143 protein-coding genes and 1 riboswitch are annotated in these 192,160 nt (G+C 73.0%); of the genes, 76 read left to right on the forward strand and 67 right to left on the reverse strand.

Going from position 1 to position 192,160, the window contains the following annotated elements; translation table 11 throughout:
• Positions 1–268 precede the first annotated feature (268 nt).
• From FKN01_RS12935 to FKN01_RS12940, 3 genes are read right to left on the reverse strand one after another with little or no spacing between them, the layout of a single operon-like run.
• The gene (locus FKN01_RS12935; RefSeq protein WP_143619788.1) at positions 269–775 is read right to left on the reverse strand and encodes a flavin reductase family protein; all 507 of its coding nucleotides are present in this window, start codon (positions 773–775) and stop codon (positions 269–271) included.
• Between the two features lie 43 nt (positions 776–818).
• Complete coding sequence (locus FKN01_RS33710) at positions 819–962, reverse strand: putative leader peptide (RefSeq protein WP_398932221.1); 144 nt, start codon at positions 960–962, stop codon at positions 819–821.
• Between the two features lie 9 nt (positions 963–971).
• Complete coding sequence (locus FKN01_RS12940; RefSeq protein WP_143619790.1) at positions 972–1,298, reverse strand: thioredoxin family protein; 327 nt, start codon at positions 1,296–1,298, stop codon at positions 972–974.
• A gap of 219 nt (positions 1,299–1,517) precedes the next feature.
• Between FKN01_RS12940 and FKN01_RS12945 the strand changes: the two genes are divergently transcribed.
• Positions 1,518–2,240, forward strand: a complete 723-nt coding sequence (locus FKN01_RS12945; RefSeq protein ID WP_143619792.1) for a 1-acyl-sn-glycerol-3-phosphate acyltransferase — start codon at positions 1,518–1,520, stop codon at positions 2,238–2,240.
• A gap of 49 nt (positions 2,241–2,289) precedes the next feature.
• On the opposite strand, the gene FKN01_RS12950 is transcribed toward FKN01_RS12945, so the two are convergent.
• From FKN01_RS12950 to FKN01_RS12960, 3 genes are read right to left on the reverse strand one after another with little or no spacing between them, the layout of a single operon-like run.
• Positions 2,290–3,372 (reverse strand): low specificity L-threonine aldolase, encoded by a 1,083-nt coding sequence (locus tag FKN01_RS12950; RefSeq protein ID WP_143619794.1) that lies wholly within the window; start codon positions 3,370–3,372, stop codon positions 2,290–2,292.
• Positions 3,351–4,118, reverse strand: coding sequence for an SDR family NAD(P)-dependent oxidoreductase (locus tag FKN01_RS12955; protein ID WP_143619796.1), 768 nt, complete (start codon positions 4,116–4,118; stop codon positions 3,351–3,353). The genes FKN01_RS12950 and FKN01_RS12955 overlap by 22 nt, the downstream gene beginning before the upstream one ends.
• 26 nt (positions 4,119–4,144) lie before the next feature.
• On the reverse strand, positions 4,145–5,542 hold the full coding sequence (locus FKN01_RS12960) for a DUF6421 family protein (RefSeq protein ID WP_143619798.1): 1,398 nt from the start codon (positions 5,540–5,542) through the stop codon (positions 4,145–4,147).
• Positions 5,543–5,795: 253 nt separating this feature from the next.
• Between FKN01_RS12960 and FKN01_RS12965 the strand changes: the two genes are divergently transcribed.
• Entirely contained in the window at positions 5,796–6,479 is a 684-nt protein-coding gene (locus tag FKN01_RS12965; protein ID WP_143619800.1) for a glycerophosphodiester phosphodiesterase family protein, read from the forward strand.
• On the opposite strand, the gene FKN01_RS12970 is transcribed toward FKN01_RS12965, so the two are convergent.
• Entirely contained in the window at positions 6,476–7,036 is a 561-nt protein-coding gene (locus FKN01_RS12970; RefSeq protein ID WP_143619802.1) for a GNAT family N-acetyltransferase, read from the reverse strand. The two genes, FKN01_RS12965 and FKN01_RS12970, sit on opposite strands and share 4 nt — an antisense overlap.
• A 232-nt stretch (positions 7,037–7,268) precedes the next feature.
• Here FKN01_RS12970 and FKN01_RS12975 point away from each other — a divergent pair, with 232 nt between their 5' ends.
• The 5 genes from FKN01_RS12975 to FKN01_RS12995 all read left to right on the forward strand — a co-directional run bounded on the left by FKN01_RS12975 (position 7,269) and on the right by FKN01_RS12995 (position 10,670).
• Entirely contained in the window at positions 7,269–7,862 is a 594-nt protein-coding gene (locus FKN01_RS12975) for a DUF5134 domain-containing protein (protein WP_185992832.1), read from the forward strand.
• A gap of 85 nt (positions 7,863–7,947) precedes the next feature.
• Positions 7,948–8,883 (forward strand): M56 family metallopeptidase, encoded by a 936-nt coding sequence (locus FKN01_RS12980; protein WP_143619806.1) that lies wholly within the window; start codon positions 7,948–7,950, stop codon positions 8,881–8,883.
• Positions 8,884–8,953: 70 nt separating this feature from the next.
• The gene (locus FKN01_RS12985; protein ID WP_143619808.1) at positions 8,954–9,646 is read left to right on the forward strand and encodes a phosphatase PAP2 family protein; all 693 of its coding nucleotides are present in this window, start codon (positions 8,954–8,956) and stop codon (positions 9,644–9,646) included.
• A gap of 72 nt (positions 9,647–9,718) precedes the next feature.
• Positions 9,719–10,420 (forward strand): HAD family hydrolase, encoded by a 702-nt coding sequence (locus tag FKN01_RS12990; RefSeq protein WP_143619810.1) that lies wholly within the window; start codon positions 9,719–9,721, stop codon positions 10,418–10,420.
• 70 nt (positions 10,421–10,490) lie between these two features.
• Positions 10,491–10,670: a hypothetical protein gene (locus FKN01_RS12995; protein WP_143619811.1), complete on the forward strand. Its 180-nt coding sequence runs from the start codon at positions 10,491–10,493 to the stop codon at positions 10,668–10,670.
• 140 nt (positions 10,671–10,810) lie between these two features.
• On the opposite strand, the gene FKN01_RS13000 is transcribed toward FKN01_RS12995, so the two are convergent.
• The 7 genes from FKN01_RS13000 to FKN01_RS13030 all read right to left on the reverse strand — a co-directional run bounded on the left by FKN01_RS13000 (position 10,811) and on the right by FKN01_RS13030 (position 18,479).
• A complete protein-coding gene (locus FKN01_RS13000) occupies positions 10,811–11,179 on the reverse strand; it encodes a helix-turn-helix transcriptional regulator (RefSeq protein WP_260696866.1) in 369 nt (122 codons plus the stop codon).
• A gap of 96 nt (positions 11,180–11,275) precedes the next feature.
• Positions 11,276–12,355: an aldose epimerase family protein gene (locus FKN01_RS13005; protein ID WP_185992833.1), complete on the reverse strand. Its 1,080-nt coding sequence runs from the start codon at positions 12,353–12,355 to the stop codon at positions 11,276–11,278.
• Positions 12,356–12,451: 96 nt separating this feature from the next.
• Positions 12,452–13,480: a LacI family DNA-binding transcriptional regulator gene (locus FKN01_RS13010; RefSeq protein WP_143619815.1), complete on the reverse strand. Its 1,029-nt coding sequence runs from the start codon at positions 13,478–13,480 to the stop codon at positions 12,452–12,454.
• A 108-nt stretch (positions 13,481–13,588) separates the two neighbouring features.
• Positions 13,589–14,650 (reverse strand): ABC transporter permease, encoded by a 1,062-nt coding sequence (locus FKN01_RS13015; protein WP_143619817.1) that lies wholly within the window; start codon positions 14,648–14,650, stop codon positions 13,589–13,591.
• A complete protein-coding gene (locus FKN01_RS13020; protein ID WP_143619819.1) occupies positions 14,647–15,621 on the reverse strand; it encodes an ABC transporter permease in 975 nt (324 codons plus the stop codon). Before FKN01_RS13020 ends, FKN01_RS13015 begins: the two co-directional genes overlap by 4 nt.
• Positions 15,618–17,273 (reverse strand): sugar ABC transporter ATP-binding protein, encoded by a 1,656-nt coding sequence (locus FKN01_RS13025; RefSeq protein ID WP_143619821.1) that lies wholly within the window; start codon positions 17,271–17,273, stop codon positions 15,618–15,620. Before FKN01_RS13025 ends, FKN01_RS13020 begins: the two co-directional genes overlap by 4 nt.
• 117 nt (positions 17,274–17,390) lie before the next feature.
• A complete protein-coding gene (locus FKN01_RS13030; protein WP_143619823.1) occupies positions 17,391–18,479 on the reverse strand; it encodes an ABC transporter substrate-binding protein in 1,089 nt (362 codons plus the stop codon).
• A gap of 510 nt (positions 18,480–18,989) precedes the next feature.
• Here FKN01_RS13030 and FKN01_RS13035 point away from each other — a divergent pair.
• Complete coding sequence (locus FKN01_RS13035) at positions 18,990–21,434, forward strand: RICIN domain-containing protein (RefSeq protein ID WP_143619825.1); 2,445 nt, start codon at positions 18,990–18,992, stop codon at positions 21,432–21,434.
• A gap of 150 nt (positions 21,435–21,584) precedes the next feature.
• Complete coding sequence (locus FKN01_RS13040; RefSeq protein ID WP_143620031.1) at positions 21,585–23,855, forward strand: AbfB domain-containing protein; 2,271 nt, start codon at positions 21,585–21,587, stop codon at positions 23,853–23,855.
• Positions 23,856–23,903: 48 nt separating this feature from the next.
• Here the strand turns inward: FKN01_RS13040 and FKN01_RS13045 are convergent, their stop codons facing one another.
• Positions 23,904–24,743: a phytanoyl-CoA dioxygenase family protein gene (locus tag FKN01_RS13045; RefSeq protein WP_143619827.1), complete on the reverse strand. Its 840-nt coding sequence runs from the start codon at positions 24,741–24,743 to the stop codon at positions 23,904–23,906.
• A 155-nt stretch (positions 24,744–24,898) separates the two neighbouring features.
• Between FKN01_RS13045 and FKN01_RS13050 the strand changes: the two genes are divergently transcribed.
• A complete protein-coding gene (locus FKN01_RS13050; protein WP_143619829.1) occupies positions 24,899–25,903 on the forward strand; it encodes a LacI family DNA-binding transcriptional regulator in 1,005 nt (334 codons plus the stop codon).
• An 80-nt stretch (positions 25,904–25,983) separates the two neighbouring features.
• On the opposite strand, the gene FKN01_RS13055 is transcribed toward FKN01_RS13050, so the two are convergent.
• The 10 genes from FKN01_RS13055 to FKN01_RS13100 all read right to left on the reverse strand — a co-directional run bounded on the left by FKN01_RS13055 (position 25,984) and on the right by FKN01_RS13100 (position 41,515).
• Positions 25,984–29,259, reverse strand: coding sequence for a LamG-like jellyroll fold domain-containing protein (locus FKN01_RS13055; protein WP_143619831.1), 3,276 nt, complete (start codon positions 29,257–29,259; stop codon positions 25,984–25,986).
• 231 nt (positions 29,260–29,490) lie between these two features.
• Complete coding sequence (locus FKN01_RS13060; protein WP_143619833.1) at positions 29,491–30,588, reverse strand: NADH:flavin oxidoreductase/NADH oxidase; 1,098 nt, start codon at positions 30,586–30,588, stop codon at positions 29,491–29,493.
• A 118-nt stretch (positions 30,589–30,706) separates the two neighbouring features.
• Positions 30,707–30,985, reverse strand: a complete 279-nt coding sequence (locus tag FKN01_RS13065; RefSeq protein ID WP_143619835.1) for a DUF1876 domain-containing protein — start codon at positions 30,983–30,985, stop codon at positions 30,707–30,709.
• Positions 30,986–31,062: 77 nt separating this feature from the next.
• Positions 31,063–31,443: a hypothetical protein gene (locus FKN01_RS13070; RefSeq protein ID WP_143619836.1), complete on the reverse strand. Its 381-nt coding sequence runs from the start codon at positions 31,441–31,443 to the stop codon at positions 31,063–31,065.
• 39 nt (positions 31,444–31,482) lie between these two features.
• Positions 31,483–34,704, reverse strand: coding sequence for a glycosyl hydrolase 115 family protein (locus FKN01_RS13075; RefSeq protein WP_143619838.1), 3,222 nt, complete (start codon positions 34,702–34,704; stop codon positions 31,483–31,485).
• 20 nt (positions 34,705–34,724) lie between these two features.
• Positions 34,725–35,810 (reverse strand): endo-1,4-beta-xylanase, encoded by a 1,086-nt coding sequence (locus tag FKN01_RS13080; protein ID WP_143619840.1) that lies wholly within the window; start codon positions 35,808–35,810, stop codon positions 34,725–34,727.
• Between the two features lie 157 nt (positions 35,811–35,967).
• A complete protein-coding gene (locus tag FKN01_RS13085; RefSeq protein ID WP_143619842.1) occupies positions 35,968–38,382 on the reverse strand; it encodes a glycoside hydrolase family 3 N-terminal domain-containing protein in 2,415 nt (804 codons plus the stop codon).
• 52 nt (positions 38,383–38,434) lie between these two features.
• On the reverse strand, positions 38,435–39,328 hold the full coding sequence (locus tag FKN01_RS13090) for a carbohydrate ABC transporter permease (RefSeq protein ID WP_143619844.1): 894 nt from the start codon (positions 39,326–39,328) through the stop codon (positions 38,435–38,437).
• Positions 39,329–39,332: 4 nt separating this feature from the next.
• On the reverse strand, positions 39,333–40,262 hold the full coding sequence (locus tag FKN01_RS13095) for a carbohydrate ABC transporter permease (RefSeq protein WP_143619846.1): 930 nt from the start codon (positions 40,260–40,262) through the stop codon (positions 39,333–39,335).
• A 2-nt stretch (positions 40,263–40,264) separates the two neighbouring features.
• Positions 40,265–41,515, reverse strand: a complete 1,251-nt coding sequence (locus FKN01_RS13100) for an extracellular solute-binding protein (RefSeq protein ID WP_143620033.1) — start codon at positions 41,513–41,515, stop codon at positions 40,265–40,267.
• A 337-nt stretch (positions 41,516–41,852) separates the two neighbouring features.
• On the opposite strand from FKN01_RS13100, the gene FKN01_RS13105 reads away from it, so the two are divergent.
• Positions 41,853–42,788, forward strand: a complete 936-nt coding sequence (locus FKN01_RS13105; RefSeq protein WP_398932154.1) for a substrate-binding domain-containing protein — start codon at positions 41,853–41,855, stop codon at positions 42,786–42,788.
• A 109-nt stretch (positions 42,789–42,897) separates the two neighbouring features.
• Positions 42,898–43,986 carry an exo-alpha-sialidase gene (locus FKN01_RS13110; RefSeq protein ID WP_143619848.1) on the forward strand — a complete coding sequence of 363 codons (1,089 nt, stop codon included), beginning with the start codon at positions 42,898–42,900 and terminating at the stop codon, positions 43,984–43,986.
• 16 nt (positions 43,987–44,002) lie between these two features.
• Here FKN01_RS13110 and FKN01_RS13115 read toward each other — a convergent pair whose 3' ends face one another.
• Positions 44,003–44,680 carry a uracil-DNA glycosylase gene (locus tag FKN01_RS13115; protein ID WP_073968826.1) on the reverse strand — a complete coding sequence of 226 codons (678 nt, stop codon included), beginning with the start codon at positions 44,678–44,680 and terminating at the stop codon, positions 44,003–44,005.
• Between the two features lie 85 nt (positions 44,681–44,765).
• On the opposite strand from FKN01_RS13115, the gene FKN01_RS13120 reads away from it, so the two are divergent.
• Positions 44,766–45,776, forward strand: a complete 1,011-nt coding sequence (locus FKN01_RS13120) for an N-acetylglucosamine kinase (protein WP_143619849.1) — start codon at positions 44,766–44,768, stop codon at positions 45,774–45,776.
• 138 nt (positions 45,777–45,914) lie between these two features.
• A complete protein-coding gene (locus FKN01_RS13125; protein ID WP_143619851.1) occupies positions 45,915–46,838 on the forward strand; it encodes a sirohydrochlorin chelatase in 924 nt (307 codons plus the stop codon).
• A 73-nt stretch (positions 46,839–46,911) separates the two neighbouring features.
• Here FKN01_RS13125 and FKN01_RS13130 read toward each other — a convergent pair whose 3' ends face one another.
• Positions 46,912–47,958 (reverse strand): lactonase family protein, encoded by a 1,047-nt coding sequence (locus FKN01_RS13130; RefSeq protein ID WP_143619853.1) that lies wholly within the window; start codon positions 47,956–47,958, stop codon positions 46,912–46,914.
• A 124-nt stretch (positions 47,959–48,082) separates the two neighbouring features.
• Entirely contained in the window at positions 48,083–49,576 is a 1,494-nt protein-coding gene (locus tag FKN01_RS13135) for an FUSC family protein (RefSeq protein WP_143619855.1), read from the reverse strand.
• Between the two features lie 345 nt (positions 49,577–49,921).
• Between FKN01_RS13135 and FKN01_RS13140 the strand changes: the two genes are divergently transcribed.
• The 3 genes from FKN01_RS13140 to FKN01_RS13150 all read left to right on the forward strand — a co-directional run bounded on the left by FKN01_RS13140 (position 49,922) and on the right by FKN01_RS13150 (position 52,417).
• Positions 49,922–50,512 carry a lytic polysaccharide monooxygenase gene (locus FKN01_RS13140; protein ID WP_143619857.1) on the forward strand — a complete coding sequence of 197 codons (591 nt, stop codon included), beginning with the start codon at positions 49,922–49,924 and terminating at the stop codon, positions 50,510–50,512.
• A gap of 138 nt (positions 50,513–50,650) precedes the next feature.
• Positions 50,651–51,124, forward strand: coding sequence for an Lrp/AsnC family transcriptional regulator (locus tag FKN01_RS13145; protein ID WP_143619859.1), 474 nt, complete (start codon positions 50,651–50,653; stop codon positions 51,122–51,124).
• 204 nt (positions 51,125–51,328) lie between these two features.
• Positions 51,329–52,417 (forward strand): serine/threonine-protein kinase, encoded by a 1,089-nt coding sequence (locus FKN01_RS13150; protein ID WP_143620037.1) that lies wholly within the window; start codon positions 51,329–51,331, stop codon positions 52,415–52,417.
• Here the strand turns inward: FKN01_RS13150 and FKN01_RS13155 are convergent, their stop codons facing one another.
• Positions 52,418–53,410: an aldo/keto reductase gene (locus tag FKN01_RS13155; RefSeq protein ID WP_185992834.1), complete on the reverse strand. Its 993-nt coding sequence runs from the start codon at positions 53,408–53,410 to the stop codon at positions 52,418–52,420. It abuts the gene before it with no gap.
• Positions 53,407–54,327, reverse strand: a complete 921-nt coding sequence (locus FKN01_RS13160) for an aldo/keto reductase (protein ID WP_143619863.1) — start codon at positions 54,325–54,327, stop codon at positions 53,407–53,409. The genes FKN01_RS13155 and FKN01_RS13160 overlap by 4 nt, the downstream gene beginning before the upstream one ends.
• A gap of 335 nt (positions 54,328–54,662) precedes the next feature.
• Here FKN01_RS13160 and FKN01_RS13165 point away from each other — a divergent pair, with 335 nt between their 5' ends.
• On the forward strand, positions 54,663–58,142 hold the full coding sequence (locus FKN01_RS13165) for a M28 family peptidase (protein WP_143620039.1): 3,480 nt from the start codon (positions 54,663–54,665) through the stop codon (positions 58,140–58,142).
• Between the two features lie 57 nt (positions 58,143–58,199).
• On the opposite strand, the gene FKN01_RS13170 is transcribed toward FKN01_RS13165, so the two are convergent.
• Positions 58,200–59,633, reverse strand: a complete 1,434-nt coding sequence (locus FKN01_RS13170) for a helix-turn-helix transcriptional regulator (RefSeq protein WP_260696869.1) — start codon at positions 59,631–59,633, stop codon at positions 58,200–58,202.
• A gap of 472 nt (positions 59,634–60,105) precedes the next feature.
• Here FKN01_RS13170 and FKN01_RS13175 point away from each other — a divergent pair, with 472 nt between their 5' ends.
• The gene (locus tag FKN01_RS13175; RefSeq protein WP_143619867.1) at positions 60,106–62,289 is read left to right on the forward strand and encodes a discoidin domain-containing protein; all 2,184 of its coding nucleotides are present in this window, start codon (positions 60,106–60,108) and stop codon (positions 62,287–62,289) included.
• A 78-nt stretch (positions 62,290–62,367) separates the two neighbouring features.
• Here FKN01_RS13175 and FKN01_RS13180 read toward each other — a convergent pair whose 3' ends face one another.
• Positions 62,368–64,968 (reverse strand): SpoIIE family protein phosphatase, encoded by a 2,601-nt coding sequence (locus FKN01_RS13180; RefSeq protein ID WP_143619869.1) that lies wholly within the window; start codon positions 64,966–64,968, stop codon positions 62,368–62,370.
• Between the two features lie 343 nt (positions 64,969–65,311).
• Between FKN01_RS13180 and FKN01_RS13185 the strand changes: the two genes are divergently transcribed.
• From FKN01_RS13185 to FKN01_RS13195, 3 genes are all read left to right on the forward strand, one after another.
• Positions 65,312–65,797 (forward strand): potassium channel family protein, encoded by a 486-nt coding sequence (locus FKN01_RS13185; protein WP_143619871.1) that lies wholly within the window; start codon positions 65,312–65,314, stop codon positions 65,795–65,797.
• Between the two features lie 162 nt (positions 65,798–65,959).
• Positions 65,960–67,330, forward strand: a complete 1,371-nt coding sequence (locus FKN01_RS13190) for a geranylgeranyl reductase family protein (RefSeq protein WP_143619872.1) — start codon at positions 65,960–65,962, stop codon at positions 67,328–67,330.
• Between the two features lie 16 nt (positions 67,331–67,346).
• Positions 67,347–68,150, forward strand: a complete 804-nt coding sequence (locus tag FKN01_RS13195) for a thioesterase II family protein (RefSeq protein WP_143619874.1) — start codon at positions 67,347–67,349, stop codon at positions 68,148–68,150.
• A 170-nt stretch (positions 68,151–68,320) separates the two neighbouring features.
• Here the strand turns inward: FKN01_RS13195 and FKN01_RS13200 are convergent, their stop codons facing one another.
• On the reverse strand, positions 68,321–68,506 hold the full coding sequence (locus FKN01_RS13200; RefSeq protein WP_143619876.1) for an antitoxin: 186 nt from the start codon (positions 68,504–68,506) through the stop codon (positions 68,321–68,323).
• Between the two features lie 195 nt (positions 68,507–68,701).
• Positions 68,702–69,568, reverse strand: coding sequence for a transglycosylase SLT domain-containing protein (locus FKN01_RS13205; protein ID WP_143619878.1), 867 nt, complete (start codon positions 69,566–69,568; stop codon positions 68,702–68,704).
• Between the two features lie 3 nt (positions 69,569–69,571).
• A riboswitch (cyclic di-AMP (ydaO/yuaA leader) is annotated at positions 69,572–69,756 on the reverse strand.
• A 421-nt stretch (positions 69,757–70,177) separates the two neighbouring features.
• Here FKN01_RS13205 and FKN01_RS13210 point away from each other — a divergent pair.
• The 5 genes from FKN01_RS13210 to FKN01_RS13230 all read left to right on the forward strand — a co-directional run bounded on the left by FKN01_RS13210 (position 70,178) and on the right by FKN01_RS13230 (position 79,319).
• Positions 70,178–71,014, forward strand: coding sequence for a 2,3-dihydro-2,3-dihydroxybenzoate dehydrogenase (locus FKN01_RS13210; RefSeq protein ID WP_143619880.1), 837 nt, complete (start codon positions 70,178–70,180; stop codon positions 71,012–71,014).
• Between the two features lie 50 nt (positions 71,015–71,064).
• Positions 71,065–72,723: a (2,3-dihydroxybenzoyl)adenylate synthase gene (locus FKN01_RS13215; protein WP_143619882.1), complete on the forward strand. Its 1,659-nt coding sequence runs from the start codon at positions 71,065–71,067 to the stop codon at positions 72,721–72,723.
• 33 nt (positions 72,724–72,756) lie between these two features.
• A complete protein-coding gene (locus tag FKN01_RS13220) occupies positions 72,757–73,389 on the forward strand; it encodes an isochorismatase family protein (protein ID WP_143619884.1) in 633 nt (210 codons plus the stop codon).
• Positions 73,390–73,554: 165 nt separating this feature from the next.
• Positions 73,555–75,765, forward strand: a complete 2,211-nt coding sequence (locus FKN01_RS13225) for an AAA family ATPase (protein WP_143620041.1) — start codon at positions 73,555–73,557, stop codon at positions 75,763–75,765.
• Between the two features lie 248 nt (positions 75,766–76,013).
• Positions 76,014–79,319: a GH92 family glycosyl hydrolase gene (locus FKN01_RS13230; protein ID WP_143620043.1), complete on the forward strand. Its 3,306-nt coding sequence runs from the start codon at positions 76,014–76,016 to the stop codon at positions 79,317–79,319.
• A gap of 63 nt (positions 79,320–79,382) precedes the next feature.
• On the opposite strand, the gene katG is transcribed toward FKN01_RS13230, so the two are convergent.
• Positions 79,383–81,614 (reverse strand): catalase/peroxidase HPI, encoded by a 2,232-nt coding sequence (gene katG, locus FKN01_RS13235; protein WP_143619886.1) that lies wholly within the window; start codon positions 81,612–81,614, stop codon positions 79,383–79,385.
• Positions 81,615–81,828: 214 nt separating this feature from the next.
• Here katG and FKN01_RS13240 point away from each other — a divergent pair, with 214 nt between their 5' ends.
• Complete coding sequence (locus tag FKN01_RS13240; RefSeq protein WP_313906148.1) at positions 81,829–82,626, forward strand: hypothetical protein; 798 nt, start codon at positions 81,829–81,831, stop codon at positions 82,624–82,626.
• Position 82,627: 1 nt separating this feature from the next.
• On the opposite strand, the gene FKN01_RS13245 is transcribed toward FKN01_RS13240, so the two are convergent.
• Positions 82,628–83,242 carry a bifunctional 2-polyprenyl-6-hydroxyphenol methylase/3-demethylubiquinol 3-O-methyltransferase UbiG gene (locus FKN01_RS13245; protein WP_143619888.1) on the reverse strand — a complete coding sequence of 205 codons (615 nt, stop codon included), beginning with the start codon at positions 83,240–83,242 and terminating at the stop codon, positions 82,628–82,630.
• A gap of 26 nt (positions 83,243–83,268) precedes the next feature.
• Positions 83,269–85,491, reverse strand: a complete 2,223-nt coding sequence (locus FKN01_RS13250; protein WP_143619890.1) for a serine/threonine-protein kinase — start codon at positions 85,489–85,491, stop codon at positions 83,269–83,271.
• A 307-nt stretch (positions 85,492–85,798) separates the two neighbouring features.
• Between FKN01_RS13250 and FKN01_RS13255 the strand changes: the two genes are divergently transcribed.
• From FKN01_RS13255 to FKN01_RS13270, 4 genes are read left to right on the forward strand one after another with little or no spacing between them, the layout of a single operon-like run.
• Positions 85,799–86,671, forward strand: coding sequence for a hypothetical protein (locus FKN01_RS13255; protein WP_143619892.1), 873 nt, complete (start codon positions 85,799–85,801; stop codon positions 86,669–86,671).
• Entirely contained in the window at positions 86,668–87,900 is a 1,233-nt protein-coding gene (gene fahA, locus FKN01_RS13260) for a fumarylacetoacetase (protein WP_143619894.1), read from the forward strand. Before FKN01_RS13255 ends, fahA begins: the two co-directional genes overlap by 4 nt.
• A complete protein-coding gene (locus FKN01_RS13265; RefSeq protein ID WP_143619896.1) occupies positions 87,897–88,595 on the forward strand; it encodes an IclR family transcriptional regulator in 699 nt (232 codons plus the stop codon). Before fahA ends, FKN01_RS13265 begins: the two co-directional genes overlap by 4 nt.
• Positions 88,596–88,637: 42 nt before the next feature.
• Complete coding sequence (locus FKN01_RS13270) at positions 88,638–89,336, forward strand: GntR family transcriptional regulator (RefSeq protein WP_143619898.1); 699 nt, start codon at positions 88,638–88,640, stop codon at positions 89,334–89,336.
• 31 nt (positions 89,337–89,367) lie between these two features.
• Here FKN01_RS13270 and FKN01_RS13275 read toward each other — a convergent pair whose 3' ends face one another.
• The 6 genes from FKN01_RS13275 to FKN01_RS13300 all read right to left on the reverse strand — a co-directional run bounded on the left by FKN01_RS13275 (position 89,368) and on the right by FKN01_RS13300 (position 96,033).
• A complete protein-coding gene (locus FKN01_RS13275) occupies positions 89,368–90,138 on the reverse strand; it encodes an SDR family NAD(P)-dependent oxidoreductase (protein ID WP_143619900.1) in 771 nt (256 codons plus the stop codon).
• Between the two features lie 44 nt (positions 90,139–90,182).
• Complete coding sequence (locus FKN01_RS13280; protein ID WP_143619902.1) at positions 90,183–91,025, reverse strand: fumarylacetoacetate hydrolase family protein; 843 nt, start codon at positions 91,023–91,025, stop codon at positions 90,183–90,185.
• A gap of 66 nt (positions 91,026–91,091) precedes the next feature.
• The gene (locus tag FKN01_RS13285) at positions 91,092–92,450 is read right to left on the reverse strand and encodes an MFS transporter (protein WP_143619904.1); all 1,359 of its coding nucleotides are present in this window, start codon (positions 92,448–92,450) and stop codon (positions 91,092–91,094) included.
• A gap of 75 nt (positions 92,451–92,525) precedes the next feature.
• Positions 92,526–93,614 carry a mandelate racemase/muconate lactonizing enzyme family protein gene (locus FKN01_RS13290; protein ID WP_143619906.1) on the reverse strand — a complete coding sequence of 363 codons (1,089 nt, stop codon included), beginning with the start codon at positions 93,612–93,614 and terminating at the stop codon, positions 92,526–92,528.
• A gap of 107 nt (positions 93,615–93,721) precedes the next feature.
• Positions 93,722–94,639, reverse strand: coding sequence for a 2-dehydropantoate 2-reductase (locus FKN01_RS13295; RefSeq protein ID WP_185992835.1), 918 nt, complete (start codon positions 94,637–94,639; stop codon positions 93,722–93,724).
• A gap of 206 nt (positions 94,640–94,845) precedes the next feature.
• Positions 94,846–96,033: a cellulose-binding domain-containing protein gene (locus tag FKN01_RS13300; RefSeq protein WP_143619909.1), complete on the reverse strand. Its 1,188-nt coding sequence runs from the start codon at positions 96,031–96,033 to the stop codon at positions 94,846–94,848.
• 358 nt (positions 96,034–96,391) lie between these two features.
• On the opposite strand from FKN01_RS13300, the gene FKN01_RS13305 reads away from it, so the two are divergent.
• The 8 genes from FKN01_RS13305 (at position 96,392) to FKN01_RS13340 (ending at position 109,664) form a co-directional block, all read left to right on the forward strand.
• A complete protein-coding gene (locus FKN01_RS13305; RefSeq protein WP_143619911.1) occupies positions 96,392–97,381 on the forward strand; it encodes a polysaccharide deacetylase family protein in 990 nt (329 codons plus the stop codon).
• A 141-nt stretch (positions 97,382–97,522) separates the two neighbouring features.
• Positions 97,523–98,269, forward strand: a complete 747-nt coding sequence (locus FKN01_RS13310; RefSeq protein ID WP_143619913.1) for a GntR family transcriptional regulator — start codon at positions 97,523–97,525, stop codon at positions 98,267–98,269.
• 76 nt (positions 98,270–98,345) lie between these two features.
• Positions 98,346–99,998, forward strand: a complete 1,653-nt coding sequence (locus FKN01_RS13315) for a cytosine permease (RefSeq protein ID WP_143619915.1) — start codon at positions 98,346–98,348, stop codon at positions 99,996–99,998.
• 30 nt (positions 99,999–100,028) lie between these two features.
• On the forward strand, positions 100,029–103,610 hold the full coding sequence (gene uca / locus FKN01_RS13320) for an urea carboxylase (protein ID WP_143619917.1): 3,582 nt from the start codon (positions 100,029–100,031) through the stop codon (positions 103,608–103,610).
• Positions 103,607–105,331: an allophanate hydrolase gene (atzF, locus tag FKN01_RS13325; RefSeq protein ID WP_143619919.1), complete on the forward strand. Its 1,725-nt coding sequence runs from the start codon at positions 103,607–103,609 to the stop codon at positions 105,329–105,331. The genes uca and atzF overlap by 4 nt, the downstream gene beginning before the upstream one ends.
• A 138-nt stretch (positions 105,332–105,469) precedes the next feature.
• Positions 105,470–106,252 carry a triphosphoribosyl-dephospho-CoA synthase gene (locus FKN01_RS13330; protein WP_143619922.1) on the forward strand — a complete coding sequence of 261 codons (783 nt, stop codon included), beginning with the start codon at positions 105,470–105,472 and terminating at the stop codon, positions 106,250–106,252.
• Between the two features lie 116 nt (positions 106,253–106,368).
• Positions 106,369–108,081: a PP2C family protein-serine/threonine phosphatase gene (locus FKN01_RS13335; protein ID WP_143619924.1), complete on the forward strand. Its 1,713-nt coding sequence runs from the start codon at positions 106,369–106,371 to the stop codon at positions 108,079–108,081.
• Between the two features lie 74 nt (positions 108,082–108,155).
• Positions 108,156–109,664, forward strand: coding sequence for a DUF4246 domain-containing protein (locus FKN01_RS13340; RefSeq protein ID WP_143619926.1), 1,509 nt, complete (start codon positions 108,156–108,158; stop codon positions 109,662–109,664).
• Positions 109,665–109,716: 52 nt separating this feature from the next.
• On the opposite strand, the gene FKN01_RS13345 is transcribed toward FKN01_RS13340, so the two are convergent.
• Positions 109,717–110,550: a PIG-L family deacetylase gene (locus tag FKN01_RS13345; protein ID WP_143619929.1), complete on the reverse strand. Its 834-nt coding sequence runs from the start codon at positions 110,548–110,550 to the stop codon at positions 109,717–109,719.
• A gap of 193 nt (positions 110,551–110,743) precedes the next feature.
• Here FKN01_RS13345 and FKN01_RS13350 point away from each other — a divergent pair, with 193 nt between their 5' ends.
• Both FKN01_RS13350 and FKN01_RS13355 read left to right on the forward strand, forming a co-directional pair.
• Positions 110,744–111,592: an alpha/beta fold hydrolase gene (locus FKN01_RS13350; RefSeq protein ID WP_143619931.1), complete on the forward strand. Its 849-nt coding sequence runs from the start codon at positions 110,744–110,746 to the stop codon at positions 111,590–111,592.
• A gap of 29 nt (positions 111,593–111,621) precedes the next feature.
• Positions 111,622–112,866: a DUF6357 family protein gene (locus FKN01_RS13355; protein ID WP_143619933.1), complete on the forward strand. Its 1,245-nt coding sequence runs from the start codon at positions 111,622–111,624 to the stop codon at positions 112,864–112,866.
• Positions 112,867–112,868: 2 nt separating this feature from the next.
• Here FKN01_RS13355 and FKN01_RS13360 read toward each other — a convergent pair whose 3' ends face one another.
• Positions 112,869–113,267: an FKBP-type peptidyl-prolyl cis-trans isomerase gene (locus FKN01_RS13360; protein ID WP_143619935.1), complete on the reverse strand. Its 399-nt coding sequence runs from the start codon at positions 113,265–113,267 to the stop codon at positions 112,869–112,871.
• Between the two features lie 23 nt (positions 113,268–113,290).
• Positions 113,291–114,451: a pyridoxal-phosphate dependent enzyme gene (locus FKN01_RS13365; RefSeq protein WP_143619937.1), complete on the reverse strand. Its 1,161-nt coding sequence runs from the start codon at positions 114,449–114,451 to the stop codon at positions 113,291–113,293.
• 188 nt (positions 114,452–114,639) lie between these two features.
• Between FKN01_RS13365 and FKN01_RS33550 the strand changes: the two genes are divergently transcribed.
• Positions 114,640–115,668: an NAD-dependent epimerase/dehydratase family protein gene (locus FKN01_RS33550; protein WP_143619939.1), complete on the forward strand. Its 1,029-nt coding sequence runs from the start codon at positions 114,640–114,642 to the stop codon at positions 115,666–115,668.
• 28 nt (positions 115,669–115,696) lie between these two features.
• Here FKN01_RS33550 and FKN01_RS13375 read toward each other — a convergent pair whose 3' ends face one another.
• The 6 genes from FKN01_RS13375 to FKN01_RS13400 all read right to left on the reverse strand — a co-directional run bounded on the left by FKN01_RS13375 (position 115,697) and on the right by FKN01_RS13400 (position 121,441).
• A complete protein-coding gene (locus tag FKN01_RS13375; RefSeq protein ID WP_143619941.1) occupies positions 115,697–116,536 on the reverse strand; it encodes a bifunctional 5,10-methylenetetrahydrofolate dehydrogenase/5,10-methenyltetrahydrofolate cyclohydrolase in 840 nt (279 codons plus the stop codon).
• On the reverse strand, positions 116,533–117,153 hold the full coding sequence (locus tag FKN01_RS13380) for a cyclodeaminase/cyclohydrolase family protein (RefSeq protein WP_143619943.1): 621 nt from the start codon (positions 117,151–117,153) through the stop codon (positions 116,533–116,535). Before FKN01_RS13380 ends, FKN01_RS13375 begins: the two co-directional genes overlap by 4 nt.
• A 74-nt stretch (positions 117,154–117,227) precedes the next feature.
• Positions 117,228–118,601, reverse strand: a complete 1,374-nt coding sequence (locus tag FKN01_RS13385) for a condensation domain-containing protein (protein ID WP_143619945.1) — start codon at positions 118,599–118,601, stop codon at positions 117,228–117,230.
• Complete coding sequence (locus FKN01_RS13390; RefSeq protein ID WP_143619947.1) at positions 118,598–119,749, reverse strand: cytochrome P450; 1,152 nt, start codon at positions 119,747–119,749, stop codon at positions 118,598–118,600. Before FKN01_RS13390 ends, FKN01_RS13385 begins: the two co-directional genes overlap by 4 nt.
• 65 nt (positions 119,750–119,814) lie before the next feature.
• Positions 119,815–120,201, reverse strand: a complete 387-nt coding sequence (locus tag FKN01_RS13395; protein ID WP_143619949.1) for a hypothetical protein — start codon at positions 120,199–120,201, stop codon at positions 119,815–119,817.
• 10 nt (positions 120,202–120,211) lie between these two features.
• Positions 120,212–121,441, reverse strand: coding sequence for a cytochrome P450 (locus tag FKN01_RS13400; RefSeq protein WP_143619950.1), 1,230 nt, complete (start codon positions 121,439–121,441; stop codon positions 120,212–120,214).
• A 618-nt stretch (positions 121,442–122,059) separates the two neighbouring features.
• On the opposite strand from FKN01_RS13400, the gene FKN01_RS13405 reads away from it, so the two are divergent.
• From FKN01_RS13405 to FKN01_RS13430, 6 genes are all read left to right on the forward strand, one after another.
• Positions 122,060–123,862, forward strand: a complete 1,803-nt coding sequence (locus FKN01_RS13405) for a carbamoyltransferase C-terminal domain-containing protein (protein ID WP_143619952.1) — start codon at positions 122,060–122,062, stop codon at positions 123,860–123,862.
• Positions 123,849–129,608, forward strand: coding sequence for a non-ribosomal peptide synthetase (locus FKN01_RS13410; RefSeq protein WP_143619954.1), 5,760 nt, complete (start codon positions 123,849–123,851; stop codon positions 129,606–129,608). Before FKN01_RS13405 ends, FKN01_RS13410 begins: the two co-directional genes overlap by 14 nt.
• Positions 129,601–136,017 carry a type I polyketide synthase gene (locus tag FKN01_RS13415; RefSeq protein ID WP_143619956.1) on the forward strand — a complete coding sequence of 2,139 codons (6,417 nt, stop codon included), beginning with the start codon at positions 129,601–129,603 and terminating at the stop codon, positions 136,015–136,017. Before FKN01_RS13410 ends, FKN01_RS13415 begins: the two co-directional genes overlap by 8 nt.
• Positions 136,014–139,160, forward strand: coding sequence for a condensation domain-containing protein (locus FKN01_RS13420; protein ID WP_143619958.1), 3,147 nt, complete (start codon positions 136,014–136,016; stop codon positions 139,158–139,160). The genes FKN01_RS13415 and FKN01_RS13420 overlap by 4 nt, the downstream gene beginning before the upstream one ends.
• 8 nt (positions 139,161–139,168) lie before the next feature.
• Positions 139,169–139,903 carry a thioesterase II family protein gene (locus FKN01_RS13425; RefSeq protein WP_185992836.1) on the forward strand — a complete coding sequence of 245 codons (735 nt, stop codon included), beginning with the start codon at positions 139,169–139,171 and terminating at the stop codon, positions 139,901–139,903.
• A 97-nt stretch (positions 139,904–140,000) separates the two neighbouring features.
• A complete protein-coding gene (locus FKN01_RS13430) occupies positions 140,001–140,999 on the forward strand; it encodes a polyprenyl synthetase family protein (protein WP_143619962.1) in 999 nt (332 codons plus the stop codon).
• On the opposite strand, the gene FKN01_RS13435 is transcribed toward FKN01_RS13430, so the two are convergent.
• Positions 140,959–142,308 carry an RNA-directed DNA polymerase gene (locus FKN01_RS13435; RefSeq protein ID WP_143619964.1) on the reverse strand — a complete coding sequence of 450 codons (1,350 nt, stop codon included), beginning with the start codon at positions 142,306–142,308 and terminating at the stop codon, positions 140,959–140,961. The genes FKN01_RS13430 and FKN01_RS13435 overlap by 41 nt on opposite strands.
• The gene (locus tag FKN01_RS13440; protein WP_143619966.1) at positions 142,298–143,902 is read right to left on the reverse strand and encodes a class I adenylate-forming enzyme family protein; all 1,605 of its coding nucleotides are present in this window, start codon (positions 143,900–143,902) and stop codon (positions 142,298–142,300) included. The genes FKN01_RS13435 and FKN01_RS13440 overlap by 11 nt, the downstream gene beginning before the upstream one ends.
• A gap of 196 nt (positions 143,903–144,098) precedes the next feature.
• Between FKN01_RS13440 and FKN01_RS13445 the strand changes: the two genes are divergently transcribed.
• Positions 144,099–144,569 (forward strand): NUDIX domain-containing protein, encoded by a 471-nt coding sequence (locus FKN01_RS13445; RefSeq protein WP_143619967.1) that lies wholly within the window; start codon positions 144,099–144,101, stop codon positions 144,567–144,569.
• Positions 144,570–145,088: 519 nt separating this feature from the next.
• Here the strand turns inward: FKN01_RS13445 and FKN01_RS13450 are convergent.
• A complete protein-coding gene (locus FKN01_RS13450; RefSeq protein ID WP_143619969.1) occupies positions 145,089–145,775 on the reverse strand; it encodes a TetR/AcrR family transcriptional regulator in 687 nt (228 codons plus the stop codon).
• Between the two features lie 108 nt (positions 145,776–145,883).
• Here FKN01_RS13450 and FKN01_RS13455 point away from each other — a divergent pair, with 108 nt between their 5' ends.
• Entirely contained in the window at positions 145,884–146,441 is a 558-nt protein-coding gene (locus tag FKN01_RS13455; protein ID WP_143619971.1) for an NAD(P)H-dependent oxidoreductase, read from the forward strand.
• Between the two features lie 698 nt (positions 146,442–147,139).
• Here the strand turns inward: FKN01_RS13455 and FKN01_RS13460 are convergent.
• Positions 147,140–147,562, reverse strand: a complete 423-nt coding sequence (locus FKN01_RS13460) for a YjbQ family protein (RefSeq protein WP_073968893.1) — start codon at positions 147,560–147,562, stop codon at positions 147,140–147,142.
• 103 nt (positions 147,563–147,665) lie between these two features.
• On the opposite strand from FKN01_RS13460, the gene FKN01_RS13465 reads away from it, so the two are divergent.
• Positions 147,666–148,757: an NAD(P)-binding domain-containing protein gene (locus tag FKN01_RS13465; protein WP_143620047.1), complete on the forward strand. Its 1,092-nt coding sequence runs from the start codon at positions 147,666–147,668 to the stop codon at positions 148,755–148,757.
• A 24-nt stretch (positions 148,758–148,781) separates the two neighbouring features.
• On the opposite strand, the gene mltG is transcribed toward FKN01_RS13465, so the two are convergent.
• Together mltG and FKN01_RS13475 are read right to left on the reverse strand one after the other, a co-directional pair.
• On the reverse strand, positions 148,782–149,642 hold the full coding sequence (gene mltG, locus FKN01_RS13470; RefSeq protein WP_143619973.1) for an endolytic transglycosylase MltG: 861 nt from the start codon (positions 149,640–149,642) through the stop codon (positions 148,782–148,784).
• A gap of 65 nt (positions 149,643–149,707) precedes the next feature.
• The gene (locus tag FKN01_RS13475) at positions 149,708–151,513 is read right to left on the reverse strand and encodes an ABC transporter ATP-binding protein (protein ID WP_143619975.1); all 1,806 of its coding nucleotides are present in this window, start codon (positions 151,511–151,513) and stop codon (positions 149,708–149,710) included.
• Between the two features lie 143 nt (positions 151,514–151,656).
• Here FKN01_RS13475 and FKN01_RS13480 point away from each other — a divergent pair, with 143 nt between their 5' ends.
• Positions 151,657–152,100, forward strand: coding sequence for a MarR family winged helix-turn-helix transcriptional regulator (locus tag FKN01_RS13480; RefSeq protein ID WP_143619977.1), 444 nt, complete (start codon positions 151,657–151,659; stop codon positions 152,098–152,100).
• 59 nt (positions 152,101–152,159) lie between these two features.
• Positions 152,160–155,093, forward strand: a complete 2,934-nt coding sequence (locus FKN01_RS13485; protein ID WP_143619979.1) for an FAD-binding and (Fe-S)-binding domain-containing protein — start codon at positions 152,160–152,162, stop codon at positions 155,091–155,093.
• Positions 155,094–155,103: 10 nt separating this feature from the next.
• Here FKN01_RS13485 and FKN01_RS13490 read toward each other — a convergent pair whose 3' ends face one another.
• Positions 155,104–155,823 carry a L,D-transpeptidase family protein gene (locus tag FKN01_RS13490; RefSeq protein WP_143620049.1) on the reverse strand — a complete coding sequence of 240 codons (720 nt, stop codon included), beginning with the start codon at positions 155,821–155,823 and terminating at the stop codon, positions 155,104–155,106.
• A gap of 325 nt (positions 155,824–156,148) precedes the next feature.
• Between FKN01_RS13490 and FKN01_RS13495 the strand changes: the two genes are divergently transcribed.
• Both FKN01_RS13495 and FKN01_RS13500 read left to right on the forward strand, forming a co-directional pair.
• Entirely contained in the window at positions 156,149–157,963 is a 1,815-nt protein-coding gene (locus FKN01_RS13495) for an ABC transporter ATP-binding protein (protein ID WP_143619981.1), read from the forward strand.
• A gap of 11 nt (positions 157,964–157,974) precedes the next feature.
• Positions 157,975–159,771, forward strand: coding sequence for an ABC transporter ATP-binding protein (locus FKN01_RS13500; RefSeq protein WP_143620051.1), 1,797 nt, complete (start codon positions 157,975–157,977; stop codon positions 159,769–159,771).
• 40 nt (positions 159,772–159,811) lie between these two features.
• On the opposite strand, the gene FKN01_RS13505 is transcribed toward FKN01_RS13500, so the two are convergent.
• Positions 159,812–160,603, reverse strand: a complete 792-nt coding sequence (locus FKN01_RS13505) for a metal-dependent hydrolase (protein WP_143619983.1) — start codon at positions 160,601–160,603, stop codon at positions 159,812–159,814.
• Positions 160,604–160,772: 169 nt separating this feature from the next.
• Here FKN01_RS13505 and FKN01_RS13510 point away from each other — a divergent pair, with 169 nt between their 5' ends.
• The 4 genes from FKN01_RS13510 to FKN01_RS13525 all read left to right on the forward strand — a co-directional run bounded on the left by FKN01_RS13510 (position 160,773) and on the right by FKN01_RS13525 (position 166,900).
• Entirely contained in the window at positions 160,773–163,286 is a 2,514-nt protein-coding gene (locus tag FKN01_RS13510) for an RNA helicase (RefSeq protein ID WP_143619985.1), read from the forward strand.
• Positions 163,287–163,303: 17 nt separating this feature from the next.
• A complete protein-coding gene (locus FKN01_RS13515; RefSeq protein WP_143619987.1) occupies positions 163,304–164,188 on the forward strand; it encodes an acyl-CoA thioesterase II in 885 nt (294 codons plus the stop codon).
• A gap of 124 nt (positions 164,189–164,312) precedes the next feature.
• Positions 164,313–164,948, forward strand: coding sequence for a hypothetical protein (locus FKN01_RS13520; protein ID WP_260696868.1), 636 nt, complete (start codon positions 164,313–164,315; stop codon positions 164,946–164,948).
• A 200-nt stretch (positions 164,949–165,148) separates the two neighbouring features.
• The gene (locus FKN01_RS13525; protein WP_143619989.1) at positions 165,149–166,900 is read left to right on the forward strand and encodes a sodium:proton antiporter; all 1,752 of its coding nucleotides are present in this window, start codon (positions 165,149–165,151) and stop codon (positions 166,898–166,900) included.
• A gap of 7 nt (positions 166,901–166,907) precedes the next feature.
• Here FKN01_RS13525 and FKN01_RS13530 read toward each other — a convergent pair whose 3' ends face one another.
• Positions 166,908–167,342, reverse strand: a complete 435-nt coding sequence (locus FKN01_RS13530) for a hypothetical protein (RefSeq protein WP_143619991.1) — start codon at positions 167,340–167,342, stop codon at positions 166,908–166,910.
• 218 nt (positions 167,343–167,560) lie between these two features.
• Between FKN01_RS13530 and FKN01_RS13535 the strand changes: the two genes are divergently transcribed.
• Both FKN01_RS13535 and FKN01_RS13540 read left to right on the forward strand, forming a co-directional pair.
• Positions 167,561–168,103 (forward strand): GNAT family N-acetyltransferase, encoded by a 543-nt coding sequence (locus FKN01_RS13535; protein ID WP_143619993.1) that lies wholly within the window; start codon positions 167,561–167,563, stop codon positions 168,101–168,103.
• 35 nt (positions 168,104–168,138) lie between these two features.
• A complete protein-coding gene (locus FKN01_RS13540) occupies positions 168,139–168,627 on the forward strand; it encodes a glutathione peroxidase (protein ID WP_143619995.1) in 489 nt (162 codons plus the stop codon).
• A gap of 7 nt (positions 168,628–168,634) precedes the next feature.
• Here the strand turns inward: FKN01_RS13540 and FKN01_RS13545 are convergent, their stop codons facing one another.
• Together FKN01_RS13545 and FKN01_RS13550 are read right to left on the reverse strand one after the other, a co-directional pair.
• The gene (locus tag FKN01_RS13545; RefSeq protein ID WP_143619997.1) at positions 168,635–169,033 is read right to left on the reverse strand and encodes a hypothetical protein; all 399 of its coding nucleotides are present in this window, start codon (positions 169,031–169,033) and stop codon (positions 168,635–168,637) included.
• Between the two features lie 155 nt (positions 169,034–169,188).
• Entirely contained in the window at positions 169,189–170,415 is a 1,227-nt protein-coding gene (locus FKN01_RS13550; RefSeq protein WP_143619999.1) for an acyl-CoA dehydrogenase family protein, read from the reverse strand.
• Positions 170,416–170,585: 170 nt separating this feature from the next.
• On the opposite strand from FKN01_RS13550, the gene FKN01_RS13555 reads away from it, so the two are divergent.
• A complete protein-coding gene (locus FKN01_RS13555) occupies positions 170,586–171,236 on the forward strand; it encodes a TetR family transcriptional regulator (protein ID WP_143620001.1) in 651 nt (216 codons plus the stop codon).
• Positions 171,237–171,308: 72 nt separating this feature from the next.
• Here FKN01_RS13555 and def read toward each other — a convergent pair whose 3' ends face one another.
• Entirely contained in the window at positions 171,309–171,863 is a 555-nt protein-coding gene (def, locus tag FKN01_RS13560; protein WP_143620003.1) for a peptide deformylase, read from the reverse strand.
• A gap of 213 nt (positions 171,864–172,076) precedes the next feature.
• On the opposite strand from def, the gene FKN01_RS13565 reads away from it, so the two are divergent.
• Positions 172,077–173,270 (forward strand): right-handed parallel beta-helix repeat-containing protein, encoded by a 1,194-nt coding sequence (locus FKN01_RS13565; RefSeq protein WP_185992838.1) that lies wholly within the window; start codon positions 172,077–172,079, stop codon positions 173,268–173,270.
• 50 nt (positions 173,271–173,320) lie between these two features.
• Here the strand turns inward: FKN01_RS13565 and FKN01_RS13570 are convergent, their stop codons facing one another.
• Complete coding sequence (locus FKN01_RS13570; RefSeq protein WP_143620005.1) at positions 173,321–174,487, reverse strand: alanine--tRNA ligase-related protein; 1,167 nt, start codon at positions 174,485–174,487, stop codon at positions 173,321–173,323.
• Between the two features lie 387 nt (positions 174,488–174,874).
• On the opposite strand from FKN01_RS13570, the gene FKN01_RS13580 reads away from it, so the two are divergent.
• The 5 genes from FKN01_RS13580 to FKN01_RS32520 all read left to right on the forward strand — a co-directional run bounded on the left by FKN01_RS13580 (position 174,875) and on the right by FKN01_RS32520 (position 179,362).
• Positions 174,875–176,113, forward strand: a complete 1,239-nt coding sequence (locus FKN01_RS13580; RefSeq protein WP_143620009.1) for a MurT ligase domain-containing protein — start codon at positions 174,875–174,877, stop codon at positions 176,111–176,113.
• 34 nt (positions 176,114–176,147) lie between these two features.
• Positions 176,148–176,876, forward strand: a complete 729-nt coding sequence (locus tag FKN01_RS13585) for a type 1 glutamine amidotransferase (RefSeq protein ID WP_073968917.1) — start codon at positions 176,148–176,150, stop codon at positions 176,874–176,876.
• A 167-nt stretch (positions 176,877–177,043) separates the two neighbouring features.
• Positions 177,044–178,069 (forward strand): 6-phosphofructokinase, encoded by a 1,026-nt coding sequence (locus FKN01_RS13590; protein ID WP_143620011.1) that lies wholly within the window; start codon positions 177,044–177,046, stop codon positions 178,067–178,069.
• Positions 178,070–178,186: 117 nt separating this feature from the next.
• Complete coding sequence (locus FKN01_RS13595; protein WP_143620013.1) at positions 178,187–179,137, forward strand: cytochrome c oxidase assembly protein; 951 nt, start codon at positions 178,187–178,189, stop codon at positions 179,135–179,137.
• 66 nt (positions 179,138–179,203) lie between these two features.
• Positions 179,204–179,362: a hypothetical protein gene (locus tag FKN01_RS32520; protein WP_185992839.1), complete on the forward strand. Its 159-nt coding sequence runs from the start codon at positions 179,204–179,206 to the stop codon at positions 179,360–179,362.
• Here the strand turns inward: FKN01_RS32520 and FKN01_RS13600 are convergent.
• Positions 179,328–179,825: an HIT family protein gene (locus FKN01_RS13600; protein WP_143620015.1), complete on the reverse strand. Its 498-nt coding sequence runs from the start codon at positions 179,823–179,825 to the stop codon at positions 179,328–179,330. The genes FKN01_RS32520 and FKN01_RS13600 overlap by 35 nt on opposite strands.
• Before the next feature lie 826 nt (positions 179,826–180,651).
• On the opposite strand from FKN01_RS13600, the gene FKN01_RS13605 reads away from it, so the two are divergent.
• From FKN01_RS13605 to FKN01_RS13630, 6 genes are all read left to right on the forward strand, one after another.
• A complete protein-coding gene (locus FKN01_RS13605; RefSeq protein WP_143620016.1) occupies positions 180,652–182,208 on the forward strand; it encodes an endo-1,4-beta-xylanase in 1,557 nt (518 codons plus the stop codon).
• 169 nt (positions 182,209–182,377) lie between these two features.
• The gene (locus tag FKN01_RS13610) at positions 182,378–185,137 is read left to right on the forward strand and encodes a glycoside hydrolase family 48 protein (protein WP_143620057.1); all 2,760 of its coding nucleotides are present in this window, start codon (positions 182,378–182,380) and stop codon (positions 185,135–185,137) included.
• A complete protein-coding gene (locus FKN01_RS13615; protein ID WP_143620018.1) occupies positions 185,134–185,334 on the forward strand; it encodes a hypothetical protein in 201 nt (66 codons plus the stop codon). The genes FKN01_RS13610 and FKN01_RS13615 overlap by 4 nt, the downstream gene beginning before the upstream one ends.
• 139 nt (positions 185,335–185,473) lie before the next feature.
• Positions 185,474–187,612 (forward strand): glycoside hydrolase family 6 protein, encoded by a 2,139-nt coding sequence (locus tag FKN01_RS13620; RefSeq protein ID WP_143620020.1) that lies wholly within the window; start codon positions 185,474–185,476, stop codon positions 187,610–187,612.
• Positions 187,613–187,780: 168 nt separating this feature from the next.
• Positions 187,781–189,379 carry a sigma-70 family RNA polymerase sigma factor gene (locus tag FKN01_RS13625; protein ID WP_143620022.1) on the forward strand — a complete coding sequence of 533 codons (1,599 nt, stop codon included), beginning with the start codon at positions 187,781–187,783 and terminating at the stop codon, positions 189,377–189,379.
• A 78-nt stretch (positions 189,380–189,457) separates the two neighbouring features.
• Positions 189,458–190,192, forward strand: coding sequence for a 1-acyl-sn-glycerol-3-phosphate acyltransferase (locus tag FKN01_RS13630; protein WP_143620023.1), 735 nt, complete (start codon positions 189,458–189,460; stop codon positions 190,190–190,192).
• Between the two features lie 48 nt (positions 190,193–190,240).
• Here FKN01_RS13630 and FKN01_RS13635 read toward each other — a convergent pair whose 3' ends face one another.
• On the reverse strand, positions 190,241–190,870 hold the full coding sequence (locus FKN01_RS13635; RefSeq protein WP_143620025.1) for a TetR/AcrR family transcriptional regulator: 630 nt from the start codon (positions 190,868–190,870) through the stop codon (positions 190,241–190,243).
• Between the two features lie 106 nt (positions 190,871–190,976).
• On the opposite strand from FKN01_RS13635, the gene FKN01_RS13640 reads away from it, so the two are divergent.
• Positions 190,977–191,966 carry an ABC transporter permease gene (locus FKN01_RS13640; protein WP_143620027.1) on the forward strand — a complete coding sequence of 330 codons (990 nt, stop codon included), beginning with the start codon at positions 190,977–190,979 and terminating at the stop codon, positions 191,964–191,966.
• Positions 191,967–192,160: the final 194 nt, after the last annotated feature.

Genomic DNA, 192,160 nt, shown 5'->3' on the forward strand with positions numbered 1-192,160 from the left:
GGCGAAATGCCGGTCACCGGTCGCGTCGGGCACGTACTTCACACAGACAACGATCCTCAAGCTCACGCCGGCTCTCCTACTGCATCGTCATTTCCGGGCTGCCTTGTTGCACGCAGCATAGGCGCCTGATGGGGCGTTTTCCGGTCGGGGCGACCGACGCTCCGACCGTCATATTACTCGCCAGTACACCCAGCGTGTGCCCAATGAGCAAGCGCTTTGCACTGTGATCTGCCCAACGCGATCCGCCGGGTGACCCCCGGGGTTCGCGTCAGTCCCGCAGGGCGGTGAACCGTCCCTGGTGATAGACGAGCGGGCGGCCTCCGCCACCCGGGTCGCCGTCGAGCACCTGCGCGATCACGATGTGGTGGTCGCCCGCCGGGATCCGGGCCACGACGCGGCAGACCAGCCACGCGAGTACGTCGTCGAGCAGCGGAACGCCCTCCGGACCGCTGCGCCAAAAGGTGGACGGGCCGAACCGGTCGGCACCGCTCCGGGCGAAGGTGGCGGCCAGCTCCCGCTGGTGTTCGCCGAGTATGTGCACGCCCACGTGCTCCGCCTGGGCCAGCACCGGCCAGCTGGACGACGAGGTGCCGACGCCGAAGGAGACGAGGGGCGGCTCGGCGGCCACCGAGCTCAGCGAGGTGGCGGTGAAGCCGGCCGGGCGCTCGCCGGCGGCGGTGATCACGGCGACCCCCGCGGCATGCCGGCGGAACACGGAACGGAGGAGGTCCGGGGATGCCGTGCGGGTCTTGCCGAGCCCGGGTGCTGCCGTCATGGAGATGTCCTTCTGCGCGTCGGGAATGCGGGGCCGTGGATGCTCAGGCACCCGGACAGCACGCGCCGGCGGTGCGGGCGAGGTCGATGTACGCCCGGCCATGGAGAAGGGGATCTGACGGCATAACGTCAGACTGACGATGCGTGGTCCGTGCAGTCAAGGGGGACCCCTCAGGTGGGAGAAGCATCACGGTCCGTCATATCGCCCTGCCGAGGGCGGCGACGACGTCGACCGTGCGGGGCTGCCCCTCGGCCCGGCGGACGATCCGGCCCCCGGCGTCGAGGACCAGGACCGTCGGGGTCCGGGTGATACCGAGGGCGCGTACGAGTGCGAGACGCGCCTCCGCGTCGATCTCCACATGCGCGACCCCCTCGACCATCCCGGCCACTTCCGCGAGGGTGCGGCGGGTCGCCCGGCACGGCTGGCAGAAGGCCGTGGAGAACTGGACGAGCGTGGCCCTCTCCCCCAGTTCCGCGCCGAGTCGCGCCGCGTCCAGTCTCCCGGCGCCCGCCTGTCCGTCCACCTTCGGCCTCCCGTCAGAGTTCTACGCAATGCGTCAGCGTCCGCGACGGTGCGGGCATTCCCGGGTGCCGTACGTGACGAGAATCTCGCGGCCCGGCGCCACGGGGACTGGCCACCACGTCACCGTATGGGGCACGATCGGCGCAATGCCGAAAACCTACGGCTGCGTAACTTCCGCCGGGAGAACCTCCGCGGGCGCTGAAGAAAGGGTCTTCCCCGAATGGCAGAACTCGTCTATCGGCCGGTCATCGGCGCCGCTCGCTCGTTTTTCAAGGCGCTGGACCTGAAGATCGACACTCAGGGTTCGGAGCACATCCCGAAGACCGGTGGCGCTGTTCTGGTCAGCAACCACATCAGTTATCTGGACTTCATCTTCAGTGGACTCGCCGCACTCCCGCAGAAGCGGCTGGTGCGTTTCATGGCCAAGGAATCGGTATTCCGGCACAAGATCTCCGGGCCGCTGATGCGCGGCATGAAGCACATTCCCGTCGACCGCAAGCAGGGCGAGGACGCGTACGCGCACGCGCTGGCCTCGCTGCGGTCCGGCGAGATCGTCGGGGTCTTCCCCGAGGCGACGATCTCGGAGTCGTTCACGCTCAAGAGCTTCAAGACCGGTGCCGCGCGCCTGGCGCAGGAAGCCGGGGTTCCGCTGGTTCCGATGGCCCTGTGGGGCACGCAGCGGCTGTGGACCAAGGGCCGGCCGCGCAACTTCAAGCGCAACCACACCCCGATCACCATTCGCGTCGGAGAGCCCGTGGAGGCCCCCACCGACCAGTACGCGGGAGCCATCACGCGGCGGCTGCGCGAGCGGGTGCAGGAGTTGCTCGAAGCGGCGCAGCGGGCCTATCCGGTCCGGCCGAGGGACGCGAGTGACACGTGGTGGGTGCCCGCCCATCTGGGCGGTACGGCTCCGACCGCGGCCGAGGTCCGCGAGCGCGGCTGACACGTCTGCCGGGGTGCGGAGGTCCGCACCCCGGCAGACGGGCACGGCCCTACGCGGCGGCCATTTCCTCCTTGAGCGCGAGGAGGAACGCGTCGACGTCCTCCTCCGTGGTGTCGAAGGCGCACATCCAGCGCACGTCGCCGGCCCGCTCGTCCCAGAAGTAGAAGCGGAAGCGCTTCTGGAGCCGCTCGGTGACCGCGTGCGGCAGCCGCGCGAAGACGGCGTTGGCCTGCACGGGGTAAAGGATCTCGACCCCGTCGATCCCGCGCACGCCCTCGGCGAGCCGCTGGGCCATGGCGTTGGCGTGCCGGGCGTTGCGCAGCCACAGGTCGCCCGCGAGCAGCGCCTCCAGCTGCACGGAGACGAAGCGCATCTTGGACGCGAGCTGCATCGACAGCTTGCGCAGGTGCTTCATGGCCCGGACCGCGTCGGGGTTCAGGACGACGACGGCCTCGCCGAAGATGGCCCCGTTCTTCGTGCCGCCGAAGGAGAGCACGTCGACGCCGACGGTGTTGGTGAACGTGCGCATGGGCACGTCCAGGGACGCCGACGCGTTGGCTATGCGGGCGCCGTCGAGGTGCACCGTCATGCCGTGCCCGTGGGCGTGCTCGCAGATGGCGCGGATCTCGCCGGGTGTGTAGACGGTGCCCAGCTCGGTGTTCTGGGTGATCGAGACGACCTGCGGCATGGCGCGGTGCTCGTCGTCCCAGCCGTACGCCTGCCGGTCGATGAGCTCCGGAGTGAGCTTGCCGTCCTCGGTGGGGACGGTGAGCAGCTTGAGACCGCCGACCCGCTCGGGCGCCCCGCCCTCGTCCACGTTGATGTGCGCGGACTCGGCGCAGATGACCGCGCCCCAGCGGTCGGTCATGGCCTGGAGCGACACCACGTTGGCGCCGGTGCCGTTGAAGACCGGGAACGCCTCGGCGGTGGGGCCGAAGTGGCTGTGCATGACGCGCTGGAGATGGCCCGTGTAGTCGTCCCCGCCGTAGGCGACCTGGTGGCCGCCGTTGGCGAGGGCGAGAGCGGCGAGGATCTCGGGGTGCGTCCCCGCGTAGTTGTCACTGGCGAAACCGCGGACCAGCGGGTCGTGATGGCGACGCGCGTCGGTCCTTACGGTTGCGGGGTCAGCCACAGGCGCTTTCCGTTCACTTCCGGGGCGGGCCGGTCCCAGACGCCGGCGATGGCATCGGCCAGATCCTTGACGTCGGTGAAGCCCGCGAACTTCGCATTCGGGCGCTCGGCGCGCATCGCGTCGTGCACCAGTGCCTTCACGACCAGGATGGCAGCCGCGCTGCGGGGGCCGTCCTCGCCCCCCGCCTTGCGGAAGGAGTCGGCGAGGGCGAGGGTCCACGCCTCGGCGGCCGCCTTGGCCGCGGCGTAGGCGGCGTTGCCCGCGGTGGGCTTGCTCGCGCCGGCCGCGCTGGTCAGCAGGAAGCGCCCCCGGTCGCTGCGCAGCAGGCAGTCGTGGAAGGCCAGCGAGGTGTTCTGCACCGTGCGGATCAGCAGCTTCTCGAGCAGCGTCCAGTCGGCGGGGTCGGTCTGGGTGAAGGTCGCGCTGCCGCGCCAGCCGCCCACGAGGTGGACGACGCCGTCGACGCGGCCGAACTCCTTCTCCGTCTTGGCCGCCCATTCCCGGGTGGCGGCGAGGTCGAGCAGGTCGACGGTGTCGCCGGTGACGGTGGCGCCGCCGTGGGCGTAGCGCGCGGCGTCGACGGCTTCGGCGAGCCGGGTCGGGTGGGAGTCCGACGCGACGACGACCGCGCCCGCCTCGGCGAGGCGCAGAAGGGCGGCCCGGCCGGCCGGTCCGGCGGCTCCCGCGACGGCGACCACGGCTCCTTCGAGCGCGCCGTTCGCGTCGCCCGTGCTTGTTCCGTTCATGGCCTCCGCCTCCTTGGGACCTGTGCTCACGCGGCAGCCTTCCCCGCGTCCGAGCCGGTGATGCCCTTGGCCGAGGCGATCACGCCCTTCAGCTTCTTGGAGAGGGCCTCATAGAACATGCTCAGGGGAAACTCGTCCGGAAGCACGTCGTCCACGAGTTTCCGCGGCGGCTGGGACAGGTCCAGGGCATCGGGCCCCTTGGCCCAGCGGGAGCCGGGGTGCGGGGCGAGGTAGGCGGAGACGAGCTCGTACGCGGCGAACCAGTGGACGAGCTTGGGGCGGTCGATGCCGTCGCGGTAGAGCTTCTCGATCTCGGCGCAGAGCTGGTTGGTGACCCGCGGGGCGCGTTCCCAGTCGATCCGGAGCGTGTTGTCGGTCCATCGGACCACGTCGTGCTTGTGGAGGTACGCGAAGAGGAGCTGGCCGCCGAGTCCGTCGTAGTTGCGGACGCGCTCGCCGGTGACCGGGAAGCGGAACATCCGGTCGAAGAGCACGGCGTACTGCACGTCGCGGCCGTGCGGGTTGCCCTCGGCCTCCAGCCTGACGGCCTCCTTGAAGGCGGTGAGGTCGCAGCGCAGCTCCTCCAGGCCGTACATCCAGAACGGCTGGCGCTGCTTGATCATGAAGGGGTCGAACGGCAGGTCGCCGTGGCTGTGGGTGCGGTCGTGGACCATGTCCCAGAGCACGAACGCCTGCTCGCAGCGCTGCTGGTCGCCGATCATCGCGCGGATGTCGTCGGGCAGTTCGACGCCGAGGAGGTCGACGGCCGCCTCGGTGACGCGGCGGAAGCGGGCGGCCTCGCGGTCGCAGAAGATGCCGCCCCAGCTGAAGCGCTCGGGGGCCTCGCGGACGGCGATGGTCTCCGGGAAGAGCACCGCGGAGTTGGTGTCGTAGCCGGAGGTGAAGTCCTCGAAGGTGATGCCGCAGAACAGCGGGTTGTCGTAGCGGGTCGCCTCCAGCTCGGCGAGCCAGTCGGGCCAGACCATCCGCAGCACGACCGCTTCGAGATTGCGGTCGGGGTTGCCGTTCTGGGTGTACATGGCGAAGACGACCAGGTGCTGGAGGCCGTCGGCGCGCCCCTTGGCCGGCTGGAAGGCCAGCAGGGAGTCCAGGAAGTCCGGGACGTCGAACCCGCTGCCCACCCAGCCGCGCAGGTCCTTCACGAGGGCGCGGTGGTAGGCGGCGTCGTGCGGCAGCAGCGGGGACAGCTCCTCGACGGCGCCGATCACCCGCTCCACGGCGGCCTCGGCGATCGCCGGGGCGGGCGCTCCCTCGGCGTCGAAGTCGATGGAGCCGTCCTTCGACTGCCAGGGGCGGATCTCCTCCACGGCGTTCTTGAGCGCGGGCCAGGCCGGGTGCTCGATCACCCGGGGGGCGGCAGCTATGTCGCCGGACGCGGCATCGTGCACAAGAATTTCCGTCATCACACTTCCTCCACGGGAGAACCTCGCGTCCGACCACCGTATCCGCGTGCGAGTCTCCGCGACAAGTGGGATTCTGGAAATTATCCTGCCGACCCCCCATGGTCACCGTCATTTTTCCTGCGGCAGGCCCTTGCGGCGGCTTCTTCGGGGGTTTCGCGGGGCGCTGCGCGGGCGGCCATGCCCCTCCTCCTCACCGCGTCCGGGGGCCACTAGGCTGCCTCGGGAACAGAGCGTCGAGGGAAGCGAGCGGGCCTTGTCCATTCTCACGATCGGTCATCGCGGAGCGGCGGCTTTCGAGCCCGAGAACACGCTGCGCTCCTTCGTCCGCGCCGAGAAGGAGGGCGTGGACCTCATCGAGCTGGACCTGCACCTGAGCAAGGACGGCGCGCTGGCCGTCATGCACGACGCGGAGGTGGACCGCACGACCGACGGCGAGGGGCCGATCGCGGAGAAGACGCTCGCCGAGCTGCGCGCGCTCGACGCGGGCCTGGGCGAGCGGGTGCCCGTCTTCGAGGAGGTCCTGGACGCCGTGCGCTCCCCGCTGCAGGCGGAGATCAAGGACGTGGCCGCGGCCCGCACGCTGGCCCGGGTGATGCACGAGCGCGACCTCGTCGAGCGCGTCGAGGTGATCTCGTTCCACGACGAGGCGATCGCCGAGATCGCCCAGCTGGTCCCGGGCGTGCGGACGGCGCTGGTGGCCAGCCGGTGGGGCGGGGACCTGCTGGACCGCGCGAAGGCGGTGGGCGCGACCCGGCTGATCCTCAACATCCGGCGCATCACGCTGGAGCTGGTCCAGCAGGCCCATTCCGAGGGGCTGACGGTCTTCGGCTGGACGGTCAACACCCGGCGGCAGCTGCGGCTGGCCGAGGGGCTGGGGCTCGACGGTGTGACCACCGACCACCCCGACATCCAGCGCGGGGGCGGGGCCCCCGCTTAGCCCTCAGTGGCCAGTTCCTTCACCAGCAGCTCGAAGGCCAGGTCGTCGCGCTGGGGGATGCCGAAGCGCTCGTCGCCGTACGGGAACGGGGAGAGCCGGCCCGTGCGGCGGTAGCCCCGGCGCTCGTACCAGGCGATGAGCTCGTCGCGGACGGAGATCACGGTCATGTGCATCTCCCGCACGCCCCAGCTCTGCCGGACGGTGCGCTCGGCCTCGGCGATGATCGCCTTGCCGAGGCCGGCGCCCTGGAGCGCGGGACGGACCGCGAACATGCCGAAGTACGCGGCCTCGCCGCGGTGCTCCAGCTGGCAGCAGGCGACGGGCGCACCGTCCCGCTCGACCACGAGCAGCCGGCTGCCCGGGCTCTCGATCACCTCGCGCACCCCCTGCGGATCGGTGCGCTGCCCCTGGAGGATGTCCGCCTCGGTGGTCCAGCCGGCGCGGCTGCTGTCGCCGCGGTACGCCGACTCGACCAGCTCGACGAGCGCGGGGACGTCCGCCCCGGTGGCGTCGCGGAACGTCAGCTCTCCCGTGTCCCGGGGCGGGGCGGTGTCCATGGCGGGGTGTCTCCGGATTCTGTGCGGGGGTGATGCCGGAGCAGCGTAACTCCGAGGGCGGCGCCGGGGTCGCGGGCGGCCCTCGCAAGGCGCGCGGGGGCGCGCGCCAGGCGCATCGCGGAGACACTCCCCTCGCGCGCTCCCCTTGTACCTCCGTGCGCCGCGTACGGGTGTCCGGCCCCGGGCATCTACTGGTCGACGGCGATGTCGTTCGCCCGGGGGGAGGGCCGCTGTGCACGGACCGGCGATGTCCGGATGGCTGCTGATGGCGTTGTGCGCGATGACGGGCTCGTACTGCTTGCTGCGGACCCGTACGGGGAGCGCGGAGGAGCGCGGGACCGCGCGGGCCGAGGCGCTGATGGGCTTCGGCATGGCCGCGATGGCGATACCGGCCGCCGCCGTCGCCCCGCCCGCGTGGGGGTGGGCGGTCTACGCGGTGTTGTTCGGGGTCGCCGCGCTGCGGGCGCTGTGGTTCTCCCGGCGCGGCGGACACCATCTGCACCACCTGGTCGGCTCCGCCGCGATGGTCTACATGGCGGTGGTGATGGCCCGGGCCGGCGCGGGCGGGCACGGCGGCGGCCACGGCGCGCACGCGACGAGTTCCCACAGCATGGCCGGCGCGGGCGGCATACCCCTGCTCACGGGGCTGCTCCTCGTCTACTTCGCGGTGTACGTGCTGCGCTCGGGCGCCCGGCTGGTGCCGGTGGCCGCGGCGGCCACCGGCGGCGGGCCCCCGCCCGGCGGCTGGGGGGCGCGCCCCGAGCTGGCTCTGGCCTGCCGGCTGACCATGGGCATAGCCATGTTCGCGATGCTGCTCACCCTGTGAGACGGGAAGGGCCGCCTGCCGTGGTGTGCGTCACTTGGCGCGCGGAGCCATACCCGTGTGCGCGCGGCCCTCATAGGCTGACGCCATGTGGGTCTCCCTAGCGCTGCTGCTGCTCGGTGCACTGGCCGCCGTCGTGACCCCGCGCCTGATGGCGCGGGCCGAGTGGCCCGAGCGCGAGCCGGTCGTGGCGCTGTGGGTCTGGCAGTGCGTGGTGGCCGCGGTACTGCTGTCGTTCGCCCTCTCCATGACCTTCAGCGCGGCCGCGGCGTGGCAGGCGGTACGCGGCCATGTCTTCGCGCCCGCCCCGCACGCCGTCGTGGACGCGTACGCGCTCGCGGGCCACGGGGCGTGGTCGGCGGTGATGGCGGTGCTGCTGGCCCTGGGCGGGGTGTGGACGGCCGCCATGCTGGCCCGGGAGATCCATCGGGCGCATCTGCGGCGCAAGCGGCGGCGGGCCGAACTCCTGGTGCGCGCCCCGCTGATGCCCGGCGAGGAGCCGGGGGCCGGGCGGCTGGTCGTGCTGGAGGGCGAGCGTCCCGACGCCTGGTGGCTGCCGGGGTCCGCGCCCCAACTCGTCATCACCACGGCCGCGCTGGGGCGCCTGAAGGGACGCCAGCTCGACGCGGTCCTGGCCCACGAGCAGGGCCACGCGCAGGCCCGGCACGACTGGCTGCTCAACTGCTCGGAGGCGCTGGCCTCCGGCTTCCCGCAGGTCCCGGTCTTCGCGGCCTTCCGCAACGAGATGCACCGGCTGGTCGAGCTGGCGGCCGACGATGTGGCCTCCCGGCGCTTCGGCCGGCTGACGACCGCCCTTGCCCTGGTCGAACTCAACGAGGACCGGGGTGTGTTCGGCCCGTCCTCGGCCGCGGGCGCGGAGCTGCCGCTGCGGGTGAACCGGCTGCTGGCCCCGGCGGGCAGGCTCACGGCCGGCCGGCGGCTGCGGCTGACCGCGGCGGCGGCGCTGGTGCCCGTGGTCCCGCTGCTGGTGGCGTTCGTGCCGGGGCTCAGCGCGCTGAAGTAGCCCAGGGGCGACTCCGTTCTCCGGCGCGCTGAAATGGCCGGAAGGGGCGTCGGTCGGCGACGATCGTGCCATGCACATTCCGCTGCTCTCCCCCGTCGGCCAGGTCCGCGCCACTTCGCGCCTCACGCGGGCGGGCGCGGTCTGCGCGGTGCTCGGCGGCGCGGTGACCGCACTCGTCGTCGCCCGGTGGCGGCCGCTCATGGATCTGGACTCGTCGATCGCCGAGGCGCTGCACCGGCGGGCGGTGACCGAGCCCGGCTTCGTCCATGTCAACCGGTTGCTGACGGACTGGCTGTGGGACCCGTGGACGTTCCGCGTTCTGATCGCCGTGGCGGTGGTGGCCCTGTGGTGGCGCGGGGCCCGGCCGCTCGCGGTGTGTGTGGCGGTGACGACGCTGCTCTCGGCGCTCGTCCAGCAGGGCGTGAAGGCGGCCGTCGGGCGGGACCGGCCGCAGTGGGCGGACCCGGTGGACTCCGCCCACTACGCGGCCTACCCCTCGGGGCACGCGATGACGGCGACGGTGAGCTGCGGGCTGCTGCTGTGGCTGCTGCACCGGTCCGGTGCGCGGCGCGGGATGTGGCGGGCGGCGGTGGGCGCGGCGGCCGTCTCGGTGCTCGGGGTCGGGCTCACCCGGCTGTATCTGGGGGTGCACTGGCCGTCGGACGTGCTGGGCGGGTGGCTCCTGGGGGCGGCGCTCACCGCCCTCGCGGTCCGGAGCTTCGACCGGTGGTGCGCCGCCGCGCCCGCGCGCCGGGGGCTCTGACCAGGCAGGGCGCCGTGGTGGCCGGACCGGCGCCCTTGCCCGGGGGCCCGCGGTTCAGCGAGGATCGGTGCCATGCCGATCAAGGGTGCCCTCTTCGACTTCTCCGGGACGCTATTCCGGATCGAGCCGGTCCGTGCCTGGCTCGCCGCGACTCTCGCCGAGCGGGGGGTGCGCGTGGACGAGGCCGCCTTCGAGCGGTACGCGGCGGAGCTGGAGGCGTTCGGCGCGCTGCCGGGCGGGCCCGCCCCGAGGAGGATGCCCGGGGAGCTGGCGGACGGCTGGGCGCACCGTGACGAGAGCGCCGAGCTGCACCGCGCGGTGTACACGGGTCTGGCCCGCCAGGTCGCCCTGCCGGACCCCGGTCTCTACGACGCGCTGTACGACCGCCATCTGAGCCCGGACGCCTGGCGCCCCTACCCGGACGCGGCGGAGGTGCTGGCCGGGCTGCGCGCCGCCGGGGTGCGGATCGGGGTGGTCAGCAACATCGGCTGGGACCTGCGGCCCGTCTTCCGCGCGCACGGCCTGGACCGCTTCGTGGACGCGTACGTCCTCTCCTTCGAGCACGGCGTCCAGAAGCCGGACGCACGGCTCTTCCGCACCGCGTGCACACTTCTGGGACGGGATCCGGCGGATGTGGTGATGGTCGGCGACGACCGGCGGGCCGACGGCGGGGCCGCCGCGCTGGGCTGCGAGGTGCGTTTCGTACGCCACCTGCCGGTGGATGAGCGGCCCGACGGTCTGCGGGAGCTCGGACTGACCGAGAAGGTTGCCTGAGACACATGTGAGAGATGTCCCTGACGCGCAATGGGTCGGATTGTCACATCGTGGCCTTAGCCTGGAGAACATGTCCCCGACTCCGTGCCCGTCCGGCTCCGTGCGCCCCGCAGCAGTGGTGAATGAAGACATTCGCGACCTGTGGCGGCGCTCGGGCGGCCGCCTGTCCCCGGAGGACGAGGAGGAGTACCAGCGCCTGCTGGTCGAGTGGGCCGCCGCGACCGGGGGCGGCGAGCGGCCGGCGTTCTGAGACGTCCCGGCTCCGGCGATCCCCTGCGTCGCCGGAACCGGTCCGTGGCGGGGCTACAGCATGTCCCGTCACGGCTGATCGGTCAATGAAGTATCACGGTCCGCGACAGCGGTGGACCGTACGGTGACGGCTCGCCGCCCTCAGCTCTCGCCGAGGCGCGCCGCCTGCAGGGCCGCGGCCCGCAGGACGTGGTCGAGCAGCCCGGGGAACAGCGCGTCGAGGTCGTCCCGGCGCAGCCCGTTCATCTTGGCGGTGCCCCGGTAGGTCTGCCGGACGATGCCGCTCTCACGCAGCACCCGGAAGTGGTGCGTGGAGGTGGACTTGGTGACCGGCAGGTCGAAGCGGGAGCAGGTCAGCTCGTCCTCGGCGGCGGCCAGTTCGCGTACGACACACAGCCGCACCGGGTCCGAGAGGGCGTGCAGGACCGCTTCGAGCCGGATCTCCTCGCGGGCGGGGGGGGGCAGGGCGCGCGCACCCGCTGCCGGGGCGGTGGTGCTGGCAGGGGTCACGGTCGCTCTCCGCATCGTCGCTCCGTCCGGGGCTCCCATACTACGAGGCTCATCGAAATTCGCCGCACAGAACGGGAGCCCGGCACCGGCACCGGCTCACGCCGTCCGGTCCGCCAGGTGCGGGAAGCGGTATTCGGTGCGGCTGCGGAAGTGTTCGCCCGGGCGCAGGACGGTGGCCGGCTGGTCGGGGCGGTTGGGCGAATCGGGGAGGTGCTGGGTCTCCAGGCAGACGGCGCTGTGGCGCTCGTGGTGGCCGCCGTCGAAGGCGGCCAGGGTGCCGTCCAGTTGGTTGGCGGTGTAGACCTGGATGCCCGGTTCGGTGGTCCACACCTCCATGACCCGGCCGCCGTCGGGTGCGGTGAGGCGGGCGGCGCGGCGGGGGGCGGCCGGTGCGTGCGCGCCGTCGAGGACCCAGCAGTGGTCGAACCCGCCCGCCCGGCGCAGCTGTTCGTGCGGCAGGGCGATCCGGTCCGCGAGGGTCCGCGGCTCGGTCAGGTCGAACGGGGTGGCGGCGACGGGCGCGGCGGGGCCCTCGGGGATGCCCTCCTCGTCCACGGGAAGGTAGTGCCCGGCGTCCACCTGGAGGGTGTGGCCGAGGATGTCGCCCCGGTCGGTGAGGTCGAAATACGCGTGGTTGGTGAGGTTGACGACGGTGGCGCGGTCGGTGGTGGCCGCGTAGTCGAGGGCGAGGGTGCCGGCCGCGTCGAGGGTGTACGTCACGGTGACGTCCAGCGCGCCGGGGAAGCCCATGTCGCCGTCGGGGCTGTGCAGCGTGAGCCGCAGGACGGCCGCCTCGTCGGTGGCGGTGCCCTCGGCCTGCCAGACCCGGGTGTGGAAGCCGCCGGGCCCGCCGTGCAGGGCGTGGCCCCGGTCGGTGGCGGGAATCCGGTGCTCCACGCCGTCGAGGGTGAACCTGCCGTGCGCGATGCGGTTGGCGTAGCGGCCGACGAGGGCGCCGAAGAAGGGGTTCTTGCCCGTGTAGTCGTCGAGGGCGGGCAGCGAGCGGACGACGGAGGCCGGGGAGCCTGCGGTGTCCGGCACGGTGAGCCGGTGCAGGATGCCGCCGTAGGTGAGGATCTCGGCCCGGACTCCGGTGCCGGAGTCGAGCGTCCAGATGTCGACGTCCGTGGGCCCGTGGGCGCCGAACGGTTTGCTGTGCACGGTGGGGCGGGGCATCGGTGGTCCTTGGGGCGGTGGGAAGGCCGGAGCGGCCGGACGGGCGGGGCGCGGGCGCCGGACCTCCCCGGGGTGGCGGGGAGTCCGGCCCGCGGCTCAGGACCGGTCGGCAGTGGGCCGGGGAAGGGTGGATTCGCGGACGACGAGCCGGTAGCCGGGCCGGGGCCGCCGGGGCTCCGCCACCGGCTCACCGGACAGGCGCTCGACCAGGCTGTCGACGGCGAGCCGGGCGATGGCCTCCTTGTCGGGGGCCACGGTGGTGAGCGTGGTGGCGCCGTAGAGGCTTTCCTCGATGTCGTCGAACCCGACGACGGCGACGTCCTCCGGGATGCGCAGACCGCGCGCGGTGAGCGTGCGCATGGCGCCGATGGCGATGAGGTCGTTGTACGCGAAGACGGCGTCGGGCCGCTCGCCGCGGTCCAGCAGCGCGGCCATGGCGGAGGCCCCGTCCTCGCGGCCGTAGCCGTCGGTGACGACGACCAGCGCCTCGTCGGGCTCGATGGCGGCGGCGGCCAGCTCCTCGCGCCAGCCGCGCAGCCGGAGGTGGGCGGGCTGGCGTTCGCGGCCGGTACGGGAACCGAGGAAGGCGATGCGGCGGTGGCCGAGCTCGATGAGGTGGCGTACGGCCTCGCGCGCCGCGGCGACGTTGTCGATCGCGATGTGGTCGTACGGGGCCTCGTACTCGCGCTCGCCGAGCAGGACCAGGGGCGCGGTCTCGGTGCGCGCCATCAGGTCCTCGGTCTCCAGGTGGATCGGGCTGAGGATGAGCCCGTCGATGACGTGGGACCGGAACCCCTGGCTGACGAGGAGTTCCTTCTCGCGCAGTCCGCCGGTGTGGTCGACCAGCACGGTGTAGTCGTGCCGGGCGGCGGCGTCGACCACCGCGCCGGCCAGCTCCGCGAAGTACGGGTTGCCGAACTCGGGGACGGCGAGGGCGATGATCCCGGTGCGTCCCTTGCGCAGGTGACGGGCGGTGAGGTTCGGCCGGTAACCGAGCTCGTCGATGGCCTGCTGTACCTTGGCGCGCATCTTCGGTGTGACGTGCTGATAGTTGTTCACCACGTTCGACACGGTCTTGATGGACACGCCCGCCCGTTGCGCAACGTCCTTGAGGCTGACGCCCACGGCACTCCCTGAATCGACTTGTCGCGCGGTAGGCGCGGTGGCCCGGCTCCCGCCGGTTCGGCTCGGTCGGCTCGAACGGTGCCGGGGCCGTGGGGCCCCGGCACAGGTTCAGGTGGTTCTGCGGCTGCGCGCCAGATAGCGCTGGGCCACGACGACAACGATAAGGAAGCCGCCGCTCACGACCGACTGGTACGAGGAGTTCAGCGAGCCGATCTGGTTGATCAGGTTCTGGATGACCTGGAGGAGCAGGACGCCCCAGAGCGTTCCGCTGATGGAGCCGGCGCCGCCGATGAGGAGGGTGCCGCCGATGACGACGGCGGAGATCGCGTCGAGCTCCATGCCCACGCCGACGATGGTGACTCCGGAGGAGAGCCGGGCGGCGTTGAGCGCGCCGGCCAGCCCGGCCAGCAGCCCGCTGAGCGTGTAGACGAGCATCTTCGTACGGGCGACGGGCAGGCCCATCAGCGTGGCGGCGTCGCTGCTGCCGCCGACGGCGAAGATCGACTGCCCGAACGAGGTGCGCTGGAGGAGGAGTCCGCCGAGACCGAACAGCGCGAGGGCGATGAAGATCGGGTAGCCGAAGCCCCAGACGGCCCCTTGGCCGACTTCGGCGAAGGCGGAGTCCTTGGGCACCAGGTAGGTGGTGGCGCCCTCGTCCGTGATCGCCAGGAGCAGCCCGCGCGCCCCGAGGAGGGTGGCCAGTGTGACGATGAACGGGGCCATTCCGGCGCGGGCCACCAGGAAGCCGTTGAGCAGACCGATCGCCCCGCACACCACGAGCGGCACCAGCAGGGCGGGCAGGATGCCCCATTGGGAGGCCCAGGCGGCGAGCACCCCGCCCAGGGCGAAGACGGACCCGACGGAGAGGTCGATGCCGCCGGTGATGATGACCATGGTCATCCCGAGCGCGACGACGGCCAGGAACGATGCCTGGACGGTCACCCCGCGGGCGTTGTCCAGGGTGGAGAACGTCGTCGGGTAGATGCAGGACGCGACGATCACGACCGTCAGGAAGACGACCAGGACGCCCTGGCGTTGCAGGAGTCCGGCGATCCGCCGGCCGGCCGGGCGCCGCGCCGCGGCACCGGACGCCGGCGGGGTGGCGCCGGAGGCGGGGGTCTTGCTCGGGGCCGGGGCGGAGGCCGCCGGGGCGGGTGAGGTTTCGTTCATCGGGACCGACGCTCCCGGGCGACGTAGACGGCGGCGATGATGATGGCCGCCTGGGCGATCTGTGCGGTGGAGTCGGGCAGGTCGTGCTTGATGAGGGTGGCCCGCAGCAGCTGCATCAGCAGGGCGCCGGCGACCGTGCCGAGGACCCGGATGGAGCCGCCGTTGAGCGGGGTGCCGCCCACCACGACCGCCGTGATGGCGGAGAGTTCCATGAGGGTGCCGAGCGAGGACGGGTCGCTCGCGGTGAGCCTGGCGGTGGCCAGGATTCCGGCGAGGGCGGCGAGCACCCCGCAGAGCATGTACACACCGATGAGCACCCGCCGTACGGGCAGTCCGGCCAGGGCGGCGGCGGAGCGGTTGCCGCCGATGGCGACGACCTGGCGGCCGAAGGTGGTCCGGGTGACGAGGAAGGCCACGGCGACGGCGAGGACGCCGGCGATGAGGACGACCAGCGGGATGCCGAGGAAGGAGCCGGTGCCCAGGGAGAGCAGGTCGGGGTTGACGATCTGCTTGAGCTGGCTGTCCGCCATGACCAGGGCGAGGCCCCGGCCGCCGACGAACAGGGCGAGTGTGGCGACGATCGGCTGGAGGCCGACGAGCGAGACCAGGGTGCCGTTGACCGCTCCGACGAGGGCGCCGGCGAGCAGCGCCATGACGAGTGCGGGGACCAGTCCGTAACCGAGGTAGAGCGGGAGCAGCGCGGCGGCCAGGGCCATGGTCGAGCCGACGGAGAGGTCGACGCCCTCGGTGCCGATGACGAGCGCCATGCCGAGGGCGACGATGACGATGGGGGCGACCTGGACGAGCTGGGTGCGCAGGTTGTCGACCGTCATGAAGTGCTCGGTGAACAGGGCGTTGAAGACGAGGACGACCGCGACGGCGAGGTAGACGCCGTACTCCTGGTACCAGGCGGGGTCGCGCAGCCGGGCGAGCGGCCGGGCTGCGGGGGTGGTGACTGCGGCCTGGGTCATCGGGGGTCCTCCTTCGCGGCCGGCGCCTTGTCCGCGGCATCCGGTGAGTGGTCGGCGAGCACTTCGAGCAGATGGCTCTCCGCCACCTCGTCGCCCGCCAGTTCGCCCGCGACCGCGCCGCCGCGCAGGACGACGATCCGGTCGGCGCCCTCGATCAGTTCCTCGATGTCGGAGGAGATGAGGAGGACGGCCAGGCCCTCGCGGGCGAGGTCGTCGATGAGGCTCTGCACCTCGGCCTTGGCGCCGACGTCGATGCCGCGGGTGGGTTCGTCGAGGAGCAGGACCTTGGGTTCCAGGCAGAGCCAGCGGGCGAGCAGCACCTTCTGCTGGTTGCCGCCGGAGAGCTCGCCGACCTTCTGCTCGGGGCTCGCCGCCTTGATCCTCAGTCGCTTCATGAAGATGTCGACGATGCGGTCCTGCTTGGCGCGGGAGACGATGCCGGCGCGGGAGAGCCGGGGCATCGCGGCCAGCACGATGTTCTCGCGGACCGAGAGGCCGGGCACGATTCCCTCGGCCTTGCGGTCCTCGGGCAGCAGGCTGATGCCGGCCCGGATGGCTCCGGCGGAGGTGAGGCGGCGCAGGGTGCTCCCGGCGACGCTCACCTCGCCGCCGTCCAGGGAGAGCGCTCCGGCGATGGCCTTCGCGGTCTCGCTGCGGCCGGAGCCGAGGAGTCCGCCGAGGCCCAGGACCTCACCCGCGTACAGGTCGAGGGAGATGTCGTGCAGCTGGTGGTCGCGGGAGAGGCCGGTGGCGGTGAGCACGGGGGTGCGCGCGGCCTCGTGGCCCTCGGAGCCGAAGCTGGTGAGCCCTTCGCGGCGCACCTCGGACATGTCGCGGCCGAGCATCATCGAGACGAGCTGCATCCGGTCGAGGTCGGCGAGGTCGCCGGTGTGGATGTGGTGGCCGTCGCGCAGGACGGTGACCCGGTCGCAGATCCGGTACAGCTCGTCCATGCGGTGGCTGACGTAGAGGACGGCGATGCCGCGTCCGCGCAGGTCCTCGATGACCCGGAAGAGGGTCTCGACCTCGCGGGGCTCCAGCGAGGAGGTGGGTTCGTCCATGATGACGACCTGGGCGTTCACCGAGACGGCGCGGGCCATCGCGACCATCTGCTGGGTGCCGATGCCCAGGGTGTGCAGGGGGCGCTTCGGGTCGACGCGGACGCCGAAGCCGTCGAGCAGTTCGCTCGCCTCGCGGTGCATCCGCGGGAAGTCGATCAGGCCGAAGCGGTTCTTGGGCTCGCGGCCGAGGAAGATGTTGCGCGCCACGCTCATCAGCGGGACGAGGTTCACCTCCTGGTAGATCGTGGAGATCCCGGCCTCCTGCGCCTCGAACGGCCGGTTGAACGAGACGTGGTCGCCGGCCAGCCGCAGTTCGCCCTCGTCGGGGCGGTAGACGCCGGTCAGCACCTTGATGAGGGTGGACTTGCCGGCTCCGTTCTCCCCCACCAGGGCGTGGGTCTCGCCGGCGCGCAGGGAGAAGGAGACGCCGTCGAGGGCGACGACGCCGGGGAACCGCTTGCTGACCGAGCGGGCCTCCAGGACGGCCGGTGCCGCGCCGGGGCCGTCCGCGAGTGCCGTCGCCGCCGCGCTCCTCTCCTTCACGTCGGCGGCCGGCTCCGGCGGCTGCGGTACTGCTTCGGGTGGTGCCATGGCTGGTCTTGGCCTTCCGCTCTTCCAAGGATGGGGCCCGGTGGCCGCCGTGGCGGGGGTGCGCCACGGCGGCGGTGAACCGACGGAGCCGGTACGGGCAGTTGGGGCCGGCTGGGATCAGAACGCGTTGCCGACCGTGGACTTGGCGTTGGACTCGTCGTAGGCGCGGTCGCTGATGATGACGTTCTCGGGGATCTCCTCGCCGCCGTAGAACTTCTGGGCGGTCGCGAAGGCCAGCGGACCGAAGCGCGGGTTGGACTCGATGACGGCGTTGTACTCGCCGTTGACGATGGCCTGGACGGCGTTGCGGGTGCCGTCGACGGAGACGATCTTGATGTCCTTGCCGGGCTTCTTGCCGGCGGCCTTCACCGCTGTGACGGCGCCGAGGCCCATCTCGTCGTTCTCCGCGTAGATGGCGGTGATGCCGGGCTTGGACTGGATCAGCTGCTCGGTGACCTGCTGACCCTTGTCGCGGGCGAACTCACCGGTCTGCTGGGCGACGATCTCCATGTCGGGGGCCTCGGCCTTGAGCTGGTCCACGAAGCCCTTGGTGCGGTCGGTGGTGACGTTGTTGCCCGACGAGCCGAGGAGGATGGCGACCTTGCCCTTGCCGCCGGTCGCCTTGATCATCGCGTCGGCGGCACGCTTGCCCTGCTCGACGAAGTCGGAGCCCAGGAAGGCCACGTAGTCCTTGCAGGCGGTGGCGTTGAGCTTGCGGTCGACGGTGAGGACCGGGACCTTCTTGGCGGCGGCGGCCTTGAGGGCCGGCTCCAGGCCGTCCGAGTTCAGCGGGGCGACGATGAGGAACTGGGCGCCCTGGGCGAGCATGTCCTGGATGTCGCTGATCTGCTTGGACAGCTGCGACTGGGCGTTGGTGGTGAGCAGCTTCTTGACGCCGATCTTCTTCGCCTCGTCCTTGATGGACTGGGTCTCGGCGATGCGGAAGGGGTTGGCCTCCTTCTCCGACTGGGAGAAGCCGACCACCGCGTTCTTCAGGTCGAGCTTCGGCGCCCCGTAGCTCTGCAGCGAGCAGCCGGAACCGGACGACGACTCGGGCGTCTCGGCCGCCTGTGCGGCCTGACTGCTGTCGCTGCTCGCGTTGTTGTCCGAGCTCTCCGACTTGGAGCAGCCGGAAACGGCCAGCGTGGCGGTGGCGGCGAGGACGCAGGCCACGGCGAGGGTACGGGGTCGGCGCTGGATCATCATGCGCGGGGCTCCTTGGCGGGATGACGGCACGCCGGATCGGCGTGCGTCGGTCATGGCTGGACGATGCATCGGCCGCTGCGCGGCGGCTGATGGCACTGCACTCACGGCCCCGCTAGGAGACGGCCCCTAGCTGCACAAACTGCGGTCGTGAGAGCCTGCGCGGCCTCTCGGCGGCTCGGTTTACAACGTTATATAGGCGGTGCGGCACGGGCGGCAAGAGCGTTGTCGATGCGTTTCCAAAATGTGTCGGGGCGGGCCTCACCGGGTGACGGCACCCGGCGAGGGAGATGCCGCCGCACCCCTGGACAGCCGCCCGACGGCGTGCTGTCATACCGCCGGAACCCTGTTTTCCAACGTTGCATAAGAGGCACCGCACCCTCCGCCCGGACCGCGGCGGCGCTCTTCACCATGCGCGCCTCCGGTCCGGAGCGACGCCCCGTGACAGCCCTCCTCTTGTCATGCGCATTACTTGAGTCGGACTCCGTGTCCGGCAGAGCAGGAGCCCTCCCCATGCCCCTGAACCGCAGACAGCTCATGACCGGCGCCCTCGCCACCGTCGCCGCCACCACGGCGGCCGGCCGCTGGTCGGCCACCGCGACCGCCGCCGAGCACCGCGTGCGGCCCGCGCACGGCGGCCACTACTCCCCCAACGCCGCGCCCCTGCACCCCACCGCCTTCCTGAGACTCCCGCCCGGCAAGGTCACCGCGCGCGGCTGGCTCGCCGGACAGCTGAGGCTGCAATTGGACGGGCTGTGCGGCCGGTACGAGGAGTTCTCGCACTTCCTCGACTTCGCGGCGACCGGCTGGGTCCGGCCCGAACTCGGCGGCTGGGAGGAGGTCCCGTACTGGCTGCGGGGCTACACCGACCTGGCGATCGTCACGGGCGACGCGAAGGCGCTGACGGCGGTGCGCCGCTGGTTCGACGCGATCCTGGCCACCCAGCAGTCCGACGGGTTCTTCGGCCCGAAGGCGCTGCGCACCTCGCTGAACGGCGGCCCGGACTTCTGGCCGTTCCTGCCGCTGGTGCAGGCCCTGCGCTCCTGGCAGGAGTACACCGGGGACACCCGGATCATCCCCTTCCTGAGCCGCTTCTTCCGCTACATGAACGCCCAGGGCCCGGGCGCCTTCAACACCAGCTGGATCGCCCTGCGCTGGGGCGACGGCCTGGACAGCGTCTTCTGGCTCTACAACCGCACCGGGGACGCCTTCCTGCTGGACCTCGCCGACAAGATCCACACGTACGGTGCCGACTGGGGCGACAACCTGGTCAACCCGCACAACGTCAACATCGCCCAGGGCTTCCGCGAGCCGGCCCAGTACGCGCTGCGCAGCGGCTCGGCACAGGACACCCGGGACACGTACGGGACGTACGGCAAGGCCATGGACCGGTACGGCCAGTTCCCCGGCGGCGGTTTCGCCGGGGACGAGAACGCGCGGCCCGGGCACGGCGACCCCCGGCAGGGGTTCGAGACCTGCGGGATCGTGGAGTTCATGGCCAGCCACCAGCTGCTGACCAGGATCACCGGCGACCCGCTGTGGGCCGACCGCTGCGAGGAGCTGGCGTTGAACTCGCTGCCCGCCTCGCTCGACCCGTCGGGGAAGGCGATCCACTACATCACCAGCGCCAACAGCGTCGACCTGGACAACGTGCCCAAGTCGCGGCGCCAGTTCCAGAACGGTTTCGCCATGCAGGCGTTCCTGCCGGGCGTCGACCAGTACCGCTGCTGCCCGCACAACTACGGCATGGGCTGGCCGTACTTCACCGAGGAGCTGTGGCTCGCCACCCCCGACGGGGGCCTGGCCGCCGCGATGTACGCCGCCTGCGAGGTGACGGCCGAGGTCGCCGGCGGCACCGAGGTCACGTTCACCGAGAAGACGGACTACCCGTTCGAGGAGACCGTCACCCTCACCCTGAAGGCCCCGAGGCGGCTGGCCTTCCCGCTGGTGCTGCGCGTCCCCGCCTGGTGCGACTCCCCCGAGATCGCGGTGAACGGGCGGCGCGTGAACGCCCCGGCCGGGCCCGCCTTCACCCGGATCGACCGCACCTGGGCCGACGGGGACCGGGTCACCCTGCGCTTCCCGCAGCGCACCACCGTACGCACCTGGGCGCGCAACCACGGCTCCGTCAGCGTGGACCGGGGCCCGCTCACGTACTCGCTGCGCATCGGCGAGACGTACGAGCGCATCGGCGGCAGCGACACGTTCCCCGAGTACGCGGTCCACGCGGCCGGCCCCTGGAACTACGGGCTCGTCCTGGACGCGAAGCGGCCCGCCGCGTCCCTGCGCCACCACACCGCCCGGCGGATCGGGGACGCCAACCCCTTCACGCTCGACGGGACCCCGCTGTCCATCACCGCGAAGGCGCGCCGCATCCCGGAGTGGACGGCCGACGACGAGCACGTGGTGACCCCGCTCCAGGACTCGCCGGCCCGCAGCGCCGAGCCGGTGGAGGAGGTCACCCTCGTCCCGATGGGGGCGGCCAGGCTGCGCATCACCTCGTTCCCGACCGCCGGCCCGGACGCGGAGCCGTGGCTCGCGGACCGCTGGTACCGCATCCGCAACCGCCACTCCGGCAAGGTCCTCGGCGTCGACGACATGTCCCCGGACAACAGCGCCCACGTCGTGCAGTACGACGACAACGGCACCGACGACCACGACTGGCGGCTGGTCGCGGAGGGCGACGGCTGGTACCGCGTCCGCAACCGCCACTCGGGCAAGGTCCTCGGCGTCGACAACATGTCCCTGGACAACAGCGCCCACGTCGTCCAGTTCGACGACAACGGCACCGACGACCACCTCTGGCAGCTCGTCCCGGACGGCGCCGGGTGGTACCGCGTCCGCAACCGCCACTCCGGCAAGGTCCTCGGCGTCGACGACATGTCCCCGGACAACAGCGCCCACGTCGTCCAGTTCGACGACAACGGCACCGACGACCACCTCTGGCAGCTCGTCTGATTCCGGGTGCTCCGCGCACTCCCCCCATACCGCTCCCGTATCCCGGGGGCCGAACCGAATCAAGGAGACGAACCTGTGAGCCGTTTACGAGTACCCGGCCGAAGGCCGTGGTGGAGACGGGCGATCGCGACGACCGGCCTGCTGGCGCTGGTGTCCTCCGCGCTCGTCGGGGTCGGCGCCTCGCCGGCCGGGGCCGCGTCCTGGTCGCCCAGGACGCCGCCGATGACGACGCCCTGGACCAGTCAGGTCCCGGTCGACAAGCCGCTGCCGGAGTACCCGCGCCCCCAGCTGACCCGGTCCGACTGGGCCAACCTCAACGGCATCTGGGACTTCGCGGTGACCGGACGGGACGCCGGGCAGCCGTCGTCGTGGCCGGAGCAGATCCGGGTGCCGTTCGTGGCCGAGTCCGCGCTCTCCGGCATCCAGCGCAGGATCACCGAGAACGACAAGCTCTGGTACAAGCGCACCTTCACCGTGCCGTCCAACTGGAACGGCCGCCGGACCGTGCTCAACTTCGGCGCCTCCGACTGGCAGACCACGGTCTGGGTCAACGGCACCCAGGTGGGCGTGCACAAGGGCGGCTACGACTCGTTCTCGTACGACATCACACCCCAGCTCAACGGCGGTACGAACACGGTCGTCGTGTCCGTCTACGACCCGACGCAGACCGGCGGCCAGGCGGTCGGCAAACAGCGCATCAATGATGTGCGTCCGCACAGCGGGGGCGGGATCTTCTACACCGCCGCCTCCGGGATCTGGCAGACCGTGTGGCTGGAACCGGTCGCCGCCGCGCACATCACCCGGCTGGACATGACGCCGAACCTGGGCGACAGCACCCTGCGGGTGAAGGTGCAGGCCGCCTCGGCCTCCGGGCGTACGGCCAGGGTCACCGTATCCAGCGGCGGCACCGTGGTCGGCACGGCCACCGGCACGGTCGGCTCCACGGTCTCCGTACCGGTGCCGAACCCGCGTCTGTGGACTCCGGACGACCCGTTCCTCTACGACGTCAGGGCGGACCTGCTCGACGGTGCGGCGGTGACGGACTCGGTCGGCAGCTACACCGGGATGCGCTCGATCGCGATCGCGAAGGTCGACAACGTTCTGCGGCCCGTGCTGAACGGGAAGTTCGTCTTCCAGACGGGCACCCTGGACCAGGGCTACTGGCCGGACGGCATCTACACCGCGCCGACCGACGCCGCCCTGAAGTCGGACCTCCAGGCCCACAAGGACCTCGGGTTCAACATGGTCCGCAAGCACATCAAGGTCGAACCGCAGCGCTGGTTCTACTGGGCGGACAAGCTGGGGCTCCTGGTCTGGCAGGACATGCCGGCCATGGACACCGGCAAGTCCCCGGATTCGGCGGCCCGCACCCAGTGGGAGGCGGAGTTCCACGCGATCATCGACCAGCACCGCAGCTCGCCGTCGCTGGTCATGTGGGTGGACCAGAACGAGGGCTGGGGGCAGTACGACCAGGCCCGGATCGCGAACGAGGTCAAGGCGTACGACCCGACCCGGCTGGTCGACAACATGAGCGGGGTCAACTGCTGCGGCTCGGTGGACGGCGGCAACGGTGACGTGGTCGACAACCACATCTACGTCGGCCCCGGCAACACCGCCCCCACCTCGACCAGGGCGGCCGTCCTCGGCGAGTTCGGCGGCCTCGGCTACAAGGTCCCCGGGCACGAGTGGTTCCCCGGAGGCGGCTTCAGTTACGAGGACCAGCCCAGCCTCTCCGCGCTGAACGACCGGTTCGTGGGACTCATCGACGGCATCCGGACCGGCCAGCTCCCGGCGGGCCTGTCCGCCTCGGTCTACACCGAGATCACCGATGTGGAGAACGAGGCCAACGGGCTCCTCACCTACGACCGCCAGATCGTCAAGGTGGACGCGGCGCGGGTGCGGGCCGCGAACCAGGCCCTCATCAACGCCTCGAAGAACCCGGCCCCGCCGGTGACGCTGCCCACCGGGCAGTACAAGTCCCTCAGGGTCACCACACCCGGCTACACCGATCGGTATCTGCGCCACCAGGACTCGCTGGCCTTCACCGAGGTGGTCGACGCCAACAGCGGCGCGCTGCTGAGGAACGACGCCACCTGGAAGATCGTGCCGGGCCTGGCGAACGGCAACTGCTACTCGTTCGAGTCGCGCAACTACCCGGGCGAGTATCTGCGCCACCGGGACTTCCGGGTCCGCCGCGAGGCGAACGACGGGTCCGCGCTCTACCGGGCCGACGCCACCTGGTGCGCGGTCGCCGGCTCCGGCGGTGTGCGGCTGACCAGCGCGAACCTGCCCGGCAGCTATCTGCGGCACATCAAGTCGGAGGTGTGGCTGGCCACCCCGGGCGGCGGGCACGACTGGGACAACCCGGCCACCTTCACCGAGGACACCACCTGGGCGGTGGAGGCGCCCTGGGCACCCTGAGACGAGCACCGGGGCCCGGCGGCGGTCCGCCGCCGGGCCCCGGTCGCGTCACGCGTCGCCCATGACCAGGCCCTCGATGGTGTGCTTCTGCACGATGGGCGCGAGGCGGTCGACCACCGGGCAGCCCAGGTGCGCCCGGACCCGCTCGGGCAGCGACTCCCAGTAGTCCCGGGTCACCGCCATGTCATGGTGGCCGTCGTTCCCCGCCCCCGGGGCGTCCACCCCGAGCACCAGGACCGGGCGGGGGTCCTGCGACTGGTTGGCCGTGCCCCGGTGGATGGTCAGGGCCGACCGGGCCGAGATGTCGCCGCGCTGCGGGTACTTCCGCTCGGCCAGCGCCTCGTAGCGCGGGTAGTCCTCGCGGCGCGGGAACATCGCGTGCCCGAAGCGGGCGTCGTCGTCCCACTGGGTGCCGGGCGCGATCTCGAACGGGCCCATGTCCTCACGGGTGTCGACGGCCGTGAGGTTGAACGCCAGCGAGGTCAGCCTGCGGTCGCGGCGGGTCTCCTCCGGCATCGGGAAGTCGCGGTGCCAGGGCTGGTTCACCGCCCCGGCCAGCGGCACGTCGAAGCCCAGCTCCACGATCCGGTAGTCGGGGCCGAGGACCGCCTCGCTGACCGCGCGCACCCAGGGGTGGTCGACCAGCTCCACGAAGCCCCGCAGCTGCTCCGGGTGGATCTCCACGTAGTAGCGGTGCGGGCCGCGGCCGACCGCGCCGCCCTCCCGGCCGCGCGCCTCGGCGAACGCCGCGTCGATGTCCTCGCGCATCCGGTCCGCCCACTCCGGGGTGAAAGCCCCGCGGCACGCGGTGATCCCCGGGCCGTACAGGTCGCGCACCGCGTCCTCGGCGGGCGGGAAGGGGGCGGTGGTGATGGCGGCATCAGTCATGGTGTGGTCCTTCCTTCGTTCGGAGCACCCCCATGTTGCAACGTTGCAACCAACGTGGCAAGAGTCTGCGCGGGCCGATCTCGCGCCACCTGTTACGGTCACTGCGCACGGGGCGCGGAACCCGCGCCCGCCGGCCGAGAGCAGGAGCACCGAACGTGGCAGCGAGACTCAAGGACGTGGCCGCGCTCGCGGGTGTGTCCGTCAGGACCGTCTCCAACGTGGTGAGCAACGCGGCACCCGTGGCGCCCGGCACCCGGGCCCGGGTGCTCGCCGCGGTGGAGGAGCTGGGCTACCGGCCCAACCTCGCCGCCCGCAACCTCCGCCAGGGCCGCACGGGGCTCATCGGTGTGGCCGTCCCGGAGATCCACTCCCCCTACTTCGGCGCGCTGACGGGTCTGCTCATCGACGCCGCCCAGGAGCGCGGCTGGACGGTGCTCGTGGAGCGCACGGGGGGCCGGGCGGACCTGGAGCGCAGGCTGCTGGACGGCTCCGAGGGGCACCAGGTGGACGGCATGGTCATCAGCCCGTGGTCGACGCCCCCCGCCGAACTGGCGTCGCTCGCGGGCGGCCTGCCGCTCGTCGTCCTCGGCGAACTCGATCCGCACGGGTCCATCGACCATGTGGCCCTGGACAACGTGGCGGCGGCCCGGGACGCCGCCCGGCACCTGGTGGCGGCGGGCCGCCGGCGGGTCGCCGCGATCGGGCTCCAGTCCGCGCTGGGGCACGGCACCGCGGAGCTGCGGGCCGAGGGTTTCCGGCGGGGGCTCGCGGAGGCGGGGCTGAGCCCGGTCGCCGAGGTGGAGGTGGCGGACCTGCACCGGGAGGAGGGGGCGCGGGCGCTGCGCGCGTTGCTGGATCTGCCGGAGCGCCCGGACGCGGTGTTCTGCTTCAGCGACGAACTGGCCCTGGGGGCGCTGCGGGCGGCCGGTGAGCTGGGGGTGCGGGTGCCCGGGGAGCTGGCGCTGGTGGGCTTCGACGACATCGAGGACGGGCGGTTCTCCACGCCCTCGCTGACCACGGTGTCGCCCGACCTGGCGCAGATCGCGGAGCGGGCGGTGCAGTGCCTGAGCGAGCGTGTCCTCGGGCGGCTGTCGGGGCTGGCGGCGCGCCGGATCGTGGTGCCGCACCGGCTGCTGGTGCGGGAGAGCAGCGGGGCGTAGCGGGGCGGGCAGCCGGAGGCTCCCGGCGGTGCGGGCCTGTGCCGCGCACCGCCGGGAGCGGTCCCGTTGGCGGGGAGGGCTTACGCCTTCCCGCCGTCGTACAGCGCGGTCACCTCCTGGTCGGTGAGCGCCTTGTCGTACACCTGGACCTGGTCCACGGAGCCGTTCCAGAAGTCGGTGTTGCCGCCCGACCACTTGGCGCGGCCCACGGACAGGGCGCCGCTGCTGACGTCGGCCGGTCCGGCCGCGGCGGTGGAGGCGAGCTTGCCGTCCACGTACAGCTTGATCCGGTCACCGCTGCGGACGCCGACCAGGTGGTACCAGTGGCCGAGCTCGGGGGTCATCTCCGCCCGGGCGCGGTGGGCGCCGGGGGTGGAGAAGGCGAAGGCGCCCTGACCGTACTGGAGATAGAACGGGTTCTCCTGGCGCCGGCCGTCCTGGCTGACGACGGTGGCGTAGTTGCCCGGGAGGGCGTCCAGGGAGGCCCAGGCCGAGACGGTGTAGTCGCCGGTGGTGTCGACGACCGGGCCGTCGGTCTCCGCGTACTGCCCCTCACCGTTGAACTTCAGCCCCGAGCCGTGCACACCGGTGGTCCAGGACGCGCCCTCGGTGAGGGTGAGGTCCTTGTGGTTCGGGCCGCTGTCGGCGGCCTTGGTGCCCTTGTTCTCGTCCAGCGACCAGGAGGCGCCGCCCTTGACCGGGGTGCGGGAGCCCGCTGCGGCGCCGGCGGCGATGACCTCGCGGTTGATCTCGCGGACCTGGGCGGCGTCGACCTTGATCTCGCGGCGGTCGTACGTCCAGAGGCCGTTGAGCTCGTTCTCGAGGTCGGTCACCTGGGTGTAGATGGAGCCGGAGAGTTCGGCGCCGGCCGCTTCCAGGTAGTACTTGCGGGTGTTCTCGACGTACTTGGCGGTCAGCGCGGCCTTGTCGGCGACACCGCTGTAGATCACGGTCGGGGCGCCGGGCCACATGTGGCCGGGCATCCGCAGGGTGAAGCCGCCGTGCTCGCCGTCCATCGCGGCGCGGTTCGCGTCCGGGAAGGCCGGGTCGGTGTTGTTGTAGTCGTGGTGGTCGATGATGTCGCCCTTGCCCGAGTCACCCTTGGAGTTGCAGCAGTTGACACCGCTGTGGGCGTTGACGATGCGGGAGGGGTCGGCGGCCTGGACCTGCTCGGTGATCTTGCCGGTCTCGGTGCGGTCCCACTCGCCCCAGCCTTCGTTGAAGACGATCCAGGAGCCGATCGAGGGGTAGTTGTGGAGCTGCTTCATCATCTCGGCGCCCTGGTCGAGGAAGGCCTGGTGGCCCTTCTCATTGGTGAGGTTGCCGGAGACGAAGTCCTGCCACACGAACAGACCGAGCTGGTCGGCGTGGTAGTACCAGCGGGCGGGCTCGACCTTGATGTGCTTGCGCACGGAGTTGAAGCCGAGGTCCTTCTGCGCCTTCAGGTCGAAGACCAGCGCGTCGTCGCTGGGCGCGGTGTTCAGGCCGTCCGGGTAGAAGCCCTGGTCGAGCTGGGCGAGCGAGAAGAACGGCTTCCCGTTGAGGACGATCTTCCGGTAGCCGCCGACGTCGGCGATGCCGACCGAGCGCATGCCGAAGTAGCTGCCGACGGTGTCCTTGTACCGGCCGTCCTTGAGGGTGACCTCCAGGTCGTAGAGGTACGGGTCGTCCGGGGTCCACAGGTGCTGCTTGGCGACCGGGAGGCTCAGCTCGCGGTTGGCCGGGCCGCTGGTCCTGCCGACGACCTTGCCCTTCTTGTCACGGGCGACGGCGGTGACCGTGGCGGACTTCGACGCGTCCTCGGAGTTGACCGTCAGGGCGAGGCGGCCCTTGTCGATGTCCGGCGTGGTCGTCAGGGAGTCGACGGCTGCCGGGGCGACGGGCTCCATCCAGACGGTCTGCCAGATGCCGGAGGAGGCGGTGTAGAAGATGCCGCCGGGGTTGGCCGACTGCTTGCCCGTGGGCTGGTCGGGGCCGGTGGTGTCGGTGACCGCGACGACGATCTCCTGCGGGCCGCTGCCCTTGATCGCGTCGGTGATGTCGGCGCTGAAGGCGGTGTAGCCGCCGGTGTGCTCGGCGACCTGCTTGCCGTTGACCCAGACGGTGGCCTGGTAGTCGACGGCACCGAAGTTGAGCTTCAGCCGGTTGCTCTTGCCGTGCTTGTCGCCCTTGACGGCCCAGTTCTTCGGGACGGTGACGAGCTTGCGGTAGAACATGTGGTCCTCGTGGCGCTCCAGGCCGGAGAGCTGCGACTCGACCGGGTACGGCACGGTGATGCGCTCGTCGAGCTTCTTGCCGAAGACGGGCTTCTCACCCGCTTCGGCCCCGGCGAACTCCCACTGCCCGTTGAGGTTCTGCCACTTGTCACGCACCTGCTGCGGGCGGGGGTACTCGGGCAGCGGGTGGTCGCGGTCGACCTTGTCGCCCCACTGGGTGGTGAGACGGTGCGTGGAGTTGTTGGTGGCCGTGCGGTTGATCTCGGGGACGGTCTCGCCGCCCGACTTCAGGCCGCCCTCGCCGTCGTACGCGATCTTGACGCGCTGGTCCTTGAGGACGGCGGCGTCCAGCTTGACGACGAGTTCCCTGCCGCCGCGGGTCCGGGTGACGGACTTGACCGGCATCGGGGTGGTGTCGGCCTCGATGGTGAGGTGGTTCTTCAGGTCCGCGTAGTCGCTGACCTGGTCCTCGAAGACCGCGTGCAGTTCGGTGCCGTTGTCCGCGATGCTCAGCCCGACCGGGTAGACCTCGAAGTCGGCGGGCGGGGTGAAGGCGGACTCCGGGACGAACTGCCTGGCCAGGTTCGCGCTGGACCAGCGCAGGAACATGTTGGCGCCGCCGGTGTCCTGGAACATCTCCAGCTTGAACTCGTGCGCCTCGCCGGCCTTGAGCGATATCGGCTCGCTGGTCTGCTCGTTGTCCCAGTCGGGCTCCCAGTGGTCGATGACGGCCTTGCCGTCGATGAACAGCCGGAAGCCGTTGTCACCGCTGGCGGCGAAGGTGTAGTCGCCGTCCTCGGGGGCGGTGAGGAAGCCGGTCCAGCGGGCGGTGGTGTTCTCGGTCCGCCCGGTGGTCGACTCGAACGTGCCGGTGAGGCCGGGGAAGTTGATGTTCGGGTCGAGCGAGACCCCGCCCAGCTTGTCGAAGTCGCGCGCACCCGGCGCGGACATGCTGAAGTACTCGCCCTTCAGCCCGTGGACGGTGGTGGCCGGGTCGCCGGCCTTGAAGGTGGTCGAGGCGGCACTCGCGGGGGTGGCCGCGGCGGCCGGGACGAGCGTGGCACCGAGGGGGATGAGCAGCGCGGCGGCGCAGGCCGCTGTCCTGAACAGAGCGCGGGGGTGGGGCGTTTGTGGTCTCAAGGCGTCGTCCTGTCGAGAGAGCTGAAGTGCCTCGAACCTGTGAGGCACAGCACACAATCGAACATTGAGCCACAACATCAAACGCAGAACAACAGTCGTGCGCGAGGATTTTTCAACGATAGAAAGCCCGGCCGGCGCCGGCCCGTGACGGGTGCGCGCAGACCGCCCCCTTCGCACACCTTGGGTGCGAAGAGGGCGGCCGGGGTCGAAAGGGAAGTACCTGACTACGGATCAGATGGCGTAGCCGTACTGATCGGGGGCGTGCACCGCGCCGTTCAGCGCGCGGGCGGCGTCCCGGGCCCAGGAGGGGCTGCGCAGCAGTTCGCGCCCGAGGAGGACGGCGTCCGCGCGCCCCTCGGTGAGGATCTTCTCGGCGTGCTGCGGGTCCGTGATGAGACCCACGGCCGCGACGGGCAGCGCGGTCTCGCGCTTCACGCGCTCGGCGAAGGGCACCTGGTAGCCGGGGCCGGTGGCGATACGGGCGCGGGGCGCGTTGCCGCCGGTGGAGACGTCGAGCAGGTCCACCCCGTGGTCCCGCAGGAGCGCCGCGAGCCGCACCGTCTCGTCGGCCGTCCAGCCCTCGCGCTCGTCCTCGGGGTTCTCGGTGAGCCAGTCCGTCGCGGAGACGCGGAAGAAGACCGGCAGCTCCTTCGGCCACACCTCGCGCACGGCGTCGACCACCTGGAGCGCGAAGCGCACGCGGTTGTCGAAGCCGCCGCCGTACTCGTCGGTGCGGTGGTTGCTGTGCGGGGAGAGGAACTGGCCGATGAGGTAGCCGTGCGCGCCGTGCACCTCGGCGACCTGGAAGCCCGCGTCCAGGGCGCGGCGGGCGGCCCGGCGGAAGTCGTCCACGACGCCCGCGATCTCGTCGGCGGTCAGCTCGTGCGGGACCGGATAGCCGTCGTCGAAGGGCAGCGGGCTGGGGCCGACCGGGGTCCAGCCGTGCGCCTCGGGCCCGACGGGGCCGCCGCCGGTCCAGGGCGCGGCGGTGGAAGCCTTGCGTCCGGCGTGGGCGAGCTGGATGCCCACGACCGACCCCTGCGCCTTGACGAACTCGGTGATCCGGCGGAACGCCGCCACCTGGGTGTCGTTCCAGATGCCGAGGTCGGCCGGGCTGATGCGGCCCTCGGGGCTGACGGCCGTGGCCTCGGTGAGGATCAGGCCGGTGCCGCCGGTGGCGCGGGCGGCGAGGTGGGCGAAGTGCCAGTCGTTCGGGACACCGGCCTCCGGCCCCTCCACCGCGGCGCTGTACTGGCACATGGGTGCCATCCACACCCGGTTGGGCACGACAAGCGACCTGAGGGTGAAGGGCTCGAAGAGGGCACTCACGACGGACTCCGTTTCGCCGGGTACGGAAGGATCGCTAGTACGATACATCCCGTAGTACGACGCCCGTCAAATTACGACCACTCTCGTACAAGCGTCCCGCGGTCCCGCGGGGGCCGCGTCAGCGGGGATTCAGCGGGTACGAGCTGCGGCCGGCCGCCTCGTCGATCTCGTCGTGGGCCTTGGTCAGGAGCTTCATCGCCAGTTCGTTGAGCGCGCGGGCCCCGGCGATCTCCTCCCCCACCCGGGGCTGCTCGGCGTCGGAGGGGTGGCGGCTGGCATAGCCGTGGGCGCGCACCTCCTGTCCGTCCGAGAGCCGCACCAGGGCGGCCGCGCGGGTGCGGTGGGCGTCCTCCTCGAATTCGAGCTCGATGTGCCATCCGACAGCGGTCCGGGTCATGGCGTTCACCTCCACGGAAGGTCTCCCTTCCAGGGTGCTCCTGCCGCCGGGCCGCGCGCGAACGGGGCCTTCCCGGCTCACGCCCCCGGCAGCCGGCCCCGGCGCCGGAGCGGGATGGCGGCCCCGGCGTCGTACATCTGGTTCCAGCTGCGGCCGGCCCCGGACGCCCAGGTGACATGGGCGGTACCGCCTTCGACGCGGACGGCCGCCACGGTCATGGCGCGGTCGCCGTCGCGCACATCACCGCGGCGCAGTTCGTCCGCCCTGACGGCGACCGGGTCGGCCGGCCCGCTCTCGGCCTCGTCCGCCGCGAGGCCGAGAGCGGCGGCCAGTTCCCGGGCGCGGGCCGGGCTGCACCGGAAGGTGCGCTCGCCGGACGGGGTGGTGAGGGTGATCCCGACCTCCGCCCCGGCGGGGGCGACCCGCAGGATTCCGTCGTCCCCGTGCTCGTCCGTCATCGCCGCTCACCTTCCCGTGTACGTTCCGCGCCCGCCGGCTCAGTCCAGCCGGAGGCTTTCCGGCGGGCCCAGATAGCTGGGTTCGAGGCCGCCGGTGTCGATCACCAGGTTCTGGAGGACCACCGTCGGGTCGACCATCCAGAATTTCAGCACATGCACCCCGGGGGCGGTGACGCGGTGGACCGTGCCGGTGATGTTGACGTTGTCGGAGGTGTGGCGGGCCCACTGCGGGTTCATGGTCCCGTCGTCGGCTCCCGTGACCTCGGTGACGTTCACCCGCTGCGGGGCGTCGTCGTCGAAGGAGACCGCGTACGTCAGCCCGTCGGTCGGCAGCGCGTTGTTACGGGGCGAGAGATACGCGTACACGGTGACCGGGCCGGTGGTGAAGAGGCTGACCCGGTACTCCAGGCGCGGGCTCCGGCCGCCGGGCGTCCGACGGGCGGCGGTGACCGGGAAGGGCTCCATGCCGGCCCCGGTGCGTCCGATGTCCGGGATGCGCTGCCAGGTGACGCCCCCGCCGCCGACTGCCCGGTGGTAGTGGTCGGCCTCGATGGACACATGGCCGCCGGCCTCCACGAAGCCGCCGAGCCGGGACCGGGAGAGGGCCGGCCGGTCGGCCACCGCCGTGACGGTCACCTCGGCCCCGTCGGGACCGGTGACGGTGACCGGGACCCGGGTGACGCCCTTGGGCGCCCGGTCCCAGTCGACGCGCAGGGTGATCCGGTCCTGCGTGGTGACCCGTCCGCGCACCCGGTCGGCGGTCAGCCAGGACGCTCCGGTCCGCACCCGGTAGTCGAACGGATCGCGGCCCCGGTTGAACACCTCGATGTACTGCGCGGGCCGGGTCTGGTAGGGGCTGAACACCGGCAGCACGGCGGGCGCGGTCTCGTGCGGCCACCACGCGGTGGAACCGTCGACGGCGACGCCCATCCGGGCCCCGGCGGGCAGGTCGATGCGCTCGACGGCCGGGAAGAGCACGTCCTTGATGGCCACGTTGTCGATCTCGGGCTGCTGCCAGGGCGCGTTGGGCCCGTAGCGCTCGACGTCGCCGTAGTCGATGTGCGGCTGGGTCTGGAAGCCCCGCCACTTGCCGCCCGCGATCTTCGTGTTGAAGCGGTCGGCCAGGGCGAAGTCGTCGGCGAGCCGCGCCTCCGCGGTGGCCGCCAGCTCGTTGGTGAGGGCCCTGCCCTGGGCCGCGTAGTGGATGTTGGTGAACTCCGCCTCGCGCAGCGCGTACAGGTTGGCGGTGGCCGCGACCTCGTAGCCGACCAGTTCGTACCAGGCGTCCTGGGCACGGGCCGGCAGCCGGCGCCCGATCCGCCCGGCCCGCTCGCCGAGCCGGCGCCACTCCTCGGTGACGCGCTCCAGCTCGCGGTAGTGCACGAGACTGAAGGGGGTCGCCCGGTCGTCGTAGACCACGGCCGAGCTGTCGGTCGCGGGGTCCTTGGCCGGGTCGAGGGTGATCCGGCGGTTGAGCAGCTCGGGCTTGCGGCGGGCCTGGAGCCGGGCGTACTCCCGCAGGACGGAGGCGATCTCGGCGGCCTGCTTCTCGCCGAAGTTCTGCCGGGCGTACGTCTCCTCCCACTCCGGCAGCCGGTCCAGGGTCCAGCGCTCCGGGTTCCAGGCGTACTCCAGGAAGAACTGCGTGGGCAGTTCGTTGCCCTTGAGGTCGCCGACGTTGGTGACCCACAGTCCGTGGTTGCCGTACGCGTGGCACTGGTGGAGCTGGTCCCACATGTTGGGGAGGGACGCGGTGTCGACCCACTTGTAGTTGCGGCCGACACCCACGTAGTCGAAGTGGTAGTACAGCCCGTAGCCGCCCCGCCTCGGCCCCTCGGCGGGGTCGGGGAGCTTGCGGACGTTGGCCCAGTTGTCGTCGGTGAGGACCACGGTGACGTCGTCGGGGACGCGCAGGCCCCGGTCCCAGTAGCGCTGGACCTCCTTGTAGAGCGTCCACACCTGCGGGATCGTGGTGACGTCCTTGCCGGAGACCTCGGCGAGGATCTGCCGCTGGGTGGCGATGATCTCGGTCATCAGCTCGATGCCGTCGCCGTCCGGGAGGCTGACGTCGCCGTTGCCGCGCATGCCGAGGGTGACGACGCCCTCGAATCCCTCGTCCTTCATCCGGCGGATGCCGTCCGCCCAGTACGCCTTGAGCGCCTCGGCGTTGCGGCGGAAGGACCACTCGCCGGTGCCGCCGTATGGATCGTGGCCGGGGGTGGTGATGTTGCCCTCGCTGTCGCGTACGGCGGCGACGGCGTGCCGGTTCCACTCCTCGATGCCGCGCATCATGGGCGCCTCGTGCGAGGTGCCCATGACGACGCCGTACGCCTTGGCGGTGGCGTGGTTGAGCGGGTCGTCCTCGGCGAAGGCGCGGCCCCAGACGGCCGGCCACAGGTAGTTGGCCTTGAGCCGGAGCATGACCTCGAAGACGCGGGCGTAGAAGTCCGCGTTGAAGCCGCCCTCGAAGCCGGGCGCCTTGCCGGGCCCGAAGTACGCGGGGGCCCAGGTGCCGAGCGCCGGGTTCTCGTCGTTGATGAAGAAGCCGCGGTACTTCACGGCCGGGGTGCCCTGGGTGTGCCGTCCGGGCAGTACGTGGATCTCGTCGCGGTGTACGGGGGCGACGTCGTCCCACCAGTACCAGGGCGAGACGCCGATGCCGCGCGAGACGTCGTACGCGCCGTAGATGGTCCCGCGCTGGTCGCTGCCCGCGACGACGAACGCGCGCTCGACGCCGGGCAGCGGGTGGTCGACGACGGTCTGGAGGCTGGTCTCCCACTTGCCCCGGATCGAGGAGACGTCGAGCCGGCCGTCGGCGACCAGCCGGTCGATGAGGGGGCTGCGGCCCACGGTGCCGACGATGATGATCTCGCGGGCCTCGGGCACCGCCCCGTGCGAGAGGGCGGGGCGCACTCCGGTGACGCGTTCGATGTCGTCGCGGAGGTCGCCGGCGACCCTGACGACGCCCGGCCAGTCGTGGTCGCTGACCAGGAGCGGTGCCGCCCGTCCGCGCCCGGCCAGCGGGAAGCTGCCCCGCCTGGCGGTGAACGAGATGTAGGCGCCCGGGTCGGTGGGCCGCGGCGCGGGACCGTGTCCGGTGGCGGACGCCTCACCGGTCAGGCCGACGAGGGAGCCGAGAGGGGTGGCGGTGAGCGCGGTGAGTCCGAGGCCGCGGCCGCGGACCGCTCTGCGGCTGGTCCGCCGCGGGTTGTCGCTGCCGGAGGGGTCAGAGGTGCGGGGGCCGGAGGTCTCGCTGTCCATGCTGCTCTCCTTCTCCGTGCTCAGTCGCGGCCGGCGGCGAGCAGCAGGTCGTCGCGCAGGGCGCTGTAGGCGGGCTTGGGCCGGTAGTCCTCGTCGAAGAGGTTGGCGGCGCCCTCGCCCTCGAAGGTGTCGGGCACCCAGGAGTACTTGTCGGTGAAGCCCCACACCGTGAAGTCGGTGCACTTGCGGGTGAGCAGGCAGCCGCGCAGCAGCACGTCGTAGCCCTCGGCCTGCGCCTCCTGCTTGGTGCTGTCGGAGGGCATCGGGACGCGGACGTCGGCCTCGGTGATCGCGGTCTCCAGGCCGAGGGCGTCGAACCGCTTCATGTTCTCGGCGATGTCGTGGGGGGCGTTGTACTGGACGGACAGGTGGCCCTGGATGCCGACGCCGTCGATCGGGACGTGCTGCTCGCGCAGCTTGACGACCAGGTCGTAGAGGGCGGTGCTCTTCGCGTTGACGCCCTCGATGTTGTAGTCGTTGATGTACAGCTTGGCCTTGGGATCGGCCGCGTGGGCCCAGCGGAAGGCGTCCGCGATGTAGCCGGGGCCCAGCTTCCGGAGCCAGATGCTGTCGCGCAGCGTGCCGTCGTCGTTGAACGCCTCGTTGACGACGTCCCACTGCCAGATGCGGCCCTTGAAGTGGCGGGCCTCGTCGGTGATGTGCTTGCGCAGGATGGCGCGCAGCTCGTCGGCGGTGAAGTCTCCGGTCGTGAGCCAGGCGGGCAGCTGGTTGTGCCAGAGCAGGGTGTGGCCCCGCACGAGCTGGCCGTTGGCGCGGGCGAAGTCGACCAGCTTGTCGGCCTCCTTCCAGTCGTACTGGCCGCGGTTCGGCTCGACGACCTCCCACTTCATGACGTTCTCGGGGGTGACCGAGCTGAACTCGCTCGCGGCCTTCGCGCGGTAGGGCGCGTCGTCCGCCAGGGCCGCCATGTCGACGGCGGTGCCGATGCGCACGCCCGATCGCAGGCCGAGGGCGCCGAGGGTGGTGGCCCGCGTGTCCTGGTGCCCGCGTCCGCGGTCGTCGTGGGCGAAGGCGTTGATGGTGCACGGGGCGAGCAGGGCCGCGGCGGCGGCGCCGACCAGGACGGCCTTGATTGGCTTGCGCATGACAGAAACCCTTCGAGAGAGCGCGCACGCCGGAGCCCCGTGACCTGAGGGAGGCGTGCGCGGGTGTGGGTGTTTCGAAAGTTTCGTGAATCTGTGGACCGAGCAGGAGGCGCCACGGTAGGGGCCGCGGCGCCCCCCGCCCGGGGTACGGGTGCGGTCAGCCCTGTACGGGGGCTGCCGCGGGCACGGCTTCGACCGCCGCGTCGCACACCAGCCGGCGCCGGTGATCCACCGTGCGCTCGGGTCCGGTGAGGCGCAGGTGCACCGTGTGCCGGATGTCCTCGGCCCCGCTGGACGTGGCGAGCCGCAGCTCCAGCGCGCCCGGCTCCACGACGCGCCGCCCGCCGATCCCGGTGAAGGACACCAGGTCGGCGTGGAACCGGAAGCGCACCCGCGCCTCCTGGCCCGCGTCGAGCGGGACCCGGGCGTAGCCGATGAGCCGGGTGTCGGGCCGGGTCGTCTGGGCGACCGGGTCGTGCACGTAGAGCTGGACGACCTCCGCGCCCGCCCGGTCCCCGGTGTTGCGGACGGTCAGCTCGATGTCGGCGGAGCCGTCGGTGGGGATCTCCTCCGGGGCGGGGGCGCCGGGCTCCCAGGCGAAGGAGGTGTACGTCAGGCCGTGGCCGAAGGGGTACAGCGGTGTCGGGTCCAGGTTGCTGACCCCGTTGGCGAGCCCGAGCGGCGGCTGGAGGTAGGTCCACGGCTGGCCGCCCGGGTGGCGCGGGACCGAGACCGGCAGCCGGCCGGAGGGGCTGACCCGGCCGGAGAGCACGGAGGCCAGGGCCGGGCCGCCCTCCTCCCCGGGGAAGAACGCCTGGACCACGGCGGCCGTCCGGTCCGCCCAGCGGCCGAGGGCGTACGGGCGGCCGGTCAGCAGGACCAGGACGACCGGGGTGCCGCTGTCCAGCAGCGCGTCGAGCAGTTCGCCCTGCACGCCCGGGAGCGCGAGGTCGTCGGCGTCGCAGCCCTCGCCCGAGGTGCCGCGCCCGAAGAGCCCGGCCCGGTCGCCGAGCACGGCGACGCACACGTCCGCGTCCCGGGCCAGGTCCACCGCCTCCGCGATGCCGGAGGTGTCGGTGCCGTCCACCGCGCAGCCGGGGGCGCCGGTCACCGTGGCCGCGGGGAACTCGCCGCGCACCGCGTCGAGCACGGTGGGGATGTCGATGCCCATGGCGGTCTCGGGGTGCAGGACGCCGACGTGGCTCGGGAAGGAGTAGCAGCCGAGCATGGCGAGCGCGTCGTCGGCGCGGGGGCCGATCACCGCGATCCGCCCGGTCCCGGCGAGCGGCAGCGTGCCCCGGGGGTTGGCGAGCAGGACCACGGCCTGTTCGGCGAGTTCGCGGGCGAGGGCGCGGTTGCGCGGCGGGTCCAGGTCGATGGTCTCGCGGGCCTGCTCCGGGTCGGTGTCGCGCAGGAGCTCGGGGAGCGGGGACCAGTCGGGGTCGAGCAGCCCGAGTTCGCACTTCTGGAGGAGGACCCGGCGCAGCGCGCGGTCGACCAGGGCCTCGGGGACCGCACCGGCCAGGACGGCGGCGGCGAGTTCGTCCCCGTAGCTGCGGACGGTCGGCAGCTCCACGTCGACCCCGGCGCCCAGGGCGAGGCGGGCGGCGTCTGCGCGGCCCTCGGCGACCTTGTGCAGGGTCTCCAGGAAGCCGATGGCGAAGTAGTCGGCGACCACGGTGCCTTCGAAGCCCCAGGTGTCGCGGAGCAGCCCGGTGAGCAGGGTGGGGTCGGCCGCCGACGGCACGCCGTCGATCTCCGCGTACGACTGCATGACGGAGCGGGCGCCGCCCTCGGTGAGGGCCATCTCGAAGGGCGGCAGGATGACGTCGGCCAGTTCCCTGGCCCCGGCCCGGACCGGCGAGAGGTTGCGGGCGCCGGCCGACGCCGCGTACCCGGCGAAGTGCTTGAGGGTGGCGACGATGCCGGCGGACTCCAGGCCCTTCACGTAGGCGGTGCCGATGGTGGCGACGAGGTAGGGGTCCTCGCCGATGGTCTCCTCGACCCGGCCCCAGCGCAGGTCGCGCACGACGTCCAGGACCGGGGCGAGGCCCTGGTGGATGCCCACGGAGCGCATGTCGCTGCCGATCCGGTGGGCCATCTCGGTGATCAGGTCCGGGTTCCAGGCCGCGCCCCAGGAGAGCGGGACCGGGTAGGCGGTGGCGCCCCAGGCGGTGAAGCCGGCCAGGCACTCCTCGTGGGCCAGGGCCGGGATGCCGAAGCGGCCGGCGCCCGTGATGGCCCGCTGGGCCCGGGCGAGCGAGATCGCGCCGACGGCGGGGTCGACGGGGGCGGTGCCGAAGGGCCGGGTCAGCTGGCCGAGACCGCGCGGGATGAGCGCTTCCCAGTCGATGGCGTCGACCATCTCGTTCTGGTGCGGGGCGACCCCGTCCCCGTCGGCGTCGGCGCCCACCCAGATTCCGTACAGCTGGGCGGTCTTCTCCTGGAGGGTCATCCGGGAGACGAGATCGGCCACACGCTCCTCGGGGGCGAGCGCGGGGTCCTGCCAGGGGCCGTCGACGGCGGTGGCCGCTTCGGTCCTGGGGGCATGCGGAACAGGGGGGTTTGCCATGGCGGCGGAGATTCCTCTCAAGAGTGCGGTGGTACGCGGCGGCATGGGTGCGTTACTTGCCGCCCACCCCCATCAGTCCGTTGACCAGTGCCTTACGCGCCACGAGGTACACGGCGAAGATCGGTACGACGGAGAGCACGATCGCGGCGAGCACGGCCGGGATGTTCACCCCGAACTGGGACATGAAGTTGAAGAGGCCGAGGGTCAGCACCCGGTTCTCCTCCGACTGGGTCAGGATCAGCGGGAACAGGAAGCCGTTCCACGCCTGGAGCGCCGTGTAGATCGCGACCGTGCTGATGCCCGCCTTGGACATCGGGATCGCCAGCTGCCACAGCATCCGCAGCGACGAGGCGCCGTCGAGCGCCATGGCCTCGTACATCTCCTCGGAGACGTCTCGCATGGTGCCGCTGAGGATCAGCACCGCCACGGGCATCGCGAACGCCGCGGTCGGCAGGATGATGGCCGGCAGGCTGTCGTACAGGCCCATCTTGCTGATGAGCAGGTAGAGCGGCACGATCACGGCCTGGGCGGGGATGGCGACGCCGAGCAGGAAGGTGCGGAAGGCGAGTCCGGAGAGTTTGCTGCGGGTGCGTACCGCGACGTAGGCGACGGGGATCGAGAGGACCAGCACGATCGCCGTGGTCGCCACGGCGACGATCGCCGTGTTGGAGAGCATCGTGGCGAAGCCGCTGTCCAGCACCGTGCGGTAGTTGTCGAGCGTCGGGTCGGTCGGGATGGCCAGCGGGTCGCCGTTCAGCGCCTCGTCCTGGTGCATCAGCGAGGACGAGACCAGGGTGTAGAGCGGGACGATCACGAGCACGAGCCAGACCAGCGAGCCGAGGCCGGCCAGCGGGTTGCCCCACCTGCGGCGGCGCGCGGCGGTGGCCGGGCGGGTGCGGGTCAGGGGCCGTGCGGGGCGCGTCGCGGGGCGGGTGTCGATCGACATCGCGTCACATACCTTCCCGGGTGGAGCGCATGTTCCCGAAGCCGCTGAAGCGGACGAGGATCAGCGAGATCGCGGTGGCCACGACGACGAGTGCGGTCGCGATCGCGGCGGCGTACCCGAGGTCGTAGGTCTGGAAACCGGTGCGGTACATCAGGTACGGCAGGATGGTGGTGTCCGTACCGGGACCGCCCTTGGTCATGATGAGCACGGTGTCGAAGTAGGTCAGCGAGCCGACGATCATCAGCACCGACGAGGTCGTGATGGTGTTGCGGAGCTGCGGCAGGGTGATGTGGAAGAACTGCCGGAACATGCCCGCGCCGTCGATCTCCGCGGCCTGGTAGAGGACCTGCGGGATCTGCCGGGTGCCGCCCTGGTAGATCAGGGTGTGGAAGGGCATGAACTGCCAGCCGCCGACGAACGCCACGGTCAGCAGGGCGCCGGTGGACGAGCCCATGATGTTCGGGTCGATGCCGAACCAGGGCCCGATCTCCTTGATGACTCCGAAGTTGGGGTCGAGCAGCGCGTGGAACAGCATCGCGATGGCGGTGGTGGAGAGCAGCAGCGGGATGAAGAAGATCGCGGAGAGCACGGCGCGGCTGCGCTGCCGGCCGGCCGCCCAGACGCCGAGGAGCAGGGCCACCGGGGTCTGGAAGGCCCAGCTGATGGTGGTGAGGAGCAGGCTGAGCCAGGCGGCCTGGCGGAACTCGGGGTCCTTGAAGAGCCGGGTCCAGTTGGCCGTGCCGGCGGAGGTCGGGTCGTTCAGCCCGTCCCAGTGGCAGAAGGAGAGGTACACGGCGATCGCCAGCGGGACGATCGCGAAGAGGGCGAAGAAGAGGATGCCGGGCAGCGCCCAGGCGACCGGGGGGCGGCCGACGTTTCCGACGGCCGCCTTCCGTCCTCCGCGCACCTTGGGTGACGAGGAGACGTGCGACATCTTTACTTGACGGCCTTCATTGCGGCGACGAACTGCTCGGGCGTGGACTTGCCGGCGAACAGCTTGCTGATCTCGGTGAGCAGCGGGGTGGCGATCTTGGACTCCAGCGCCTGGTCCCAGGACAGGGTGAAGTCGGGCGCCTTCTGGACCATCTCGTACTGGTCGGTGGCGAACTGCGGGTTCGGCGATCCGCTCAGCATGGAGGCGGCGTTGGAGGTGGTGGGCACGTCGCCGTTGTCCACGAGGGCCTGCGCGTAGGACTTGGAGGCCATGGTCTTGAGGAAGGCTATGGCCGCGTCCTTGTGCTTGGTGCGGGCGTTCACCGACCAGTAGTTGGTGGGGTTGCCGACCACGTCGGCCGGGTCGCCGACGCCGCCGGCGACGGTCGGGAAGTTCGTCCAGCCGAGGTCCTTCTTGGCGAAGTCGGGCGCCTTGCCGAGCTGGGTGGAGTATTCCCACGAGCCCATCAGGTGCATGGCCGCCTTGCCCTTGTTGAGCAGGGTGGGCGCGCCGCCGTTGCCGTAGTCGACGGAGTTGAAGTTCTCGCCGAACGCGCCGTCGTCCACGAGCTGCTTGACGGTCTGGGCGGTCTTCAGGACGGCCGGGTCGCCCCAGGCGGAGCTGTCACCGTTCTGGATCTTGCGGAAGACGTCGGGGCCGCCGATCCGGTCGAGCAGGTACTCCATCCACATCAGTTCGGGCCACTTGTCGGAGCCGCCGAGGGCGAACGGCGTGATGCCCTTGCCCTTGAAGGTCTTGATGGCCTTCTGCAGGTCCTCCCACGTCTTGGGGACCGTGACGTCGTTCTCGGCGAAGAGGGTCTTGTTGTAGAAGAGCATGACGGGCTGCATACCGCGCATCGGGACGCCGTAGACCTTCCCGTCGAGGCTGCCGGCCGTGACGATCGAGGGCAGGAAGCCCTCCTTCAGGGTGGCGTCGTTCTTGAACGTCGAGGTCAGGTCGACCAGCTGGTTCGCGTCGACGTACGGCTTGATGGAACCGCCGCCCCAGTTGAAGAAGATGTCGGGGGCACTGGGGGAACCCATGGCGCTGCGGAGCTTGTTGACGTACTCCGTACCGGGCACCGGGACGAGCTTGACCTTGACGTCGGAGGTCTTGTTGAACTCCTTGACCGCGGCCTCCTGCACCTTCACCGCGTCGTCGCCGTAGACGTACGCGGTCAGCGTGCCGCCGCCGCCACCGCCACTGCCGCCGTCCGATCCGCAGCCCGCCAGGACTCCCGCCATGACCATGGCCGCACCGGCTGCGGTCCATCTCGCCGCGCGCTTGCCCTGAGTGAAAATTCCCGACCGCATGACCGCACCTCTGTCGAATCTTTCGGAGTTGCTTGCGAATGTTGCCGGAACCGTACGGTTGGGTTTCGGGCCAGTCAAGAGGTCGCGGAGCGCGAATTTTTCGCCGGGGGCCCCGCCTCCGTTCGGGCGTCCGGCGGTTACGATTCGCTGTATGAGCCCCGGAAACGTCCAGTCACATCAGGAGAATGCGCCTGCCGCAGCGCCGTCGGACGGCACTGCCACGCTGGCGGAAATCGCCCGAGCGGCCGGAGTCTCGGCTCCGACAGTTTCGAAGGTGCTGAACGGGCGTGCCGATGTCGCGCCCGGTACGCGCACCAAGGTCGAGGAGCTGCTGCTCCAGCACGGCTACCGCCGCAGACGCGGCTCGACCACGCAGTCGCAACTCATCGACCTGGTCTTCCACGAGCTGGACAGCGCCTGGGCCATGGAGGTCGTACGCGGGGTGGAGAACGTCGCCCGCGAGGAGGGCCTGAGCCTGGTCCTCTCGGAGAGCGCGGGACGCCTCAGCCCCGGGCAGACCTGGGTCGACGGGGTCCTGGCCCGCCGGCCGGTCGGGGTCATCCTGGTCCTGTCCGACCTCACGGCCGCCCAGCGCGCGCAGCTCACCAGCCGCAGCATCCCGTACGCGGTGGTCGACCCGGCCGGAGACCCCGGCGACGACATCCCCTCGGTCGGCACGACGAACTGGCAGGGCGGTCTGGCCGCGACCCGCCACCTCACCGGCCTGGGCCACCGCCGGATCGGCGTGGTCAGCGGACCGTCCCGGATGATGTGCAGCCTGGCCCGGGTGGACGGCTACCGGGCCGCCCTGGAGACGGCGGGGCTGCCGAGCGATCCGTCGCTGGTCCGCGAGGGCGAGTTCTCGCACGAGGCGGGGTACGCGGCCGGCATGGAGCTGCTGCGCTCGGCGGACCGGCCGACCGCCGTCTTCGCCGGCAACGACCTCCAGGCGCTCGGCGTGTACGAGGCGGCGCGCGAGCTCGGTCTGCGCATCCCCGAGGACCTGAGCGTCGTGGGCTTCGACGACCTGCCGCTCACCCGGTGGATCGGGCCCCCGCTGACCACGGTGCGCCAGCCCCTGATCGAGATGGCCGAGACGGCGGCCCGGCTGGTGCTCGACCTCGGCCGGGGCCGGCAGCCCGCGACGACCCGGGTGGACCTGGCGACGAATCTGGTGGTCCGCAGCAGCACGGCCCCGCCCTGCCGCTGAGCCGGGGCCGCCCGGACCGGGACACCCCGGGCCGTGGTCCGGGCCGCTGTCAGTGCCGGGGTGCAGACTGACCGATGTCCGGCACAACGGCGTTTCGGGAGGTTCGGTCATGACCGGGGTACTGCTCACCGTGGGCACCCGCAAGGGGCTCTTCATCGGCCGCAGGCGCGGCGGTACGTGGGAGTTCGACGGGCCGCATTTCAACGCCCAGGCGATCTACTCGGTCGCCATCGACACCCGGGGCGAGCGGCCCCGGCTGCTGGTCGGCGGGGACAGCGCGCACTGGGGCCCGTCCGTCTTCCACTCCGACGACCTGGGCGCGAGCTGGGTCGAGCCGAGGACCCCGGCCGTGAAGTTCCCGGAGTTCACCGGGACTTCGCTGGAGCGGGTGTGGCAGCTGCACCCGGCGGGGCCCGAGGCGCCGGGCGTCGTCTACGCGGGCACGGAGCCGGCCGCGCTCTTCCGGTCGGCGGACGGCGGCGAGTCCTTCGAGCTGGTGCGCCCGCTGTGGGAGCACCCGACGCGCGAGCGATGGGTGCCCGGCGGAGGCGGCGAGGGGCTGCACACGATCCTGACCGACGAGCGGGACGCGCGCGCCGTGACGGTCGCGGTCTCCACCGCCGGGGTGTTCCGGACCGCCGACGGCGGCGCGAGCTGGTCCCCGGCCAACAAGGGGGTCTCGGCGGTCTTCCTGCCCGACCCGGACCCGGAGTTCGGCCAGTGCGTGCACAAGGTCAGCCGGGACGCGGCCGACCCGGACCGCCTCTACCTGCAGAACCACTGGGGCGTCTTCCGCAGCGACGACGCCGGGGGCAACTGGACGGACATCGGCGCGGGCCTGCCCTCGGACTTCGGCTTCGCCGTGGCCGCCCACCCGCACCGGGCGGACACCGCGTACGTCTTCCCCATCAACGCCGACGCCGACCGGGTGCCCGCCGAGCACCGCTGCCGGGTCTTCCGGACCACCGACGCGGGCGCCCACTGGGAGCCCCTGTCGGCGGGCCTGCCCGAGGGCGCGCACTACGGCACGGTGCTGCGCGACGCGCTCTGCACGGACGACGCGGACCCGGCCGGGGTCTACTTCGGCAACCGCAACGGCGAGTTGTACGCGAGCGCGGACGACGGGGACAGCTGGGAGCAGCTCGCCTCGCACCTCCCGGACGTGCTGTGCGTGCGGGCGGCGGTGGTCGAGGTGTGAGCTCCGGGCGAGCCGCTCACGGCAGCCGCCAGTCGACCGGCTGGGCGCCCTGGGCGACGAGCAGTTCGTTGACCCGGCTGAACGGCCTGGACCCGAAGAAGCCGCGGTCGGCGGACATCGGGGAGGGGTGGGCGGACTCGATGGCCGGCAGGTCGCCGAGCAACGGCCGCAGATTGCGGGCGTCGCGGCCCCAGAGCACGGACACCAGCGGCTTGCCCCGGGCGGCCAGGGCGCGGATGGCCTGTTCGGTGACCTCCTCCCAGCCCTTGCCGCGGTGGGCGCCGGGCGAGCGGGGCGCGGTGGTCAGCGCCCTGTTCAGCAGCAGCACGCCCTGCCGGGTCCACGGGGTCAGGTCGCCGTTGGACGGCCGGGGCAGCCCGAGGTCGGCGTTGAGCTCGCGGTAGATGTTCTCCAGGCTGCCCGGCAGCCTGCGGACGTCCGGCGAGACCGCGAAGCTCAGCCCGATCGCCATCCCCGGCGTGGGGTAGGGGTCCTGACCGACGATCAGGACCCGTACGTCCTCGAAGGGCTGCTGGAACGCGCGCAGCACGTTCGCCCCGGAGGGGAGGTAGGTGCGGCCGGCCGCGACCTCCGCACGCAGGAAATCGCCCATGGCGGCGATGCGCCCCGCCACCGGGGCCAGGGCGTCGGCCCAGCCGGGCTCGACTACTTCGTTCAACGGTCGCGCTGTCACGGAAGATCACCCTACCGGCGCAACGCGGTGCCCCGGGGATAGGGTGCTGCCCGTCCCTCACCTCTTCGTCCCCGGGAGCCGGTCCATGACCTCACACGGACAACCGGGCACGTTCGTACTCGGCGTGGACTCGGGCGGCTCGGGCCTCCGGGTGGCGCTGGGCACGGCCGAGGCGGACGCCCCCCTGGCGACCGTCGCGTGCGGCGGTCCGGTGCGCACCGGGCCGCGCGGCATCGACGCCGCCCACCTCCTGGATCAGGTGCTGCCCGCCGTACGCGGCCTGCTCGACGAGCACGGCCCCGGCGGGCGGATCACCGCCGCGGCCGTCGGCGCCGCGGGGATGGCCACGCTGGGCGACGAGTTGCGCGCCGAACTGCCGGACGCCCTGGCGGACGCGCTGGGGGTGCGCCGGATCGCGCTCGCGGCGGACGCGGTGACCGCGTACGCCGGGGCGGTCGGGCAGCGGCCCGGCGCGGTGGTGGCCGCCGGCACCGGGCTGATCGCGCTGGGCACGGACCTGACGGGGTGGCGGCGGGCGGACGGCTGGGGGCACCTGCTGGGCGACAGCGGGGGCGGCGCCTGGATCGGGCGGGCCGGGCTCGACGCCGCGATGCGCGCGTACGACGGGCGGCGCGGTGGCTCGCCCGCGCTGCTGGCGCGGCTGGAAGCGGTGTTCGGACCGCCCGGGGAGCTGCCCGGTCTCCTCTATCCGCGCGCCGACCGGCCCGCGCTGCTGGCTTCGTTCGCGCCGGAGGTGGCCGCGTGCGCGGACCGCGACCCGGTCGCCGAGGGCATCCTGCGGGGAGCCGCCGCGCACATCGCGGAGGCCGCCGCGGCGGTGTGCCCGGAGGCGGAGGCGGACGGGGAGGCGTGCGAAGTCGCGCTGACGGGCGGGCTGTTCCGGATGGGCGAACCGTTGCTCGCCCCGCTGCGCGAGGAGTTGGCGCGGCTGCTGCCCCGGGCACGGGCCGTCCCCGGTTCGGGTGATCCCCTGATCGGCGCGCTGCGCATCGCCCAGGCCCTGGACGCCGGGGGGCTGCGGCTGCCGCACCATCCGACGCTGCTCTGCGTTCCGGCGCCCGGCCCACGGGAGTAGAGTGCGGGGCGGACGGACGGCGGCAGCGGGTCAGGGTAGTCGGCCGGTAAGCCGCCGATCGGATAAAAGCGGACAGAGGCCGCTCGACCGGACCCTCCCCGCGCAGGACGTCGTCCGAAACCAGTAGCATGCGGCGCCATGAGCACCCCCACTGGGCCCGCTTCCGGCCTGCCTGTACGAATGCCGCGACCTCGCCAGTCCGGACGGCACCGCCGCCCGGAGCCCGTGGTCGCACCCGAGGGCGCTGCCGCGCTCGTTCTCGCCGTTCCCGGCACCCCCTCCTCGACGAGCCGCGGTCTGGCCGAAGAGGTCATCAGCATCGCCCGTTCCGAGCTGCCCGGTCTGAACGCCCTGATCGGTTACGTGGACGGGGACGACGCCGAGTACCCGGCGCTGGCCTCCGTCATCGCGCACTCCGCCGCCGAGCGCACCGCGCGCTACGAGCAGGCGCTGGCCGCGGGCCGCGAGGTCGCCGAGCCCGAGGGCCCGGCAGCCGTGGTGGTCCCGCTGCTCGCGGGTCCGGAGGGCACGCTGGTGCGGCGGATACGTCAGGCGATCACCGACAGCGAGGCCCCGGCGGAGCTGACCGACGTGCTCGGCCCGCACCCGCTGCTGGCCGAGGCGCTGCACGTCCGGCTGTCGGAGGCCGGGCTGGCCCGCGCCGACCGGGCCAGGCTCTTCACGGTGGCGACGGCCGCCGACGGCATCGTGCTCGCCACGGTGGGCGGCGAGGAGGCCGTGCAGGCGGCGGGGATCACGGGCATGCTGCTCGCGGCCCGGCTCGCGGTGCCGGTGATGGCCGCCGCGCTCGACGTGGAGGGTTCGGTCGCCGCGATCGCCGATCAGCTGAAGGGCTCCGGCTCGCTCCAGCTGGCCGTGGCGCCGTACCTGGTGGGCCCCGAGGTGGAAGAGGGTCTGCTGGACGCCGCGGCCAAGGAGGCCGGCTGCGCGAGCGCCGAGCCGCTGGGCGCGTATCCGGCGATCGGCAAGCTGGTCCTCTCGTTGTACACCTCGGCCCTCGGGATCGCTCCCGCGGTGGCTCAGGGGGCGCAGGCCCGCTGACCCTTGTGACATGCGTGAGGCCCCGGCCCGGACGGCAGTCCGGCACCGGGGCCTCGGTCGTGTCCGGGAGGGCTCAGCCGAAGATCACGCAGGAGGCCGCAGGGGCGTCCAGGGAGCCGTCGTGGCGCGGGACGCCGGTCTCCCGGTCCACGGTGAACCAGGCGACGTTCCCGCTGCGCTCATTGGCCGCGTACAGCCGCCGCCCGGTCGGGTCCAGCGCCAGGTCGCGGGGCCAGTGCCCGCCGCAGCCCACGGTCGCGACCAGGGCCGGCTTCTCACCGGTCGGGTCGAGTGCGAGGACGGAGATGCTGTCGTGGCCCCGGTTGGCCGCCCACAGGAACCGGCCGTCCTGGGCGACGACGACCTCGGAGGCGTAGCTCTCGACGGTCACGTCCTCCGGGAGCACCGGGATCTCGCCGACCGGTTCCAGGACGCCCGCCGCGGCGTCCCAGCGGCACACGGTGAGGGTGGGCTCCAGTTCGTTGAGCACGTAGGCGTGGCGGCCCGAGGGGTGGAAGGCCAGGTGGCGGGGGCCGGTGCCGGGGCGCAGGGCGGTCTCGCCGTGCGGACTCAGCTCGCCGGTGGCCGGGTCGACCGCGCAGACCCGGATCGAGTCGGTGCCGAGGTCGACGCTGAGCAGCCAGGCCCCGGAGGGGTCGGGCAGGACCTGGTGGGCGTGCGGGCCCTCCTGGCGGTCGGCGACCGGTCCGCCGCCCTCGTGCGCGAGGACCGCGGCGACGGGGCCGAGGGTGCCGTCCTCGGCGACGGGCAGCACGCTGACGCTGCCCGAGCCGTAGTTCGCGGTGACCAGGTGGCCGGCGGCGAGGGTGAGGTGGGTGGGGCCGTCGCCGTCCACCGCCCGGACCCGGCCGAGCGGACGGGGTTCGTCCGTGGTGACGTCCAGGGCTGCCGCACCACCCGGCTCGGTCTCGCTGACCGCGTACAGGACCGTGCCGCCGGCGCCGAGCGCCAGGTAGGAGGGGTCGGGCACGGCGTCCGTGGTGCCCAGGACCGTGAGCGCGCCGGTCTCCGCGTCCACGGCGGCGACGGTGACGCCCCGCCCGCCCGCCGAGGTGAACGACCCGATGAATGCCCGTGCCGCTCCGTTGCTGCTGTCCACCGCTGCTCCTCCCCGCCGGCTGTACGCGGCGGACGTGGCCGTCGTGATCTTCCGCCGCGACGGTAGCAGTGCCGCGCTGCGGTCTGGACCAAGGGTGCGCCGGCCGGGCCGTGCCCGAAGGCGGTCAGGCGGTGACGAGGGGTGCGCCCGGCGGGGTGTGCAGCGGCGCGGCGAGTTCGGCGAGCGCGCGTTCCAGGCTGTGCAGATGGGCGAGCGCGGGTTCGGTGGCGGCGGGATGCGCCGGGACGGCGGATGCCACGGCCGTACGGCCGGTCAGGGCCTCCACCGCGTTCTCGACGCGCCAGCAGGCGGCGGCGAGCCGGGCGTCGTGGGACGCCTCCGGATCGGCGGCCACCGAGGCGAGGCCGCGCACCTCGCGGGCGCACGCGTCGAGCAGGGCCAGTACGTGTCCGGCCCGGGCCCGGCGGGCGCGGAGCGGGCTCAGCGGGTGGACCAGCGGGGCGAGCGAGAGGCGGACGCGGCCGAGGAGCGCCTCCAGCTCGGCGATGCGCGGGGCCGGGTCGGCGGTGGCGGAGCCGGAGAGCCGGGCGGCGGCCTCCTCGGTGCAGGCGTGCACGCAGCGCAGGGCGCGCTGGATCCAGGCGTCCGTCGTGGCGTGCGTGGTGACGGGCAGGACGCACAGCACCGCGAGCATCGCGCCGAGCGCGCCGACGGCGGTCTCGCCGAGCCGCAGGGCGAGCAGGCCGGGGTCGAGGACGCCCAGCGAACCGTAGAGGGCGCCGGCCATGACCGTCACGGAGAGCATCATCCAGGTGTACGACACCGCGGCCGTGTAGAAGATCCCGAACACCCCGGCGGCGACGACGAGGGCCGTGGGCACGGGCGCGCCGTGCAGCGGGACGACGACGGCGAGGCCGACCGGGATGCCGATGAGGGTGCCCAGCACCCGGCGGAAGCCGCGTACCAGGGTCTCGCCGCGCGAGGCGGTGTTCACGAAGACCCACCAGGTGGCGCCGACGGCCCAGTACCAGCGCTGGTCGGACATCAGCTGCCCGGCCATGAGCGCGACGGCTCCGCCGGTGACCGCCTGCACGGCCTGACGGGTGGTGACCCTGGCCAGGCCGGTGCCGGCGGGCGGGGCCGGCGCGGCGGGGGCGGCCAGCCGGCGTTCGTAGCACCAGAGGCCGAAACGGACGGCCGACGCGGAGAGCAGGGAGAGGGCGACGGCGGCGTAGAGCTCGGGGAGCTGCCCGGGCAGGGTGTGGAGGAACTGCGTGGTGAAGAAGGCCATGAAGGCGAAGACGCCGAGGGAGTGGCCGCGCGGCCCCCACCGCCTCGCGTGGACCCCCGCCCCCATGACCGCGAGGAACGCGGTGTCGCGGGCGAGCGGGTGGTCGTGGAGTACGGCGGCGAGCGCGAGCACCGGGAAGCCGACGGCGGGCAGCAGCGCGGTGGTGACCGCCTGGCCCCGGACCGTGGGGTCGGTCACGGTGAAAAGTGCGAGCAGCGCGGCCAGGCCGCCGGTGATGGCCGCCACGAGCGAGTGGCCGGCGAGCCCGCACACCACGACGGCGAGCCCGATGCCGAGCACCGCGCGGCAGGCGAAGCGCAGCCGCGTCCGGCCGGGGTCCGGGGCCACGAACGCTTTCCTCAGCACTGCTGCTCCCCCACTCCGGTCCACCGGCTCTCCCTTCCAGGCACGAGTTCAGGCACGACTTCAGGCACGAAAAAGGCGCCGCGGAGGTCCGCAGCGCCATCGACGGATACATCAGACCATCCGAAGGGCGGTTGGCTCAAATTGGACTCGATTCATTGGGCCATTGGCTCACCAGACGCCGCATCCGAGCGGCCAGGCGGTGGCCAACGGACCAGCCCCGCCGGAAGGCCGCCGCACCAGGCGGCCACCTTTGGTCTAGACATGTCAATTTGCCATCGCTATGCTCACCCTTGGTCTAGACCGCAGAACTCTCCGGACATCACCCCACATCTCCAGGAGCGACGTATGCGCAGGAAGATCACCTCGTTACTGGCCGGGCTGGCGGTCGCGGGCGCGGCCCTGCTGGCCACCTCGGCCCCCGCCCAGAGCCACGGCTACACCGACTCGCCGATCAGCCGGCAGCAGCTCTGCGGGATCGGCACCGTCAAGCGCTGCGGGCAGATCCAGTGGGAGCCCCCGAGCGTCGAGGGCCCGAAGGGCTTCCCGTCCCGTGGCCCGGCCGACGGCCACATCTGCTCGGGCGGCATCGGCCGCTTCTCCGAGCTGGACGACCCGCGCGGCGGCGCCTGGCCCGCCACCAAGGTCACCGCCGGCCAGAACTACACCTTCAACTGGCGGATCGAGGCCCGGCACGCCACCACCGACTTCCGCTACTACGTCACCAAGGACGGCTACGACCCCGCCAAGCCGCTCACCCGGGCCGACCTGGAGACGCAGCCGTTCCTCACGGTGCCCTTCGGCGGACGGCTGCCCGGCTCGACGGTCAGCCATTCCGGCGTACTGCCGCAGAAGTCCGGCAAGCACCTGATTCTCGGCGTGTGGACGATCGCCGACACCGGCAACGCGTTCTACGCCTGCTCCGACGTGCAGTTCTGACCGTACGGCGGTGCCCCGCGCCACCCGCCCGTGCGCGGGGCACCTCCGGCCGAGGCGGTGACGCGCGGCCCGCCGCCGACAGGGGCCGTTGATACAGTCGCTGGCCCCGAAGAACGCACCGAAAGAGGCCGGCGAAGCATGGCGGTGGACGCGCTCGACACCCGTATCCTGCGGCTGCTCATCGAGCAGCCGCAGACGAGCGTGCGCGAGTACGCACGCATCCTGTCCATCGCCCGGGGCACCCTCCAGGCCCGCATCGACCGGCTGGAGCGGGACGGTGTGATCACCGGGAGCGGCCCCTTCATCTCCCCCGCCGCGCTCGGCCACCCCGTCCTCGCCTTCGTGCACCTGGAGGTCACCCAGGGCCATCTCGACGAGGTGGGCGACGCGCTCGCCGCCGTGCCGGAGATCATCGAGGCGTTCTCGACCACGGGCGGCGGCGACCTGCTGACCCGGGTGGTCGCCCGGGACAACGGACACCTGGAGGACGTCATCCAGCGGCTCATCCGGCTGCCCGGCGTGGTCAGGACCCGGACCGAGGTCGCACTGCGCGAACGCGTCCCGCACCGACTGCTCCCCCTGGTCGAATCGCTGGGCGGCGCCCCCCGTTGAGGAGGGCCGGTCGTCCGGGCTCCGCTCGCCGGATATCCTGATCTTGCCGCGCTCCCCCCACCCCGCTCTCGCCCCGGCGAGGCCGTCGCCGCGGCAGTCGAAGCGGCCCTCGGACACGGTCTAGGCCCGAGCTATCGAGATTGGTGTGCACAGGTGCTGGTTGCTGGACGGTACCGGCTGATATCCGCCATCGGCCGGGGCGGGATGGGTGAGGTCTGGCGGGCCACCGACGAAGTCCTCGGCCGTGCCGTCGCCGTGAAGCTGCTCCTCGGGGAGCACGCCGACGAGTCGGCCACCGCCCGGTTCCGCCTGGAGGCCCAGACCGCCGCCCGCCTGAGCCACCCCCATCTGGTGGCCGTCTTCGACTTCGGGGCCTGGGAGAACCGCCTCTTCCTCGTGATGGAGCTGGTCGAGGGGCGCAGCCTGGCGGACCTGCTGCTGGCCCAGGAACGGCTGGGCCCCGAGCAGGCCGCCCGCATCGCGGGACAGGCCGCCGCCGGGCTGGCCGCCGCGCACCGCCAGGGCGTCGTCCACCGCGACATCAAGCCCGGCAACCTCATGCTGGACGGCGAAGGCACCGTCAAGATCGGGGACTTCGGCATCGCGCAGTTCGTGGACGACCCGTCCGCCGCGCTGACGACGACGGGCCACATCGTCGGTACGAGCCTCTACCTCGCCCCGGAGCGGGCGCTCGGCCGCACGGCCGACGCCGCCTCCGACATGTACTCGCTGGGCTGCGTCGTCTACCAACTGCTGCTCGGCGAGCCGCCGTTCCGTTCGGACACCGCGACGGCCACGCTGTACCAGCACGTGGACACGCCTCCGGTGCCGCTGCGCCGGCGCGGCGTGGACGTCCCCGCCGCCTTCGACGCGTATCTGCTCGGCCTGCTCGCCAAGCAGCCGGAGGACCGGCCGACCGCCCAGCAGGTCGCCGACTGGTTCCACAGCGACGCCTGGCGGGGCCGCCCGGAGCCGCTGCCGCCGCACCACCCCGCGCCCGCGCGGACGCCCGCCCCCGCGCCCTTCCCCGCCGCGCCCTTCCCCACCGCACCCGCGCCGTCGCCCGGAGCGGACTCCGGTGCGCCGACGACGTACCGGCTGCCGCAGGGGCCGGCCGGACGGGGGCCCGGGCAGGGCCATGGACGGCGTGCGACGGCCAGGGCCGGGAAGGGCCGGCGGCGGACGGCCGGCGAGGCGATCCGCCGCAGGCCCCGGGTGGCCAGCGCCATCGCGGGTGCGATCGCCTTTCTGGCCGCCGTGTTCCTGGGGATGAGCCTGTTCTCCGGGCGGTGACTACCAGCGGTCGTGGACCGCCGCCCTGAACCGCCGGTCGTAGAGGTCGCGCACCGCGTCCAGCGTGCTCTGCGGGAGCGGGGCGAGCGCGGCGGCGGCGGCGTTGGCACGTGCCTGCTCCGTCGAGCGCGCGCCGGGGATGACGCTGGTGACGCCCGGCTGCTGGATGATCCAGCGCAGCGCCGTCTGCGCCGGAGTGGCACCCTCCGGGGCGAGCGCGGCGAACTCGGCGGCGGCCGCCACACCGGTGGCGTAGTCGACACCGGAGAAGGTCTCGCCCTGGTCGAAGGCCTCACCGTGCCGGTTGAACGTGCGGTGGTCCTCGGGGGCGAAGACGGTGTCCGCGGTGTACTTGCCCGAGAGCAGACCGGAGGCCAGCGGCACCCGGGCGATGATGCCCACCCCGGCCGCCCGCGCCGCGGGCAGGACCTCGTCCAGCGGCTTGAGGCGGAACGGGTTGAGGATGATCTGGACGCTCGCGACCCCCGGCCGGGCGATGGCCGTCAGCGCCTCGGCGCACGTCTCGACGCTGACCGCGTAGGCCGCGATCCGCTGCTCGGCGACGAGCGTGTCCAGCGCGTCGTACACCTCGTCGGAGGAGTAGACGGCGGTGGGCGGGCAGTGCAGCTGTACGAGATCGAGGGTGTCGACGCCCAGGTTGGCCCGGGAACGGTCGTTCCAGGCACGGAAGTTGTCCAGGGTGTAGTTCTCCGGCAGCTGGTCGACGCGGCGGCCCATCTTCGTCGCCACGAAGATCCCGGCGTCGGGCCGCTCCTTCAGATAGCGGCCGATGAGCTGTTCGCTGCGGCCGTCCCCGTAGACGTCGGCCGTGTCGAAGAAGGTGACCCCCGATTCGACGGCCGCGTCGAGCACGCCGAGGGCGTCCGCCTCGCGGACCTCGCCCCAGTCCCCGCCGAGTTGCCAGGTGCCTTGTCCGATGACCGACACATGACGTCCGGCCCTGCCCAGTTCGCGCTGTTCCATGGGGATCATGCTACGTCCGCCCCGGCGGCCTGCCCGAGCGCGGTGAGGCGTGCCATCTCCTCGTCGGTGAGCCGCAGGGCGCCCGCCGCCACATTGGCCTCCAGGTGGGCCGGGTTGCCGGTGCCCGGGATGGCCAGGACGTTCGGGCCCTGCTGGAGGGTCCAGGCCAGCCGGACCTGGGCGGGCGAGGCGTCGTGGGCGCGGGCCACGTCGAGGAGTTCCCCGTGCTCGGCGCCGGCGCCGGTCTCGCCGCCGGCCCCCGCGATGGCGTAGAAGGGGACGAAGGCGATGCCCAGTTCACCGCACATGCGCAGGACCTCCTGGGAGTCGGCGCGCCGCTCGCCGATTCCGTAGCGGTTCTGCACGCAGACGACGGGTGCGATGGTCAGGGCCTCGGTGATCTGCTCCGGCCAGACGTTGGACAGGCCCAGGTGGCGGACGAGCCCTTCCTCGCGCAGTTCGGCCAGGGCGCCGAAGAGGTCGGCGACGGGGCGGTTGCCGTTCATCCGGAGGTTGACGACGTCGAGGTGGTCGCGCCCGAGCTGGCGGATGTTCTCCTGGACCTGGCCGCGCAGCTGCTCGGGGCGGGCCCAGTCGAGCCAGTCGCCGCTGGGGCCGCGGCCCGGGCCCACCTTGGTGGTGATGACCAGGTCGTCCGGGTAGGGGCCGAGCGCCCGGTTGATCAGCTCGTTGGCCGAGCGCAGGGGCGAGAAGTAGAAGGCCGCCGTGTCGATGTGGTTCACGCCCAGCTCGACGGCGCGGCGCAGCACCGCGACGGCCCGGTCCCGGTCGTGCGGGGTGCGCTCGTCGCTGAACGCCCGGCCGTTCTGGGTCAGGCGCATGGCTCCGAAGCCCATCCGGTTGACGGTCAGGTCACCGAGCCGCCAGGTGCCGGCTGCCGCCGCTGTGAGGGAGTGCGAGGTCAAGGCTGTTGCCTTCCTTGTGAGTTCGGGCGAGAAGAGGAGTGACGCATGAGGGAGGGCCAGAAGTACTTGCGCCCTTGCCAATTCAGTGATATGGTGGCCCTGACAGGTTCGTGTTGATCACCGTTCTGGTGAGAGTGCAGGATAACCTCCGCCTCCCCGCCTGTCCATCCCCTTCTGTTCCGCATGCGCTTCCGGCGGCGCGCTCGCCCGACTTGACGAGACTTGCCAACTCCCTTGCGGGCGCCCGCAGTTCGTTGACGGGGTCATGACCACATGTGAGTGTTCGGTCGCTCGATCACGGACACCATGAGGAGCCCTCGATGAAACGCAGACCGATGACGGCCGGGACGACCCTGGCCGTCCTCGCCGGGATGCTGGTCGCCGTCAGCGGCCCGTCCGCCTCGGCGGACCCCGCACCGCCGCCTGCCCCCAAGGCACTCACCGCCGCCGTCTCGGCCGCCGACAAGGCCGCCGCCAGCGGACTCGACGCCCTGGCCAAGGGACCCCAGGAGCGCTACGAGCGCCGGATGGTCACCCCGTGGATCAACGGCCTGTACTCCGTGGCGTACGAGCGCACCTACCGCGGCCTGCCCGTGGTCGGCGGGGACGCCGTCGTGGTGGCCGACTCCAAGGGGCGGGTGCGCGGTTCGCAGTCGGCGGTCTCACGGCGCATCAACGTGCCCACCACCGCGACCGTCTCGGCGAAGACCGCCGAGGCCGCCTCCCGCAAGCAGCTGCGTACGGTGGACAAGGTCGAGAGCCACCGGCTCGTCGTCCGGGCCACCGGCGAGCGCTCCCGGCTGGCCTGGGAGACCGTGCTCACCGGCCGGACCGCGAAGGCCCCCAGCCGGCTGCACGTGTTCGTGGACGCGGGCACCGGCGCGGTCATCGACAGCTACGACGACGTCCGGGCCGGCACCGGCAACAGCCAGTGGAACGGGCCGGGGCCGCTCACCATCGACACCACCTCCTCCGGGGGCAGTTACTCGCTCCGCGACCCGAGCCGTACCGGCCTCAGCTGCGCCGACTACAGCACCGGGGGCGTCTTCACCAAGTCCACCGACTCCTGGGGCAACGGCAGCGCGTCCAGCAAGGAGACCGGCTGCGTCGACGTGATGTGGGCGGCCCAGCACGAGTGGGACATGCTGCGCGACTGGCTCGGGCGCAACGGCCACGACGGCAACGGCCGCAGCTGGCCGGTCAAGGTCGGCCTCAACGACGTCAACGCCTACTGGGACGGCTCCACGGTCTCCATCGGCCACAACCAGGCCAACCAGTGGATCGGCGCCATGGACGTCGTGGCCCACGAGTTCGGCCACGGCATCGACCAGTACACCCCGGGCGGCGCCAACCACGAGTCGGGCCTCGGCGAGGCCACCGGCGACATCATGGGCGCGCTCACCGAGGCGTACACCAACGAGCCCGCTCCGTACGACGACCCGGACTACACCGTCGGCGAGAAGATCAACCTCGTCGGCAACGGGCCGATCCGGGTCATGTACAACCCCGGCCAGACCGGCGACCCGAACTGCTACAGCTCCGCCATACCCAACACCGAGGAACACGCGGCGGCCGGCCCGCTCAACCACTGGTTCTATCTGCTCGCCGAGGGCTCGAACCCCGGCGGCGGCAAGCCCTCCAGCCCCACCTGCAACAACTCCACGGTGACCGGTGTGGGCATCCAGAGCGCCGGCAAGGTCTTCTACGGCGGCATGCTCCTGAAGACCAGCGGCATGACGTACAAGCGCTACCGCACGGCCACCCTCACCGCGGCCAGGAACCTCGACACCTCCTGCACGCTGTACAACCGCACGAAGGCGGCGTGGGACGCGGTCAGCGTGCCCGCCCAGAGCGGTGACCCGACCTGCTCGCCGAGCGGCGACAACGACTTCTCGCTCTCCCTGGACCCGGCGTCCGGCTCGGTGAAGCCCGGCAGCTCCGTGACGGCCACCGTGCGCACGACGGTCACCTCCGGCAGCGCCCAGACGGTGAACCTGTCCGCGAGCGGGCTGCCCGCCGGGGTGAACGTCTCGTTCAGCCCGTCCTCGGTGCAGTCCGGCGGGACCTCCGCCATGACGGTGTCGACGACGTCCGCCGCGGTCCCCGGCTCGTACACCTTCACGGTGAAGGGCGCCGGCACCCAGGACCACACCGCGCAGTACACCCTGACCGTCGGTGGCGGCGGCACGCCCGGCGGCACCCCGCCCGACATCGACATCGCCGAGGTGCAGGCGCATCTGACGCAGTTCGACACCATCGCCTCCCAGAACGGCGGCAACCGGCGGGCCGGGAGCAACGGGTACAACGCCTCGCTCGCCTATGTGAAGGGCAAGCTCCAGGCGGCCGGCTACACCGTCACCGAGCAGACCTGCGCCACCTGCACCTACACCGGCAAGAACCTCATCGCGGACTGGCCGGGCGGGCCCGCCGACAGCACGGTGATGTTCGGCGCGCACCTGGACGGTGTGTCCGCCGGACCCGGCATCAACGACAACGGCTCCGGCTCGGCGACCCTGCTGGAGAACGCCCTCGCGCTCGCCCGGCAGAACCCCACCATGACCAAACACGTCCGGTTCGCCTGGTGGAACGGTGAGGAACAGGGTCTCCAGGGCTCGAAGTACTACGTGAGCCAGCTGAGTTCGGCGCAGCGCAGCGCCATCACCGCCTACTACAACTTCGACATGGTGGCCTCGGTCAACGGCGGCTACTTCATCAACAACCTCAACTCGGCCGCGTCGGCCCCGATGAAGGCGTACTGGGACTCCCTGGGGCTCGCCCCGGAGGAGAACGTGGAGGGCCAGGGGCGCTCCGACGACTACTCCTTCCAGCAGGCGGGCATCGCGACCTCGGGGTACGCCACCGGGGCCAGTGACACCAAGACGTCCGCCCAGGCGTCCAAGTGGGGCGGCACGGCGGGCCGTTCGTACGACCCGTGCTACCACTCCTCGTGCGACACCACCGCCAACGTCAACGCCACCGCGCTGAACCGCAGCGCCGACGGGGTCGCGTACACGCTGTGGAAGTCCGCCGTGGGCTCCACCGCGCCCGGCGACGACTTCTCCGTCTCGGTGAACCCGGTCTCGGGCAGCGTCCAGCCGGGCTCCTCGGTCACCGCGACCGTGTCCACGGCCACCACCGGCGGCTCCGCGCAGAGCGTGCGGCTGACGGCGTCCGGTGCGCCGAGCGGCGTCACCGTCTCCTTCTCGCCCACGTCCGTGCAGTCGGGCTCGTCGGCCACGATGACGGTCTCGGCGAGTGCCCAGGCCGCGGCGGGTACGTACACGCTCACCGTGACCGGGACCGGCACCGCCGCCCACAGCACCACCTACTCGCTGGTGGTCGGCGGCGGCGGCACCTGCTCGCCCCGGCAGGTCGTGACCAACGGCGGGTTCGAGAACGGGACCGCGCCGTGGACGCAGACCGACGGTGTGATCAACAACCGGACCTCCGAGAAGCCCGCGCACAGCGGCTCGTACCAGGCGTGGTTCGGCGGCTGGGGCAGCACCCACAGTGACACCGCCACCCAGTCGCTGACCGTTCCGGCCGGCTGCTCCGCCTACCGGCTGTCGTTCTATCTGCGCACCGACACCGCCGAGACGCCCGACGGGAACGCGTATGACACGTTCACCGTGAAACTGGGGTCGCGGACCCTGGCCACGTACTCGAACCTCGACGCGGGCGGCGGCTACGCGCTGAAGACCTTCGACGTCGCGTCGGCGGCCGGGCAGACCGTGACGCTGGCCTTCACCAGCAGGGAGGACGCCTACCTGCAGACCAGCTTCGTGGTGGACGACGTGGCCCTCGACGTGAGCTGATCCCACCCGGCGCGTGTACGGGGCGGGGCGTGGTCCACACGCCCCGCCCCCGCCTCTTCAGCGGACGACGACGGCCAGCCTGCGGACGAAGTCCTCGGTCTCCCCTCGCCCCTCGCAGCGGCCGGCCAGCCGCCCGTACAGTCCCCGCAGCTCCTGGCCGAGCAGGGTCGCGGGGTGCACCTCGGTACTGTCCAGGACCGGTCCGGCCACCGCCGACGCGGCGGCCGGTTCGCCCGCGCAGACGTACGCGTCCGCCGTGCGGGCCAAGAACAGCTTGCGGGCCGAGTGCAGGCCCGGCGGCAGCAGCCGGATCGCGCTGCCGGCCGCGTCCAGCGCACGCAGCGCGTACCGGCGCTCCCCCGTCGCGGCGGCGAGGTCGCGCAGGGCGCCCGCCGCGCCGGACTCCACCCGCAGCCGCACGGAGGCGACGGAGAGCCAGGGCGCCTCCGCCTCGTCCCGCTCATCGGCCAGGTCCATCTGCGACCAGGCCCGGGCGATGTGGTGCAGGGTGCGGTCGGCGTCACCGCGCACCGCGTGGCCGCGCGCCTGGTACAGGTCGCTCATCGCCCCCGCCCAGTGGCGGCCCGCCGCTGCCGGGCGGATGGCTTCGCCGTACGCGAGGGCGGAGGGGCCGTCGCCCTCCAGCCGGGCCAGGGTGCTCATGTCGCTGAGCGCCGCGACCCGCACGCCGACGTGGCCGGCCACGGCCGCCCACGCCAGGGAGCGGTCGAGCCAGGCCATCGCCGTGCCGTTGCGCCCCCACAGCAGCCTGAGGCAGCCGGCCGACTGCGCGTACTCGGCGGCCAGCGGGGCGAGCTGGCGCTGGTAGGGGGCTGCCGGGAGGGCCATCCAGCGGAGCATCGCGTGCAGGGTGCGCTCGACCACGGCGGACGCTCCGGGCCAGCCGCGCTCCTCGTCGGCGCGCAGGCAGACGGCGAGCAGCGCGGTCAGGGCGTGCACCGTGTCGTCGTCCAGGGCGGGGTGGCCGGCCGCCGCGGGCCCCCGGGCGCAGAACCGCGCGTGCAGGGCGACGACGTCGGCGAGTGCCGGGACGGCGCAGCCCTCGCGCCCGTGCAGCGGGCACACCAGGCCGTAGGCCGGCAGCCGCCCGGGCAGGACGGCCCCCGGCGGGAGCATCGCCGGGAGTTCCCCGCCGGCCGGCTCGCCGGGCAGCGGTCCCTGCCGGACCGGGTCGGGCAGGGGCCCGGGCGCGGCCGGTACCGCCTCCGTCCGCTCGCTCGCCTCGGCCTCCTCGCAGGCGGCGACGAGGTCCCCGTCCGCCCTCAGCAGCTGGTCGAGGCGGCGGGCCAGCGGCAGCGGGGTGCGGCGGCTGCCGTGTTCGAGTTTGCTGATGGCGGTGTGGTCGTAGCCGACCCGGGCGCCCACCTGGGCCTGGGTGAGGCCGGCCCGCCTGCGCCTCAGACGCAGCCGGGCGCCGAACGCCCGCCATGCCTGGACACCGCGGGCGTCCGCGGGCGCGGGGCCCGTCATCTCGGTCACCCCGGGCCTCGTCGTGCCTGGTCAGCGGTGCTTCTCGCGCCACGCTCACGGCTCATGCCCCGGAGGATAGCGAGGGGCCGGGCCCCCTGTCCCCGGGGCGGCGACAACATGTCCGGTAACAAGCGCGGGAGTTGGCGGGGACGAGTCCGCGCGTCCACCGCGCCCGCCTGGACGGTTGCGGTGGCAACGATCCGCCCGGCCGCACTCACCTCTCGTACCCACCCCGTCATCACCTGAAGCGACGGGGTGCCGGTGGCCCGGCACCGGCGCCCGCGAGATGACCGCAAGGCGGGCACTCGTGATCTTTCCGTCGTCAACTGTTGTTCTCAAGGTCACGCGAACAAGCCGTCGTGACACACCTATTGACGCGTAGGGAGCGAGGGTGAAGTATCCCATCGGCCGGGGAGAGCGCTCTCCGGCTTCGTGTCGTGCACCCGTTCCGCGACTCAGGAGACAAGCCCCCATGTATGGACCCCCCTCGCTCCGCAGACCCGCACCCCCGTCCGGAAGAAGGCGCACGGGCGTACTGGCCGCCGTCGCCGGTCTCGTCGTCTCGCTCCTCGCCTTCGTGCCCTCCACCCCGGCCGGTGCGGCCCCTTCCCTGCTCTCGCAGGGCAAGACGGTGACCACGTCCAGCCAGGAGAGCGCCGGCACCCCCGCCACCGCCGCCGTCGACGGCGACAACGGCACCCGCTGGTCGAGCGCGTTCTCCGACCCGCAGTGGATCAAGGTCGACCTGGGCACCTCCGCCTCGGTCAGCGGGATCACGCTGAAGTGGGAGGCCGCCTACGCCAAGAGCTACAGGATCGAGTTCTCCACGGACGACAGCACGTGGAGCACCGCCTACTCGACCACCACGGGCCCCGGCGGCGACGAGACGCTGAACGTCTCGGGCACCGCCCGCTACGTGCGGCTGACCGGCACCGCCCGCGCCACCGGGTACGGCTACTCGCTGTGGGAGTTCCAGGTGTTCGGCACCACCGGCGGCGACGGCGGCCCGCAGCTCCCGGGCGGCGGTGACCTCGGCCCGAACGTCCTGGTCTTCGACCCGTCGACGCCCGGCATCCAGGCCAGGGTCGACGAGGTGTTCAGGAGGCAGGAGTCGGCGCAGTTCGGCGACGGCCGCTACGCACTGCTCTTCAAGCCGGGCACGTACAACAACATCAACGCGCAGATCGGCTTCTACACCTCGATCGCCGGTCTCGGTCTGAAGCCCGACGACACGACGTTCAACGGTGACGTCACGGTCGACGCCGGCTGGTTCAACGGCAACGCCACCCAGAACTTCTGGCGTTCGGCGGAGAACCTCGCGCTGAACCCGGTCAGCGGCACCGACCGCTGGGCCGTGTCCCAGGCCGCGCCGTTCCGCCGGATGCACGTCAAGGGCGGGCTCAACCTCGCCCCGAACGGCTACGGCTGGGCGAGCGGCGGGTACATCGCCGACAGCAAGATCGACGGGCAGGTCGGCCCGTACTCGCAGCAGCAGTGGTACACCCGCGACAGCTCCATCGGCAGCTGGGGCAACGGCGTCTGGAACATGACGTTCTCCGGCGTCGAGGGCGCGCCCGCCCAGAGCTTCCCCAACCCCCCGTACACCACCCTCCAGAACACCCCGGTCTCCCGCGAGAAGCCGTTCCTCTACCTCGACGGCAACGACTACAAGGTGTTCGTCCCCGCCAAGCGCACCAACGCGCGCGGCGTCTCCTGGAGCGGCACCCCGCAGGGTGAGTCGATCCCGCTGAGCCAGTTCTACGTGGTCAAGCCGGGCGCCACCGCCGCCACCATCAACGCGGCCGTCCGGCAGGGCCTGCACCTGCTGTTCACGCCGGGCGTCTACCACGTCGACCAGACGATCGGCATCAACCGCGCCAACACCGTCGTGCTGGGCCTCGGCCTCGCCACGATCGTCCCCGACAACGGGGTCACCGCCCTCAAGGTCGGTGACGTGGACGGCGTGAAGCTGGCCGGACTCCTGGTCGACGCCGGACCGCAGAACTCCCAGGTCCTCGTGCAGGTCGGTCCGGAAGGCGCCTCCGCGAGCCACGCGGCCAACCCGACCAGCGTCCAGGACGTGTTCGTCCGGGTCGGCGGCGCGGGCGCCGGCAAGGCGACCACGGGCATGGTGATCAACAGCAACGACACGATCATCGACCACACCTGGCTGTGGCGCGCCGACCACGGCGAGGGCGTCGGCTGGGAGACCAACCGCTCCGACTACGGCCTCCAGGTCAACGGCGACAACGTCCTGGCCACCGGGCTCTTCGTCGAGCACTTCAACAAGTACGACGTCCGCTGGTCCGGCGAGAACGGCAGGACGATCTTCTTCCAGAACGAGAAGGCGTACGACGCCCCCAACCAGGCGGCCGTCCAGAACGGCAGCGTCAAGGGCTACGCCGCCTACAAGGTGGACGACTCGGTCAACACCCACGAGGGCTGGGGGCTCGGCAGCTACTGCTACTTCAACGTCGACCCCACCATCCGCCAGGACCACGGCTTCGAGGCCCCGGTGAAGGCAGGTGTGAAGTTCCACGACCTGCTGGTCGTCTCGCTCGGCGGCCAGGGCCAGTACAACCACGTCATCAACGACACGGGGGCACCGACCTCCGGGACGTCGACGGTGCCGTCGAACGTCGTGTCCTACCCCTGACGGGGGCACACGGGACAACCGGCACCTGAGGTGAGACGGCGCGGGGCCCGGCAAACTGCCGGGCCCCGCGTCCGTCGTCTACACCAGGCCGGCCGGCGGCGGGCCGCCGAGTGCCTGCTCGGACCAGATGACCTTGCCCCGGTCGGTGTACCTGGCCCCCCAGCGGTCCGCGAACTGGGCGACGAGGAAGAGGCCCCGGCCGCCCTCGTCCGTCGTGGTGGCGTAGCGCAGGTGCGGGGAGGTGCTGCTGCAGTCGGACACCTCGCAGGTCAGGGCCCTGTCGTGCAGGAGCCGGACGGTGATGGGCTCGGTGCCGTAGCGGATGGCGTTGGTGACGAGTTCGCTCAGGATGAGTTCCGTGACGAAGCCCTCCTCGTCCAGGCCCCGGTCGGAGAGCCAGCGCATGGCCTGCCTGCGGATTCCGGCGACGGCCGCGGGGTCCGGGGGCACGTCCCACTGGACGCGCCGGGACGGGTCCAGGGTGCGGGTCCGGGCGACCAGCAGGGCCACGTCGTCACCCGGGCGGCTGGGCAGCATGGCCTCCAGCACGTCGTCGCAGGTCTCCTCCGGGGTGCGGTCGCGGCCGGCGAGCGAGCGGCGCAGCAGTGCGAGACCGTCGTCGATGTCCCGGTCGCGGCGCTCCACCAGTCCGTCCGTGTACAGGACGAGGCGGCTGCCCTCGGGGACGTCCAGCTCGGTCATCTCGAAGGGCATGCCGCCGATCCCGAGGGGCAGTCCGGCCGGGATCTCCGGGAAGCCGACCGTGCCGTCGGGCATGACGAGCGCGGGCCCGGGGTGGCCGGCCCTGGCGACCGCGCAGCGGCCGGACACGGCGTCGTAGATCGCGTACAGGCAGGTGGCACCGGTGATCACGCCGCCGCCCGATTCCTCGTCCTGGTCCATCCTGACCACGAGTTCGTCCAGGTGGCCGAGGAGTTCGTCGGGCGCCAGGTCGAGCGTGGAGAAGTTGAGGACCGTCGTGCGCAGCCGGCCCATGGTGGCCGCCGCGTGCAGCCCGTGCCCGACGACGTCGCCGACGACGAGGGCGACCCGGGCGCCGGAGAGCGGGATCACGTCGAACCAGTCGCCGCCCACGCCCGCCTGCGCCGGCAGGTAGCGGTAGGCGACGTCCAGGGCGTTCTGCTCGGGCAGGCCGCGCGGGAGGAGGCTGCGCTGAAGGGTGACGGCCATCTCGTGCTCGCGGGTGTAGCGGCGGGCGTTGTCGACGCTGACCGCGGCGCGGGCCACCAGTTCCTCGGCGAAGGAGAGGTCGTCCAGGTCGAAGGGGTCCTCGTTGTGCGCGCGCCAGAAGTTCGCGATGCCCAGGATCACCCCGCGGGCCCGCAGCGGGACCGAGAGCAGCGAGTGGTAGCCGTGGTCCAGGAGGCGGTCGGCCTGTTCCGGTTCGGTCGCGCGCCACTGCCGGGAGGCCGCCAGGTCGGAGACGATCCGGGTGTGCCCGGCGCCGGTGCCCAGGCCGTCGGCGGTGGTCGGCCGGTAGCCGATGACGTGTCCGACGGGCTGGAGCGGGTGTTCCCCGGCGGCGCTGCGGACGGCGGTGCGGCGGAGCTCCAGGGCGTCGCCGGTGGGCCGTATCGGCTCCCCGCCGCGCAGGACGGCGTCGGCCAGGTCGACGGTCACGCAGTCGGCGAATCCGGGCACGGCGACGTCCGCGAGCTCCTGGGCGGTGGTGGTGACGTCGAGGGTGGTCCCGATCAGGGCGCCCGCCCGGTAGAGGAGCGTCAGCCGTTCCCGTACGGTCTCGGCCCGTCCGGTGAGGGCCCGCAGCTCGGTGGTGTCGCGCAGGGTGGCGACGATGCCGGGCTGGCCGCCGCGCTCCTCGGTGGGACGGAGGTTGACGGCGAGCAGCCGGTCCCCGGCAGGCCGCAGCTCGTCCGTGGCGACCTGCCCGGACGCCAGCAGCTCAGCGGTGCCGGACGCGAGCCCGAGGTCGGTCACCGCGCGGCCCTCGGCGTCCGGCGGGAGGTCGAGCAGCCGTCGGGCCTCGTCGTTGGCGAGCAGCAGCCGGTGGTCGGCGCCGATGATGAGGACGCCCTCGCGCACGGCGTGCAGCACGGCGTCGTGGTGTTCGTACATCCGGGTCATCTCGGCCGGGCCGAGGCCGCGCGTCTGGCGGCTGAGCCGGCGGCTGACCAGGGCGGCGCCGGCCGTGGTGAGGGCGAGGGCGGCGACCCCGGCGCCGACGGTGAGCGGGAGGCTCGGGTAGGCCAGCCTGTTCACCGCCTCGACCTTGATGCCCACGGCGACCAGTCCGGCGACCGTGCCGTCCCGGCGCGGGACGGGCACCGCCGAGCTGACGGCCTTGCCCCGGCTGGCGTCGACGGTCCGGGTGACCGGCCCGTTCTCCAGGGCCTCCTTGTAGGGGCCGGGGATCTGCTTGCCGATGAGCGCGATGTCGGGGTGGGTGTAGCGGATGCCGTCGGTGCCGGCCACGATGACGTATTCGACGCCGGTGCTCCGCCGGATGTCCTCGGCGCGCGGCTGGAGGGCGGCCGTGGGGTCCTCGCTGTCCAGCGCCGCCGCCACGCCCGGGGCGTGCGCGACGGTCTCCGCGATGCTCAGCGACTGGGCCCGCGCCGCGCTCATGCTGTCGCGCCTGCCCTGCACGACGAGGGCGGCGACGGCGGCGGCGTCGAGCAGGACGACGATGCCGAGCATGAGGACGAAGAACTGTCCGGCGACGGTGCGGACGCTGAGGAGTGAGCGCGGACCGCGCCCCGAGGGGGTCCGCCCGTGCGGCGGCCCGATGGGCGCGGGTGCGTCACCGCCCGGGCGGCCGCCCTCGTGTCGCTGCGGATGCCGGGCGGAACGGTGAAACCTCGCCCGGAATCGACCTGTGCCACCCACATGTCCAGGTTTAACACGGATCGTCGCGGGGCGATCGGCGTGCGGGAGCGGTGCGCGTTCCCCGGCGGGCCGGTCCGGGCGCGATCGGGTGACAAGCGGCCGGCGGGCGCGCGCCCCGGCGCCCGGACCGCCGCCGTCGCCCGATGATCCGGAGATGGTGCCCGTGTTCCTGACCAAGGCGGTCGAGCTGCTGCTCGGCCGGGAGAGCCGCTCGCTGCATCTGAAGGCGGCGGGCTGGGCGACGGTGCTGCTCGCCGTGACCGTGCTGGCCGGCTCCTGGCTGGTGGTCCTGGCCGAGCGCCACGCGCGGGCCGCCACGATCACCTCGTATCCGCGGGGGCTGTGGTGGTCGGTGGAGACCGCGACGACCGTCGGTTACGGGGATCTCTTCCCGGTGACGCTGTGGGGGCGGATCGTCGCCGCCGTAGTGATGGGTGTCGGCATCACGACGTACGGAATGGTCACGGCCGCGCTCGCGACCTGGTTCGTCGGGCACGAGCAGCGGCGCCGCCACCGGCTGGCCGCCGAGGCCGAGCACGCCGCGCGCCGGATGCGGGACGAGTCGGAGCGGCTGCTGCACGAACGCTTCGACCGCATCGAGCGGCTGCTCGCCGACGCGGGGCGCAGGCCGCCGGAGTGAACGGGGGGGCGTCGCGGCAAGGTCACCCGGCCGGGTGTGCAGGGGCGCATACCGGGCACCGGCATTTTTGATCACCCTCCCCGGGGCCCGGGAAACCGGCAGGATGGCGGTGTACAGGGCCGTCGTCCCCGGGCGGCGGCGCCGGACCGAGGAGGGAGCCCCATGCGGGAGACGCGTGCAGAGCAGTCGTCGCCGGACGAGGAGAGCGCTCACGACGCGGCCGAGGAGGCGCAGGTCATCGTGGTCGGTGCGGGCCCGGCCGGTTCGTCCGCCGCCTACCACCTGGCGAGGGCCGGGGTCGATGTGCTGCTCCTGGAGAAGTCCCGCTTCCCCCGCGAGAAGGTGTGCGGGGACGGCCTGACCCCGCGCGCGGTGCACCAGCTGATCCGCATGGGCGTCGACATCCGGTCCCCCGGCTGGACCCGGTCGCGCGGGATGCGGTGGGTGGCCGGTCCCCGGCAGGTGGAGATCGACTGGCCGGCGCTGGGCGGCTTCCCGGACTTCGGGCTCACCCGCAGCAGGCACGACTTCGACGACATCCTGGCCCGGCACGCCGTCGCGGCCGGTGCCCGGCTGCGTACCGGGGTGAAGGTGAAGGAGCCGGTGACCGACCGGGCGGGCCGGATCACCGGGGTGGCGGCGGTGTCCGGCGCGGGCACGGTGGTGCACCGGGCCCCCGTGGTGATCGCGGCCGACGGCGCCTCGGCCCGGATCGCTCTGGCGATGGGCCTCCAGCGGGACGCCAGGCGGCAGATCGCCACGGCCGCCCGGCGCTACTACCGCAGCCCCGAGCGCTCCCGGGAGGACTTCCTGGAGCTGTGGGCCGACCTCCGCTTCCCGGGGAGCGACGCCTATCTGCCCGGGTACGGCTGGATCTTCCCGATGGGGGACGGGCGGGTGAACGTCGGCCTGGGTGCGCTCCCCCACCGCCGGCACGGCAGTGCGGACCTGCGGGCCGCGCTGGACCGGTGGCTCGCCCGTACGCCCGAGGAGTGGGGGCTGCGGGAGGAGAACGCCGAGGGGCCCGTGCGCAGCGCGGCTCTGCCGCTGGGCTTCAACCGCCATCCGCTGTACACCCGGGGGCTCCTGCTCGTCGGTGACTCCGGGGGCATGGTCAGCCCGTGGAACGGCGAGGGGATCGGGCAGGCGCTGGAGGCGGGCGAGGTGGCCGCCGAGACGACGGCGCTCGCGCTGGCGCTGCCGCCGGGGCCGAGGCGGGAGCGGGCGCTGCGCCACTACCCGGCCGAGATGAACCGGCGCTGGGGCCGCTACTACCGGCTCGGCAACACGGCGGCCGATCTGGTCTTCAGCCGGTCGGGCTTCCAGCCGGTGCTGAACCGGTACGTGATGGGCTCGCCGGCGCTGCTCAACACCCTGGCCCGGCTGCTCACCAACCTCACGGAGCACCCCTCGCGCGACGCCATCGACCATGTCCTGAACACGGCGGTCCGCCTGGTGCCCGCGCCGGGCGCCCGGCGCCGCGGCTCCGTAGCCCGCCCGCCGCGCGCCGGCGGGCGTCCCGTACACCTGTGAGAACCGAAGGCGATCCATGTTCAAGCAAGAGACCGAAGAAGCCGGCCGGGGAGCGGGCGGGCGCCCGGAAGCCTGGCTGCGCCGCTACCACCCCACGGACGCCCGCGCCGAGCTGGTGTGCTTCCCGCACGCGGGCGGCGCGGCCGTCTTCTGGCGTCCGCTGTCCGGCGCCGTGCGGCACGCGCTGGACGTGCGCGCGGTGCAGTACCCGGGCCGGCAGGACCGCTACCGGGAGGCGCCCCTGGAGGATCTGCACCGGCTCGCCGATCTGATCGCCGAGGCCCTGGTGGCGGGCCCCGCCCCGGCCGGGCCGCGCGTCCTCCTCGGGCACAGCATGGGCGCCTCGCTCGCGCACGAGGTGGCGCTGCGGCTGTCCGGCGTACCGGGCCACGGAGCGGCGGCGCTGATCGTGTCCGGCCGCCGGGCGCCCTCGCGGCTGGGGTCCGGGTGGCCGGGGTCGGACGAGGAGCTGCTCGCGCGGGTCCGCGAGCTCGGCGGCACGGACCCGGCCGTCCTGGCCGAGCCGGAACTGCTCGAGGTGATCCTCCCGGCGCTGCGCGCCGACTACGCGGCCGTCGCGGGGTACGTGCCGGGCGGCGGCCTTCTGGCGTGCCCGGTCGTCGCCCTCACCGGGGACAGTGACCCGGAGGTGGCGGTGGAGGACGTGGGGCCGTGGCGCGAGACGACCACGGGCCCGTTCGCGATGCGGGTCCTGAAGGGCGGGCACTTCTTCCTGAACGACCATCTGCCCGCCGTCGCCGAACTCGCCGTGTCCCTGGCCGCCGCTCCGGCGCGGGGGCGGGAGGCGGGCGCCGGCTGAGGGGGCGGCGCTGAGGGGCGGCGGGCGGCGGGCGGCGCCCCGCCGATCCCCCGGCCGGCGGACGGGGCCGCGCGGCGGACGGGGGGCGCGACGCGGACGGGGGTGCGACGCGCAGGAGCGGTGGACACCACGGCTGTGGCGTCCACCGCTCCCTCACGGCGCGTGCAGGCTCACCGGCGCTCGTCCGGCGGCCGGTCGCCGAACTGGTCGTTGAGCTTCTGCTGGGCGGAGTCGACCTGACCGCCGTACTTGCCGCCGGTCCTCTTGTCGACGTAGTCGCCGCCCTTCTCGACTCCCTGGCGGGCCTGGTCCGGATGCCCCTTGATCATTTCCTTGATCTTGTCGAGCATGCTCATGACTGACCTCCTAGAGACGCTGACCGTTCCAGCATCCACGCCGCGCCGTGCCCTCGCATTCCGGGACGGGCGGTCACGGCGGTCCGGCCGCGGTAGCGGCAGCGGCGGCACGGCACGCGAAAGGGGCGGAAGGAAGCGAGGCCGCTTCCTTCCGCCCCTGTTCACGCTCCTGCCCCGGCGCGGGGCGGATGTGGATCAGTACGCGCCGAAGACGTTGTCCATCGAGCCGTACGTGGCGGCGGCGTAGTTGCACGCGGCCGTGATGTTGGCGACCGGGTCGTAGATGTCCATCGACGTACCGGGCACGTGGTAGGCGTCGAAGGTGGGCTGGATCACCTGGAGCAGGCCCTTGGACGGGGTGCCGTTGACGGCGTTGATGTCCCAGTTGTTGATCGCCATCGGGTTGCCCGAGGACTCGCGCATGATGTTGCGGTAGATGCCGTCGTAGCTGCCGGGGATGCCCTGCTGCGCCATGATGGCCAGGGATTCCTTGATCCAGCCGTCGAGGTCGTCGGTGTACGCGACGGCCGTCTGGGTCTCGGCGGGCTTCTCGGCGGCGACCGGGACGACGGTGCGCTCGGAGCGGTCGGCGCGGTCGGCGCTCTCGGCCCGGGGGGCGGTGTCGCCGTTCTTCTCCGCGGTCTCCGCCTTGAACGCGCTCTTCTCCGCGGCCTTCGGGGCGGCGGCCTCGGACTTGGCGCCGATGATGAGCTTCAGACCCGGGTGAATGAGGTCGGGGTTGCTTCCGACAGCACCGCGGTTGTCCTTGTACAGCCGCTCCCAGCCGCCGCTGAGGGAATGCCCCTGGGCGATCTTGTAAAGCGAATCGCCGGACACCACGGAATAGGTGGTGGGCGCGGCCTCGCGCACGGCAATTTCCTTGCCGGCGACGGAAGTCGGGGCCGCGGACTTTTCGGCGACGACGGTCTTGGCGGGGGCGGCGGAGGCCGATCCGGCCGTGATCAGGGGGAGCGCGAGAACGGCTCCGCCCGCGCTGACGGCGATGAAACCGCGGGTCAGGGACGCGGACTTGGCACGACGGTGCTTACCCGTGAGGGGCATGGCGTATTTCCTCTCCGTCGCCTGCGAGGTGAGCTGTCGGGTTCGGACTGGAGATGTCCGGTCGCGCATGGCGACTTCACCCCTAGCCGCTCCGGATACCGGACCGGCGGCAAACCTGGGTCCCCCGCTCCTGCCGTACGTGAGTGGTCGGGTTCCCGGACGGCGGCAGGATTCGGCGTTCCATCCGGATTGATGACGGGACCGTAAGCGAGAAACGACGGCCGGAACAAGCCCGGAATTGCTGATCACAATTGTTTTGCAAGATCAATCAAAGGAAATGCCCATGATCACCCGCGCCGGGGGAAGTCAAATTTCTTGGCAGGACTGGGAACCGGGAGATCGGATTGCACGTCAGAAACGGCTGACGTGACGCTGCCCACTGGGATCGAAATGAAGGCATTCGTCCGTTTTGGGCGCATCTGACAGCATCAAACCCGCCCCGATTGCCTGTAATTGACCTTTCGCCTAGATCCGGGCAAAAGGGGCATCGAGCCATCCATGAGCGGCCGGGGTCGCCGATTCCACCCCCCTCGCCCACGTGATCACCCTATGGTTAGGCTTACCTAAGTGCTGCTGCCCTTTTCGTCGTCACAGGGAGACCCCAGGACCATGGCGTCGCATTCCGCCCTTTCTTCCCCGCGCCCCGTCACCCCCGCGGACCAGGAGCTCACCGGCCGGCTGGCCCTCGTGACGGGAGCCGGACGCGGCATAGGCGAGGCGGTCGTGCGGGCCCTCGTCGCGCGCGGCTGCCGGGTCCTGGCGACCGACGCGGCCCCGGGGGGCGTCGACGCCCTCGCCCAGGAGTACGAAGGGAGCGTCGTCGCCCGGGCGCTGGACGTCACGGACGCGGCGGCCGTCGAAGCCCTGGTCGCGGAGGCGGAGGACACGCTCGGCACCCTCGACATCGCGGTCAACGTGGCCGGGATACTGCGCTGCTCCCCCGTCACCGAGCTGACCGACGAGGACTGGCGGGCCACGTTCGCCGTCAACACCGACGGGGTCTTCCACGTGTCGAGGTCCGTCGCGCGCCGGATGGCGGACCGGGGCGCGGGCAGCATCGTCACCGTCGCGTCCAACGCCGCCGGCATCCCCCGTACGACCATGGCGGCGTACGCCGCGTCGAAGGCCGCCGCCGTCATGTTCACCAAGTGCCTCGGCCTGGAACTGGCCCCCCGGGGCGTCCGCTGCAACACCGTCTCGCCCGGCTCCACGCTCACCGACATGCAGCGCGGGATGTGGCCGGCCGGCGAGGCGGACGACGACGGGCCGGCCGCGCGGCGCGTCATCGCCGGGGACCTGGCGAGCTACCGCACGGGCATCCCGCTCGGCCGCATCGCCGAACCGGCCGACATCGCCGAGGCGGTCGCCTTCCTCGTGTCCGACCGGGCCCGGCACATCACCCTGCACGACCTGTACGTCGACGGCGGCGCCACCCTGCGCGCCTGACCCGTCCGCCCGGCGCCCCGAAACAGCCCTCCCCCTGGAGACCTGGAACGATGACTGCCTCACCGTACGAAGACGCCCCGACCTGGCCCGCGGAGTTCGCCGCCCGCTACCGCGCGGCCGGGCACTGGCGCGGCGAGACCTTCACGAGCATGCTGCGCGAACGGGCCGAGGCCCACGGCGACCGCGTCGCGCTGATCGACCCCGCGCCCGAGCGCCGCGCCTGGACCTACCGCGAGCTGGACGAGCGCGCCGCCCGGCTGGCGGCGGGCTTCCGGGCGCGCGGGGTGGCCAAGGGCGACCGGGTCGTCGTCCAGCTGCCCAACATCGCGGAGTTCGCGGAGGTCGTCTTCGCCCTCTTCCGGATCGGCGCGCTCCCCGTGTACGCGCTGCCCGCCCACCGGGAGACGGAGATCGGCTACTTCTGCTCCTTCGCCGAGGCCGTCGCCTACGTCATCCCGGACCAGCACGCCGGATTCGACTACCGCGCGCTGGCCACCGGCATACGGGAGCAGGCGCCCACCCTCAGGCATGTGTTCGTCGTCGGCGACCCGGGCGAGCACACCGCCCTGTCCGACGTGCCGTGCGACGCCGCCGGAGAGCCCGGGGACGGGCCCGAGCCGCACGACCTGGCGTTCCTCCAGCTGTCCGGCGGCACCACGGGCGTGCCCAAGCTCATCCCCCGTACGCACGACGACTACATCTACTCGCTGCGCGGCTCCAACGAGATCTGCGGCGTCGACGCGGACACCCGCTTCCTGGTGGTCCTGCCCGCCGCGCACAACTTCCCGATGAGCTCGCCCGGCTGGCTCGGCACGCTGTACGCCGGCGGCACCGTCGTCCTGTGCCCGCGCCCCGACCCGGCCACGGCCTTCCCGCTGGTGGAACGGGAGCGCGTCACCATGACCGGCATGGTGCCGCCGCTCGCCCTGCTGTGGACGGACGCGGCCGCTTCGGCGGAGCAGGACCTGTCGAGCCTGGAGCTGGTCCTCGTCGGCGGCGCCAAGTACAGCGAGACGGCCGCCCGGCGCCTCGAACCGGCGCTCGGCTGCAGACTGATGCAGGTCTTCGGCATGGCCGAGGGACTGGTCAACTACACCCGGCTGGACGACGACTACGAGACCGTCGTCTCCACCCAGGGCCGGCCGATCTCCGAGGACGACGAGATCCGCATCGTGGACGACGCCGGACAGGACGTCCCCGACGGGCGGTTCGGGCATCTGCTGACCCGGGGCCCCTACACGATCCGCGGCTACTGGCGCGCCCCCGAGCACAACAGGACCGCGTTCACCGAGGACGGGTTCTACCGCACGGGCGACATCGTGCGCCGCACGCCGAGCGGTCATCTCGTCGTGGAGGGGCGCGCGAAGGACCAGATCAACCGGGGCGGCGAGAAGGTCGCGCCGGAGGAGATCGAGAACATCATCCTCGCCCACCCGTCGGTGCACGACGTGTCGGTGGTCGGTGTGGCCGACCCGTATCTCGGTGAACGCACCCTGGCGTACGTGATTCTGCGCGAGGGCGCCGAACCGCCCGGGGCGCTCGCCGTGAAGCGGCATGTGCGCGAGCACGGAATCGCCGCGTACAAGGTGCCCGACCTCGTCGAATTCGTGGACGTCTTCCCGCAGACGGGAATCGGCAAGATCAGCAAGAACGGCCTGCGGAGCGACGCGGCCCCCGCCTCCGCGTCAACTCCCCCCGCAACGAACTGAGTCCGCCCCGCGCGGCACCGAAAGGCTGCACTCATGGCACTTCCCGCCATCGCCCCCTATCCCCTGCCCGGCGCCGGCGAGCTCCCGGCGAACCGGGTCGGCTGGACCGTCGACCCGGCGCGCGCCGTGCTGCTCGTCCACGACCTCCAGAACCACTTCCTGCGCGCCTACCGCCCCGGCGAGGAGCCGCTGACCGGCATGCTCGCGAACACCGCCCGCGTGATCGCAGCCGCCCGCCGCGCCGGAATCCCGGTGGTGCACTCGGCGCAGCGCGGTGGCCAGAGCGCCGAGGAGCGCGGCCTCCAACTCGACTTCTGGGGCCCGGGGATGGCGGACGACCCGGAGGCGCTGGCCTCACCGGCCGAGGTGGCGCCCGCGCCGGGCGACACGGTGCTCACCAAATGGAAGTACAGCGCGTTCGTGCGCACCGAGCTGGAATCGCTCATCCGCGACGACGGCCGCGACCAGCTGGTGATCACCGGGGTGTACGCGCACATCGGCGTGCTGATGAGCGCCGCCGACGCGTGGATGCGCGACATCCAGGCGTTCGTGGTGGCCGACGCGGTCGCGGACTTCTCGCGCGAGGAGCACGACATGGCGTTGCGCTGGGCGGCCGGGCGCTGCGCGGTGGTGACGACGACGAACGCACTGCTGAAGGAGATCTGAGCGGGCGAGCCTGCGAGAATCCCCGGTCCGCAATTGCGGACCGGGGATTTTCTCACGTATATTGAGTGGTTCTGTGCGCCCATAGAAAAAGGCCCCTCACCGGGGGCCGACAAGAATCACCATATCCGTCAGGGAGCTGTTTTGTCAACTCGGGAAAGCGCCGAATTGCAGAAGGAGCAGGAATACATCGACCGGCTCCACCACCGTGTCGACGTACTGCGCGGTGACGCCGCCGAGCAGGTCCGAAACGCCCTGACGCCGGTCGGCACCGGCCAGCAGGCCCGGGTCGAACGCGATGTCCTGGTCGCCGAGCGTTCCGGTCTGCTCGCCGCGTTGAACGCGGTGGACGGCTCGCTCTGTTTCGGCCGTATCGATCTCACGGACGGCGTCGCGCACCACATCGGCCGTATCGGAATCCGCGAGGACGACAGCGAACACACGCCTTTGCTGATCGACTGGCGCGCCCCGGTCGCCCGGCCCTTCTATCTCGCCACCCATCACACCCCGATGGGACTGCGCAGGCGCCGCCACCTCACCACCGAGGGCCGCACGGTCACCGAGCTGCACGACGAGGTCCTGGACGTCGGGGACCGGGAGCGCACCGGTTTCGAGGACCCGAGCGGCGACACGGTCCTGCTCGCCGCGGTGAACTCGGCGCGGACCGGACGCATGGCGGACATCGTGCGGACCATCCAGGCCGAGCAGGACCGCATCATCCGGGCGCCCCACCGCGGCGTCCTGGTGGTCGAGGGCGGGCCCGGCACCGGCAAGACGGCCGTCGCCCTGCACCGGGCGGCTTTCCTGCTGTACGAGCAGCGGGAGCTGCTGGCCAAGCGGGCGGTCCTCATCGTGGGCCCGAACCCGGCCTTCCTCGGCTACATCGGCGAGGTGCTGCCCTCGCTCGGTGAGACCGGCGTCCTGCTCGCCACCCAGGCCGAGCTGTTCCCCGGCGTCCGCGCCGAGGGCACCGACACGCCCCGGGCGGCGGCCGTGAAGGGCGCCTCGGCCATGGCCGAGGCGCTGGCGCTGGCCGTGCGGGACCGGCAGCTGCTGCCCGAGCCGGACGCCCCGCTGATCGTCCCGCACGACGACGGCGACCTGGTCCTGGACCGGGAGATCGCCCGCGCGGCCCGCCAGGCCGCCCGCGACACCCGGCTGCCGCACAACCTCGCCCGGCCGCACTTCGCGTTCCGGGTCATCGACGCGCTGACCGCCCAGCTCACCGAGCGCATCGGCGCCGACCCGTACGGCGGGCCGAACTTCCTGGGCCCGGACGACATCGCCCAGCTCGGCAAGGCGGTCGCCGTCAGCCGGGAGGTGCACGCCGCGATCGAGGAGCTGTGGCCGGCCCTCACCCCCGAGGGCTTCCTCGCCGGCTATCTGGCCGAGCCCGTCCACCTGCCGGAGGCGGACGCCGAGGCCATCCGCCGGGCGCCCGGTGAGGAGGCGTGGACCCCGGCCGACGTGCCGCTGCTCGACGAGGCCGCCGAACTGCTCGGGGTGGACGACAGCGCCGAGCGGGCGGCGGCCGAGGCGGAGCGCCAGGAGCGGATCGCCTACGCCCAGGGCGTCCTGGAGCTGTCCAGGGGCTCGGAGTCCTTCGAGTTCGAGGACGAGGAGTCGGAGCTGCTCGCCGCCCACGACATCATCGACGCGGAGCGCATGGCGGATCGCCAGGAGGAGGCCGACCACCGCAGCGCGGCCGAGCGGGCCGCCGCCGACCGGACGTGGGCGTTCGGGCACATCATCGTGGACGAGGCGCAGGAGCTGTCGCCGATGGCGTGGCGGCTGCTGATGCGGCGGTCCCCGACCCGGTCGATGACGCTGGTGGGCGACCCGGCGCAGACCTCGGAGGAGGCCGGGGTCGGTTCCTGGCGGGAGATCCTGGAGCCGTACGTGGGCGACCGGTACGAGCATGTGCGGCTCGGCATCAACTACCGTACGCCCGCCGAGGTGATGGAGGTCGCGGCGAAGGTGCTGCGGGCCGTGGACCCGTCGTTCGAGCCGCCGGGGTCGGTGCGCTCCACGGGCGAGGCGCCGTGGATCCGGGAGACCGGGGCGGACCTGGCGGGCGCGGTGGCGCGGGCGGTGGCGGAGCTGACGCCCGGCGAGGGGCGCCTCGCGGTGATCGCGCCGCGCGAGCTGCACGAGGAGATCGCGGCGCCGCTGGACGGGGTCGTGCCCGGCGACGAGCCGGATCTGACCCGCACGGTGGTGCTGCTCGGGCCCCGGCAGGCCAAGGGCCTCGAATTCGACCACGTCCTGGTGGTGGAGCCCGGCCGGTTCGGCACGAGCGACCTGTACGTGGCGCTGACCCGCGCCACGCAGCGGCTGGGCGTCCTGCACCGGGAGGCGCTTCCGGCGTCCCTGCGCTGACGGACCGCAACCGGGCGCGCGGGCCGGGCTGTTGCGGCAGCCCGGCCGGGCGGGCGGATTCCGGGAAGCCTTGACACCCCGGACCGGCAGGAGGAGCATCCTCACGTCGTTGACAACGTTGTCGGGGCGACGTCGTTCCTCCGCGGTCACGGCGCCGGCCTCGCGCCGCGTTGACCGTCCGTCACATCAGAAGGGCAGGAACGGTGCCACAGACGCACAAACGTCGTACCCTCACCGCGTTCCGGGCCGTGGGCTCCGTCACGGCCGCCGCCATGGCCGTCGCGGGGCTCGCGACCGCCGCCGCCCCCGCTTCGGCCGCGCCGGGCAGGGACATCGTGAAGAACCCGGTGTCGTACGTCGATCCCCTCATCGGCACGTCCAACGCGGGCAACACCTACCCGGGCGCCGTGCAGCCGTTCGGCATGCTGGCGTGGAGCCCGCAGAACTCGAGGGGCAAGCAGGTCTCGACGCCCGCTCCCGGCGGCTACCAGTACGACGCGAAGAAGATCCGCGGCTTCAGCCTCACCCATCTCAACGGGGTGGGCTGCTCGGGCGCGAACGGCGACATCCCGATCATGCCGTACGTGGGCGACGTGGACTCCTCGCCCACCTCGGACACCACCGACGCGAAGTACGCGAGCGACTTCTCGCACGACGACGAGACGGCCACCGCCGGTTATTACGAGGTGGGCCTGGCCAGCGGTGCTTCGGCGGCGCTGACCACGACCGCCAGGACCGGGTCGGGGAAGTTCGGCTTCCCGGCGGACAAGCCGGCCAGCATGCTCTTCCGCACCTCCAACTCGGAGACCGGCAGCACCGACGCCACCGTCCGGATCGACAAGGCCGCGCGGACGGTGACGGGTTCGGTCACGGCGGGCAACTTCTGCGGGCCGCAGAGCGCGAACAACCGCAAGGACCTCTACACGCTGTACTTCACCGCCCACTTCGACAAGCCCTTCGCGAAGGTCGGCACCTGGAAGGACGGCACCCTCACCCCCGGTTCCACCTCCGCCTCCGGCGGTACGGGCTACAGCTCTTCCGGCAACGCCGTGGAGGGCAAGGGCTCCGGCGGGTACATCACCTTCGCGGACGGCACCACCGAGGCGCGCGCCAAGGTCGCCGTCTCGTACGTCAGCGCCGCGAACGCCGAGGCCAACCTCCGTAAGGAGAACGGGCCCGGCAAGAGCTTCGACGCGGTGAAGCGGCAGGCCGCCGCGAACTGGAACAAGGCGCTGAAGGCGATCGAGATCGGCGGCGGCACCGGCTCCCAGCGCACCGCGTTCTACACCGCGCTCTACCACTCCATGCTGGAGCCGACCCTCACCAGCGACGTGGACGGCCGCTACCTCGGCGCCGACCGGGAGCCGCACCGGCTGTCCAAGGGGCAGCGGGCGCAGTACGGCACCTTCTCCGGCTGGGACCAGTACCGGGCGCAGGTGCAGCTGATGGCCCTGCTCAACCCGAGGGCGGGCAGCGACTACGCGCAGTCCCTCTTCAACTACGCGAACCAGCGCGACGGCGAGTGGGACCGCTGGCTGCTGGAGAACGGCAAGACGAGCGTGATGTCGGGCGACCCGTCCGACGCGGCGCTCGCCGGGATCTACGCCTTCGGCGGCCGTGACTTCGACGTCAGGGGCGCGCTGAGGTCTCTGGTGAGGGCGGCGACCGTGCCGACCGCCAACGACTCGGACAGCTCCGGCTGCAACGTCGAGTGCGTGGGCCAGCGCCCCGCGCTCGACAGGTACCTGGAGCTGGGCTACGTACCGGCGGACAACTGCCACTGCTGGGGCGGGGCGGCCGAGACGCTGGAGGACGCGGCGGCCGACTACGGTCTGTCGGAGCTGTCCCGGCGGCTGGGCAACAAGGCGGACGCCGAGAAGTTCCTGGACCGGTCGGGCAACTGGACCAACGTCTTCGACGCCAACGCCACCGAGCACGGCGGGTACATCCGCGACCGCAGGTCCGACGGCAGCTGGGCGGGCACCTTCACGCCCGGCACCGGCACCGGGTTCGTGGAGGGCACCAGCGCCCGGTACACCTGGATGGTCTACTCGGACGTGGCCGGTCTCGCCGGTGCGATGGGCGGCAACGAGCGCGCCACGGAGCGGCTCGACGCGTTCTTCCGTACGCCGGACGGGAAGTTCGACTTCTCGGCGAAGGACGCCACGCGGTACGACCCGACGAACGAGCCGGACATCAATGCGCCCTATCTGTACAACTACTTCGGCGCCCCCTACAAGACGCAGGAGACGGTCCGCGCGGAGCTGGACCAGCTGTGGACCGACGGTCCCGGCGGGATTCCGGGCAACGACGACGCGGGGACCATGTCGTCCTGGTACGTCTTCTCGGCGCTCGGCATCTACCCGCAGAACCCGAGCCGCGCCGATCTGACGCTGACCGCGCCGCTGTTCCCGCACGCGGTGGTGCGCACCGGGCACGGCAAGAAGATCACCATCGAGGCCCCGGCCGCGTCGGCGGACCACACGTACGTCCACGGCCTGAAGGTGAACGGCCGTGCCTCCACGAAGCCGTGGGTCGGTGACTCGCTCGTGGAGCGCGGCGGGCGGCTGGACTTCACGCTCGGCACGACGCCGGACACCTCCTGGGGCAGCGCACCGGCCGACGCGCCGCCGTCCTTCCCCGGTGGCGGGCTGAAGTACTTCACGGGCGCCTCCCCGGACCGGCTGAAGGTCGAGCCGGGTGCCGAGGGCGCGCAGACCGTGGTCAAGGTGCAGAGCCTGGAGACGAAGGCCACCACCGTGCACTGGGAGGCCGAGGCGCCGGACGGGGTCACCGTGACCCCGTCGGAGGGCGACTTCACGGTCCCGGCGAGCGGTGCGGCACAGGCGAAGCTCACCGTGTCGGCGGGCAAGGACACCGCCGAGGGGTACTACACGGTCCCGGTGACGCTGACGTCCTCGACGGGCACGGAGCTGCCGAGGACGTCGGCGGCGGTGACGGTCGCCGAGAAGAACGGCCTGCTGTGGAACCGCAACAGCACCGGGATCTCGGCGGACGACGAGAACCCGCAGGCCGACTTCGACGGCGAGGGCTGGAGCTACTCGGCCCAGGCGCTGGCGGCGGCCGGTGCGGAGCCGGGCTCCACGGTCTCCTCGGGCGGCTTCGACTTCACCTGGCCGAAGGTGAAGGCCGGTGACCCCGACAACATCGAGGTGGCCGGTACGAGCCCCCAGGTGCTGGACGTCCCCTCCGAGGAGGGCGACACGAAGCTGGCGTTCCTCGGCAGCGCCGCCGAGGGCAAGGCGTCGGGCACGGTGACGCTCACGTACACCGACGGCACCACGCAGCAGGCCGAGATCGGCTTCAGCGACTGGACACTGGGCGGCGGCTCGCAGCAGCCGTCGTACGGGAACACGGTGGCGGTGCACACGGAGTACCGCGATGTGCAGGGCGGCGGAAAGGACCCGGTGGGCACCGAGGTCTTCACGACCGCGCCGATCGCGCTCCGGGCCGGGAAGCGGCTCGCGTCCGTGACGCTGCCGGCCACCACGGACGGCGGGATCATCCACGTCTTCGCGGTGGCCACCGCCTGACGGGGTCCGCGCAGCGGTAAGGGCCGGCCCCGCGTCGGGGCCGGCCCTTACGGCGTCATCGGATCAGACGAGGTCGAACCGGTCGAGGTTCATGACCTTGTCCCAGGCGGCGACGAAGTCGCGCACGAACTTCTCCTTGGCGTCGTCGCTCGCGTAGACCTCGGCGACGGCGCGCAGTTCGGAGTTCGAGCCGAAGACCAGGTCGGCGCGGGTGCCGGTCCAGCGGACCTCACCGGTGACGGCGTCGCGGCCCTCGAAGGCGCTCTGGTCGTCGGCCGTCGACTTCCACGTCGTGCCCATGTCGAGCAGGTTGACGAAGAAGTCGTTGGTCAGCGTGCCCGGCGCGTCGGTGAGGACACCGTGCGAGGTCTGCTGGTGGTTGGCGCCCAGGACCCGCAGGCCGCCGACGAGGACCGTCATCTCGGGCGCGCTCAGGTCGAGCAGGTTCGCCCGGTCCAGCAGCAGGTACTCGGCGGGGAGCCGGTTGCCCTTGCCCAGGTAGTTGCGGAAGCCGTCGGCGACCGGCTCCAGCTCGACGAAGGACTCCACGTCGGTCTGGTCCTGCGAGGCGTCGACCCGGCCCGGGGTGAACGGGACCTCGATCTCCGTACCGGCGTCCTTGGCCGCCTTCTCGATCGCGGCGGCGCCCGCGAGGACGATCAGGTCGGCCAGCGAGACCTGCTTGCCGCCCTGCTGCCCGGCGTTGAAGGACTCCTGGACGGACTCGAGGGTGCGCAGGACGCCCGCGAGGCGGTCCGGGTCGTTGACCTCCCAGCCGCTCTGCGGTTCGAGGCGGATGCGTGCGCCGTTGGCGCCGCCGCGCTTGTCGCTGCCCCGGAAGGACGAGGCGGAGGCCCAGGCGGTGGAGACCAGCTCGGAGACGGACAGGCCGGAGGCGAGGACCTTCTCCTTGAGCGCCGCGATGTCGGCGGCGTCGATCAGCTCGTGGGTGCGCTCGGGCAGCGGGTCCTGCCAGATCAGCGTCTCCTGCGGGACCTCGGGGCCGAGGTAGCGGACGACCGGGCCCATGTCGCGGTGGGTCAGCTTGAACCAGGCGCGGGCGAACGCGTCGGCGAACTCCTGCGGGTTCTCGTGGAAGCGCCGCGAGATCTGCTCGTACGCCGGGTCGAAGCGCAGCGACAGGTCGGTGGTGAGCATGGTCGGGGCGTGGCTCTTCGACGGGTCGTGCGCGTCGGGCACGGTGCCCGCGCCGGCCCCGTCCTTCGGGCGCCACTGGTGGGCGCCCGCGGGGCTCTTGAAGAGCTCCCACTCGTAGCCGAACAGGATGTTGAAGAAGCTGTTGTCCCAGGTGGTGGGGGTGTCCGTCCAGATGCCTTCGAGGCCGCTGGTGATGGTGTCGCCGCCCTTGCCGGTGCCGTACGAGCTCTCCCAGCCGAGCCCCTGGCGCTCCATCGGGGCCGCCTCGGGGTCGGGGCCGACGTGGTCCGCGGGGCCGGCTCCGTGCGTCTTGCCGAAGGTGTGGCCGCCGGCGATCAGAGCGACGGTCTCCTCGTCGTTCATCGCCATCCGGCGGAACGTCTCGCGGATGTCGCGGGCCGCGGCGATCGGGTCCGGGTTGCCGTTGGGGCCTTCCGGATTGACGTAGATGAGGCCCATCTGCACGGCGCCGAGCGGGTTCTCCAGCTCACGGTCGCCGGTGTAGCGCTCGTCGCCGAGCCAGGTGGTCTCGGGGCCCCAGTACACGTCCTCGTCGGGCTCCCAGGCGTCCACGCGTCCGCCGCCGAAGCCGAAGGTCTTCAGGCCCATGGTCTCCAGGGCGACGTTGCCGGTGAGGACGAGCAGGTCGGCCCAGGAGAGGTTCTTGCCGTACTTCTTCTTGACCGGCCACAGCAGGCGCCGCGCCTTGTCGAGGCTCGCGTTGTCGGGCCAGCTGTTGAGGGGGGCGAAGCGCTGCTGGCCGGAGCCGGCGCCGCCGCGGCCGTCGCTGATGCGGTACGTGCCGGCGCTGTGCCAGGCCATCCGGACCATGAAGGGGCCGTAGTTGCCGAAGTCGGCGGGCCACCAGTCCTGCGAGGTGGTCAGCACCTCGGCGATGTCCCGCTTGACGGCGGGCAGGTCGAGCGCGTTGAACGCCGCGGCGTAGTCGAAGTCCTCGCCGAGCGGGTTGGCCACGGCGGGGTTCTTGGCGAGAATCCGCACGTTGAGCCGCTCCGGCCACCACTGGCGGTTGCCGCCGCCCTGGGTGGGGTGCGGCGCGCGACCGTGCGCGACGGGGCAGCCGCCGGCCTCCTCCGACTTGGGGTCGGTGACGATCGCGTCGTGGTTCTCAGTCATGGAATTCCTTCCGGACGGGGCGGATCTCGGTGCTCTGAGAAGGTGTGGGGGGCCGGCCTGACCGGTCTCGCCCGGAGGGCGTCCTGCCCTGGATTCGGCCGGAACCGATCCTACGATGGACCTAGTCCAAGTCAATACGAACATGCGATGGAATGGATCAACGGCCGCCGTATACCGCTTCCCGGCCAACACGGTTCGGACCAGGGGGGATCGAGTGCTCGTGCGGTCAGGTGGCACACGGCGTCGGCCGCCCGCCGCCGCCCTGCCCTGCGCCCTCGCGGGGCTGCCGCTCGCCGCGTGCGGAGCCGGTCGGGCCGGGTCGGCGCCGGCCGCGCCGGTCCCGTGGACGACGACGGCTCCCTCCTACGTCACCGGGGTCCGGCTCAGCGGGGACCGGACGCTCCTGTTCCAGGCCCGGGTGCCGAGCGGCGGCGCCGTATGCGTGCGGGACCTCGAGGCGGTGCTGGCCGACGCGACGACGGACCTGGCGCGGGTGCGGGTCACGTACGTCTCGCCGGCCGCCGACCGGGCGTCCGGGTGCACCGAGGAGAGGAGCGCCACGGCGAAGCCGGAACTGCCCGCGCCGCTCAGGGGCCGGGACGTGGTCGTCAACAACTTCACGACCTTCACCCCGGACGGTGCTACCCCGCCCGCGCTGCGGCTCTGCGGCCAGCTGGGCTGCGATCCGGCGCCCACGGGCTGCACCTCCGCGTCGTACGAGCAGGCGGTGCCGGCGACCGACGTGCCGCCGCACACGACGAGCCGGAACGCGCAGAGGTGCGACGGGGAGTGGCTGGTCCTGGACCTGTCCACGCGCATGGGGCCGGCGTGCGCCGGGGAGACGGACCCGGCCTGCTCGGCGCGGCAGGACGCCCGCTGGTTCTACCGGGCGCGGAAGACGGGCTGGCGGCCGGTCGCCCGCACGAGGTCCGGCGGCTGCACGGACGTCCACCGCGTCGAGCCCGCCTTCCCCAAGGCCCTGTGCGCGACGCTGGAACCGCTGTCGGGCTAGCCTAGGGGGCCTCTCGCCGGTGCACGCTCACCGCGTAGCCGCCGCCGTCGTACGGAGCGGCGTCCCAGGTGGCGAAGCGGTCGACGGGGCCGAGCCCGGCGGCGGCGCAGTGCGCGTCGTACCCGGAGAGCGTGAGGCCGGGCGGTACGGGGAGGTGGGCCTCGTCCAGGCCGAATCCGGCGACCAGCAGACCGCCCGGACGCAGCGCTCCGGCGAGGCGGGCGACGACGGTGGCCTCGGTGCCGGGGGCGAGCAGGGCCATCACGTTGCCCGCGGCGACGACGAGGTCGAACCCCGGTTCGATGGAGAGCGCCTCCGGGTCGAAGCCGGCCAGGTCGGCCCGGTGCCAGGGCAGCCCGGGCGCCTGCTTGCGCGCGACGGCCAGCATCGAGGCGTCGACGTCCACCCCGGTGCAGTCGTACCCGAGTTCGGCGAGCCGGATCGCGACCCGGCCGGTGCCGCAGCCGGCGTCCAGCACCCGTGCCCCGGCGGGCACCAGGGCGGCGCAGAACCGTGCCTCGCCGTGCATGTCCTTGCCACTGCGGGCCAGGGCCGCGAAGCGGGCGGCGTAGTCCTCGCCCGAGGTGTCTCCGGTCAGTTCGGTCCAGCGGTTCATGCGGGCCACTGTAGACGGGGCCCCGGTCAGCCGGATTCCGGCGGGTGGTGGGCGTCGAAGGCGAAGACGGTGTTCCGGGCCGCCGCCACGACCACCGCGCGTCCGGCGACGGTCACGCGCGGGCTCGCGCCCTCCTCGCCGGTCAGGCCGTCGGCCCTCGGGTCCGTCGCCCACAGCACCCTGCCGTCCGACGGGGAGAGGGCGACCACGCGGCCGGTGGCGGAGCTGAAGAACAGGGCACCGTCCCCGGCCGCGGGGCCCGACGCGCCCTCCACGCTGGTCTGCCGGGACCACTTCTTCCGGCCGGTCGCGGCGTCGAACGCGGTGACGCGGCCGGTCCGCCCGCTCACGTACACGGTGCCGTCCGCCATGCCGGGCGTGCCGTCGTACGTGGCGGGCAGCCGGGCCTCCGTGACCTGTCCGGAGGCCGGGTCGACCCGGACCACCGCGTCGTACCCGGTGCGCGCCGGCCCGTCCCGGTGCTCCCGGAGCAGGACGAGCCGGCCGCCGGCGACGCCCACCGGCACGACGGGGCCGTCGACCTCGATGGCCTCGCCCCAGGCGCCGGAGACCGGGTCGAGGGGGTACAGGGCCGGGTGGAGCACCGCCGAGGCGTCGAGCTCGGCGTCGGTCGCGCACATGGCGAGCAGCCGGGTGCCCACGGGGACGGGGGCGCACCGGGAACCGGCGGGGAACGGCGCGGTCCGGGCGAGGTCGCCGGTGTGCGCGTCCCGGGTTTCGAAGGCGGTGTCGGAGGCGTCGACCGTGATCACGTCGGTGCCGAGGACCACGGCGTCCCGGGTCCGGCCCGTGACGGCCGTCGACTGGGCGCCGGAGCGGGTGGACCACAGCTCCCTGCCGCTGCCGGCGTCGAGGGCGACCACCTCGTCGTAGGTGCCGCGCGGGTCGTCCTGGGCGGCGATGCGGTAGCCGAGCACGGTGTCGTCGGTGGCGCCGACGAGGTGCAGGCCCTGGACGGGGATGCCCGGGCTCTTCGCCGTCCAGGCGCGTGAGCCGTCCCGGACGTCGATCCGCGCGGCGACGACCCCGCCGCCCCCGCAGAACACGGCGTCGGCGCGGGCGACGCACCGCAGTTCGTCCGGGATGTCCTCGCGGCCGCCCGGCACGGTCACGCGCCAGGGCGCGAAGCCGGCCGGCAGGGAGCCGGCGGGCGCGGCGACCGTGCGGGCCTTGCCCTCGTCCCGGTCCTCGCCGACGCCGCCCGCCCGGAGGGCCGCGACTCCCCCGCCGATCGCCGCCACGGCGACCGCCGCCGCGAGCACGGGCCGCCAGCGCCCGCGCAGCCCGCGTCCGCCCGCGGGGCCGGTCTCCCGCGGGTCGGGGGCGTCCGGCGCCGGGGTGTCGCGGGTGGCCAGGTGGTGCTGGGTGGCCACGTCCCGGGTGCGGCCGGCGGTGCGCCCGCCCGCCACCGCGCCTCCGAGGTCGGCGGGCAGGTCCCGTAGCAGCTCCAGGAGCTCGTCGGCCGAGGGGCGGCCCCCGGGCTCCTTGACGAGGCACGGTTCGACGACCGTGCGCAGCGCCGCCGGCACGGCGTCCAGCGAGGGTTCCTCGTGCACCACCTGGTAGGCCGTGAGGTAGGGGCTGTCCGCGTCGAAGGGGCCGTGGCCGGTGGCCGCGTACACCAGGAGGGTCGCCAGCGAGAAGACGTCGGAGCGCGGTCCGACGCCGCGCGGTGCCTGGAGCTGTTCCGGCGACATGAAGGGCGGGGTGCCGATGACGCGTCCGGTCATCGTCAGGGTCTGCTGGTCGGCGGCGCGCGAGATGCCGAAGTCGATGACGCGGGGCCCTTCCGGGGACAGCACGACGTTCGACGGCTTCAAGTCGCGGTGGACGACCCCGACGCGGTGGATGTCGCGCAGCGCCTCGGCGAGCCCGATGGCCAGGCCGCGCAGTGCGGCGCCGTGCAGCGGGCCCTCGGCGGCGATGCGCTCGGCGAGGGTGGGTCCCGGGATGTAGGTGGTCGCCATCCAGGGCTGCTCGGCCTCGGGCGCGGCGTCCACCACGGCGGCGGTGAAGGCGCCGCTGACCCGGCGCGCCGCCGCGACCTCCTGGCGGAAGCGGATGCGGAATTCGCTGTCGTCGGCGAACTGCTGGTGGATCAGCTTGATCGCGACGGGCCTGCCGGAGCTCGTACGGGCCAGGAAGACCGTGCCCATGCCACCTGAACCGAGCCTGGCCTCCAGCGGATAACCGCCGATCTCGGCTGGATCGCCTGCGCGCAGCGACACTCTTCCCGACCTCTCGTACCCGTGCGTCTCCACCGTCCCGGACCGCCCGTCCGTGCTGGACACAAACTAGCCGCAGGGTGGCCGGGCGGAGCAAAGCGGGTGAGACGTGCGGGCGGGTACGTGGTAGGGGCCGCCCCGGCCGGGACCGGGACGGCCCGTCGGGTCAGCGGGGGCCGGGGTGCTGCCGGACACCGTCCCGTTCACCGGTGGCGCCGGGCGTCTCGTTCCAGGTCCACCTGGCGAGCGGCGACCGATATCAGAACAGATACCGTTCGCATTGCGGGACCCGTCGGCTAGGGTGTCGCGCGTGTCCTTCCCTCTCGCCTTCCGTCATCTCGTGGACGACGCCTCGGTGTTCCCGCCCGGCCTGGCTCCGCTGCCGCGCGCCGTGGCCGAGCACGCCGGGCATCTCGCGTCCGGCCACGCCGAGTTCGTCGGCCCGTTCGTGATCGGTGCCGACCGGCTCGGCGAACTGACCGCACTGGCCGGGCCCCGGCTGTTCCCCGGTGGGCTGCGGGTGAGCGTGGTGGCCGGGCCGGCCGCGCTCCCGGCGGTCCGGGCCGCCTTCGCGGGGACCGGCCGGCTCGTGCCGGCGGCCGTCGAGTTCAAGCCGGATGCCGCCCGGCCGCTCGGGCCGCAGCTCGACGACCTGGCCGCGCCCGGCTTCCCCGGCACGGTGTACGTGGAGGTCCCGCGCCCTGGTACGCCGGAGTGGGAGCAGGCGCTCGCGCTGGTGGTACGGCACGGCTTCCGGCTGAAGTTGCGCACCGGCGGCACCGAGGCGGCGGCGTTCCCGGCCGAGGACGAGGTGGCGGCGTGGATCGCCGGGGCCGTCGCCGCGGGCGTGCCCTTCAAGTGCACGGCGGGGCTGCACCACGCGGTCCGGCACACCGCCCCGGCCACCGGCTTCGAGCACCACGGCTTCCTCAACGTGCTCCTGGCGACGGCGCGGGCCCGCGCCGGAGCGTCCCCGTCCGACGTCCGCGCGGCCCTCGCCGAGCGCGCCCCGGAGGCGCTGGCCCGTGCCGTGACCGCGCTCCCGGCCGCCGAAGCCGCCGCCGCGCGGGAGGCGTTCGTCTCGTACGGGTCGTGCAGCGTGCTCGAACCGCTGGAGGACCTGACCGCCCTGGGCCTGCTCGGCCCCTCGACCGCTACCGATTCCGAAGGACTTCACGCATGAGCACCTATCCCGAGACCTGGGTCGAGGCCGTGGCCGGCAGCGCGTACGACGTCGACAACCTCCCCTACGCCGTCTTCTCCACCGCGGACACCGCCCCGCGCATCGGCGTCCGCATCGGTGACCACGTCCTGGACCTGGGCGCCGCCGCCACCGGACTGCGCCCCGACTGGGCGCCGCTGCTCGACGCGCCCGCGCTCAACCCGCTGATGGCCGCGGGCGCGCCGGTGTGGGCGCAGGTCCGGGCCTGGACCGTCGAGCTGCTCACCGACACCGCGTACCGCGACCGCGTCCGCCTGGTGCCGCTGGCCGATGTCACGCTGCGCCTGCCGTTCGAGGTCGGCGACTACGTCGACTACTACGCCTCCGTGGACCACGCCACCAACGTCGGGCGGATCTTCCGGCCGGACGGGGACGCGCTGATGCCCAACTGGCGCCACCTGCCGGTCGCGTACCACGGACGCGCGGGCTCCATCGTCGTCTCCGGCACCCCCGTGCACCGCCCGGCCGGACAGCGCAAGGCGCCCACCGACCCGGCGCCCGTCTTCGGCCCGTCGCTGCGCCTGGACATCGAGGCCGAACTCGGCTTCGTCGTCGGGCGTACGGTCCCGCTCGGGCAGCGCGTCGCGACCTCCGAGTTCGCCGAGACCGTCTTCGGCGTCACCGGCGTCAACGACTGGTCCTCGCGCGACATCCAGGCCTGGGAGTACGTCCCGCTGGGCCCCAACCTGGGCAAGTCCTTCGCCACCAGCATCAGCGCCTGGGTGACCCCGCTCGCCGCACTGGAGCACGCCCGCACCGACCTGCCCGGCCAGAGCCCCGCCGTACTGCCGTACCTGCGCGAGGAAGGCCCGTCCGGCTACGACATCGATGTGGAGGTCGAGGTCAACGGCACGGTGGTGGCGCGTCCGCCGTACGCGTCGATGTACTGGTCGCCCGCGCAGATGCTGGCCCACCTCACGGTCAACGGCGCCTCGCTGCGGGTCGGCGACTTCTACGCCTCGGGCACCATCTCCGGCCCCGAGAAGCACCAGCGGGGCTCGTTCCTCGAACTGTCCTGGGGCGGCAAGGAGACCTGGACGGCGGGCGGCGAGGAGCGCACGTTCCTCCAGGACGGCGACGAGGTCGTCCTGCGCTACTCGGCGCCCGGGGCGCGGGGGCGCATCGGCCTGGGCGAGGTCCGTGGCAGGATTCTCCCGACCGTCCGGCCGCTCCCCGAAGAGGTGGAATGACCCCGCCGAGCGACTCCGAGGGCGGCGGCTCACAGACCCTGGAGCGCGGACTCGCCCTCCTCGTCGAACTGAGCCGCCACCCGGAGGGGCTGAACACCAGTCAGGTCGCCGCCGCGGCAGGCCTCCACCGCTCCATCGCGCACCGCCTCCTGGTCTCGCTCCACCGGACCGGGTTCGCCGCCCGCGACGACGTGGGCCGTTACGTCGTGGGCCCGGCCGTGACCGGGCTCCTCGGCGGCACGGGCCCCAGTCTGCGGACCGTCGCGGAGCCCGTCCTGCACCGCCTCGCCCGCCGCCTGGACGCCACCGCGAGCCTGGTCGAGGCCGTCGGCACCGCCGCCGTCACCACGGTGGTGGCCGAACCGCCGACGGACGGCCCCCTGTTCTGGTACCGCAAGGGCAGCCGCGACCCCCTGGACCACGGCTCCGGCGGCCTGGCCGCCCTGGCCTCCGGTCCGCCGCGCGCCGCCGAACCGCCCCGCGTACAGGCGATCCGCGAGTCCGGTTACGTCATCACCCACGGCGAGGTCAACATCGGCGCCCACGGCATCGCGGCCCCCCTGCCGGGCTGGCCGGTCCGGGCCGCGATCAACGTGGTCACCTCCGACCCGGAACTCGCCGACCGGGCCGTCCCGCACGTCGTGGATGCCGCGGCGGCGATCGGCACGCTGAGCGACCACCTCGGCGCGGGCTGAGCAGGGCGACCCACGACCTGCACATTCTCTATGATTGGGGTCATGGGGAACGGGATTCGACAGGATGTGCTGGCCGAGCGGGTCTACGAGGACATCAAGGCCATGGTCATGGACCACGGCATCGCCCCGGGCGCCCGGGTGGGCATCGACGCGCTGGCCCGCCGGCTCGACGTGTCGGCCACCCCGGTGCGCGAGGCTCTGGCACGGCTGGAATCGGACGGCCTCGTGGTCAAGCGGCCGAACGCCGGCTACCGGGCGACCGACCTGCTCGACCCGGACGGCCTGCGCGACCTGTTCGAGATGCGGCTGCTCCTGGAGCCGAAGGCCGCCTCGCTCGCCGCGGAGAACGCCGACGGACCGGCTCTCCAGCGGCTGCGGGACATCGTGGAGCGGATGCGCGGCCATCCCGAGACCGGTGAGAGCTACGCGGTCTACCACCGGTTCGCCCTGCTGGACCAGGAGTTCCACGACGTGCTGGCCCTGGCGGCGGGCCGCCCGCTGCTCGCCGACGCGGTGAACCGCCTCCACTCCCATCTGCACCTGTTCCGCCTGACCAGCGCGCCGGGCGCGGCCGGCACGACGATCGAGGAGCACGAGCGCATCCTGGACGCGGTGGCCCGGCGCAACCCGGAGCAGGCCGCCGAGGCGATGACGACGCACCTGCGCTCCAGCCGCGTACGCCACCGCACCGCCGCGCCGCCGCACGACAACGGGAAGCGGACGCGGGCGCGCACCTCGTGAGGTGCGAGGGCCCGCCCGCGTCCGCCCGTGATCACTGCGGGCGCAGCCGCAGCCCCTGCATTCCGCCGTCCACGGCGAGGTCGGTGCCGGTGGTGGCGCCCGACCGGGGGCTCGCCAGGTAGGCCACGGCATGGGCGACTTCGGCGGCGCTGACGAGGCGACCGCTCGGCTGGCGGGCGGCCAGTGCGGCACGCTCCGCCTCCGGGTCGTCCGCGGCGTCCAGCAGGCGGCCGACCCAGGGGGTGTCCGCCGTGCCGGGGTTCACGCAGGTGACGCGGATGCCCTCGCGGAGGTGATCGGCGGCCATGGCCCGGGTCAGGGCCAGGACGGCGCCCTTGCTGGCCGAGTAGAGGGCCCGCTGCGGCAGTCCGGCCGTGGCCGCGATCGAGCACATGTTGACGACCGCCGCATGGCCCGCCCCGCCCGCGGCCGCCGCCCGGAGTGCGGGGAGGGCCGCCGCCGTGACCCGGGCGATGCCGACGACGTTGACGTCGAGCACCCGGTGCCACTGCGCCGGGGTGTTGTCCTCGACGGTGCCCTGTGCTCCCATCCCCGCGTTGTTGACCAGGACGTTCATCCCGCCGAGGCGGGCCGTCACCTCCTCGACGGCGGCGCGCACGGCGTCGTCGTCCGTCACGTCGCAGCGCACGTGGAGGAAGGGCCCCTCGGAGGCGTCCCGGTCGAGCACGGCCACCCGTGCGCCGCGCGCGTGCAGTTCGCGGGCGGTGGCCAGGCCGATTCCGGAGGCGCCGCCGGTCACGACCGCGGCGAGGCCGGCGAACTCGGGTGCGGGTGCTGTCATGGGGGTCTGCTCCTGTGTCATCGGGGGGCCTGGGCGGTCATGGGTCATCGGGGGGCCTGGGCGGTCATGGTCTGGCGCTGCCTGCCGAGCCCTTCGCCTTCCAGCTCCACGACGTCGCCCGCGGCCAGGTAGGGGAAGCGGCCGGAGAGGGCGACCCCCTCGGGCGTGCCGGTCAGGACGAGGTCGCCGGGCTCCAGGGTCATGAACCGGCTGAGCCGGTAAAGGATTTCGGGGACCGGAAAGATCATGTCGGCGGTGCTCGAGTCCTGCCGCGCCGCCCCGTTGACCCGGCTGCGCAGCCGCACCGCCGCGGGGTCGAGCGCGTCGCCGGTGACCAGCCACGGCCCCACGGGCGTGAACGTGGGCGCGCACTTGCCCTTGGACCACTGGCCGCCCGAGGTGTGCAGTTGCAGCTCGCGCTCGGAGACGTCGTTGACGAGGACGTAGCCGGCGATGTGGGACGCGGCGTCGGCGGGCGATCCGAGGTAGCTCGTACGCCGCCCGACGACCACGCCGAGCTCGGCCTCCCAGTCCGTCATGGTGCTGCCGCGCGGGATGGTGACCGGGTCGTCCGGGCCGACCACGGTGTTGGGGTGCTTGAGGAACACCACCGGCTCGGTGGGCGGTTCGGCGCCGGACTCGGCCGCGTGTTTCGCGTAGTTCATGCCCACGCAGACGACCGCGGCGGGCCGGGTGAGGGGCGGGCCGTGGCGCAGCCCCCGGGCGCCCGGGAGTTCGGGCAGTGCGGTCACGTCGAGCGCGGGCAGGCCGTGCTCCAGGAACTCCGGGGTGATGTCCGGGGTCACTCCCCGCAGATCGAGGACGCGGTCGCCGTCGAGGACGACGGGGATCTCCTGGCCCGGGGGGCCGAGGCGGGCGATGCGCATGGTGCCTTCCTGAGGTGGTGCGGATGCTCGGGCGGCCGGCCTGCGGGCGGCCGGCCGGCTGCTGCTTCAGCGGTAGGTGCCGGTCGAGGCGTGCAGTTCGGTGACGGTGGTGGCGGCGAGGTCCCGCCCCCGGGTCTCGGGGCCGAGGGCCACCGCGACGCCGCCGATCAGGCATGCGGCGATGACGAAGAGGGCGACGCCCCAGGAGCGGTCCCCCGCCGCGGCGACCAGGGCGACGGCGATGAGCGGGGTGAGCCCGCCGGTGACCGCGCCGGCGACCTCCCGGTACAGGGCGAGCCCGGTGAACCGGGAGCGGGCGGTGAACAGCTCGCTGTAGTAGGCGGCCTGCGGGGCGAACATGCAGCCCACCCCGATGCCCATGCTCGCCACGACGGCCAGCGTGACGGCGAGCGAGCTGTGCGTGTGGTCGATGATCCAGAAGTACGGGAAGACGAAGGCGGCCGAGAAGACGATGCCCGCCAGCGCCACCGGCTTGCGGCCGACGCGGTCGGTGAGGTGCCCGAAGAGGACGAGGGTCACGGCGGTCACGGCGGTGCCGACGGTGACCGCGAGGGGCCCGGTCGAACTGGACATCTCCAGCGTGTCGGTGAGATAGGCGGCCAGGAACGTCAGATTCAGATAGGCCACGACGTTCTGGGCGGTCTGCAGCCCGAAGACGACCAGGCCGGCCTTCCACTCGTGGCGCACGACGTCCCGCACCGGCGAGACCTGGTCCGTCTCGGTGCGCTCCTGGGCCGCCTCGAAGGCGGGGCTCTCGGTCAGCCGCAGCCGGATGACGAGCGCCACGCCGATCACGAGCACACTGGCCGCGAAGGGAATCCGCCAGCCCCAGGCCAGGAACTGGTCCTCGGGCAGCTGGGTGACCAGCGCGAAGGCGCCGGAGGCCATGAGGATGCCGATGTAGACGCCGATGCTGGGTGCCGCGCCGAACAGTCCGCGCCTGCGCGGCTCGGAGAACTCGGTGGTCAGCACGGCCGCCCCGCCGTACTCCGCGCCCGCGCCGAGCCCCTGGACCGCCCGCAGCACGACCAGCAGGACGGGCGCGAACACACCCGCCTGGTCGTACGTGGGCACGAGGGCCATGCCGACGGTGGAGGCGCCCATCACCAGCAGGGTGAGGACCAGGACGCGTTTGCGGCCGAAGAGGTCGCCGAGGCGTCCGAAGACGACGCCGCCGAGCGGCCGAACGAAGTAGCCGATGGCGAGCGTGCCGAACGAGGCGAGCAGCGAGGCCGTGGCGTCGAACGACGGGAAGATGATCTTGTTGAAGACGAGGGCCGCGGCGGTGCCGTAGAGATAGAAGTCGTACCACTCCAGGGCCGAGCCGACCAGTGAGGCCAGCAGGACTCGGCGGCGGTGCGCGGCGGCTGCCGGGGCGGGCCTGGCCGGGGTGAGGGTGGACATCGTCGTCCTCCGGGTGTGCTGGGACAGCGGGACGGGGGCGGTGACGTGCGGGTCGGGGCGGCTCGGGACCGGCGGTCAGGCGACACGCCGGTCGTCGATGGCGTCGGCGTCCCAGGCGATGCCGAGGCCGGGCTCGGACGGTGCGTGGGCGAGGCCGCCGTCGATCCGGATTCCGCGCTGCGTGACGGCGCGCAGCTGCGGGATGTACTCGACATAGCGGGCGTTGGGCACGGCGGCGGCCAGGCTGACGTGGATCTCCATCAGGAAGTGCGGGCAGACCTCGGCGTTGAACGCCTCAGCGAGGTGGGCCACCTTGAGCCAGGGCGTGATGCCGCCGATCCGGGCCACGTCGGGCTGCACGATGCCCGCCGCGCCGCGCTGCAGGTACTCACGGAAGTGGCCCAGCGAGTACATCGACTCCCCGACGGCCACCGGTACGGACGTCGAGGCGGCGAGCCGTTCGTGTCCCGCCACGTCCTCGGCGGGCAGCGGCTCCTCCAGCCAGCCGATGTCGTACGGCTCCAGCAGGGCGGCGCGGCGCACGGCCTCGGCACCGGTGAACGCCTGGTTGGCGTCGACCATGATGTCCAGTCCGGGGCCGACCGCCTCGCGCACGGCCCGGATGCGGGCGGCGTCCTCGCCCGGACTCGGCTTGCCCACCTTGATCTTGACGCCGGAGAACCCCTGCCGCTCGGCCTCGCGGGCACCGGCGACCAGCTCGTCCTCGCCGAGCTGGAGCCAGCCGCGCTCGGTGTCGTACACCGGTACCGCCGGCCGGGCGCCGCCCGCCACGCGCCACAGCGGCTCGCCCGCCCGCAGGCAGCGCAGATCCCACAGGGCGAGGTCCACGGCGGCGAGGCCCAGGGCGGTGAGCGCCCCCACCATCGTGGCCCGCGTGCTGTCGTACATCGTCCGCCAGGCGCCCTCGATCTCCCGGGAGTCATGGCCGGCGAGCGCGGGCAGCAGGTGGTCGCGCAGCATCGCCAGCACGGCCCGGCCGCCGGTGCCGATGGTGTACGCGTATCCGGTGCCGGTCAGGCCTTCGTCCGTCGTCACCTCCACGAAGAGCGTCTCCTGCTTGAGGAACGCCTGGGTGGCGTCGGTGCGCACCGTCTCCACCTCGATGTCGACGAGGTACGCCTCCGTCTTGATCACTTTTGCCACTGCTGCTCTCCGAGCCTTGTACGTGTAAGAGGTTGAAGTCGTGCAGGAGTTGAAGTCGTGCAGGGGTTGAGGTCGCGCAGGGGTTGAGGCCGCGCGCGGGACGCCCGTCAGGGGCGCGCCGCGTCGAGTGCGGCGACGAGCGCCAGGACGGTCCGGCACATGGGCACCGCGATCCCCCGGGCGTCCGCCCTGCGGACGACGGCGCCGAGGAGCCCGTCGTGTTCCATGGGCCGGCCGGCGAGGCGGTCGGCGAGCATCGAGGAGCCGGCCCCGGGCGGGCGGGCGTCGATCCAGGCGAGAGCCTCACCGGTGGCGTTCCCGGGCAGCCGGGCGCCCTCGGCCCGGCCCACCTCGGCCACCTCGGTGAGCATGGTGGCCGCCACGGCCCGTACGGCCGGGTCCGCGAAGACCTCGACGCGGCGGGAGGTGAGCGCGGTGACGGGGTTGGCGACGGCGTTGACCATGAGCTTGCGCCAGGCGGCAGTGGTGAAGTCGGCGACCGGGTCCACCCCGAGCCCGGTGCCGGCGAGCAACGGGAGGGCCCTGCGGGCCGGTTCGTCGTCGCCGATGACGAGCCCCGCCCCTTCGCCGCGCACCGAGACCCGGTTCCCGACGAGGCGTTCCGCGTTGAAGTGGACGAGCGCCGGGACCACTTGGCCGGGCGGGGCCCAGGGGGCCGCCTGCTCGCGGTGCTCGACGCCGTTCTGCGCGACGACCACCACGGTCCCGCCGCCGACGAGCCGCTTCAGCCAGGCGCGGGCCGCGTCCCCCTGGTGCAGCTTGGTCGTCACGAGGACCCAGGCGGCCGGGCGCGCCCTCGCCGGGTCGTCCTGCCAGTGCACCCGCGCCGTGCGGGTGCCCCCGTCACCGGTCTGCTCGATGCAGCGGACGGGCGCCGAGCCCGGCCGTCCGCAGAGCGTGACCGGATGCCCCCGCAGGGCGAGCCGGCCCGCCAGGGCGAGGCCGACGGCTCCCGGGCCCACGACGGAGACCGGACCGGCTGCGGACACCCCATGCCCAGGCACACTCACACCTCCACGGTTCATATAGGAAACTGTGTGGAGTTGCAGAATGCTATAGGTTTCTCGGGAAAACAACCCCCCCGCATTCGCCCGCGCCCCCTCGCGCATGGGCGCCCGGACACGCCGAAGGGCCGGTGCCGGCCTCTTCCGAAGCCCGCACCGGCCCTGCGCGGGCCGCCCGTCTCCCGCTCGCCGGGCGCCCCGCGCCCTCAGCAGCCGATCGGCGCCGAGCCCACGGCCACATCGTCGAACCACAGGGTGTCGTCGCCGACCCCGTAGCTCTCCCAGCCGAGCCGCAGGGCGGTGGGCCGGGGCGGAGTGGTCCGCGAGAGCCACTGGTCGTCCACGTCACGGGTGGGTTCGCCGTCAGCGTGCAGACCGGGCACCTGCTCGTCGTTCAGCCAGGTGTCGAGCCCGGGCGCCGAGGTGTCGACCGCGAACCGCAGGCACTGCCAGCTGCCCGTCGGCAGGGGCCTGCTCAGCCCCACCCCGGTCGGGCTCTGGGCCGGGAGCGTCGCGTCGTCGGTCTCCCGGTTCCACTGGAGCGCCCCGTTCTGCCCGCCGATCCGCAGGGCCTTGCCGCCCTGGGAGCTGTCGGGCATCGACACGAAGGCGACGTGCGCCGCCGGGAGCGCCGTGGTGTGCCGCACCCACATGCGCACGTACAGCACGGGGCCCACTGACGACAGGTCCGCGGTGGAGGCCACGAAGGCGTGGTTGCAGTAGCCGGCCTTCCCGTCCAGCCGCAGCGAGCGCGTGCCGCTGTGCGCGATCGCGGTGTCCACGGCGGCGGTCCCGGTGCCCTGGCAGTCGGGCGCGGTGAACCGCCAGTTCCCGGCGGGGGCCGGCCCCGCTTGGTTTTCGAAGTCGTCGCAGACCACCGCGTCACCGCACTCGGCGGGGGGCGGCGTGGTGGGCGGCGGTGTCGTGGGAGGCGGCGTGGTCGGGGGTGTGGTGCCGTCGCCGCCGCAGGAGACGCCGTTGAGGGCGAAGTCGGTGGGCGCGGGGCCGCCCGACTGCGAGGTCCCCTGCACCCCGAAGGAGACGGTGCCGCCTTCGGCCACCGCCCCGTTCCAGGCCGTGCTGACGGCGGTCACGGCGTGGCCGGTCTGCGTGACCGTGGCGTTCCAGCCGGAGGTGATGTGCTGGTCACCGGCGTACGTCCAGGTCAGCCGCCAGCTGCTGAGCGCCGGGCCCTCGTTGGTGACACGCACCTCCGCGGTGTAGCCGCCGGTCCACTCGTTGGCGGTGTAGTCGACGTCGCAGCCGGGCGCGGACTCCGCCGCCGCGGCCGGCCCCCCGGCGGGCATGGCGACGAAGAGCGACAGGGCCAGCGCCGCGGCGGCACCGGCCGCGGTCCAGGGTCTGCGCGGTAAGCGGCGGGGGTGGATGGTCATGTGCGCCTCCTCGGGGGCGTGGGGAAGTGGTGGGAGCGCTCCCATGTATGACAGCGAGTTGACGGAGCACTGTCAATACGATGACGCGGCGGGATTTCCGAGCGACCCGAAAGTTTCGCCGCACGAGCCTCTTCCGCGAAGCCCCGGCAGCCTCGCGCGCCGGCACGATCTTCCGGCGCACGGCCCCCCACGCCGCTGACGTGCGAAGTTGCGGCCCAAGCCCGTACAACAGGAGACCGACGCTTTCGAAATAATTGCCGAAACCATTGACAGCCACCGGGGCGGCCCAAAAACTCCGTGCTCAGGCCCGGCCGCGCCGCCCGTGCGGCCGGAACTCCCTTTCCTGGAGGACCCCTTCATGCGTCTCCGATTCCACCGCCGCCCGGCCGCCCTGGCGGCGGGGCTCGTGCTCGCCGCGGCGAGTTCCCTGGGCCTGACCGCCACGGCCGCCGCCCCGGCCCAGGCCGCCGCCTGCAACGGCTACGTGGGCCTGACGTTCGACGACGGCCCGTCCAACGACCACACCCCCGCCCTGCTCAACGCCCTCAAGCAGAACGGTCTGCGGGCCACCATGTTCAACGAGGGCCAGTTCGCCGCCTCGTACCCGGCGCAGGTGAAGGCCCAGGTCGACGCGGGCATGTGGGTCGGCAACCACAGCTACACCCACCCCCACCTCACCCAGCAGAGCCAGGCTCAGATGGACTCGGAGATCTCCCGGACCCAGCAGGCCGTCGCGGCCGCCGGCGGCGGCACACCGAAGCTGTTCCGGCCGCCGTACGGGGAGACCAACTCCACCCTCAAGGCCGTCGAGGCCAAGTACGGCCTCACGGAGGTGATCTGGGACGTCGACTCGCAGGACTGGAACGGGGCGAGCACCGACGCGATAGTCCAGGCCGTGTCGCGCCTCTCCAGCGGCCAGGTCATCCTGATGCACGAGTGGCCCGCCAACACCCTGGCCGCCATTCCGCGCATCGCCCAGTCGCTGGCCTCCCGGGGCCTGTGCTCCGGCATGATCTCGCCGCAGACCGGGCGGGCCGTCGCACCCGACGGCAGCAGCGGCGGAGGCGACGGCGGGAACACCGGCGGCTGCACCGCGACCCTGTCCGCCGGCCAGAGCTGGGGCGACCGCTACAACCTCAACGTCTCCGTGACGGGCTCGTCCAACTGGACGGTGACCCTGCGCCTCCCCTCCCCGGAGCGGGTGCTCACCACCTGGAACATCAGCGCCTCCTACCCCAGCGCCCAGGTGCTCGTCGCGAAGCCCAACGGCAGCGGCAACAACTGGGGCCTGACGATCCAGACCAACGGCAACTGGACCTGGCCCACGGTCTCCTGCGCCACGGGCTGAACTCCCCCGCCCCCATGGTGAAGCGCCCCGCACCCGCGTGCGGGGCGCTTCGCCGTCCCGGGCCGGGGTGAGCTACCGGAAACCGGTCGTTCACCCCGCCGTGGACTCCGGTGAAACAACCGCTTCCTAGCGTCTTCGCCCATGGACGCGACGCTGGATACGACGCTGTATACGCCCCCGGACACAGCGCGGGGCGCCGACGCGGCGCCCTCCCCCTCACTCCGCGAGAGGGTGTACGGGCAGTTGCGCGCGGCCGTGCTCGACGGCGGGTTCGGGCCGCGCGAGCGGCTGGCCGAGACACGGCTCGCCGCACGCTTCCGCGTTTCCCGGACCCCGGTGCGCGAGGCCCTGGCGCGCCTGCTCGCGGACGGCCTGATCGAGCGCGGGGACGGCGGCTTCTTCGTCACGATCCCCGACCTGGCACAGCTGCGCGACCTTTACGAACTCCGGGTCACCCTGGAACTGCGCGGCATCGCCCGGGCCATCGACGACCCGTCCGTACGGCATGATCCGGCCGTCCTCGGGGCCGAGCTGGACCGCTGGTACGCCATGCGCGAGCGGCCACCGGACCCCGATCCCCGCTTCGTCGTCCAGGACGAGCGCTTCCACGCCGAGCTCTCCCGCGCCTCCGGAAACCCCGCGCTGACCGACGCCCTGGTGACCGTGGGCGAGCGCATCCGCCGCGTCAGGATGTACGACTTCCTCACCCCGGACCGGGTCGGCACGACCATCACGGAGCACATCGCCATCATGGAGGCCGTCCGCGACGGGCGCCTCGCCGACGGACACCGCGCTCTGCACGCCCATGTCGGCGACTCCATGGCCGTCGTGCTCGAACGGGCCCGCCGCGCCATGACGCAGATGGCCCTGCACGCCGCCCACGTCTGAAACCCCGGCGGCCGACGGCGTCCGCCCCGTCCTCAGCACGGCCCTCCCCCGCTCACCGCTCCCCGAGAGGCTGCCCATGAGTACGACCGAACGCGCGACGTCCACCCCGCCACCCGCCGCCGGGAGCCGCGCCACGAGCGAGACCCTGGAGGACTACACCCTCCGCTTCGCGCCCCGGAGTTACCGCCGCTGGACCCCCGCCGTCGTGGCCACCACCGCCCTGGGCGGCATCGCCTACATGGCCGACTTCTCGATCGGCGCGGGCATCGGCCTGGCCCACGGCACCGGGAACGCGCTGCTGGCCATCGCGGTCGCCGCCGTCGTCATCTTCGCCACCGGCTTCCCGCTGGCCTATTACGGCGCCCGGTACAACCTCGACCTGGACCTGATCACCCGCGGCTCCGGCTTCGGCTACTACGGCTCGGTCCTCACGAGTGTCATCTTCGCCAGCTTCACCTTCATCTTCTTCGCCCTCGAAGGCTCGATCATGGCGCAGGGCCTGGAACTGGGCCTCGGGCTGCCGCTCTGGCTCGGCTACCTCCTCTCCACTCTGCTGGTCATCCCGCTCGTCGTCTACGGAATGTCGGCGCTCACCAAGCTCCAGGTGTGGACGACGCCCCTGTGGCTGCTGCTCATGGCCGGCCCGCTGGTCCATCTGGTCGCCACCGACCCCGGCACCGTCGACCGGTTCCTCTCGTACGCCGGAACGGACGGCGAGGGCGGCATCGACACCGCGTCCGTGCTCCTCGGTGCCGGCGTGTGCCTCTCACTCATCGCGCAGATCGGCGAGCAGATCGACTACCTGCGCTTCATGCCGCCGAAGACCGGGGCGAACAGGCGCACCTGGTGGGCCGCCGTGGTCATGGCCGGACCCGGATGGGTGGTGCTCGGCGCGCTCAAGCAGGCCATCGGGGTGTTCCTCGCGGTGTACGTCATCGCGGAGGTCGGAGCCGACGCCGCGCCCGAGCCGATCCAGCAGTTCCGGGGCGCCTTCGACGCGATGCTGCCGTCCTGGCTGGTCGTCCCGCTGGCCGTGGTCCTGGTCGTCATCAGCCAGATCAAGATCAACGTCACGAACGCCTACTCCGGCTCGCTCGCCTGGACCAACTCCTTCACCCGGGTCACCCGCCACTACCCGGGCCGGCTGGTGTTCGTCCTGGTCAACCTCGGCTTCGCACTGGCGCTGATGGAGGCCGACATGTTCAGCGTCCTCAACGACATCCTCGGCTTCTACTCCAACTGCGCCATCGCCTGGATCGTCACCGTCGCCACCGACATCGGCGTCAACAAGTACCTGCTGCGGATCTCACCGCTCCGCCCCGAATTCCGCCGGGGCATGCTCTACGCGGTCAACCCCGTCGGGGTGGTCGCCTTCACCGCCGCCTCCGGCCTGTCGATCGCGATGTACTTCCACGCCCTCGGCGGCACCCTCCAGCCGTACTCCCCCGTCGCCGCCGCCGTCATCGCCTTCGTGCTGACACCCCTGGTCGCGTACGTCACCAAGGGCCGCTACTACCTGCGCCGCACCGACGACGGGCTGGACGAGCCGATGCTGGACGCGGACGGGAACCCGAGCGCGGTGACCTACGACTGCCATGCCTGCCACCAGTCGTACGAACGCCCCGACGTCGCCGCCTGCGCCACCCATGACGCGGTCGTCTGCTCGCTCTGCCTGAGCACCGACGGCGTGGGCGGCCATGTGCTGCCCGCACAGCCGCCCCTCGCCTGAACCCCGGTCCCGCACCCAGGAGTTGCCGTCATGTTCGACACCCTGCTCATCGCCAACCGCGGAGAGATCGCCTGCCGGGTCATCCGCAGCGCCCGAGCCCTCGGCCTGCGTACGGTCGCCGTGTACTCCGACGCCGACCGCACCGCCCCGCACGTCCGCCTCGCCGACGAGGCCGTGCGCCTCGGCCCCGCCCCGGCCGCCGAGAGCTATCTGCGGGCGGACGCGGTCCTGGAGGCCGCCCTGGCCACCGGGGCCGGGGCGGTGCACCCCGGCTACGGCTTCCTGTCCGAGAACGCGGCGTTCGCCGCCTCCGTGGAGGAGGCGGGCCTCGCGTTCGCCGGCCCCACGCCCGCCCAGCTGGAGGTGTTCGGCGCCAAGCACACCGCACGGGCCGCGGCGCTCGCGGCGGGGGTGCCGCTGCTGCCCGGCAGTGGGCTCCTCGCCGACGAGGAGGAGGCCCTGCGCGCGGCGGAGCCGACCGGCTATCCGGTGATGCTGAAGGCGACCGGCGGCGGGGGCGGCATCGGCATGCAGGCGTGTGCCGGTCCCGCCGAACTGCGGGACGCCTTCGCCCGCGTCTCGCGGCTGGCCCGGGGCAGCTTCGCCGACGGCGGGGTCTTCCTGGAGCGTTACGTGGAGCGCGCCCGCCACGTCGAGGTGCAGGTCTTCGGGGACGGCGCCGGGTCGGTGGTGGTGCTCGGCGACCGCGACTGCTCCCTTCAGCGCCGCAACCAGAAGGTGCTGGAGGAGGCCCCGGCACCGGACCTGCCGCCGCGCCTGCGCTCCGAGCTCCACACCGCTGCCCGCCGGTTGTGCGCCTCGGTCGGCTACCGGTCGGCCGGGACCGTGGAGTTCGTGTACGACCCGGTGCGCGGGGAGGCGTATTTCCTGGAGGTCAACACCCGCCTCCAGGTGGAGCATCCGGTGACCGAGGAGATCCACGGCGTCGACCTGGTCGCCTGGATGCTGCGACTGGCGCGAGGGGAGAGCGGCTTCCTCACGGAACCGCCCGCCCGGGGCCACGCGGTCGAGGCGCGGATATACGCCGAGGACCCGGCGCGCGACCACCGGCCGAGCTCCGGCCTGCTGACCCGGGTCGGATTCCCCGCCGGCGTACGGGTGGACGGCTGGGCGGAGACGGGGCAGCACGTCTCCACGGCGTACGACCCGATGCTCGCCAAGGTCGTCGCGACCGGTGACACCCGTGCGGAAGCGTTCGCCCGGCTGGCCGAGGCCCTGGAGGCAACCGTGGTGGACGGGGTGGAGACCAACCTCGGGCTGCTGCGCGCCGCCTGCCGTGAGCCCGTCGTGCTCGCCGCCCGGCACACCACGGCGACCCTGGCCGGGCTGCGCGACCCGCGCCCCCGGATCGACGTGGAGCGCGGCGGCGCGCAGACCACGGTGCAGGACTGGCCGGGGCGTACCGGCTACTGGGAGGTCGGCATCCCGCCCGGCGGCCCGATGGACGACCTCTCGTTCCGCCTCGGCAACACGGCCGTCGGCAACCCGGAGGGCGCCCCCGGCCTGGAATGCACGCTGGAGGGGCCCGCGCTGCGCTTCTCCGCGCCGGCCACCGTCTGCGTCACCGGCGCCCCCTGCGCGGTCACCGTCGACGGCCGCCCCGCAGCCATGTGGGAGCCGGTCGAGCTCGCCGCCGGGCAGCTGCTCGACGTCGGCACCGCCCAGGGCCCCGGGATGCGCACCTACGTCCTGGTGCGCGGCGGTCTCGGCGTACCCGCCTACCTGGGCAGCGCCGCCACCTTCACCCTCGGTGCCTTCGGCGGCCACGCGGGCCGCGCCCTGCGCACCGGTGACGTGCTGCGGCCCGCCCCGCCCGGCACCGGCGCCCCGGCGCCCGCTCCGGTCCCGGCCGCCGCGCGCCCGCACTTCGCCCCGCACTGGCGCATCGCGGTCAGCGAGGGGCCCCACGCCGCACCGGACTTCCTCACCCGGGACGGCATCGCGACGGTCTACGCAACGCACTGGAAGGTCTCCGCGCAGTCCGCGCGCACCGGGGTGCGCCTCGTCGGCCCCCGCCCCGAGTGGGCCCGTCCCGACGGCGGCGAGGCGGGGCTGCATCCGTCCAACGTGCACGACACCCCGTACTCCGTGGGCGCGGTCAACCTCACCGGCGACACCCCGGCCATCCTGGGCCCCGACGGGCCGAGCCTGGGGGGCTTCGCCTGCCCGGTCACCGTCGTGCGCGGCGAGCGCTGGAAGACCGGGCAGCTCCGGCCCGGCGACACCGTCCAGTTCGTGCCCGTCACCGAGGAGACCGCCGACGCGCTGCGCCGGACCCCCGCGCTCCTCACGCTGCCGGCCCCCGCCGGCCCGGACGGCGACGACGGTGTGCTCGGCCGCCGCCCCGCCACGGACACCACCCCCGAAGTCACCTACCGGCGGGGCGCCGACGACAACATCCTGGTCGAGTACGGGCCCATGACTCTCGATCTCGGCCTGCGCATGCGGGTGCACGCACTCGCCGAGCACCTGCGGGCGCTCGCGCCGCGAGGGCTGGTCGACGCCACGCCGGGCGTACGCTCGCTGCATCTGCACACCGATCCGGAGGTGCTGCCCCTGCGCACCCTGCTCGGTCTTCTGCGCGAGTCCGAGGAGGAGTTGCCGGCCACCGCCGAACTGCGTGTGCCCAGCCGCGAGGTACACCTGCCGCTGTCCTGGGACGACCCGACCGTGGACGAGGCCATCGACCGCTACGCGGCCTCGGTGCGCGGGGACGCCCCCTGGAATCCGTCCAACATCGAGTTCATCCGCCGCGTCAACGGGCTGGAGAGCGTCGAGGACGTCCGCCGCACGGTTTTCGACGCCCGCTATCTCGTCCTCGGGCTCGGTGACGTCTATCTGGGCGCCCCGGCCGCCACTCCGCTCGACCCGCGCCACCGCCTGGTGACCACCAAGTACAACCCGGCCCGGACGTGGACGGCGGAGGCCGGGGTGGGCATCGGCGGTTCGTACCTGTGCGTCTACGGGATGGAGAGCCCCGGCGGCTATCAGCTCATCGGCAGGACGGTCCCCGTGTGGGGCGGTCTCCGCCCGCCCCGCTCGTTCGCCGACGGCAGGCCCTGGCTGCTGCGGTTCTTCGACCGGATCGTCTGGCACCCGGTCGATCCGGCCGAACTCCTGGAGATCCGGGGCGACCTCGCCTCCGGACGTACCGCACTCGACATCCGCCCGGGGGTCTTCTCGCTCGTGGAGCACGAGGCGTTCCTGCGGGCGAACGCCGCGGACATCGCTGCCTTCCGGGCCCGCCAGTCCGCCGCCTTCGAGACCGAGCGGCGCGCCTGGGAAGCGGCGGGCGAGTTCGCCCCGCGCGCCGAACCGGAGCCGTCCGCCGCGGGCGCCGCTCCCTCGGCCCTCCCCCCGGGCTCGCGCCTGGTCGAGGCCCCGCTGAGCTCCACCGTATGGAAGGTCGCGGCAGGGCCCGGCACCCGGGTCGAGCCGGGGCAGGCCCTGCTGGTGCTGGAAGCCATGAAGATGGAGGTCGTGGTGCGCGCCCCCGGGCACGGAGTCGTCACCGAGGTACTCGTCACCCCCGGACAGCAGATCGACGCCGGCACCCCGCTGGCCGTCGTCGCACGAGAGGAAGCAGCGTGACCGAGAGCTGCGCCGCACGCGTCACCGCCGCCTACCGCCGCATCGCCGAGGCAGACCGCCCGGAGGTGTGGATCACCCTGCGTCCGGAGGAGGACGTACGGGCGGAGGCGGAGGCCCTGGACAGCCGGCTGGCCGCCGGTGACCCCCTGCCCCTCGCGGGCGTCCTGGTCGCGGTGAAGGACAACATCGACGTCGCCGGGCTGCCCACCACGGCGGCCTGCCCGGCCTTCGCGTACATCCCGGAGACGGACGCGCCCGCCGTACGGCGGCTGCTGGACGCGGGTGCCGTCGTGCTCGGCAAGACGAACCTGGACCAGTTCGCCACCGGTCTGGTCGGGACCCGGAGCCCGTACGGCGCCGTGCGCAACGCCCTGCGCCCCGAGAGGATCGCCGGCGGTTCCAGCTCCGGATCGGCGGTCGCCGTGGCCCTCGGCATCGCCGACATCGCGCTCGGCACCGACACGGCCGGTTCCGGACGCGTCCCGGCCGCCCTCAACGGCATCGTCGGTCTCAAGCCCACGCTGGGCCTCGTCCCCACCACCGGGGTGGTCCCCGCCGCCCGCCCCTACGACGCGGTCACCGTGTTCGCACGCACCCTCACGGAGGCCCAGCGGGCCCTGGGCGTCATGACGGGACCGGACGAGCGCGACCCGCGCAGCCGGGTCTGGCCCGACGACGTCCGTCTGGCCGCCCCGCCCCGGCCCCGGGTGGCGGTCCCCCGGGACGAGGACCTGACCCCGCTGTCGCCCGGAAGGCGCGCCGCGTTCGCCGCGGCGGTCGAGCGGCTGGAGGCCGCGGGCGTGACGACCGCCGTGGTGGACGTGTCGCCGCTGCTGCTGGCCGCCCGGCTGCTCTACGACGGCGCCCTGGTCGCCGAACGCTACGCGGCCGTCGGCGAGTTCATCGCCCGCGACCCGTCCGCCGCGGACCCGACGGTCGCCGGGATCATCCTCGCCGCCGCCGCTCTGCCGGCCCACGCCCTGGCCGCCGACCAGGCACGCCTGGACCGGTACCGGGCGCCGGCGCACGGGATTCTCTCGGGCTGCGACGCGCTGCTGCTGCCCACCGCTCCCTGCCACCCGGACATCGCCGAGGTGCTGGCCGACCCGGTGACCGTCAACTCGCGGATGGGCACCTACACCAACTTCGTGAACCTCCTCGACATGGCGGCCGTCGCGGTCCCGGCCGGGGAGGCCGACGGCGGTCCGTTCGGCGTCAGCGTCGTCACCCGCGCCTTCGAGGACCAGCCGGCCATCGACATCGCCGCCCTGCTCACCGGGGAGCGGCTGCCGGCCCCCCTGCCGGGCGGGGGCGTGGACCTCGTCGTGTTCGGTGCCCACCTGACCGGGCAGCCGCTCAACCACCAGCTCACCGGCTCCGGGGCCCGGTACGCCGGTGAGGTGACCACCGCCGCGTCCTACCGGCTCACGGCGCTCGGGACGGCCCCGCCCAAGCCCGGTCTCGTGCGCGTCGGACCGGAGCACGGTGCCGCGGTCGCGGGCGAGCGCTGGACCCTCTCCCCCGCCGCCCTCGGCCGCTTCCTCGCCGCGCTGCCGGCACCCATGTCGCTGGGCCGCGTCGAACTCGCCGACGGCGGCTGGGTCCTCGGCTTCCAGTGCGACCCGCACTCCGCGGCCGGGGGCACCGACATCACCGGGCACGGCGGCTGGCGGGCCTATCTGGCGGCGGCCGGGGAGGGGGCCGGGGCTGCGACCGGATGACAGGGCGGGGCCGGAGGGCCCGCGCCCAAGGGTCATTGGTCCCGGTTTCCCCGCCGGAGCGCGGGCATCACCCTGTGAGCCGAGCCCGGCCCCGCGCCGGGCGCCTCGGACCCGCACCGCCCAGTGGAAGCGAAACGCATGCCCTCTCAGCACCTGCCCCGGATCGACGCGGACGGCCTCGCGGACCTCGCCGTCGCGGCCTTCACCCGCGAAGTGTTCCTCACGCCCAAGCCGGGACTGCCGGACTGCCGCACCGCTCAGACCCCCGCCAACTCGGTGTTCGCCTCGCTCGTGGACGTCGGGGTGCGGCTCCACGGACCGCTGCGCGCCGCCGCCGGCGCCGGGGCGGACACCGGCCGGCTCGCCGCCGCCTGCCACGCGGCCCAGGAGCTGGTGCCCCACACCGCCGCCCTGCACGGGTTCGACGTGGCGGCCCGCGCGCTCTGCCTGCTCACGGCCGCCTGGGCCGAGGGCGCCGCCGGCCCCCGGGACGCCTGCACCCGGGCCCTCGCCCTCGACGAGCGGGTGGAACCGTCCGGCGGCCTCCGGGAAGGCCGCCGGGCGAACGCGCGCGACCTCACGAGGACCGATGCGGCGCTCTCCGCCGTGCGCGAGGGCCGGGCGCGGGGTCTCGCCGAGGAGACCGCGCAGCTCGACGCGCTGCTGACCCTGATGGCGGCCATGGACGACGAGCGCGTCGTACGCGACAAGGGACCGCTGGCGCTGCGGATCGTCCAGGAGGACGCCGCCGCGGTCCTGGCCGCCGGGGGCGCCGGAATGCCCGAGGGGCGCCGGCGCCTGGCCGAGCTGGACGAGCAGCTGACCCGTTACGGGATCTGCCCGGCGACCAGCGGCGCGCTGCACACCGTGGTGCTCTTCCTGGACTCGGTGGACAGCCGGCCGCTCATCGCCGCCGCCTGAGCCGGGGCGGGGCGGGGGCCCGGGAGAGCCACCCGGCGTACACCGAGTGGCGCCCCGGGTCCGCCGCCCCGATGCTGTTCCGGCGCCGCCCGTACACCCGCACCGAGAGGCCCGACATGCCCGTGGACGTCCCCCCTCCCGCGGGCAGCGCACGCGCACGTCTGGAACTGCAGGCGATCCGGGCGCTCCTGGACGCGCAGCGCCGGCGTGTCACCCGGTACGCCGAGCGTTACACGGCCGGCGCGCCCGGCGACGTGCCCCCGGCTCCCGCCACCGCCACTCCCCCGCCCTCCGGCCAGGACGTGCTCGACGCCCTCCCTGTGCCGGCGCTGCTGCTCGCTCCCGTGTTCGGCGACAACGGCGAGATCCGGGACGTCCTGCTCCTCGCCCGCAATGCCGCGGCCCGGCTCTTCGCCGACTCCCGGTTCCCCGGGGCGGCCCTGCCCCCGTGGACCGGGCCGGTTTCGCTGTTCGCACGCGTCCCGTCCCTGGCCGCCACGGCCATTCCGCGCATGCTGGCCGACGCGCACCGCCAGGGCGTGCCGCAGCAGAGCGACACGGTCGAATGGCTGCTGAACACCCGCACGGGGCCGGTCCGGATCAACGCGGAGGTCCGGATCGCTCCCTGTGGCGACCGCTTCCTGCTCACCTGGGAGCCGGGCGGCCGGCTCAGCATGGCCACCGCGGCCCAGCAGCTCGTGCGCACCTGCTGGGCGGAGTGGAATCTCGCCGACGACTGGGTCGAGCCGTCCCGGGGATTCCGCCAGGTGCTGGGGCTGGCGGAGGACACCCCGCTGCCCAGCCTGGCGGACCTGGCCGCGGCCACCGTCCCGGAGTGCCTGCCCACGCTGTACCAGACGCTGTACGACGTGGTGCTGCGCAAGCGCGTCACCACGTGCGAGCTGCGCTTCCGGGGCAGCGAGCGCGTCTTCCGCATGGTCGCCGAACCCGTGCGCATCGTCCCCGGCGGCCTGGTGTGGGCGCTGCGGACCGTCCTCACCGACGTCACCACGGACCGGCGCAGGCGGGAGGCGGCCCGGCGGGCCGAGCGCGACGCGCGCCGCGAGCACGAGCGCGCCGAGGCCGTCGCGGAGGTGGCCGGGGTCCTGCGCGACGCGGTGCTGCCCCACTTCCAGGACGAGCTGGACGGCTACGGTCTGGAGGCGGCGGCCGTCTACCGGCCCGACGCGCTCGGGGCCGGGGTCGGCGGCGACTGGTACAAGGCCCGCGGGCTGCCGGACGGACGTCTGCTGCTCGCGCTGGGCGATGCCCGCGGCCACGGCCTGGAAGCGGTCACCCTGATGGCCAAACTCCGTTACGCGCTCGCGGGACTCGCGTACACCGCGGAGCCCGTGGAGCGGCTGACGCAGTGGCTCAACGAAGTGGCCTGCGCGGACGACCAGGAGTCCACCGCCACCGCGATCATCGCCCGTTACCACCCCGAGCGCACCCTGTTCCGCTGGACCTGCGCGGGGCATCCGCGCCCGGTGCTGCTGCGGGACGGCCGCGCCGGTCAGCTGCCGGCGCCCGCCGGCGGGCCCGGGCTCACCCTGGGGGTGCTGCCGGGGACGTCGTACAACGCCACCGAGACGACTCTGGAGACCGGTGACATCGTCCTGATGTACTCGGACGGGCTGACCGAACGCCGTCCGGCCGACCCCGAGAAGGACACGCTCCGCTTCCTCGACGCGGCCGAGCGCTGCTTCCGGGCGTCCCCGCCGGGCCCGGGCCACGCCGGGCTCCAGGGCTACGTCGAACAGTTGGTGGCCCGCCTCGACGGCCCCCACCGCGCCGACGACGCGACGCTGCTGGCCCTGCGCCGTCCCTGACCCGTGCCCGGGCGGTGTCAGTGGGCTCCCGTAGTCTTCCGGCCACCACTCACCGCCTGGAAGGACCAAGAGAGTTGACTGGCCTGTCCACCTTTCCGCTGCCGTTCCACAGCCCCAGCTCCCGTTCGTCCGCGCCGCCGCGGACCCTGGGCGAGCTGGCGATGACCGCGTGCAGCGCGCACCTTCGGGCGAAGCCGGGATGGTTCGAGAAGATGCACGACACCGCCATAGCCGCCAATTGGGCGCGGGAGGCCGTCGACCAGGGCCTCACCGAGGCGCAGGCGCGCTATGTGCTGGCCGAACTCGCGCACTACGCACAGCTGCGGGACGCCCGTACCGGCATCGAGGTGTCCGCCGTGGACGGGGTCTGGCAGTCGGACACGCTCGTCGACGAGGAGCTGCGGTCCCGGCTGCGCGAGGCGGTCCGGGTGCTGGAGGAGGTCCCGGAGGCGGAGAAGGACTGGCACCCGGGGTCGGACGGCCAGGTGCTGGACCTGGTGCATCCCTCGCTGTTCTGCCTGGTACGGGACGTGAGCGGCGGCCCCGAGCGGGCGTGGGAGAACCCGACGGACCGCTATTCGGCGTACGAGTTCTCGGAGCGGTTCCAGTGGCTGCCCACGGACGCCGACGTCAGCGCGGACGGCGAGGCCGTCTTCCGTTCGTACGTGAACAACGTCCACCCCGAGGACCACCGGGAGCTGGCCGCCGTCCTGCCGGAGCTGTTCGCCCGGATGCTCCCGCTGTGGGAGAACGTGCTCACCGATCTGCGCCGCCCGCGCCCCGTGCGGATCGAGGCCGACCCGTTCGGCTGGTACGACGACGAGCCGGAGTATCCGGACGAGGACGACTTCAGCGACGAGAAGGCGTACGAGGAGGCGGTCCAGGCGCACGAGGAGGCCGCGGACGACTGGTACGAGAACCGGAAGCCGGTCATCCCGGACGCCCCGGACTACACCCCGCCCGAGCTGCCGGAGGGGTTCGTCCCGGTCAGCCTGCGCGGGCGCCGGCTCCAGGTCATCGTCAAGCTGGCCACCATTCACCTGACGCCCGGGAAGCCGGAGTACGCCGAGGGCTCCTGGCACGTCGAGGGGATGCTGAACGAGCGGATCGTGTCGACCGCCCTCTACTACTGGGACAGCGAGAACATCACGGAGAGCCGGCTGAGCTTCCGTACCGCGGTCGAGGAGCCGGAGTACGAGCAGAGCGACGACGACGGGGTGCGCGGTGTGTACGGCCTGGAGAACGAGGGCCCGCTCAACCAGGTGCTGGGCTCGGCGTCGACCCCGGCCGGCCGCTGTCTGGCCTTCCCCAACGTCCTCCAGCACCGCGTCGGTCCGTTCCGCCTCGCGGACCCGGGCCGCCCCGGGCACCGTAAGATCCTGGCGTTCTTCCTGGTGGACCCGTCGGCGACGATCGTCTCGACGTCCGACGTGCCTCCGCAGCAGCCCTGGGCCGAGACCTCGACCATGACCCTGGAAGAGGCGAAGGGATACCGCGAAGAGCTCATGCGGGAACGCAAGTTCTTCGTGGCCGAGAACAACGAGCAGCTCTTCGAGCGGGAGTTCTCGCTCTGCGAGCACTGAACGCGTCCTCCGGCTCGCGCCCCGCGCGGGGTGCGAGCCGGAGGGGCAGGGGTCAGCGCAGTCCGGCGAAGAGGTCGTTCTCGGGGACGGGGGCGTCGGTGGTGTCCTTGACGCGCACGAAGGTCTCCACGCCCATCAGCTCACCGAACCGCTCCTTGCCCATCTTGAGGAAGAAGATGTTCTCGCCCTGGCTGGCGTGGGCGGCCAGGGCGTCGAACTTCTGGCCGCTGAACGCGGTGGTGTCGACCCAGGTGGTGATCTCGTCGTCGGGCAGGCCGATCTCCGCCATGGCGGCGGCCTCCTCGGGGTCGGGCTCCGGCAGCTCCTCGCCGAACTCGCGCATCGTCTCCCCGAAGCGCTGCATCGCCGAGCGCGGCATCGTGGTCCAGTAGACCTTCGGCGTCAGCCCGGTCATCTCCAGGGCCGCCATCGTGATGCGGTTGGCCTGGATGTGGTCGGGGTGGCCGTAGAAGCCGTTCTCGTCATAGGTGACGACCACATCGGGCCGGTAGTGGAGCATCAGCTCGGCGAGCCGCGCCGCGCCCTCCGCCACGGGCGTGCCCCAGAAGGAGCCGGGCGCGTCGTTGGCCGGCCAGCCCATCATCCCGGAGTCCGCGTAGTCGAGCGTCTCCAGATCGCTGATCTTCAGGACCTCGCGACTCGCCTCCAGCTCCCGGCGCCGCATCACGGCGACGGCCGCCGGGTCGTGCCCGGGGTCGCCCGGCTTCACGCCGCCCGGTCCGTCACCGCATCCGCCGTCGGTACAGGTGACCAGCACCGTGCGGATGCCTTCCGCCGCGTACCGGGCGAGCACGCCGCCGGTCCCGGTGGCCTCGTCGTCGGGGTGGGCGTGCACTGCCATGAGGGTCAGCGGCCGGTCAGTCATCACAGTCCTCCAGCGGAAACGAGCATGCGGGCGCCGCGGACCCGCCGCACCCTCGGTCGGTGCAACCTCCCGGACCGGGCCCGGTGTTCCCGGCAGGGCCGGTCGGACTGGCCGAAGCCCGTCGCCCGACCTCCTCGGCGGTGACATATTCATCAAGGAGGGTGGTGGACGCATGAGGGGGAGGCACCGAGAAATGACTGAGGTGGACCTTTCGGCCGGCACGGTCGAGTACCTGGACACCGGCGGTGAAGGGCCGGTCGCGGTCCTGCTGCACGGCGTGGCGATGGACGGCTCCCTGTGGCGGAACGTGGTGGGGTCGCTGCGTTCGGACTTCCGCTGTGTGGTGCCGACGCTGCCGCTGGGGGGCCATCGCCGGCCGATGCGCCCCGACGCAGACCTGTCGGTCATGGGCGTGGCCCGGCTGGTCGGCGAGTTCCTGGACCGGCTCGATCTGCGCGACGTCACGCTGGTGATGAGCGACTGGGGCGGTGCGCAGGCCCTGGTCTCCGAGGGCGGGGACGAGCGGATCGGGCGGCTCGTCATCACGTCGTGCGAAGCGTTCGACAACTTCCCGCCGGGCCTGCCGGGCAGCAATCTGTTCACCTCGGCGAAGCTGCCGGGCGGCATCAACCTCGCTTTCAAGCTGCTGAAGCTGAAGCCGATGCGCCGGCTGCCGGTGACCTGGGGCTGGATGAGCAAGCGGCCGGTCCCGCACGAGGTGATGAACGCCTGGTTCACCCCGTTGTGGACTTCCCGGGAGATCCGCCGGGACCTGCGCAAGTACGTGCTGGGCGTCCCGCCGAAGAGCGAACTGCTCGGCTGGGCGGAGAAGCTGCGCGACTTCGACCGGCCCGCCCTCGTCGTATGGGCGGCGGAGGACAAGGTGATGCCCCCGGAGCACGGACGCAGACTCGCCGCGCTCCTGCCCAAGGGCCGGCTGGTGGAGATCGAGGACAGCTACACCCTGATCCCCGAGGACCAGCCGGCGGAGCTCAGCGCCCATATCCGGTCCTTTCTGCTGGATGGCGGAGCCACCTCCTAGGCGCCCGGCCCATGGGGAAGACTGGGGCCATGAGCGAGGTCGTTTTCACGCGCGGGAGTGGCTGGATTCCGAGCGTGGTCCGCGAGGACGGTGTGCTGAAGCTGAGGCTCGGGGCGGGGGCGGATGCCAATCATGAGCCCCGCACGTTCACGGTTCCGGTCGGGGAACAGCACCTCGCGGTGATCCGGGAGGACCTGGGCCGGCATCTGCTGCTGTGGAGCGCGCTTCTTCCGCTGTGCGATGCCGCCGGAACGCGTGGCCGGCTCGACGAGGAGGCCGCGGTCGCGCTCCTGGACCCGGTCCTCCTCGCCGCGCCCGCCGATGTCGATGCGTACTTCCGGGGCATCCCCTGGGACAGGGGCCCGCTCATCGCGCACGGGGCCGGTATCGCGCCGCTCGAACGGGGCGAGGTCTGTGCGGCGATGCGCACCGCCACGGAGGCGTCCGACGCGGAACGGGCCCAGGAGTACAGCGCTCGACGCCGTCGCGCCGAGCGCGGCACCGTCCTCGGGCCGCTCGACGCGGCGGTTCTCAGGTACACGGGCCAGTACGCGCACGGCGCGACGATTCCGAAGCGGCTGCCCGACGCCGTCGACGCCGCGCTGCGGCCCGAGGTGCTGCGGGTGGTCGCCACCGCGGAGCACGCGTGCGCCGGCCTGCGGATCGGCCGCGACCCGCGCCGGGGCAGGCGCGGCACGGACAAGCGGGACTGGGAGCGGATGGCGACGACGGTCGAGTCGGCCGTACGCCGGGCCCACCCGGGGCTCGCCGACGAGGCGGTGCGCTCCGTGGGCTTCCTGATGTGCTCGGAGGCCGCCGACCGCGCCCGGAGCACATCCCTGGAAGCGTACGAGGAGGCCGCCGACGGCCGTACGGTGCTGTCGTTCGCCGACGACAAGGGCGCCGAGCAGAAGTGGCACCCGGGCAGCGCCCGGACGGCCGCCGTGGCGTTCTGGGAGTTCGTCGAGGACCGTGTCGGGGCGGACAACGAGGTCTTCCAGATCGAGGACGAGGAGAGGGGCGAGGCGATCCAGCTGTACTTCTACGCGGATTCCGCCGCCCGGATCACTGCCGTGCGCGAGGGCCGGGGCGGATCGGAGCCGGAGTACCGGGTCGAGTACGGCCTGGTCGACGGGATGAGCGGGTACCGGAGCCTGGTGAGCGCCTTCGTCCGTGGCGGCTGCGCGGCGCTCGACGGGCTGGGTCCGTGGATGCCGGACCACGCGGAGTTCGAGCGCGCGCGCCGGCGGCGGGCGGCCGGTGGCGCGCGCTGAGCTCAGGCCGGTCCGCCCGGCCCCACCACCGTGAGCAGGTCCACGACGAAGATCAGGGTCGAGTGCGGCGGGATGGCGGCGGAGGGCGACTGCCTGCCGTAGCCGAGCCGCGGCGGAACGATGATCTCGCGCCGGCCGCCGGGCCTCATGCCCCGCACGCCCCGGTCCAGGCCCTTGACGGCCTTGCCGCCGCCCACGGCGAACTTGAACGGCCGGTCCTGCTCCCAGGAGGAGTCGAACTCCCTTCCGGACGCGAACGCGACGCCGACGTAGTGGACCCGCACCACCCGGCCCGGCAGCGCCTCCGGCCCCTCCCCCACCACCAGGTCCCGGGTCACCAACTCGGTGGGCGCGGTGCCCTCCGGCACCCGGACCTCGGGCTTGGCCGGCTTGCTCATCATGGACCCCTTGCTCATCGGCGCGGTCACGCAGCGCGGTCGTGGCCGGCGAACACCGCGGCCATCTTCTCGGCGGACTTGAGCCCCGCTCCGGTGAGGACGACGACGGTCGTGCCGCCCGGGGCGATCTCACCGGACGCGAGGAAGTGATCGAGGGTCGCGGCGGCGACGGCGCTCGTCGGCTCCGCGTACAGGCCGCGCGCGCTCAGGGCGCGTACCGCGGCGTGGATCTCCGCCTCCGGAACGGCGTACGCGGCTCCGCCGGAGCGGCGGATGGCCTCCACCGCCTCGGGCAGCCGGACCGGGCGGGCGATGGACGCGCCCTCGGCGATCGTCGACAGCCGCTCGCCGCGCGAGCCCGGGGCGATGCCGTTGAACGTGTCGGCGATGGCGGCCCAGTGCTCGGGCTGCCCGACGAAGAGGCGCGGGCGTCTGGCGATCTGTCCGGCGTCGAGCAGTTCGCCGAACGCGAGGTCGCAGCCGATGACGTTGCTGCCGGCCCCGGCCACGAGGACCACGTTGTCGGGCGCGGTGAAGCCCAGGGACTCCCACATCTCGTAGGCGACGGTCTTGGTGCCCTGGAGGAACATGGGGTGCCAGTTGTGGCTGGCGTAGGCAATCCGCCGCGACTGCCGGACCGCCTCCTGCGCCACCTCGTCGCGGGTGCCTTCGACGAGCTCGATCTCCGCCCCGTACGCCCGGGCCTGGAGGATCTTGGCCGCAGAGGTGGCGGCGGGGACGATGATCTTGGCGCGGATGCCGGCGGCGGCGGCGTACGCGGCCACCGCGGAACCGCCGTTTCCCGAGCTGTCCTCGAGTACGGCCTCGACGCCCTGCGCCACGAGGTGCGAGATCATCACCGACACGCCCCGGTCCTTGAAGCTGGACGTCGGATTGAACCATTCCAGCTTGAAGTGGACCCGCCGGCCGGCCCAGTCGACCGGGATCATCGGCGTACAGCCCTCTCCCAGGCTCACCCGCCGGCCGGCCGGGACGGGGAGGACGGCGCGGTAGCGCCAGAGGGACCGCTCGGCGGTGTCGATCTGCTCCGGCCGCAGTCCCGTCGGCATGCTGACGGCGAGGGGGCCGCCGTCGTCACCCCGCCAGCGCGGCTCGTCCAGGGGGTAGCGCCCACCGGACCGGTCGAGCAGGACGGGGGCGGCGCCCGGAGGCTGTCGGTCGGTCATGGGCGGTCTTCGGCTCCCGTCACTCGGCGTGGACCCGAGGTTAGACGCATGGCCCGGACATGAACAGCACGTCCAGCCCCCCGGTCGGCCCGGAAGACGGCCGGGGCGGGCGGCCAGTGCCTCTTGCCGGGTGCCGGGACGGCGGAGTAGCGTCCGCGCCTACGCTGTCTACGGGGGGACGATCCACGGTGCGGCTGCTGGTCCTGGGCGGTTCGGTCTTCGTCGGGCGGGCGGTGGTGGAGGCCGCGCTCGGACAGGGCTGGGAGGTCACCACCTTCAACTGGGACCGCTCGGGCCGCGGCCCGGGCGGGGTGGAGCGGCTGACCGGGGACCGCACCGATCCCGCCGGCCTCGCCGCCCTGCGCGGGCGTTCCTGGGACGCGGTCGTCGACACCTGGGCCGGGCGGGCCGAGGCGGTGCGGGAGTCCGTGCGCCTGCTGGCCGGCAGCGTCGGCCACTACAGTTACGTCTCCAGCCTGATGGCCTACCAGTGGCCCGTGCCGAGGCCGCTCACCGAGGCGGCTCCGCTGCGCCCGCCGTCCTCCGGTTCGCGCACCGAGGACTACCCCGCCCGCAAGGCCGCCGCGGAGCGGGCGGTGGTGGAGGTCATGGGCGACCGGGCGCTGCTGTCGCGTCCCGGCCTGGTCCTCGGCCCGTGGGAGCACCCGGGGCGGCTGCCGAGGTGGCTGCTGCGGCTGGCCGCGGCCGCGGAGGGCGAGCCGGTCCTGGCACCGGGCAGCCCGGAGCGGGGCATCCAGTACGTCGACGTCCGGGACCTGGCGCAGTGGCTCCTGCACGCCGCCGGGCGGGGGCTCGGCGGGGCGTACAACCTGAGCTGCCCGCCCGGCCACGCGACGATGGGCGGTCTGCTGGACGCCTGCGCCGAGGTGACGGGAAGCGCGGGCCGGCTGGTGCGGGTCGACGAGCGGTGGCTGGCCGAAAGAGGTGTGGTCCCGTGGACCGAGCTGCCCGTCTGGGTGCCTGCCGAGGGCGAGGGCGCCGGGATCTACGACGTGGACCCGGCCGCGGGCATCGAGGCCGGTGCGCGCTACCGCCCGCTGGCGGAGACGGTGGCGGACACCTGGGCGTGGCTGCGGCGGATTCCGGCGGAGAAGCTGGGCCGGGCGGTGCGCACCGCCGAGTGGCTGCCGGCCGAGCGGGAGGAGCGGGTGCTGCGTGCCTGGCGGGAGGAGGAGGCGGTCCGCCGGGCGCGCTGAAAGGCGCCCGGCGGACCGCCGGCGGGGCTCAGCGCTCGGCGGCCTGCACGGTGTGCCGGAGCAGCAGCGCGGTGGTCACCGGGCCGACACCGCCGGGGACCGGGGTGAGGCCGCCGGCCCGTTCGGCCGCGGCCGGGTCGACGTCTCCGACGAGGCCCCCGTCCGGGGTGGGGTTGGTGCCGACGTCGATGACCACGGCGCCGTCACGGACGTGGTCGGCGGTCAGCAGTCCGGCGCGCCCGACCGCGGCGACCAGGACGTCGGCCGTACGGGTGACGGCCGCGAGGTCCGCGGTGCGGGAGTGGCAGACGGTCACGGTCGCGTCCCGGTCGAGCAGGAGATGCGCGGCGGGCTTGCCCACGACGGTGGACCGGCCGACGACGACGGCGTGCCGGCCCGCCAGCTCGACCTCGTGGTGCTCCAGCAGCCGGACGACGGCCTCGGCCGTGGCCGGGGCGAACGCCGGGAGCCCGGCGGCGAGCCGGCCGAGCGACAGCGGGTTGGCCCCGTCGACGTCCTTCTCGGGCGCGATCGCGGACGCCAGGTCCTCCAGCGCCGCACCGGCCGGCAGCGGCGTCTGCAGGATGACTCCGTGCACCTGCGGGTCGTCGCTGAGGCGGCGCAGGGTGTCGGCGACCTCGGTGGTGGTGGCCTGCGGGCCGAGGTCGACGACGTCGCACACCAGGCCGCACTTGACCGCCGCGTTGGCGATCGAGCGGACGTACCAGGCGCTGGCCCCGTCGTCGGTGGCGCTGACCACGGCCAGCCGGACGGGCCGGCCCCCGGCGGCCTGCTTCGCGGCGAGCTCGGTGGTCTCGGCGCGGATCGCGGCGGCGAGTTCCCGGCCGGAGAGGACGGCTGCGGTCACCGGTTGATCTCCTTGCGTACGGCGGTGGTGGTGGCGGCGGCCCGGGCCGCGACCTGGTCGGCAGCGGCGGCCCGGGCGGCGAACGCGGTGCGCGCGGCCTCGTCCTTGATGCCGCCGAGATTCACTTCGACGTTCACCTGGCCGGTGGTGGCGGCGGCCCGGATGGCCTCGGCCGCGGCGGCCACGTCGCTGAGCACGTTGCGGTTGCCGACCGGGAGCAGCAGTTCGGCGAGCCCGGCCAGCCGGTCGGCCAGCTCGACGGTGCGGGCGGGCGGTTCGGCGGCGCCGATCAGGGCGCCGGCGATGGCGGCCGAGCGGGCCGCCTTCTCCTCGTCGGTGGCCTTCGGCAGGCCGTAGGCCGCGGCGACCGCGCCGAACGCCGCCGCGTCGTCCTCGGCGAGCCGCAGGGCCTGCGCGCGCGCGTCGTCCGTCTCCGTGCGGACGCGGCTGATCACGGCCTCGTGCTCGGCGTACTTCGGCCCCTCGCTGTAGCGGGCCACCATGCCGAGCAGGGCGGCCGCCTGGGCGGCGTGCAGTGCGGCGCTCGCTCCACCGCCCGGCGCCGGGACGCGGTCCGCCAACTGCTGGAGGAAATCACCGATGGCCTGATCGCGCATGCGTGCTCCGTAGCAAACTGGATTGTGGTGTTGTCGCTGCGTCACCGATGGTACCGGCGGCAGCGGACGCCGTTTCAGCCGAGGTCGCCCAACTGCCGGGCCGCCGCGGCCCCGTCGGCCGCCGAGGTGAGCAGGGTCAGGTGGCGGGAGAGCTCGTGGACCGTGGTGTCGGGGACGACCGTGCGGTCGTAGTCCGCGTAGAAGACCGGCTCCGGGTCGGTGGTGGCGATCACCCAGAGCTGGCCGGCGTAGCGGGCGACGGGTTCGGGGCCCGGCTCGGCGGCGGCGTAGGGCTCGACGGTGAGTCCGGGCGCCGGTGTCCGGCCGGCCGGGGAGCCCCGCATCCGGCCGGGGACGATGTTGACGGTGACCGGGGACAGGCCCGGGTGCCACGCCGCGGCGGGCGCGTCCGCCGGCCGCTCGTCCTCCAGGAGGCGGCGCAGGCCCGGCAGTGTGAAGGGGGCGGCCGAGCGGGCCGCCCCCTCGGTCAGCCCGCGCTGGACCCGGCGGGCGAACTCGCCCAGTGCGGTTTCCTCGTCGAGGGCGGCGCGGACGGGGAAGCGGCGGCAGAACATGCCGACCAGGTCCCACTCCTCCTCACGGTCGCGCCCGTGGTACTGGTAGTTGGCCAGCAGCGAGGGCAGCCGCAGCGCCCTGCCGACGGCGAGCAGGCACAGAGCGGTCGTGGCGCTGGCCGCGGTGACGCGGGCGGCGCGGGCGAACGCGCCGAGGCGGCGCGGGAAGCCGGGGCCCGGGCGGGCGGCGACGATCCGGGCACCGCCCGAGCCGTCCTCGCTCTGGGCCAGCGGGGGCGCTGAGCCGGGGGCCGGCCACGGGGCGGACGGCTCGCCGACGACCCGCCGCCAGTGCGCCAGCTGCGCGGCGGTCGGCACCGTGCCGCGCACGGCCTGGGCGTCGGCGAGCCGCGGGTAGCCGGTGCGCAGCGGGGGGAGGTCCGGGGCGTCGGCCGCGTACACCGTCCACAGGTCGCGCCACAGGACGCCGGCCGACCAGGCGTCCCACGCCATGTGGTGGATCGTCAGGACGAGTACGTGGTCGTCCGGCGCGACCGCCAGCAGGTCGGCGCGCAGCGGTCCGGTGCCGAACAGGTCGAGCCGGTGGCCGGCCGCCTCGGCGACGGCGGCGGCCAGCCCGTCCGGCGTCGCCGTGGACCGGCCGAACCAGGGGTGCGCGGCCGTGGCGGGCGGGAAGCACTGCCGGATGCCGTCCGGTGTGCGCACCAGCCGCATCCGCAGCGGGTCGTGCCGCTCGACGACGAGGGCCAGCGCGGCCCGCAGGCGGCCGGCGTCCAGCGGGCCGCGGATCCGCCAGCTGTGGGTGAGGCGCCAGCGGCGGATCTTGTCCCGGCTGAGTCCCATCCGCTGCTCCAGGGTGAGCGGATGCGCCGCGGCGGGCCCGGCCGCGGTCCCGGCCCGGGTCGTGCTCACCACAGGACCGGGAGCTCGTGGATGCCGTAGATGCGCATTTCGTGCCGGAAGGGGATCTCGTCCGCCGGGACGGCGGGACGCAGTCCGGGGAAGCGGCGCAGCAGGGTGCTCAGCACGACGCGCATCTCCATCCGGGCCAGCAGCATGCCGATGCACAGGTGCGCGCCGTGGCCGAAGGCGAGGTGGCGGCGGGCGTCGCGGTGGATGTCGAAGCGGTCCGGGTCGGGGAATTCGCGGGGGTCGCGGTTGGCCACCGAGTGCAGGACCAGGACGCCCTGCCCGGCGCGGATGAGCCGGCCGGCGACCTCGACGTCCTCGGTGGCGACCCGGGCGACGCCCCCGGTGATCGACAGGTAGCGCAGCAGCTCGTCCACCGCGCCGCCGACGAGCGCCGGGTCGCGGCGCAGTTCGTCGAGCTGGCCGGGGTGCTGGAGCAGCGTCAGGACACCGAGGCCGATCATGTTCACGGTGGTGACGTGCCCGGCGACCAGCAGGAGCCGCGCGATGTCGACGGCGTCCTCGTAGCGGCACTGCCCGGACTGGACCTGGCCGACGACGAACCTGCTGAGCAGGTCGTCGGTGGGGGTGTCCATCTTGGTGCGGACGACCTTCTCCAGGTAGTCGCCGAGGTCGTCGATGGCCTGGTCGATCTGGCGGGAGGTGGACTCCTTGCTGAGCGCGGCCGCGGTGCGCTGCTGGAGGTATTCGTGCTCGTCGTAGGGCACGCCCAGCAAGCGGCAGATGACCAGCGACGGCAGCGGCATGGCAAGCGCCTTGACGAGGTCCACCGGCTGCTCGCGGGCGGCGATGCCGTCCAGGAGCTCGTCGGTGAGCCGCTGGACGTCGTCCTGCAGCTCGGTGACGCGGCGGCCGAGGAACTCCGAGGTGAGCATCTGCCGGAAGTGGGTGTGCTCCGGCGGGTCGTCCCGGATCATCCGGCTGAACGCGCGGACCAGCGGGTAGCCGGGGTCGCGCGAGTCGGAGCTGAAGCGGGCGGTGTCGGCGAGGATCGCCCGTGCCTCTTCGTAGCGGGTGACCAGCCACACGTCCTGTCGCTTGCCGACCGTCATCCGGGCGAGCGTCAGCGGTTCCCGCTCCTGCAGGGCGGTGTAGCCGGGCGGTGGGTCGAAGGGGTTGCTCCTCGGCATGGGGAAAGTCACGGACGGTCGTGTGTCCACGACGGGCTCTCCATCCTGTTGTCGGTGCGGTGCCGTCATGACGGGTCGAGAAGGCCGTCGAGGGCGCGCTGGACGTCGATGGCGGCCGAGGTGCGCAGTACCGGCACCAAGGGCAGCAGGCTGTTCATGTCACCGTCGATCAGGATGCGTCCGCTCAGCACGCCGCCGACCGGGTCGAGTTCGCCGCGCAGCATGGCGAGTTCGACCGGCCAGCGGTAATTGATCACGGCATGCGGAGTGGGGTGGCGGCCGAGCGCGCTGTCGGCGAGCCGGCCGTCCCGTATGTCGTCGTAGTACTCGACCGTTCCGTCCGGCCCCTCCTCGACCACGTGCTGGACGAGGGCGGTGGCCCCGGGCGCCTCGGGCAGGGCGGAGCCGAGGCGCAGCCGTTCGGCGATCCATTCCGCCGAGAGCAGTCTCATGGCGCCGCGCCTAGGAGAGGGACGCGAGGTCGAAGGACGAGGTACCGCCGATCCGCTCGCCCGGGGTGAACTCGATGTGCAGGCCGCGGGAGACCCGGGCCTCCCAGTTGTTCGGCTGGTCGACGTCGACGGACAGGCTCTTGGAGCTGATGCGGTAGTCGGGGAGGCGCTTGAGTACCTGCTCGACCATGGTGGTCGCCTCCGCCTTGCCGAGGCCGCCGCCGATGCAGAAGTGGATGCCCTGGCCGAGAGCGACGTGCCGGTTCGGCAGGCGGTCCAGCACGATCTCCGCCGGCTCGTCGAAGACCTCGGGGTCGCGGTTGGCGGGGGCGTACCCGATGGCGACGCGGTCGCCGGCCTTGATGTCCTTGCCGTAGAAGCAGACGTCCTTGGTCGCGGTGCGGGACAGGAAGGGCACCGGGCTGTAGTAGCGCAGGAACTCCTCCATCGCGGCGGGGAGCCGGGAGGGGTCCTCGATGATGGCCGCGCGCCGGTCGGGGTGGGCGCCGAGGTAGGACAGCGCGCCCAGGGCGAGCCGGGCGGTGGTGGCCATCCCGCCGATGACGAAGGTGAAGCAGATCTCCACCAGTTCCATGTCGGTGAACTTCCGGCCCGCGACCTCGGCGGCCAGCAGGTGCGAGACCAGGTCGTCCTTGGGGTCCGCACGGCGCGCGACGATGGTCTCGGTGGTCCTGCTGAGCAGCCGCGACCAGGCGTCGTTGAGGGTGAAGCGGTCCTCGCCGCGGACGTGCACGGCGTCGGCGAATATCTCGGCGTCCTCGACGGGCAGGCCGAGCAGGTCGAGGGTGGTCATCGCGGGGACCAGCTTGGCGAGGCCGTGGAAGAGGTCGGCGCGGCCGGTCTCGATCCACCTGTCGATGCACCAGGTGGTGAACTCCAGGAAGCGGGGCCCCATCTTGCGCACGGCCGTGGGCGAGAAGCGGGAGTTGAGCAGCTTGCGGTACTCCTGGTGCAGCGGGGGGTCGATCTCGATCGGCACCGCGCGCACGGGGGTGGCCGGCACCATCACTCCCGAGTACGGGCTCGCCCCGTTGGGCATCTCGTGGCGTGAGGCGAAGGTCTCGGGGTCCTTGGCCGCCGCGCAGACGGCCTCGTAACCGGTCACGAGCCACCGACCGCCGTGGTAGTCCCACCAGGTGACGGGTTCACCACGCTTGTGGAACCTGTCGTACCGCTCGTCCTTGACGAATTCACCGGCAGACATTTCGGTATCGGTCATTGCAGCTGGCCCTCACTCGGTCGATCTGGTCGCATACAAACGACAGGAAGGTAGGGAAAAGCCGTGCATTGCGGTGACAAAATTACGGTAAAGCCCGGACTCCAACGCGCATGGCTTCCGCGTTCCGCAGCTTTCGCAATAACGGGTATTTAAATGATGCGGCAGCGCCACCAGGGCACCGCAACCGTGTCAGATCTTCATTAGATTCACGCGCCGTCGCGGCACTGTCAATACGTGACCCGGCGTCAACTGCTGTGCAAAGACAGGTAATTTCACCCACCTGACCTGCACGGACGAGCGCCGGAGCCCGCCCCTGGCCACGCACCCCAAAGGAATGGCAAAACCTCCCAACCAGCACCCTTAACCCTTCCGTAACCTAATCGGAGGCGCCCAAAACGGACACCCGGGATTCGTTGACGACCGCATTGTTTGATCGTTGACAGTTTCTGGAGGGCCGACCTACAGTTGGCCGCGCCTCCCGCCGGACGACGATTCCGATTCACAGCGGGCAGTTTCTTCGCATCAATGGTCATTGGCTGTTCGTTCACTGTTTGGATTACATCCATTGACCCTGGGGAGGGGTTGGCGATGAGCAGCGCAGGGCGAAGTCTGCCGGGGATGCGTGTTCTCGGTTTCAGCGGACTCGACGGGGCCCGCAGGTTCAAACGCGACCGGCTCTCCGGGCTCACGGAGAGCGAGTACGCGATCTTCCAGGGGGCCGACGCGGCGGCCGGCCTGGTCGTCGGCGGCCGGGTGGCCGCGGCGGCGGCCGAAGAGCGGTTCGACGGGCTGAAGCACTCCGAGGCCTTCCCCGCGGCAGCCGCCCACTACTGCCTGTCGGAGGCCGGCATCGGCCCCGACGACCTCGACCTGGTCGCCCACTGCTTCTCCTACGAGCCCGAGCGCGACTTCTACCTCGGGCAGCAGGGCTACTACGGCGACCTCTACCGCGAGGTACTCGCCCCCGAGGCCAACCGGGCCGTCGCGGAGAAGGCGCTCGGCACGGATCTCGGCGGCCGGTTCCTGCCGGTGCCGCACCACCTGGCCCATGCCGCCGGCGCGTACCTCCCCAGCGGATTCGACCGCGCCCTGGTGCTGGTCTCCGACGGGCTGGGCGAGCGCCACTCGGCCACCGTGCTGGCCGCGGGCCCCGACGGCTTCGAGACCGTACGCGAGATCGGCGCGCACGACTCGCTCGGACTGCTCTACGGCCTCTTCACCCTCTACCTGGGATTCCGCTTCGGCGACGGCGAGTACAAGGTGATGGGCCTCGCGCCGCACGGCGACGCGAGCCGGTACCGCCGCGTCCTGGAACGCCTGGTGGAGCTCGCCGCGGACGGGACCTACCGCGTCCCGGTCCTGCTGGAGAACGTCACCGACCTCGACAAGGAGACCTACCGGCCGGCGCTCGCCGAGCTGGAGCGGCTGCTCGGCGGGCGCAGGGCTCCCGGGGCTCCGGTGGAGCAGCGGCACATGGACATCGCCGCCGCCCTCCAGGCGGTCCTGGAACGCGCGCAGCTCCACCTGCTGCGGGCGGTCCGCGCCGACACCGGGCTCGACCGGCTGTGCGTCTCCGGCGGTGTCGGCCTCAACTGCGTGGCCAACGGGGTGGTCCTGCGCTCCGGCCTGTTCGACCAGGTGCACGTACAGCCCGCGGCCGGGGACGACGGGGCGGCGCTCGGCGCCGCGCTGTACGCGGCCTGGCGGGCCGGCGAACGCCCGGAGCCGGGGCCCGGCACCTTGCTCGGCCCGCGCTACGGCGCCGAGGAGTGCGAGCGGGCCGCCCGCGCCGAGGCCGGGGTCCGGGTGACCGAGGCGGCCGGTGACGCCGAGCTGGCCTCGGCCGTGGCCGGGCTGCTGGACGAAGGACTGGTCGTCGGCTGGTTCCAGGGCCGGATGGAGTTCGGGCCGCGCGCCCTGGGCAACCGCAGCATCCTCGCCGACCCCCGCCGGGCCGACATGCGCGACCGCATCAACGCCCTGGTCAAGAAGCGGGAGTCGTTCCGCCCGTTCGCGCCCGCCGTGACGGCCGAGGCCGCCGCCGAGCTGTTCGAGCTGGAGCCCGAGGACGTACACACCTTCGCCGCGATGCTCTTCGTCGCGCATGTGCGGGACGAGCACGCCGCCCGGATGCCGGCCACCACCCATGTGGACGGCTCGGCGCGGGTGCAGACCGTCTCCCGGGCCGACAACCCCCGCTTCTGGGACCTGCTGCGCGCGTTCGAGGCCAGAACCGGGCTGCCGGTGCTGCTCAACACCTCGTTCAACGTGGCGGGGCAGCCGATCGTCCGCACCCCCCGGGAGGCGGTGGACACCTTCCTGGACGCCGGCCTGGACGCGCTGGTGATGGACCGTCTGATCATCCGCCGGGCCGGCGCCGCCGGTCCGTCGCACGCCGAGGAGAAACGTGCAGCCTGCTGAGGACGGGGCCCGGGGGGAAGGCGCTTCGTCGTTCCCGCTCGCCGCTCCACGACCGCTCGCGCCCGCGTACCGCAGGGCCCGGGTCCGGCTGGACGGCGTGCCGCCGGACACCGACCTGGCCGCCGCCGTCGCGGTGCTGCTGGCCCGTCACCAGGACTCCCCGCGCGCGGTCCTCGGCCGGATCGAGGCCGACGGTGGTGCGCGGGTGCACCGCGTCGGCGTGGACGTGGGACCGTCCGCCGGATTCGGCGACGTACGCGCCGCCGTCGAAAGCGCTCCGGCCGAAACGGCGGACGACGCCGACGACGGGCCCCGGGTGCTCGTCGGCCCGGTGGACGCGCGGGGCACCCGGTCCCTGCGCCGCCGGCTGTCCGGCTGCGACATCGCCTTCCTGGCCGACCGCGAGGGCGGGGCGCTGGTCTGCGACTACGACACCGACCTGTTCTGCGAGGCGACCGCCCGCCGGCTGGCGGAGCAGGTGCTGCGGGTGGCCGGACAGGGCGCCGAGGCGCCCGGGCGTCCCGTCGCCGGCCTGGACCTGCCCGGCGCGGAGGAGCGGCAGGCGCTGCTCGCGCTGGCCTCCACCGCGCCGTCCGACGGCCGCGCCACGCTGCACCGCCTGATCGCCCGCCGGGCCGCCGCCCACCCCGAGCACATCGCGGTGACCGCCGGCGGCCGTGACACGACCTACCGCGTGCTCGACTCGGCGGCCGACGCGCTGGCCGCCCGGCTGGTCCGGCTCGGGGCCGGACCCGGCTCCCGGGTCGGTATCCGGCTGCCCCGGTCGGCCGAACTGGTGGTCGCCGTGCTCGCGGTGCTCAAGACCGGCGCCGCTTACGTGCCGGTCGACCCGGACCAGCCGGCCGGACGCCAGCAGCGCATCGCCGACCTGGCCGGGGTGTCCGTCCTGCTGGTCCGCCGGGGCGACACCGCGCCGCCGCTGGAGGGCGTGGCGTGCGAACCGGTGGACACCGAGGCCCCGGAGCCAGGGACCGTGACGGCCGTCGCCGGGCCCGACGACCCGGACGCCCCCGCCTATGTGCTGTTCACCTCGGGCTCCACCGGTCAGCCCAAGGGCGTCGAGGTCCGGCACGCCAACGTCGTGCGGCTCTTCGACACCACACGGGAGCTGTTCGGCTTCACCGACCGCGACGTGTGGGTCAACGCGCACAGCTTCGCCTTCGACGCCTCGGTGTGGGAGCTGTACGGCGCCCTTCTGCACGGCGGCCGGGTGGTGGTCGCGGAACCGGCCGTCACCCGCGACCCGGAGGAGCTGGCCGCACTGGTCGAAGCCGAGCGGGCGACGATGCTGGCCCTGTCCCCCACTGCCTTCGAGGGCTTCCGTGAGGCGTCCTTGCGGGCCGGGCACGCGTTCGCGAGCCTGCGCCACCTGGTGCTGTGCGCGGAAGCGCTGAGCTTCGCCTCGCTCTCCCGCTGGTTCGACCGGTACGGCGACGAGCGGCCCCGGCTGTCGAACATGTACGGCATCACCGAGACCACCGTGCACAGCTCGTTCTACCCGCTCACCGCCGCCGACGCCGCCGACTCCCGGCGGCTGATCGGCCGTCCGCTGCCGGACACCGCCCTGTACGTCCTGGACGAGCGGGACCGGCCGGCGCCGTTCGGCGTGCCGGGCGAGATCTGCGTCGGCGGGCCCGGTGTCTCGGCCGGCTACCTCGTGGTGCCCGAGGGCACCCGCGACCCCTTCGGCCCCGATCCCTTCTCCTCCGTTCCCGGCGCGCGGATGTACCGCTCGGGCGACAGGGGGCGGCTGCTGCCGGACGGGCGGCTGGAGTACCTGGGCCGTATCGACCAGCAGGTCAAGATCAGGGGCCACCGGATCGAGCTCGGCGAGGTCGACGCCGCCTTCCTGGCGCTGCCGCACGTCCGCACCGCCCGGGCCTGGGTGGTGCGGCGGCCCGGCCGCCCGCCGGTGCTGGCCGCCGCGCTGGTGATGGACGGCCCCGGCCCGTACGACCCGCGGGAGCTGCGGACCCTGGCGGCCCGGCGGCTCCCCGGCTACATGGTGCCCGCCGCGGTCGTCCTGCTCGACGAGCTGCCCCGTACGGTGAACGGCAAGCTGGACACCGCGCGGCTGCCCGACCCCCTCGCCGAGCCGTCCGGCGGTGCGGCGGACGGCGCCGCCGACGAGACGGAGGACCGTCGCGTCACCCGGGTGCGGGAGGCCGTCGCCGCGGTGCTCGGCCGGCCCGTCTGTGGGCCGGACGACGGATTCTTCGAACTCGGCGGCGACTCCATCACCGCGGTCCGGCTGGTGGCCAGGCTGCGCGGCGAAGGCCTGGGCGCGGAACTGGCCCACGTCTACGCGTTGCGTACACCGCGCCGGATCGCCGAGGCTCTCACCGTCCTGGACGCCGGGCCGCGGGCGTCGGCCGCGCCGTTCGCGCTGCTCGCCGACGAGGACGTGCGCTGGGTGCCGGAGGGGGCCGAGGACGCCTTCCCGGCGACCAGGCTCCAGCAGGGCATGCTGCTGCACAGCGTCCTGGACGGCGAGCGGGTCTACCACGACGTGCTCAGCTACACCCTGGACGGCGCCCTCGACGAGGCCGCGCTCCGGGCGGCGTTCGCCTCCATGGTGCGCCGCCACCCGGTGCTGCGTACCGCGTTCGTGGCGGACGGGCCCCTCACCCCGCTCCAGGTCGTCCATCCGTCCGCCGCGCCGGACCTCGTCCTCGACGACCTCACCGGCCTCCCCGAGGACGAGCGCGAGCGGTGGCTCGAGGACTGGGCCGCGGCCGAGCGCGAGCGGCCCTTCGACTGGACGGAGCCCGGTCTGCTGAGGCTGTTCGTCCACCGGGTGGGCGAGCAGCGCTGGACGCTGTCGCTGTCGGTGCACCACTGCGTGCTGGACGGCTGGAGCGCCGCCTCCCTCATGACGGAACTGCTGGCCGCGCACGCCGCGGCGCTGTCCGGCGGGACGGCCGCGGGCCCGGCCGAGGGGCTCATGGGCCGCTACCTCGCACTGGAGCGGGCCGCCGAGAACGACCCGGCGCAGCGCGACTTCTGGCAGCGGTACCTGAGCGGCGCGGAGCCCTCCCGGCTGCCCGGCGGGCAGGCCGCGACCGGCGCCGCCGAGGCGCCCGTCGCGACGGTGACGGTGCCGGTCCCCGCGGCGTACGGCGAGCGGATACGGGCGCTCGCCCGCGCGTCGAACGTACCGGTCAAGACCGCCTACCTGGCCGCACACACCGCGCTGCTGGCCCTGGTCACCGGCCGGCCCGAGGTGGTGACCGGTGTCGTCACGAGCGGGCGGATCGAGGACGAGGGCGGTGACCGGGGCCTCGGCCTGTTCCTCAACACGCTGCCGCTGCGCGTGCGCGGCGGCGACCAGACGTGGCGGGAGCTGCTCGCCGAATCCTTCCTCAACGAGTCCAGGACCTCCCCCTACCGCCGCTACCCGTTCGAACGGATCCAGACCGAGGCCGGGCTCGGGCGGCTGTGCCCGACCGCCTTCAACTACACCGACTTCCACGTGTACGACGGCCTGGCCGCGCTCGGCATCCGGCTGCGGGACATCCGCTATCGCGAGGAGACCGACTTCGAGCTGCTGGTCACCGTCAACGAGGACCCGTTCGGCGACGGCGCGGCCGTCACGCTCGGCTACCGGACGTCGGTGCTCTCCGCCGGGCAGGCGCGGCGCTACGGCGAGCTGTTCGTCGAGCTCGTCCGGATGGCCGGCGCGCACCCGGACGAGCCGGCCGTGCGGAGCCTGGCCGGCCGGCTGGCCCGGCAGCGGCGGGGCGCCGCCCCGGCCGCCGGGGCGGCGCGGACCCGGCCGCTGCTGTCGCTGGTGGCCCAGCAGGTCCGCCGGGCGCCGTCGGAGGTGGTGCAGAGCCACGACGGCACCGACATGACGTACGGGCGGCTGGCCGCCCGGGTGTCCCGGCTGCGCGAGCAGTTGGTGGAACACGCGGTCAGGCCCGGCACCAGGGTGGCCTGCTTCCTGCGGCGCGGCCACGACCCGCTGGTCGCCCTGCTGGGGCTGTGGGCGGCGGGCTGCGTGTACGTCCCCGTCGACCCGACGCTGCCGCGGCGGCGGCAGGAGGCGATGGTGCGCGGCATCGGCTGCGGCTTCGCGCTCCGCTCGGCCGGCGTTCCCGCGGCGGACACCGCCTGGCAGGGCGGCGAGGTACTGCTGTCCGACCGGCCCGCCTCCGCGGCGACCTTCCGCAGCGGCGCGGCGGTGCTGTCGGACGGTCCCGAGGCGACGGCGGATCCGGCCTCGTGGCACGGCGCGGATCCGGAGGACGAGGCGTACGTGCTGTTCACCTCCGGTTCGACCGGCGAGCCGAAGGCCGTCGCGATGCCGCACCGGGCCGTCGCCGCTCTGATCGGCTGGCAGACCGCCCAGCCGGAGTTCGCCCGGCGGCGCCGGATCAGTCAGTTCGCCGCGCTGTCCTTCGACGTCTCCGTGCAGGAGATGCTGACCGCGGCCGTGGGCGGCGGAACGCTCGTGGTGGTGCCGGAGGAGACCCGGCGCGACCCGCAGGAGCTGCTGGCGATGTTCAACCGCGACGGCATCCAGACGGCGTTCCTCCCGCCGGTCGTGCTCCACCAGCTGGCGACCGTCCACGAGGCGCTCGGCGGCACGCCGAGGCAGCTGGAGACGGTGATCACCGCGGGCGAGGCGCTGGTGGTGAGCGAGGAGGTGCGGCGGCTGTGCGCGGCGGCGGGAGCCGTCGTGGTGAACCAGTACGGCCCCACCGAGACCCATGTCGTCACCGCCTTCCGGCTGGCCGGCGACCCGGCCGCCTGGCCGGAACGGCCGCCGATCGGGCGGCCCGTCGGCGGGGCGGAGGTGTTGCTGCTCGACCCGCTGGGCCGGCCGGTTCCGGACGGCACACCGGGTGAGCTGTACATCGGCGGTGCCGCCGTCGCCCTCGGCTACCTCGGCCCCGCCGGGCAGGACCCGGTGGCCGCGGGCCGCTTCGGTGAGCCCGCCGAGGGGCTGGGGCGGCACTACCGCACCGGCGACCTGGTCCGCGTGGCCGACGGCGAACTGGAGTTCCTGGGCCGCACGGACGGGCAGATGAAGATCCGCGGCCACCGCGTGGAGCCCGAGGAGCTCGCCTCGGTGCTGCGGCGCCACCCGCTGGTCGCCGGCTGCGCGGTCACCGCGGCACCGGTGCCGGCGGGGGAACCCGCGCTGGCCGCGTACGTGGTGCCCGCCGACGCCGGCGACGGCGGGCCGCTCACGGTGGAGGCGCTGCTGGAGCACGCCCGTGCGGAGCTGCCCGGTTATTCCGTGCCGTCGTACGTCGAGTTCCTGGACCGGCTGCCCCTCACCCGCAGCGGCAAGCTGGACCGGGCGGCGCTGCCCGCTCCGAGCCCCGCACCGGCCGGGGCCGGGGCCGCGGCGGCGACCGCCGCCGAGCGGCAGCTGCTGGACGTCTGGGCGGAGGTGCTCGGCCGCCCGGTCGGCTCCCCCACCGTGTCGTTCTTCGACGCGGGCGGCACGTCCCTGCTGGTCCTGCCCCTCTACCTGCGGCTGCTGCGCGTCCTTGACCGCGAGTTCGCGCTGCACGATCTGTTCCGGTTCCCGACTGCCCGGCGCTTCGCCGAATTCCTCGAAGCTTCCGGGCGGCGCGAGCGGACCGGTCCCGCCGTCGCTCCACGCACCACCACCCACCACCGGAGGTTCGCCCAGCGCACTCCGGACCAGATTCTCGCCGCTGCGCGGCGCAGCCGATCGGCTCGGGGACGGGAGAGCAACAGCCATGACTGACCACCAGACGGAGGTCGCGCCCACAGATGTCGCCATCATCGGAATGGCCTGCGACTTCGCGGGCGCATCCGGCCCCGAGGCGTTCTGGGAGCGCATCTGCGAAGGCCGCGAGCTGCTGACCCACTTCAGCGAGGACGATCTGCGGGCCGCCGGGATACCCGAGCGGCTGCTGGCCAACCCGGACTACATCCGGGTGAGCAGCCTGGTCGACGGCGCGGGCGACTTCGACGCCGACTTCTTCGGCATCACCCCCAGCGAGTCCCGGCTGATGGACCCGCAGCACCGGCTGATGCTCGAACTCGGCTGGCACGCGTTGGAGGACGCGGGCTACGACCCGTCCCGCTACCCGGGTGACGTCGGCGTGTTCGTCGGCGGCGGCCGGCACGCGTACCTGCGTTACATCGAGCCCGAGTTCGACCCCGAGGACCACCTCGACGGCTCGATCCGCGGCCTGCAGGCGGACATCGGCAACTACGGTGACTTCCTGGCGACCCGGATCTCGTACCGGCTGGGCCTGACCGGGCCGAGCCTGAACGTGCAGACCGCGTGCTCCACCGCGCTGGTGGCCGTCCACCTGGCGTGCCAGAGCCTGTTCCTCGGCGAGTCGGACATCGCCCTCGCGGGCGGTGTGAACCTGCACACCCCGCAGGTCAACGGGTACCTCTACGAGGAGGGTTCGATCTGCTCGCCGGACGGCCGGCTGCGCCCGTTCGACGCGGACGCCAACGGCTCGGTGTTCGGCAACGGCGGCGGCCTGGTCGTGCTGAAGCGGCTGTCGGACGCGATCGCCGAGGGCGACCGGGTGATCGCGGTCATCAAGGGCTCGGCGATCAACAACGACGGCTCGGAGAAGATGACCTTCACCGGGCCGAGCGTCGACGGCCAGGCCGAGGTGATCAGCCGGGCCCTGCGGGTCGCCGACGTCGACCCGGCGACCGTCGGCTTCGTGGAGACCCATGGCACCGGCACCGCGCTGGGCGACCCGATCGAAGTGGCCGCGCTGGTCTCGGCGTTCGGCCCGGCGGCCGACGACGCGGCGGGCTGCGCGCTGGGCGCGGTCAAGGCGCAGATCGGCCACCTGGGCACCTCGGCGGGCATCGCCGGCATCATCAAGGCGGCACTCGTCCTGGAGCGGGCGCAGATCCCGCCGATGGTCAACTTCACCAGCCTCAACCCGGCTATCGAGCTGGCCGGTTCGCCGTTCTACATCCCCACCGAGTCCCGGCCGTTCGAGGGGCTGCGCCGCGCCGGCGTGAGCGCCTTCGGCGTGGGCGGCACCAACGCGCACGCGGTGCTGGAGCAGGCCCCGGCCCCCGCCCCCGTACCGCGCGACGCCGAAGACGGGCAGGAGGCCCGGACCCTGCCGTTCGTCCTGTCGGCCCGCTCGGCCGACGCGCTGGCCGCGCTGCGCACCGCCCACGGCATGGCGCTGCGCACACGGCCCGGGCTGCGGGCGGCGGATGCCGCCCACGTGCTGGCGCGGGGCCGCAAGCGCTTCCGGCACCGCACCTTCGTCACCGCCGCCACCGTCGAGGAGGCCGCGGCCCAGCTGGCCTCGGGCTCGGCGGCGATCAGCGGGGTGGCTCCGGAGGCCGAACTGCCGGTGGTGTTCGCCTTCGCGGGCGAAGGGGGGCAGTACGCCGGCCTGGGCCACGCGCTGTACGAGGGCGACGCCACCTACCGGCGCACCGTCGACGAGCTGTCCGAACTCGCCCTGGACATTGCGGGTTTCGACGTCCGCACCCTGCTCTACCCCGAGCCGGGTGGCGAGGAGGCCGCAGCCGGCCGGCTGAGCCGCGCACGGTGGGCACAGCCCGCGATGTTCGTCTCCCAGTACGCGCTGGCCACCTCGCTGATCGCCGCGGGCGTCGTGCCGCACACGATGGTCGGCCACAGCCTCGGCGAGTACGCCGCCGCCTGCGTGGCGGGGGTGCTGAGCCCGTCCGACGCGCTGCGGCTGGTGTCCACCCGCGGGCGCCTGATGCAGGAGGAGACGCCGGACGGCGCGATGCTGGCCGTCGGTCTGGACGAGGACGAGCTGCGCGCGATTCTCCCCGGCGACCTGGACGTCGCGGGGGTCAACGCCGTGGGGCAGTGCGTGGTGTCCGGGGCGACCGGGGCGATCGACGCCTTCCAGGCGCACCTGGAGGAGACCGACCTGCGGCACACCCGGCTCGGCACCTCCAACGCCGCGCACTCGCGGCTGATGGAGGGCATCGTGGCGGAGTACCGGGCGCTGCTGGCGCGGGTGCGGTTCGGCAAGCCGTCGATGCGGATCGTCTCGACCGTCACGGGCCGGGAGGTGGGGCCGGACGAGATGGCCGACCCGGAGTACTGGGTGCGCCACATGCTCCAGCCGGTGCGGTTCCGCGACGCGGCCCGCACGGTGCTGGAGGGCGGCCCCGTCACCGTGGTCGAGGCGGGGCCGGGCCGGGCGCTCACCCGCATGTTCGAGAACTCCGGCGGCGCGGCGGAGAGCCGCCCGGTCACTCCGTGGATGCGCGACGAGTGGGCGCCGAAGACCACGGCGGAGCTGCTGGGCGCCGTCTGGGTGCAGGGCGGGCGGATCGACTGGGACCGGCAGTTCGCCGGTCTGGAGCCCCGCCGGGTGTCGCTGCCCGGCTACCCGTTCGAGCGTTCCGAGCACTGGATCGACGTCACGCGGGACCACGCCCCCGTCGCGCTGCCGGACCTGCGGCGCTCGTCCCGGCTCACGGGCTGGCTCCAGGTACCGCGCTGGCGGGTCGCGCCGCCGCCCGACGCCGCCCCGGCGCCGGCCGCCCCCCGGCGCGTGCTGCTGCCGCGGCCCGCGGTCTCCGCCTCCGCCGACGCGCTGGCGGCGGCGCTGGAGGCGGCCGGGCACAGCGTCGTGCCGCTGCTGCCCGGAGGCCGCCTCGAACTGGACCCGGCCGGCTCCCGGCTGGTGGTCCGCCCGGGCGACCACGACGACCTGCGGCTGCTGCACGGGCTCCTCGCCGGGGGCGCGTACGACGTCGACACGGTGGTCTTCGCCGGGCTTCCCGACCGGTGTGCGGGGGAGGGCCGGCTCGCCGGGCGCGTCACCGACGCGATGGAGCAGGGTTTCTGGCCGCTCGTCACGGCGGTGCGCGGCGTTGCCGCCCACCGCGGCGAGCGCGGTCTGGACGTCCTGGTGGTGACCGCCGACCGCCACCAGGTGGCGGCGGGCGACCCGGTCGACCCGGCGGCGGCGCTGCTGACCGGCCCCTGCCGGGTGCTGCCGCAGGAGTACCCGACGGTGCGCCTGGCCGAGCTGGACCTGTCGGCGGGTGTGGAGCCGAAGGCCGCCGCCGCGCTGGTGCTGGCCGAGCTGGGCAGGCCCCTGACGGCCCGCACCGTCGCACACCGCGACGGGATACGCCGGCTGCTGGCCCACGAGCCGCTGCCCGCGCTGACCGCGGGGCGGCCGTGGCGGGACGGCGGCAGCTATCTCATCACCGGCGGACTGGGCGCGATCGGCCTCGCCCTGGCCGAGGACGCGGCGGAGTCGGCCGGCGTCACACTGGTGCTGACGCACCGGTCGGCGTGGCCGGCCGAGGACGAGTGGGAGCGCGTGGCCGAGGACCCGGCCGCCTCGCCGGAGTGGCGGGAGCGGGCCGGGGCGCTGCTCCGGCTGCGCCGCGCGGGCGCGGCGGTGCGCTGTGTGCGGGCCGACGCCGCCGACCGCGAGGCGATGCGCGAGGTGCGCGAGCGCTACGGGCCCTTCCACGGCGTGGTGCACGCCGCCGGTGTGCCCAGCGGACGGCTGGCGGCGGTGCTGGACGACGAGCACGTCCGCCGGGTGATGGCGCCGAAGGTGGACGGCGCCCTGGTCCTGGACGAGGTGGTCGCCGACGCCACGACCGAGTGGACGGCCTACTGCTCCTCGATGTCCGCGGTGGTCGGCGGCCTCGGCCACACCGACTACTGCAGCGCCAACGCCTTCCTCGACGCCTTCGCGCAGTGGCGCACCGCGGCCGGGCGCCGCACCGTGTCGCTGGGCTTCGACGCCTGGACCGAGGGCGGCATGGCGGTCAAGGAGGCCACCCGCTCGCGCACCACGGCCGCCGCCGAGGCGGACGAAGAGGTCTGGCGCCCGTTCGCTCACCCGGTGTTCTCCGCACGCGCCGAAGGGCGGGATCACGGCGTCTTCCGGGGTGAGCTGCGGCAGGGCCGCGACTGGATACTGGACGAGCACCGGGTGGCCGGCCGGTCCCTGGTGCCCGGCACCGCCGTCGTCGAGTTCATCCGGGCCGCCGCCGAGGCGCACCTGGGCACCGCCGGCTTCGACATCACCGAGCTGGACCTGCTGCGGCCGCTCAGCTCCCCCGGCCCCACGCTCACCTTCACCGTGCGGGTGAACGGTTCCGCCGGGGACGACGAGGTGACGGTCACCGTCTCCGGCCTCGGTCCCGACGGGCAGTGGTACCGCCAGGCCGTCGGCCGGATCGAGCCCGGCACGCCGGGTGGCGCGCCGCCGGAGAGGCTGGTGATCCCGGCGGGCAGCGGTGAGCCGGGCAGCCTGCCGGGCTCGGACCTGATCGCCTTCGGCCCGCGCTGGGACAACATCGAGCGGATCTGGCGCAGTGGCGCGGACGAGCTGCTGCTCGACTGCCGGCTCCCGTCGCGGTTCGCCGACGACCTGGGCCGCTACGGAATCCACCCCGCCCTGCTGGACACGGCCGCCGGCGCGCTGGTGTCCGGGGTCAGCGACCGCGTGCACCTGCCGATGTCCTACGAGCGGATCACCGTGCACGCCCCGATGCCGGCCCGGATCGTCAGCCGTATCACGCACCGGGAGTCCGGCGAGAACGGCTCGCTGCTCTTCGACGTGCGCGTCCAGGACGAGTCCGGGCAGCCGGTCCTCGACATCACCGGCTACGCGCTGCGCGAGGTGGACCCCGGCCGGGTCGCGGCGGACCTCGGCGCCGGGGCGGACCCGGAACCCGCTGCGGCGGGCAACCGCAGCCTGGTCTCCACCGAGGCGGGCGACCTGAGCGCCCTGCGCATGGTGCCCGCCGAGCGGCCCGAGCCCGCCGCCGGCGAGATCGAGGTCGAGGTGCGGGCGACGGGCCTGAACTTCAAGGAGGTGCTGATCGCGGCGGGCGCCCTGGACGCACCCGGCCCGGACCACCGCTTCGGCCTCGAGTGCGCCGGCGTCGTGACCGCCGTCGGCGAGGGGGTGACCCGCTTCCGGGTCGGCGATCCGGTGATGGCGATCGGCGCGTCCTGCTTCTCCGACTACGTCGTGGTCCGCGACGCGCTCGCCTGCCGGATCCCGGCCGGGATGACGTTCAGTCAGGCGGCGTCCGTCCCGGTCGCGTTCACCACCGCCTACGACTGCCTGGTCAACGTCGGGGCGCTGGCGCGCGGCGAACGGGTCCTGGTGCACGCGGCGGCCGGCGGGGTGGGCCTGGCGGCCATGCAGATCGCCGCCCACCGCGGCGCCGAGGTGTTCGCCACGGCCGGGAACGAGACCAAGCGGAAGGTGGTCGAAGACCTGGGCGCCACCCTGGTGATGGACTCCCGCTCGCTGGACTTCGAGGCGCGGACGCTGGCGGCGGGCGGCGTCGACGTGGTGCTCAACTCGCTGGCCGGGGAGTTCATCCCGGCAGGCATGCGCACACTGCGCCCCCGGGGCCGGTTCGTCGAGATCGGCCGTCGCGACATCCTCGCCGGCACCCCGCTGGACCTCGGGCTGTTCGCCTCGGGGCGCACCTTCAGCGCGTACAACCCGGAGATCGACGGGGACGCGTGGGAGCGGGCCTGGCGCTCGGTGGTCGAACTCCTCCAGCAGGGGGCGGTCACCCCCCTGCCGGTGCGGACGTTCGAGGTGGACGAAGCCGACGACGCCTTCTCGTTCATGTCCCGGGCCCACCACATCGGCAAGGTCGTCGTGGTCCGGCCGGGTGGCAACGAGCCGGTGTCCGGCCACGGTTCCGAGGCCGGCGAGGCGGCCGGGACCGGGGGCATCACCGCGCGGCGCGGCGTGCCGGCGTTCCGCGACGCGCTGGGGGCCGGCCCCGCGCACGTCCTGGTCAGCCGGCGGGTGCTGGCCGCCACCGGTGACCAGTTCGTCGTGGCCGGCCACGTCCTGCAAGGCGGCGCGAGCAGCTCCGGCGTCCACTCGCGGCCCGAACTGCCCTACCCGCTCACCGCGCTGGAGGGCGACACCGAGGAGCGCCTGGGGGCGCTGTGGGGCGGTCTGCTGAGCATCGAGCAGATCGGGCGCGACGACCGCTTCCTCGACCTGGGCGGCGACTCGCTCTACGCGACGCAGCTGGTCGCCCGGATCAGGAACGCCTTCGGCGTGCGGGTGGCCCCCGCCGACATCCTCGGCGGGCTGAGCGTGCGCGAACTGGCGGAGCTGATCGACCGCAGGCTGACGACCGCCACCGAGGCGGGCGAATGACCGTGATCACCGGTCCCGCGGCCCCGGCGCAGCAGCGGCTGTGGCTGCTGGACCGGCTCTACCCGGACAACTGGTCCTATCACATCGAGAGTTCGCTGGACCTGACCGGCAGCCTCGAGATACCGGTCCTGCGGCGGGCGGTCGGCGACCTGGCCGCCCGGCACGAAGCGCTGCGGACCACCTTCGGCGAGGAGGGGGACGAGCTGGTGCTGCGGGTCGCCGACCGGGTCGTCCCCCGCTTCGAGTACGCCGACCTGAGCGGCGAGCCGGACCCCCGGCGGGCCGTCCTGGAGCGGTGCGCCGCGGCGCGGCGGGAGCCGATGGACCTGTCGGCGGGGCCGCTCTTCCGGGTCCTGCTGTGCCGTACCGGGCCCGCCGAGCACACGCTGACCCTGTTCATCCACCACATCCTGGCGGACGGCTGGTCGCTGGGCGTCCTGTGGGAGGACCTCGGACGGCTCTACAGCCGGCGGCTCGGCCCCGGACCGGCGCCGGAACCGGCCGGACTGCCCTACCACGAGCACGCCGCGCTCCAGACCGCTCGGCAGCGCACGCCGGAGGCGCGCGCCGAGCTGGGGCGGTGGCTTAAGCGGCTGCGCGGGGCCGAGCCGGACAACTCGCTGCGGACCGACACCGCCCGTCCGCCGGTGCCCTCCTTCCGGGGGCGGACGCTGGAGCTGGAGCTTCCGGCCGAGCTGGCCGCCGCCCTGCGGGAGGCCGCCAGGGCCTCGGGCAACAGCCTGTTCATGCTGCTGGCGGCCGGATTCGCGGCGGACCTCGCGCACTACGACCGGCGGACGGAGGTGGTCATCGCCACGCAGACCTCCGGCCGGGCGGACCCGCGCGTGGCGCGCACGGTCGGCTTCTTCGTCAACACCTTGCCGCTGCGCTTCGAGCTGGAGGGCGACCCGACGCTCGCCCAGGTGGTCGAACAGGCCAAGGAGGGGACGCTCGCGGCGTACGCGGCGGAGTACGTCACCTACGACCAGCTGGCGCAGGAGCTGAGCCCGTCGGGTGACCGCTCCAGGAACCCGCTGGCGCAGGTCGCCTTCCAGCTGATGAACGTGCCGATCCCCCCGGTCGTGTTCGGCGACCTGGCGGTGCGGCGCACGTGGGACACCACCTCGGCGGCGAAGTTCGACCTCAACGTGATGCTGGTGCCGGACCGGGAGGGCCTGCTGGGCCTGGTCACCTACGCGGTGGACCTGTTCGAGGAGGAGACCGTCCGGGAGATCTGGCGGACGTATCTGCACGTGCTGGGGCTGCTGGTCCGCGACCCGCAGGCCCGGCTGTGGCAGCTGCCGCTGCTGGACGGCGAACGGCAGGCCGAGGTCGCGGCCCGGTCGGTGGGCCCGGCCCTGCCGGCCGCCGGCCCGCCCGATCTGCTGGCGGCGCTGGAGTGCTGGTCGCGGCGGGACGGCGGGCGGACCGCCGTCACCGCGGCCGGGCGCCGGATCGGCTACGCCGAGCTGTGGTCCGGCTCGGGAGCGGTCGCGGCGGCACTGCGCGAGGCGGGCGCGGAGGCCGGCGAGGTGGTGGCCGTGGCCTGCGCGGCGCGGGCGGACACGGTGCTCGCCGTCGTCGGCGCGTGGCGGGCGGGGGCCGGCGTCCTCGTCCTGGAGCCGGGACCGCTCTCCGCACGCGCCGTGGACCTGCTCGCCGAGCTGAAGGTGACCACCGGTGTACTCGGCCCCGGCGAGCAGCCGCGCGTTCCCGGTCTGCGCTGGGTCGCGACCGGCGGCGCCGCCGAGGTGCCGCCGGGGTGGGCGGCCGGCCCGGACGCCACGGCCTACGTCGTCAGCACCTCCGGCTCCACGGGCCGGCCGCGCGCCGTCGCGGCATCGATGGGCGCGTTCGCCGGCCATGTGCTGCGCGGCGCGGCCGAGCTGGACCGCGACCGGGTGGTGGTGCAGGTGCCGCCGCCGAGCTTCGACCCGGGGATGCGGGACGTCTTCACCACGCTCGCGGCCGGCGCCGAGCTGGTGATCCCCGACGGCGTGGAGGACAACCCGGTGGACGCGGTGGCGTCGGTGCTGGCCGACGGCCGCGCCGACACCCTGCTCGCGGCGGTGCCCGGCGTCCTGGAGGCCGTCGCGCTGCAGCTGGACCGGCAGGGCGTCCGGTCGGCGCTGCGCACCGTCCGCTGCTGCGGCGAGGCGCTGCCCCGCTCGGTCGCCGAGCTGGTGGTGCGCGTCCTGGACTGCGTCCCGCACAACGACTACGGGCCCAGCGAGGCCACCATGGTGAGCGTTTCCGGGCGCACCGACCCGGCCCTGGTGCGCGCCACCACGATGCCGGGCGGGCGGCCGTTGCCGGGCGTCGGCGCCTGGGTGCTCGGCCCGGCGGGGCAGCTGCTGCCGCCGTGCTTCACGGGCGAGATCCACCTGTCGGGACCGCATCTGACGGCCGGGTACCTCGGCGACCCCGAGGCCACCGCCGAGCGGTTCGTCCACCGCCCGGGCGTCGCCGACGGCGAACGGCTGCACCGCACCGGCGACCTCGGCCGGTACACGCCGGACGGCCGCCTGCACTGGGTGGCCCGCGCCGACCGGCAGGCCAAGGTCCGCGGTGTACGCATCGACCTGGTCGAGGTCGAGACGGTGCTGAGGGGGCACCCCGCCGTGCTCGACGCGGTCGCCGCGCCGCACGGCGAGGGCACCCGGGCCAGGCTCGTCGCATACGCGGTCGCGCCCGGCGCCACCGGCACCGGGCTGCGCGACCACCTGCGGGCACGGCTGCCCCGGGGCTCGGTGCCCTCGGTGGTGGAGCTGATCGAGGCGATCCCGCGCAGCGCCCGCGGCAAGGTGCGGTGGTCGCTGCTGCCGGAGCCGCGCCCGGTGCGGGCGGGGTCCGCGCCGCTCACCGAGGCGTTCGAGGCGGAGGTCGCCGGGATCTGGCGGGAGGTCCTGGGCCGCGCCGAGGTGACCGCCGAGGACGACTTCTTCGACCTGCTCTCCGCGGAGGACGACTTCTTCGAGCTCGGCGGCCATTCGCTGGCCGCGATGCGGCTGGCTGCCCGGCTCACCGTGCTGGCCGGGCGGCCGGTGGCCGTCCAGGACGTCTTCGAGCACCCGACCCTGCGCGAACTCGCCGCCTTCGCACGCCCTCTGACGACACGCCCGACGGACCGGATGACGAGATGACGAACCCTGTGCCCACATCCCCTTCCTCGGACCGGGACGCCACCTTGCTCTTCTGCCTGCCGTACGCCGGCGGCAGCAGCATGGCGTTCCGCTCCTGGACCGGTGCGCTGCCCGGCTGCGAAGTCGTCACCACCGACTACCCGGGGCACCTGCTGCGCCCCGGCGAGCGGCTCGTACGGAGCATGGACCGGATGGTCGACCTGCTCTGCGGCGAACTGGCCGACCGCTGGGACCATCCGTTCGTACTGCTCGGCTCCAGCATGGGAGCGCTGGTCGCCTTCGAACTGGCGCGGCGGGCCGAGGCGGTGGGCCGGCCGCCGGCCGCCGTGGTGCTGCTGTCGTGCGCGGCGCCCAGTCTGCTGCCGCTGCTGCCGCCGATCGCCGGGCTCGGCGACGAGGCGTTCCTCGCCGCCTTCACCGCCCGCTACGGCGGTCCGGTGCACCACCTGCTGGACGACCCGGCCTCGCGCGATCTGCTGCTGCCGATCGTGCGGGCCGACATGGAGCTGTTCGAGGACTACGCCCGGTCGTGTCCCGCACCGGTGAGCTGCGACCTGATCGCGATCGCCGGCGCGGACGACCCGGTGGTGACCCCCGACTCCGCCCGCGCCTGGGGGGACTTCTCCAAGGGCCGGGTGGACAGCCTGACCGTTCCCGGCGGCCACTTCGTCGTCGAGTCGAACACCGCCGAGGTGACGGCCGTCCTGCGTCCCCTGCTCGACCGGCGGCTCCCCGCCGCCTGAGTCCACCCGGTCGCTCGGCCCCCAGGGGCGCGCCCGGTCCGTGTTTCCCACCCATCCCGGGCTCCCCGAGGCGCCCGCCAGCACCAGGAGACCCCAGATGCTGAATCTCGGACCATTCAACGCCGGGATGCTGGACAAGCAGCTCGTCGCCGGCCTGACCACGGGCATGGCAGCGGTGGACAAGGCCCTCTTGGCGGCCACCGAGACCGTCTACCGGCCGGTCACGGAGACCTCGCGCTACCTGCTGGACGCCGGCGGCAAGCGTTTCCGCCCGGCGCTCTCGCTGCTCGCCGCGCAGTACGGCGATCCCGGCGCCCCCGGCGTCGTACCGACTGCCGCCGCCTGCGAGCTGACCCACCTGGCCACCCTGCACCACGACGACGTGATGGACGAGGCGCGTCTTCGACGAGGCGTGCCGAGCGCCAACTCCCGCTGGGGCAACACGGTCTCGATCCTCACCGGTGACTTCCTGTTCTCCAAGGCCTCGCAGATACTCGCGGGCTTCGGGCCCGAGGCGGTGATGATCCAGACGGTGACCTTCGAACGACTGGTCACCGGGCAGATCAGGGAGACCCTCGGCCCGGGCGAGGACGACGACCCGCTCAAGCACTACTTCGACGTCATCGTCGACAAGACGGGCTCGCTGATCGCCACGTCCGCGCGGTTCGGCGCGCTGATGTCCGGAGCGGACCGCGGGATCGTCTCCGACCTCACCGAGTTCGGTGAGAACATCGGTGTGGCCTTCCAGCTCGCCGACGACATCCTCGACATCACCAGCGAGAGCGACCAGTCGGGCAAGACGCCCGGGACCGACCTGCGGGAGGGGGTGGCGACCCTGCCCGTGCTGTATCTGCGGGCCGACGCGGGCCCGCGGGACGCCCGGCTGCTCGAACTTCTGGACGGCGGCGTGACGAACGACGACCGGCACGCCGAGGCGCTGGCGCTGATGCGCGGTCACCGGGCGCTGGACCGGGCACGGCAGGACTGCACCGATTACGCGGACCGGGCCCGGATGCTGCTGAAGAGACTGCCGGCGGGGCCCGCGACCGACGCCCTCAACATCCTGTGCGACCTGGCGGTGCACCGGGCGCGCTGACCGCGCGGCCCCGCGCCGCGGCGTCCGGCCGGGCCGCGGCCGGCGCCGCCCCGGCGGCGCGGCGCAGATAGCCCGGGTACGCGTCACCGTCGGCGAACCGTTGCAGCAGCGGCGCAGTCCGCCGGTCGCCCCCGGGCATCGCGGTGAGCACGCGCAGCAGGTGGAAGGCCGTGTACGGGTGCACGTCCACGGCCTCTCCGGTCCCGCCCGCGTCCCCGGCGAGCAGCGCGTACAGCCGGTCGAGGGCCGCGGGCCACGGCCCGGCGGTCGGCGGCCCCGGGGGCAGCACGGCGAGCAGATAGCCCGCGAAGTGGGAGGCGAACTCGGGCATCGCGCCCAGCCGTTGTGCCACCCACGGCACCGCGTGGGCATCGCCGGCCCGCCCCAGCAGGGCGAGGGAGAAGCGCAGTTCGCGCCGGCGCACCGGGCCGTCCGCCACCGCGCGGTCGAACAGCACCCGCGGGTCGTCGCCGAGCGGGGTGAGGCCGGCCAGGACGGCGTCGCCCTCGCGCAGTTCGGTCTTGTGCGGCGCCAGGGTCATCCCGCGCGCGCCGAGGACGTCCTCGACCGCCTGCCGGGCCGAGTGCAGCCTGCCGGCCTCCGGCGCGAACACCTTGATGTCGTCCAGGTAGCGGACGAAGCCCAGCCCCTGGCCGCGCAGCAGCCGGTCCACGGGGGCGAGATAGAGGTTGCCGAGGATCGCGCTGGCGTCCTGGTCGTGCGGCAGGCCCCGCAGGGCCGAGCCGGCGGTGAGCCGTGTGAGGAAGTCCAGCAGCCCCTCGATCCGGTCGCCCGGCGCGTTCACGGCGGCGAGGTCGGCGGCCAGGACGGCGGTGTCGAAGTTCTCGAAGAAGCCGGACACATCGGTGTCGAGCAGCGCCCGGCCGCCGTGGTCGCGGTGCAGGGCGCGGGCGGCGCCCTCGAACCTGATCCATTCGCGCCCGCCGGAGTGCCGCCTGCGGCCCTGCGCGTCCAGCCGGTTGCTGAACACGTGGTCGTCGAGGGCCGCGTCGATGCGGGCGGCCATCCCGCCGACGAGGGCCGCGTAGACGACCCGGTCGGCGAGGCCGAGCAGCGGCACCGGGCGGTGGGCGCCGCCGCCCTTGGGCACCTGCGCGATCTCGAACGGCCGGGGCCGGTACCGGCCGTGGGCCAGGTCGGCGAGCAGGCGGGCGCGTACCCGCGGCCACCGCCCGGCGAACCGCGCCGCCGCGGCCGGGTCGGGCAGCGGGTCGGCGGCGAGCTCCGAGCGGACCTGGGCCCACGCCCGGTCGAGCGCCTCCGCGGACATCGCGGTGTCAGCGGACATCTCCGGGCACCTCCCCGAGGGCCGGCACCGGCGTGCCCCGGCCGGTCCGCCCGCGCAGCACCGAGCGCGGCACCTTGCCGAGCGCGTTGCGCGGCAACTCCCCCACCACCTCCACGAACACCGCCCCGCCGGTGCCCCGCACGCCGTCGGCCGGGAGGGAACCGGCCAGTTCCCGGGCCAGCTCCTCACCGGTCAGGCCCGGTGCCTCGCAGAACGCCGTCCACGCCGTCCCCCTCCCCTCCGGTGCGGGCCCGGCGACGACCACGCAGTCGTCGACCAGGGGATGGCGCAGCACGGCCTCCTCGATGCCGCCCGGGTGCAGGACGGCCCCGTCCGCCCACACGCAGTCGGCCGTGCGGCCCAGCACGTGCAGGGTGCCGTCCGCGCAGAGCCGGCCGACATCACCGATCGGGGTGTAGCCGTCCGGGGACGCCTCCGTGGGGACGGACAGCGGTGTGCGTACCAGCAGCTCCCCCACTTCGCCCTCCGGGACGTCACGGCCTGCGGCGTCCACGACGCGCACCTCGACGTTGCGGTGCGGACGGCCGCGGAAGCCGCCCCGTACGGCGCCCTCCCCCGGCCCCGTCCACGCGACCGGGCCGACCTCGGTCGCGCCGTAGCTCTCGTACAGCCCCACGTGCGGCAGTGTCCGCGCCAGCCACTCGCGCAGCACGAGGGGCACCGGGTCGGCGCCGACGCTCAGCACCTGCAGGGAGGTCAGGTCGTGGCGGGCCAGCACCGCCGGGGGCACCGCGCGCAACTGCCTCAACTGGGCGGAGACGGTGGCCCAGTGGGTGATGCGGCGCTCCTGGATCAGCGCCGGGACCTGGGCCGCGTCGAACGGCTCGTGCAGGTGGACGGTGGCGGCGGTGGCCGACGCGCGGCGCAGCTGGGCCTGGCCGGCACCGTGGTGCAGGGGCAGCGTGAGCAGCACCTGGTCGTTGTCGCCCATGGGCCGGCTGGCGGCGATGTCCCGCCGGTACTCCCGCTTCCTGCGCATCGAGTCGCGGTCCGCGGCGTTGGGGCGGGTGATGCCGCGGGCTGCCGCGGTGGTGCCGGAGGTGTAGAGCACCAGCGGCGCGTCGGTGAAGCTGACGCGCCGGGTGCCGGCGGGGCGGGCGAGCAGCCCGGCGAGGGTGTTCCGGCCGGAGCGCGACCACCCGGGGCCGGGGTCGACGGCGACCGGGACGAGGTCCAGCCCCTCCCACAGCGCGCCGTGCTGCCGGGCCTCGGCCGCCGGGTCGTCGAAGAGCAGCGCCCGGCTGCCGGTCCCGGCGAGCTCCTGCCGGGTCCGTGCGGCGTCCGCCGCGGGGTCGAGGACGACCATGCGGCGGTCGAGCTTTGCCAGCGCCAGGCCGGCCACGGGCCACTCGGCGCGCATCCGCATCCGGACCGCTACCGGGCCGGGGCCGGGCAGCAGGGCTGCCAGGGCGTCCGCCAGCCGGTCGGCCGCCGCGTCCCACTGGGCGTACGTGAGCGAGTCGCCGGGGCCGCGCCCGGCGATCGCCACACGGTCGGGGAGGACAGCCGCCCAGTGCTCCGGCCGGTTGTACGGCGCGTCAGCGGGGGGAAGGCCGGAGGTGAGCACAGGCATACTGCTCCCTTGTCGTGGGAACGGCGATGGACTGCGGACTTCACGAACTGACGCAGCCTATGCGACAACACGGCGGGACGATACTGTTACTGGCGCACTGCGGGCGATGCCACGTCAGACCGCCCTGCCAGACCGATCCCTCCGCGTCATTCCGGTTTCGATCACTTCTTTCGATCATTTCTAGGGGCGGCTCCTGATGCTGGAATCAGTTGACCGGTTCACCACGGTTGTCCATGTGCACACCATCGTCCGGCAGGACGGGCGGCTGCTGCTCAGCAGGCGTGCCCTCCAGCTCCCCGGCGGCGGCTGGTGGCAGCTGCCCGGCGGCCACCTGAACGCGGACGAGTCCGTCGCGGCCGGTGCGGTCCGGGAGCTGGCCGAGGAGACGGGCATCGTCGCCGAGACGCGGGACCTGGCCTTCCGGCACCTGATGCACCACCGCAACCGCGCCGGCGCCTCCCGCGTCAGCGTCTTCTTCGAGGCGCTGCGCTGGTCCGGCGAGCCGCGCAACATGGAGCCGGACCGCTGCTGCCGGATCGGCTTCTTCTCCGACGACGAGCTGCCCTCCCCGCTGCTGCCGCAGGTGGCCGGCGCCCTCACCGCGCTCCGCGAGGAGAGCGCGTTCTCCGTCGCGGGCTGGACCGACGAGCCGGCCCCGGTCGGCTGACGGCAGGAGGCCCTCCCGCCACCGATCGGCCGCCCGTCCCCCGCCCTGACGGGCAACAGGTGCACCACCCCGACGGCACCGGCCTCATCGAGTCCCCGCCGGGGCCCGAGGCTCCGGCGCAGTCCGAGGCTCCGGTCCCGGGAGGCCACCCGGGCGGGCCTCGACGCCCCCTTCCACGCGCCGGCCGGCGTCTTGGGCGGCTGACTCGGGGCGCCGCGTGGCCCACCGGGCGCTGAGGTGGCTCTCGATGTCGTTCCCGTCCGTCAGCAGCCGGGTGCGTTCCCCGGCGGACAGCAGGTCGGGCGAGGAGACGGGCCGTTCCGGGGCTGCCGCCGCCGCTCGTACGAGCCGTGCCAGCCGTTCCGCGATCAGCCCGGCCGAGCTCGCGTCGAAGAAACCGGCGGCGCGTCGAAGGAGGGCGCACCCGCCGGCGCCGCCCGGAACCGGCGGCCCATCAGCCCGGCGAAGCGGCCCACCCCTCGCGGCCGGAACCGGGAAACCGAACGGCGGGCGCCCGGCTCAGCCGGCCGCCGCTCCGTCGGTGCCGACGAGGCGGACGACCATCTCGTCCCACCCCGCCCGCAGCCGCTCGAGCGGCATACCCCGCTCGTTCAGCAGGTGGTGCACCACGGCGGGGTCGAGATAGCCGACAAGAGCCTGCGCGCGCAATTCGCAGTCCGCGTCCGGCGCCGCCTCGCGCAGCAGGAAGGCCACGTGGGCGACCAGGACGCGGTGCGTCGGGTGGGCGAGGCGGCGAGCGGGTTCCGGCTGGGCGGCGAGGAGCAGGTCGAGCTGCTCGCTGTGCCAGCGCAGCATCGCCGCGCCGAAGGCCCGCAGGCGGTCGGCGGGCGGTGCGCCAGGCCCCAGGGGTGGCGGGCCACTGAGGAAGTCGGCCTGCAGTCGCTTGGCGGAGTGGTCCAGGAGAGCCATGAGGAGGCCGGTCCGGTCGCCGAAGCGGCGGAAGACCGTACCTTTGCCGACCGAGGCGGCGGCGGCCACCGCCTCCATCGTCACCGCGGCAGCTCCGCGCTCCGCGACCAGCCGGGCCGCGGCGTCGAGAAGGCGGGCCCGGTTCCGCGCGGCGTCCGCGCGCAGGCACGGCCCGTCCGGGGCCGGCCCGATACCGAGCAGCCCGGACTCGTCCGAGGGCTCTTGAGGCATGGCAACGGTCGGCAGACTGCGGGACATGACAGCAGCGTAAAGCATCCGGACAGAATTGGACCGCGGTCCGGTTAGCCTGATAGACAGATAACCGGACCTCAGTCCGGTTCGCCGGAGTCCCCGGATACGACTTCTCAGCCCCTTGGAGCACCCATGTCCGTTCGCATCCTCGCGCTCGTCGGCAGCCTTCGCGCCGGTTCGCACAACCGCCAGCTCGCCGAGGCCGCCGTAAAGCTCGCCCCCGAGGGCGCCCAGATCGAGCTCTTCGAAGGGCTGGCCGAGATCCCGTTCTACAACGAGGACATCGATGTCGAGGGCGGCGTTCCGGCCGCCGCCGCCAAGCTGCGCGAGGCCGCGCAGAACGCGGACGGCTTCCTTCTCTTCTCGCCGGAGTACAACGGCACCATCCCTGCCGTCCTGAAGAACGCCATCGACTGGCTCTCCCGCCCGTTCGGCGCCGGCGCCTTCGGCGGCAAGCCGGTCGTCGTGGCCGGTACCGCCTTCGGCCAGTACGGCGGCGTATGGGCGCAGGACGAGACCCGCAAGTCCGTCGCCATCGCCGGCGGCAAGGTGCTCGAGGACGTCAAGCTCTCCATCCCCGCCTCGCTGACCCGGTTCGCCGAGACCCACCCCGCCGACGACGCCGAGGTCGCCGCGCAGCTGACCGAGGTCATCGCCCGCCTGCACGACCACGCGGGCCAGGCCGCCTGAGGCATCGCTTCGGCGCCATGGGCTGAGCGTCGGCCGACTCCGTACCGGAGCCGGCCGACGTTTTCGTTCCGTGCGGTGACCGGGCGCCGCGACGCACACCGCGCTCGCGCAGCGCCCGGTGGCCGGGTGCTGGTGGACGGCGGACGGCGGACGGCGGGCGGTTCCGGCGAACGGGTCGCCGACGGCGGCACGGAAGATACCGCCCGCGCAGAGGCGACCGGTCAGCGCCGCGCGCTCGCCGGCAAGAACCGGGCGCCGGCCGGGGCGGGAGCCGAGCACGGGGGTGCCCATGCGTCCCTGGCGGCCCCCGAGGGCCACGTAGAACCGAGCCGCGCTCGCGTACCCCGACGCCTCGGCCTCCACGGCGAAGGCGCGCACGTCCGCGTACTCGGCCAGGCCGCCCTGACGGGCCATCACGTCACGCAGTCGCTCCTCGCGGCAGGGCTTGAGGCCGGTGCGCGCGATGCGTTCGGCGGCGGCGGCCTGCTCGATGGTCCGCCGCAGTCCCCGTGCATCGGCCACCTCCCCGGGCGCGGGGGCCACGACCGCACCGCGCTTGGGGTGCCGGGTGAGCGGCCCTGGCCGGCGCCGTGGCGACTGCGGAGGCGCCGGCACGGCTGTGCACGGGCCTCGGCGGCAGCGCCGACGACCTGTTGCCGGAGATGTACGCAGGGCGGGGCAGAGCCCACCGCCCCAGGTCATCCCAGAAAGCTCAACCGCACCTGGCGCTCCGCGTTGTCGACGTTCGTGTCGACCAGGCACACCGACTGCCAGGTGCCCAGTTCCAGGCGGCCCGCGATCACCGGCAGGGTCGCGTGCGGGGGGATCAGGGCCGGGACCACGTGGTCGCGGCCGTGGCCGGGGTGGCCGTGGCGGTGCTGCCAGCGGTCGTCGGCCGGGAGCAGGGTGTGGAGGGCGGAGAGGAGGTCGTCGTCGCTGCCCGCGCCGGTCTCCAGGACCGCGATTCCGGCGGTGGCGTGCGGGACGAAGAGGTTGAGCAGGCCGTCGCGGCCCGAGGCCGCGCGGGCGAGGAACTGTTCGCAGTCCGATGTCAGGTCCGTGACGGTCTCCGTCGAGCCCGTCGTGAGGTGCAGGACCGTGGTGGTGAAGGCAGAAGGCATGGGGCCCATCCTGCCGTGGCCCACGGCCGGAACCGCTGAACGACGGGCGCGCGGGAAGTTCCGCGGACCCGCCGTAGTTGGTAGAAGCGTGAACGATATGGCGATGCGGTCGGTGGACGTCGTGGTGGCCGGCGCCGGGCAGGCGGGGCTGTCCGCCGCGTACCACCTGCGGCGCAGCGGTCTGGAGCCGGACCGCGACTTCGTGGTCCTCGACCACGCGCCGGCCCCGGGCGGCGCCTGGCAGTTCCGGTGGCCTTCGCTGACGTACGGCAAGGTGCACGGCATGCACTCGTTGCCGGGCATGGAGCTGACCGGTGCGGACGGGGAGCGGCCCTCGTCCGAGGTCATCGGTGCCTACTTCGACCGGTACGAGCGGGCCTACGGGCTGCGTGTGCACCGGCCGGTCGACGTCGGTGCCGTGCGCGAGGGCGAGGGTGGCCGGCTGCTGGTCGAGACGTCCGAGGGGGTGTACGCGACTCGCGCCCTGATCAACGCCACCGGGACGTGGGACCGGCCCTTCTGGCCGCGCTACCCGGGGCAGGAGACGTTCCGGGGCCGGCAGCTGCACACGGCCGGCTATCCGGGCCCGGCCGAGTTCGCCGGCCGGCGGGTGGTCGTCGTCGGCGGCGGAGCCTCCGGTACGCAGCATCTGATGGAGATCGCCGAGGTGGCGGCGGAGACGCACTGGGTCACGCGCCGCCCGCCGGTCTTCAGGGAAGGGCCCTTCGGGGCGGACCAGGGGCGGGCCGCCGTCGCCATGGTGGAGGAGCGGGTCCGGCGCGGGCTGCCGCCGCAGAGCGTGGTGAGCGTGACCGGGCTGCCCGTCAACGACGCCATCCGGCGGGCCCGCGAATCGGGGGTGCTCGACCGGCTCCCCATGTTCGACCGGATCACGCCCTCCGGTGTCGCCTGGGACGACGGCCGCCGCGTCGACGCCGACGTCATCCTCTGGGCCACCGGCTTCCGCGCGGCCATCGACCATCTCGCCCCGCTGCGGCTGCGGGAGCGCGGCGGCGGCATCCGGGTCGAGGGCACCCGAGCCGTACGCGACCCGCGCGTCCATCTCGTCGGCTACGGCCCCTCCGCCAGCACGATCGGTGCCAACCGGGCCGGACGCGCCGCCGTGCGGGAGATCGTCGCGCTGCTGCGGGAGGGGGCGGCTGCGGGGTCCGTGGGGGCGCCCGCCTTCGTCTGAACGCCGGGCAGGCGCTCACGCCCCTCATCCGCCTGCGCGGTTCCGGTTGAACTCCGCGACGTTCCGCTGCTGTTCCGCGTAGTCGTCCGTGAAGCGGGTGTCGCCCGGGGCCACCGTCACGAAGTACAGCCAGGGCCCCGGGGTGGGGGTGATCGCCGCGGTCATCGCCTGTTCGCCAGGGTTGCCGATCGGAGTGGGCGGGAGGCCCTTGTGGGCGTAGCTGTTGTAGGGGCTGTCGAGCTTCGTGTCGCCCGTGGTGGTCTCCAGTGAGCTGCGGTTCAACGCGTAGTTGAGGGTGGAGTCCATCTGGAGCGGCATCCCCCGGCCGAGGCGGTTGTGGATGACGCGGGCGACCTTGCCCATGTCCGCCTCGGTGTCCGCCTCGGCCTGGACGATGCTGGCGATGGTCACCGTCTGGTACACGGTCACGTCGTTGCGGCGCGCGCCCGCCGTGATGCGGCCGGCGCCGAAGTGCCGGCCCGCCGTCTCGGTCATGTAGCGCAGCAGGCTCTTCGGGGTGGTCGCGGAGGTCACCGGGTACGTCGCCGGGTAGAGGTAGCCCTCGGGGTTCCCCTTCGCCGCGGCGGGGAGCGGCAGGCCGGAGGCCGGCGCGGCCCCGGCGGTCGTGCCGGCGGGTACGCCGAGGGCCTGGTCGACGGCCGCGTAGACCTGGGTCGCCCGGCGGCCCTCGGGGATCACCAGCGTGCGCGCCGCCTCCTCGGTCTTCCGTTCTCGCGTGAGCAGGGGGACGAGCACCGCTGCTGCGACGACGAGGACGAGCAGGGAGCCGGTGAACAGCGTCAGGCGCCCGCGCCGGGTCAGGCGCGTGCGGCGGCGGCGGGCCGGGGTGACCGGGGGCGGGGTGTCCGGGGTCTCGTGCGCCATGCGGGCACGCTAACCCGCGCCGGCCGCGGCCCCCGGGATGCCGTGCCCGGCGGCACGCCTCCCGGTCAGCCCGCCGCCGGGGCCATCTCCGTGTCGCGGCGGACCAGCGCCGCGTACCGTCCGTCGAGCCGCAGCAGTTCCTCGTGGGTGCCGCGCTCCGCCGTGCGGCCGCCGTCGAGGACGACGATCTGGTCGGCGTCCCGGACGGTGGAGAGCCGGTGGGCGATGGTGATCGTGGTGCGTCCGGCGGAAAGGGCGTCGATGGCCTCCTGCACGGCGAATTCGGTACGGGTGTCGAGGGCGCTCGTCGCCTCGTCAAGGATCAGCACCGGCGGGTCGCGCAGGATCGTCCGCGCGATGGCGAGGCGCTGCTTCTCGCCGCCGGAGAAGCGGTAGCCGCGCTCCCCCACCAGGGTGTCGTAGCCGTCGGGGAGCGAGACGATGTGGTCGTGGATCTGCGCGGCGCGGGCCGCCGCCTCGATCTCCTCGTCGGTGGCGTCCGGCTTCGCGAAGCGCAGGTTCTCGGCGACCGAGGCGTGGAAGAGGTAGGTCTCCTGCGAGACGACGCCGACCGCCCGGGCGAGGGTGTCGAAGTCGAGGTCGCGCACGTCGACCCCGTCGAGGGTCACCCGTCCGCCGGTCACGTCGTACAGCCGGGGCACCAGGTAGCTGAGGGTGGACTTGCCGGAGCCCGTGGGGCCGACGACGGCGAGCCCGGCCCCGGCGGGGACGGTCACGTCGACGCCGCTGAGGGCCGGGCCGCTCTTGTCGTCGTAGCTGAAGTCCACGTTCTCGAAGCGGACCTCGCCCCGGACCTTCTCCAGGCGCACCGGATTCTCCCGCTCCGTGATGTCGACGGTGAGGTCGAGGTATTCGAAGATGCGCTGGAAGAGCGCGAGGGACGTCTGCATCTGCACCCCGGTGGAGAGCAGACTCACGGCGGGGCGGAAGAGGCCCTGCTGGAGGGAGACGAAGGCGACCAGGGTGCCGATCGAGACGGCGGGGCCGCCGGACTGCAGGGCCATGCCGGCGGCCCAGTAGATGACGGCCGGCATGGCGGCCATGACGATGCCGATCGTGGACATCCGCCAGCGTCCGGCCATGCTGGCACGCACTTCGAGGTCGACCAGCCGCTCGGACTCCTCGGCGAAGCCCTGGGTGAGCGAGTCGGAGCGGCCCATCGTGCGCCCGAGCAGGATGCCGCTGACGGACAGCGACTCGGTGACGGTGGCGGCCATGGCGGCCATCTGCTTCTGCCGCTGGGTGGTGATCTTCTTGCGCTCGCGGCCGACCCGGCGGCTGATCCAGATGAAGACGGGCAGCAGGAGCAGCGAGACGACGGTGAGCCGCCAGTCGAGCGCGAGCATGGCGACGACGGTGGCGATGACCGCGGTGAGGTTGGAGACGAGCGAGGTCGCCGTCGAGGTGACGGTGGCCTGCATGCCCCCGATGTCGTTGGCGATCCGGGACTGGACCTCACCCGTGCGGGTCCGGGTGAAGAAGGCGAGCGGCATCCGCTGCAGCTGGGCGTAGACGGCGGTGCGGAGGTCGTGCATGACGCGCTGGCCGACGGTGGTGGAGATGAGGGTCTGGAGCACGCCGAAGACGCTGTTCATCACGGCGGTGAGGATCATGCCGAGGGCGAGCAGCGTGAGCAGGCCGGTCCGGCCCTGCGGGAGGGCGGTGTCCAGGATCTCGCGCAGCAGGAACGGCGAGGCGACCGACACCAGCGACGAGGCGCCGACGAGCAGCCCGACCACCGCGAGGCGGCCGCGATACGGGCGGAAGAGTCGGAGGATGCGGCGCAGCTCGGCGGGCGGCTGGGCGGCGTCCTTGGGCGGGGGTGTCCACGCGGGTTCGTCGGGCTTCATGGGCTCCTTCGTCGGACGTGCGGCAACGGGACGGGCGGGGCCGCCAGGACGCGGGATCGCGACCGTGACAGTCGAGCCGAATGAGAGCATAGCTCATTGTTACCCCCACTCACAATGAACGAAGTCCTGATACTGTTCCTTCCATGGAATCCTCCGACCCCGACGGCATGCTCGCCGAACAGCTGCTGCGGCTGACGCGCAGGCTGCAGCGCATCCAGGGCCGCCAGCTGGAGCCGACCGGCATCACGCCCGCGCAGTTCCGGCTGCTGCGCACCGTCGCCCATTACGACGGACCGCCCCGGATGGCGGATCTCGCGCAGCGCCTCGACGTGGTCCCGCGCGCCGTGACCACGCTGGTCGACGCCTTGGAGGCGGCCGGCAGGGTGCGCCGTGTCCCCGATCCGGACAGCCGTAGGGTGGTAAGGATCGAGATCACGGACGAGGGCATCGCCACGCTCCGCTCGCTGCGCGACGCGCGCCGGGCGGCCGCGGAGGAGATCCTGGCTCCACTGACCGCCGACCAGCGCGAGGTGCTCGGCGGCCTGCTGACCGCCTTGGTCAACGGGATGCCGGAGCGCCGTTGCTGACCGGTCACGGGAGGCGGCGCCGAGCCGTCGGACCGACAAGCCCGCCGAGGAGAACCACCATGCCGCTGCTGGAGCCTGACCCCGACGCCCTGCGCCCCGCGGGGGTGCGCCCGCCCTCCCACGACCGCGTCCCCGACGTGCGGGCGCAGGGCACGCCGGAGGCGCTGCGCGCCGAGCTCACCGCTCTGCTCGGCGCGGAAAAGGTGCTGTGGAAGGTCTCCGACCTGGTGAAGTACGCCTCGGACGCCAGCCCGTACCGCTTCGTGCCCCAGGTGGTCGTCGTCCCCGAGGACCTGGACGACATCTCGGCGATCCTGTCGTACGCGCACGGCAAGGGCCGCAACGTCGTCTTCCGGGCCGCCGGCACCAGCCTCAACGGCCAGGCCCAGGGCGAGGACATCCTGGTCGACGTCCGGCGGAACTGGGCGGGCATCGAGGTCCTGGACGACGGCGCCCGCGCCCGCATCCGCCCCGGGACGACGGTCGTACGGGCCAACGCGGCCCTCGCCCGATACGGCAGGCTGCTGGGCCCCGACCCGGCCAGCGCCATCGCGTGCACGATCGGCGGGGTCGTCGCCAACAACGCGTCGGGGATGACCGCGGGCACCACCCGTAATTCGTACCGCACCGTCTCCTCGCTCACCTTCGTGCTGCCGAGCGGCACCGTCGTGGACACCGCCGATCCGTCGGCCGACGAGGACCTGGCCCGGGCCGAGCCGCGCCTGTGCGAGGGGCTGCTGGCGCTGAAGGCGGAGATCGAGGCGGACGCGGCGCTCACGGCCCGCATCCGCGCCAAGTACGAGATCAAGAACACCAACGGCTACCGGCTGGACGCGTTCCTCGACGGCTCGACCCCGGTGGAGATCCTGCGCGGCCTCATGGTCGGCTCCGAGGGGACGTTCGGCTTCATCTCCGAGGTCGTCTTCGACACCCTGCCGCTGGACCGCCGCATCTCCACGGCGCTGCTGTTCTTCCCCTCGCTGACCGCCGCGGCCGCCGCCGTGCCCCTGTTCAACGACGCCGGCGCCATCGCCGTCGAGCTGATGGACGGCAACACCCTGCGCGCCTCGGTGAGCGTGCGGGGTGTCCCGTCGGACTGGGCGGGGCTGCCGAAGGAGACCGCCGCGCTGCTGGTGGAGTTCCGGGCCCCGGACGAGGCCGGACAGGAGGCGTACGAGCGGGCGGCGGCCGATGTGGTGCGGCGGCTGGAGCTGGTCCGGCCCGTCACCTCGGTGACCAACGAGTTCACCCGGGACGCCCGCACCATCTCCGGCTACTGGAAGGCCCGCAAGGCATTCGTCACCGCGGTCGGCGGCTCCCGCCCCTCGGGTACGACGCTGATCACCGAAGACTTCGCGGTCCCGCCGTCCCGGCTGGCGGACGCCTGCGAGGCGCTGCTCGCCCTCCAGGCCGAACACGGCTTCGACGCCGCCGTCGCCGGTCACGCCGCGCACGGCAACCTGCACTTCCTGCTGGCCTTCGACGCGGCACGGCCGTCCGACGTCGACCGCTACGCCTCTTTCATGGCGGACTTCTGCCGGCTCACGGTGGAACGGTTCGACGGGTCGCTCAAGGCGGAGCACGCGACGGGCCGCAACATCGCGCCCTTCCTGGAACTGGAGTGGGGCCCGCAGGCCACCGAACTCATGTGGCGTACGAAGCAGGTCATCGACCCCGACGGTGTCCTGGCGCCGCGGATCGTCCTCGACCGCGACCCCAAGGCCCATCTGCGCGGGCTGAAGACCATTCCCAAGGTCGAGGCGATCGCCGACCCCTGCATCGAGTGCGGCTTCTGCGAACCGACGTGCCCCAGCCACGACCTGACGACCTCACCGCGCCAGCGGATCGTGCTGCGCCGCGAGATGATGCGCCAGCCCGGCGGTTCGCCCGTCGAGACGAATCTGGTCGACGCCTACGGCTACGACGCCGTGGACACGTGTGCCGGTGACTCCACCTGCAAGCTGGCCTGCCCCGTCGGCATCGACACGGGCGCCATGATGAAGGGCTTCCGCCACCAGCGGCACTCCCCGCGCGAGGAGCGGGTCGCCGCGCTCGCCGCCAGACACTTCCGTACGGCGGAGACGGCGGCGCGGCTCGCGGTCGCCGCGGCGAGCCGGATCGACGACCGGCTGCTGCAGGGGGTCACCCGGCTCGCCCGCCGGGCGGTGCACCCCGATCTGGTCCCCGAATGGCTTCCGGAGATCCCCGGCGCCGCGCCCCGCAAGCTGCCGCGCACCTCCCGGGCGGGGGCGAGCGCGGTCTACTACCCGGCCTGCGTCAACCGCATCTTCGGCGGCCCGGACGGCCATCGGGGCCCGTCCCTGCCGCAGGCCGTGGTGGCCGTGTCGGCCCGGGCGGGAAAGCCCGTTTGGATCCCGGACGACGTCAACGGCACCTGCTGCGCCACCATCTGGCACTCCAAGGGCTACGACTCCGGCAACGCCGTGATGGCCAACCGGATCGTGGAAGCGGCCTGGGGCTGGACGGCCGGCGGCAAGCTTCCGCTGGTGGTCGACGCCTCCTCGTGCACGCTGGGCATCGCCCATGAGGTGGTCCCGTATCTCACCGAGGACAACAGGGCGCTGCACCGCGAGCTGACCGTGGTCGACTCCCTGGTCTGGGCGGCGGACGAGCTGCTTCCGGAGCTGACGGTGCTCCGCAAGTCCCGTTCGGCCGTGCTGCACCCGACGTGTTCCATGGAGCACCTGGACGATGTGGACCGGCTGCGCGCCGTCGCCGATGCCTGCGCGGAGGAGGCCGTGATCCCGGACGACGCCGCGTGCTGCGGTTTCGCCGGCGACCGCGGAATGCTGCACAAGGAGCTGACGGCGTCCGCGACCGCCAAGGAGGCGGCCGAGGTGCGGTCCCGGGAGTACGACGTGCACCTCTCGGCCAACCGGATGTGCGAGATCGGCATGGACCGGGCGACGGGCCGCTCGTACCACTCGGCTCTGCTGGAGCTGGAGTGGGCGACCCGCCCGGGTCCCGCCTGAGCGGTGCGGGTCAGGCGCGGAGGCTGGCCCGGTCGCCCATGACGACGACCGGGTGCTGCTTCGGGTCGAGGGTGCGCAGCAGCTTCTCCATGGCCTGCTTGGACACGCTCACGCAGGCCGAGGTGCCGCTGCCGTGGTCCATGTGCAGCCAGATGCTGCCGCCCTTGGACTGGCCCTGTGGGCGCGTCGGGTCGTTGGGCGGGGTGCCCTTCACCCGGTTGTAGTCGATGGCGATGACGTAGTCGAAGTCGTGCCAGTGCGACTTGGCCCAGTAGCGCGGGGCCTGGATCGAGGCGGTCTGCGTGTACGGGAGCCGGGCGCCCGGGTCGGGCAGGACCCCGGCCGCGTCGCTGAGGGTGAAGACGCCGACGGGGCTGCGCTTGTCGTTCTCGTGGTGGTCGGGCGTCCAGCCCTTCTTGCCGTTGTGGCCCTTCCAGGAGGCGGCCTTGTCCCAGGTGGAGCCGGACTTGGTGTAGAGCACGACGGTGGAGTCCGCGGAGTTCCGGCCCTCGCCGTAGACGGCGACGACCTGGCGGGAGTCGGCCGGGATCTGCGACTGGAGCCGGTCGCCCACGTCGGGGATGCGCTTCAGGTCCTTGACGGGGGCCTTCGTACTGCCCTTCCCGGCGGCCGGCCGCTCGGCGGCGGCGCCCTTCTTCGTGTCCTGTCCGTCGCCGCAGGACGTCAGGGTCGTGAGCAGGACACCACAGGCGGCCGCCGAGGCCACCATCCGAACCGCACCGGCTATACGCATCCGTCCATGCTCGCACCCGGCGATGTACGCGGTCGTCCCGCCCGGGCGGCCCCGGCGAATGCGTGCCGAATCTTTACCCGTCCGGGGCGCGCGCGGAGCGCCCGCCCGCATCCCACCCGCACCTGAGGGCCCTCCCGCACCCGCTGTCACGTAAAACCGTTTGCCGCGGCCCCGGCGACAGGCAAGGCTTGCGCGGTCCTGTTCCCCCGCCCGCGTATCGGGTGGGCGGCGACCCAGTGCTGCCCGGACGCGCTTCCGCGGCGCCTCCCGGGCCCGGCCTCCTCCGATCCTTTGGGATGTCATGCACATTCGCGATCTTCCGTACTCGGACCCCGGCGATCCCGACGTCCGTTCAGGCCCGCGCTTCCTGCTGTGGCTGGGCCGCAATCAGATCCGCGGGCAGCTCAAGTCCCTGTTCTGGGGGCTGCTGCACCAGTGCTCGATCGCGGGCTACCCGCTGACGGTGGGGCTCGCCGTCCAGGCCGTCGTGGACCGGTCCGGTGGCCGGCTGGCGCTGGCCGGTGCGCTGACCGCGCTGCTGGGCGTGCTGACCGCGGTGAGTGACGCGATGGTCCACCGCGCCGCCGTCACCAACTGGATCACCGCCGCGGCCCGCATCCAGCAGCTGCTGTCCCGCAAGGCCGCCGAGCTGGGCTCGCTGCTGACGCGCAGGGTCGCGGCGGGCGAGGTGGTGGCGGTGTCCACGGGCGATGTGGAGAAGATCGGCTGGTTCGTCGAGGCGCTCTCGCGCTTCCTGGCCGCCGCCACGGTCCTCGTCGTCATCAGCGTGGGGCTGCTCGTCTACCTTCCCTCGCTGGGCGTTCTCGTGGCGGTCGCCATGCCGTTCCTCGCCCTGTCCGTCCTGCCCCTGCTGCCCCGCGCGACGCGGCGGGCGGACGTGCAGCGCGAGAAGGGCGGCCGGGCCACCGAGCTCGCCTCGGACACCGTGGCCGGGCTGCGCGTCCTGCGCGGCATCGGCGGCGAGGAGCTGTTCCTGGACCGTTACCGGCGCGCTTCGCAGGAGGTCCGTGCGGCAGCGGTGCACAGCGCCCGGATGTGGTCGCTGATCTCGGCGGTCCAGGTCCTGCTGCCCGGCGTCCTGCTGCTCGCACTGGTCGTCCACGGGGCCTCGCTGGCCCGGGACGGCAGGATCGAGGTGGGCCAGCTGGTGACGGTGTACAGCGCGGCGACCCTGACCTTGTTCCCCTTGCGCCACTTCGAGGAGATCGCGATGGCGTACTCCTTCTCGCGGCCCTCCGCGCAGCGCGCCGTACGCGTGCTGTCGCTGAGCCGGACCAGCCGCCCGGCCACCGTCGGCACCGTGCCGTCCGGCGACCTGTACGACCCGGTCACCGGGCTGCTGGCCCCGCGGGGCCGGTTCACCGCCGTCGTCTGCGGCGACCCCGACGAGGCCGGCCGGCTGGCGGAACGGCTCGGCGGACACGCCCAGCCCGAGGCACCGGGCTCCGGCGTTCCCGAGCCGCCCTCCGTCCTGCTGGGCGGCGTGCCGCTGGACGAACTGGAAGCGGGCGCGGCACGGACCGCCGTACTCGTCCAGGACAAGGACCCCGTGCTGCTCTCGGGCACCCTGCGCGAACTGCTGGACGTGCCGTCGTCCGGGCGGGTGGAGGCGGCGGCCGCCCTGGCCGCCGCGCGGTGCGAGGACGTGCTGGCCGCGCTGGCGCAGGCGTCCCCCGAGCCGGGGCGGGAGCCGCTGGACACCCGGATCACCGAACGCGGCCGGTCCCTGTCCGGCGGTCAGCGCCAGCGGCTCGCCCTGGCCCGGTCGCTGCTCACCGACCCGGACACGCTCGTCCTGGACGAGCCCACCTCGGCGGTCGACTCGCACACCGAGGCCCGGGTGGCGGCGGGCGTCAAGGCGCTGCGCGAGGACCGTACGACCGTCGTGTTCGCCTCCTCGCCCCTGCTCCTGGATCTGGCCGACCGGGTGGCGCTGGTGCGCGGCGGCACGGTGGTGGCGGTCGGCACCCATCGCGAACTGATGCGCACCGACGAGCGCTACCGCGCCGTCGTCACCCGCGAGACCGACGACGAGGCCGCCGGCCTCCGGGAAGGCCACCAGCAGGCACACCAGGAAGTCGAGGAGCGGGCATGACAGGACAGACGATGACCGGCGACGTCCCACCGGCCCGCGTACCGCCCGCCTACGACCCGGCGGCCCCCGAGACGGCCGCGACCCTGCCGGTCGGCCGGCCCGTGACCGTACGGGCCTACGTCCTGGAGCTGATGCGGCGCCACCGCAAGCCGTTCGTGGTGGTGACCCTGCTCAACACGTGCGCGGTGGTCGCGTCCATCGTGGGCCCGTATCTGCTGGGCGGGCTCGTGGAGGACCTGTCCGACGAGGTGCGCGACCTGCGTCTGGAGCGCACGGCGGCGGTGTTCGCGTGCGCGCTGGTGGTGCAGACGGTGGCCACCCGGATGATGCGGCTGCGCAGCGCCATGCTGGGCGAGGAGATGCTCGCCGATCTGCGCGAGGACTTCCTCGTCCGGTCGGTGCGGCTGCCGCCGGGGGTGCTGGAGCGGGCCGGCACGGGTGATCTGCTGTCCCGGATCACCACGGACATCGACCGGCTCGCCAACGCCATGCGCGAGGCCGTCCCGCAGCTGACGATCGGTGTGGTGTGGGTGGTCCTGCTGGTCGCCGCCCTCACCGTCACCGCTCCCCCGCTGGCCCTGGCGGTGGTCGTGGCGCTGCCGGTGCTGCTCATCGGCTGCCGCTGGTACTTCCGCCGGGGCCCGGCGGCGTACCGCTCGGAGGCGGCGGGTTACGCGGCGGTCGCCGCGGCGCTGGCGGAGACCGTGGACGCGGGGCGGACCGTGGAGGCCCACCGGCTGGGGGCGCGCCGGGTCGCGCTGTCGGACCTGCGCGTCAAGCAGTGGACGGCGTGGGAGCGGTACACGCTGTTCCTGCGGACGGTGCTGTTCCCGGTCGTCAACGTCACGTACGCGACGATCCTCGGCGCGGTCCTGCTGCTGGGCGGCTGGTTCGTCATCGAGGGGTGGATGACCGTCGGCCAGCTCACCACGGGCGCGCTGCTCGCGCAGATGATGGTGGACCCGATCGGTCTGATCCTGCGCTGGTACGACGAGTTGCAGGTGGCCCAGGTGTCGCTGGCGCGGCTGGTGGGCGTCCGGGAGATCGAGCCGGACGCGGGTGACGCGTCGGTGTCCCCGGACGGCCGGGACGTGCGGGCCGACGAGGTGCGCTTCGGGTACGTGGACGGGGTGGACGTGCTGCACCGGGTGTCGCTGGACATCGCGCCGGGTACGCGGCTGGCGCTGGTCGGCCCGTCGGGTGCGGGCAAGTCGACGCTGGGCCGGCTGCTGGCGGGGATCTACGCGCCGCGGGACGGCGAGATCACGCTCGGCGGTGCGCGGCTTTCGCGGATGGTGACGGAGCGGGTGCGGTCGCACGTGGCGCTGGTCAACCAGGAGCACCATGTGTTCGTCGGGTCGCTGCGGGACAACCTGCGGCTGGCCCGTACGGACGCCGGGGACGCGGAGCTGTGGGCGTCGCTCGCCGCGGTCGACGCGGACGGCTGGGCCCGGGCGCTGGAGCGGGGGCTCGACACGGAGGTCGGCTCGGGGGGCCTGGTGATCACCCCGGCGCAGGCCCAGCAGATCGCGCTGGCCCGGCTGGTGCTGGCCGATCCGCACACGCTGGTCCTGGACGAGGCGACGTCGCTCCTCGATCCCCGGGCGGCCCGCGACCTGGAGCGGTCCCTCGCCCGGGTGCTGGAGGGCCGTACGGTGGTGGCGATCGCGCACCGGCTGCACACCGCGCACGACGCGGACGTGATCGCCGTGGTCGAGCAGGGCCGGATCACGGAGCTGGGCAGCCACGACGAACTGGTGGCGGCGGACGGGGCGTATGCGGCGCTCTGGCGCTCCTGGCACGGCTGACAGGGCGCCCGGGGGCCGGCCGGCCGGCCCCCGGGGCGGCTCAGATGACGTTCATCGCCGCCGCCGCGCCCACACCGCCCAGGATCATGAAGGCCGGCATCAGCACCTTGATCTCCACCCAGCTGCCGGCCTTGAAGCGCATGGCCTTGGGCGGGCCGATGGGGTACCAGCGCTTGCGGCCCAGCGGGATCGGCCACAGGATCGGGCAGCCGGAGACGGTCAGCGCGTCGCCGATGTCGTGGACGAGGGCGCCCAGCACGATCGGCAGCCCGAGCCAGAGGTATTCCTGGCCGGGGTCGGTGAACAGCCAGTCGGCGCCGTTGCCCGGCTCGTCGAGGACGCCCGCGAGAATCCAGGCGCTGGTGGCCCCGAGCAGCCACACCAGGACGTCGCTGGAGACGCGGGCGGCCCGCCACAGCAGCCCCTCGACGGCGAGGACCAGGTGGACGAAGAGGATCGCGAGGACCCCCCAGCGCCCGCCGGTGTAGGCGACGGCGGAGGCGCCCGCTCCGATCAGGACGGCCCAGACCCAGGTGTGGGTGAGGGTGCGGTGGCCGCCGTTGCGGTGGGAGTCGCCCCGCAGCTTGGTGGCCTTGTAGACGGCGTGCGAGAGCTTGTCGACTATCTCGCACACGCCGCGCGAGAGGGGCCCGAAGGCGCGGGAGATGGTCGCCGACTTGTGGTCGAGGTCGGGCGCGAGCGCGGCACCCGCGCTGATCAGCGCCCCGACGACGAGGACGGGCCACGGCATGGTGTGTCCGGTGGCCGCCGCCGCGGCGCCCACCCCCAGCCAGGCCGCCGCCCCTGACAGAGAGTGTGCCGGTCCCATCATGACTGCCGAGCCCCCGTAGGTGTCGCCGAGAGTGCCCGGCGGTGCCCGGGCGGGAGATCCGGCCACCGCCGTTGCGGCGTGGCCGAGTTGAGAGGGAAGCGTATCGTCCGTGATCTTCGGGCGGTCGTCCGGTTCCCTCATCGGGGCGGAAGGCAGGCAAGATGGGGGCGTGACCCTTATCGATCAGCTCCCCCCGACCGACGATCCCGACGCTCTCTTCGAGGCTTTCTCGTCCTGGACCGAGACGCAGGGGATCACCCTCTACCCCGCTCAGGAGGAGGCGCTGATCGAGGTGGTGTCCGGGGCCAACGTGATCCTCTCCACGCCGACGGGGTCCGGGAAGAGCCTGGTCGCGGCGGGGGCGCACTTCACGGCGCTGGCCCAGGACAAGGTCACCTTCTACACCGCGCCGATCAAGGCGCTGGTCTCGGAGAAGTTCTTCGACCTGTGCAAGCTGTTCGGTACGGAGAACGTCGGGATGCTCACCGGTGACGCCTCGGTCAACGCCGACGCCCCGGTGATCTGCTGCACCGCCGAGGTGCTGGCCTCGATCGCGCTGCGTGACGGGAAGTACGCGGACATCGGCCAGGTCGTGATGGACGAGTTCCACTTCTACGCGGAGCCGGACCGGGGCTGGGCGTGGCAGATCCCGCTGCTCGAACTCCCGCAGGCGCAGTTCGTCCTGATGTCGGCGACGCTCGGCGACGTCCGGATGTTCGAGGAGGACCTGACGCGGCGCACCGGCCGGCCGACCTCCGTGATCCGCTCGGCGACCCGTCCCGTGCCGCTGAGCTACGAGTACCGGCTGACGCCGATCACCGAGACGCTCACGGAGCTGCTGGAGACCCGGCAGTCGCCGGTGTACATCGTGCACTTCACGCAGGCGGCGGCGGTGGAGCGGGCGCAGTCGCTGATGAGCATCAACATGTGCAGCAAGGAGGAGAAGGAGAAGATCGCCGATCTCATCGGCGACTTCCGCTTCACCACCAAGTTCGGCCAGAACCTCTCGCGGTACGTGCGCCACGGCATCGGTGTGCACCACGCGGGCATGCTCCCCAAGTACCGCAGGCTGGTGGAGAAGCTGGCGCAGGCGGGTCTGCTGAAGGTGATCTGCGGTACGGACACGCTGGGCGTCGGCGTCAACGTACCGATCCGCACGGTGCTGTTCACCGCGCTCACCAAGTACGACGGCACCCGGGTGCGGACGCTGCGGGCGCGGGAGTTCCACCAGATCGCCGGCCGGGCCGGGCGGGCGGGCTTCGACACGGCGGGCTTCGTCGTCGCCCAGGCGCCCGAGCACGTCATCGAGAACGAGAAGGCGGTCAAGAAGGCGGGTGACGACCCCAAGAAGAAGCGGAAGGTCGTCCGCAAGAAGGCCCCCGAGGGCTTCGTGGCCTGGTCGGAGACCACGTTCGACAAGCTGATCCAGTCCGATCCGGAGCCGCTGACCTCGCGTTTCCGGGTCACGCACACGATGCTGCTGTCCGTGATCGCCCGCCCGGGCAACGCCTTCGAGGCGATGCGGCATCTGCTGGAGGACAACCACGAGCCGCGCCGGGCGCAGTTGCGGCACATCCGCCGTGCCATCGCGATCTACCGGTCGCTGCTGGACGGCGGTGTGGTGGAGCAGCTGGACGAGCCGGACGCGGAGGGGCGCGTCGTGCGGCTCACCGTCGACCTCCAGCAGGACTTCGCGCTGAACCAGCCGCTGTCCACGTTCGCGCTGGCCGCGTTCGAGCTGCTGGACCCGGACTCTCCGTCGTACGCGCTGGACATGGTCTCCGTGGTGGAGTCGACGCTGGACGATCCGCGCCAGATCCTGGCGGCGCAGCAGAACAAGGCGCGCGGTGAGGCGGTCGGGCAGATGAAGGCCGACGGCGTCGAGTACGAGGAGCGGATGGAGCTGCTCCAGGAGGTGACGTACCCGAAGCCGCTGAGCGAGCTGCTGTGGCACGCGTACGACGTCTACCGGCGCAGCCACCCGTGGGTGGGGGACCATCCGGTGTCGCCGAAGTCGGTGATCCGCGACATGTACGAACGGGCCATGACGTTCACGGAGTTCACGTCGAACTACGAGCTGGCGCGGACCGAGGGCATCGTGCTGCGGTATCTGGCGAGCGCGTACAAGGCGCTGGAGCACACCATTCCGGACGATCTCAAGTCCGAGGACCTGGAGGATCTGATCGCCTGGCTGGGCGAGATGGTCCGTCAGGTGGACTCCAGTCTGCTGGACGAGTGGGAGCAGCTGGCCAATCCCGAAGTGGAGACCGCCGAGCAGGCGCAGGAGCGGGCCGACGAGGTCAAGCCGGTCACCGCGAACGCCCGCGCGTTCCGGGTGCTGGTGCGCAACGCGATGTTCCGCCGGGTGGAGCTGGCCGCGCTGGACCGGGTCCGCGATCTGGGCGAGCTGGACGCGGACGCGGGCTGGGACGAGGACGCGTGGGGCGAGGCGATGGACGCGTACTGGGACGAGTACGAGGAGCTGGGCACCGGTCCCGACGCGCGCGGCCCGAAGCTGCTGAAGATCGACGAGGACGCCGCGCACGGGGTGTGGCGGGTCCGCCAGACGTTCGCCGACCCGAACGGCGACCACGACTGGGGCATCAGCGCGGAGGTGGACCTCGCCGCGTCGGACGAGGAGGGCCGGGCGGTCGTGCGGGTCACGTCCGTGGGCCAGTTGTGAGAGTGGAGAAGAGCGGCATGACGAACCCCGCCGAGCGCCTGGTCGACCTGCTCGACCTGGAGCGGATCGAGGTCAACATCTTCCGGGGCCGGAGCCCCGACGAGTCCCTGCAACGGGTCTTCGGCGGCCAGGTGGCCGGGCAGGCGCTGGTGGCGGCCGGCCGCACCACCGACGGGGACCGGCCGGTGCACTCGCTGCACGCCTACTTCCTGCGGCCGGGGCGTCCCGGGGTGCCGATCGTGTACGACGTGGAGCGCGTCCGGGACGGCAGGTCGTTCACCACCCGGCGGGTGACGGCCGTCCAGCAGGGCCGGACGATCTTCAACCTGACGGCGTCGTTCCACCGCCCGGAGGAGGCCGGCTTCGAGCACCAGCTGCCGCCGGCCCGGGTGGTGCCGGACCCGGAGGAGCTGCCGACGGTCGCCGAGGAGGTGCGCGAGCACCTGGGCGGTCTGCCGGACGTCCTGGAGCGGATGGCGCGGCGCCAGCCGTTCGACATCCGCTACGTGGACCGGCTGCGCTGGACACGGGAGGAGGTGAGGGACGCGGACCCGCGCAGCGCGGTGTGGATGCGCGCCGTGGGGCCGCTGGGCGACGACCCGCTGGTGCACACCTGCGCGTTGACGTACGCGAGCGACATGACGCTGCTGGACGCGGTCCGTATCCCGGTGGAGCCGCTGTGGGGGCCGCGCGGTTTCGACATGGCGTCGCTGGACCACGCGATGTGGTTCCACCGGCCGTTCAGGGCGGACGAGTGGTTCCTGTACGACCAGGAGTCGCCGATCGCGACGGGCGGGCGCGGTCTGGCGCGCGGCCGGATCTACGACCGGGCGGGCAATCTGCTGGTGTCGGTGGTGCAGGAGGGCCTGTTCCGGCGGCTGGGTGACCCCTCGTCCGCGTAAGCCCCTCAGCCGGTAGGGCTACTGTTCGACTTCCCGATCATCACAACGGAGGAGCGCGCACGTGGCCACCGTCCTGAAAGTGAGTCCCGTCTCGACGGGGAGGAAGCCACGCAGGGGCGCGCCGGTGCCCGCTCCCCTTTCGCCCTTCAGCCATGTCGTCAGGGTCACGGACGTGCCGGGCGCCCAAGCGCGGGTGCTGGCGCATCTGGAGCGGGAACTGCCGCCGGGCGGCATACCGGCGTACCTCGCCGCCCGGAAGGCCGGCGCCCGTTCCTTCGTGCTGTGGGCCGATCCGGAGCGCCGTGCCCGGCTGGCGACGGTCGTCACGACGTCGGCCGGTGACGGGGTTTCGGCGTACCAGGTGCTGGGCGGTCACGGAGAGGTGCTGGCCACGGTCGTCCGGGAGAAGGCGTGCTCGGGCAAGGGCCTGCGCACACGCTGGACGGTCACCCAGGCCGGCTGCCCCGAGGCCGCCGGCTACAAGGGCCGGATCTTCTGGTGGTACGTGTGGTGGCTGCTGTACCCGCTGTGGCTGGCGATCGGCGTGGGCAGCCTGGTGAACGGCGGCGGGGACGTCCCGCGCGGGCCCCGGCGCATCCGCTTTCGGGCGGCCGGTGAGACCCCGTTCGAGTTCCATGCCGACGGCGAGCTCGTCGTCCACGCGCAGTGGGCCGACCAGCGGCTGGCGGCGGCGCTGACGGCGCTGATCACCTCCTTCGACAGCTGGCTGGGCATGCCCTGGGACGACAGGCGGGAGTAGCCGCCCCGCTCCGGCCGTGAGCCCGGCCCCCCGCGTGCCGCCCGGCCTCGGCGGATAGCCCGTCCGGGCGATCCGGGCCCCCGGGTGCGCCCCTTGAGGCGAGCCCTCGCGCCCCGGCCGGGCGGCGGCACGGAAGGTGGTCGCGCGCGCTGCTGTGCGGGTCGCGTCCGGCGCCCGGGTGCGCCGGAGGAGGCGGGTCGATGACGGCGGACCAGGTGTACGTGGGGCTCGGGCTGATCGTGGTCCTCGCGGTCGGTTCGCAGCTGCTGGCGAGACGGCTGCGGGTGCCGGCGCTGCTCGTGCTGCTGCCGGCCGGGTTCACCGCGGGAGCGCTCACCGACGACATCGATCCCGAACGGCTGCTCGGCCCCGCCTTCTCGCCGCTGGTGTCGCTGGCGGTGGCCGTGATCCTGTACGACGCCGGGCTGGGCCTGGACCTGAAGCGGCTCAGGGGGCACAACCGGCGGGTGGTGATCCGGCTGCTGTGGCTGGGGTCGCTGCTGACGCTGGTGTCCGCCGCGCTCTTCGCCGTACCGGTGCTGGACATGTCGGCGCGGGCGGCGGTCATGCTCGCGGCGATCCTCGTCGTGTCCGGCCCGACGGTCGTGGGGCCGCTGCTCGCCTTCGTGCGGCCCACGGAGCGGCTGCGGCGCATCCTCGTCTGGGAGGGTGCGCTGATCGACCCGGTCGGCGGCATTCTGGGGGCACTCGTCTTCCACGGAATCCTGGCGGGCGGCCGGCCGGGGTTCGGCAGCGGGCTCGGGCACTTCCTGGCCAGCGCGGGGGTGGGCGTGGGGGCGGGCGCGGCCGGTGCCGCGGTGCTGTGGCTGGTGCTGCGGCGGGTGCGGCTCAGCGAGGAGCTGGAGTCCTCCCTCCAGCTGGCCGCCGTGGTCGGGGTGGCGGCGGCCTGCGACGCGCTGCGTGACGACACGGGGCTGATCTCGGCCGTCGTGATGGGGATGGCCATGGCCAATCTGCCCGGTCTCGATCTGCCGGCCCGCCGCCCGTTCTTCGAGACGCTGGCCTCCCTGATCATCGGCCTGCTCTTCGTCTCCATCTCGGCGACGGTCACCCCGGCCTCGCTGCGGCACGTGGTGCTGCCCGCGCTGGCGCTGGCCGCCTTCCTCGTCCTGGTGACCCGGCCGCTCATCGCCCACCTCGCGGCGGCCGGCACCGACGTGCCCGCGCGGGAGCGGTGGTTCATCGGCTGGATGGCGCCCCGGGGCATCGTCGCCGCGGCCACCGCCTCGACGTTCTCCTCCGAGCTGGCCGGTCACCACGTCGCCGGCGCGGAGCGCATCCTGCCCGCGACCTTCGTGGTGATCGTGGCGACGGTGACGCTCTACGGTCTGACCGCGTTCCCGGTGGCGCGGCGGCTCGGGGTGCTGCGGCCGGCCCGGTCCCGGCCGCTGCTGGTGGGCGGGGCGCCGTGGGCGGTGGACCTGGCGTGCGCGCTGAGTGCGGCGGGGCTCGACGTGCTGATGTGGGCGGGCGCGGACGAGGAGCGGGCGCGGATCACGGCCGCGGGGCTGAAGCTGGCGCCCGGTGAGCTGCTCGCCGCGGCCACGGGGGCCGGCGCGGACCTGGAAGGGATCACCTCGGTGCTCCTGCTCACCGGCGAGGACGACTTCAACGCGCTGGCGTCGCTCACGCTCCGGGAGAGCGTCGAGGGGGACATCGGCCGGCTCGCCCCGCCCTCCGCGAGCCACGGTGTGGTGGCCCCGTACACCGACGGCGAGGCCCTGTTCGGGCCTGGCCTCACCCGGCCCGAGATCGCCCGGAAGTACGAGGCCGGGGCGCGGGTGGTGGCCCGGCCGGCGGACGGCCCGCCGGCGCCCGGGGAGCACCTGCTGTTCGTGGTGCGGCCGGACGGCCGGCTTCTGCCCGCCACACAGAGCGGTCGCCCGGAGCCGGCTCCGGGCGACACGCTCGTGGTGCTGAGGGAGGCGTGAGGCCCCGTCAGGCCTTCGCGCGGTGGTCCGGCCCCGCGCAGAGCGCCCAGATGACGAAGACGTCGATGGCGATGAGCACGATGGCCCACAGCGGGTAGTACGGCAGCCACAGGAAGTTGGCCAGTGCGCCGAGTCCGGCGAGGACCACGCCGACCGCCCGCGCCCAGAAGGCGCCGGTGAACAGCGCGCAGCCGGCCAGGACGATGACGATGCCGAGGATGAGGTGGATCCATCCCCAGCCGGTCAGGTTGAACTGGAAGACATAGTTGCGCGTGGCGACGAACACGTCGTCCTTGGCGATGGCCGCGATGCCCTGGAAGATCGCCATGGCACCGCCGAAGATCATCAGGACCGCGGCGAACGCGGTCCAGCCCGTGCGGGCGGGATGGTGTGATCCGCCGGTGCCGTGTGACGCCGCCGGTGCGCTGCCCGTGTTGGCCATGTCGGGCCTCCTTTGCTGACACGGTCGCCCGGCACGGACCGGAACCAAACCGGACGTTCCGCTTCCAGAGTGTCACGAGGACGCGTGTCCGGCAGTACGGCGGGCGGAGGCCCGACCGACGGCCCGCCCGCCTCCCGCCGGACACCCCGCCTTAGGATCACCTTTCAGCCGGCCCGCGCGGGAATGCGGCCCGGCGCCCCATGGAAGGACCCGCCCCCATGACCGAGATCGTCCCGGTGTCCGGCCCCGAGCTGGTCACCTACGCCGATGAGCTGGCCGCCCTGCTGGTGGAGACCGTCGAGGAAGGCTCGTCCGTGGGGTTCCTGGCGCCCCTGGACCGGGACACCGCCGCCGAGTGGTGGCGCGCCCGGGCCTCGGCGGTCGAGGCGGGGCTGCTGCGGGCGTGGATCGCCCGGGACGGGGAACGCGTCGCGGGCACGATCGGTCTGGTCCGGGCGCCGCTGCCCAACGCCCGCCACCGCGCGGAGGTCACCAAGCTGATGGTCCGCCCCTCGGCGCGCGGGCGCGGGATCGGCCGCGAGCTGCTGGCCGCGGCCGAGCGCACGGCGGCCGGGGACGGCGTCACGCTCCTGGTCCTGGACACCGAGAGCGGCAGCCCCGCGGAGCGCCTGTACCGCGCGGCGGGGTGGACGGAGTGCGGTTCGGTCCCGGACTACGCGGCCGGGCCGGACGGCGTCCTCAAGCCGACGACCTTCTACTACAAGGCGGTCGGCCGCGTAGCGGACGCGTCCCTGGGGTGAGAATGGGCCGGGAAGACACCGATGAGGAGACATCCATGACGCTGTACGACATCCCGCTGCGCACCCTCGACGACCGGCCGACGTCGCTGGGCGACTACCGCGGCCGGGCCGTGCTGCTGGTGAACGTGGCGTCGAAGTGCGGGCTGACCCCGCAGTACGCCGGTCTGGAGCGGCTGCAGAAGGAGTACGGGGACCGCGGATTCACCGTGCTCGGCGTGCCGTGCAACCAGTTCGGCGGCCAGGAGCCCGGGACCGCCGAGGAGATCGAGACGTTCTGCTCGACCACGTACGGGGTGAGCTTCCCGCTGCTGGAGAAGACCGAGGTGAACGGCGCGAACCGGCACCCGCTGTACGCGGAGCTGACCCGGCTCGCGGACGCCGAGGGCGAGGCCGGGGACGTCCAGTGGAACTTCGAGAAGTTCCTGATCTCACCGGCGGGCGAGCCGGTCGCCCGTATCCGCCCCCGCACGGAGCCGGACGCGCCCGAGCTGGTGGCGGCGATCGAGGCGCAGCTGCCGGCGTAGCACGGGATCAGGCGCGGCTGAGCAGCACGGAGCCCTTGGGGTAGGTGGCATCGCCGCCCACGTTCGCGACCTGGACGAGGACGGGGGTGCCCTCCTTGATGTTGCCGGTCTTCCACGGGGTGCAGTACGGCGAGGTGTGGCCGCGGGTGGTGGCCGTGCGGTCCCAGGTGCCGTCCCGGCCGATGTCCAGCTTCACCTCGATGCTCCAGCCGTCGGCGACGGTGTCGCAGGCGCGGATCGAGTCGCCGGGGGCGGCGCCGTACGGGTCCGCGTTCCACATCCCGTGGCCGCCGAAGACGGCCTCGACCGTCCGGGGCTCGGCGGACGCCGTCGCCTGCACGGTGACCACGAGCCCGAAGGCCGCCGCCGCGGTCACCGCGATCCGTCCCGCACCGGCTCCCGCCATGCCCTGCTCCCTCCACCACCCGGTCACGATCTCCCGAAAATCTACAGGTACATGGCAGGTGCACACCATCGCGTGTGCTCCACGTCCACGGCCCCCGTCCCCCGGAACGTGCCGGTGGGACGGGGGCCGTGGACGCAGGACGGCTCGCGACGCCGTCAGCGGATGGGCATGCCCGAGAGGGTGCGGGCGATGACCAGGCGCTGGATCTCGCTGGTGCCCTCGAAGATCGTGTAGATCGCGGCGTCCCGGTGCATGCGCTCCACCGGGTACTCGCGCGTGAAGCCGTTGCCGCCCAGGATCTGGACCGCCTGGGCGGTGACCTTCTTGGCCGTCTCGCTCGCGAACAGCTTGGACATGGAGCCCTCGGCCGACTCGAACGGCTTGCCGGTGGTGGCCATCCAGGAGGCGCGCCAGACCAGCAGCCGGGCCGCGTCGATCCGGGTCCGCATGTCGGCGAGCTGGAAGGCGACGCCCTGGTTGTCGATGATCGGGCGGCCGAACTGCGTCCGCGTCTTCGCGTAGTCGAGCGCCACTTCGTACGCGGCGCGGGCGGTGCCTACCGCCATGGCGCCGACGGCCGGGCGGGACGCCTCGAAGGTGGCCATCGCGGCGTTCTTCACGCGCTCGCCACCGGTGGCGGCGCGCTCGCGGGCGCGGGCGAGGCGCTGGTCCAGCTTCTCCTTGCCGCCGAGCAGGCAGTGCCCCGGCACGCGCACGTCCTCCAGGACGACCTCGGCGGTGTGCGAGGCGCGGATGCCGTGCTTCTTGAACTTCTGGCCCTGGGAGAGGCCGGGGGTGCCCGGCGGCACGATGAAGGAGGCGTGGCCCTTGGATCCGAGCTCCGGATCGACGACCGCGACGACCACGTGGACGTTGGCGATGCCGCCGTTGGTCGCCCAGGTCTTGGTGCCGTTGAGCACCCACTCGTCCTTGGCCTGGTCGTAGACCGCGCGGGTGCGCATCGAGGCGACGTCGGAACCGGCGTCCGGCTCGGAGGAGCAGAAGGCCGCGACCTTGACGTCGTCGGCGTCCCCGTACATCTGCGGGATCCAGGTGCCGATCTGCTCCTCGGTACCGTTGGCGAGGACGCCGACGGCCGCCAGGCCGGTGCCGACGATCGACAGGGCGATGCCGGCGTCGCCCCAGAACAGCTCCTCCATGGCCATCGGAATGCCGAGCCCCGTAGGATCGAAGAACTGCTGGGCGTAGAAGTCGAGGGAGTAGATCCCGACCTTCGCCGCCTCCTGGATCACGGGCCAGGGCGTCTCCTCACGCTCGTCCCACTCCGAAGCGGCCGGACGGATCACGTCCGCGGCGAAGCCGTGGAGCCAGTCGCGGACCTGCTTCTGGTCATCGTTGAGCTCAAGCGTGAACTCGGCCATGTTCCCCTCCACGTACTGCCGTCGAAACGCTCGTTACTTGCGGTAACAACAGTCTGTTACCGGCAAGTAGCCTCTGTCAACCGCATGAGACGCCATCCGCGCCCCGCCGGACAGGGTGTTACGTTGCGCAGGCACGACGGACAGGCACGGTCAGGGGTGGGAGAGACGACATGGAGACCACACGACAGGCCGAGCGCCGGCGGCCCACGGCCGAGCGCCGCCGCCGCGAGCTGCTCGAAGCCGCCGACCGCGTGGTGCTCAGGGACGGCCCCGGGGCCTCGATGAACGCCATCGCGGCGGAGGCGGGCATCACGAAGCCGATCCTCTACCGGCATTTCGGCGACAAGGGCGGGCTCTACCGGGCCCTCGCCAAGCGGCACACCGACGCGCTGCTGAGCGCCCTGCGCGCCGCGCTCGACGCCCCCGCGGAGCGGCGCGCCCGGGTCGAGTCGACGCTCGACACCTACCTCGCGGCGATCGAGGCCCGCCCGCAGGTCTACCGCTTCCTGATGCACCCGTCCGACGACTCGGCCCCCTCCCCCGAGCAGGGCTTCGACGTGGGCCGGCACTCCGCACCGCTGCTGCGCCGCCTGGGCGAGGAGCTGGCCACGGTGATCGCGGAGCGGGTGGACCTCGGCCCGGACGGCGAGGCGATGGCCCGGATCTGGGGCCACGGCATCGTCGGCATGATGCACGCGGCCGGTGACTGGTGGCTGGGCGAACGCCCCTGCTCGCGCGAGCAGCTGGTCCGGAGCCTCGCCGACCTGCTCTGGGGCAGGCTGGCCGAGGCGGGCGACCGGGAGGACGGGCCGGGCTTCTGACGGGCCGCCGGCCGGCTCAGCCGGTACGCGCCCACGGGGACGGGCCGGGCTTCTGACGGGCCGCCGGCCGGCTCAGCCGGTACGCGCCCACGGCGCCCGGCGGGCCGCGCGCAGCACCCGGGCCCGGCGCAGCCCGGTCAGCCGGTCGGTGTAGACCCGGCCCTCCAGGTGGTCGCACTCGTGCTGGAGGCAGCGGGCGAAGAAACCGGTGCCGTCGATCCGGACCGGCTCGCCCGTCATGGTGACGCCCTCGACCACCGCGTGGTCGAAGCGCGGGGTGCCGGCCTCCAGGCCGGGGAGCGAGAGGCAGCCCTCCGAGCCGCGCACCGTGACCCCGTCCGCCTCCACGAGAACCGGGTTCACCACGTGCCCGAGGTGGCGCACGTCCTCGTCGTCGGGGCAGTCGAAGACGAACACCCGTGACGGCACACCGATCTGGTTGGCGGCGAGCCCGACGCCGCGGGCCTCGTACATCGTGGCGAACATGTCCTCGACGAGCCGGGCGAGCGGGGGGCCGAACTCCGTGACCGGTTCGCAGGCCGCGTGCAGGACCGGGTCGCCGAGCAGGCTCATGGTGCGGACGATTCCGGAGCTGCCGGGGATCGGGCGGTTGCGCATGGCGGTCATCGTACGTTCCGCGCGGCGCGCCCCACGGCGCGCGCCCACCCTCGTCAACCCCGGCGCTCAGGTCACCCGTTCCAGCACGCGTTCACATACGCGATCACTGAACCCATGCATGACCATTGACGCGTCCATGGCATCACTCTACGGTCGACGGAAAGCGCTTGCACACCGTCGGGCGGCAGCGCCGCCCGGCCCACTCCCCCCACTGGAGTAGAAATGCAGCTCAAGCCTGTTCTCGCATGTGCCGGCCTGCTCGCCGGCTCGCTCGCCGTCCTGGGCACCACCGCACAAGCCTCCCCCACTGAGGAAAACGCTTCCCCGGCGGCCGCCGCGCTCTACGTGGCGCCGGACGGGAGCGCCGCCGCCGCCGGCACCGAGTCGGACCCCACCACGCTCGCCTCGGCGATCAGCCGGGTGAACGCCGGCGGCACGATCTATCTGCGCGGCGGCACGTACCACTACGGGCAGACGGTCACCATCCCGCCGGGCAACGACGGCACACCGGGCGCCCGCACCACCATGGCCGCCTACCCGGGCGAGCGGCCGGTGCTGAACTTCTCGGAGATGAGCGAGGACCCGGCCAACCGCGGACTCGCGGTGAACGGCGACTACTGGCACATCGACGGCCTCACCGTCGAGCACGCCGGCGACAACGGCATCTTCGTCGGCGGCAGCGACAACGTCATCGAGCACGCCGTGACCCGCTTCAACCACGACTCGGGGCTCCAGATCTCCCGGATCTCCTCCGACACCCCCGACGACGAGTGGCCGGCGCGCAACCTCGTCCTCAGCTCCGAGTCCCACGACAACGCGGACTCCGACGGCGAGGACGCGGACGGGTTCGCCGCCAAGCTCACCGCGGGCCCCGGCAACGTCTTCCGCTACACCGTCTCGCACAACAACATCGACGACGGCTGGGACCTCTACACCAAGACGGAGACCGGCCCCATCGGCCCGGTGACCATCGAGGACTCCCTCAGCTACGACAACGGCACCCTGTCCGACGGCACCGTGAACGAGGACGGCGACCGCAACGGCTTCAAGCTCGGCGGCGACGGGATCGAGGTCGACCACGTCGTGCGGCGCAACATCGCCTACAACAACGGCCACCACGGCTTCACGTACAACAGCAACCCCGGCTCGATGACCGTGTCCGACAACGTCGGCATCGACAACGAGGAGCGCAACTTCTCCTTCGACAAGGGCACTTCGGTGTTCCGGGACAACACCTCCTGCCGCGGCGGTGACGGCTCCAACGACAAGACCGTCGGCGACGCGGACGGCTCCAACCAGTTCTGGACCGGCTCGAACGGCTCCCGGTGCTCCGCGTACGACGGGGCCATGGACTGGTCGTTCGCCTCCGACGGCCGCCTGGTCGTGTCCTTCGGCGGGACCGTGGTCACCCCCTGAGACGCGACGACGGCGGTGCCGGGGCGGGCGGCCCCGGCACCGCCGTCGTCTCACTCCTCGCGCAGGGCCGTGACCAGGTCGCGGGGCAGCCCGTGGGTGTCGTGGAGGTAGTGCAGGTCCTCCTCCGTCAGGGGCCCGCGGAACCGGGGCCGGGCCAGCACCCGCCTTCCGCGTTCCAGGAGCCGGCCGAACCGGCGCTCCTCGTCGGCCAGCACGCGCAGCACCTCGCCGGGGTCCACGTCCTGCCGGAAGTGCTCCAGGGTGTGCCGGACCGGCTCGGGCGGCAGATCGGCGAGCGTGCGCGAGGGGTCGCGCTGCCGGAGCACGGTCAGGGCCCGCCGCAGCAGGCGGCGCAGCACGTAACCGCGCCCGGTGGCGGCCGGGCGGACCCCGTCGCCGACGACGACGACGGCGGAGCGCAGGTGGTCGCAGACCAGCCGCAGCGAGGGCTCGTCCAGCGGCCACAGGGCCGGTACGAGCCGGCGCCAGGGTTCGAAGACATCGCACTCGAACACCGAGCGCCGCCCCTGGAGCAACGAGGCGAGGCGTTCCAGACCGAGCCCGGTGTCGACATTGCGCCGCGGCAGCGGCACCAGTGAGCCGTCGTCGAGCCTGCGGTGGCTCATCGTGACGTGGTTCCACACCTCCACCCAGCGGTCGTCCCCCGTGGGCGTGGACACGGGCGGCCCCTCGCCGCTCCACAGGAAGATCTCCGAGTCGGGGCCGCACGGCCCGGTCGGCCCGTTGGACCACCAGTTGTCCTCGACCGTCGGCTCCACGGGGACGCCCAGTCGCTGCCACACCCGCAGCGAGGCGGTGTCGCACCCGGTGCGCTCGTCCCCGGCGTACACCGTGGCGTGCAGCCGGCCGGGGTCGATCCCCAGACCCTCGGTGAGCAGCCCGTATCCCCATTCCAGGCTCCGCGGGCCCTCGTAGTCCCCCAGCGACCAGCTGCCGAGCATCTCGAAGACGGTGAGGTGGGTGGCGTCGCCGACCTCGTCCAGGTCGGTGGTGCGCAGGCACCGCTGCCGGTTGACGAGCCTGCTGCCCAGCGGGTGCGGGCGGCCCTCCAGGTACGGGGTGAGGGGATGCATCCCGGATGTGGTGAAGAGCACGGGGTCGCCGGGCGGCGGCAGCAGGGTGGAGCCGGTGACGCGGCGGTGGCCGCGCTCCTCGAAGTACTCCAGGAAGATACGGGCGAGCTGGTCGGTGTCCACGGGGACGGCTCCTTCGCGGTGGCGGGGAGGCGCCGGAGAACGGGACCGTCCGGTCACCCGGCCGGGGAGGAATCACCGCGGCACCACCGGCGGACCGTTTCCGGTCGCCGGGGGAGGGGAAAGTCAGACGGCGGCAACCGGCGAGCTGGTCGCTCGCGCGGTCGCGGTGGTGGTGATGCCGTTGACGTCCATACGCCGACGGTAACGCGCCCCCGGCCGCCCGTGCACCCGGATTCCGTCGCCGGCGGACCCTCGGAGAACGCGACGACCCGCTCACGCGTCCTCCATTCCCAGGGAAGTCCACGTGCCGGACGGTGCCGCCGTGCGGTCATAGTGCCGGACATCGATAGGCTGGGCGGCGGACCGATGCAAGGAGGATCTAGGACGATGGCAGGCAACACGGAGCCGTTGTCGCCGCGGGCCAAGCTGGCCGTGACGGCGGGCAAGGCCGCTGCGGCGGTGTCGCGGGCGGCCGGGCGGGGCAGCGGATCGGTGATCGGCGGCCGGGTGGCGCTCAAGCTCGACCCCGACCTGCTCGGGCGGCTGGCGCAGCACCTGGACGTGGTCCTCGTCTCGGCGACGAACGGCAAGACGACCACCACCCGGCTGATCGCCGAGGCGCTGCGCGCCGCGGGCCCCGTCGTGTCGAACGCGCTCGGCGCCAACATGCCCGCGGGCATCACGTCGGCGCTGGCCGGCGGGTCCGACGCGCAGTACGGCGTGATCGAGGTCGACGAGAAGTACCTCGCCGGGGTGGCCCGCGACACGACGCCCAAGGTGATCGCGCTCCTCAACCTCTCGCGCGACCAGCTGGACCGGGCCGCGGAGACGCGGATGCTGGCCGAGAAGTGGCGTGAAGGGCTGTCCGGCTCGAAGTCCGTGATCGTCGCCAACGCCGACGACCCGCTGATCGTCTGGGCGGCCTCCTCCTCCCCCAACGTGGTGTGGGTCGCGGCCGGCCAGGCCTGGAAGGACGACGCCTGGTCCTGCCCGTCCTGCGGCGGGGTCATGCAGCGCCCCGGCGACGACTGGTTCTGCGGCGAGTGCGGTTTCCGGCGTCCGCCGCCCAGCTGGGTGCTGCACGGCGACTACGTGCTCGACCCGCACGGTTCGGCGTGGCCGATCCACCTCCAGCTCCCCGGCCGCGCCAACAAGGCCAACGCCACCAGCTCGGCGGCCGTCGCCGCGGTCTTCGGTGTGCCGCCGCAGGTGGCGCTGGAGCGCATGTACCAGGTGCAGGCCGTCGCCGGCCGGTACGACGTGGTGAGCTTCCTCGGCCGTGAGCTCCGGCTCCTGCTGGCGAAGAACCCGGCGGGCTGGCTGGAGACGTTCTCGCTGATCGACCCGCCGCCGACCCCGGTGATCCTCTCGGTGAACGCGCGCGGCGCGGACGGCACGGACACCTCGTGGCTGTGGGACGTCGACTACACCCAGCTCGCGGGCCACCCGATCTTCGTGCTCGGCGACCGCAAGCTGGACCTCGCCGTCCGCCTCGAAGTGGCCGGACTCGACTTCCGGGTCTGCGAGAACCTGGACGAGGCCGTGCGGCAGGCTCCGCCCGGACGCATCGAGGTCATCGCCAACTACACCGCCTTCCAGGACCTGCGCCGCCGTGTCGGCAACTGACCCCGGCCCCGGGCCCCTCCGGAGAGGACGAAGCATGAGCAACAACAGCCTGCGGCTGGTGTGGGTGTACCCGGACCTGCTGAGCACCTACGGCGACCAGGGCAACGCCCTGGTGGTGGAGCGCCGGGCCCGTCAGCGCGGCCTGGACGTGGCGCGCGTGGACGTGCGCAGCGACCAGCCCGTGCCCACGTCGGGCGACATCTATCTGATCGGCGGCGGCGAGGACCGGCCGCAGCGGCTCGCGGCGGAGCGGCTGCGCCGCGACGGCGGGCTCGCCCGGGCCGCGTCCAACGGCGCGATCATCTTCTCGGTCTGCGCCGGCTACCAGATCCTCGGCCACGAGTTCATCAACGACCTCGGTGAGCGCGAGCAGGGTCTCGGTCTGCTGGACGTGGTCTCGACGCGCGGCGAGGGCGCTCGGTGCGTCGGCGACGTGCTGGCGGACATCGACCCGCAGCTGGGCCTTCCGCCGCTGACCGGGTTCGAGAACCACCAGGGCGTCACGCACCTCGGACCGACGGCGCGGCCGTTCGCCCGGGTGCGGTTCGGCCGGGGCAACGGCACGGGGGACGGCACCGAGGGCGCGTACAACGACACCGTGTTCGGTACGTACATGCACGGTCCGGTGATGGCCCGGAACCCCATGATCGCGGACCTGCTGCTGAAGCTGGCCCTCGATGTGAACGCGCTCCCGCCGACCGACGACCGGTGGTACGAGGCGCTCCGCGCGGAGCGTGTCGCGGCTGCCACGCAGCCCGCCTGACCAGGCATTTCACTGGTTGTCCAATGAGTGGCGCAGGGCTCGGATGAGCGGCGTCCAGCAGGCGGACGCCCGGTTCGGTCCCGCCACCCTGCGCCGGTAGGGTGGCGGGGATCCAGCCGGACGACGTGGTCCGGTCGTCGGCCCACGTTGCAAAGGTTTCCCGGGCAATGCGAATTGGTGTGCTCACCTCCGGCGGCGACTGCCCCGGCCTCAATGCCGTCATCCGGTCCGTCGTCCACCGCGCTGTGGTCGACCACGGCGACGAGGTCATCGGCTTCCACGACGGGTGGCGGGGCCTGCTGGAGTGCGACTACCGCAAGCTCGACCTGGACGCCGTGGGCGGCATCCTCGCCCGTGGCGGCACGATCCTCGGCTCCTCCCGGGTCCAGCCGGCGCATCTGCGCGGGGGCGTCGAGACGGCCCGCGGCCATGTCCGGGACCTGGGGCTCGACGCGATCATCCCGATCGGCGGCGAGGGCACCCTCAAGGCGGCGAACCTGCTCTCCGAGGCGGGCCTCCCGATCGTCGGTGTGCCGAAGACCATCGACAACGACATAGCCTCCACCGACGTCACCTTCGGTTTCGACACCGCCGTCGGCGTCGCCACCGAGGCGCTGGACCGGCTGAAGACCACCGCCGAGTCGCACCAGCGCGTCATGATCGTCGAGGTCATGGGCCGCCACACCGGCTGGATCGCCCTGCACTCCGGCATGGCGGCCGGCGCGCACGCCATCGTCGTCCCGGAGCGCCCCTTCGACATCGACGAGCTGACCGAGGTCGTGGGCCGGCGCTTCTCGGCCGGCAAGAAGTTCGCGATCGTCGTCGTCGCGGAGGGCGCGAAGCCGCGCGAGGGCTCCATGGAGTTCCAGTCGGGCGCCAAGGACATCTACGGCCACGAGCGCTTCACGGGCGTGGCCACCCAGCTCTCGGTCGAGCTGGAGCAGCGTCTCGGCAAGGAGGCCCGCCCGGTCATCCTGGGCCACGTCCAGCGCGGCGGCACCCCGACCGCGTACGACCGCGTCCTCGCCACCCGCTTCGGCTGGCACGCGGTGGAGGCGGCGCACCGCGGCGATTTCGGCATGATGACGGCGCTGCGCGGCACGGACATCACCCTGGTGCCGCTCGCGCACGCGGTGGAGACCCTGAAGACGGTCCCGGCCGCCCGGTACGCCGAGGCGGAGTGCGTGCTCTGAGCGACACCCGGCACGAGACCGCCCCCGGCCGCAAGATCGGCCGGGGGCGGTTCTACTCTGGTCGGGACAACCGGCACGAAACGGGGACGTCCCGGCGTTCCCATCGGGAGTGAACAGATGGATCACAGCGGGCACGGCATGGACATGGACCTGCCGCCGTTCACGCTGGGACGCGGACTCCACTTCTCCGCGGACCCGTTCTTCCTGATCGGCTGCGTCCTGGCGGTGCTGCTGTACGGATACGGGGTGCTGCGGCTGCGGCGGCGCGGGGACGCGTGGCCGGTGGGGCGCACGGTCCTGTTCGTGATCGGGGTGCTGACGATCGCGCTGGTGATGTGCACCCGGCTCAACGACTACGGCATGGTCATGTTCAGCGTGCACATGGTGCAGCACATGGTGATCAGCATGCTGTCGCCGATCCTGCTGCTGCTGGGCGCGCCGGTGACGCTCGCGCTGCGCGCGCTGCCGGTCGCGCCGCGCGGCACGAAGGGGCCGCGCGAGCTGCTGCTGATGCTGCTGCACAGCCGGTACATGAAGATCGTCACGCATCCCGCGTTCACGATCCCGCTGTTCATCGCCAGTCTGTACGGCCTGTACTTCACGCCGCTCTTCGACTACCTGATGGGCTCGACGACGGGGCACCTCGTGATGATGGTGCACTTCCTCGCGGTCGGCCTGTTCTTCTTCTGGCCCATCATGGGGGTCGACCCGGGTCCGCACCGCCCCGGCTATGTGATGCGGATGCTGGAGCTGTTCGCCGGGATGCCGTTCCACGCCTTCTTCGGGATCGCCCTCATGATGGCCTCCACGCCGATGGTGGAGGTGTACCAGGACCCTCCGGCCTCGCTCGGCATCGACGCGCTGTCCGACCAGAGCGCGGCGGGCGGCATCGCCTGGGCGTTCAGCGAGATTCCCTCGGTGGTGGTCCTGGTGGCGCTGGTGTTCCAGTGGTACCGCTCGGAACAGCGGACGGCGAAGCGTTCCGACCGGGCGGCGGACCGCGACGGGGACCGGGAGCTCCAGGCGTACAACGCGTACCTCGCCTCCTTGCAGGCGCGCGGACAGTAGCGGCGGACCCTCCTTTCGGGTGACGATGGCCTTTGCGGCCGCGCGGCCGATGAGGAGGGTGCGCGCATGTCCGGATCCACGAAGACGATGGGAATGCTCACCGCGGGTGCGCTGGTGGCGGTGACCGCCTACACGGTGGCCCTGGGGAGCAACGGCTGGCTCTGGTTCGGCTGGGTGATCCTGGGGCTGATCACGATCGGGATGGCGGCCACGCGGGAGACGTGAGGCGGTCCAGCTCCCCGCCGATCGCCTCCCGCAGGGCGGTGTGCCGGGGGCCGAGCGCGTGGCCCTCGTCGCTCCAGCGCTCGCGGGGGTAGAGCCACACCGGCCTGCCCACCAGCTCCGGCGGCTCCCAGTCGTAGCGGGGCCATACGTGTGCGTGCAGGTACGGATCGGTGTTCCCGAGGATCTCCAGGTTGACCCGCCGGAAGGCGGGGTCCAGCCGCTCGCAGGCCCGTTCGACGGCCTCGCCGAGGGCGTCCATGCCGGCCAGGAACGCCAGTCGCCGTGGGCGCGGAAGGTCGGACAGCCGCCGCACGGCGGGGTCGTCCACCAGCAGCACCGAGTATCCCGGCAGGAACTGGACGTCCCCGAGCACGGCGAACCCCGCCTCCAGCCGCCGGAGCACCGTGGGATTCCCGCCCCGGAGGGCGGTGCCGATGCGGTCCTGTCGCCAGTCGTCCGTCATGGGCGACGACTGTACTGGCGGCCGAGGCCGCTCCCGGCTCCGGGCGCAGCCGGGCGGCGGCGGATGTGGAGCGCTCCCAGGTGCCGTTCCGGGCCCGGCGGACGCGGATTGCGGCGGCGTTACGCCGAGGTGAACCGACGCATACGGTGACCGGCCGCAACCGGTTCCGTCCGGGCCGCGCGACCGGTCCGGCGCCGCGCGGGGGCGCCCGGCCGTTGCCTCGTACACCTTTCGGAGCCGGCGACCGCGATGCGCGGATCGCAAACGTCCGGGCCGCTGCTGCGCTCGCGCCCCTCCCGTCACTCCGGGTCCGTTTCGGCGCGGGGGCGGCGGTGGCCGCCGGGCCGGGCACGCCGGTGAGAGGCGCCTCGCACTTCTGCCGGGCGCGCCTCTGCCTGGCGCTTCGCGGTACCGAGGGCATCGGGAGCCCGTCACCGCACCGGACCGGCCCCTCACCCTCGGTGACCGCTCAGGCGCTCGTCACGCGGTGCTCCACGGACCCCGCGCATGCGATTGCGAACGTCCGCCACACCCGCCGCCAGGCGTGCCGCCGGGCCCGGTAACCGGCAGTTACCCCGGCGTCAACCCCGCCGCACCCGGCCTCCGTTCGACGTATGGCCGTGTTCACACGCCCGTAAGCCAGTTGCGCTTTAACTCTTGACAGGTGCCTGTCGCCACGCCACCTTGGGAGCGCTCCCACAATCAAGACTTGCACACTCCACCCCCACCCCTTCTCCCCCAACGCCATTGAGCCGCAAGGGCGTTACGGGGCGCAGCCGCGCTCCCCGTGACGCTCCGCGCTGCCCGGCAGAGGAAGGCGTTTGTCATGAGCTTGGTGAAGCGTTGTAGGCCCCGCCGCACCTTGGGGCTCCCTGCCCTCGCGGCCGGCGCCCTCGTCCTGGCCACCGGCCTGGCGGGCGGGCCGGCGTCGGCCGCACCGCAGGACACCCTGCACGACCTCGCCGCGGCCCAGGGCAGGTACTTCGGCTCCGCCACCGACAACCCCGAGCTCCCCGACGCGGCCTACGCGGCGAAACTCGGCTCCGAGTTCGGGCAGATCACCCCCGGCAACTCCATGAAGTGGGACACCACCGAGCCCGCCCGCGGCCAGTTCAACTTCGCCAAGGGCGATGTGATCACCGACTTCGCACAGCAGCACGGCCAGACCGTGCGCGGGCACACCCTGGTCTGGCACAGCCAGCTGCCCGGCTGGGTGAGCGCGCTGCCCTCCGCCGAGGTGGAGACGGCCATGACCGACCACATCACCGCGGAAGCCACCCACTACCGCGGCGAGGTGGCCGCGTGGGACGTGGTGAACGAGCCGTTCAACGAGGACGGGACCTTCCGCACCAGCCCGTTCTACAACGCCATGGGCAAGGACTACATCGCCAAGGCCCTGCGCGCGGCGCGCGCCGCCGACCCGGACGCCAAGCTGTACATCAACGACTACAACGTCGAGGGCAAGGGCGCGAAGAGCGACGCGATGTACGACCTGGTGAGCGATCTGCTCGCCGACGGCGTGCCGCTCGACGGGGTCGGGATGCAGGCGCACCTGGCGACCCAGTACGGCTTCCCGTACCAGATGCAGGCGAACATGCAGCGCTTCGCCGACCTGGGCCTGGACGTCGCCGTCACCGAGCTTGACGTGCGCATGCAGCTCCCGTCGGACGCCGCCAAGCTCGCCACCCAGTCCTCCTACTACGCCCAGGTGGTCGACGCCTGCCTCGCCGTCGAGCGCTGCGTCGGCATCACCGTCTGGGACTACACGGACAAGTACTCCTGGGTGCCGAGCACCTTCCCGGGCGAGGGCGCCGCCAACCTGTACGACGACAACCTGGCCCCGAAGCCCGCCTACGCGGCCGTGCGCACCGCCCTGGGCGACGAGGACGGCGGGGACGACGGGGGCGACGACGGCGGGGAGGGCGGCACTCCGGGCACGCTGAAGGCCCAGTACCGCACCAACGACACCTCGGCCGGTGACAACCAGATCAAGCCCGGCCTCCAACTCGTGAACACCGGCAGCGCCCCGGTCGCCCTCCCCGCCGTGACCGTCCGCTACTGGTTCTCCGGCGACAACGGGGCCTCCACGTACGGCAGTTGGTGTGACTGGTCACCGATCGACTGCTCCACCATCACGCACCGGGTGGTGGCCGCGGGCACCCCGAAGGCCGGCGCCGACCACTACCTCGAAGTCGGCTTCGCGAGCGGCACCCTCGCCCCCGGCGCGTCGACCGGCGAGATGCAGCTGCGCCTGAGCAAGACGGACTGGTCGAACTTCGACGAGTCCGACGACTACAGCCACGGCACCGGCACCTCGTACGCGGACGCCTCGAAGGTCACCGTCTACGTCGGCGGCGAACTGGTCTGGGGCATCGAGCCCTGATCCCCGGGGGCCCCGCTCAGGCCCCCGCTCCCCCGCGTACACCCCGCACGAAACCCGCCGCACCCCGTCCCCGCCGCTTCCCCTCCTCCCCTCCCCCTCGACGACACCCGCCACTGGAGGATTTGTGTCGATATCACGTAGAACGTTCAGCAGCGCCCTCGGCGGCAGCGTGCTGGCCCTCGGTCTGGTCCAGGGCACCGCGGTCGCCCAGCCCGCCTCGGCCCAGGCCGGTACCGGAGCCCGCGCGAGCGCCGCCGGCGACGACCCGTACACGCAGGCCTTCCTCACCCAGTACGGCAAGATCAAGGACGCCGCGAACGGCTACTTCAGCCCCGACGGTCTCCCGTACCACTCGGTCGAGACCCTGATGGTCGAGGCGCCGGACCACGGCCACCAGACGACGTCGGAGGCCGTCAGCTTCTGGATGTGGCTGGAGGCGGCGTACGGCAGGGTGACCGGTGACTGGGCGCCGTTCAACGCGGCCTGGGCGGTGGCCGAGAAGACCATCATCCCGCAGCACGCGGACCAGGCCAGCAGCGACGCCTACCGGCCCTCGGCGCCCGCGACCTACGCGGCCGAGCACCCGTTGCCCAGCGGCTACCCCTCGGCCATGGACACCGGGGTGTCGGTGGGCAGCGACCCCCTCTCGGCCGAACTCGCCTCGTCCTACGGGACCATGGACGTCTACGGCATGCACTGGCTGATGGACCTCGACAACACCTACGGCTACGGCAACAAGCCCGGCACGGGCGGCCAGTCCGGGCCGGGTGCGGGCGCCTCCTTCATCAACACCTACCAGCGCGGTGCGCAGGAATCGGTGTGGGAGACCGTCCCGCAGCCGACCACCGACCTCTTCAAGTACGGCGGTCCGAACGGGTATCTGGACCTGTTCGTCGGGGACAAGAGCTACGCCAGGCAGTGGAAGTACACCAACGCGCCGGACGCCGACGCCCGCGCGGTGCAGGCTGCCTACTGGGCGTACCGCTGGGCCTCGGAGCAGGGCAAGGAGAGCCAGGTCGCGGCCTCGGTGGCGAAGGCCGCCAAGATGGGCGACTACCTGCGCTACGCCATGTTCGACAAGTACTTCAAGCGGATCGGCAACTGCACCGACCCCAACTCCTGCCCGGCCGCCTCCGGCCGGGACTCCCAGCACTACCTGCTGTCGTGGTACTACGCCTGGGGCGGGTCCGCGGGCACCGGCGGTGGCTGGGCCTGGCGCATCGGTGACAGTGCCTCGCACCAGGGCTACCAGAACCCGCTCGCCGCCTGGGCCCTGTCCAACGTGCCCTCACTCACCCCCAAGTCGGCGACGGCCAAGTCGGACTGGTCCAAGAGCCTGACCCGGCAGCTGGAGTTCCTGACCTGGCTGCAGTCCAGCGAGGGCGCCCTCGCGGGCGGCTGCACCAACAGCTGGGAGGGCCGCTACGGCACGCCTCCGGCCGGCACGCCCACCTTCTACGGCATGGCGTACGACTGGCAGCCGGTGTACCACGACCCGGCGAGCAACAACTGGTTCGGCTTCCAGGCCTGGGGCATGGAGCGCGTCGCCGCGTACTACTACGTGACCGGCAACGCGACCGCCGAGGCGGTGCTCTCGAAGTGGGTCGCCTGGGCGTCCAGCGAGACGACCATCGGCGCCGACGGCAGCTTCCGCTTCCCCTCCACCCTGAACTGGACGGGCCAGCCGGACACCTGGAACGCCGCGTCGCCCGGTGACAACGCCGGCCTGCACGTCTCCGTGGTGGACTACGCCAACGACGTCGGCGTGGGCGCCGCGTACGTCAAGACGCTCACCTACTACGCCGCCAAGTCGGGCGACGAGGACGCGGCGGCGCTCGCCAAGGCCCTGCTGGACGCGATGGCGCTGAACGCCACGGACAAGGGCATCTCGGTGCCGGAGACCCGGCTGGACTACAACCGGTTCGACGACGAGGTGTACATCCCGTCCGGCTGGACGGGCACCATGCCCAACGGCGACCCGATCCGGTCCGGTTCGACGTTCATCGGTATCCGCAGCTGGTACAGGGACGACCCGGACTGGCCGAAGGTGCAGGCGTACCTGGACGGCGGGGACGCGCCCGTCTTCACGTACCACCGCTTCTGGGCGCAGGCCGCGCTCGCCCTGGCCTTCGCGATCTACGCGGAGCTGCTGGTGGAGGGCGGCGGCGGTGAGCCGGGCGGCGACACCGAGCCGCCGACCGTGCCGGGCGGCCTCACGGTGACCGCGACCACCAAGGACAGCGTCTCGCTCTCCTGGTCCGCGTCCACCGACAACGTCGCGGTGACCGGCTACGACGTGTACCGCAACGGTGTGCTGGCGGGCAACGCGACCGGGCGGACGTTCACCGACTCCGGGCTCGCCGCCGGCACCGAGTACACCTACGCGGTGGCGGCGCGGGACGCGGGCGGCAACACCTCGGCGCTGTCCGACGCGGTCCTGGCCACCACGAAGACCGGCGGCTCGACCGGGACCGGCGCGGTGAAGGTCCAGTACAAGAACAACGACTCCTCCGCGACCGACAACCAGATCCGGATGGGCCTCCAGGTGGTGAACACGGGCAGCGCGCCCATCGACCTGTCGACGGTGAAGCTGCGGTACTGGTTCACCGCGGACGGCGGCCCGAGCACCTTCGGCACCTACTGCGACTACGCGGTGCTCGGCTCCTCCACCATCACCCACACCGTGGTCGCCGTCCCCAGCCCGAGGACCGGGGCCGACCGCTACCTGGAGATCGGGTTCACGGGCGGCGCGGGCACGCTGGCCGCGGGCGCCTCCACCGGTGAGATCCAGCTGCGTCTCAACAAGAGCGACTGGTCCAACTTCAACGAGAGCAATGACTACAGCCGGGCCACCAACACCTCGTACGCGGACTCCTCGAAGGTCGGCGCCTACGTCGCCGGCACCCTCGCCTGGGGAGTCGAGCCGTGACAGGCCGGCCGCTGCCGGCTCTGGCCGGGACGGCCGCCGCCCTGGTCCTGGCCGCCGCGGCGATGCTGACCGGTGCCTCCCCGGCGCCCTCCCACGAGCTGGACGGCCACAGCCGGACCACCGGCGCGGCCCTCACCGACGCCCCGGAGGCCGGGACGCACCTCACCGGCGCCCTGCCCCCGGGCACCGCACCCTGACCGGCCGGACCTCCGGTCACCCCACAGCTCCCGATGGCGGGCCACACACTCACCCCGCTCAGCCCGCCATCGGGCACACCCCCCATGAACCCGTCCGCGGAGAGTCTCCGCGGGCGTATGAGAGGAGCACGGAGCCGCAATGAGTAGCAGAGGCACCATCAAGCAAGGTCTGCGCCGGAGGCTGGCCGCAGCCTCCGCCCTGGCCATGGGCGCGGCGCTGGCGGTGGCGGTCCCCACCACCGCCGACGCGGCGGCGGCCCGGGTCGACAACCCTTATGTGGGCGCCAAGGCGTACGTGAACCCGGACTGGTCCGCCCTGGCGGCGGCCGAGCCGGGCGGCGCGGCCATCGCGAACACGCCCTCCTTCGTCTGGATGGACCGCATCGCGGCTATCGAGGGCACGGAAGGCAAGCGGAGCCTGCGCGGCCACCTGGACACCGCCCTCGCGCAGGGCGCGGACCTGTTCCAGGTCGTCATCTACGACCTGCCGGGTCGTGACTGTGCGGCACTGGCCTCCCAGGGCGAGCTCGGCCCCACGGAGCTCGACCGCTACAAGAACGAATACATCGACCCGATCGCCGAGATCCTCGCCGACCCGGCGTACGCGAACCTGCGCATCGTCACCATCATCGAGCCCGACTCGCTGCCCAACATCGTCACCAACGCGGGCGGCACCGCCGGTTCGACCGAGGACTGCGCGACGATGAAGGCGAACGGCAACTACGAGAAGGGTGTCGGCTACGCCCTGCACACCCTGGGTGCCATTCCCAACGTCTACAACTACATCGACGCCGCCCACCACGGCTGGCTGGGCTGGGACACCAACATGGCCCCGGCCGGCCTGGAGTTCAAGAAGGCCGCCACCTCCGAGGGCGCGACCGTCAACGACGTCGCCGGCTTCATCGTGAACACGGCGAACTACTCGGCTCTCAAGGAGCCGAACTTCAAGATCACCGACACGGTCAACGGCACCACCGTGCGCCAGTCCAAGTGGGTCGACTGGAACTACTACACCGATGAGCTGTCGTTCGCCCAGGCGCTGCGCACCCAGCTGGTGGGCCAGGGCTTCAACTCCAACATCGGCATGCTGATCGACACCGCGCGCAACGGGTGGGGCGGTCCCGACCGGCCCACCTCGGCGGGCCCGCTGACCAGCGTGGACGCCTACGTCAACGGTGGCCGTGTCGACCGGCGCATCCACGCCGGCAACTGGTGCAACCAGAGCGGTGCCGGCATCGGTGAGCGGCCCACCGCCGCCCCCGAGCCCGGGATCGACGCCTACGTGTGGGCGAAGCCCCCGGGGGAGTCGGACGGCAACAGCGAGCCCGTGGAGAACGACGAGGGCAAGGGCTGGGACCGGATGTGCGACCCGACCTACGAGGGTAACGGGCGCAACGGCAACAGCATGTCCGGCGCCCTGCCGAACGCGCCGGTCGCGGGTCACTGGTTCTCCGCGCAGTTCCAGGAGCTGGTGCGCAACGCCTACCCGCCGATCGACGGCAGCGGCGAGAACCCCGGCGGCGGCGACGGTGGCGACGACGACACGCAGGCGCCGACCGCGCCGACGGGTCTGACGTCCACGGCGAAGACCAGCAGCAGCGTCTCGCTGTCCTGGTCGGCGTCGAGCGACGACACCGGCGTGACCGGCTACGACGTGTACCGGGGCGCCACCAAGGTGGGTTCGACCACCACCACCTCGTACACCGACACGGGTCTGTCGGCCTCGACGGCCTACAGCTACACCGTCAAGGCGAAGGACGCGGCCGGTAACGTCTCGGCGGCCTCCTCGGCCCTCTCCGTCACCACCTCCGCCGGGGGCGGCACCGGAACGGGCGCGCTGAAGGTCCAGTACAAGAACAACGACTCCTCCGCGACCGACAACCAGATCCGGATGGGCCTCCAGCTGGTCAACACCGGCAGCACGGCGGTGGACCTGTCCACGGTGAAGCTGCGCTACTGGTTCACCCCCGAGTCCGGCTCCGCCACCTTCGGCACCTACTGCGACTGGGCGGTCCTGGGCTGCGGGAAGCTGAACCTGGCGGTGAAGTCGAACGGTTCGGCGGCCGGGGCCAGCCACTACCTGGAGGTCTCCTTCGGCAGCGGCACCCTCGCGGCCGGCGCCTCCACCGGTGAGATGCAGCTGCGGCTGAACAAGAGCGACTGGTCCAACTTCAACGAGGCGGACGACTACAGCCGCGGCACGGGCACCTCGTACGCGGACGCGTCCAAGATCGGCGTCTACACGGCCGGCACCCTCTCCTGGGGCACCGCGCCCTGATCGGTGACCGGATGATCCGGTGACTCCGTCCGGCCCCGCCACCTGTGTGGCGGGGCCGGACTTCTTTACGCACAAGTGAGCGACGGGTTTTTGTTATGGTCTGCGGCCGGGCCGCGTCTCCCAGGTGTGCGTGAAGCCAGAACAGGACTCCGGAAGAGTGAGCACGGCATGGGCCAGGACCGCGAACGGGCGTTGATCGAAGCGGCACGGGCCGGTGACGGCGAGGCCAGGGACCAGCTCGCCGCGTCCTGTCTTCCGCTGCTCTACAACATCGTCGGACGCGCGCTGAACGGCCACGCGGACGTGGACGACGTGGTGCAGGAGACGGTCCTGCGCATGCTGCGCGCCCTGCCCGGTCTGCGGAACCCGGAGAGTTTCCGCTCCTGGCTGGTGGCCATCGCGATGAACGAGATACGCGGCCACCGGCGCGACCGGCAGTCCGCCCCGGTCCCCGTGGAGCCCCTGGCCGCCGGCCGCGACCGGGTCGATCCGGCGGCGGACTTCGTGGACCTGACGATCCTGCGGCTCGGCCTGTCCGGACAGCGCCGGCAGGTCGCCGAGGCGACCCGGTGGGTGGACGAGGACGACCGGGCGCTGCTCTCGCTGTGGTGGCTGGAGGCGGCGGGCGAGCTGACCCGGGCCGAGGTCGCCGCCGCGATGGACCTGTCGCCCGAGCACACCGCCGTACGCGTGCAGCGGATGAAGGCGCGGCTGGACACCGCCCGGGTGGTGGTGGGCGCGCTGGGCGCCCGGCCCCGGTGCGTCCTGCTGGACGAGATGCTCATCGGGTGGGACGGGGCGCCCTCGCCGCTGTGGCGCAAGCGCATCGCCCGGCACGCGCGCGGCTGCACGGTCTGCTCCGGGTTCGGCTCGGGGCTGGTGCCGGCCGAGGGCCTGCTCGCCGGACTGGCCCGGGTGCCGCTCGCGGGGGCCGGGGCGGGCCGGGCCCACCGGCCGGCCGAGGCCGCGGCCGGGACGGCCCTCGCCGCCTCCGCGCGGCCGGGCCGGGCGGCGCGGCGGCGGCACCGGGCGCGCCGCCGCCGGCGCAACGCCGTGGTGGCGTCCCTCGTCGCGGTGGGCGTGCTGGGGGCCGGGGGCGCCGCCGTCCATCTGTCGACGGGTGACGAGGACGGCGACGAGGTGTCCGTCGCGACCGCCCCCGGCACCGGCGGTTCCGCCACCGCGACCGCGTCCGCCGCGGCGTCCGGGTCCGCGACGCCGTCCGCCTCGCCGTCGCGCTCCGCCGGGAGCCCGAGCCCTGGCGCCTCGCAGACGCGGGGCCGGACGCGGCCGGGGAAGACGGCTGCCGCGACCAGGCGTCCCCCGGCGGCCGAGTCCCCGTCCGCGAGCCGCCCGGCCCCGGCCGGGTCCGTGCCGAGCCCGCCCTCGGACGCGGAACGGGTCCTGGCCCTGGTCAACACCGAGCGGGCGAAGGAGGGCTGCTCGCCGGTGTCCGGCAACGACGAGCTGACGACCGCCGCGCAGCGGCACTCCGAGGACATGGCCGCGCGGGACTACTTCTCGCACACCTCGCGGGACGGCTCGGGCCCCGGCGAGCGGATCACGGCCGCCGGCTACCGGTGGAGCACGTACGGGGAGAACATCGCCAAGGGGCAGCGGACGCCGGCCGACGTGATGGAGTCCTGGATGAACAGCCCCGGCCACCGGGCGAACATACTGAACTGCTCGTTCAGGGAGCTGGGCGTGGGCATACAGGACAGCCCGGGCGGCCCCGTCTGGACCCAGGACTTCGGCGCGGGCATGTGAGGCCTCGGCGTCGCCCGCCGGGGGCGGGGTATACGTCCCTTCATCGACCCGCTGACGCCACCGGACCGGGGAGGGACCGTGTTCTACCACGTCCTCAAGTACGTCCTGCTCGGCCCGGTGCTGCGGCTGCTGTTCCGTCCGGTCATCGAGGGCGCGGAGCACATCCCGGACGACGGCGCCGCGATCGTCGCGGGCAACCACCTGTCGTTCTCCGACCACTTCCTGATGCCCGCGGTCCTGAAGCGGCGGATCACCTTCCTGGCCAAGGCGGAGTACTTCACGGGCCCGGGCGTGAAGGGCCGGCTGACGGCCGCCTTCTTCCGCGGCGCGGGCCAGATCCCCGTCGACCGGTCGGGCAGGGAGGCGGGGCGGGCCGCGATCCGTGAGGGCATCGGGGTGCTGGAGCGGGGCGAGCTGCTGGGGATCTACCCGGAGGGCACGCGCTCGCACGACGGGCGGCTCTACAAGGGCAAGGTCGGCGTCGCCGTGATGGCCATCCGGGCGCGGGTGCCGGTGGTGCCGTGCGCGATGGTCGGCACCTTCGAGGTCCAGCCGCCCGGCAGGCGGCTCCCCCGCCTCAGGCCCGTCACCATCCGCTTCGGCGAACCGCTGGACTTCTCCCGCTACGCGGGCCTGGAGAACGAGAAGGCGGCCGTCCGGGCGGTGACCGACGAGATCATGTACGCGATCCTGCGGCTCTCCGGCCAGGAGTACGTGGACGAGTACGCCGTGAAGGCGAAGAAGGCGATCCCGGGCGGGCAGCAGGGCCGCTTGCCGGGACGGCGACGCGGGCAGCGGACCCGCGAGCGGTGAACGCCGCCGGTCGGGGGCGTGGGCCGTCCACAGCCTCCTGGGACGGCTTCAGCCCGCCTTCGTCAGGTCCATGGACATCAGCCCGCGCAGGCCGTTCTCCAGGGCCTCCGGACCGGTGTCGCCGAAGATCGCGAGCTGGGCGATGAAACCCTGGGCGGTCGCGATGAGGGTGCGCGCGACCTGCTCGTCCGGCACGTCCGCCCGGAGCACTCCGGCCTCCCGGTACAGCCCGACCAGCTCGGTCCAGGCGCTGCGCAGGCCCCTGAACGCCTCGGTGAGCGCCTCCGCCAGCCGCTCGCTGCGCAGGGCCTCGGACCAGACCTGGACGATCAGCCCCGCGTACGCCGGGGCCTCGAGGCCCCGTTGCGCTTCCCGGCCGTCCATGAACAGGCCCCGCGCCACCCGGCCGATCAGGATGTCCGGGGTGGGGACCGGGGTGTCCCGGGCGGCTTCCGCGAAGGCCCGGCGGACCCCGTCGACCGCCTCGGTCGCGATGGCCGCGATCAGGTCGTCCTTGCCGCTGAAGTAGCGGTAGACCGCACCTGCCGACAGGCCGGCCTCCTGCAGCACGTCCTGCATCGAGGTGCCGTGGAAACCGTCACGGGCGAAGCAGCGCGCGGCGCCGTCGAGGATCTGTCTGCGGCGGGCGTCGAGGTGCGCCTGGGATACACGGGCCATGCGGCCAACCTAAAACGAACATTCATTCTTGACAACCGGCCGCAGCGGGACGACAGTGACGGCATATAAAACGAACGATCCTTCTTTTTGAATCGAGGCCCTTCCCGTGTCCCTCACACCGAACCGCCGCCTGGTGGGGGTCGTCCTGCTGGTTCCGCTGGTGGTGACCCTCGCCCTGTGGGCCTTCGCCTGGCCCGCCGCCCGCACCGCCCCGCGCGACCTGCCGGTCGGGATCGCCGGAACCGCCCCGGCCGCCGACCGGCTCCAGCAGCGGCTGGAGGACCGCGACGGCGCCTTCGCCGTGCACCGCTACGGCTCCGAGGCCGCCGCCCGCGACGCGATCGAGGACCGGACGGTCTACGGCGCCGTCGTCGTCACCGAGAAGGGGCCCGCGCTGCTGACGGCGAGCGCGGCCGGCCCCGTGGTCGCGCAGCTGCTGCACGAGGCCGTGAGCGCCGGGGCACCGGCCGGCTCCGCCGTCCCCGTCACCGACGTGGTGGCGGCGCCCGCCGCCGACCCGAGGGGTGCCGTGCTCGGCGCGAGCATCCTGCCGCTGGCCATCGCGGGGGTCGCCGCCGGCGCGGCCGTCACCCTGCTGCGACTGCGCGGGGCGCGGGCCGGGGGCGCGCTGCTCGGCGTGGCCGCCGTGGTGGGGCTGCTGGCCACCGCCGTGACGGACAGCTGGCTCGGCGCGCTCACCGGCGACTGGTGGAGCGAGGCCGGGACCATCGCCCTGGTCGTGCTCGCCGTCGGAGCGCCGGTGGCGGGCCTAGCGGCCCTGATCGGGACACCGGGGATCGGCATGGGGGCCCTGCTCATGGTGCTGCTGGGCAACCCCTTCTCGGGAGTGACCAGCGCGCCCGAACTGCTCCCCCGGCCGGTCGGCCCGATCGGTCAGCTGCTGCCGCCCGGGGCGGGCGGGTCCGCGCTGCGTTCGGTGGCGTTCTTCGACGGCGCGGCGGCGGCCGTCCCCGCTCTGACGCTCGGCGCGTGGGCGGTGCTGGGGCTGGCCGCGGTGCTCGCCGGCGGACGCCGCGGGACGGCCGCGGACACCACGGCGCCGGAGCCCGTGCGGGAGCCGGCACTGGCCGGCTGACCGCTGTCGCGGCACAGGAGTGGGGGGGGCGCCCCGGGGCGGGGGGGGGGGGGGGGGGGGGGGGGGGGGGGGGGGCGGGCGGGGGGGGGGGGGGGGGGGGGGGGGGGGGCCCGGCGCCCCGCCCCCCCGCGCGCCCCCCCCCGCCCCCCCCGGGGGCCGGGGCGGGGCGGGGCGCGCGCGCGCCCGGCGCGCGG

It is taken from the genome of Streptomyces sp. 130, assembly GCF_007096885.1.
Classification (GTDB): Bacteria; Actinomycetota; Actinomycetes; order Streptomycetales; family Streptomycetaceae; genus Streptomyces.

Excerpts from the sequence above, each read along its gene's own strand:
- FKN01_RS13540 (WP_143619995.1), top strand. The coding sequence starts at position 168,139 with ATGACGCTGTACGACATCCCGCTGCGCACCCTCGACGACCGGCCGACG.
- FKN01_RS13400 (WP_143619950.1), bottom strand. The coding sequence starts at position 121,441 with ATGACCGATACCGAAATGTCTGCCGGTGAATTCGTCAAGGACGAGCGG.
- FKN01_RS13550 (WP_143619999.1), bottom strand. The coding sequence starts at position 170,415 with ATGGCCGAGTTCACGCTTGAGCTCAACGATGACCAGAAGCAGGTCCGC.
- FKN01_RS13015 (WP_143619817.1), bottom strand. The coding sequence starts at position 14,650 with ATGAACGAAACCTCACCCGCCCCGGCGGCCTCCGCCCCGGCCCCGAGC.
- FKN01_RS13585 (WP_073968917.1), top strand. The coding sequence starts at position 176,148 with ATGAGCAACAACAGCCTGCGGCTGGTGTGGGTGTACCCGGACCTGCTG.
- FKN01_RS13275 (WP_143619900.1), bottom strand. The coding sequence starts at position 90,138 with ATGACAGCACCCGCACCCGAGTTCGCCGGCCTCGCCGCGGTCGTGACC.
- FKN01_RS13465 (WP_143620047.1), top strand. The coding sequence starts at position 147,666 with ATGCGGTCGGTGGACGTCGTGGTGGCCGGCGCCGGGCAGGCGGGGCTG.
- FKN01_RS13245 (WP_143619888.1), bottom strand. The coding sequence starts at position 83,242 with ATGAACCGCTGGACCGAACTGACCGGAGACACCTCGGGCGAGGACTAC.
- FKN01_RS13070 (WP_143619836.1), bottom strand. The coding sequence starts at position 31,443 with ATGACGGACGAGCACGGGGACGACGGAATCCTGCGGGTCGCCCCCGCC.
- FKN01_RS13420 (WP_143619958.1), top strand. The coding sequence starts at position 136,014 with ATGACCGTGATCACCGGTCCCGCGGCCCCGGCGCAGCAGCGGCTGTGG.
- FKN01_RS13380 (WP_143619943.1), bottom strand. The coding sequence starts at position 117,153 with ATGCGCGATCAGGCCATCGGTGATTTCCTCCAGCAGTTGGCGGACCGC.
- def (WP_143620003.1), bottom strand. The coding sequence starts at position 171,863 with ATGACCGCCATGCGCAACCGCCCGATCCCCGGCAGCTCCGGAATCGTC.
- FKN01_RS13635 (WP_143620025.1), bottom strand. The coding sequence starts at position 190,870 with ATGGCCCGTGTATCCCAGGCGCACCTCGACGCCCGCCGCAGACAGATC.
- FKN01_RS13315 (WP_143619915.1), top strand. The coding sequence starts at position 98,346 with ATGAGTACGACCGAACGCGCGACGTCCACCCCGCCACCCGCCGCCGGG.
- FKN01_RS33710 (WP_398932221.1), bottom strand. The coding sequence starts at position 962 with ATGCTTCTCCCACCTGAGGGGTCCCCCTTGACTGCACGGACCACGCAT.
- FKN01_RS13045 (WP_143619827.1), bottom strand. The coding sequence starts at position 24,743 with ATGACTGATGCCGCCATCACCACCGCCCCCTTCCCGCCCGCCGAGGAC.
- FKN01_RS12970 (WP_143619802.1), bottom strand. The coding sequence starts at position 7,036 with ATGGACACCGCCCCGCCCCGGGACACGGGAGAGCTGACGTTCCGCGAC.
- FKN01_RS13110 (WP_143619848.1), top strand. The coding sequence starts at position 42,898 with ATGACCGGGGTACTGCTCACCGTGGGCACCCGCAAGGGGCTCTTCATC.
- FKN01_RS13065 (WP_143619835.1), bottom strand. The coding sequence starts at position 30,985 with ATGACCCGGACCGCTGTCGGATGGCACATCGAGCTCGAATTCGAGGAG.
- FKN01_RS13330 (WP_143619922.1), top strand. The coding sequence starts at position 105,470 with ATGCCCTCTCAGCACCTGCCCCGGATCGACGCGGACGGCCTCGCGGAC.
- FKN01_RS13395 (WP_143619949.1), bottom strand. The coding sequence starts at position 120,201 with ATGAGACTGCTCTCGGCGGAATGGATCGCCGAACGGCTGCGCCTCGGC.
- FKN01_RS13005 (WP_185992833.1), bottom strand. The coding sequence starts at position 12,355 with ATGCCCCGCCCCACCGTGCACAGCAAACCGTTCGGCGCCCACGGGCCC.
- FKN01_RS13170 (WP_260696869.1), bottom strand. The coding sequence starts at position 59,633 with ATGACGGGCCCCGCGCCCGCGGACGCCCGCGGTGTCCAGGCATGGCGG.
- FKN01_RS13080 (WP_143619840.1), bottom strand. The coding sequence starts at position 35,810 with ATGCGCAAGCCAATCAAGGCCGTCCTGGTCGGCGCCGCCGCCGCGGCC.
- FKN01_RS13100 (WP_143620033.1), bottom strand. The coding sequence starts at position 41,515 with ATGGTCATGGCGGGAGTCCTGGCGGGCTGCGGATCGGACGGCGGCAGT.
- FKN01_RS13205 (WP_143619878.1), bottom strand. The coding sequence starts at position 69,568 with ATGCCCCTCACGGGTAAGCACCGTCGTGCCAAGTCCGCGTCCCTGACC.
- FKN01_RS13175 (WP_143619867.1), top strand. The coding sequence starts at position 60,106 with ATGTATGGACCCCCCTCGCTCCGCAGACCCGCACCCCCGTCCGGAAGA.
- FKN01_RS13450 (WP_143619969.1), bottom strand. The coding sequence starts at position 145,775 with ATGCTTTACGCTGCTGTCATGTCCCGCAGTCTGCCGACCGTTGCCATG.
- FKN01_RS13460 (WP_073968893.1), bottom strand. The coding sequence starts at position 147,562 with ATGCCTTCTGCCTTCACCACCACGGTCCTGCACCTCACGACGGGCTCG.
- FKN01_RS13390 (WP_143619947.1), bottom strand. The coding sequence starts at position 119,749 with ATGCCGAGGAGCAACCCCTTCGACCCACCGCCCGGCTACACCGCCCTG.
- FKN01_RS13515 (WP_143619987.1), top strand. The coding sequence starts at position 163,304 with ATGACGAACCCCGCCGAGCGCCTGGTCGACCTGCTCGACCTGGAGCGG.
- FKN01_RS12935 (WP_143619788.1), bottom strand. The coding sequence starts at position 775 with ATGACGGCAGCACCCGGGCTCGGCAAGACCCGCACGGCATCCCCGGAC.
- FKN01_RS13195 (WP_143619874.1), top strand. The coding sequence starts at position 67,347 with ATGTTCAAGCAAGAGACCGAAGAAGCCGGCCGGGGAGCGGGCGGGCGC.
- FKN01_RS13350 (WP_143619931.1), top strand. The coding sequence starts at position 110,744 with ATGACTGAGGTGGACCTTTCGGCCGGCACGGTCGAGTACCTGGACACC.
- FKN01_RS13625 (WP_143620022.1), top strand. The coding sequence starts at position 187,781 with ATGGGCCAGGACCGCGAACGGGCGTTGATCGAAGCGGCACGGGCCGGT.
- FKN01_RS13300 (WP_143619909.1), bottom strand. The coding sequence starts at position 96,033 with ATGACCATCCACCCCCGCCGCTTACCGCGCAGACCCTGGACCGCGGCC.
- FKN01_RS13285 (WP_143619904.1), bottom strand. The coding sequence starts at position 92,450 with ATGTCCACCCTCACCCCGGCCAGGCCCGCCCCGGCAGCCGCCGCGCAC.
- FKN01_RS13440 (WP_143619966.1), bottom strand. The coding sequence starts at position 143,902 with ATGCCTGTGCTCACCTCCGGCCTTCCCCCCGCTGACGCGCCGTACAAC.
- fahA (WP_143619894.1), top strand. The coding sequence starts at position 86,668 with ATGAGCACCTATCCCGAGACCTGGGTCGAGGCCGTGGCCGGCAGCGCG.
- mltG (WP_143619973.1), bottom strand. The coding sequence starts at position 149,642 with ATGGCGCACGAGACCCCGGACACCCCGCCCCCGGTCACCCCGGCCCGC.
- FKN01_RS13095 (WP_143619846.1), bottom strand. The coding sequence starts at position 40,262 with ATGTCGCACGTCTCCTCGTCACCCAAGGTGCGCGGAGGACGGAAGGCG.
- FKN01_RS13125 (WP_143619851.1), top strand. The coding sequence starts at position 45,915 with ATGAGCACCCCCACTGGGCCCGCTTCCGGCCTGCCTGTACGAATGCCG.
- FKN01_RS13085 (WP_143619842.1), bottom strand. The coding sequence starts at position 38,382 with ATGGCAAACCCCCCTGTTCCGCATGCCCCCAGGACCGAAGCGGCCACC.
- FKN01_RS13525 (WP_143619989.1), top strand. The coding sequence starts at position 165,149 with ATGACGGCGGACCAGGTGTACGTGGGGCTCGGGCTGATCGTGGTCCTC.
- FKN01_RS13435 (WP_143619964.1), bottom strand. The coding sequence starts at position 142,308 with ATGTCCGCTGACACCGCGATGTCCGCGGAGGCGCTCGACCGGGCGTGG.
- FKN01_RS13620 (WP_143620020.1), top strand. The coding sequence starts at position 185,474 with ATGAGTAGCAGAGGCACCATCAAGCAAGGTCTGCGCCGGAGGCTGGCC.
- FKN01_RS13145 (WP_143619859.1), top strand. The coding sequence starts at position 50,651 with ATGGCGGTGGACGCGCTCGACACCCGTATCCTGCGGCTGCTCATCGAG.
- FKN01_RS13595 (WP_143620013.1), top strand. The coding sequence starts at position 178,187 with ATGGATCACAGCGGGCACGGCATGGACATGGACCTGCCGCCGTTCACG.
- FKN01_RS13210 (WP_143619880.1), top strand. The coding sequence starts at position 70,178 with ATGGCGTCGCATTCCGCCCTTTCTTCCCCGCGCCCCGTCACCCCCGCG.
- FKN01_RS12980 (WP_143619806.1), top strand. The coding sequence starts at position 7,948 with ATGTGGGTCTCCCTAGCGCTGCTGCTGCTCGGTGCACTGGCCGCCGTC.
- FKN01_RS13035 (WP_143619825.1), top strand. The coding sequence starts at position 18,990 with ATGCCCCTGAACCGCAGACAGCTCATGACCGGCGCCCTCGCCACCGTC.
- FKN01_RS13445 (WP_143619967.1), top strand. The coding sequence starts at position 144,099 with ATGCTGGAATCAGTTGACCGGTTCACCACGGTTGTCCATGTGCACACC.
- FKN01_RS13475 (WP_143619975.1), bottom strand. The coding sequence starts at position 151,513 with ATGAAGCCCGACGAACCCGCGTGGACACCCCCGCCCAAGGACGCCGCC.
- FKN01_RS13025 (WP_143619821.1), bottom strand. The coding sequence starts at position 17,273 with ATGGCACCACCCGAAGCAGTACCGCAGCCGCCGGAGCCGGCCGCCGAC.
- FKN01_RS13220 (WP_143619884.1), top strand. The coding sequence starts at position 72,757 with ATGGCACTTCCCGCCATCGCCCCCTATCCCCTGCCCGGCGCCGGCGAG.
- FKN01_RS13165 (WP_143620039.1), top strand. The coding sequence starts at position 54,663 with ATGACGGCCGGGACGACCCTGGCCGTCCTCGCCGGGATGCTGGTCGCC.
- FKN01_RS13200 (WP_143619876.1), bottom strand. The coding sequence starts at position 68,506 with ATGAGCATGCTCGACAAGATCAAGGAAATGATCAAGGGGCATCCGGAC.
- FKN01_RS13455 (WP_143619971.1), top strand. The coding sequence starts at position 145,884 with ATGTCCGTTCGCATCCTCGCGCTCGTCGGCAGCCTTCGCGCCGGTTCG.
- FKN01_RS13020 (WP_143619819.1), bottom strand. The coding sequence starts at position 15,621 with ATGACCCAGGCCGCAGTCACCACCCCCGCAGCCCGGCCGCTCGCCCGG.
- FKN01_RS13565 (WP_185992838.1), top strand. The coding sequence starts at position 172,077 with ATGCAGCTCAAGCCTGTTCTCGCATGTGCCGGCCTGCTCGCCGGCTCG.
- FKN01_RS13150 (WP_143620037.1), top strand. The coding sequence starts at position 51,329 with ATGGGTGAGGTCTGGCGGGCCACCGACGAAGTCCTCGGCCGTGCCGTC.
- FKN01_RS12960 (WP_143619798.1), bottom strand. The coding sequence starts at position 5,542 with ATGACGGAAATTCTTGTGCACGATGCCGCGTCCGGCGACATAGCTGCC.
- FKN01_RS13605 (WP_143620016.1), top strand. The coding sequence starts at position 180,652 with ATGAGCTTGGTGAAGCGTTGTAGGCCCCGCCGCACCTTGGGGCTCCCT.
- uca (WP_143619917.1), top strand. The coding sequence starts at position 100,029 with ATGTTCGACACCCTGCTCATCGCCAACCGCGGAGAGATCGCCTGCCGG.
- FKN01_RS32520 (WP_185992839.1), top strand. The coding sequence starts at position 179,204 with ATGTCCGGATCCACGAAGACGATGGGAATGCTCACCGCGGGTGCGCTG.
- FKN01_RS13120 (WP_143619849.1), top strand. The coding sequence starts at position 44,766 with ATGACCTCACACGGACAACCGGGCACGTTCGTACTCGGCGTGGACTCG.
- FKN01_RS13530 (WP_143619991.1), bottom strand. The coding sequence starts at position 167,342 with ATGGCCAACACGGGCAGCGCACCGGCGGCGTCACACGGCACCGGCGGA.
- FKN01_RS13190 (WP_143619872.1), top strand. The coding sequence starts at position 65,960 with ATGCGGGAGACGCGTGCAGAGCAGTCGTCGCCGGACGAGGAGAGCGCT.
- FKN01_RS13280 (WP_143619902.1), bottom strand. The coding sequence starts at position 91,025 with ATGCGCATCGCCCGCCTCGGCCCCCCGGGCCAGGAGATCCCCGTCGTC.
- FKN01_RS13090 (WP_143619844.1), bottom strand. The coding sequence starts at position 39,328 with ATGTCGATCGACACCCGCCCCGCGACGCGCCCCGCACGGCCCCTGACC.
- FKN01_RS13580 (WP_143620009.1), top strand. The coding sequence starts at position 174,875 with ATGGCAGGCAACACGGAGCCGTTGTCGCCGCGGGCCAAGCTGGCCGTG.
- FKN01_RS13505 (WP_143619983.1), bottom strand. The coding sequence starts at position 160,603 with ATGATGGGACCGGCACACTCTCTGTCAGGGGCGGCGGCCTGGCTGGGG.
- FKN01_RS13600 (WP_143620015.1), bottom strand. The coding sequence starts at position 179,825 with ATGACGGACGACTGGCGACAGGACCGCATCGGCACCGCCCTCCGGGGC.
- FKN01_RS13345 (WP_143619929.1), bottom strand. The coding sequence starts at position 110,550 with ATGACTGACCGGCCGCTGACCCTCATGGCAGTGCACGCCCACCCCGAC.
- katG (WP_143619886.1), bottom strand. The coding sequence starts at position 81,614 with ATGACTGAGAACCACGACGCGATCGTCACCGACCCCAAGTCGGAGGAG.
- FKN01_RS13590 (WP_143620011.1), top strand. The coding sequence starts at position 177,044 with ATGCGAATTGGTGTGCTCACCTCCGGCGGCGACTGCCCCGGCCTCAAT.
- FKN01_RS13500 (WP_143620051.1), top strand. The coding sequence starts at position 157,975 with ATGACCGGCGACGTCCCACCGGCCCGCGTACCGCCCGCCTACGACCCG.
- FKN01_RS12945 (WP_143619792.1), top strand. The coding sequence starts at position 1,518 with ATGGCAGAACTCGTCTATCGGCCGGTCATCGGCGCCGCTCGCTCGTTT.
- FKN01_RS13075 (WP_143619838.1), bottom strand. The coding sequence starts at position 34,704 with ATGGACAGCGAGACCTCCGGCCCCCGCACCTCTGACCCCTCCGGCAGC.
- FKN01_RS12990 (WP_143619810.1), top strand. The coding sequence starts at position 9,719 with ATGCCGATCAAGGGTGCCCTCTTCGACTTCTCCGGGACGCTATTCCGG.
- FKN01_RS12985 (WP_143619808.1), top strand. The coding sequence starts at position 8,954 with ATGCACATTCCGCTGCTCTCCCCCGTCGGCCAGGTCCGCGCCACTTCG.
- FKN01_RS13555 (WP_143620001.1), top strand. The coding sequence starts at position 170,586 with ATGGAGACCACACGACAGGCCGAGCGCCGGCGGCCCACGGCCGAGCGC.
- FKN01_RS13215 (WP_143619882.1), top strand. The coding sequence starts at position 71,065 with ATGACTGCCTCACCGTACGAAGACGCCCCGACCTGGCCCGCGGAGTTC.
- FKN01_RS13535 (WP_143619993.1), top strand. The coding sequence starts at position 167,561 with ATGACCGAGATCGTCCCGGTGTCCGGCCCCGAGCTGGTCACCTACGCC.
- FKN01_RS13485 (WP_143619979.1), top strand. The coding sequence starts at position 152,160 with ATGCCGCTGCTGGAGCCTGACCCCGACGCCCTGCGCCCCGCGGGGGTG.
- FKN01_RS12995 (WP_143619811.1), top strand. The coding sequence starts at position 10,491 with ATGTCCCCGACTCCGTGCCCGTCCGGCTCCGTGCGCCCCGCAGCAGTG.
- FKN01_RS13355 (WP_143619933.1), top strand. The coding sequence starts at position 111,622 with ATGAGCGAGGTCGTTTTCACGCGCGGGAGTGGCTGGATTCCGAGCGTG.
- FKN01_RS13545 (WP_143619997.1), bottom strand. The coding sequence starts at position 169,033 with ATGGCGGGAGCCGGTGCGGGACGGATCGCGGTGACCGCGGCGGCGGCC.
- FKN01_RS13030 (WP_143619823.1), bottom strand. The coding sequence starts at position 18,479 with ATGATGATCCAGCGCCGACCCCGTACCCTCGCCGTGGCCTGCGTCCTC.
- FKN01_RS13305 (WP_143619911.1), top strand. The coding sequence starts at position 96,392 with ATGCGTCTCCGATTCCACCGCCGCCCGGCCGCCCTGGCGGCGGGGCTC.
- FKN01_RS13480 (WP_143619977.1), top strand. The coding sequence starts at position 151,657 with ATGGAATCCTCCGACCCCGACGGCATGCTCGCCGAACAGCTGCTGCGG.
- FKN01_RS13335 (WP_143619924.1), top strand. The coding sequence starts at position 106,369 with ATGCCCGTGGACGTCCCCCCTCCCGCGGGCAGCGCACGCGCACGTCTG.
- FKN01_RS13495 (WP_143619981.1), top strand. The coding sequence starts at position 156,149 with ATGCACATTCGCGATCTTCCGTACTCGGACCCCGGCGATCCCGACGTC.
- FKN01_RS13360 (WP_143619935.1), bottom strand. The coding sequence starts at position 113,267 with ATGATGAGCAAGCCGGCCAAGCCCGAGGTCCGGGTGCCGGAGGGCACC.
- FKN01_RS13365 (WP_143619937.1), bottom strand. The coding sequence starts at position 114,451 with ATGACCGACCGACAGCCTCCGGGCGCCGCCCCCGTCCTGCTCGACCGG.
- FKN01_RS13490 (WP_143620049.1), bottom strand. The coding sequence starts at position 155,823 with ATGGTGGCCTCGGCGGCCGCCTGTGGTGTCCTGCTCACGACCCTGACG.
- FKN01_RS13265 (WP_143619896.1), top strand. The coding sequence starts at position 87,897 with ATGACCCCGCCGAGCGACTCCGAGGGCGGCGGCTCACAGACCCTGGAG.
- FKN01_RS13155 (WP_185992834.1), bottom strand. The coding sequence starts at position 53,410 with ATGATCCCCATGGAACAGCGCGAACTGGGCAGGGCCGGACGTCATGTG.
- FKN01_RS13415 (WP_143619956.1), top strand. The coding sequence starts at position 129,601 with ATGACTGACCACCAGACGGAGGTCGCGCCCACAGATGTCGCCATCATC.
- FKN01_RS13185 (WP_143619871.1), top strand. The coding sequence starts at position 65,312 with ATGGTGCCCGTGTTCCTGACCAAGGCGGTCGAGCTGCTGCTCGGCCGG.
- FKN01_RS13310 (WP_143619913.1), top strand. The coding sequence starts at position 97,523 with ATGGACGCGACGCTGGATACGACGCTGTATACGCCCCCGGACACAGCG.
- FKN01_RS13180 (WP_143619869.1), bottom strand. The coding sequence starts at position 64,968 with ATGCTCGGCATCGTCGTCCTGCTCGACGCCGCCGCCGTCGCCGCCCTC.
- FKN01_RS13405 (WP_143619952.1), top strand. The coding sequence starts at position 122,060 with ATGCGTGTTCTCGGTTTCAGCGGACTCGACGGGGCCCGCAGGTTCAAA.
- FKN01_RS13270 (WP_143619898.1), top strand. The coding sequence starts at position 88,638 with ATGGGGAACGGGATTCGACAGGATGTGCTGGCCGAGCGGGTCTACGAG.
- FKN01_RS13430 (WP_143619962.1), top strand. The coding sequence starts at position 140,001 with ATGCTGAATCTCGGACCATTCAACGCCGGGATGCTGGACAAGCAGCTC.
- FKN01_RS13140 (WP_143619857.1), top strand. The coding sequence starts at position 49,922 with ATGCGCAGGAAGATCACCTCGTTACTGGCCGGGCTGGCGGTCGCGGGC.
- FKN01_RS12955 (WP_143619796.1), bottom strand. The coding sequence starts at position 4,118 with ATGAACGGAACAAGCACGGGCGACGCGAACGGCGCGCTCGAAGGAGCC.